Here is a 226,225-nt window from a genome sequence, read left to right as displayed (position 1 = left end):
GATGGGGGGCTGGTCTTCTTTGACGGGACCAAGGGAGGATTTGCCGCTGGTCTGGGCAAGGATGCTCTCAAAAAGTGAAGCCGGTGGCTCAGGACGGGGAGACTTGAGCATCTCCATCCAGGCGGCTCCACGCTGCGCGTCGGCGAGCAGTGCTGCACAACTGGGGCAGCCGATCATGTGGGTGTCGAAGGTGGCCTGATCTTCCTTCGATAGAGTTCCGTCGAGCGCATCCACGAGCATTGCTTCGCATTGCGCGCAGCGCTGTGGATCGCCGGGTCCACCGGGTCCGCCGCTGCCGAATTTGTTGAAGTCTGCCACTTTAAACCACCTGCCCTTCTATACGTTGCAGAAGCCTTGCAAGTTCCCCGCGACCGCGACTGATGCGGCTTTTTACCGTACCTTCGGGTATGCGCAGAACCTGTGATATCTCTTTGTAATCCATATCCTCGAGATCGCGCAGAATAACAGCTTCGCGAAGCTCGGGGGAGAGTTGTTTGAGCGCGTTCTGAACCCGAACCTTGAGCTCCAGGCCGGCGACATGATGCTCTTGAGATGGCCGGGGGTCAGCAAGCCGGTCGCCCATGGTGGGGCCATCTTCCTCGCCTTCAAAGGTAGCGTCCAGAGAGTCGGAGGCGCGCTCGAGCCGGGTACGGCGGAAATGATCGACCAGAAGATTGCGGGCCAGCGTGGTAATCCAGGTCTGAAAGCTGCCCTTTTGCGTGTCGAAGCTGGAAAGATTCTTGTAAAGCTTGAGAAAGACCTCTTGTGTTAGATCCTCGGCGTCGCTACCCGAGCCGGTGAAGCGGTAGCAGATGGCGTAGATGCGGCGATGCTGGGAGGCGACCAACTGCTGCCAGGCCTGCGAGTCGCCTGCCATGCACTGGCGCACCAGTTTGGCAACTGCTTCCTGCGCGGCTTCCTGTTCCGGGGTACGCTCCAACTTCGCCTCAAGTGATTTTGTCGGTGGGAGCAGTGTACCGCGTGGAACGGGAGCCGGATTGATTTGTTGGTGGACCTGTAGCCTATCGACAAACCCGGGAGCCGGCTGATTGACGTGCTGCGTGGCAGCTCGGGGCAGGCGGCGAGCCACGGACTTCAGCCCTATGTGCCGGTTCACCGTCGGAATCGCCATGTGTAAAACGCCCATGCGTGACTATACGCACAGGCGTTCAGGTTGGTTCAAAGACAGAGAATATGTACGAGTTAGGGCGTTGGAGCTGAGATCACGCCACAAGCGATTCGATTGCCGGAGTTGCCTGAAGGGTCGGTCTTCATGTCATCCGCCTTTTCGTGGATGACGATCGAGGTCCCGCCATTGGCGAGGATGCTGTTCGCTGCAGCGGGGTCCATCGAGAGATAGTCCACGTTGAAGGTGGCCTGGCCGATATGGCCTTCGCCGATGGTGACGTTGGTCGGAAGGTCGCCCGCATGATGGCCCATCGGGTTCTGGAAGCCGTGCTGTTTGTCGGTCGGATTGAAGTGGCCACCGGCGGTCTTGAAGTCAGGTGCGTCGCAGAGCGGCTTGGCGTGGATGTGGACGCCGTGATCGCCGACAGGCAGGTTCTTGAGATCCAGCTTGATACGGACACCCTTTTTCGAGGGACTGAAGGTTGCGGTGCCTGCGTCTTCGCCAGTGCCGGTCTTGATGGGAACGACGACAGCGTTCTTCGGCTTGGCGAAGGCGGGAACGGCAACAAGGCTGAGGGTCATAGCGGCGGCGAGCATCTTGCGCATTGGCGTATTCTCCAGATCGACTACCTGTTGAGAATACCGAAGTATTTGTTTAGGTTGCGTGACGCCTCGCAACATCTATGTAAAATTTGGAGATGATTTCAGCACGGTCGCCGTTTCAGTCGAAGCTCCTCGTTTTTTCTTTCTTACTCACAAGTTTCTCTTCTCTCCCATCCGCAGTTGCCCAGGCTTCTCCGGATGCGAAGCCCGCTGACGCCAAGCCTGCCGATGCGAAGTCTGCCGCCACGCCGGGGATCTCCCTCACGTTGCCTCCGCTGCCGCCGGACGCTCATGTGGAGCAAAGCATGCAGCTTGAGGGCAAGGCGCTGCACTACACCGTAACGGTTGGAACGCTGCCTGTGCGAGACAGTAAGGGCGCATTGAGCGGCGAAGTCGTCTATACCTCCTATGTCGTTGAGGGTAAGGACCGGCCCGTAACGTTTGCGTTCAACGGCGGCCCGGGCGCGGCGTCAGTGTATCTGAACCTGGGCGCGATCGGACCGAAGAGGGTGGCCTTTGGTGCGGAGGGACAGAGCCCGTCTGATCCAGCAACGCTCACGGACAACCAGGGGACGTGGCTCGACTTCACGGATCTGGTGTTCATCGATCCGATCGGGACAGGTTTTTCGCGTTCGCTCGTGTCGGAGGACGAATCAAAGAAACAGTTCTATGGACCGGACCAGGATATTGCCTATCTGTCGCGGAACATCTACGACTGGCTGGTGAAGAACGGGCGGCTGCAGTCTCGAAAGTACATCGTGGGCGAGAGCTATGGCGGGTATCGCGGACCGAGGCTGACAGCTTATCTGCAGTCGCAGACCGGCGTCGCCGTGAATGGGCTCGTCCTGGTATCTCCGGCGCTCTCCCCGCAGGCCGGTTCTCAGGATATCTCGCCGATTCCATGGATGATGACGCTACCGTCGATCGTCGCAGCGAACTATGAGCGGCAGGGCAAGCTGACGAACGAGAGCATGGCCGAGGTGATTGACTACACACGTGGCGAGTACGCGGTGGATCTGATGAAGGGCAACAGCGATCCGGCCGCCACTCCTCGGCTGGTAAAGAAGGTGACAGAGCTGACGGGACTTGATCCGACGTTCGTCAAGCAGTCGGGCGGACGGCTGGAGACACAGGCGTTTTTGCGTGAGGAGTTTCGCGAGACGGGCAAGCTGGGCAGCCGGTACGACCCGAACGTGACCGCGTACGATCCCTTTCCGTATAACCCGACGCAGGAGACGCAAGACCCGATTTTGTTGAGCATTATTGCGCCAACCACTACCGCGATGGTGGATTTTGTCACTCGAACGGTGGGTTGGAAGACGGACGCGAGCTATAACGCACTCTCCTTCGATGTGAACAGAATGTGGGATAACAGTGGGCGTAATGGCGCTTTTGCCGGGTCAGCCTCTGCGACAGATCTGAGAGTGGCGGTAGCGACGGATCCCAAGCTGCGTGTTGTGATTGCGCATGGATGGGCGGATCTATCGTGCCCGTTCATGGGCTCTGTTCTAACGGTGAGCCAGATGCCGCCGATGGGCGATCCAACGCGCGTGCAGGTGCACGAGTATCCCGGCGGCCACATGTACTATGCGCGCCCGGCCAGTTCGTTGGCGCTGCGCAAGGATGTGATGGAGATGGTGTCGAAGCACTGATCTTCGTTGCCGTAAAACCAAGATGAAACGCCAGGGAGAGTTGGTTCTCCCTGGCGTTTTTGTTGGGTTTTTGCTGCGATTTCGTTAGATGGAGACGATGGCAGGAAGTTCGAGCTGCTCGGAGTGGTGCTCGTCGAGCAACGGCTCGAAGTGAGTGCGGCAGCGTGCTTCGTAGAGGCCGGCGGCGCCTACGAGAACGAGCTCCTGGCTTTGGCCGAGGCGCTGGGTGTGGATGGCGGGAGCGCCACAAACCATGCAGACGGCGGAGAGTTTGGTGACCTCGTCGGCGATGGCCATGAGGGCGGGAATGGGGCCGAAGGGCTCGGCGTTGAAGGTGGTGTCGAGCCCGGCGAGGAGGATGCGTTTGCCCAGATGAACCAGCTCTACCGTGAGTGGGATGATGGCGTCGTCGAAGAACTGCGCCTCATCGATGCCGATGACGTCGATGTCGTCTAACTGCGGGAATAGCGCGGATTTCAGGTGCTCGACGTTGGTGACGGTGGTGGCTTCGTGGGTCTGCGAGCTGTGGCTCGCGATCGAGGTGCGGTGGTAGCGGAGATCGATGTCGGGCTTGTAGCAGGCGACGCGCTGGCGGGCGATGCGAGCGCGCTTCAGGCGGCGGATGAGTTCCTCGGATTTGCCGGAGAACATAGGGCCTACGATGGCTTCGATTCTGCCTGGGATGGGGTGGGTCATTGTGCGGAGGCCTTTGTTCGGGGTATCTGGCTATCCTAAACGCGGGTCGCGGTGGATTTCCGGTACGCAATTTTTTCTTTGGGGAGAAAACGTGGTTTTTGCTGGGGGTTTTACGGAAAACGGCGTTTTAGGTGTGGTTTTTTGCTGGTGAGAACGTGGTGGATTGCATGGTAAACGTGGTGATTTGGCAGCGTGTTTTTTGCTCTGAAAAATGTGACACGTTTGTGAACTTTATTTTTACATCATGCAAAGTGATCCGGAGGCTTGACCGCAGGGTTGGGGCGATCTTAGTATTCGTCCACCGATCTCCCCGGGCCCCCCAAGAGGACGCTTCACAGACCTGCTCGCGTTGCAGCCATCTTCTCCCAAAACCAATCGGACAGACAAACCAATTTAACGAGTTAACGAGGATATTGCCATGACGCAGCACTCCTTTCGTAGACGTGTGTCTCCTCCCCTAACCTTCGCAGCGCTCGGACTTATGGCGCTGATGACAGGTTCGGCATTCGCTGCCCCAGCTGGCCAGACGGCGAATATAGTCGGGCCGGAAGACGAGTCCAAACCGATCTCCGTGACGGTCTGGCTCAATCCGCATAACAAGGCAGCTTTGGATACGGCTGTCGAGCAGATGTATGACTCGAGTTCCCCGACCTACCATCGATTCCTGACTTTTAAGCAGCTGAATGAGCAGTATGCTCCCACCGACAAGGAAGTTGGTACGGTTCGCGACTACTTGACGGCTCACAACCTGAAGGTGATGTCGACGGAGAAGAACAACCGCTTTGTGGTGGCGCAGGGCAACGTCGGCGACGCGCAGACGGCGTTCAACACCAAGATCAACAAGGTGATGGTGAATGGAGTGATGCACCATGCCAACGCGACTCCAGCCACGGTTACTGGAGCTGCTGCTCCGCTGGTGGCGACGGTGCAGGGGCTGAGCGATCTTCGGTACAAGGCGATGGCGAGGCCTGCCGTTAATCCTGAAACTCGTGTGCCCTACGCGGGAGTTTCTATCTCCTCTGCCGGCCCGGATGGACTCTTCTTCAGCGCGGATTGTCTCCGTCCAGCGGAGTCGCACGTCTTCAAAACAGATGGGAGTTTCCCGGAGGCGTTCTATGCCGGCAATCGCTATGGAGCCAACATCGCCAATGCCGCCCCGCCCAATCTACCGCCGTGCGGCTATGACGCGAATGAGATCCAAACCGCGTACGGGCTGAAGCAGCTCTATAAAAAGGGCCTGGATGGTACGGGCCAGACCATCGTCATTGTGGATGCTTTCGGTTCGAACAGCATTCTTTCCGATGCCAACCTGTTCTCTCAACTCAACGGATTGCCCGCTCTGACCCCCGCGAACTTCCAGATCGTCACGCCGACCGGACCGGTGACCTGCACTGCGACCAACGGGTGCATCTCGGGGGACTGGCAGTTCGAAACTACACTCGATGTGGAGTGGGCGCATGCGATCGCTCCCAACGCCAACATCGTCCTGGTGTTGACTGTCGACAACTCATTGACCAATCTCGATCTTGGAGATCTGGCTGCCATCGGGAATCAATATGGCAACGTGATCTCGAACAGCTTCGGGCTTTCGGAGATAGCACTGAAGGAGCTGGATCCAGCTGAACTCGTGGTAGAGAACGGTATTGCGCAGATTGCCGCTGCGTTAGGGATCTCGCTCAACGTCTCTACGGGCGACGACGGGGATCAACTGATAACCAACAATGAGGACTTCGGGATCAACGCGGTGTCTGTCAACGCAAATGCCGACTCTCCGTTTGTGACAGCGATTGGCGGTACCAGTACGTTTCTGGACTCGAAGGACAACATCAAGCTGCAGACGGGATGGGGTTTGAACGTTGCCTTCCTGACCACTCCGGCTCCGAATGCGCCGCTTGTTCCCCCGACCTTTGAGGGCTTCGAGAGCGGGTCCGGAGGCGGCACAAGCGTGGTTTATGCGAAGCCGAAGTTCCAGAAGAGCCTGAAGGGTAAGTTCCGCCAGGTGCCTGATATCTCCATGAATGCTGACCCGCAGACCGGCAGCGAGATCGTCGTCTCTCCTGATGGCAATCCTGCAAACGTGACGGTTGAGGTGTTCGGCGGGACCAGCCTGTCTTGTCCGATGTTTTCCGGCCTTTGGGCGATTGCGAACCAGGCGGCCGGGGGAGGGCCGATCGGAGAGGCGGCGCCAATCCTCTATGAACTGCCTGAAAAGGCAATTATCGACGTCAATCTGACGCCGGTTGATACGCTGCTGAACGTGTCCGGACTGATCATCGATCCGCCGAATGCTCCGATCTTTGAAAGCCAGACCGATTTGGCGCAACCGCTGCAAAATACGAAGCTGTTTGTCAGTGCGTTGTACAACAGCCCTAATTCGACTCGCTGGGACCTGTTCACCTTCGGGACGGACTCGTCGCTGGTTACAGGTCCTGGATGGGACAACGTGACTGGACTGGGCACGCCGAATGGGACAACGTTCATTAATCAAGTCGTGAAGGCTGTGCAGTAGGGGATCGGGGATAAGACTTCCTGAAAACTACTGTGTTTGCGTTACGGGGCAGGCGTTCTTCTAGAGCGCCTGTCCTTTATTTTGCCTGGACTTAGCGGGTGCCGAACATGTGCAAGTTGCTGAACTTAATTTTCGCCTTATGCAAAAAATATTTTCGAGCTTGACCTGACCCGGAGGACAACCGTAGTATTCGTCCACCGTCGAGACCTTGCATCAAGCACGAACCCCCGCAATCCCACGTTCGTTGTACGTCTTACGCTTCGCCCGCAGTCGATTCAGACCGCTAGACCAATTCAATGAGGCTACTTCTATGAAGCTACGTTCTCTTTGCACCACGATGGTGCAATCTTTCTGCCTAACGGCGATGGGATTTTCCCTGTTGCCGGGCGCTCAAGCGCAGACTTCCACGACCGCAAGGTCAACCGTCACAGCCCCAGTCTCGGAAACCAACATGGTCACGCTGGCTGGCAATGTTCGCCCTGAAGCAAATGCGCGGAATGATCGAGGCGCCGTGGATGGCTCGATGCAACTGGAGCACATGCTGCTGTTGCTCAGGAGGCCTTCGGAGCGGGAGGCAGCGCTCACTGACCTGATCGAGCGGCAGTATGAGCCGGGAAGTCCTGACTTTCACCATTGGCTGACAGCCGAGCAACTGGGATCGGACTATGGCCCGAACGCCAAGGATATTGCGGCCGTCACGGGATGGCTTGAGAAGAATGGATTCGCGATCAACAGCGTGTCCAAGAGCGGACTGGTGGTGGATTTCTCCGGGAACGCGAGCCAGGTGAAGGCTGCATTCCGAACTGAGATTCATAACTTGAGCGTGAAGGGTACGCCGCATATTGCGAATATGTCGAACCCGCAGATTCCTGCGGCGCTGCAGGATGCAGTCGTCGGAGTGGCCTCATTGAATGACTTCCGTCCGAAGCCAGCGAACAGGGGCATTAGCTCGGCGCGCATTAATGGGGCTTCAAGAGCAATTACGCCTAAGTCAAAGCCGGAGTTTACGGTAAACGCCGATTACCAGCTGGTGGTGCCGGATGACCTGCACACCATCTACGACTTCGACCCGGTCTACAAAAGCGGCGTGACGGGGAAGGGCGAGACAGTGGTGGTGATCGAAGATACTAACGTGTACTCAACCAAGGATTGGGATGTGTTTCGCAGTACGTTCGGTCTGTCGAAGTATACAAAGGGCAGCTTCACGCAGATTCATCCGGGAGGATGCAAGAACCCGGGCGTGAATGGCGCTGACGGCGAGGCGATTCTGGATGCGGAGTATGCGAGCGCGGCGGCTCCGAATGCGGCGATCGTCCTGGCGTCCTGCAAAGACACCGAGACGACCTTCGGCGGACTGCTTGCGATGCAATCGCTGGTGAACGAGAATCTACCGCCACCGATCATGAGCATCAGCTATGGAGAGTGCGAGGCAGAGAATGGAGCCGCGCAGAACGCTATGTACAACCAGACCTACCAGCAGGCCGCATCGGAGGGCGTGTCGGTGTTTGTGTCGTCGGGCGATGAAGGTGCTGCGAGCTGCGATGCCGATGAGGCCGTCGCTGTTTATGGCATCGCGGTCAGTGGATTTGCTTCCACACCTTACAACGTGGCCGTTGGCGGAACTGATTTTGGCGACGCGTACGCAGGAACCGTCACGGATTACTGGAAGTCAAAGAACAACTCGATCTATGGCTCGGCGAAGTCATATATTCCAGAGATTCCCTGGAATGATTCCTGCGCCAGCACGCTCATTACGAACCTAGTTGGGTATAACGTGCCATACGGCGCAAACGGTTTTTGTAATTCGCCGGAGGGTGAAGAATATTTTCTGTCTACGGCGAGCGGGAGCGGTGGTCCGAGCAACTGCGCGTATGGATACAGCCTGATTTACACCCCGGACTATAACCCGCCGAGCGGACTGCCAGCGAAGAGCGGGACATGCAAAGGTTACTCGAAGCCAAACTACCAGCGTGGGATGTATGGAAATCCGACCGATGGAGTGCGGGATATTCCTGATGTCTCGTTGTTTGCGGCGAACGGGGTGTTTGGACATTACTACGTTTTCTGCTACAGCGATCCTACGCCGGGCTACTATGGCGCACCTTGCACGGGAGATCCGGCCAACTGGTCAGGCGCAGGTGGTACGTCGTTCGCGTCTCCGATTCTGGCAGGTATCCAGGCGCTGGTGAACCAATCGACAGGTACGCCTCAGGGTAATCCGAACTATGTGTACTATGCGCTGGCGAATAAAGAGTATGGAGGGACCGGCAACAACTCGTGTAACTCGACGCTGGGTAACGGTGTCGATAGCTCGTGCACGTTCTACGACATTACGCAGGGAGATATTGACGTGAACTGCCTCGGTCCATACAGCTGCTATACGCCTTCTGGCACGAACGGAGTCTTGTCCGTTACGAGCAAAGCTTATGAGAAAGCGTACAACAGCAATCGAGGTTGGGACTTTGCGACTGGTATTGGCACGGTGAATGTAAACAATCTGGTGAAGAACTGGAATAAAGCTTTCCAGTAACAAGCGGTGCTTGTTAACGAAAGGCCACTCTAACGAGTGGCCTTTTTTTAAAACCAGCAATGCTGACTATTTTTCTTCTGTGTAGAGGGACTCTTCGAGGGCGTCGGTGGGACTTTCGAAGTCTAATTTGTAACCGTCGGGGTCCGTGAGGATGACGACCCACATGGCGTTGCCGACGAACGGGCGTTGGGGGTGAAGGCCTCGGGCGATCGCCTGGTGGTAGATGGCGAGAGCGTCGTTGCACTGGAAGCAGATGGAGACGCCTTCGCCTCGTTTGGTTGAAGGAGCTTTGCCTGGCTCATACTCTTGGAGCATGTGGGCTGCGCTGTCCCGTTCGAGCCAGCACCAGCGCAGCTTTCCGTTGTGGATCCATTCTTTGGTCCTGGTGTAACCGAGGCCGTCGACGTAGAAGCGGAGGGATGCCTCCATGTTCGAGACCCAGAAGAACGGGACGGCCTGCTTGATGTTGAGAGTGCTCTTTTCGGCTTCGGTCTCGAGAGTTGGCATGAGATTTTCCTTTCGGCCGCTGATGATCAGTCGGCGAGCGGTTGCCAGAGCTCGATGCGGTTGCCTTCGGGATCGGTGATCCAGGCGAAGTGGCCGTAGTCGGCGCTATGGCGTTCGGGGTCAATGGGGATGTTCTCCGCTGCGAGCTGTGCGAGGAGTTCTTCGAGGTTGTCGACGCGGTAGTTGATCATGGCTTGCTGCGGGCCTTTTTCATTGCCTGGGCCGAAGTTCTTGGTGTTTTCGGGGAAGAGCGACCAGGTGGTCATGCCGGTCGTGGGGGGGACCTCGTCGGACCAGAGGAAGGTGGCGCCGCCGTAGTCGGAGAGGGTGATGCCGAGGTGTTTGACGTACCAGGCTGAGAGGGATTTGGGGTCGCGTGCGCGAAGAAAGACGCCGCCAATGCCGGTGACTCGGGCCATGAAGCCTCCTTGAATTTGAAGTCGAGTATATACACAAGAGATTGATTGCAGGGAGTCTCGGGAGCGGCCGGGTTTGCGCGTTGACCTTTGGAGTTTGCGGCGCGTATGCTCGTCGGCAGTTGATGGGCCCCGAGGATCTGCGCGACGTAACGTGCCGGTACGTGTGGCTAATCAAGAGCTCCTACACCTTCATGGACGTTACCGCGATCCCGGATTGCTTTTTTCCGAGGAGATTGCGATGTCTACAACACAACAGGCCGCTCCACAGGGGCGGACGATCAATCCCGATGCGCTGAATGCGCTGTTGGGTCGTGTCGTTCAGGATATGGGTGCGGCGATGCAGGCACCTCTGATTCTGATCGGCGACAGGCTTGGCCTCTACCGTGCGATGGGGGATGGAGTTCCGGTCACTCCGGCGGAGTTGGCAAAGAAGACAGGGACTGCGGAACGCTACGTGCGCGAGTGGCTGAATGCGAATGCCGCGGGGCACCTGGTGGAGTATGACGCAGAGAAGGGGACGTTTTTTCTGACTCCCGAGCAGGCGATGGTAATGGCGCTCGATGACACGCCGGTACATCTGCCGGGGTTTTATCACATGATGGCTTCGGTGATGAAGGATGAAGAGAAGCTGACGGAGATCTACCGGACCGGTAACGGGATGGGCTGGCATGAACATGAGCGGGGGCTGTTTGAAGGGTGTGAGCGGTTTTTTCGACCGACCTATCTTGCGAACCTCGTCTCTAGTTGGATTCCGGCGCTTGAAGGAGTGGAGGCGAAGCTGAAGGCTGGCGCGCGCGTTGCGGATATCGGGTGCGGACATGGAGCGTCGACGCTGTTGATGGCGAAGTCGTATCCGGCGTCAAAGTTCTCTGGGTTCGACTATCACAGTCCGTCGATTGAAAAGGCACGCGAGAAGGCGAAGGCTGCTGGAGTTGCCGATCGTGTGACATTTCAAGTGGCTCCTGCGAAGGCGTTTCCGGGGAAGAACTACGATCTTGTGGCCTTCTTCGACTGTCTGCACGATATGGGCGATCCGGCGGGAGCGGCGAAGTATGTGAAGACGACTCTGGCACCGGGCGGGACGTGGATGATTGTCGAGCCGTTTGCCAACGACGATACAGCGACAAACCATAATCCCGTGGGGCGGATCTATTATTCTGCTTCGGCGACGATCTGTGTGCCTTGTTCGCTGGCGCAGGAGGTTGGTCTCGGCCTCGGTGCGCAGGCTGGTCCGGCGAAGATTGAGGAGGTGGTGCGAAAGGGAGGGTTCACGCACTTCCGCAAAGCTGCAGAGACGCCGTTTAATATGGTTTTCGAAACGCGGGCTTAGGGGAGGCTTCGGTTGCGCTAGTGCTTTTCGACGATGACCGCGGTGCCGTAAGCGAGGACTTCGGTGACTCCGTTCATGAGCTCGTTGGCGTCGTAGCGGAAGGCGATGACGGCGTTGGCGCCGAGTTGTGCAGCGTGGAGCGTCATCATGGCGAACGAGTCCTGGCGAGTCTTCTCGCAGAGCTCAGTGAAGAGTGTGATGTCGCCGCCGACGATGGTTTGGAGGCCTGCGCCGATGGTCGCGAGGACGTTGCGCGAACGGACCACGATGCCGCGGACGACGCCGATGTTCTGGACGATTCGGAAGCCGGGAAGTTCGAGGGCCGAGGTGACGAAGGCGGGGTTGATGGAAGAAGACGGCGGCGGGTAGGTCGACATGGTGGAGAGAGCTCCTGACTGCTGAGATAAGGTACGAGGCGGGAGTTGGTTTGGTTCCGGTTGATGGAACGTCGCTAGTCGAGGTGGAAGACTTCGTCGATGGGCGACATGAGCTGGTCGGGGTCTTTGACGGCAGTTTCGACGAAGAAGTCCTTCATCTCCGACTGCCAGCGCGCATTGACGGGCTCGTCGCGCATCTTCCTTTGAGCGAGTTGGAAGTCGTCGGTTTCGAGGTAGCCGATGAGCTCTCCGCGAGGCGTGAGGAAGAGGGAGTAGTTGTGCCAGCCGGTGCGTTGCAACGCTTCAATCATGTCAGGCCAGACGGCTGCATGGCGCAGACGATACTCTTCGAGGCGGTCGGGTTTGACTTGAAGCATGAAGCAGACTCGCTGCTTGCCGATCTGTTTGCCGGTCATCTTTTCTCCACTGCGCGCTTAAGGATGGGTTCTCAAATTGTCGATGAGTTTGGTGACGGCTCCGGAGTCGATGGTTTTGGCGGCGAGGGCGATGCCGGTCGGTAGATCGAGGGCAAGGTCGGCGACGACGAGAACGGCAGCAGCGTTGAGCAGGACGATGTCGCGGCGGGGGCCTCGCTCGCCGGAGAAGATGGAGGTGAGGATGGCTGCGTTGGCTTGCGCGTTGCCTCCGCGGAGCGACTCGAGGTCAGAGCGTTGGAAGCCGAGATCTTCGGGGGTGATGGTGGTGATTGTGACGACACCGTCGTGAACTTCCGCGAGTTGGCTGGGGCCGCTGATGGAGATCTCGTCGAGGCCTTTTTCGCCGAAGGTGTTGCCATGGACCACGAAGGCGTGGCGCGTGCCGAGCAGAGCCATGGCTTCGGCGACGATAGGGACCATGTGAGGAGAGTAGACGCCCATCACCTGCGCGGAGGCTCCGGCTGGGTTGGTGAGGGGGCCGAGGATGTTGAAGATGGTGCGGACTCCAAGGGCGCGGCGGACCGGCATGACGGCCTTCATCGCGGGATGAAGGCTTGGGGCGTGAAGGAAGGCGAAGCGGTGAGAGCGTAGATTCGTTGCGGCACCGTCGGGGCTGAGGTCGACGGGGATGCCGAGGGCTTCGAGGACGTCGGCGGAGCCGGTCTGCGAGGTGACGGCGCGATTGCCGTGTTTGGCGACCATGAGGTTGCAGCCGGATGTTGCTCCGGTGGCTGCGGCGACGAGGGCTGCGGCAGTGGAGATGTTGAAGGTGCCGCTCGCGTCACCACCGGTGCCGCAGGTGTCTACTAAATTGAGCCGCTCCGTGTCGGAGAGTGGAATGGAGGTGACGGCGGTGCGCATGGCGTCGACGAAGCCGGAGATCTCGGAGGCAGTTTCGCCGCGGGCAGCGAGTGCTCCGAGGAGAGCGGCGATCTCGATGTCGGTGAGTTGGCCGCCGAGGATCTGATGCATGAGGTCGCGGGCTTGTTCTCGGGTGAGAGAGGTGCGGGCTTCGAGGATCTGTTGAAGATGAGGTTGCGGCGGCATCAAGTTAAAGCGTAGCAGGTAGGAAGAGCAGCGAGTCGGCAGTCAGACGGTTAGCAAGTGAGCGAGTCTGTCGGTGTTCAGCATTCTTGTTGATTCGTTAATCTGCGTGCGCGGTAAACGCACGGTTGTGCGAGTTTGCGATTGCGAGCTGTTGTTGGACTCCGCTACACTTCTCGCGCGGGACGAAGTTTCCGAAGACAACTTATGAAAATTCACGAGTATCAGGCTAAAGAGATTCTGCGGAAGTACAGTGTGCCGGTTCCGGGCGGCGAGATGGCAACAACCCTGGAGCAGGCAGACACTGCTGCGAAGAGCCTGTTTGGCGCGGGAAATAAGGTTGTCGTGGTGAAGGCGCAGATCCATGCTGGTGGGCGCGGAAAAGGCGGCGGCGTGAAGCTTGCGAGAACGCTCGAAGAGGCGAATGCGGCGTCGAAGGCGATCCTGGGGATGCAGTTGGTGACGCATCAGACGGGGCCTGCGGGGCAGAAAGTGCAGCGGCTGCTGATTGAAGAGGGATCGGCGATCGAGCGCGAGCTTTACCTTGGGTTGGTGCTCGACCGGGCTTCGGCGAAGGTCGTGTTTATGGCCTCGCAGTCGGGTGGAATGGAGATTGAAGAGGTCGCGCATGCTACGCCGGAGCTTATCTACAAGGAGTACATCGATCCGGCCGTTGGGTTCGCGCCTTATCAGGCCAGGAAGCTTGCGTTCAAGCTGGGGCTGAAGACGACGCAGATCAACGATGCCGTGAAGTTCATGACTGGCCTCTACAAGGCTTTTGTTGAGACGGATTCGACGCTGATGGAGATCAATCCTTTCATCACGACGAAGGATGACAAGCTGCTGGCGCTCGACTGCAAGATCAACTTCGACGACAACGCGATGTTCCGGCATAAGGATCTGAAAGAGCTTCGCGATCTGGCGGAAGAAGATCCGTTGGAAGTTGAGGCGAGCAAGTTTGCGCTGAACTACATCAAGCTCGATGGCACAATTGCCTGCATGGTGAATGGTGCCGGCTTGGCGATGGCGACGATGGACATCATTCAGTACGCCGGCGGCAGTGCGGCGAACTTCCTTGACGTTGGCGGTGGTGCGAATCAGGAGCAGATTGAAAATGCATTTGGCATCTTGCTGAGCGATCCGAATGTGAAGGCGATCTTCATCAACATCTTTGGCGGAATCTTGCGCGTGGATGTGCTGGCGCAGGGCGTGGTGAACGCCGCGAAGAAGCTGGGCGTGAAGATACCGATTATTCTGCGGCTCGAAGGAACGAACGTGGAAGAGGGCCGGAAGATTCTGGCTGATTCGGGATTGAACTTCCAAGTGGGACAGACGATGAAAGAAGCAGCTGATTTGGCGGTTGCTGCGGCGAAATGATCGCGAAGAGACCGACAACGAGCGGATTTGTAGTTAAGAGTGATAAATCTTGTTCAGTAAAGGGACACGTTGTCCGTAATGGTAGGTCTCATACAGTCAGAGCAATGATTAGTCAGGAGAGAAACATGGTCTGTCCTGAATGCGGCGCAAGTTTTGTACCTGCCCTCGACGAACTTGCTACAACAGGTGAGTGCAGAGGGTCGAGTATGACTGAAAGGTTTGGTGGCTAATGGCAGTTCTCGTTGATAAGAATACGCGGCTGATTGTGCAGGGAATTACCGGACGTGAGGGGACGTTTCACGCGAAGGGCTGCGCGGAGTATGGCACGAAGGTGGTTGGTGGTGTGACGCCGGGTAAGGGTGGGACCACGCATGAAGGCTGGCCGGTGTTCAACACGGTCGAAGAAGCGGTGAAGGAGACGGGCGCGAATGTGTCGGTGATCTTTGTGCCGCCGCCGTTTGCTGCGGATGGGATTCTGGAGGCTTCGGCTGCGGGGGTGCCTCTTGTGATCTGCATCACCGAGGGGATTCCTGTTCTCGACATGGTGAAGACGTGGGAGTTCGTGAAGGGAACGAAGACGCGTCTGATTGGACCTAACTGTCCGGGTGTGATCTCTCCGGGCAAGGCGAAGGTCGGGATCATGCCGGGGCGGATTCATAAGGAAGGCTCGGTGGGGATTGTTTCGAAGTCTGGAACGCTGACGTATGAGGCGGTGTATCAGTTGACGACGCGTGGGATTGGGCAGTCTACGGCGATTGGAATTGGCGGCGATCCGATTATTGGGACGACTCATATCGATGCGCTGAAGCTGCTGAATGAGGATCCGGAGACTGAGGCGATCATCATGATCGGCGAGATCGGCGGCTCGGCGGAAGAGGCTGCGGCGAAGTACATCAAAGAGCATGTGAAGAAGCCGGTGGTCGGGTTTATCGCGGGGCAGACAGCTCCTCCGGGACGACGCATGGGGCATGCGGGCGCGATCATCTCTGGCGGTGAAGGTACGGCTGCGGAGAAGATGAAGGCGATGACAGAAGCGGGAATTACGGTGGTCAAGTCGCCTGCTGAGATTGGCGAGGCGATGGCGAAGGTGCTGGGGAAGGCCTAGACCGTTGTAGACAGAAGGGCGAAATACAGGGATCCTTCGCTCCGCTCAGGATGACGACTGTATTAACGAGAAGAAGAAAGGCCGCAGAGTTGATTCTCTGCGGCCTTTTCTGTTTGGAGTGCGTTATTTGATGATGTTGCCGGTGGTGTCGCGGTACTCGATTGGACCGAGGTTTAGTTCCTTCAGGCTTGGTTCGATCTTTGCGCGATCGCCTACGGCCATGAGGATCAGTTGATCGGGGTGGACATCGGTTTGAGCGGCCTTCGAGACCTCGGCTGGCGTGACGGCCTCGTATCTTGCGGGTAGCTTGGCGAAGTAGTCGAGTGGGAGGCCGTAGACGAACAGTTGACGAAGTCCTCCGATGGAGGCCTTGGTGGTTTCAAAGTCGCCGGGGAGTGAATGGAGGAGAGAGTCCTTTGCGAGCTTGAGTTCGGCCTCGGTGGGGGGATCGGTGCGGATGCGGTTGAGCTCCAGCATGAGTTGCTTGGCGGCGGGAGCGGTGACGTCGGTGCGGACCTGGGCGCCGCTGTAGAAGGGGCCTCCCGTGCGGTACATCATGAAGCCTGAGCTTGCGCCGTAGGTGTAGCCATGCTCTTCGCGCAGGTTCATGTTGATGCGGCTGGCGAAGAGGCCGCCGAGCACATTGTTCATGATCATGACGGCGGGATAGTCTGGCGTGGTGCGGGGGAGACCGAGACCGATGGCGAAGAGAGCGGTCTGCGGCGCGCCGGGTTTGTCTACGATGACGATCTTGAGGCCCGGTGGAGTGGGTGCAGCAGGAACGGCGACTGCTGTGGAGGCTGTGCCCGTCCAGGATTTGAAATACTTTTCGGAGAGGTGTCTGACCTCGGATTCGCTGACGTCTCCCGCGAGGACGAGCGCGGAATCTTTCGGGCCGTAGTGGGCCTGCCAGAAGCTTGCGATGTCGTCGCGTGTGATGGACTTGATGCCGTCGGTGTTTCCGATGGGCCGGATGCCGTAGGGGTGGTCTCCATAGAGGGTGCGGAAGCCCACGCGGAGAACGGAGGCTACGGGCTGGTCGCCTTCCTGCAGAATGGCGACGAGGCGCTGTTTGCGGATGCGCTCGACCTCTTCAGGCGCGAAGGTCGGGTGCTCGATGACATCGGACAGCAGATCGAGGCCAGCTTCGGTGTTGTTGCTGAGTGCATTGAGACTGGCGTTGGCGCTGTCCACGTCGGCGGCGGAGGTGAGCGTGGTGCCGATCTGCTCGGCCTCGTCGGCGAGTTGGGTGGCGGAGCGTTGCGTGGTTCCTTCGGTGAGGAGGCGCGCGGTAAAGCCGGCGAGGCCAGCCTTCGCGGGAGTGTCAGATTCGCTGCCGGCGCGCGCTACCACTGCAGCGCTGAAGACCGGGAGCGAGTGGTCTTCAAGCAGATAGACCTGCAGTCCGTTGGCGAGGGTGAAGGTCTTTGGAACGGGAAGATGGAAGGCCGTGGTTGGGCCGGGCGCGGGTGCGGTCTTACGCCAGTTCTGTTGATCCTCAAACTGCGCCGTGTAGGGAGCGGTGAGCTTGACGTCGGCGTCGGTGTTGTCGGGGCTGCGGGGGACGTCGTCTACGACCTTCTTGCCCGGGACGCAGTTGACGACCACGCTTTGATCTTTGCCGAGGTATTGTGCGGCGGCCTGCTTGACCGAGGCGATGGTGGCTGCCTGGTAGCGAGCGATGTCTTTCGGAAGATAGCCAGGGTCGTCGAGGAACTGGTTGTAGCGATCGAGTGTGTCGGCAACGCCGCCGAAGCCGCCGAGGCGCTGGAGGCCGCTGATCTTCGCGGTCACGTCGACGGTGCGGGCGCGGTCGAGTTCGGCCTGGGTCGGGCCATCTGTCTGAAGGCTGGCTACCTCTTTCCAAAGCGCTGCTTCCAGGGTATCGAGCGAAACGCCAGGTTTGGCAGTGATGTCACAGTTCGCGACCGAACCCAGCTTGAGAGCGTTGAGATTGCAGGTGACGGTTTGTGCGACCTGCTGCTCGTAGACGAGCTTGCGATAGAGTCGGCTGGCTTTGCCACCACCCAGGATGTGAACGAGGATGTCGGTGTCGGCGTCGCCTGGAGTGAAGACCGGAGGGGTAAGCCACGCGACGGTGAGGCGCGGGAGTTGGACGGTGTCCGTGACAGTGGCGCGCTTCTGAGCGGTGATCGGCGGGGTTTTTATAGTCACTGGCTCGACGGCAGGGCCGTGCGGGATGGGGCCGAAGTATTTCGTGAGGAGCGCTTTTAGCTTCGCTGCGTCGAAGTCGCCGGCGATGGCGATGCTGGCGTTGTTGGGCGTGTAGAAATGCTGGTGGAAGTCGCGGATGTCGTTGATGCGCGCGGCTTCGATGTCGGCGTGGGAGCCGATGACGGAGGCGTAGTAGGGGTGATCCTGCGGGAAGAGCATGTGGTAGGCCTGCTCGTCAGCCAGTGCGTACGGAGTGCCTTCGCCCTGGCGGCGCTCATTGCGGACGACGTCACGCTGGTTGGTGAGCTTGGTCCGGTCGAGACCTTCTAGGAGGAAGCCCATGCGGTCGCTTTCGAGCCAGAGGCCCAGCTCGAGCTGATTGCTGGGGAGCGTTTCGAAGTAGTTGGTGCGGTCGAAGTCGGTGGTGCCGTTGATGTCGGTCGCGCCCGCGCCTTCGAGATATTTGAAGTGGGCTTTTTCGCCGACGTGCTCGGAGCCTTCAAACATCATGTGCTCGAAGAGGTGAGCAAACCCGGTGCGTCCTGCGCGCTCATTGAGAGGACCGACGTGGTACCAGAGATCGATTGCGACGAGCGGCAGGCGATGGTCCTCGTGGGTAAGGACGACCAGGCCGTTCGGCAGAGTGTACTTTTCGTACTTGAGTTCGGGTAGCTTCAGCGGCTTGGCGGATGGCAGATTGTCTGCGGCCATCGCCATCGACGCGGTTGCGATGCCGCAAGCGAACGCCGCTGCGGCGATTTTCTTGAGTGCGAACTGAGGTGCTTTCATCTTTTCTCCACGGAGGCCCGGCCAGGTCTTTGAGAGAGTGCCTGCTTACTCGGATAGCAACGGTGAGAGGATGATACCAACCCAACAGGACAGATGGCCTGAAGATAATGCCACCTGCGGAGCCGCTGCTTTGTATACTGCCCCAATGCGTCTCTTTTCAATTCTTCGCGCCATAACGTTTGCGGTTGCCTGTCTGTCTTTGATTGCGGAGTCCGGCAATGCTCAGACCGGTGTTCAGGCGGTTTCGGTTTCTTTTCCTGCTGCGCAGTCGGCGAAGCCGCTGGACGGACGGGTGCTGTTTCTGTTGTCGAATGATCCGTCGGAGGAGCCGCGGATGCAGATTGACGACACGCCGCGGAGCCAGATCGTCTTTGGTGTGACGGTCGATGGGTTGAAGCCGGGACAGAGCGTCGTGGTGGACGATAAGGCCGCGGGATATCCAATCAGAAGTTTGAAGGATGTTCCTGCCGGCGACTATACGGCGCAGGCAGTTCTGGATGTGTACCAGACGTTTCACCGTGCAGATGGCAAGACGATCAAACTATCGCCGGACCGCGGTGAAGGGAAGCATTGGAATCTTGCGCCGGGGAATTTATACAGCAAGCCTGTGAAGGTGCACGTCGGGACGGGTGGTGCGCCGATCGCGCTCTCGCTGGATCAGGTGATTCCGCCAATTGTGCCTGAAGCGGATACAAAATATGTTCGGCATATCCGCATTCAGAGTGCGTTGCTGACGAAGTTCTGGGGGACACCAACGTTTCTAAGCGCAGTGGTGCTGGTGCCGGAGGGGTTCGATGAGCATGCGGAGGCGCACTATCCGCTGATGATCTTTCACGACCACTACGTCACCGGGTTCGATGATTTTCGCACGACTCCACCTGACCCGAATTTGAAGCCAAACTATTCAGAGCGGTTTCATCTTGAGGGATACAACCGGATTCAGCAGGAGGAGGCTTACAAGGAGTACCAGCAATGGATCAGTCCGAAATTTCCACGTGTTCTGGTGATGAAGATTCAACATGCGAATCCCTACTATGACGATTCGTATGCGGTGAACTCCGCGAATCTCGGGCCATACGGTGATGCGATCGAGACCGAGCTGATTCCTGCGGTAGAGAAGCAGTTTCGTGGGATTGGACAGAGCTGGGCGCGGTTCATGTATGGCGGGTCGACGGGTGGTTGGGAGTCGCTCGCGGTGCAGATCTTCTATCCCGACCACTACAACGGAGCGTTTGTCGCCTGCCCGGACCCGGTGGACTTTCATGCGTACATGACTCGGGATCTTTATAAAGACGAAAACATGTTTTACCTTCAGGGCGCGAATAAGCGGGTGGAGCAGCCGGCGATGCGCGATTATCTGGGACACACACTGATCTCGATGAGGGACAACATCGCGTACGAGGCCGCGCTGGGCGACCACGGGCGGTCGGGCGAGCAGTTCGATATCTGGCAGGCTGTGTATTCTCCTCAGGGCAAAGATGGATATCCGGAGCCGATCTTCGACAAGGAGACTGGAGCGATCGATCACAAAGTCGCCGAATATTGGAAGGAGCACTACGACCTGAACGCGAAGCTACAGCGAGACTGGGAGACGTTGGGGCCGAAGCTCCAAGGGAAGATTCATCTGTATGTTGGCAGCGATGACACGTATTTTTTGAACGACGCGGTCTACCTGATGGAGGATTTTCTGAAGACCACGGGGACACCGGGGCATGGCGTGCCGTACGACGGCGAGGTGTTGTATGGGCCGAGGGCGGAGCATTGCTGGAATGGAGATCCGACGCTGCCGAATGCTTTTTCGCGCCTCCACTACAACACGATGTACCTGCCGAAGATCATGGATCGAATCGCCAAGACTGCGCCTGCGGGAGCGGATGTGACCAGCTGGCGATACTAGGATTTTTTCGTGCCGCGGTTGCAGGCTTACCTCAATGTGGGTAAAGAAAATGATCTTTTCTTCGCCCTGATCAACTCTTATCTCGAAAAAATCGTAAGGTTGCGAATAAGTTGTCACGAAATTCCTCTGGCGAGCATCAAATCGACGCAGCAGTGGAGTTCCATACTTGAGGTGCGCCTTCCACTCATCTTCAAATCGTTAGGGGATCCGACGTGCCATCAACGACCTTCGCTCTAGACGAACCGCTGATTAGTACTCTTGATGCCGTCGCCAATGAAGCCCGCGTCGGCCTTTCCAGCGCTCCTAAAACCCTCTCCCCATGGCTCTTCTACGACGAGGAAGGCTCGCATCTCTTCGAACAGATTACGGAGCTTCCAGAGTATTATTTGACCCGGACCGAGCGCAGTATCTTCGCCGCTCACGCTGGTGAGATTCTTCGTGAGGCTGCCCTGGGACAGGGGCCGAGCGGAAAACTTACCCTTATCGAGTTGGGCGCTGGCACTGCAACCAAGACCGGCATCCTGCTGGCAGAGGCTGTTCGTCAGCAGGGAAGCGTAGTCTACCAGCCCGTCGATGTCTCGGAGACTGCTCTTGCAGAGGCCAGCGAAAATATCCTCGCTAACATTCCCGGTGTTACGGTTCGCTCTCAGGTTGCCGATTACACGCGTGAGGCTCTCCCGCTCAATCGACTTGTTGAGACGAGGACCCTGGCTCTTTACATCGGTTCAAGCATCGGGAATTTCATGCCGGAGGACGCCAAAGATGTCCTTCGCAATCTGCGGGCTCAGCTCCTTCCCGGCGATGCTCTGCTGCTTGGCACAGATCTCGCGCCCAGCGGTGGCGCCCATGCCAACAAAACTCCGGCCACGTTGCTTGCCGCCTACAACGACGCAGCTGGTGTGACAGCTACCTTTAATCTGAACGTACTGACTCGTCTGAATCGCGACCTGGGCTCAGACTTTGTGCTTCGAAACTTCCACCACCGGGCCTGTTGGAACCCAACGCAGTCGCGAATCGAGATGCATCTTGAGTCGCTGATCGATCAGCGTGTCCAGATTCCAACGAACTCCAGCGGTCCCGCATTTACGGTCGATTTTGCGCAGGGCGAAAGCATTCATACCGAAAACAGTTACAAATTTACCGCCGCTGCAGTGGAAGCTCTTCTGGCTTCGGCCGGGTTCAAGCGGACAAACTCCTGGCAGGACCCGCAACATCTCTTCGCCGTCACACTCGCAGCTGCTATCTGACCTAAAGACGCCGGTAGTCGCCGCTCTTTCCGCCGCTCTTGCGCACCAGCGCGACCTCGCGGATGCGAATCCCCTTGTCGAGCGCCTTGGTCATGTCGTAGACCGTCAGCGCTGCAATTGAGGCTGCTACCATTGCCTCCATCTCTACGCCTGTGCCGGCGACTGTAGCTGCGGTCGCCTCGATCGCGACGCCACCGTCGACCACTTTTGCCTGCACGTCCACGTAGCTGAGCGCTAGTTGATGACACATCGGGATCAGGGCGGAGGTCTGTTTCGCGGCTTGAATCCCTGCGAACCGCGCTACCTCCAGCGGATTGCCTTTGGGATTCTGCGGCAGCGCCTCAAGCACCGCGTCGGACAGCTCTACAAACGCCGCCGCCACAGCCTCGCGCCGCGTCAGCGCCTTCTCGCTCACATCCACCATGTGAGCCTCGCCGGCCTGGTCGTAGTGCGAGAGATGCAAGGGCACCGGAGCTACGGGCGGGAAGTCCGCGTCATTGCCGAGAGGCTCCGGGTCGTCGTCGTTCAGAAGTTCGGAGGTGTAGTCCACGTCATCCATCTCACAAGCCTACCGCAGCAGCCCCGAACTAGCGCAAGAGCACCGTAATGACGTCGCCGGCCGCGAATCGCTCTCTGTCTGGCGGCAGCACGGCATAGCAGTTCGCTCGCGCATTTGCCGCCAGATCGCCTGACCCCTGCCACCCCACCAGCCGCACCTCCGGCCGTACGCGGTCGGCTGTCCACCGCGCGGGCAAAACCCTCGTCAGATCAGCTCTTCCGGCTACATCCTCCGCCAGCGTTGCCTGCACGAAGCGCGGCCCCTGAACGGCGGCCCCACTCATCGCTCGCAGCAATGGTTCAACAAAACAATGAAACGTCACCTGCGTCGAAATTGGATTTCCAGGCAGGCCGAAGAAGAACTGCGAGGGGAACTCGTCAGTAGCCGGCAATCGTCCAAAGACGAGAGGCTTTCCCGGTTGCATCTTCACTCCGGTAAAGAAAAACTCCGCTCCGAGATCTTCCAGAACCTCCTCCACCAGGTCATACTTGCCCATGGAAACGCCGCCGGACAAGAGAATGAGGTCAGAGTCGCGCGCTGAGCGGACGGTCCGTTCAAGCTCTGCTCGTCGATCGGGAGCGATGGGCAGCTGCACCGGTTCGCCGCCTGCGTGCGCCACCAACGCCGCCAGCCCGTAGCTGTTGGAGTTGCGAATCTGCTGCGGTCCCGGCGTTGCATTCAGGGTCACTAACTCATCGCCTGTAGCGACGATTGCGACTCTCGGTCTGCGGAACACCTGCAGCTCGGAGCGCCCGCAGGCCGCCGCAAGCGCGATTTCAGCGCCTTCGATTACCGTTCCAAGTGGCAATACCGACTGTCCCGCTCTGGCCTCCGATCCCTGCGGAACGATATTCTCCCCGCTTCGAATCGTTCGCCCGGCGGTCAGACGAATCGAGTCTCCGGCGCGTTCAGTATGCTCGATCATGACGACGGCATCGTAGGCGAGCGGAATCGGTGCACCCGTCATGATTTCAACGGCAGTGCCGTGCTCCAGTGCGCCGCCCTGCCACTGCTCGCCGGCTCTTACCTGGCCCACGACCTTCAATGGGGCTGCAGTATCGGCGGCACGCAGCGCAAATCCGTCGCGGGTCGACCGGTCGAACGGCGGCTGGTCACGATCTGCCAGGATGGCCTCCGCCAGCACACGATCTGCGCAAGCCAACAATGCAAGTGTTTCGCTCAGCGGGCGTGGAAGTGTGGCTGCGTGCTCCAGCACTCTTGCCAGAGCTTCATCGAAGCTCAAAACCCCAGCCCCAGCGTGCATTCTCTTCTCCCTCTCAGCCACTAGCCCAAAACGAAAGGCCCCGAGCAGTGTCGCCCGGGGCCTCTTACTTGTTCCAGAAGCTACTTCTTTCCGGCCTTGAACGTCGACTTCACCGGTGCCCCGATACCCTCGAGGATACCCTTCACATCTGCAGCATGCGGACCGTCGGGAGCCAGTTCGAGATACTGCTGATAGGCCTCGACGCAGCCCGGCGGCGCCACAATCTTCTGCGTCTTGGGATCGACGGTAGCCAGCGGAATCAGCGCCTGTCCCTTGATGTAATAAGCATCTGCCTTCTTCGGATCGGCTGCGATTGCTTTGTCGGCCGCGGCACCCGCCTCGGTCATCTTGCCTGCGTTGTAGAGGGTTGCGGCTTCGTTGTAATAGTACATTCCAGCCTTGTCCGGCTGAGCCTTGGCAGCCTGATCGTAGGCGTCGGAGGAAGCCTTGGCGTCCCCTAGATCTGCCTCTGCTTTGCCTAACTGGTTGTAGGCCACGCCAGAGGTCTCAGGGTTTGGCTTTTTAGAGGCGGCGTTCAGATCAGCGGCTTTCTTATACGAGGTAGCAGCGTCAGTGTACTTCTGCAGGATCGCAGGATCAGTTGGAGAGGTGCCTGCAGCTTTGGCGGCTTTGGCCGCAGTCTCTCCGCTACCGAGCTGCGCATCTCCAAGTGTGACCCAGAGAATTCCTTCATCGGGCTTGCTCTCGGTGGCCTGCTTCATGGCAGTGATTGCGGAGTCGTAGTTGCCTGCCTTATTGTCTGCACGCGCTTGGGTCAGCAGCGCGTTCAGGTTCGCAATCTTCGAATTGTTGGCGACTACTTCGGCGTTCTTCTTCTTGTACTCTTCGAGCGCCTTCCGGTCTTCGGGGCTCATCTTGCTGATGTACTCCGGACGGGACATGTCGAAGTTCACCAGCTTGTCTTCGTCTTTGGCGATTGGAACACTCTCGTTGAAGTCCAGGCTCTTATCGTCCTGGAAGACGAATACGACATAGTTCCCCGGAGCTATTCCGGTGCCTTTGTAGTCCCCATTTTGATCGATGGGAAACTTGTACGGGTATTTGCGATCCTTTGCTTCCGAGGAGCGATCCGTCGTCAACCTGACTTCGCCTTTTGTAAGGGCGATGCCTGCAGGATTGAGAACATGTCCGTGAATACTTGCCGTTCCCGCTGCTGCCTGTGCTGTCAAGCGAGTGGGCTGTGCCATCGCCAGGATCACCAGCAGAGCGGCTGCCAGGGTGCTGCTTACCTTGAATCCAATACGTTTCATGCTCTTATCTCCTGGCCCATCGGTGCGGGCGTAAGTGTTTCCTGCAAAGCGGATTGTACTTCCTCAGATTTAACGCACTCAAATTTGATGCAAAATACGGCGGTCACAGGACCGCATACGGTATGGGATCGACCGCGCCGGCTTCACGAAATGCCCGCAGTCGCAGAACGCAGCTCTCGCACACGCCGCAGGCCTTGGTCTCGCCGGAATAGCATGACCAACTTACATGGAACGGTGCACCCAGTTCAACTCCCAGGCGCACGATCTCGCTCTTACGCATCTCGATCAACGGTGTCACGACCCGAATCTGCCCGTCTTTGGTGCCCATCTTGATGAGTTGATTGAACGCCTCATAGTACGCGGGACGGCAGTCGGGATAACCCGAACTATCCTGCTCCACCGCTCCGATAAAGACCGTCTCTGCGCCCAAAACCTCGGCCCAGCTAACCGCTGCCGAGAGAAAATGCGCATTTCGAAAGGGAACATAGGTAACCGGCACCTCGCTTCCGATGGCCGCCTCGTCGCCTGCCACCGGCACCGCGATGGCGGTATCGGTCAACGCCGACCCGCCGATACGCCGAAACAGGTCGATCTTCAGGTGAAGCAACTCTTTCACCCCAACTATCCGAGCCACTTCCTGGGCGGAGTGCAGCTCGCGCGATTCGGTCCTCTGCCCGTAGCTGAAGTGGACGGCGAAGACGTCATAGTCCCGGGCCGCGAGCGCCGCACAGACACTCGAATCCATGCCGCCCGACAGGCAGAGCACGGCACGCGGACGGCTCCCGTCAGCCTTTGTCATCGCCTGCCTCCAACTCGTGTCGCTCCTGTTCGGTCAGTTCATCCCCAGTCAACTCCCCAACTGCCTCGCCTAGAATCTCCCGCGCAGTCTCTTCGTCCTGCTTATGCACCAGCAGGCGCGCGCGAAACGCCAGCGCCAGCAGACTGTTGGCGTTCTCGCCCTGCAGAAAACATTCGATCCCTGCTGACTCGAGCATCCCCTTCGCCATCTGGGCATTCACAGGCTCGAGAAACTTGCCCACCGTTACGAACTTATCCGGATCCATTCCTGCATCCTGCGTTGAATCTGTCATCAAAAAGCCGTCTTTCGTCTTACTTTGTTTCGTACGACTGCAAGTGGAAGGTGATAGTTCCCCAAAACAGTCGCGCCTGAATCTGCACCGGCATGTGCCGCGCGTCGTCGGTATACCAAACCCAGATATGCCCGCGGTTTTTTACAATTCCCTCGTCAGCAGTGGGCTCGACTTTGAGCGTCTGGAAGGTTCCCGCCGGTGTTTTGATCTCTTCCTTGGACTCCACCTTCATGGCCACTGTCACGGTATGCATAGAGTCAGCCAGGGGAAACCGGATACTCTGGCCGACGGCCATTGGCTGCGACGCCGCGTAAAACATGGCGGAGAGCGAGTCGGTCACGCAGGCCGGAATCGACGCCACCTGCTCCTTCGAGGTTCCTTTTACGAGATTCTTCTCAACCTGCTTCTGCTTGCCCTGCGAGTAGTCGAAGCTCAGCTCGCTCGAAACCTTCCGCCGTCCCTCCTGCACCTGCTTGCTGAAGCCGGTCGAGCAGCCTGTTTTGGTGTCGAATCCGGCCTGAAACTTATCCACCACGGGAAACAGCATCGTCACCGCGCCAGTTGTGTCGGCCGTAGCTGTGATCTTTTGCACGGTCCCCTGCTGCTCTATTTGAAACACGGCCGTGCCCGCGGTGAAGACTCGCCAGTCAACGGTAAAAGTCAGCGTCTGTTTGTCTGGAAAGGCGAAACTCGGTTGCGGCGGCTGAAGGGTGGGGATGACTACCGGCGTCGGTGCCGGCTTCGGTCCCAATCCCAGAAGTTGCGCCCTCGCGGTGAGCGAGCCGATGGAACACGACATCAGGAAGGCAAACGCAAGAAAGATCCGTTCCGGCTTCAGCAAAGGGCAGCACTCTCACGAGTTGAAGTTTGTGGGCCATTCCGCCCCAGCCTCCGCGCCTTCAGCGTGGACCCCCCGTCACCCCGTGGTGATTGAGAAAAAGCCGGACCGCCAGCGCAAGATAGATCGCGCCAGCACCCATAAGAGCATTGTACTCGCGGTGGTGCTGCCACTGCCCCCAGGAGAACCTGCCCAGGCTCGCGTTCTGCTCAGCCGGAAACGACGCCGGCGTGAGCCGTGGCAGCAGGCGCGGGACCTTCGCCGCATAGTCGTCGAAGCCCGCAAACTGCTGCCGCAGATAGTTTTCTTCACTTTGAATGGTGGGAATGTAGATCACCGCAAACAGCGTCGCCAGCGCAATCAGAATCACCCAGCTGCCCGCTGCGGCCGCAAATCCGAAGGCGATCAGCATCGACCCCAGGTAGAGCGGATTCCGCGTGTACGCATAGGGCCCGGTAAATGTCAGCTCAGCATTCTTGCGAACGTACCCAGCCGCATAGGCGCGCAGCCATACACCCGGCACCACCAGCAGAAGGCTCAGCAGCATGGTCTTCCCGGTGGGTCGCGCCAGCCACAGAAATACCGCAGCAAAGACAAATCCCAACGGCACGCGAATCCGCCGCGCGATTCTCTGCCAACTCGTTCGTTCGCTCACACCTTCACTTTATCCTGTCCGGTACGCAGTAACTCGAGCGCGGCCTCCACGACCTCCTCCACGGTTATCTGCAGCAACCCGCTTTCGGTGTTTGCGTGTCGCGAGTGGTCCGTCTTGCTGGACTCATGCCGCAACACACGCGCCCTTGAAGCGTCCGCCATGTAAGGGCCGTTTCGTGCCGGATCGGTAGGCCCATACAAACCAACCAGCGGCCGCTCCAGAGCAGCAGCCAGATGCAGCGGGCCCGTATCTCCAGCAATCACGACCCCCGTCCTGCGCATCAGCGCGAGCATCTGCTCGACCGAGCAGGGAACCGAGATCGCCACGTCGCCACTCGCCTCGACGACCGCATCGGCGAAGCGGTGTCCCGGAGATTCATTCACCAGTACGTGATATCCAGCTCGACCCAAAGCTGCCGCCACGGCGCCGTATCTCTCCGCCGGCCATTGCTTCGCACCCCACCCGGCCGTAGGTGCGAGATAGGCAAACTTGCCCTCGATCGATGAGGTCTGAGTCAGGAGTCTGTCGCACCATGCTTCCGCCTGCGGATTGACAGGAAGCGTAACCGCCGCTGGCTTCAGAGTCTCGCTAACCGCCGCACCCAGCAACTCGCACCCCTGCTCCACCACATGGGTCGAGGTCGTCGTTACCTGTCGCCCATAAAGCCAACGAGCCGCTGTCTCGCGTGCCTTCGCTGGTCCAACAAACACGTGCGCCCCGGCGATCCGCCCCGCCGTCGCAGATTTGAGCGATCCCTGCATATCGACGCAGAGATCGTACTCGCATGCCCGCAACTCTCGGCTTACCGAGTAAATCTCCTTCAGAGTGGATAACGCAAAAAGCCGCTTCTTCCACCCTCTCGCAGGAAACGGGTGCCACCGATCGACCAGTGGCCTGCTCTCGCTGCGCCCCGCTTTATGCGTGATCCGATGATGATCCGTCGAAGCCTGCAGCAGAACACTCCACGCAGGCTCAATCGCCCAACCAATAAACCAATCCGGATGCAGATCGCGAAGTGCAGCCACCGCCGGCATCGCGTGCAGCACATCACCCATCGCGCCGATCCGCACAATCAAAACACGCTTCGTGCGATCCGCCGAGTGGCTTGCGATATCGTGCGACGAAGAGAGAGTGCGTTCAGTGGCCAAGGCTCGATTTTCTCATGGAAAACTTGCGCCTCAACATCTCTAACGCTTACGTCGATCCAGTCGGCCCACCAAATTCACCAACTGCTCCAGCGACTCTTTCTCGTCCAACAGCTCCACCTGCAGCCGCGCCACAACAATTGGCCCGATCGTCTCCAGTCTGTCCCGCATTATCGGCGTCAACTTTACGGCATCCTTTTCCGTCGTCACAAATCCATTCGCTTCGACCGCCCGTGCCTCGTGCATCAGGCGCAAAATATCAGCTTCCGTGTAGGCGTGGTGATCTTCAAAGGCGACTGTCTTCACCGCTTCATACCCTTGCCCGGCGAGCATTCGCGTAAAGCCTTCCGGCCTCGCAATCCCGCAAAAAGCAAACGGCATCGTCGGCAGCGCCACCTCTCCAGCCTTCCCCAGGCTCAGCTGCCGTCGCGTCACCCAGATCGCCGGCTTGCCGTTCGGCCCACGGAATCCACGAACGACACTCCTCAGCGAATCCGCCTCCTCCTCGCGCAGAATCACAATATCCGCCGCTGCCACGGCCTCGAGCGGCTCCCGCAGATTGCCCGCCGGCAGCAGCGTGTCCTCGACATCCTCCCGCGTCAGCAGAACGATATCGATATCACGAGCCAACCTCCGGTGTTGAAATCCATCATCCAGCAGATGGACGACGAGTTTTTGCGACGGCTCGCTCTGCTCTGCCATCACGCCAGCCTGGTAACGATCCGCTCCCACGTACACCGGCACGCCCGATCGCTGCGCCAGCAACACCGGCTCATCTCCATGCCACCTCGCATCGTCAAACGGCTCGACCCGTGCAATCGTCTCCGAGTCGCGCTTATACCCGCGCGTCAGGATCCGCACTGCGTAACCACGATGCCGCAGAATCTCAGCCAGCATCAGAACCACCGGTGTCTTCCCCGCACCACCGGCCGACACACTGCCCACACTGATGACAGTGCTCTCGAGATGACCCTGCTTCAACCATCCCCACGCAAAAAGCTGCCTCTTCAGCGCAAGCGCAGCCCCGTACAGCGGAGTCAGCGGCAGCAGCCATGGTCGTCGTATCTTCATCGCGCTGCGCCAGCCCTCTGCTCCAATAACGAAATCAGAGCTTGCGCCGTCCGCGCCGTCGCTCCCGCCTCAGCTTCAAACACTGTCCGTCCACGTTGCCCAAGTGCCCGCGCATCGTCGTTGCCCTGCAGGAGACCGATCAAAGTCGCCGACAGTTCGTCCGTGGTAACGATACGAATCGCCTCCGCCTCTCGCATGGTCTTCACGATCTCACGAAAGTTCTCGAACGAAGGTCCGATCACCACCGGCACCCCAAATAGAGCAGGCTCGAGCGGATTATGTCCACCCTTCGGAACCAGACTCCCCCCAACGAAGGCCACCGTCGCAACTCCATACACCGATGCAAGATCCCCAATCGTGTCGAGCAGAAGAATCGTGCTTGCGGCGACAGGATCGTTACTCAGCGCCAGCTGGCTGCACCGGTAAACCGCAGTTCCGCTCCTCCGAATCAACTGCCAAACCTCTTCGAACCGGTCCGGATGTCTCGGAGCGATCAACAGAGACGCATCCGGAACGCTCTTCAAAATCGCGGGCCAGGCAGCCAATAAAGCCTCTTCCTCGCCCGCCAACGTACTCCCCGCGACGATAAGTTTCGTTCCGGAGAGTACGGACGCGATCCTTCTGGCCATCTCGGTGTCGCTTCTCGACTGAACGTCATACTTCAGATTCCCCATCACTCGCACCCGCGCCGTCGGAGCACCAATCTTCGCCAGCCTCTCTGCGGTCTCTCGACTCTGCGCAAGAAACAGTGAAATCATCTCCAGGAACGGTCGCCACAGCCGTCGCAGCCGCATGTACCTGGGAAACGACCGATCCGAGATCCGCGCGTTGACTACTGCAATTGGGACGCCATCCTTCGCGCACTCTTGGATCAACCGCGGCCAGAGCTCGCTCTCCATCAGCACCAGCATTCGCGGCTGCAGCACCCGCAAATACCTCCTCACGGAAAATTTGAGGTCCAGGGGCAGATAAAACACCGGCGAATCCGGCAATCTCTCCTTTGCCAGCCTCTGCCCCGTCTCCGTCGTCGTCGAAACCGCCACCACCCAGCCTGGCAGCCTCTCCTTCATCTCGCGAATCAACCGGGTCGCGGCCATCACTTCGCCCACACTCACCGCATGGACCCAAACCACACTTTGCCCGGTCACCGCCGCATGCAGCCCTTTTGGCACCATCCCGAGGCGCCCTCGCAACCCGGCCCTATATCGCCCGCTGGTTGCCATCCGCACCAGCCAATACGGGGCGCCCACCACCAGCACGGCCAGCAGCAACGAGCTATACACCACCATCATCACCGTCGCCGTGTCCTCGCTTTACCTTGTACGCCAGCGCAGATGATAATCAACTCTGGCCATGATGTCCTACCGGTTCCGCACGATTTCGATCCTACTAGTAACAACTTTCTGCATCTTTGCAGCTACTACCCAGGCAGCCGACAAGAAAGCGCCCCCCGCAAAACCTGCCAATCAGTACGCCGCCTTCGAGACGCACGCCAACGAGAAAGTCACGGTCGCCGCCGACCCCTGCGACGACCCCAAAGACTGCGACTTCTTCCGCCTCCCCTACATCCAGCACGGCTTCGTCGCCATTCGCGTCATCTTCACCAACGACAGCGACACACCGCTCTCGCTCGCCGATGCGCGCATCCAGTTCATCTCCATCAACAACGACAAGATTCCCGCCGCCACCGACGATGATCTCCAGCGCCGCCTCTTCTCGACCAAAGGCACCGCTGGCCGCAAAGTCCCCATGCCGATGCCCCTGCCGCCGATCACCCTCCACGACAAGCCCGTCGACAAATCGATCACCAAAGACGACAACGATTTTGGCTTCAACGGAACCACCGTCGATCCGCACAGCACCCTCGCCGGTTATCTCTTCTACGACGTTCGCCAACTCCCTGATCAGCCTCTGAAGGGCGCCGAGCTCTACGTCAAGATGGTCCACACCCTCGACGGCAAAAAACAGCTCTTCGACTTCAACATCCCCTTCGACAAGTGGCTCGCCGCTCAACCGGGTGCGAAGTCCGCCGCCGACTCGTCCAAACCATGAGCACAGGAAAATCAGCGATGACCGACCGCCAATTACGCACCGACGCCGCGCTCAGTCTCCGCCCCGCGACGCCTGCCGACGTTCCGCAGATTCTCACCTTCATTCGCGATTTGGCCACGTACGAGCGCGAACCGGATGCCGTGCTCGCCACGGAAGCCGACCTCCTTCGCGATGGCTTCGGGCCCACCAAACGCTTCCACTGCATCATTGCCGAGCTGACCAGCGAAGACACAACCACCGCCGCGGGGTTTGCTCTCTACTTCTACAACTACTCCACCTGGCGCGGGCACGCAGGCATCTATCTGGAGGACCTTTACGTCAGCCCTGAGCATCGCGGGAAGGGAATTGGCAAAGCCCTCCTCACTCGCGTCGCCGCAATTGCCGTTGCCGAAGGCTGTCCTCGCTACGAATGGGCCGTGCTCGATTGGAACACGCCGTCGATCGACTTCTATCACCAGCTGGGAGCTGTGATGAAGTCCGATTGGAAGGGCATGCAAGTCTCTGGCGATGCCTTGGCCGCCCTCGCCGCGCTATCCCGCTAGAAATCGATGCCGCTGGAGAAACTAGGCGCCGAGGAATTTGCCCATCGTGCCGTAGGTCCGCTCATGCTTCGGCTCTTCGCGTAGTTGAAGTCTGGAAGACGCCGCCCGTATGGTCGGAATCTCGGTAGGAATAGCGGCCGCAGCAACAGAAACAGTAACGGGAACCGCTTGAGGAGGACGCCTGGCGTTTTGAATCCAGTTGCCGATCATCGTCACGATGCGTGCCGCCGCCAGACGCTGCGATCCAGCTTCGTCCTTCGTGCCACCTTGAAATTCGCTCAGGACCTCCATCTCATGGCCGTCTGCGAGCACCCGAAGAGTCCAAGTGTTGCCTTCATTGGGAGACAGAAGAAAGATGGCCCGCAAACTCCTGACCACAAACTCGACGACCGCCACGCCGCGCTGCACATCAAGACGCGGTTCCAGCTCGAGCTTTTCCCTGCTGGTGAAGTCGAAAGATTCTTCGATTCGGACGCCGAGCTGCTGCAGCAGACCTGCCCGCTCGCCTTCTCTGCGCCGTTCCTCTTCTTCTGCGACCTTACGATCGGCAGCCGCAACAACTATGCGAGCCTCTTCAAACACATCTGCTAGCGTCTGTTCCATGGGGAACCTCTTGAGTTAAGGTCATTATGATCGAGACGCCGCCAGCCCCCAACTACACAAATGGGTTATACCCAAGGCAAGATCTTCTGTTGCAAATGGCGCGCGATCTGTCTATATGGCTCCTAGTTGCTTGACGCGGCCGTTATAATAAGAAGCAGGGGGCAAGACCAAATCCAAGCCAGTTCATCCTGCAACACCGCAGGTAACTCCTGTGGATGGAAGACTTTGCTCGAAGCTGGTCCTTGGTATCAAGGGATGACGCACGAAGTCCAGACGTAAGTTCCTTTATTGGAATACTTTGACCAAAAACGAGGGGAGAGGGGGAGGCATGACAACCAGACGAATCAAAATCATCGGCGGCGGTCTCGCTGGCCCCGAAGCAGCCCTCCAGGCAGCCAAGCGCGGCTGCGAAGTCGAGCTCTACGAGATGCGCCCCACTCGTTCCACCGAAGCTCACCAGACCTCCGACTTCGCCGAACTGGTCTGCTCCAACTCCCTCAAGTCCGAGTCCGAAAACACAGCCCCCTGGCTCCTCAAGCAGGAGATGCGCCAAGCAGGCAGCATTCTCCTCGCCGAAGCCGACGCCACCGCCGTCCCCGCGGGCCACGCTCTAGCCGTTGATCGCCTCGAATTCTCCAAACGCGTCGCCGAACGCATCGCCGCCGAGCCCCGCATCCGCGTTCACCGCGAAGAGGTCACGACGCTCGACGAGCAGGCCCCCGACACCCTCACGATCCTCGCGTCGGGCCCGCTCACCTCTCCTACCCTCGCCGCCGAGCTCCAGCGCCTCACCGGCTCCGACCATCTCGCCTTCTACGACTCCATCTCCCCCATCGTCGACGCCACCACCATCGACATGTCCAGGGTCTACTTCGCCGCCCGCTACGACAAAGGCACCGCAGACTACATCAACTGCCCCTTCACCAAAGAAGAGTACGACCGCTTCATGGACGCTCTCACCACAGCCGAAGCCGTCGAATCGAAGGACTGGGAAAAGTTCCCCGTAACCGGCACTGCAGAAAAACTCCAGTACTTCGAAGGCTGCCTCCCCATCGAAGAGACCGCTCGCCGCGGTCGCGACACCCTTCGCTTCGGCCCCATGAAGCCCGTTGGCCTCACCGACCCGAAGACCGGCCGCTGGCCCTACGCCGTCGTGCAGTTACGTCAGGAAAATCTTCGCGCCGACAGCTACAACCTCGTCGGCTTCCAGAATCACCTCAAGTACGGCGAGCAAAATCGAGTCCTCAAGCTCATCCCCGGCCTCGAAAACGCAACCTTCCTCCGCTACGGGCAGATCCACCGCAACACTTACATCCACGCGCCATCGCTGCTCACCGAAACCCTACAGCTCAAGGCACATCCGCACATCATGATCGCCGGCCAGCTCAGCGGCGTCGAAGGCTATACCGAATCCATCGCATCAGGCATGCTGGCAGGCATCTACGCCGCCGCCATCGCGAACGGCAACGTGCCGAAACCAGCCCCGCGCCTCAGCGCCAACGGCTCGCTCACCCACTACATCACCCACGCGGAAACAAAAAAGTTCCAACCCGCCAACATCACCTTCGACCTCCTCCCTCCACTCGAAGAAGATCTCCGAAAAAAGATTCGTGACAAGAAGGAACGCCACAAAATCCAGTGCGACCGCGCCCTCGCCGCATGGGACGAGTGGCTCGCACTGACCTAAATCAAGTTGCTTGTTTCAGTAGTGTTATTACCACGATATATATCGTAATGCGATATAATAAAACAGATGATGAAACCCCTTCAGTCCACTGATCGGCAAAGAGTGCAAACCCTGGCGGAGTTTCGTTACACCCTTCGGAAGTTCCTCCAGTTCAGTGAAGAACGTGCAGTAGAAGTCGGCCTGCATCCTCAGCAGCATCAACTCTTACTGCATGTCGCCGGTGCTCCGGAAGGCGTCGAAACGACCGTCTCCTACGTGGCAGAGAGATTGGGCCTGCGCCACAACAGCGTCGTCGAACTCAGCAAACGATGCGAGGAGGCGGGGCTAATTCGTCGCATTCACGACACCTCCGACCGCCGTCGTGTGGTGTTGCAGATCACCGCACAGGGCAACAAGATTCTCCGAGTCCTCTCGGACGACCACGAGCGCGAGCTCTACGAACTGGTCCCCACACTGATCAAGGCCCTGACGCGCATCCGTCGTCACCGCGAAACTATACGTCCAGACCTAGTTGAACCCGGAAGGAAGAGCCGATGAAACAAACCATCCTCGAAAGGAAGACGGTTCAAACCATCGCTGAGACGCTCGTTATCGCATTTATCGGAGTCGTTGCCTGGACAGCTCACTCTACCGGCATCGCTCTCCTTCTCTTCCCCGAACTCGCCGCCTTGTCGCACGATGTCATCACCCGCCCACGCGGCAAGTGGGCTAACCAGCCTTGGCGCCTCGTCCTTACCCCAACGGTCACGGCCATCATTGGCCTCTACCTCACCCGCCACCTCAGCTACGGCGCACTCAACATCGCACTCATCGTTGCCCTCAGCCTTATCTGCATCAAGCTGATGAAGTCGACCATCGCCCCTGCAATCTCCGCCGGCGTTCTCCCCATGGTTCTAGGTGAACGAAGCTGGCTCTATCCATGCGCCATCTTTCTCGGACTCGCTCTACTGGCCATTGTTTTCCTACTGTGGCGTCAGTTTGGAGTTGGCAACGATCACCCCAGCCGTAGCGAAGCCGAGCACTCAGAGTTGGTCGACGCACTCGAAGCGCCAGCGCACGACCGCTTCTGGATCATCGGACTCATGACGTTCGTCCTGATCCTCGGTGCCGCCGCTCAGATCACGGGTCTCCGCTTCCTTCTCTTTCCCCCCTTGATCGTCATGGCCTATGAACTCTTCGGACATCCCGAGATCCCCGGCTGGATGAAGCATCCCGTGCTCTTTCCCATCGTCTGTCTGCTCACGGCATCGATAGGACTCATTACGCACCACGCTCTACACGCAAACTTCATCGCTGTGATGACGACGGTTCTGTGCTCAGTGGTGATCCTTCGTCTCTTCGACGTGCATATGCCGCCAGCCCTAGCGGTTGGGTTGCTCCCATTCGTCATGACCGCCCCGGACTACAGATTTCCCCTCTCCGTACTCCTCGGCACGGTAGCCCTTACCCTCTACTTCTTCGGATACAAGCGCCTGCGCCAGCGATACTCTACCGAATTTGTGCCGGAAAATTTTGTCAAGCCCCAAAACGCATGAAACCCGCGCCAATCAAAGAGATTCGCGTGGCGTATTAGTTCTGTGCAAACTGTTAAAATCAAAGTATGGATTCAAAACAAGCCCTGTCCAAAAAGCCGGGGCTCTGTCGTTCGGGGGCAAGAAGTCAACTTATTGAAAACAAGTATTTTAGCCGTAAGTCGTTTAGATGCAATATTTTGCAGCCAACGGAACCCTGCATCTGAAAGAAAACACGAGACTTAGGCGCAAAATACCCCCCGGGGGGAGAGGGGGGTACCTGGCAAATAGCTATTCCGTCTTCTTCTTGTTTCGCGCCTTGATTTTGAACCAGATCGGGCTTCCGATGAACCCGAAGTTCTCCCGAATCTGGTTGCCGAGAAATCGCTCGAAGGAGAAGTGCATCTTCACATCCTTGTCGGTAAACAGCACAAACGTCGGAGGAGCGACAGCCGCCTGCGTCATGTAGTAGATCCGAACGCGCTTGTTCATCGGAACGCTCGCTTTCTGGAAGTCCACTTTCTCCAAGAAGCGATTCATCTGTCCCGTGGTCACGCGCTTGCGTCGCTCGCGCGCGACCAGCTCCACCTTCTTGAACACCTGCTCGATGTTTTTTCCATCCGCCGCAGAAATAAACAACAGCGGAGCGTATTCGAGGTATTTCAACTTGTCTCGAACGTCCTGCTCGTAGAGCTTTTGATCCGCCGGGGGCTTGCCATCAAACAAACGCATCCCATCCTTGCCGGTCCGGGTCATAAGATCCCACTTGTTTACGACGATAATCACGCTGCGGCCGCTCTCATGCGCATAGCCGCCGATGTTCGCGTCGAGTGCCGCGACTCCCTCCGCCGCATCGATGATTAGCAAGGAAACATCCGCCGCCTCAAGATGCTTCCGAGCCATGATGACCGACAGCTTCTCAGCCATCAGCTTCGTCTTGCCCTTCCTGCGGATTCCCGCCGTATCGACGAATCTGAAGCTGTGGCCGTCTCTCTCGACGACTTCATCCACCGCATCGCGAGTCGTCCCCGCGATCGGAGAAACGATCGCGCGCTGTTTGCCAGTCAGAGCATTCAGCAACGTGCTCTTGCCTACATTCGGGCGGCCAATGATGGCAATCTTCGTCTCGCGACTCTCATACTCGCCGTGCGACCGCAGCATCCTCGGACGCTTCGGTGCGACAATATCTGCGTCTTCGGAGACAAGCTCAGCTCCAGGGGCGACCGAATAGTCCGGCCCCGTCTCATCCTCCTCCGCCTCGTCGTTCTCCGTGAGCATGACCTCTGGCTCTTCGATCACCTCGGCCGGCTCCGGAAGAACCTCAAACACTGCGTCCAGAAGGTCGCCGATACCAGAGCCGTGCTCCGCCGAGATTGGCAACACATTTCGGAAACCCAACTGCCGAAAGTTCTCTGCCTGCGACTGCATCGCGTCGGTGTCCATCTTGTTGACCGCGAGAAATACCGGCTTACCACCGCGGAGAAGCAGACGAGCAAGTTCGAGATCCGGCGAAGCCAGCTCCGTCCGCCCATCGACCACCATCACAATGGCGTCCGCCTCTTCGAGCCCGACCTTTGCCTGTCGGAAGATCTCCGCAGGAATCAACGCTTCATCATCAGGTACAACTCCGCCCGTGTCGACGATTCTCGCGTCGCGCCCCATCCACTCGATCTCGCCGTAGATGCGGTCGCGCGTAATGCCCGGCTCATCGCCCACAATCGACCGCCGCGAGCCTGTCAGCCGGTTGAACAACGTACTCTTGCCCACATTTGGCCGCCCACAGACCGCAATCAGTGGCAGATCACGAGCATCTACACTCTCGGTCTCAGTGACCATCTGAGAGGCCAGCAGCTCGATATCGCGCCAGTCTTCTTCTCGCCCGTCCATATTCGACGACCGCGGCGTCTGTCTCCCCACAATTCCATCGGTCGGCCTAACCTGCTTCACCCGTGGAGCTGTCCCCTTCGGTGTTTTGGCCGAAGCCGCCCCGTCCGTACGAATGGTCTTCCGCTTCTCCCGCTCCGGAGACTGCTTGGTTATCCGCGAGGCTTTATCCGCTGCCGCCCGCTTGGTCGACAGCACCTTCCGCTTCCGGGGATCCACCGCGCCGGTCGTGGGCGTAGTCTTAGGGGCACGCCCCTTCTTCGGTCGCGTAGACGCCTGCCTGTGCTTCTTGCCTAACCGCTTCCTATCGTCTCTCTGAGCCACGGAACGTCCAACTTTCTCCCGCGCACCATCTAGGCGGTCAGGCTTATTACGCTAATTCTTCGCTTCACTTCTATTATAGAAATTGCAAAGCCTCTGTGCCGCCCGATCCTCAGCAAAACACTGTGTCCACCTCGGCCCCCATCTCGACCACGCCCGCCCCTCCGGAGAATCTCCCGAACCTCCAAGACTTCTTCGCGCCTGGTGGCATCCTTTCTCGCTCCACCCTCGCCTTCGAGCACCGCCGCGGCCAGTACGACATGGCCAAAGCTATCGAATCCGCCTTCAAAGACAAGCGCCACCTCATCGTAGAAGCAGGCACTGGCACAGGCAAAACCCTCGCATACCTCCTACCCGCCCTACGTCTGGCGCGCGAGCGGAATCAGCGTGTCATTATCTCCACCGGCACCAAAAATCTGCAGGAACAGCTTTATTTCAAGGATGTCCCGTTTCTGGAGTCTCTTCTCGGCCCACTCAAGGTTTGCTACATGAAGGGGCGCGCAAACTATCTTTGCCGCCACAAACTTTACGCGCTTCGCGACAATCCGCTGCTCAATGGACTTGAAGAAATAGATCAGTTTCATCAGATCGCCACGTGGGAGAAGGTCACAGAGACCGGTGACCGCGCCGAGCTGAACCATCTCCCCGAGTCTTCACCGCTCTGGCAAAAACTGGACGCCCGCACCGAGGTCTGCATCGGTCAGACTTGCCCCGACTGGGAGCGCTGCTTCATTACGGCCATGCGTCGCAAGGCTCTCGAGTCGGACATTGTCATCGTCAATCACCATCTATTTTTCGCTGACCTCAACATCAAACAGCAGGCCGCCGGGGCACCTGACGCTGGCATTCTTCCTGAAGCTGCCTGCGTGATCTTCGACGAGGCGCACGAGCTCGAAGAGGTCGCCTCCAATTACTTCGGCATCGGTCTCTCGACCCAGCGGATCGACGAGCTTACCCGGGATGTAGAGATCCTGCTTAAGGCAAAGCAGGCGAGCAGCAGTGCTATCGAAAGCGCTTGTGCCACCCTCAAAGACCGTTCTCGCATGTTCTTCTCTGTGCTTCCGGCTGACTCTGGTGCAAATTTCAACGGCGGTGGTCGCATGCCCTTTCTCCACCGCGAAGCTTTTCTGGAAGAAAGTGGCGACACCTACATCGCGACCAAGAATGCTCTCACCCGTCTCGAGGGCGAACTCGATCTCCTCAAGAATGTGGAAGAGTCCTCGGGCCTTCGCAAACGTACCGCCGACATTCGCGCCCACCTTACCTTTCTCCTCGAATCTCCCGACCGCAACACGGTTTTTTGGATAGAGCGACGTGCTGCGGGTGGCGTTCGTAATGCTGCTCGGGGCGTAGGCTATGCGAGTTTTCACACTCATCTGCAGGCCACCCCAATCGACGTCTCTGAACTTCTGACTACTACTCTTTTCGACAACTACAATTCCGTTATTCTCACGTCGGCGACGCTAACGGTATCGGGTGGATTCGACCACATCCGCAAGCGCCTGGGCCTCCACACAACCCGCGAACTCATCGTCCCTTCGCACTTCAATTATGAGAAGCAGGCCCTTCTCTACCTGCCGCCTAATATGCCTGATCCGCGAGAGCCAGAGTTCCCCGAGCGCGCCGCAGAGCGCATTCGCCGCGTCCTCGAGATCACCAAGGGACGGGCTTTCTGCCTCTTTACCAGCTACTCGCAGATGCGGAATACCTACGAGCGACTGCTTGCCGAGCTTCCGTATCCATTGCTACTGCATGGCTCGGCTCCTCGCCACGTCCTTTTACAGCAGTTTCGCGATACGCCCAACGCCGTCCTCTTCGGCACCTCTAGCTTCTGGCAGGGAGTCGACGTGCAGGGTGAGCAGCTGTCCTGCGTCATCATTGACCGCCTCCCCTTTGCCGTTCCCTCCGACCCCATCGTCGAAGCCCGCATGGAAGCTATCGAAGCTCTCGGCGGCAAGCCTTTTTTTGACTACCAGATCCCTAACGCCGTCATCACGCTTAAACAAGGCTTTGGCCGATTGATTCGCTCGCTCAACGATCGGGGTGTACTCATGCTCCTCGATCCACGCATCCAGCGTCAGCGTTACGGCCGCATCTTCCTCGAGTCCCTTCCACCCTACCGCCTCACACAAGACATCGCCGACGTTGAACAGTTCTTTGAGCGTCCCGCATAGTGCCTGCTTGACGCGCCTAAAACTTGCGTAGACCATAGTCCGGTGAAGACTCCTTCTCTCGCCACTTCCTTCCTGCTTGCTTTCGCCGTCCTCGCGCCTGTGTCCATGATCCAGTCAGAAACCGCCGATCCTGTTCCTGTGCCCGCCCTCGTCAATGGCTATCAGCCTACGTGGTGGAAAGAGGCGGTTGTCTACCAGGTTTATCCGCGCTCCTTCAAAGACTCGAACGGCGACGGCATTGGAGATATCCCAGGAATTACCTCTAAGCTGGACTACCTCCAACATCTGGGCGTCAACGTCATCTGGCTCAGCCCGCACTATGACTCACCCAACGCCGATAACGGTTACGACATCCGGGATTACCGCAAAGTCATGGCCGAGTTTGGAACCATGGCTGACTTTGACACGATGCTCGCGGGCATTAAGCAACGCCATATGCGCCTCATCATCGACCTCGTCGTGAATCACACCTCCGATGAGCATCGCTGGTTCGTCGAAAGCCGCAAGTCCAAGGACAATCCTTACCGCGATTTTTACTTCTGGCGCGACGGCAAACCTGGCCCGGCAGGCCCCGACGGGAAGCCCACGCTGCTCCCACCGAACAACGATCCGTCGTTCTTCTCGGGCTCCGCCTGGCAGTTCGATCCCACCACCAGTCAGTACTACCTTCACTACTTCGCAGTAAAACAACCCGATCTGAACTGGGACAACGCCAAAGTTCGCGAAGAGGTTTACAGTCTGATGCGCTTCTGGCTCGACAAGGGCGTTGACGGCTTCCGCATGGACGTCATACCCCTCATCTCAAAGAATCCGGCCTTCCCCGACCTCACCCCCGACCAACTCCACAACTACGGCAATGCCTACGCCAACGGTCCCCACATGCACGAGTACCTTCAGGAGATGAACCGCAACGTCATGGCGAAGTATGATGTCATGACTGTAGGCGAAGCCCTCGGTATCTCTCTCGAACAGACTCCACTTATCGTTGGCGACGACCGCCACGAACTCAATATGATCTTCAACTTCGACGCAATCCGTTCTAACCGCGTCGGACGCGACGACTTCAAACCCACAGACCTTCCGACTCTCAAAGCTATCTACACCCGCCACGCTGAGAAACTGGACGCCCACAGCTGGGACACTGTCTTTCTCTCCAACCACGACAACCCGCGCATCGTCTCGACTTTCGGCGACGACTCACCCGAGTTCCGCGTTCCCTCGGCCAAACTCCTTGAGACCATGCTCCTTACATTGCGGGGCACGCCCTTCCTTTATCAGGGTGACGAACTGGGCATGACCAACTACCCATTCAAAGCCATCGGAGACTTCGACGACATCGAAGTAAAGAACGCCTACAAGGCCAACGTCGTCACCGGCAAGATTCCCGAAGACGTCTTTATCGCAAACCTCCGTCACACGAGCCGCGACAACTCCCGAACGCCCATGCAATGGGACTCTTCCGCCAACGGGGGCTTCACCACCGCACTTAAACCCTGGCTGGCCGAAAACCCCAACTACACTCAGATTAATGCGGCCGCGGAGGTCGCTGATCCAGACTCGGTTTATAACTACACGAGCAAACTTATCGCTGTTCGTCGTACTCATCAGGCTTTCGTCTACGGCGACTACAAGGATCTTGATCCCGACAACAAAGCGATCTTCGCCTACACTCGTACCCTGGGCACAGAGCGTTACCTCGTCGTCCTCAACTTTTCGAAAATTCCCGTCGCCTACGCTCTGCCCGGCGCCCTCAAAGCTGAGTCTCTTATCCTTTCGAACCTCGCGACCAGCGAGCAAAATACGAGTACGCTTCATCTTGCTGGTTGGGACGCCCGCATCTATAAGGTGCAATAGCGGCGATGGTTTTTTGGTCTGCCGCAATATGACACGCCTCGGACAGAAGTATCGATGGCCGTCTCGCCGTAAAATAAGTCATCCGCATGGGACGCAACCTCTTCATTCTCGCTGGCAGCCTGGTCTTATTCGCCTTCATCTCTTGCGGGGTTGCGTACACAAATATTGCCCAGCAGCCCGGTTCGCCAGGCGACTCCTCTCTCTGGCGAACTATGGGTCTCAGCCTCTTCGTCATCGGCTTGCTCGTCGCGCTTGCTGGCATTCTCTCTTCGCTCTTCGAACAGGCTGAGCGCCGTGCCGAAGAGGACCGGCGTACGAAACGGCGCCGCTAGCCCCGTATCGCCACGCAAAACGGTACAATCGAAGTGAGGCTGCCGCCACGTCCCCAGCCCACGCTCACCCCTCCAGACGCGGCCACTGAAAGATCGAAGGGATTCCCAGACTGATGTTTGAAATAACCGTAGAAGCCGGTTTTTCTTCCGGCCACTACCTCCGCAATTACAGAGGCAAGTGCGAAAACCCGCATGGCCACAACTACAAGGTCTTCGTCACCCTGATCGGCGAAGAACTCGACGAAGCTGGTATGCTTCTCGACTTCAAACTTCTTAAGCAGGTGATGCGCCCTACCGTCGACTACCTTGACCACTTCATGATCAACGACTTGCCACCCTTCGACAAGGAGATCAATCCCAGCGCGGAGAACCTTGCTAAGTATTTTTACGAACAGACCAGCAGCCAACTGCATGAGATGACGGGCGGACGCGTCCGCGTGAAAGACTGCGCCCTCTACGAGACCGACACCAGTTTTGCTCGTTACTACAAATAGTGGCACTTTCGGTGGCGAGACACAGAAATGCATTTAATCGAATTCTATAAATCGGTTCAGGGTGAGTCCTCCTTTGCTGGTCTCCCTTGTATTTTCGTCCGTCTTGCGGGCTGCAACCTTCGCTGTGCCTGGTGCGACTCCGAGTACACTTTTACTGGCGGTAAACCCTTTAGTGCCGATGAGATTGTTGCGGAGATCGAAGGCCTCGCACCATGCCGCCTCATCGAGTTCACTGGTGGCGAGCCCATGCTTCAGTCCAGAGAACTACTTCCTCTCATGGACCGTTTGCTGGCGCAGAATTACACACTCATGCTCGAAACCAGTGGCGAGCGCCCGTTGGCTGATGTTCCTAAAGCCGTTCATAAGATTGTCGACGTCAAATGTCCGGGATCAGGTAGTGCGGCCAATAGCTTCCGCATGGAAAACCTCGAAGCCCTCACAAAAAATGACGAGGTAAAGTTCGTTATCTCTCACCGCGAAGACTACGATTTCGCTTGCGACTTCATTCGTACCCATGGGCTTCAGCAAAAGGCAGGCGAGATACTTATGAGTCCCGCGTTCAGCAAGACTCCAAGTCTCCTCCGCACAACCGACAATGCCACCCTGGACCCCCGCATCCTTGTTGAGTGGATGATGGCTGACGGCATCGACGCGCGCTTGTCGCTCCAGATACACAAATTCATCTGGGAACCTATCAAAAAGGGTGTTTAGCTGGAATCAGTTGAGCAGGCCGAGTGAACACACCGCCGCTGCTATCGTGAGCAGGACGGCCGTTTCATATCCACTTCCTTTCTTGGTGCGGCTTGAACGCTTCATCTCGACAACCCGACCTCTTTCGTTTTGTCGCTCGCGTTCAGGTAGCTTTCGCATCGTTTTTTCACAACACATGACCAAGGGAATCCAGGCGGCCATCACAACAAAAAAAGCGACGGTCACCACAACAGCAGCAGTATCTTCAGACATTGCAATCTCCTTCCTACTAATGCTGGAATAGTGCATTCATCCATGCCTCCGTTACAGGGGATACCAGCCGCTACGCTACCATTACCTATGCGCATTCTTTCTGTCCTTTTTCTGCTCGCGACCATTGCCTGCGCGGCCGTCAAAGCTATTGCACAAAATGATCTTCCGCCGCCACAGAAGCCGCTTGAAATCAAAGTGGTCGTTATCAACATGTTCGAGGTCGGTGCCGACACTGGCGATGCGCCAGGTGAATATCAATACTGGGTGGAGCGAGAGCACCTGGACACGGTGCTTCCGTTTTTTGCGGGCTACCACGACCTGCGCCTCAACGAAAAAAGCGGAATACTGGGGGTGTTAACAGGAGTCGGAACTGCTCGCACCGCTGCCACCATCATGGCTCTTGGTCTCGACCCACGCTTCGACTTGACTCATGCCTATTTCCTTGTGGCTGGCATTGGCGGGATGGATCCTCGTATGGGCTCCCTTGGCTCGGCAGTCTGGTCTGATTACATCGTCGATGGGGACCTCGCCCACGAGATCGACGCTCGAGAAATTCCAAAAGACTGGTCGACGGGATACGTTCCGCTTGGTAAGTCCACTCCGTATGAGCAACCACGTACTGCCCGATTCGGCGACGACGGCAACGTCTATCACCTCAATACCGGCTTAGTGGACTGGGCCTTCGCGCTGACTAAGGACACGGCGCTGCCTGACACACCTGCGATGGCGACTCGCCGCCAGCAGTACACCGAAGAGGCGGCTCATCGGCCTCCCTTCGTTCTGCGAGGTGATAATCTATCAGCTTCGACGTTCTGGCACGGTAAGCTCCTCAATCAGTGGGCGCGCGACTGGGTTAAGTACCAGACTGATGGCCGTGGCACTTATGCCATTTGCGGCATGGAGGACACCGGCACGATGCAATCGCTTACTTGGCTCAGCCACGCATATAAGCTTGATATCAACCGCGTTCTGGTCCTCCGTACCGCTTCCAATTTCGATCAGCAGCGCCCCGGTGCTACCGCCGCCGAAAGCCTTGGCGAAACCAAAGTTCGTCAGTACAGCGCGTATCTTCCAGCGCTCGACGCTGCTTATCGCGTTGGACACCTCGTGGTCGACAATCTGGTTGTTAACTGGCAGCAGACTCGAGACCACATACCCACTAGCGCTACCTCGCTAAAATAATCTCTGGAGCGCACACTGAAGATTCTCATTCTCTCCCCGCACCGCGATGATGCAGCTTTCTCGGTTTCGCTTGCCATGATTCATTGGCTTACTTCACGCCACACGGTTACGTTGCTCAACGTCTTTACTCGCAGCCGCTATGCTCCTTACTCCGATGCTGCGTTCGTTCACGAGAACGACGAACTCTCTTACGTCTCGGCGATGCGCCTTCGCGAAGACGAACTCTTTCTTCGCCGCATCAAGGAGTCCCTTCCCAAGGGGCTGAAGAACAACCTGAACATGCATGATCTAAACCTCAAAGATGCGCCCATCAGACTGAGGGTGCCGATCGATGAGGTTTGTAATACTCCGGTTAACTCAGCAGATCCTTCACTGGAAAAGATCCGCAGAGCTCTCACGCGCCAGTCGGAACTGGGAACGATGGAGGCCATTGTCCTTCCTGCCGGCCTGGGCAATGATGTTGACCATCTTGTAGTCCGCGAAGCTGCTATACCGTTCACTGCATCGCTGCCGGCTGCCTTTTACGAAGATCTTTCTTATCTAGCTACTCAACTTTCCTCTACTAACGACCTAGAGACTCTGAACTCGGCAGCTAGCGAACGTAACGATCCACTTACTGAGTTCGTTTGCCACACCGGCGAGCCTGCGACCGAAGCCATTGTGCGCAAGCGAAAGTTGGTCCTCAATTACGCATCGCAGATTGACGATGAAGCTGGCGATATCATCAGCAACTTTGCTGCCCGCTACGACGGCGGAGAGCGCTTGTGGGCTAACAAACTGTGGCACTCGTCCTTCGCCTAGTCATGTAGACGCCAAGAAGGAGTGCCACGGTTCTGACATTCCGTGCATTTGAGACTCTACCCCAACATCTTTCTTGCTCTCCGACGAACTGTCTCGGTCACCACTCCGTACACGACGTGGGTGGCCATCTCGCTGGTGCGTTCGCGCGTTGTTTGCTCGTGCGCATCGTCTGGAAGACCCAGTGCAGGAAGTCCTGTTCCATGAGTTAGAGAAGTCAACGCCATTCCAAATGCGGCGCCGTCCTTCGCTGTAGCTTGCGGATAGTATTCTGCCAGCGCTCCGTATGCGGCACCGGTTAGAGCTCCGAATCCCCACTGAAGCGTCTCCACAGCAGCTGTCTTCTGCGTGCCCACAAGTTCGTGCCCGACGAGCTTCTCTGCCAGTATTGCGAGTGGGTCTGGTTCTCCGTGAGTTCGCCGACGGTAGATCTTCTCCGTAAGCGTTTTCGCTGCGGTCGCAACCAACCCGCCGATCAAGCCTGCCAGCATGCCCTTCGCCAACGACCTCGTAACTGTCTTCTCGTTAAACTTCTTCATGGCTCGACCTCAAAATCAATTCATCTAGCCTACGATGCGTCGCGGGCTCCTTCGGGGTGTGTCGCATGAAACATCGTTTTTCTGGATCTCTTGTCTCGTCACAATACAAAGGCGCTGCAGGAATGCAGCGCCTTTGTATTGATGCTTGATGATTATTTGGATTCGACTTTGCTATGCCAGGAGTGGGCTGACTTTAGTGCGTTGTTGACGTTGGTGATGTTTTCTACGCCGGTGGTGTTGAGCCAATCTTCAAAGGCCTTGGCACCCTGCTTGGCGTAGATTGCGATGCCGTCTTTCCAGGTGGCGCGGCCGCAGAGGACGCCGTTGAAGGTGGTTCCGGATTCGACGGCCAGTTCGAGGGTCTCGATGAAGACGGGGTTGGAGACGCCGGCAGAGAGATAGATGAAGGGCTTGTGGGTCATCGTGGCGGCGTCGCGGAAGTGTTGCAGGGCTTCCTTGCGGGTGTAGGCTTTCTCGCCCTTGAAAGACTTTGTGCCTTCGACGAAGGCCATCTCGACGGGGACTTCGACCTTGAGGACATCGACGTTGTAGTGAGCCTTGCCGAACTCGGCCATGGAGCCGGAGACGATCTCGGGCTTCTTCTTGGCGTAGGCTACGGACTTTTCATCGCCACCTTCGGCGTCGTAGCCGACGAACTCGAGGAAGAAGGGGATGTCGTGAGCGATGCACTCGGCGCCGATTCGTTCGATCCAGGCTTGCTTGAGGTCATTGACCGATGTCTTCTCGTAGGGCGTGTAGTAGAGGAGGATTTTGATGCAGTCTGCTCCAGCTTCCTTCAGTCGGCGGACGCTCCAGACATCGAGGAGGTCGGGCAGGCGGCCGGGGGTGGTGGCGTCGTAACCGGTCTTCTCGTAGGCGAGCAGGAGGCCCTTGCCGTTGCGGTGCTTGGAGGCTGGGAGGCCGAACTCGGGGTCGAGGAGGATCGCGGTGGCGTGCTTGGTGAGGACGGAGGTGACCAGGGTCTTGAACTCCTCGAGGTCGTGGGCGTCGGCGGCTGCTCCGCGCTCCTTGGCGAGGGACTTCTGGAGGGATCCGCGCTGGTCCATGGCGGCGGCGGCGATCACGCCACGATGGTCGGAGACGGCTTTGAGGCCGGCTAGCTTTCCTGGGGTCAACTTGATCATGGGGTGCATGTCTCCTGAGACGGTTCGAGTGATGGAAGGACTACGAAGGGTCATTTTACACAGCGAAGTGTATGTTCGGCGTGAAGGGTGAGGTGATGTTGCCTTGCTGCCGATGTTGCGTGATTTTAGATGTGTGACGACGTCGTTTGTTGGAGATGAGATGCGGTGTCGGCTCGTTCGGTGTCACCACAGGTTGGGACGGCTAGGTGGCTTGAACGGTCAAGGCGGTTGGGCTGGCCTTATCTGTTTTTTCGCCTCATCGCGGACTTTGGAGAACCCACCGTCAACTGTTTTGGCCGTCCTGAGGGGGTACCCCCCCCGGGGGGTTACCCGGGCGTAAGTCTCATGAATGCAGTGAGATAGCCAAGATGGTCGCGGCTAAATTCGTGCAGGCAAAGGGGTTACGGCCAAATTCGTCTCAGGAAAGGACTTAGAGGGGTTCGTTCCTTAGCGAGGGTGTCCGTGAAGTTTTTTGGAGTTTCCTTCAACCCACCAGCCTCTAGTTTACCGGATTGAGGGTAACTGATGCGCCATCGGTAAGTGATTGTGGGGTAATAGGTTAGTACATTTTCGGCCTTGACAGGCTTTTTTGGGGTGAGTGGAATCTAAGACATTGGGCAAAAACAAAATTTGGGAGTTTCTCCACTGCGCGTCCACGATGAGACTGTGACCGCTTCGGTCGTAATGACGGTGCTTTGGTTCGAGCGAGAGAAGCAGAAATAATCAAAAGGCAACGTCAAATCCTTCCCCCGTAGCTAGAGAGACTTCAGTGCACCCTCGCGGATGTTCTTCCTACATAATTTAGGTTCACTCTTGCAGTTTTAAGCGACCGCCGCGGCAGCTATGCGCTCTATCTGATTGTGGTACCGATCCCAGCCCATAGCTGAAAGAAACGAGGTTTGAATGGTTCAGTCTTCTGCATCACCGAAAGATTTTCGGCTTTGGCCGTTCGTTGTGATTGCTGCTGTGGTGGGCATCGCCGCGATCTGTTTTGCATATACGGCTGGATGGCTGTCACCAAACAGGCTGACGCCCAAGAAGCTGGTGGCGGGGTTGGCTCCTCCCGGAGGCCCGGCACTGGGTCATCGCCGCAACCACGCTAAAGGTATCTGCTTTACCGGAACGTTTGAGGCAAACGGCGAAGGTTCATCACTCTCCAAAGCGTCGGTCTTCGTTGCGGGACAATATCCGATTGTGGGGCGATTCAACCTTGGCACTCCGAATCCGAATGCTGAGGACGCAATGGTGCGTACGCGCGGCCTCGGCATTCTCATCACCACGCCGGACGGGCAGCAGTGGCGCAGTGCCATGATCAATGCGCCGATCTTTCCCGTTTCGACTCCGCAGGCTTTTTACGACCTCCTGACTGCCTCGGCGAGCAAGGACCCCGATGCGATGAAGAACTTCATTGGCGCAAATCCGGAGTTCCTTACGTTTCTCCCCTGGGCTAAGAGTGACCAATGGACCGAGAGCTATGCGGAGGAGCCTTACAACAGTCTCAACTCGTTTCTGTTCGTCGATGCGTCCGGCGCGAAGCATCCGATCCGTTGGTCGTTGATCCCGGCTGCACATCCTGTTTCTATTTCGCCACAGGAACTGGCCAAGCGTGGTCCCGATTATCTCGAGCAGGAGATCACGCAGCGTGTGGCCGCGAGCCCTCAGCACTGGCACCTGATGGTCACCGTTGCCAACCCCGGCGACCCAACAGCAGACCCGAACAAGGCGTGGCCTGCCGATCGTCGTACGGTCAACGTTGGAACAATGACGGTACAGCAGATTGAACCGGAGCGCGACGGCCCGTGCCGCGATATTAACTACGACCCGACGGTACTGCCGGCCGGAATCACTACGTCGGATGACCCATTCCCCGCGGCACGCTCGGCAGCGTATTCCCGGTCGTACAACAGCCGTACAGCCGAAGAGGCGGATTACCCGCGTACCGCGACAGGAGCCAAGCAATGACAACGACCCGCACACGCTTTGCAGTTCCGCAGCGAATACTTCACTGGCTGATGGCAATCTGCATTCTGTCCATGTTGTTTATCGGTGTAGGTATGGTTTCGACCATCAGCGCCAAGTACCTGACACTGGTGCAGATTCATAAGCCGCTGGGGATAGCCATCCTGGTGCTGGCGCTTATCCGTCTGGTGCTGCGGCTCTACTACGGTGCACCTGCGTTGCCCGCGGATCTGCCGGCGCCGATGAAGCTGGCCGCGGAACTGTCGCAGTACATCTTTTACGCGCTGATGATCGCGATGCCGCTGATCGGCTGGGCTATGTTGTCCGCGGCGGAGTACCCGGTGGTGCTCTTCGGCGGTGTGCATCTGCCATCGATCCTGCCTGTGAGTCCCAGCCTGCATACGCTGCTGTGGCATGCACATTACTACCTGGCGTTTGCGTTTTTCGGACTCATCCTGATGCACGTCTCCGCAATTCTCTTTCATAAGCTTGTGAGAAATGACGGAGTGTTTGAAGCTATGGCCTCAGTATCCACAAAGGACCAGCCAGAACGACCCACTCACTGAGTGGGACCGCAATACAGTGTTTCTGGCACGACTTTAACGTCGCGGCACTCCATCGCGCTCGCTGTCTATGCGCCGTTTCGGAGCTTCACGTACTTATTCTTTTTGCGTGGGCCGCTTCAGATGTTGGTTGGCTTTCATGTTGATCGAACTCGTGGAATGAAGCCCGGGACACCGGTCTTCATCACTTCGTTGAGTCTCTGCCTGGTCTGAATGCGATTGATTTCGTCGAACGCGTCTTGCGGAAGGGCGGAGACGTTGAAGTTCTCTTTCGCGCGAACCGCGGTTGTGGTCTTGACGAGCAAAGCCGTGCCGCGCTGCAACGCCCATGCCAGCAGCACTTGTGCCGGAGTCTTTCCAAGTCGTGCGGCGATAGATGCAATGACTGGATCTTGAAGCGGCCCCGACTTCATTCCGTGGCCCAATGGCGCGCCCGCCAAAAACACGATGCCCTTTTCCGTGCAGAACTCCAGAAGCTTGGGCTCCGGGAGATATGGATGTGCTTCGACCTGGATCACAGCTGGCTTGATTCGCGCAGATTCAAAGAGGGGCGCCAGTTCGTTCAAGCCGATGTCAGACAACCCGATGGCCCGGCACCTGCCATGGTCCATAAGACTTTCCATCGCTCTCCAGGTGTCGAGTAAAGTCACACCGTGGTCGTAAATAATATTTCCGTTTTGATCCAGCGAATCGAGGTCGTCCCCCGGTTGAAACGCAAACGGAGTGTGAATCAAATAAAGATCGAGATAATCGAGCCGGAGTCTGTCCCGACTGGCCTCGAAAGCGGGCTCGACGCGCTCGGGCCGATGATTGTTGTTCCACAACTTCGTCGTAACAAAGATGTCTTCGCGCGAAATCCCCGCGGCGGCACATCCCGCTTGTAACGCTTCGCCTACCTCACGCTCGTTCCGGTATCGCTCCGCACAATCGACGTGTCGATATCCGATCTCCAGTGCGTCTTCGGTTATAGTTCTCGTCACTGCCGGATCGGGAATCAGCGTGCCAAAGCCGATTGCAGGCATCTGGCCGTTTCCGTGGGTGAGTGGGATTCTCGCAAACCGAAAATCAGAAGAATCGATCATAGTGAGCCTCGGCACTCTCTTGCATTCAGCGTCGCCGCCTTTCTCCATAGTGCGTTGTCATGCGATCCGCTGAACCCACTGGCTTCGCCAAGACGGGGCCTCGAAAGGGTCCGCGAAATACTGTGTCTCGTGCGCGACCTTACCGTCGCGGAACTCCATGATGCTAACGGTGAATGCTGGACGTCCCTGGTAGACGATGGTGTACTCCGTGATCCAGAGGTCGCCTTTTCCGAGAATTCGCTTGACCTGGAAGCCCGACGGTTTTCCGGGATGATGACTCCGCAAAGCCTGCAAGTTTTTTCGCCCGAGGATTCGCTCGCCTGACTGCGGATAATCGCAGATGGCGTCGTCGTGGTAAATATCGTGTTCGGCGTTTGCGTCGCCGTCTGCAGACGCTTTCCAATGTGCGTTCAGGACTTCACGTATTTGTTCCTCTTGCATGACCGCTCCAGGTGTTGCTCCGCTTTTATGTTGATGCAACTCGGGGAATGAAGCCCGGGCTGCCGGTATTCACTACATCGTTGAGTCTTTGCCTTGTCTGAATGCGATTGATTTCGTCAAATGCGTCTTCCGGCAGGGGGGAGATGTCGAAGTTTTCTTTCGCACGACCGGGACTTTTTGGAGTGGTGAGCAAAGCCGTGCCGCGCTGCACCGCCCATGCCAGCAGCACCTGCCCCGGCGTCTTTCCAACTCGTGCGGCGATTGACGCAATGACTGGATCCTCGAGTAGTCCCGGCTTCATTCCGTGACCCAACGGCGCGAAGGCAAGGAGCACAATGTCCTTCTTCCTGCAGAAGTCCAGAAGCTCCGTCTCCGGCAGATAGGGGTGTGATTCGACCTGGACTACGGACGGTTTGATTCGCGCCGATTCGTAGATGGGCAACAGTTTTTCCAGGCTGATGTCAGACAGTCCGATGGCGCGGCATTTGCCGTGGTCCACAAGACTCTCGAGCGCTCGCCAGGTGTCGAGCAGAGTCACGCCGTCGTCGTAGATTACTTTGCCGTTTTGATCGCGTGGATCCGGGTTGTCTCCGGGGTGAAATGCGAATGGAGTGTGGATGAGATAGAGATCCAGATAGTCGAGCTTGAGTCTTTTCAGACTAGCCTCGAAAGCCTGCCCGACGCGCTCGGGTCGATGATTGGTGTTCCACAACTTTGTGGTGACGAAGATGTCTTCGCGCGCAATGCCTGCCGCGGCAGATCCCGCCTGCAACGCCTCGCCTACCTGAGACTCGTTCAGGTACCGTTCCGCACAATCGAAGTGCCGAAATCCGGCCTCGAGCGCCTCCCTGGTGGCAGTTAGCGTCACGGCTGGGTCGGGAATCAAGGTGCCAAACCCGAGTGCCGGGATACGGCCGTCTCCGTGGTTGAGTGGAATTCTCGTAAACCGAAAATCAGAAGGCTCGATCATAGGGAGGCCTCGGCACTACCTTGGATTCAGCGTTACTGCCCTTGGTAGGTAATTATTTTTTTCGGCAGACGGGGGGGGGGCGCGCGCCTACATAGTACTACTCGTTTCTACGTGTCCGGATAATCGGCTGCTGGACATTGAGACCTGCAGGAAACTTGCTCTAGTGTGCGGCGGCTGCGGCGCGTCTGGGATCCTGATCGATGTCTTTGCGGCGGGAGGCGATGAAGCCGAAGAACGCTATATAGACATAGCAGACGGCGGGGATGATGAAGGCGTGCTGGACGCCGATGCGGTCGGCGAGGTGGCCTTCGGCGAGGGGAAGGAGGGCGCCGCCTACGATGGCTTGGACCAGGAGGCTCGAGCCTTTGCTGGTGAGTTCGCCGAGACCGGCGAGGCCGAGGCTGAAGATGCTGGGGAACATGATGGAGTTGAAGAAGCCGATGGCGAGGACGGTGTAGAGGGCGACGGGGCCTCCGGTGGCCATGGTGGTGAGGACGAGGCAGAAGGCGATGAAGGCTGCTGCTGCCAGGGCCTTGCCGGTGCTGATGTAGCGCAGAACGTAGGAGCCGATGAAACGGCCGACCATGGCTCCGCCCCAGTAGAAGGAGACATAGTGGGCGGCGGTACGCTCGGGAAGGTTCATGATGTGGGGCAGGCCGAGGTAGTTGATGAGGAAGCTGCCGATGGAGACCTCGGCACCTACGTAGACGAAGATTCCTAGGGTGGCCATGAGGAGGTAGGGCTGCTTCCAGATGCTGCCTGCTGGGCGGCTGGCGAGTTCTCCGGGGCGGAAGTCGCGGGTGAAGTCAGTGGTGGGGAGTTTGATGAGGCCGATGGCGACGGCGAGAACGAGAAGAGTGAGAGCAATGACGAGATAAGGCATCCTGACGGACGATGCCTGCTGTTCGCGGTAGGTCTGGAGCGCTGCGGTGGAGAAGGATTTTAGCGTTTCGGGAGAGGCCTGGATGGCGCCCAGGATGAGCGCTCCGCCGAAGAAGGGAGCGATGGTGGTGCCGAAGGAGTTGAAGGCCTGGGCGAGATTGAGACGGCTGGCGGCGGTGGCTTGTGGGCCGAGGTTCGTGACGTAGGGGTTGGCCGAGACCTGGAGGCAGGTGATGCCGGCGGCGAGGATGACAAGTGCAGAGAGGAAGAGAGGAAAGGATGCAGTGCTGGCAGCAGGGAGAAAGAGCAGCGCTCCGGCAGCCATGACGATAAGGCCGATGACCATGGACTGTTTGTAGCCGCGCCAGTCGACTAGTTTTCCGGAGGGTAGAGCGAAGATGAAGTAGGAGGAGAAGAAGGCGAACTGGACGAGCAGGGCTTGACCGTAGTTGAGGCTGAAGATGCCCTTGAGATGGGGAATGAGGATGTCGTTGAGACAGGTAAGGAAGCCCCACATGAAGAAGAGGACCGTGGCGATGCTCATGGCGCGGATGTCGGTGGCCTGAGGGTCGCGGGTGTAGGCGGTCTGCTGTGTCGTGGCTATATTCAATGTTTTTCCCTGCCTCTTCGGTCTAGTTATGACGGCGTGAAAGATTCTACAGGGTTAGAGCGGGATTATCAGCATTCCGTCGCAGGGGTGACTCAGGATATTGCAACCCCTTGAAAGAGGAAGCCATCCTAGAAATTTAGTCGGTGCTCGTTCTGACTAACAAAATCCTTGCCGAAAGCCCAAGGGGCATAGGGTCTTTGACGGGGTTGTTTATGTCCGAGCGCAAAAAGATCATTTTGATTTTGGTTTACGTCATCGCTACGGTGCAGTTTGTGTGGTGCTACCTGTGGCTGACGAGACCGTACGTCAATACGCTGTTATATGAACAAGGGCTTGAACGGATGCCGTTTCAGGGGCGCAGCCTGATGATGCTGCCGATGCGATGGGCGCATGGGAGTAGTCTGATGACCTGGCTGGCGACACCATTTTTGAAGTCGCACTTCTGGTTTCCGAAACCGGTGGCTCCGGAGGTTGTGGTGCAGGCGGCGATCGATGTCTTTTGTCTGCTGGCGGCGGGGTACTTGACGACGAAGATCTATCAGGCAAGCTCGAGCCGTCGGCTGCTGACGCCGATGGTGTATCCGCTGCTGCTGGTGGCGTGTGGCGCGACGTATGTGATGCATACGGTGCAGAACTTCCGGTTTGTCTACGATCTGCCGAGCCTCGCGTTCTTTGCGGCGGCGATGTATTTGCTTTATTTCCGACGGCATTGGATTTATTTCGCAGGACTCTTTGTGGTTGCGACGATGAATCGCGAGACGACGCTGCTTTTGCTTCCTTTGTTTTTGCTGAACGGCGCGGTAGTCGGCGGGCGGGTGCGATGGTCCCGAACGGTACGGCTGAGGAGCTTAGCCGTGGTGATGCCGCTCGCGATGTTCTGGGGGGGGTGGCAGATCTTCGTTCGGCACGTGTTTGCGGGAAATGCGTCGGAGTTCTATCCGCGGATCGACTGGAACGTGAAGTCGCTACTGTTTCCGCAGGCGTGGCCGCAGATGCTGAGCGCGTGTGGCTATCTGCTGATGTTTGTGGTGGTGATGCGGCGGAAGATTCGTGATCCTCAGTTGGAGGCGTGGCTTTGGCTGCTGCCTATCTGGTTCGGCTTCATGTTTGTGTACGGGATTCTGATTGAGACCAGGGTGTTTGGCGAACTGATCCCGCTGATCGTCTGTTCGACGATGCTGATTGTGGAAGACGGGCTGTTGGCGCGGATGGCGAAGCCAGCCCGGGCGCCTGCACTGGAGATGGCCTCGGTGCCGGGAAGTTCCAGGGAGGCTCGCGAGGCCGCGTGAGGTTGCTGCTAGATGGCTTCTTTGAGAACGGCTAGCTGGGTGGCGAGGAGTTCGAGGATGCCCTTTTCTGCGTAGTCGAGCATCTGGCCAAGCTGGGCGCGGGTGTAGGAGTCGTGCTCGGCGGTGGCTTGGGTCTCGACGAGGCCGCCGTTGGCGAGCATGACGACGTTCATGTCGACGGCGGCGCGGGAGTCCTCCTCGTAGGCCAGGTCGAGCAGGACGTTGCCGTCGACGATGCCGACGGATGTGGCCGCGACCATTTGCTTGAGCGGGGATGTCTTGAGCGTGCCGGCCTTGACCAGCTTGCCGAGAGCGAGGGCGAGAGCTACACAGGCTCCTGTGATGGCGGCGGTGCGAGTGCCGCCGTCGGCCTGGAGGACGTCGCAGTCGAGGATGACGGTGCGTTCGCCCAGAGCCTTCATGTCGACGACGCTGCGGAGGCTGCGGCCGATGAGGCGCTGGATCTCGTGGGTGCGACCGCCCACTTTGCCGCGTTCGCTCTCGCGTGCGGTACGGGTGAGAGTGGCGCGAGGGAGCATGCCGTATTCGGCGGTGACCCAGCCGCGGCCGGAGTTGCGAAGCCAGCCGGGAACGCCCTGCTCAATGGTGGCGTTGCAGAGGACGCGGGTGTTGCCAGACTCCATAAGGACTGAGCCTTCGGCCATGGCGACGTAGTGCGGAGTGATGCGGATGGGGCGGAGTGCGTCGGCGAGGCGGTGGTCGGGGCGGAAGAGCTGGGGGGAGGGGGTTACGGTGGTTACAGACATGGGGGAATTATAGTTGGGAGATTCTTTGCGTGATGGGGAGGGTTCGGCGTGAGCCATTTGTGGGAGTGTTCCGAAATGGGCTTAGTTCCATAATGGGAGGACTTGGTTGGATTGCAGTTTGTTGAGGATTTGGCTTGTGGGTGTCGTTTGCGGTTCCGATTTGGGAAGTAGCCGCGATGCGCGGGGGAGGTGGACGGGAGGCGTTTTCGGTTGATGTGTAATCACTTAGGAAAGGAGTTCCAGTTTGGCACTTAAAGTGATTACAGAAGTGTATCCGCGGTAACCAATAACGAAGCGGAGGAATGGTGGATTTACGGAATGCAGGCAATGCAGAGCAGTACTGCCTTGGGGCCAGAGATTTGTTCGGGGAAGTTTGCGGCGCTTCGCCATGTGACACGCCAGATGAACCTTAATGGTTCGGCGATGCCGACGGCACGGAAGACGCCGGATGCGCCAGCGGCAGAGGTGGCTGCAATCGCAGGCGTGGCTGAGGGCGCGGGATTGGCGCATGACGCTGGAAATCTGTTGGGGGCTTTGAGTCTTTACTCCGACTTGCTGGCTCTGCCTGGCGTGCTGCATGAAGAGCACAAGGAATATGCCAATGAGTTGAGGATGTTGAGCGATCGCAGTTGGGCGATGATTGACCGGCTGGTGAACCATGCGCGTGCGGGTAGGCCGGTGAAGGTGCAGGGGGAGTTTTCGGTGCTGCCGGATGTAGTGGACCGCATGCGGGGGCTGTTGAGCCGGGTGGCTGGGCGGACGGTGGAGATCTCGTTTGGCGTGGGGGCATTTCAGCCGGTGAAGGTGCCGGTGGAGTCGGTGGAGAGAATTTTGACGAACCTGGTGAAGAATGCTGCGGAGGCGACGCCGTGGGTGGGGGCGATCTCGATCCATGTGGAGGGTTTGCGACGACAGGCGGAGGACGAAGGCGAGGAGCCGCTGCGCCAGGTCGTGATGACGGTGAGAGATCGTGGCTGCGGGATGGATCAGACGGCAGTGCGGCGGTTGATGCAGACTGGCGGGATCTCTTCGGCGAATGGGCGTGGGCTTGGTTTTCGAGTGGTGCGGGAGTTGGTAGCGATCTCTGGTGGCGCTTTGACGATCGAGAGCCAGCCGGAGGTGGGAACGAGCATCTCTGTGGAGTGGAGTGCGATGAAACAGGTTGAGACAGCGGCACAACAGCGGAAGGACTTTGAGATGGAGGCAATGAGAATGAATGACTCTGGAGTGAAGACGGTTGTACGGGGAGAGGCCGGGTGGATCGCATGCTAAGGACGACGGGTTTTGGAGCGGCAGGAGTGAGGACGATTGGGACGGGAGACGTTTCGGTGTTGAGCGAGAGGATGGGTGCGGAGCAGCTCAGAGAGGATGCGGGCACGAATTCGCCTTCTGGTGTGCTGGTGGGAGTTTCGCCGGATGCGCGGGCGCACGCGGTGAGCTCTGCGGAGCATCTGGGGTTGCTGCATGTCCTGGTGGTCGACGACGACGAGGCGGTGCGGAAGGCCTGCTGTCAGATTGCCGCGGGAATGGGGTTTGAAGTGGTGGGCGCTGAGAGTGCGACGGCTGCGCGGGAGATTCTGAAGCAGCGGCGGATCGATCTGCTGCTGTTGGATCTGAAGTTGCCGGGCGGCGGTGGGCTGCCGCTGCTCGAGCAGGTGAAGGCGCTGCATCCGGATACGGCGGTGATTGTGATGACGGCGTTTGCGACGGTGTCGTCGGCAGTGGAGGCGATGCGGATCGGTGCGGGGGATTATCTGACCAAGCCATTTGCGCTGGAGGAGTTGACGGCAGTGCTCGAGCGGACGGGACAGCAACTGCACATGGATGTGCAGAGCCGGCAGCTGCGCGAGAGACTGAGAACGCAACAGGGCATGGGCGGGTTGGTGGGCCGCTCTCCGGAGATGGAGAAGCTTTATAGGATTTTGTCGAAGGTGGCTTATTCGACGCATCCGGTTTTGATCCTCGGCGAGAGCGGGACGGGCAAGGAGCTGGTGGCGCGGTCAATTCACTTCAATGGACCGAATGCGGCGAAGCCGTTTGTGCCGGTAGACTGCGGATCGCTGGTGCCGACGCTGATTGAGAGCGAGTTGTTTGGGCATGTGAAGGGAGCCTTTACCGGGGCGGATCGCGCGAAGGAGGGACTGCTCGCCTCGGCTGAGGGTGGGACGGTTTTTCTGGATGAGATCGGAGAGTTGCCGCTCGATCTGCAGGCGAAGCTTCTGCGGGCGTTGCAGGAGAAAGAGGTGCGACCGGTGGGTGCCACGCAGGCGAGGCCTATCTCGGCTCGAGTGCTGGCGGCAACCAATCGTGATCTTGCGACGATGGTCGAGCAGGGGCGGTTTCGCAAAGATCTTTACTTCCGGTTGAATGTGGTGAACCTGCGGATTCCTCCGCTGCGGGATCGGCGGGAGGATATCGCGGTGCTGGCAACGCATTTTCTGAAGCAGATGGAGAAAGAGACAGGAGTGGAGCGGAGTTTCTCGGACTCGATGTTGCGGACGATGGCAGAGTATGACTGGCCGGGCAATGTGCGGGAGCTTGAGAATGCGATCGAGCGGGCGTGCGCGCTTTCGTCGGGGCCGGTGCTTCACCTTGGCGATCTGCCGACGCAGTTGCAGAATTTCCGCATGCAGCAGGGGCCGGCGATTCATGTGATGGCGGACAATGGGCTGGAGCAGAGTGGGTCGGTGGGTGCTCCGGAGGGTGGGATCGTGTCGATCGCCGAGATGGAGAAGCAAGCCATTCTGGGGACGATCCGGCAGCTGAACGGCGACAAGTTGATGGCGGCGAAGTTGCTGGGGATTGGTAAGACGACGCTTTACCGGAAGCTGAAGGAGTATGGGATTACCGAGGGGTTGGGCGATTGATGAGGAGTCATCGAGCTACTGCGCCGTCCGCGCGCAACTTGGTCGATGTGTGATTGAGAATTGCTGCACAGAAAGGAGTGTACGACGTAGGGGAAGAAGATCCGTGGCGGTTTGCGTTCGTGTGTGCGCTGAAGGGTAGAATCATGGCGAAGGAAGGTGCACGGAAATGGAATGTACGCACATGGACCAGATTCGGAAGGTGAAGCCTTCGGCGAAGGGTTGCGAGGAGTGTTTGAAGATCGGCAGCAGCTGGGTGCATCTGCGGATGTGTCTGGAGTGCGGTCATGTGGGGTGCTGCGATTCATCACAGCATAAGCATGCGACCAAGCACTTTCATAAGACAGAGCATCCGATCATGCGGTCGATCGAGCCGGGTGAGAGCTGGGGATGGTGCTATGTGGATGAGATGGAAGTCGACGTGGTGTGATTGAAGGTTTCCTGTCTTCGATGACGCGGGGGAGGTTGGTCGTTTGAAGAGAGGCCGAGTTTGAAGGCGGAGTCTGCGCGGATTTGGCCGCGGATGGATGGTGTGGATCTTCTTCGCGGACTTGCGATTTGCTTTGTGTTGATGAATCACGTCAACATGCAATTGCTGGGCGCCAAGGTCTCGTACACCCAAGGGCTGCCTCGTCAGTTGGTGTCTTCGCTGGTATGGAATGGTCAGTTTGGCGTTCAGATATTCTTTGCGATCTCTGGATTTCTAATAACTTCGACAACACTGCGGCGTTGGGGTTCAGTGGCTGCAGTGAACGTGTTTGATTTTTATCGGTTGAGGTTTGCTCGTATCGCTCCGCTGATGATGCTTCTTCTCTTGGTTCTCAGCGTCCTTCACCTGACGCACGTCAAAGGGTTTGTGGTCGGGGAGAAGACAGGCGGATTGGGGCGGGCTTTGGCCGCTGCGCTTACTTTTCATGTCAATCTGCTTGAGGCTCGAAGAGGATATCTGCCGGCGGGTTGGGACGTTCTGTGGTCGCTGTCGGTTGAGGAGGCGTTCTATCTTTGTTTCCCGTTGGTGTGCCGAATATTTCGCCGCACCAATTTTCTGTCGGCGCTACTTTTTGTCTTTGTTTTGTTAGGGCCCTTTGCCCGCTCGGAGGCCTTGAACCATAATCCAGTGTGGAGAGAGTACTCCTACCTGGGGGGCATGGACGGCATTGCGCTGGGTTGTTTGACTGCGCTGTTCTCTGCGAAGGCTCGACTTTCCAAGTCGAAGCTTCGAGTGGCTGGGACAGCAGGAGCGTTGATGCTTCTCTTTGTCCTTTGTTTTTCGATTCGCGCCGATCGTTGGGGGCTTGGCCGTAGTGGATTGGATATGACGGTTCTTGGTTTAGGCACTTGTCTGTTGCTTGCTGTGGTTGCGCAGACGCAATGGAAAGCTCCGGGATTTGCTGGGCCTTTGGTCCGTCTGGGAAGACTAAGCTACGAGGTTTATCTGACGCACATCTTTGTTGTTTTGAGCGTGTTTCATCTTTTTCTGATTCTGAATAAGCCCCTTCGAGCTGTTCCGGGAATGTTCGTTGTGGTTCTCTTGCTTTCGGGGCTATTGGGTGCCGTTGTCTCGCGGAGTTACTCTGAGCCGATGAACCGATGGCTGCGGGCGAGGTGGGTGAAAGATGCGACGAGGTTTGGCTCGATTCCTCAAGGAGAGGCGATGAGCGTCTAGAGCTATCCGCTGTCTCCTCGTTGTGATGAGGCGATGGCGCGTTGGTCGAGGGGTGTCGTGACGATTTGCGCCTACGGATTTGCTATGCTGAACGCATCCTTTGTAAGAGAGAGAGTAACGAGCGATGTCGGAAGAAGCGGTAAAGATTACAGTTCGGCCTAATGGTCCGCTGCGGGTCGAAGGGCATATTGTTTTGAAGGACGCCGATGGCAAGGAATGGGATTTGACGGGTAAGCCGGCGATCTCACTTTGTCGCTGCGGGGCGAGTGAGAAGAGGCCGTTTTGCGATGGCTCGCACAACCGAGTGGGCTTTCAGTGTGCGGCGAGTCCTAACGCAGTTCTTACCTAGAGAAACAAGACCGCAGACTTCATGGAACGGGGCGGGCCAAGAGTAGCTCTCGGCCGCTTCTTTCTGGGCGTCTGCGGCTTTTTTGTTATGCGTAATGATTTCATTTTTTGAGGCTGGGCATGATGAGGATTGGCGACTGTTGCGCGGTGGTTTTTTCTGGATGGATCATGGCTTCGGCCGCAGTGCTTGGTGCGCAAGGAGTTCAGCCAGCGGAGAAGACGCATGCGATCGCGTTGCCGGCGGGGCGGGTGAATGAGTACGTGGGGCAGTATCGCGATACAACGGAGCCGGATGTCGTGAGTTCGGTGTACCTGGATGGGGACAAGTTATTTATCGAAGGGGCGCGGGAGCCGCGGATTGAGTTGCAGGCAGAGTCGGCTGATCATTACGTTGCGCATGGGCTGCGAGTGGTGTTTGCACGGGACGCAGCTGGCAAAGTGTCTGCTTTGACGAGCACGTTTGGTGAGCGTTCGGAACAGAGCGTTGTGAGGAAGGAGGAGCGCTTCAGCGATGTGGGGGTGCGACTGAATCACTTCAGCGAATACACGCGCAGTGAGGCAATGATTCCTGTGCGGGACGGGGTCAAGCTGCATGTAGTCATTCTGCGGCCGGCGGGGTCGGAGACTAGTGGGGAGGCGCTGCCGTTTTTGATGCAGAGGACTCCGTATGGCACTTCGTGGGTTTCGTCGGCTGCAGTGAACGGAAGTAAGCCGGAACTGGCGGCGAGTGGATACATCTTCGTGTTCGGGGATATTCGCGGACGGTACGAGTCCGAGGGAAAGTTTGTGATGAACCGCGCGATTGTTGCCCACACGACGAAGAACGATGTGGATGAGACGACGGATACGCGGGACACGATTGATTGGCTATTGAAAAATGTGCCGAATAACAACGGCAAGGTGGGAGCACTTGGGGTTTCGTATCCGGGGTTTCTGGCGATGTCGGCGGGGATCGATGCTCATCCGGCGGTGAAGGCGATCTCGCCGCAGGCTCCGATGACGAATGTTTGGATGGGAGATGACTTCTTTCATAATGGCGCGTTTCGCGAGACGTATGGATTCGACTATGTGCAACAGTTAGAGGCACAAAAGACGGATGCGCGGGTGGACAGCAAGGAAGATACGTTTGATTTCTTTCTGCATAATGTGAACTTCGCTGGTGCTGCGGATGCTGCAAAGATGGAGAAGCTGCCGACAGCGAAGGTGTTCTTGACTCAACCTGCTTATACAAAGTTCTGGCAGGATATGGCGGTGGAGAAACACCTGACGAAGGTTGAGGTGCCGACGCTTGAGGTGGGGGGATGGTGGGATCAGGAAGATATGTGGGGGACGCAGGCAGAGTATGCTGCGCTGAAGCCGCATGATACGAAGGATGAAGTGTTCATGGTGCTGGGGCCCTGGAACCATGGGGGATGGGGGCCGACGACGCGGCATCTTGGAGTATTGGATTTTGGGGCGGCGACGGGGGATCAGTACAGGAAGACGATTGAAGCGCCTTTTTTTGAGAAGTATCTGAAGGGGCGGGCAGGATTCGATTTGACCGGTGTGGCCAGCTTCAGGACCGGTGTGAACCAGTGGGAGCGGTATGAGGCGTGGCCACCGAAGCAAGGCTTCAAAGAAGCGAAGCTCTATCTGACGGCGGATGGCGGTCTGGAGATGGAGGGGGCGCCTGCGGCAGGTGGAGTTGGCGGCAAGGCTGCGGTTAGCTACGTCGCTGATCCTGCGAATCCGGTGCCTTATCGTAATCGCCCGATCCAGTCGACGTATGGGGACGGGTCGAAGTGGCGAACGTGGCTGGTGGAGGATCAGAGGTTTGTGAGCGGGCGGAAGGATTTAGTGAATTTTTCATCTCCTGTGCTCGACAAGGATGTCACGGTAACCGGGGATGTTGTCGCGGATCTGTTTGCGTCGACGACGGGGACGGATGGGGACTTTGTGGTGAAGCTGATCGATGTTTATCCGGATGATGCGCCGGCGCCGTTGGCGGGGTATCAGCTGATGATCGTGGATGAGATATTTCGCGGGCGATATCAGAAGAGTTTTGAGACGCCCGAAGCGGTAACCCCGGGAAAGGTGACGGAGTACAAGTGGAGCCTGCATGGCGCGGATCACACCTTCTTGAAGGGGCACAGGATGATGGTGGAGGTGCAGTCTAGTTGGTTTCCGCTGTATGACCGGAACCCACAGACGTTTGTGCCGAATATCATGACGGCTCCAAAGAGCGCGTATCGCGAGCAGACGATTTCGATTTATGGGTCGGAGAAGTATCCGTCGCATCTGGAGTTTTTAACTCCCGAGTAAGCAGAGGGGTGAATGCGGATGGGGGTGTTGTGACGATCAAGACGATTAGTAGCCGGGAGGTTTACCGGAATCCCTGGACGCGCGTGCGGGAAGATGTGATTGAACGCGCGAATGGCAAGCGCGGCATCTATGGGGTGATCGATAAAGATCCGGCTTGCATCGTGATTCCACTCGTGGAGACGGCGGAAGGAGAGTTTGTTTATTTGATTGAGCAGTTTCGCTATACGGTGGGGGCACGACACTGGGAGTTTCCGCAAGGAGGATGGGAGGTAGCGGAGGTGGTGCCCGAGGATCTGGCACGGGGGGAGTTGCGGGAAGAGACGGGGTTGGCGGCGGAGCGGATGACGCTGCTGTCGACACTGCAGATTGCGTACGGAGTGATGAATCAAAGGCAATATGTGTTTCTGGCTGAGGGGCTGACGATGGGGGAGCCTAGCCCCGATGCGGAGGAGAGCGATTTGTTAGTGAAGCGGGTCAGCGTGCGAGCTTTCGAGGAGATGATTGTGGACGGGACGATCGTAGACAACTGCTCGGTTGCGGCGTGGGGGTTGTACCGGCTGTGGCGAGAGCGACGTTAGATGGGTTGGTGTTGCTAACGGCTTGTTGAGGGAGTATGGTCAGTCGCCGGGGCTTCGCGTTCCGTATTTGCATCTAATAAAGCCATCATGCTGCGATCGATCTACCTTTTCATTACGATCTTCGTAAGTGGATTTTCGGGGCTGGCGCAGATTGTCACTACGCCGCAGGCTCCGGGGCGGCAGACTCCTGAGCAAAAAGTGGTGTTGCTGCGAAATGCGCGGGTGATTGATGGGACTGGCGCCGCGCCGCGGGAGCATGTTTCCCTGTTGCTGCGTGATGGAAAGATCGAACAGATCGGGGGGACGGAGATGGCGCCGCCGGCGGGGGCACAGGTTCGCGATCTGACAGGGAAGACAGTGTTGCCGGGATTGATCAGCGCGCACTCTCACCTTGGGTTGATTGTGGATGATGCCGAGTCGTCTGCGAGCGGATATACCCGCGAGAATGTGACCGCACAGTTGAAGCAGTTTGAGCGGTATGGGGTGACTGCGATTCTATCGCTTGGGCTGAATCGCGATCTGGTGTTTGTGTTGCGGGATGAGCAACAGGCGGGACGACTGGGTGGGGCTTCGATCTTTACTGCGGGGCGGGGGATTGGAGTGCCTGATGGGGCGCCTCCCCTGCCTGCGGCGACGGACCAGATCTTTCGTCCCGCGTCGGTGAAGGAAGCGCGGAGTGATGTGGATGAGATGGCGGCGCAGCGCGTGGACTTTATCAAGATCTGGGTGGATAAGCTGCATGGCAAAGTTCCGGAGATGTCGCCGGAGATCTATAAAGCTGTGATCGATGAAGCGCATAAGCGGCATGTGCGGGTGGCGGCGCATGTGTATTCGCTGGATGATGCGAAACAGCTGGTCGCCGATGGGGTGGATGTGCTGGCGCATTCGGTGCGGGACCAGGTGGTGGATGATGCGTTTGTGCGATCGATGAAGCAGCACGATGTCTGGTATGTGCCGACGTTTACGGTGGATGAATCAGCGTATATCTACGCGGAGAATCCGGCGTTTATGAAGACGCCTTTCTTTCAACAGGCTGCGGGACCGAAGCTGATGGCGAAGTTTGCGGCGCCAGGGTACACGGAGAAGATCAGGCAGGATCCGCAGACGGCGCAGCATCAGAAAGACTTCGAGATTGGGCAGCAGAATCTGAAGAAGCTGTTTGATGCGGGAGTGAAGGTTGCGTTTGGAACGGATTCAGGCGCGTTGCCTGGGCGCATTCCTGGGTTCGCTGAGCATCATGAGCTTGTGTTGATGGTGAGAGCAGGGCTTACTCCCATGCAGGCGATTACGGCGGCCACGGGAGAGAATGCGAAGCTGCTGCATGCGAGCGACCGTGGGACGATTGCGGTCGGAAAGCGGGCAGATCTTTTGGTTTTGGATGCTGATCCGCTAATTGATATTCGAAATACGCAGAGGATCTTTGCGGTGTACCACGATGGTCACAACATCGTTGATTTGCCGGGGCGAGTGAAGTAGTCGGTTACTTCGTAATTAATTTGCAGGCGAGTTCTCTTCGAAGGCGATGCTGCAGGTTTCTTTGTCCGGTGCGGCGAGACGATTGCAGTTTTTGAGAGCGTCTTTGCGTGCGTCGTCAGAGGTCATCTGTGCGACCGAAGAGGCGTAGTGATGGGCTGAGAGAGCGAAGGCTTTGTGCGGGCCGAGGGTGAGATAGCCACGAAAGGCTTGCTGGCCGCGGTCGGAGAGGCCTGCAGGCGGTGGAATGTTGGGGGGAGCGATCTCGGGAAGCGGCTGCGGGAGAAGTACAAGGTCGTGTGCTTTGAGGAAGTCGTCGATCATGGGAGACCAGATGGGAATGCCATGGCTGAAGAGGGTATGGCCGTCTTCGCCGAAGGCTGGAGCGCGGAGGAACTGGTCCTGTCCGCCGGTGGAACGGAAGGCGGCGTCGAACTGCTGGGCGATCTCTGGCCAGAAGTATTTGTCGTTGTCGGCGTAGATCCAGAGCATCGGCGTGCGCGAATGCCGGCCGAAGTCGCGATAGGCGTCGACCAGAGCTTCGGAGTTGCATATCTGATGGTCGGCATTTGATCCGCGGCCACCGGCAAAGTTGATGGCTGCGACTAGATTTTCGGGAGCGTTGGCCGTGAGAGCGACGGTGGCCATGCCGCCGGTGGAGATACCGACGGCGAGGACTCGAGTGGGGTCGACCTGAGGGAGCTTGCTGCCGAAGTCGATGGCGATGCGGAGATCTTCGGCGGATTTGCGGGCGGCGCCCTCGTAGTCGATCTGGGGGCAACGGCCGTTGCCGAGGTAGTCGGGTTTGCCGCCGGAAGAACCATAACCACGACGTATGACGACGAGGGCAACGAAGCCGCGGCGAGCAAACCAGCGAGCCTGGGGGAGGAATAGCCAGGGAGTGATGTTGTTGCGCGGTTCGAGCTCACGGGAGGTTCCGTGGGTGATGACGACGAGGGGATGTTTGCCGGGAAGGTCGGCATAGACGAGGAGCGCGGTGAGACCGTTAGGCGCCGCTTGAGTCCAGGGGATATGCGTGGGCTCTTCGCGCATCTGCACTGCTTGTGCGGAAGACGCCAGAAGGAGGAGCAGAAGAACGAGATCGACGATGCGGGGCTTTAGTGGCACGGATAAACGTAACTTAATCTGCTGCGGCAGGATGGTTTTTATTGCAGGCGGGGATTCTGCAGTGTTGCCTTAGATTGAATGCCCTTGCATGGAACGTTTTATAGCTTTTCGGCATCAAAAAATATCACGTACGTTGTGATGAAAGAAAAAAGTATGAATGGAATTGTGAGCGATCCGAAGATTGCGAAGCATCGCGGTGTGTGGGGCTGGGTTTTGATTTCGCTGCTGATTGCTGTGATTGTTCTCGCGGTGATCGGCGAGATTATGGTGCATCGGGCCATGCCGATTCTGAAGGGTCGGGTGATCGAGACGCTAAGTGCGCGCTTCAACAGCAGGGTGGAGATGGATGGGTTTTCGGTCTCGGTACTGAAGGGACTTGAAGTTTCGGGCGATGGATTGCGGATCTATCCTGAGGATGAGGTGGTCGCGGCAGGGGCCAAGGATCCACTGATCGCGCTGGGGCATTTTTCGTTTCATGCAAATCTGTTGGGGCTGTTTGTTAAGCCGATGCGTGTTGGGACCGTGTATGTGAAAGACATGGCAATTCATATTCCGCCACGCGAGATGCGACAGCAGGCACCGAAGGGACAAAGGCATATTGGCAAGATCAAGATCTTGGTGGATGAGATTGTGTTTGATGATTCGAAGCTGATCATTGGGACGATCAAGCCGGACAAGGATCCGAAGGACTTTGAGATGAGCCGCATTGTGATGCGGAACGTTGGACCGGATGAGCCGTGGAAATATGACGCGACGCTGGTGAATGCGATTCCGAAGGGCGATATTCATGCGACGGGGACGTTTGGGCCGTGGAATAACGATAGTCCCGGTGACTCGAGTGTGACTGGGCGCTATACGTTTGACCACGTGGACTTGAATACGATCAAAGGTATTGGCGGAATGCTGTCTTCGGTCGGTGAGTTTAGTGGGCAGTTGAACAAGATCGTTGTGGACGGGACGACAGAGACGCCGAATTTTTCGCTGGATACAGCGAATCATGGCGTTCCGTTGCATACGAAGTTTCATGCAATTGTGGATGGAACCAGTGGGGACACTTATCTGCAGCCGGTGGATGCGCGATTGGGTGGATCGGATTTCACTTGCAGCGGGGCTGTGGTGAATATTAAGGGGAAGGGGCACACGATTGATCTGGATGTGAACATTCCTGCCGGGCAGATTCAAGACTTTTTACAGCTTGCAGTGAAGACATCGCCCGTCGTGATGACTGGAAGGTTGCAGATGAAGACGAAGCTGCATATTCGCCCGGGGCCGGAGAGCGTTTCGAAGAAGATCGGATTGAAAGGTGGGTTTACGCTAAGGCAGATTCACTTCACGAATCCTGAAGTGGAGGACAAGGTAGATATGTTGAGTCTGCGCGCGCAGGGCGATCCAAAGGCTGCGAAGCCGGGTGCGGAAGATGTCTACTCGCAGATGGTGGGGCAGTTTGTGATGGCGGATGGGAAGCTTAGTTTTAACAAGCTGGACTACACGTTGCCGGGAGCCGATGTGTCGCTTGCGGGAGAGTACACGTTGAATGGAGAACGGTTCGAGTTTGAGGGAAAGGTGCGCACGAAGGCGAGGGTGTCGCAGATGGTGGCTTCGAAGTGGAAGTCGATCCTGCTGAAGCCTGTGGATCCGTTTTTCAAGAAAGATGGCGCGGGTGCGGTGATCCCTGTGAAGGTGAGTGGGACTAGGTCTGCGCCGAAGTTTGGGTTGGACCTCGGGCACAAGGGGAAGAAGGACAGGGAAGAGCAAAGTGGCAAGTAGGTTGGTCTGTAGCAGCCTTGCTGGTTTAGTGGACAGTTTTCATTCGGCGGGACATGAAGTCCATCAGGAGATAGTTGCCGAGATTTTGTGGAGTGGTGAAGTAGGCTTTGCCACGGCACATCGCGCTGACCTGCTGGACAAACTGCATGAGGGAGAAGTCGCTGGCGAGCATGAAGGTGTTGATCATGATGTTGGCGCGTTTGCAGCGGGAGACTTCTTCGAGGGTCTCGGAGATGACGAGTGGGTCGAGGCCGAAGGCGTTCTTGTAGATGCGGCCGTCGGGGAGGGTGAGGGCCGAGGGTTTGCCGTCGGTGATCATGACGATCTGCTTCATGTCTTTATTCTGACGGGCGAGGATGCGCTGCGCCATGCGTAGGCCTTCGCGGGTGTTGGTGTAGTGCGGGCCGACCTTGACGCGGGAGAGTTGCGAGACGGGGATCTCTTCGGCGGTGTCGTGGAAGAGAACGAGGTTGAGGGTGTCGCCGGGGAACTGCGTGCGGATGAGATGCGAGAGGGCCATCGCGACGCGCTTGGCGGGGGTGAAACGATCTTCGCCGTAGAGGATCATGGAGTGGGAGCAGTCGAGCAGGACGACGGTGGCGCAGGAGGACTGGTAGTCGGACTGGTGGACGTGGACGTCGGAGTGATAGATGTTGAGTGGGGCGTGCTCTTCTCCCTCGATAGCAGTGGCTAGACCCTCGCGGGCGAAGACGCTGGAGAGGGTGGCGGTGATGTCGAGGTTGAGGGTGTCGCCGAACTCATAGAGCTTGCTGCTGCCGTTGGTTTCGACGCCGGCGGCTTCGTGACGGGTGTCGTGGCGGCCAAGGTTGGATTTGCCGAGTGGGCCGAGGAGTTCGCGGAGGGCTTTGTAGCCGAGGAAGTCCATGCCCTTGTCGGTGACCTCGAAGCGGGCTTCACCGTTGCCGTCGCCTTGTTCGCCCTGGCCTTGTTCGGGCATCTCGGCGTTGATGTAGTTCTGCTCCTGCATCTTCTGGATGATCTGGTCGATGAGTTCTTCTACCTGATCTTCGGAGAGTGCTTCGTATTTTTCCTGGGCTTCGTCGTCGAAGAGTTCGCCGGAGTCGAGGGCCTGGCGGATGGCCTCGCGGAGGTTCTCCATGGTCTGATCGCCGTCGAACTCCTGGAAGCGCGACATAGGGTCGTTGAAGCCGGAGTCGAGCAGGAAGTCGGAGAGAGCCTGCATGAGGTCTTCGAGGCCGAAGGAGGAGGCGAGGTCGCCGGTGAACTTTGTGTATCGGACGCGCTTCATAGTTTGGACCTAGTGGACCCAGCGGGTGTTGACGACGGTGAGTTTCGAGCAGCCTGCTTTCGCTGCGAGTTGCTGGTCGGTGAGAGCGGGCGCTTGTGATTGCTGCCTGATCTTCGATTGGAAGGATTTGATGTCGTCGAAGCGAAAGACTTCGCAGCCGCGGAGGAAGTCGACTATCTGACCTGTGGTTCGGTCGACGGAGTACATGCGGACGAGGTGAGCCTTTTTGTAGATGCCTATGCTGTCGAAGCCGTCGTCGGTGTCGGGATGCATGGGGTCGAGCGTGTAGTCGGGGTCGCCCAGGGGCCAGCCTTCGTCGTGGGCGAGGATGGTGGCGATGTCGTTGAGTTGGGTGGGGGAGATATGAGGGCGCGGCTTTTCCGGCGGAACTGCAAGTGCGATGAGCGCGAGTGTGGAGGTCAGGAGCATGGGATCCATGTACAGGCCGATTGTGGAAGACTCGAGTTTATGCGGTCTTCCTCAGAAGCGGCTGTGGTTAATTGAAGCCACGGCGGGTGCGGCTGCGGGCAGCTTCTTCGCGGTCGATCTCGCGTTCGCGCATGCGTTCGGCGTATTGCGAAGCCTGGTCGTTGCGGGATTTCTTTTCTGCAGCGCTGAAGGCGCGCTCTTCGGTGCGGCTGAGACGCTTGTGGGCGTACATCCCTTCGAGGAGAAACTCGGCGGCGCTTACGGCGATCTCAGGTTTGGATTTTGAGTTGATCTCGAGCGGTGAGAGTTTTTCGATGAGGCCCTGAATCTGCTTGAGCTCTTCGAGGGAGCCGCTGGCGGGTTGCTCATCGTTGAGTTGAACGGTGCCGCCGAGGTTGAACCACTGCTCGATCTGCTGGGTGTTAGTGTTGGCGAAGTATTTATCGAAGACGGTGGCTACCGATTGGCGGATGATCTCGCGGATGACGGTGTCGGCGCCGCGCATCTCGCCTTCGTACTCGAGTTCGATCTTGCCGCTGATGCCGGGGAGCGCGGTGTAGATGTCGCCTACGCGGGGGACTGCGATGGTTTCGTCGTGGAGGAGGGCGCGCCGCTCGGCGTTTGAGATGACGAGCTCCATGGTGCTGATGGGGAGTCGCTGAGAGACGCCGCTACGCTTGTCTACCTTCTTGTCCTCGCGTGCGGTGAAGGCGATCTGCTCGACGATCTGGCGGATGTAGTGGGGGATTTCGATCTTGGAGGCAGGACGTGTGGACCAGGCTTCCTGCGCGGTGATCGTGATGCCCTCTTCGACGTCCTCGGGGTAGTGAGTGCGGATCTCGCTGCCGATGCGGTCTTTGAGTGGTGTGACGATCTTGCCGCGAGCGGTGTAGTCCTCGGGGTTGGCGGAGAACACGATGGCTACGTCGAGCGGGAGGCGAACTGGATAGCCCTTAATCTGGACGTCGCCCTCCTGCATGATGTTGAAGAGAGCTACTTGGATTTTTCCGGCGAGGTCGGGGATTTCGTTGATGGCGAAGATGCCACGGTTGGCGCGGGGGAGCAGGCCGTAGTGCATGGTGAGCTCGCTGCCGAGATCCTGATTGCTGCGCGCGGCCTTGATGGGGTCGATGTCTCCGACGAGGTCGGCTACGGTGACGTCGGGTGTCGCGAGCTTTTCGACGAAGCGGTCGTCTGGCGTCATCCATGCGATGGGAGTTTCTTCGCCCATTTTGGCGATGAGGTCGCGGCTGAACTTCGAGATGGGCGCGTAGGGATTGTCGCGGATCTCGGAGCCAGCAATGTAAGGGCAGTGTGGGTCGAGCAGCGTGGTGAGTGAGCGGAGGATGCGGGATTTGGCTTGGCCGCGGAGGCCGAGGAGGATGAAGTTGTGCTTGCTGAGGACAGCGTTGACGATCTGGGGTACGACTGTGTCCTCGTAACCGACGATGCCGGGGAAGAGGGGGGCCTTTGACTTCGCGGAGGCGCGCAGTTTCGCGATGAGATTCTCGCGAAGCTCGTCTTTGACGCTGCGAGCAAGACGGGCTGGGGTGAATTCGCTGGCGCGGAGGGAGCCTAGAGTGGTCGGGAGTGAGGTCGCCATGTCTAAGTATAGATGTTTGGCGGGGATCAAAGGTTCAGAGGCTCTGCGCATGAACAAATGCGCCTGAAATTTCGATGGGAAAGCAGAGGCGTTTCTGCGGGATCAGGTGGTGAGATCGTCGCGGAGGGCTTCCATTTCGGCAAGGGCGTGCTGGTTGTTGGCGCGATTGGCGGTTGCGATTCCATGATGGAGGCGGTTGAGGGCCTCTTTGGTGCGACCTAGTTTGGCAAGCGTCTGGGCGGACATCTGGTAGGCGGGGACGTAGTCAGGATTGTGCTGGATGAGGGTGGTGAATTCTGCGAGGGCGGTGTCGGTGTTGCCCTGGCTGATGTGCTCCATGGCTAGGCCGTAGCGGGCGAAGGCGTTGGTGGGGTCGGCAGTGAGGATTTCGGTGAGAGCGGCGATCTTGTCCATGAATCGATGGTGCTGTGTTGGGGGTGGGGTTGGCAAGTTTTGTGATTTGGGTTGAGGTGGCTTGTCTTCGGCAGATAGCGTTGTGGCGATTTAGACTTGTAGGAATGAGTGATTTGGTTTTAGAGCGGACAGTGGCGGAGTCGCAGTCGGAACGTAGTGAGATTGTGTTGCCGGCGGACTCGAATGCGCTGGGGAGCCTGTTTGGCGGGCGTTTGATGCAGTACATCGATCTGGTTGGTGCTATGGCTGCCAGCCGGCATGCGCGAGCATTTACGGTGACGGCGAGCATGGATCATCTGGACTTTGTTGCTCCCGTGCGGGTTGGGGAGTTGCTGATCTTGAAGGCGAGTGTGAACCGGGCGTTTCGAACATCGATGGAGATTGGCGTGCGGGTGATGGTGGAGGATGTGCGGGAACAGAGGTTGCGGCATGTCTCTTCGGCTTACCTGACATTTGTGGCGGTGGATCGTGAAGGAAATCGGCTGGTGGTGCCTCAGGTGGTGCCGGAGACGGAACATCAGAAGCGCAGGTTCGAAGATGCGGGACGGCGCAGGGAGATGCGCGCGGGAGAGACGCAGAGGAAGAAAGAGATGCGGGCTGCTTTAGGGGCTGGATGGCATGTTTGATGAGGGCCAGTCGGATTCGTCGTTACATCTGAAGAAACTACAGGTCCTTCGACTGCGCGACTCACGATGAGACCGTGAGTCGCTTCGCTCAGGATGACACGGTTTAGGAAAGTTCAAAAATAGGAGAGGGTTATGGGACATATGGGAGCGGGAGCACCGCAGGGGCCACAGCCATTGCCTGGTGTGGCACACGTTGTAGCGATTGGAAGTGGTAAGGGTGGAGTGGGGAAGACAACGGTTGCGGTAAACCTGGCAGTTTCACTGAGTAAGCTGGGGTATCGGGTAGGGTTGATCGATGCCGATATCTATGGGCCGAATGTGCCGATGATGCTGGGCGTGACGCGGCAGCCGAATATTGTCGGCGAGAACCGGATTGAGCCGATTCTGTCGTATGGGGTGAAGTTTATTTCTGTGGGGCTGATTTCGCCTGGCGATAAGCCGATGGTGATGCGTGGGCCGATGCTGCACCAGATTATTCGACAGTTTCTGCAGCAGGTGGAGTGGGGAGAGTTGGATTATCTGATTGTCGATCTTCCTCCGGGGACGGGCGATGTGGTGATTTCGTTGGTGCAGACAGTGCCTCTGACCGGGGCTGTGGTGGTGTCGACGGGATCGGGCGTGGCGCTGCAGGATGCGCGGAAGGCGCTCGAGATGTTTCACCAGGTGAAGGTTGAGGTGATCGGCCTGGTGGAGAATATGTCGCAGATGACGCTGCCGGATGGGCAGGTGATTGACGTGTTTGGCGCGGGCGGAACGGAGCGGACGGCGGCGCAGTTTGGGCTGGAGTTTCTTGGCGCCGTGGAGCTTGATCCGCAGATTCGCGAAGGCGGAGATAAAGGTATGCCGGTTGCATTGGCGGGGCCGGATTCGAAGCTTGCGAAGGATTTCTATCGGATAGCGGCGAAGGTTGCGGAGAAGGCGAAGGAGATTGCAGCGAAGGATACGGATGTGCTGGAGATCTCGTAAAAACTTGTTCCTGCCGGACGGGCCCGCTGCGCCAAGCCACCCCTCAAATGAGGACCTGTTTGCGGGGACCCCGGTTGGGCGGTCACTTCGTGACTTGTATACCTTTCAAAAACCTTTCGAACCGTGTCGGTGCTTCCGTTGGTCGGGTAGTGGCTTGACGGCTGGCGTAAAGTTATAGGTGGAGGGAAGAATGGCGGATGCGGAGCGGGTCACGGCGCGGCAGAGAGCTATTCTGACGGCCATTATTGAGAGCTATATTGAGACGGGTGAGCCTGTGGGCTCGGGCACCATTGCCCGACTGCAACATGGTGAAAGTGCGGGGCTTAGTCCGGCGACGGTGCGGAATGAGATGGCGGAGTTGGCCGATGCGGGACTGCTGGAACAGCCTCATACGTCGGCTGGTCGGGTGCCGACGGCTCGTGCATTTCGGATGTTTGTGGAGCAGTTGAGTGGTGGGGTAAATCCGCGGATTGATGCGGCGCGGTTGTCTGCGCGGTCACGGTCGCAGATTGACTCGAGTTTTGTTGGAGTTGCGGGGACTCAGGCGGTGCTGGAACGGACGTCGCATGTACTGGCTACGCTGTCGAGTGGGGTGGGTGTGGCGATTGCGGCGGCGGCGGATGGGGACATGCTGGAGCATGTGCATTTTTCGCGGTTGGCTGCGGCTCGGGTGTTGGCTGTGGTTGTGACGCGGAGCGGGTTGGTGCGGGATCGGGTATTAGCTCTGGATAAAGACTTGACAGTAGGGGAGTTAGAAGTCGCGGCTAATTTTTTGAATGAGAATTTTCGTGGGTGGAGCGTGGAGCGGGTGCGGGCGGAGATTGCCCGGATGGTCGAGCGGGAGCAGAGCGAGTATCAGCGGCTGCTGAACTCTGTGCAGCAGCTTTGGGTGAAAGCGGTGCCTGAGGCGGGGGTGCCGGTACAGACAGTTTATGTGGATGGCGTGGCGAATCTCGTTGGTTCTCAAGAGGATAGGGAGAGGTTACGGGAGGTGTTGACGGCGCTTGAAGCGAAGCAACGGTTAGTGGAGTTGTTGAATGCTTACATCGATGCGCGGCAGGAGAGCGTGAGGGTGGTGTTTGATCTGGAGGAGCAAGCTCCTGAAATGGCGGGACTTGTGCTGATTGCGGCGCCGGCGCGGATGGGCGGCGAGAGCCGCGGGACCGTTGGCGTGATTGGGCCGAAGCGGATGCACTACGAAAACACGATGAATGCGGTGAGTTATATTGCGCAGGTCTTCGATCGGATGTTGCATCCTGTTGATTAAATTTTGATGGTGATTTTTTTCTGGGCGTGGTGGGGGAGTGGTTTTTGCTGGGGTTTTTGAGAAAATAGGGTGTTTGGACGTGGTGAATTTGTGGTGTAGGCGTGGTGTTTTGCGTGGTGGATGTGGTGTTTTGGACGTCACTTTTTGGGCCTCGGAAAAAGTGCCACGTTTTGGAGATTTATTTTTAGCCGGTTGTGAGCGGGGTGGGTTTTGAAAAGGCTTGAGGTGGGGACGTTCGAAGTTGGAACGGTTGGCAGAGGATTTTCGCGATGAACGCCAAGGACCAGTTCGCGCGATGGGCCCGAATGGGCAACAATAGAAGAGGTAATCCGATGAGGAGTTCTAAAGAGATGCAGGATGAGATGAACGGGCAGGGAGTTGTTGACCCGGAGGTGGCTGTGGGTTCTGAGGTTGAGCCGGTTAGTGAGATGAACCCCGCTCAGGCGGAGTTGGAGCAGGTGAAGGGCGAGCGCGATCAGCTGCTGGATCGGCTGGCGAGGCTGCAGGCCGAATTCGATAATGCGCGCAAGCGCGAAGTGAAGGAGCGGGCCGACTCGCGGGACTATACCGTTTCGAACACGGTCGAACCGTTTCTGGGCGTGATGGATAACTTTCAGCTGGCGCTGAAGGCGAATGGTACGGCGGAACAACTGCGCGGCGGTGTGGAGCTGATTCTGAAGCAGATGGAAGATGCGCTGAAGGGGCTGAATGTGCAGGCGGTTGAGACGGTTGGGACGCAGTTTGACCCCCGAATCCACGAGGCCTTGGGGAGCATCGAAACTAAGGAGTTTCCGGACCACCAGGTGCTGGAAGAGATTCGGCGGGGGTATAAGATTCGCGAGAAGCTTTTGCGTCCGGCGTTGGTGAGGATTGCGGCGAATCCGGATCAGGTTGCGGATTAGGTTTGTGTATTGGCCGAGGCGGTGGAGAAGCGGGTTTCTCCACTGCGGCGACAAATACGTCGCCTTCGGTCGAAATGACATTTTTTTAGCAGAGTTTTCAGTGCCAAGTTAGCAGAGTTTCAGGTGCAAGACTGTATCGGTTGAATGTTGCAGACAGTAGTGCGGTGAGCATGTTTTGTTGGCACATCGATCAGACTGCATAGATTAGGAAAGATTTCAGGGACATGGCGACGGCAAACGTGACGAAGGTTGACTACTACGAAGTGTTGAGTGTTTCGCGAGATGCGAACGACCAGGAGTTGAAGACTGCGTATCGCAAGCTCGCGATGCAGTATCACCCGGACCGGAACCCGAACAATCCTTCTGCGGAAGAGAAGTTCAAAGAGTGCGGCGAGGCTTACTCCGTGTTGAGCGATCCGGAGAAGCGCGCGGCGTATGACCGGTATGGCCATGCTGCGTTTCAGAATGGCGGCGGCGGGGCCGGTGGTCCGTTTGGCGGTGGGTTTAGCGGCAATGCGCAGGACCTGGGGGATATCTTCGGCGATCTGTTCGGCGAGATGTTCAACATGGGCGGGAATGGCCGTCAGCAGGCTTCGCGAGTGCAGCGTGGGCGCGATCTGCGGTACGACATGAAGCTCGAGTTCGAGGAGGCAGTCTTCGGCAAGGAGAAGGAGATCACCATTCGGCGGATGGAGACTTGCATTGATTGCAAGGGCTCGGGTGCGGCGAAGGGTAAGGCTCCGGTGACTTGTACGCAGTGCGGCGGGCGCGGGCAGCAAAGATTTCAGCAGGGGTTCTTTTCGGTGGCGCGGACCTGCTCGGTGTGTGGAGGGACGGGGACGCTGATCGTTGACCCATGCAAGACGTGCCAGGGCGAGACGCGCGTGAACACAGAGCACACGATTCTGGTGAAGGTGCCGGCGGGCGTGGAGCAGGATACGCGGATACGCTACCAGGGTGAGGGCGAGTCGGGTAAGTTCGCCGGGCCTGCGGGTGATCTGTATGTTGTGCTGAGCGTGAAGGCGCATAAGTTCTTCGAGCGCGATGGCGATGATCTGCATTGCGTGATGCCGATCTCGTTTCCGCAGGCGGCGCTGGGGACGGAGCTCGAGATTCAGACGCTTGAAGGTGCAGCTACGATCAAGATTCCCGAGGGGACGCAGAGCGGGAAGGCGTTCAAGCTGAAGGGCAAGGGCGTGCCGCATCTGAACTCGCATGGGAAGGGCGACCTGATCGTGGAGATTCGCGTGCAGACGCCGGGCAAGCTGAATAAGCAGCAGAGGGACTTGTTGAAGCAGTTGAGCGAGACGATGGTGGTGGAGAATACCCCGACGTCGCGTGGGCTGTTTGATAAGGTGAAGGATATCTTCAGCTAGGGGCCAGCTAGTCAGCTAAATGCAGCCAGTCAGCAAGTCAGCTACCCGATACGCGGAGTGCAGGAATGGCAGATCCTTCGGTCTCCGACGTCGCGAAGCCCTATCTGGACTATCTCGACAAGGAGATGACGATCGAAGGGATTCTGTCTGCTTTTTGTGTTGCTGTGGGCGGAGTCGCATTCGATAGAGTTTTGGGAGGTAAGGCTGATGGGGCCTCCTCCTTCGTTGGACAGCTTCAGGAGTTTTCTTATCCTTTTGTGCTGGCGGCTATCGCCGGCCTTGTGACAGCGGCGCTCTTCTTTTATTTGCAACGGTCCACGTTGGCGTGGCACTACGGCGAGATTAGTTTTGCTGTTGCCACGGAGTTAGCTGAGGGAACGAGTGCAGCTGGGAACGCTGCGATTTTAGTCAGCCTGGATGACGCCCATTCGTGGAGTACATGGAACCGCTATAAATTTGGATGGTCTTTTCTTGCGGTGACCGCCGTAGAGATTTTGCTGGCGCTGTTTTGTGCGATCAATCGATCGAGTCTTCGCGGACATTGGTTGGTTGCAAGTATTCCGTTTGTCGTGGCAGCGGTCGTCGATCTGTTGCTATTGAATGTGATGAAGAGGCGAGACGAGCGCGATTCTTCTCGATTGTGAGCTATAGCGGTGAGGGCTGCGTCGGAGGGTGGCATGGTTCTGGCGATCTGGCATGCGGTGGTGATGGCGTTGACGATGGCGTGGGAGATTCTGTGGGCGCTGATTCTTGGGTTTCTTCTTTCGGCGGTGGTGCAGGCTGTGGTGTCGAAGGAGGAGATGTCGCGGCTGCTGCCGGATGACAGGGCGGGGACGATTGTGAAGGCTTGCGGGCTGGGCGCGGCGAGTTCTTCGTGCTCGTATGCCGCGGTGGCGCTGGCGAGATCGATGTTTCGGAAGGGCGCGAATTTCACGTCTTCCATGGCGTTTCAATTTGCTTCGACGAATCTTGTGATCGAGTTGGGGATCCTGCTCGCGGTGCTGATGGGTTGGCGGTTTACGGTGGCGGAGTTTGTGGGTGGGCCGCTGATGATATGGGTGCTGGTGGTGCTGTTTCGGATGTTTCTTCCGCGGTCGTTGGTGGAAGAGGCGCGGCGGCAGGCGGAGCTGGGAGTGCAGGGACGCATGGAAGGCCATGCTGCGATGGATATGAGCTTGCATGAGGGGTCGCTGTGGCAGCGGGCTAATTCGCAGGAGGGACGGACGGCGATCAGTCACTTCTTCGTGATGGATTGGGCTTCGCTGTGGATGGATCTTGTGGGTGGGTTGCTGATAGCGGGGGCGCTGGCGGCTTGGGTGCCGAAACACTTCTGGCAGGTGTTTTTCTTTGAGGCGCACCCTGTGCTGGCAAAGATCTGGGGGCCGCTGATTGGGCCGGTGGTTGCGGTGGTTTCGTTTGTTTGTTCGGTGGGGAATGTTCCCTTGGCGGCGGTGCTGTGGAATGGTGGGATCAGCTTTGGGGGCATGATTGCGTTCCTTTTTGCCGATTTGATTATTCTTCCGATCCTGAATATCTATCGCAAGTACTACGGGTGGAAGATGAGCGCGTTTCTGTTGGCTACGTTTCATGTTGCGATGGCGGTGGCGGCGCTGGTGGTGGAGTTGGTGTTCGGTGCGCTGCATCTGATTCCGCAAGAGCGGAATGCGAGGGTGATGGAGGAGGCGATCTCGTGGAACTATACGACGTGGTTGAATATTGGGTTTCTGGTGGTGGCGGCTTTGTTGGTGGTGAGGTTTCTGCGGACGGGTGGGCCTGCGATGTTGCGCATGATGGCGGGGGAGAAGATGGCGCATAGGCACGGATAGTTGCGCATCTTCTGTTGGCCGCTGTTTGAGCCCATTAGAGGAGATGGGTGGAGGCGATTGCGATGGCGGCGATGGCGGCGGTTTCGGCACGGAGGATGCGGGGGCCGAGGGTTACGGGCTGCCATTGATGCTGGGTGAAGAGAGACATCTCTTCGGGGGTCCAGCCGCCTTCGGGGCCGATGGCGAGGGCGGTGTCGGTTTCTTGTTGCGACGAGGTTGCGGCTTTGAGGGCGGCGGTGAGAGTGAGGGTCTGCTCGGTTTCGCTGAGGAGGATGCGGGTGGGGGAGGTTTCTTCGGCGAGGGCTTGCTTGAGGGGGATGGGGTCGGCGATGTGGGGGATGTCCGTGCGGCGGGATTGCTTGGAGGCTTCGAGGGCGATGCGGCGCCAGCGTTCGGTGCGTTTGAGTGCGGATTGGGCGAGGTGCTTTTCGGTGCGGCGGGCGAGGATGGGAGTGATGCGGGCGATGCCTAGTTCAGTGGCTTTTTCGATGGCCCACTCCATGTGGTCGAACTTGAAGACGGCGAGGAGGAGATGGAGGGGGAGGGCGGCGTCGGATTCGAGCTCTTCGTGGAGGGTGAAGAGGACTTCGGCATCGGAGACGCTGAGGATCTCGGCGCGGTGGAGGAAGCCGTTGGAGACGACGTCGTAGATCTGGCCGGGTTCGGCGCGGAGGACGCGGGCGAGGTGAGCGGCTTGGTCGCCGGTGAGGGAAGCGGTGGTGGCGGTCCAACGGTCGGCGATCCAGCGACGGCGGGTCATGAGGTTAGTTTACGGTTTTGGGGGGCTGATCGAGGGTTGGCGAGTTGTGCATCGGGCCCGACGGTGGTTGAAGCGGGTTTCTCCACTGCGCGGGACAAAATCGTCCCGCTCCGGTCGAAATGACAGATTTTTGGTTGGTTTGGTGCGGCTGTCGACCTGCTAGTTGGCGAGCTTGGAGGTGGGGTTGGGGATCGCTTCGCTGGCGCGGCTGATCATGACGCCCTGCTGGCCCTGGTGGTAGAGGTCGACGTTGAGGATGGCGGTGCGGCGGTGGTCCCATACGCCCTGGGTGACGGGGAAGTGGAGGAGGATCATTCCCTGGGCGGACTGGCCGGGGTTGATCATGGTCTCGCGGAGCAGAGGCTCGGAGGCGAGAGGCTTGAGGGCGGGAAAGGCGGAGTAGACGCTGGCGATGTCGTCTTTTTCGATGGCGCTGGTGGTGATCTCCTCGCCGTCGCCGGTGGTGAGGGTGGCGGTGAAGTCTTTGAGGAAGAGGGGGAGACGGAGGCCGTCGGTGACGCGAAGGGTGGTGAGGACGTAGAGGTCGTCGCGGGCCTGGTCGTGGCCGACGAGGATGGATTCGCCTTTGAAGACGGTGTGGGCGGGATAGACGGTGGTGTGGACGATGTCGAGGTCCGCGGTTTTATGCGGCGTGAAGCGGATGGCCAGGGCGAGGGTGATGCCGAGGATCAAAAACGCCAATAGGACCGGTGCCAGGAGGTTGCTTCGAGCGGGTTGGGCGAACTTGAGGTCGGACACTGCGATGAGAATAGCAAGGGAGATTGGTTTTCAGAAGGTTAAAAAAGCTAGAAATTTACGTAATCACCTAGATGCGGTTTCGGTAAGCGCTGATGGAGATGGGAATGCGGGATTTCGTACCACAAGAGTTGTAGGGACGGGTGAGTCAGTCCTTGTGGACGGCGTACTCCTCCAGAAAGACGGTGATGAGAGCGGCGGTGGGGACGGAGACGAGGGCGCCGACGATGCCTGCGAGGGCGGTTCCTAAAAGCAGAGCGACGAGGACGGTGAGGCCCATGAGGTTGACGCTGGAGCGCATGATTCGAGGGGTGAGGAAGGCGTTTTCGACGTTGATGTAAATAGCATAGAAGGTGAGGACGCCGGCCATCTTGGTCCAGGAGTCGAGGGCGGCGACCCCGGCGGCGATGACGATGGTGATGACTCCGCCGGCGATGGGGATGATGTTGAAGAGGCCCATGAGGAAGCCGAGGAGGAGGAAGTAGCGCACGTGGAGGAGTCCGAAGACGATGGTGCTGGAGACTCCAAGGACGAGCATGAGGAGGCCCTGGCCGAGGAGCCACTTGCTGACTTTGCGCTCGGCTTTCTTGAGGGTTTTGTCGAGGCGCTGGCGCTCGGTGGCGGGGAAGAGAGAGAGGAAGAAGTCGTAGGCGTGCTCGCCTTCGAGCATGAAGTAGATGCAGAGGAAGGCGGCGGTGAGGATGTCAAAGACGTGGGAGAGCCAGAGGGGGAGCGAGGTGAAGAGATAGCTGGCGGTGGCATCGAAGGCACCGGCGGCGCGCTGGGCGAAGGAGTCGATGCCGAGCTTGTCGGCGAAGGGGAGCTTTTTGACGCGGGAGACGATCTCGGGGATGCGTTGGGGGAGTTCGGCGGAGAAGTTGCGGAGGTCGCTGAGGACGGGTGGGAGGCCGGTGGTGAAGAAGATGGCCAGGACTAGGGCGACGACGGCGATTAAGAGAACGATGGCGACAGCGCGGGAGGGGTGATAGTTGCGGATCTTCAACTTGCGGATGCGGGTGACTGCGGGCATGAGGACAACGGCGAAGAGGCCGCTGACATAGATAATCAGTAGCTCTTTCTGGAGTGTCCATGCGAGGGCGAGCAGGAGGATGACGGCGAAGAAGAAGAGGATATTGCCGTGGACCTGGGCGCGGGTCTTTTTCTCGTAGGGGGTTAGATCGTCGGGCGTGGGGTTGGTCAGCCGGGTTCTCCTGTGGGTGCTGACGTTGAGATGCAGAAAGTGTGCGCCGAATTGGCCGGGTGGGGGAGTGTGGAGTTTGAGTCGTGGGTTTGGGGTTGCCGATTCGGCGGCATTTTTTGCCGCCTTCGTGGAAGATCGCATTTCTTTGATAGGGTATTGGATCTTATTTTTTTGCCAGGGCCACTAGCAGGGCGTCGACGGTTTGGGCGGGGGTTTGGTCGGAGGTGGCGATGGTGAGGCCTGCCATGCGGCGGTAGAGGGGGTGGCGGCGCTCAAAGCGGAGTTGGGCGGCGGCGGGGTCTGTGAGGACGGGGCGGGCGATGTCCTGCAGCATGCAGCGGTCGAAGAGGGTGGGGAAGGGGGCGTCGAGGAAGATGGTGAAGGTGGCGGGGGTTTGCTCGAGGAGGAGGCGGTTGGTGAGGTCTTCGGGGGTTCCGCCGCCGAGGGCGAGAACGATGTTGCTGTAGCCGAGGGCCGAGGCGAGGGCGGTGGATTCGAGGCGGCGGAAGCGGGCTTCGCCGTGCTGCTCGAAGAGCTGGGGGATGGTGGCGTTGGTGCGGGACTCGAGGTGGGCGTCGAGGTCGAGGAAGTTCCAGCCGATGCGGGCGGCGAGGAGGCGGCCGATGGTGGATTTGCCTGCTCCCATGAAGCCGGTGAGGACGAGACGTTTGAGGTGGGTTGGGGCTTGGGCCATGGTTTCGGTTTCGGTCTTGGACTGGGGATTGGACTGGGGATTGGACTGGGGCTTGATTTGGGTTTCGGGTTCGGTGGACGTCATTGCCTCTCCTTAGTGTGCCTGTAAACGTTGCAGAAAACGAAAGAGCCGCAACCTGGTGTGGGTTGCGGCTCGGGAAGGTCGAAGACTCTGAAGTTTTTTAGGTTTTTTCAGAGATGCATGCGAGGACTCCACTGGCCGCTGGATGGCGCCAATAGGAGCAGGTAAAAAAAGCGAATTGGAAGCGGCTCGACATGCTGGTAAGACGATACACCGGGTGTTTGGGGGATTGCAAGTGATCCTGGTGGGCGCGAAAGACCCAATTCGTTCTGTTTTAGTTTCGTGACTTGCCAAACCTCTTAGCAGCCGCCGCCGCGATTGCAAAAAACTACACTCGCTCCGGGCCTACGCGCATATACTGGCCACGCCGCCGGGAGAACCCATGCGCACTGCTTTCCTGCTTCTCATGATCCTTGCTGTTCCCTGCAGCGGCCAGCTTCAGACCGCGCCGCCCGTCGTAGTCATTGCCGACGGAGGCACCAACGGACGAATGGAGAGCATTTTCATTCCACCTATAGCCAACGCTCCCTTTACCCTCACTCTGCTCACCGAGTGGTCTCGTCCCTTTGCCAACGGCGGTACCTACACCCTGACGAATCAGCGCCGAATCGCTCGCGACGGCAAAGGCCGCATCTATGAAGAGCGCTGGCTCCTGGTACCTAAGGGCGGCAAGATGGCCTCGGTCATGGATGTGCGCCAGTTCGCCGATCCCAATCGCCACACCCTGTACAACTGCTTCACGGACGGTAAGGTATGCCAACTTGTTTCTTACTCAGGATCGACGCAAGCGGTATACAAGCCAGCAACGGCACCTACAGGCCCCCTTCCCGACGGCACAGGTTTTCACCAGCATGAAGATCTGGGGGTCGCCAACACTAACGGCGTAGACACCACTGGCTATCGCGAGACCACGACGATTAATCCGGGCGTCATGGGCAACGATCAACCTATGATCTCGACCCGCGAATTTTGGTACTCGGCTCAGCTCGGTATCAACCTCATCTCCAAAGTCGACACGCCGCAGAGCGGCAAGCAGGTCTTCAACGTTAAAGACCTCACGACGTCTGAGCCCGACCCAGCCCTGTTCGAACTGCCCGAAGGCTACAAGATCGTTGATCGCACCAAAGAATAGATACGCCTGAGAAATCAGGCGTATCTCGGCCTTGAGGGGCCCTGGACGCAGCCTTACTCGTAGCGGAGGGCTTCTATTGGTTTCATTTTGAGTGGCGCGGCGGACGGATCTGGAGTGCCAGATAACCCTTACAGTCCTAGTTTATAACGTCCACGTGGGCTTGCGGCAACACCGGATTCTGCGTCATTATCGTCATCCGATTTGAGAGACCCGCGTCGCGAGCGAGATGCGGGTGCGGGTCTCCCACCTCGGAGAGGAGGCAGCAGGACGATGTCGTCAACGGATAGCAGGTTTCGTCGACAGTTCTTTCATGGCACGCGCGCGAATCTTCAGCACGGAGATCTGATCGGAGTTGGTTACACATCCAACTACGGCGAAGGGAAAGCTTTGTCCTGGGTATATTGCACGGGCACGCTCGACGCTGCGATATGGGGCGCGGAGTTGGCCGTTGGGACTGGGCCGGAAAGGATTTATATTGTGGAGCCGATGGGGCCAGTGGAGGACGACCCCAACCTGACGGACAAGAAGTTTCCTGGCAATCCAACACTGTCCTATCGCTCCCGCGAACCGCTTCGTGTGGTTGGAGAAGCCACAAAGTGGCAGGGACATTCACCCGACCAGATTCGACAAATGAGGTCAGGTCGGGAACGACTGAAGAAGGAAGGTGCCGAAATTATTGACTAAGTTAAATGGCTTTGGGACACAGCCGCGGGAGATCCACGGAATGTGTAACACCGAGTCCTTCGATCTAAATCCTGAGAGACACACTTGTCGTCGCCCGCAATAGAGAGGGCTTCTTCGATTTAACATGAGAGTATGCGAGAGATTGTGATTGGCGGCAGAGAGAAGATCGACCTTGAGACTTGGGAGCGACGCGCGAGTTTTGATTTTTTCAAGAGTTTTACTGAGCCTTATCACGGTGTCTGCCTCCGCGTTGACTGCACGAGGACCTACAACTATGCGAAGGAGCATCGTCTGTCAGTTTTTTTGTCGCTGCTGCATCGCTCACTCGTAGCTGCGCACGAAGTTGAGAACTTCAAGACGCGTCTTGTTGGCGGCACTGTCTGGAGGTATGAGCTGATCAATGGCGGAAGTGCGGTGGGACGCGAGAATGGCACTATCGGCTTGGGACACTATCAGTTCCGACCGCAAATCGATGAGTTCGTGCGGGAGGCGGCTATCGAAGTCGACCGGGTGCGGCAGAGAGATGATATTGAGCGCTATCCGGAGGCCAACCTGATCCGTTATTCGGTGCTTCCGTGGTTCGACTTCACCTCCATTTCGCATGCTCGCGACTTCTCCCACGAAGACTCTGCGCCCCGGATTACGTTCGGCAAAATTACTGAGGCGGGTGGCCGCTGCACCATGCCCGTATCGATTCATGTGCACCACGCTCTCGTCGATGGGCTGCATGTGGCTCAGTTCGTTGAGAAGTTTCAATGTCGCCTGGATGCCCCAGATGCCAAGTCCGCGTAGCGATGCGCCGGATCGAGCGGGGCGGGGTGAGTTACTCGTAGCGTAGGGCTTCCATCGGCTCTACCTGGGTCGCGCGCCGGGCGGGGATGCCGCTGGCGATGATGACGACGGATGCGAGGATGGCGACCGCGAAGAGCAGAGGAGTCAACGTCTGATTGGTTGCCGATGCCCAGTGTGCCAGTCCTTTTTGCAGCAGGAGAGTGAGGAGGATTCCTATTGCTACGCCGATGCCTACGCTGATGACGGCGGAGCGGGCGACCAACTCGAGCACGCTGCTGCGCGGGGCACCGAGCGCCATGCGGATGCCGAACTCGTTGGTGCGTTGGGAGACGGTGTAGGAGACGACGCTATAGAGGCCGACTGCGGCGAGTAGCAGAGCGAGTACGGCGAATCCGGCGAAGAGCCAGGAGATGAGTTGACCCTGCGCGTACTCGGGTTGGGTGCTGATCCAGTGTTCGAGGTCACGGACCAGGGAGCCGATCTGCTGATCGTGATCGACCGAGGCGACCTGCAGGCCGATGGTGTGGATCATTGGCATCGGCGGACCGTCGGTGCGGACTAAGAGCTGGGTGAACTGCCACATCGCGAGAGTGTAGGGGACGAAGGCTTCTGGTACGACTGGATTACGCATGCCGTCATCAAGTTTGTCTTCGGTGACTCCGATGATCTGGAGCCAGCCATCTGCTCCCATATGTGTTGTCACCATTGGGGGCGGGTCTTTGAGAGCGTCCATGCGGATGGAGTGGCCGATGGCGTCGCCTTTGGGAAAGTACTTGTGGGCGAGTGTTTCGTTGATGATCGCTACGGGGTTTGCGTTGTGATTTTCCGCTTCGGTCCAGATGCGGCCCTGGATCACGGCGTTTTTCAGGAGTGGGAAGTATTCTGCGCTGACAAAGTTGAGTCGAATCTTCTGATCTTCGGAGGACGGTTGGCCGAGGAGTTCCATCGGGGTGTTGAGGCCATTGTTGGGAGGAGTGGCGTTGTGGGAGACAGCCACCATGTTGACGCCGGGAATCTCTGCGACCTTGTTGCGGAGCAGTTCCAAGTAGGCGGCGCGTGCGTCGAGGGTGGCGTAGGAGTCCCGCAGCGGGATGCCGATGGATATCGTGTTGTGCGGGTCGTATCCGAGATGGGCATGTGCGAGTTTGATGAAACTTTGTACGGCAGCGCCTGCGGCGGAGAGGAGCAGGAGTGTCAGTGCGATCTGGCCGGCGATGAGTGCGCTGTGGAGAGCCCGGCCGCTGACTGTGCCGGCGACCTTGCGGGTACCAGTCTGCATGGCTTCACGTACGTCGGGGCGCGAGAGACGGAGCGCGGGCCAGAGTCCGAAGAGAATGCCGGTGAGGAGAGCCACTGCGACGGAGAAGGACAGGACGGGGAGGTTGATGGCGAAGGCGGCTTCGTGAGGGAAAGAATATTCGGGCAGAAGAGCGATGATGCCTGCGAGGAGTTTGTAGGCGAGGAGGACGCCCAGCGAGGCACCGGTGACTGAGAGCAGAAGGGCTTCTGTGAGGAGCTGACGAATGATGCGGCCACGTGAGGCTCCGATGGCGGCGCGTATGGCAAACTCATGTTCGCGCGCTACGCCGCGGGCGAGGAGCAGGATGGACACATTGCCGCAGCCGATGGCGAGGAGCAGGAGCACGGCACCGAAGAGCAGCGCGAGGGATGGGCCGATTGCTTTGAGGAACTGCTCATTCAGGCCGATGACGGCCAGCGGTCCGGGCTTGGGAGGGAAGTTACGCGGGGTTTCCTTTAAAAAGCGGGCGATGATCGGTTGCATCTGTTGCTCGGCGACATGGTGGCTGACTCCTGGTTTGAGGCGGGCCTCAAACTCGTAAGGGTCGGGGCCTGCGGTCGTCTTCAGGGGGAGATAGACATCGGCGTCGCTCCAGGTAAACCGCTTTGCGGCTACGCCTACTACGTTGTAGGGTTGGTGATCCAACTGGATGGTCTTACCGAGGATGGCCGGGTCTCCGTTGAAGCGGCGTTGCCAGAACTTGTAGCGGAGCACGAGGACCGGTTGCGGATCGTGGCCGTCTGCGGCGTCGGATGGCAGGAGGCCGCGGCCGAGGAGAGGCGGGACACCGAAGAAGTTGAAGCCATTGGTGGTCATCTGGCTGCCCTGAACGTCTTCGGGCAGGTCGCTGCCGGTGATGGTGAAGCGTTTGTAGTTGAGGAGGGCGGAGTCTTCGATGGCGGGAACCTGGCGGAGTTGCTGCCATTGCGAGGCCGTGATGGTTATTGGCTGGTAGCCGTCGGCTGTGGTGCCTCCGAAGGAGAAGTGGACCATGCGGTCGGAGTTGGCGTAGGGATAGGGATTCATGATGACTCCCCAGACCACGCTGAAGACGGCGGAAGTTGCGGCGATTCCACAGGCGAGAGAGAGAATCGCGGTGATTGCGAAGCCGGGACTTTTTAAGAGTTGGCGGACGGCATAACGTACGTCTTGAATGAGAGACCTCATACAGACTCCTGGGCGCAGCCGATTGGACCTGATGGAGTAGTTGCAAGTGGGAGGCCAATTGGTTTGGGAGGGCGAGGTGGCTGGCTGCCTGCGTTTTTATGGGGATAGCGATTTTTGTGAGGCGGAGTTTGGTTTAGGGCTGTCCGCTATTGGACGGAGGAGTTCGTATCCGTACACCTTGAGAGTGCGTCGGCGGGTGTCAGATTTATCCGTAGGTGACGAAGGAGATTACGTTGCCGTCGAGGTCTCGGACGTGAAAGTCGGTTCCGCCCCAGGCTTGTTTGGTGAGGGTTTGCGCGAACTCTGCGCCTTCCGCTTTGAATTCTTCGAATAGGGTGTGTGCGTTTGAGACTTCTATGGAGGCGAGGATCAGCGATTTTTCGTGAGCGGCCATTTGTGCGAAGAGAGGCTGATGCACGAAGCGGAGATGCAGGGTGATGCCGTCTCGCGAGACCGCGCCGTAGAAGGGTGGGAGGCCGTGGAGGAAGTCGATCTCGAAGCCTAGCTTCCGTTGGAAGAAGGTGGCGGAGGCTGTGACATCCTTCACGAAGAGGATAGGTGTGATTTTTTTGAGGAACAGGCGTTCGTCTGGGACGCGAGGCGTTTTGGGAGATTCTGCGGTGGCTGCTTTTAGTTCGGCCCAGGTTTGGTGGCCGGCTTCGACTGCGATGATTTCCTGGGCCAGGGTGAGGGGGAAGTTGAGGGCTAGTGCTTCGCGGTCGGTTAGGGATTGGTAGCGTTCGAGGCGGCGCACGTGCTCGCCGATGGAGTAGTTTTTTTCGCGGTGCCATCGGAGGAGGAGCTTGGCTTGCTTGCGGTATGTTTCGAGAGTGGGCATGGACGTATTCCTGCTGAGATTTTTTCAGCGGGCGGGCCTAGCCCTTTCGGCGGGTGCCGATGTGCCCCACGAGAACTAGCTCATGCTAGGTGAGAAGGGTTTGAGTGTCAATTTTTTCTCGGTCGAGATGACGAGTTTTGGGCGGAGAGGTAAGGACAGCAAAGACAAATGCAACAGCAGATCCCTACGGGATGACAAACAAAGAACAAGCAACTGCAACTGCAACTGCAACTACAACTACAACTGCAACTACAACTGCAACAGCGGGTCAGGCTTTGATGGAGGGGGCGAGGTAGCCTTCGGTGGCCAGGTGTTGGCCCATTTTTGCGTACATCTCGGGGTCTTCTGGTTGCCAGGTGGCGAGGCCGTCGACGTAGCGGTTGAACATGCAGAAGGCGGCGGCGATGAGGACGGTGTCGTGGATTTCGAGGTCGGTTGCGCCTTGTTCGCGGGCTTTTGCGACATCTTCTGGGGTGACGTGTTTGCCGCCTTGTTGGACTTTGCCGGCGATGGCGAGGAGGGCTTTCAGTTTGTCTGAGACTGGTGCTTGTTCGTAGTTCTGTCTTACCTGTTCGGTTAGACCCCAATCGTTGTTGAGGTGTGCTGCAGCGGCTGAGGCGTGACTGGTTTGGCAAAAGTAGCAGTCGTTCTGGCTGGAGACGTAGGTGGCGATGAGTTCGCGCTCGGCGGGGGTTAGGGAGTTGGAGTCGTGGAGTAGGACGTGGGCGAGTTCGCGCATTGGCTTGGCGGTTTCGGGGCGATAGACGAATCCGCTGCTGATTCCGGCGAAGCCTTCGGGTAGTTTGATGTGTGGCATGAGTCCCTCCTTAGTATGTAGCGATCTATTGTGGCTGCGGCTGCGTACTGGAAATTCTAAGAAACTGGGGTCTACGGTGCGGCAAAATGCAGGTCCTTCGATTGCGCCTCTTGCGATCAAGCTGCAAGAGGCTCCGCTCAGGATGAAACCATTTATAAAATCAATCGTTCAAAACCCACCGAATAGGTCGGTGCGACCTAGTGTGCGGCTTCGGCGGGTAGATATTCTTTGCTGACGTTGACGTATCCTTCGCGTGCGATCCACTTGCCGCGCTCGCGATACATGGCTTCGTCGCGCGGCTGGATGGTGGCAAGGCCGTCCACGTAGCGGTTGAACATGCAGAAGGCGGCGGCGATCAGGACGGTGTCGTGGATCTCGATGTCGGTTGCGCCTTGCGCGCGGGCTGCGGCTACGTCTTCGGTGGTGACGTGCTTGCCTCCGCGCTGGACCTTGCCTGCGATGACCAGGAGGGCTTTTAGCTTGTCGGAGATAGCGGCGTTGTGGAAGTCGTGTTTGACCTGCTTGACGAGGGCTTCGTCGCCGTTGAGGCTTGCGGCGGCAATGGCTCCGTGGATGGTTTGACAGTAGTAACAGTCATTTTCGGAGGAGACGTAGGTTGCAATGAGTTCGCGCTCGCCGGGGGTGAGGGAGTTGGGGGCGTGGAGAAGGACTTCTACGAGATCGTTGAGTGGCCTTGCGGTTTCGGGGCGGAAGGCCATTGCGCCGCGTATGCCGGGGAGACCTTCGGGAAGTTTGATGTGTGCCATGAGCGGTGTTCCTTTCAGGATGTGATTTGTTCGGGGAGTGGGTTGGTGGTGACGGTTGACTTTGCGAAGAAGAAGCGGCGGACGGGGTCGCCGCAGAGGACGATGATGAGGCCTACGAGTGCGGGGATGGGATCGTGCATGAGGATCATGAGGTTGATGATGGTGCAGCCGAGGAGGAAGACGATGGGCGCGGCGGGGAACCACCATCTGCGCACGGGCTGCGGCATGCGGAAGAGGGTGGTGACGGAGAGCGCGAGAAAGCAGACGGCAGAAAAGATGATGAAGGAGAGGATGCGGTTGAAGGCTCCGAAGGTCAGGACGAGTAGGGCGAGAGATGTTTGGAGGAGGACGGCGTTGGCGGGGGTTCCGAAGCGTGGGTGAAGTTTGCCGAATGGCGCGAAGAAGGCGCCGTCTTTTGCCATAGCGTAGTAGACGCGGGGGGCTGCCATGGTGAGGGCCATGAGTCCTCCAAGGACAGAGAGAAGGACGCAGGCCGAGAGGACTTTGCCTCCGATGGTGCCGAAGAGTGCTTCGCCGAACTGAGCGACGAAGGCAGTGTTGGAGACGATTTTTTCGAGCGGTACGACCATGAGGAATGAGGCGCTGACGAGGAGATAGACGGCTGTGACGAGAAGCACACCGCAGGTGAAGGCGAGCGGCATGTTGCGGCGTGGGTTGCGGACTTCGCCGGCGATCTTGGCGGCCTCCCACCATCCGCCGAAGCTGAAGAAGGCGCTGACGGTGGCTCCGGCGATGGCGGCGAAGAGTGGCTCGGAGCCGGGGCGGCGTGCGGTTAGGGGTAGGAGGTTCGAGGTGGTGGCGTGGCCGGAGATCGATGCCCAGAGCACGAGGCAGACCAGGACGGCGATCTTGAGGAGGTTCGCGGTCGTCATGACGCGGCGGCTTAGACGAGTACCTATGTAGTTGAGGATTGCGAGGGCGATAAGGATGATCGCGGGGATGATGATTTGAGTGCGGGGTGAGAGGCCGAAGAGGGAGAGGACATAGGGGGCTGCGCCCACGGCGAGCGCGGCGGCGATGCCTGGATCCATGACGGCGGCGGACATCCAGCCGTAGAGAAATGCGAGGCGGGTGCCGTAGCCCTGGCGGAGGTAGACATACTCGCCGCCGGTGAGCGGGTAGGTGATGGCTAGTTCGGAGTAACAGATGGCTCCGCAGAGCGTCATGAAGCCCATGCCGCACCATACGGCGGCTAGCAGGAGAGGAGAGCCCAGCGATCTTGCCATTGCGGCGGGGGTGAGGAAGATGCCGAGCGCGATTGATTCGCCCGTGACTACGGAGAGGGCGGCGGCTAAACCCATCTGGCGGCGCTGTTCCATTAGGGAGTCATCGTACGCGACTGGGATGGGATCGCCCATCCATCAAAGGGTGGAGATGGGTGGTCGCATTTAGTTGTTGGATGATCGGAGCACGGTGGCGAGGACGGAGATGCCGCGACGTTGTCGGAAGGTCGAAAAGTGGACTGGTTCGACGTTTGATTGTGGACCTGTTCGATGATACAGAGCTCTTTTAGTCTGAAGGTGGAGGAAATAACGATGAAAGCAAGAATCGAACCTGACAAGGCTTCTCCGGCGGCGTATCAGGCAATGATAGGGCTGGAGATGTTTGTTAGTAAGTCTTCGAAGCTGGAGCCGTCGTTGCTGGAACTGGTGAAGATGCGGGCTTCGCAGATCAATGGGTGTGCGTATTGCCTGGATATGCACTCGAAGGATGCGCGTGCGAAGGGCGAGAGCGAACAGCGGCTCTATGCTTTGAACGCCTGGCGGGAGACGCCGTTCTTTACGGATCGGGAGCAGGCGGCGCTGGCGTGGGCCGAGGCTCTGACTCTGGTGAGTGTGGACCATGTTCCGGATGCGGTGTATGAGCGTGCGAAGCAGCAGTTTTCGGAGGAGGAGCTGGTGAACCTGACGCTGGCTGTGATTGCGATCAATGGATGGAACAGAATTGCGATCTCGTTTCGTATGGTGCCGGGTGAGTACCAGCCGGCGGTGCGCAAGTCGGAACATAAGTGAAGAAGGGTTCGGGTGCGGCGAGGGCGCATTTGGGTGGATGGCGCCCTCGCTGGCTGTAGTGATTCGTTGACTGAGTTTTAATTGTGCCTGGGAACTTCGATTGGCTGGTGGACGTATTTGGGGGCATGAGTTTACTTCTGCGCTCGGCTTTGCTTTTTGTGGCGATGGGATTTTGCTGTGGTGTGTATGGGCAGGATTCGACGCCGGTACAGGCTGATGCTTGGTCGACGATTCATGTCTCGACGAAGTTCGTGGTTCTCGATGCTGAAGTTGAGAACAAGAAGACAGGGAATCTGATTGGGACACTGAAGCCTGATGACTTTGTGTTGTCGGAGGATGGAGTTCCGCAGCAGATTACTTACTTCAGCCATGATCAACTGCCGCTTTCGGTGATCTTTCTCTTTGATTTGACGCAGTCGGTGCGTCCGGCTCTTGCTTCGCTTGGTGGAGGTGCGCGTGAGGTGCTGGGTCATTTGAAGCCACAGGATGAGGTGGCGGTGATGGTTTTCTCTTCGCATGCGGAGCTGCTGCAGGGTTTCACTACGGACCGTTCGCTTGCCGCTGATGCTATTGGGAAAGCCTCGAGTATGAAGACCGGCGAGGGAACGTTTATTCACGAGAGCATGTATGAAGCGGTGGACGAGGCGATGAAATCGACTGCTCCGGGGAGCAGGAAGGTGTTGGTGTGGCTCACGGACGGAACGGCGAACCAGGAAAATTCGCGAACGCGGAAGATCATGGGGAAGGAAGCTCCTGCGTATTCGCACACGAAGGAAGAGGCTACGGCGAGCCTGCTGAGGTCGGGGGTGGTGGTCTCGGCGCTGATCGACCGAACTGCAGAGACGGATGCTGTGATGGTCGCTTTTTTCTTTGTTGCGCATATGGGGGATATCCGAAAGTATGCGGATCTGACGGGAGGGCCAGTTCTGAATACGAGCAAGAAGGAGGTTGCGGATCGGCTCGCTGAGCTGATCGATCAGCTTCGAGGGCGGTACACGCTGGGATACAAGCCTACGAATGTGAAGCCGGATGGAACGTTTTGCAAATTGGAGCTTCGGCTAAGACCGGATACTTATGCGAAGCTTCCTGAAAAGCAGGACGTTGTTGTTCGCACGAGGACTGGCTACTTTCGGTAGCTTTAATAGCAGCTCGTAATGGTGTGGAAGGCAGAAGCAGAGATGAAATACAGGGATCCTTCGCTACGCTCAGGATGACGACTCTTTAAAGATGACGACTTTTTAAAGGTGATCGGCCCATCCATTTTGAGTGTGGATGGGCCGATGTGGTTGAAGGAAAGCTAAACGGTTTGTGGAACGGGCGAGTCGTCTTCGCCACTGACGCTGACGCCTTGCTTGAGCTTGTTCTGGATGTTGCTCCAGACGGCTTCGCTGGGCTCTTGGTCTTCGCTGGGTTCGAAGAGGCTGCGGGCCTGGTCGGCGATGGCTTCGAGGTCGCGGACGAGAGCGGCGCAGTCGGGATTGTTTTGAAGGAAGGTCTGGAGGCGTGGGTCGGTGCTGACGTGACCATCGCCGTTGGCAAAGAACTCTGGCAGATATTGCTCGAAGTCGGCAGGGGTCATGGTGTCGAAGTCGAGCGATTGGAATTCAGTCATACCGCCACCTCCTTGAGGCCGTTTGGCTGGGCAGCCGGTTCAGGCTGGCGGAGGAGTTCGCGAAGCTTGAGGCGGGCCTTGTGGAGCTGCGACTTGCTGTTGCCGGTGGAGCACTCGAGCATAGTAGCGATCTCGTTGTGCTCGAAGCCCTCGACATCGTGCAGGACAAAGACCATGCGGTAGCCGGGGGGCAGGGAAGCTACGGCGCGCTCCAGGGCTACGCGGTCGACTGAGCCCGTGAGAGCGAGGTCGCGGCTGCCGAAGTCGCGCTTGGGTGCGTCTTCCTCCGATGGGTTGATGGTCTCCTCGAGCGAGACCAGATTGAGGCCTTTTTTGCGGAGATGCATGAGAACCAAGTTTACTGTAAGCCGGTGAAGCCAGGTGGAGAAGGCGGACTCTCCGCGGAAGCTGCCGATTTTCCGGAAGAGATGCAGGAAGGCTTCCTGGGTCATGTCTTCGGCTTCGGAGACATTGCCGAGCATGCGGAGGCAGAGAGTGTAGACGCGGCGTTTGTGGAGGGCATAGAGACGGGAGAATGCTTCTGCATCGCCATTCTTTGCCGCTTCGATGGCTTCAGCTTCACCCGCGATGGGTGGATTGCGTTTGAAGACGCCGGGAGTAACGGGTGTTTGTTGGGTCATTTGTAGGCCTTGGACGTCCATAGCTAGACTCCGGACTGATTCGTCGTTCTCAGTTAAAGTTTTCGCTTGCATCGAGCCTACCGCAAACGGAGATTAAGTTTCTGTGCACATAGTTTTGATGGAGGACAGAAAGGAAGGGTTGTTTCGGGCAAGCACTAAGAGCCGCAGGGGTTAGGAGCCGATGAAACGAGCGTAGAGGGAGCGTGCGAGGGTGATGTCGGTGGTGCCCTGGATGAGGGCGCGTCCGTCAGGAAAGAGTGTGAAGGTGTGCGGGCCGCGTTTGAAGCGGAGGAGAAGGTCGTTGAAGCGGAGGTCATGGATGTCGGCGTGAGGTGCGAGGCGGTCGCGCATGGCGGTGAAGTCGACGGGGCGGTGGTGCTCGTGGATCTGGACGGAGTTGCGGCCGCAGAGAGTGATGTGAGGGCGGCCGACGCCGGCGAGATGGGTGAAGATGCGCTGGCCGCAGACGGTGCATGCGGGGTTGGGTTTGGCGGTAGTGATTTCGCTTTGCTCGTTCGACCAGAGGTCGTGGGAGAGCAGGGTGCGACGCATGAGGTGGGGTTGGTTGGTGAGGAGCTTGAGGGCTTCGGTGGTTTGAATGGAGGCTGCGAGGTTGACGGCGGTGGAGAGGATGCCGGCGGTGTCGCAGGTTTCTACCGGGCCGGTGGGCGGCTTGGGGAAGATGCAGGCCAGGCATGCGGTGGGGGCGTAGGGTGCGGGTTCGTGGCTTTGCTCCTCCGGGAGAGGGAGGATGTTCATGGTGGCGGCGTAGGCGCCGATGGCTGCGGCGTAGATCCAGGGCTTGGATTGCTGGACGCAGTAGTCGTTGAGGAGGTAGCGAGTCTCGAAGTTGTCGGTGGCGTCGAGGATGAGATGGGCGGGGGCAAGCAGCTCGTGGATGTTGGCTGGGACGAGGTCCGCGATGTGAGAGTGGACCGAGACGGCTGAGTTGAAGAGGGCGATCTTGCGGCGGGCGGCTTCGGCCTTGGGGAGGGATTCGCGAGCGTCGGCCTCGTCGAAGAGGATCTGGCGCTGGAGGTTGGAGGGCTCGACGAAGTCGCGGTCGATGAGGGTGAGGGTGCCGACTCCGGCGCGGGCGAGGAGGGAGGCGCTGGCGGCTCCGGTGGCTCCGATGCCGATGATGGCGACGTGGGCGGAGGCGAGGAGATGCTGGCCGGTGGCTCCAATGCCAGGGAAGAGAATCTGGCGGGAGTAGCGATCTGACTCGGGGATGGCGGGTTCGGTCCGGTTAGGCAGAGGCGTTTCGGAGGGCTGCGCGTCGGCGGGGGTGCCGATGTGGATGCTCGGGGGCCGTTCTTCAAAGGTGCTTGCGGGATGCTTTGACATGATGAAGATCGCACCGTCTAAAAAAAGACGGCTGTTTCGTAGTATAGGGAAGGACGGATGTGCAGGGAACCCGGCTGCGGCCTGAAGGCTTTCGGCATCCTAAGAGAAAGAAGAGCAGGCTCGGATGAGGAGTCGGTGCATCATGAAAGACTTGCTGGGCTCCTGAAAATTAGATAAGGAATGATGGGTGGTTTTTTGGGTCAGGTGCTTCGAGGTCGCGCGCGAATATCACGGTGGATGAGGTGCGGGTGCGGCGCGGCGGCGTTGTGGCTTGGATTGTGGGTGATGGTGGGTGTGGCTGCGGGACAGGAGGTGCCGCAGAGTCCGACTCCATCTGGTGCACAGGGTGCCACACCCGGTTTGGCCGGTACAGGAGCGACGCCTGCCCAGGGGCAACAGACCAAACCGGTTGAGGAGAAAAAGGCAGATACGCCTCAAGATGCGGAGCCGACGACTTCGGTGTGGCAGTGGAAGGGGCTCCTTGTCGAGAAGATCGTGTTCGAGGGCGTGACGTTCGATGCGACCGATACGCTGCCGAAGGAGTTAGCACAGAAGGCTGGTCAGCCGTTGGATCCGCAGGAGGTGCGGGCGGATTTGCGGCGATTGTTTGCTAGCGGGCGGTATCGTGACATTGCGGTTCGTGGCGTGCGACAGGGGGATCAAGTGACGCTGATCTTCGCTGGCGTGGCGCGGTACTACGTGGGACGAGTGACGATCACTGGGGTGAAGAGCGAACGGCTGGCTCCGCTGCTGGAGTTTGCGACAAAACTCTCGCCCGGGACGGCGTTCACCGACTCACAGATACCGGCGGGGACGGAAGGGATTAAGGAGATTCTGCAGCAGCAGGGGTATTACGAGCCGACGGTCTCAGTGAAGTCGGAGACCGATGAAGTAGGCCACCAGATAAATGTAACGTATACGGTTTCAATTGGGCCGCAGGCAAGAGTGGGACAAGTCAAGCTGGTGGGCGACGATACCGGGTTGACGCCGGAGGAGTTTCAGAAGCAGTCGAAGCTGAAGGAGAACAGCAAGGTGCGGCGCGATTCGACCAGCAATGCACTTGACCGATTGCGGAAGCTATACCAGAAGAAAGATCGGCTGGAGGCGACGGTTTCGCTGCAGAAGCAGACGTATGACAACGTGCGAGACAAGGTTGATTATGAGTTCCATGCGAACCAGGGGCCGCAGGTAAAGGTGTCGGTTGAGGGGGCGAAGATTTCGACGGGTCGCCTGCATCTTTTGGTTCCGATCTTTGAGGAAGGGACGATTGATAATGATCTGCTGAACGAGGGCGTCTTCAACATTCGCGACTACGAGCAGCAGCAGGGCTTCTTCGATGCGAAGGTAGCGGTGAAGGTGGTGGGGAACGCTACCACGACGGAGCAGGTGGTATTCACTGTGGAACGCGGGCTGAAGCACAAGGTCGTTGCGGTGAATCTGAAGGGCAACAAATACTTCACGGATGATCTGTTGCATGAGCGGATGAGGGTGCAGAAGTCAAATGCGTATCAGCGGAGTGGGCGATATAGCCCGGCGCTGGTGTCCGGCGATGTAAACGCGATTCAGTCGTTGTATCGCGCGAATGGTTTTGATGACGCGAAAATTACGACGGATGTAAAAGATGTCACCGTGGGGAAAGACGGAAAACCGTTGAAGGCGGGTGAGATTGCTGTGACCTTCACCATCGTTGAAGGGCCGCAACAGAAGTTTGGCAAGGTGGACCTGGCGGGAGTGGATGCGAGCCGGCTGCAGGATGTGCGGGGATTGATGAATGCTCAGCAGGGCCAGCCTTTTTCGCTGGTGACGCTGTCGGGCGACCGCGATACGGTGTTGCAGTATTACCTGGCGCATGGGTTCGACCAGGTGAAGGTTGAGATCAAACAGACGAAGGAGGCAGCGGGCACGGACAAGACGGACGTGTCGTTGGATGTGACCGAGGGGCAGCAGGTGTTTGTGAATCGAGTTCTGCTGTCGGGTGTGGAGAAGACCAAGCCGAGCGTTGTGGCTCAACAGATTCTGGTACACCCGGGGGATCCGCTGGACCAGACGGCGCTGCTGCAGACGCAGAGAAATTTGTACAACATTGCGTTGTTCAATGAAGTGATCGCGGCGGTGCAGAATCCCGCGGGAGACGCTCCGCAGAAGAACGTGGTGCTGCAGGTGACGGAGGCTAAGAGGTGGAACGTGACGTATGGTTTCGGCTTCGAAGCGCAGACGGGAACACCGCAGCCTGGGACGATCTCGGAGGCTTCGTGCATCCAGCTTGGACTGACCTTTCCCTGTAACCAACTGTCTCCGGAGGGCAAGCCCGGCGTGAGCCCGCGGGTTTCGCTGGATGTGTCGAGGATCAATCTGCGGGGAACTGAGGATTCGCTGACGCTGCACACGTCGTATGGGTTGCTGGAACAAGTGGCGATTTTGACACTACAGAACCCGCATCTCTATGGAAGCAAGAACTTCAGCGCGGCGCTTTCGGGCGGATACTCGAATGTGCAGGACATTACGACGTTTGCGGCATCGACGCTACAGGGGGATTTTCGAATCACGGAGAAGTGGCGGCGGACGCATACATTTATTTACGACTTCCTGTATCGCCGCGTAAAGGTTGACCCGAACAGCCTGCAGGTGTCGGCCGATTTGATTCCGCTGCTGTCGCAGCCGGTTCGCGTAGGTGGGCCGGGAGTCACGTGGTTTCACGATACGCGATCGCCGGGGCCGCTGGATGCAGTGAAGGGAGAGTACTCGACGATACAGGGGTTTGTGGCGTCGTCGAAGTTTGGGTCGCAGACCGATTTCTGGAAGCTGGATGGAACGAACTCGACGTACTACCAGTTTGGCAAGCTGAAGTATGTGTTCGCACGTTCGACAAGGATTGGGTATGAACGGGCGTCGGGGATAAATCCGAACGCGGGAAACAGTGCGTGCGAGGGAGTTCTACTGACGACGAATCCGAGCTGCAATGCGATTCCACTACCGGAGCGGTTGTATGCCGGCGGCGCGAACTCGCATCGAGGATTTCCGATCAATGGGGCGGGGCCCAGGGACTTGCAGACTGGTTTCCCGGTAGGTGGTTCGGCGGCGTTTGTGAATTCGTTTGAGCTGCGTTTGCCGGCCCAGACGTTGCCGCTGGTGGGCAATAGCGTGAACTTCGTGATCTTTCACGATATGGGTAACGTGTTTCAGAATGCGAAGGATATGTTTCCGAGTTTCACGCGGTTCACTCAACCGAACAAGCAGACGTGTGCGAATGTGTCGGGGATCATTGGGACTTGTGACTTCAATTATTTTTCCCATGCGTTGGGGCTGGGCGCGCGCTACAAGACGCCGGTCGGGCCGGTGCGTGTGGACTTCAGCTATAACCTCAATCCACCGGTGTATCCGATCATTTACGACTTCAACAATAACCCTCCGCATGAGAGCCAGGCTTCGCATTTCAACTTCTTCTTTAGCATTGGAGAGAGCTTCTAGATGCGTTGGATGACGCACAATACGATGGAGCGGTTGTTGCTGGTGACGTTGGCGACGGCGCCTGTGTGGATGGGGGTGCCGGTCTGGGCTTCGTTGCAAGCGGCGTCTGGGCAGACCGCGACATCGCAGACTGGGGCCGCGAGTTCGGCGCCAAATGCTGTGGCCGGGTTGCCTGCGCAGCAGGGCGTGGTGCTGGATCGCGTGGTTGCGGTGGTAAACGACGATGTGATTCTTGAGAGCGATGTGGATGAGGAGCGTCGGTTTGAAGAGATTCAGCCTTACCGCCGGGTTACGGGGGATAACACCAGGGAGAGAGTTCTTGAGCGGCTGGTCGATCGAGCGTTGATTTTGCAGCAGGCGGCGCTGGAGCCGGAGGATGTGATCTCCGACAAAGAGCTGGACGATCAGTTGATGACGTTGCGAAAGGATATTCCCGATTGCAAAGTGCAGTATCACTGCGAAGCCGACGACGGGTGGAAGAAGTTTCTGAACGCTCACGGGTTTACGGAGGCGGAGTTTCGCGAGCGGTGGCGGCTGCGGATGGAGTTGCTGAAGTTTATCGAAGTACGCTTTCGGAATGGGATCAAGGTCTCGGATGCGGAGATCAAGGAGTTTTATGAGAAGAGGATGCTGCCGGAGTATGCGAAACGAAATGTGACCCCGCCCCAGCTGGATACGATCCGGAAGAGGATCGAAGAGGTGGAGTTGCAACAGCAGGTGGGCGCTCTGTTGGTGGATTGGCTGAAGTCGCTGCGGGCGCAGGGCAGCGTGAAGATTATGACTCCAGGTGAGGTGGCGCCATGAGCGATCTGGAGAAAAAATTCGAAGAAAAGAAGGAGGAGATTGAGGCAAGTGTTGCCGGCGAGGTCGCGAAGGTGAAGCGATCGCTGGCGAAGCGGATGTTGCTGTGGATTGGTTGGACGGTCGCGGCGCTGCTTGTGCTGGTGTTGGTGTTGTTTGGGGTGTTTGCCTCGTACTCGAAGACGGAGGATTTCAATCGACGAGTGGCGAAAGAGGTCGTCAAAGTTTTTGAGGACGCCACGGGTGGAAGGGTAGAGCTGAGCAAGATCAGCTTTGATCTGTGGCATCTCGCGGTCGAGGCAGACGGGCTGGTGATTCATGGGTTGGAGGGGCCGGGTGAGGCTCCTTATCTTGCCGCGGACAAGATTCTGCTTCGAGTGCAGATCTTCGATTTCTTCACGCATGTTGCGGGGAGTGGGATCTCGTCGCACGTGCGACTTAACTATCTGGGAGTGGAGCATCCTCAGTTTCATTTGATCGTGGATAAGGATGGGAAGACGAACCAGCCAGTGCCGAAGCATCCGAGCACGAGTAAGAAGCCTGTCATCGACACTCTCCTGGATCTGAAGGCCGATGAGGTGACGCTTTCGAATGGATTGGCGCTGCTGAATAACCGTGCCATTCCGTTCAATCTTGCGGCTCGGGATTTGAGTGCGGAGGTGCACTATATCGCTTCGACGGATCGCTACGGCGCGACGGTGGATTTGAAGGATCTGCGGACGAAGATGGGTAAGCAGGTGGAGGCGCAGTCAGCGTTGAGCCTGGCGGTGGAGTTGGGAAGAGATGCGATTGAGTTGCAGCGACTGGACTTCACGACGGGTAGGAGTTCGAAGCTCGATGCTACTGGAAGTTTCAAACACTTTGCCAACCCAGAGTGGCAGGCGAAGGTGAGTGGCACGATCGAAGTGAAGCAGATTTCTGTGCTCGCGGATGTGGATGGTTTGAATGCGGGCACGATCGATCTGGATTTGAATGGGCATAACTGCGCGACGTCGCCTTCGGTGGCGCAGAAACATCCTCCTTTTTGGGAGCGAAGCCATCCGAAGGAGACGCGAGTGCCGCCGCGGCCATTGCCGCCCGATCCGGATTGTGTGGCGGGGTATCTACTGGCGGGAACGGCGAAGGTTCATAAGGCTGCCTACAGGGATCAAAATGTGCGATTGCACGATATAGATGGCGGCGGGACACTGCACGTTACGCCAACCGAGTTGTTGCTGACGGCACTTACGGGATATCTGCCCGGCGGTGGAAGTGCGGCGGGTGAGTTGCGCATCGTGAACTGGCTGGGCGAGGTTCCTCCGCAGGATGTTGCGGCCAACTCCTCGACGACGAAGGCCGCCGTGACGACGGCGAATACGACAGCCAAGACGATTGGGGCAAAGGAGCCCATCACGGAGCCAGTGAAAGTGCCTTCGGTGCAGGTTGCGCATGCCTACCTGAAGGCAATGGTTACGAGGATTCCGCTGCGAACGATTATGGATGTGACGGCGCCTGAGCACTATGGCGACCTCGGATTCGATACAGCGGTGAGTGGACCGGTGACGGTGGAGTGGGGTGGGCCTGCGAAGAGTATCGACGAGACAGTGGAAGTGGATGGGAATTTGACGTTTGCGCCGACGGGGGTGAAACGGCCGGGAGCGTTGAATGATGTACCTGTGACCGGGCAAACGCAGGCGCATTACACGGGCCGGAATGAGACGGTGCGGATTCAGCAGATCTCGCTGCAGATGCCAGAGACGAACTTTGAGGCTTCGGGAATATTGGGGGTGAATGAGGGAGACCCGCTGACTGATCTGCGAGTAGATATGACGGTGCGGGATCTGTCGGAGTACAACCAGTTGCTGACTACGCTGGACCTGGAGGGAAATGGGAAGCGGGGTACGGCGGCGATTCCGGTGGTGCTGCATGGCGCCATGCAGTTCAATGGAACGGCTCAGGGGAAGATTGCGAATTTGGATGTGAAGGGGCATCTGCAGGCGACAAACGCGGAGTTCGCGCTGGGAACGACGGATGTGCTGATTGATTCGGTGGTGACGGATGCGGAGTACTCGCCGAACAGTGGCGTGGTCGTGGCCACCTCGACGATCAAGCGTGGGACTGCGGTGCTGAATCTGGAGGGTAAGATCGCGCCGCGTAAGGTGGTGTCGCGGCGCGGGGTTACGACCTATCTGTGGGACGACGGGATGTCTTTGGATGCGAAGGCGCAGTTGGCGAATGCGCAGGTTGTCGACGTCTTGCAGATTGCGGGGCAGCAGGAGAAGGTACCGCTGACGGGATTGGTTGCGTTGAATGGCCACGCGGTAGGAACCCTGAGGAGTTTGAGTGGGGAGGGCCATGTTTCGCTGAAGAATGGTGCCGCTTATGGAGAGCCCTATGAGTCGGCTGTGGCGGATGTGTCGGTGCAGGGAAAAGATCTGGAAGCCAAGAATGTGGTCTTGCGGCTGCATGGTGTGCAGATTGCAGGTAATGGCGGATACGACATGGGCACGGATCGACTGCATGGGCATGTGGAGGGACACGATATTTTGCTGTCGAAGTTCGAGACGGTGAAGAAGGCAGAGAAAGATGTGGATGGCACCGTGAACCTGGTTGCGGATGCGAATGGAACGCTGACGCAGCCCGGATTGAAGGCGAATGTAACACTTCGTGGCGTGACTTATCGAGGACAGGGGATTGGCGAGGCCGCGGTGGAAGCGCATAGCCAGGGGGACGTCGTGTACTTCACGGCGAATTCAACGCTGGTGGGGGCGAAGCTGGATGCTTCGGGGCAGACGCGGCTGGATGGTGATTACCAGATGCAGGCGAAGATGACGCTGTCGGGCCTGGATATCGGAAAGCCGTTGACGATGTTTGGACCGGGGACGATGAAGGCGCAATCGCTGATCAATGGAACAGCTACTGTGAGTGGACCGTTGAAGACGCCGAAGGCGCTGAGTGGGGAGGCAGAGTTCAGCCAGATGGATGTGAAGCTGCAGGGAATAGAGCTGAAGGCGGCTGAGCCGCTGCGCGTGGGGTTGCGCGATGGTTTGGCGACGCTCGATCAGGTTCATATTACCGGGCAGGATACGGATATGCGGGCGAAGGGCACGGGGCAGCTGTTCGGATCGACGGATCCGAAGGGCGGCAAATTGGATGTGAGCGCCACTGGAAGTGTGAGCATGACGCTGCTTCACACCTTCGATTCGGACATTCTTTCGACTGGCAAGGTGGAGTTCACCGTGAGCGCCGGCGGGTATGTGATGAATCCGCAGCTGGGGGGGAAGGTGCAGTTCGACAACGTGAATGTTGCGGTCGATGGCGTACCGAATGGGTTGAGCAATATGAACGGCACACTGGTGTTCAGCGACGACCGACTGCAGGTACAGAGCCTGACCGCGACGACGGGCGGAGGCACGCTGAAGATCGGTGGGTTCATTCGCTATAAGAAGGGTTTGTATGCTGATCTTACGGCGACTGGCGATGTCGTTCGGGTGCGGTTGTATGGGTTGAGTGCGACGGCGAACGCGAATCTGAAGCTGCAGGGAGCGCCGGATAGCGCGCAGTTGAGTGGAACGATTTTGATTACACGGTTTGGCGTGGGAGCGGACGTGGATTTTGCGGCGTTCGGCTCCGCGGGTGGGGTGGCTCCGCCGCCTGATCCGAACGCGCCGGCAAACAAGATTCGGCTTGACGTGCATGTGACGAGTGCGCCGCAGTTGGACTTTCAGAACTCGTACGCCAAGCTGGCCGGGATCGTGGATCTGCAGATTCGCGGAACGGCGGCGGTGCCTTCTGTGCTGGGGCGGATCGAGATCAATGAAGGGAGTGCGACGTTTGCCGGCACGAAGTATCAGTTACAGCGGGGAGAGATCTATTTCACGAACCCGGTTCGGATCGATCCGATTATTGATCTGGATGCGACGGCGCAGGTGGAGAACTACGATATTACGATCGGGTTGCATGGGACGGCGACGAACCTGAAACCGACGTATCGGTCGGAGCCGCCCCTGAGCGAGTCGGATGTATTTGCGCTGTTGGCGTTGGGTAGGACGCAGGAGGAGGCTCAGCTTTATCAGGAACGGCAGGCTCAGCAGGGGACCGATCCGACGACGAGTGCTCTACTGGGTGGCGCGTTGAACGCTACGGTGAGCAATCGCGTAGAGAAATTGTTCGGTGTGGGAAGCGTGAAGATCGATCCGGCGTTTGTGGGAACGCTGGGCGGGTCGTCAGCTAGGATTACAGTGCAGCAGCAGCTGTCGCGGCAGATTACCGCTACGTTTGCGACCAACGTAAATACTTCGGCGCAACAGCTGATTCAGGTGCAGTATGACCTAAATCATGACAACTCGATTGTGGTGGCGCGCGACGAATCGGGCGTATTCAGTATTGTTTACAAGCTGCGGAAAAGGTATCGTTAGCGCGCTGAGCGGAAGCTGCATCGTATGTGTGTGAATGATGAGGCTTCACGTCGTTTATCGCGGCGCTAAGAGTTTCCGGAGGAAGGAATGAGGATGATGAAGAATTTTGCGTGCGTCTGTGTACTAGGATTTGCCGGTGTGGCTATGTTGGGCGGGCCATCGATTGGCGTGGCGCAGAGCACGGCCAGCAGCGTTAACCCGGGGCCGAACGACGCACAGATTCAGGCCGATGTGACGAAGGCGCTGGATAGCAAGCGCTTCAAAGAGGTGAAGAGTTCGGTGCAGAACGGTGTTGTGACGTTGACGGGAACGGTGGAGCTTTACAGCGCAAAGATGGACGCGGACGATCGCGCACATCATCGCAAGAATGTGAAGGGTGTTGAAAACCTGATTGAGGTAGCGGGACCAGACGTTGATGACGTAACTCTGCGGAATAAGTTGGCGGAGAAGCTGGCGTATGACCGGGTGGGATATGGGACGACGGCGTTCAACGCGTTTACGATCGGCGTCGAGAAGGGCGTTGTGACTCTGGGTGGTACTGCGTATGGGCCTACGGACAAGGATTCGGCGCTTAGCCTGGTCGAAAACTATCCGGGGGTGAAGGATGTGATCGACAACGTGGAGGTGGCGCCTGTGTCGCCGATGGATGATCGGATTCGACTGGCAGAGGCGCGGTCGATCTATGGCTTTCCGCAGCTGAACAAATATGCGATTGATCCGGCGAAGCCGATTCGGATCACGGTCGTCAATGGGAATGTGACTCTGTCGGGAGTGGTGGACAGTCAATCGGACAAGGATGTGGCGAATATACGGGCGAATACTGTTTCGGGTGTGTTTAAGGTGGTGAACAACCTGGAAGTGGTTGGTGGTGAGGCGGAGAAATCGGACAAATAGATCGATTTGTGCCGCATTGATTAGGTCGGCGCGGCCGGACTCTTTTACGATGGAGTTATGGCATCGTTGTGGAAGAGTACGGTTGTAACGCTTGAGATGATCAAGTGGGAGCATTCGGTGTTTGCGCTGCCGTTTGCGCTGACAGGAGCAATGCTGGCAGCGGGTGGCTGGCCAACGCTGCGAGTTCTAGGCTGGATTATTGTCTGCATGGTCGCTGCTCGTTCAGCAGCGATGGCGTTCAATCGGCTGGCGGATGCGCAGCTGGATGCGGCCAATCCGCGTACAGCGATGAGGGCTTTGCCTGCGGGCACATTGAGCAATGGGTTTGTTGCGGGATTTGTAGTGGTGTCGATTGCGCTTTTTGTGTTTGGCGCTGCGATGCTCAACCGGTTGACGCTGGAGCTTGCTCCTGTAGCGCTGCTGGTGGTGCTGGCCTACAGCTACATGAAGCGTGTGACGCGGTGGTCGCACCTTGTGTTGGGGTTGGCGTTGGGAATCGCGCCTTCAGCAGCGTGGATCGCGGTGAGGGGGTCGCTGGACTTAAGGATCATTGTGTTAACGGCTGCGGTGTTGCTGTGGGTTGGCGGGTTTGATGTGCTCTATGCATGTCAGGATTTCGAGCATGACCGCAGCGTTGGATTGAACAGCGTCCCTCAGGCATTTGGTATTCCGGCGGCGTTCTGGATTGCGCGCTTGATGCACGTGGGGATGCTGCTGATGCTGTGCTGGCTGATGGAATTGTTCGGGTTGGGACGGATCGCAATGTTGGGCGTTGCGCTTGTCGCGGGGCTGCTGTTCTATGAGCACTCGATTATTTCGCCGAACGACTTGCGGCGAATGAACGCGGCTTTCTTTACGCTGAACGGTGTGATTTCGGTGGTGTTCTTTGTGTTTGTTGCGGCTGACGTGTTAGTGCGCAAATAGAAAGGCCCGCTGGGCGCGGGCCTTTTGGGGAGAGCATTTCGACTTCGATTAGCTGCGATGTTCGCGTTTGAAGTTGTCTAGTTTTTCATTGACGCTATCTTTCACATGTTGCGCAGTCGCCGCTATTTTCTCGCGTGTGTTGTGAGCGGCATCCTCAGCGCGTTCCTTGTAGTCCTCGGTTCTAACGTCGGTACGAGCGCGTGCGTCGTCGCAAGCTACGGCAGCAGCATCTTTGGCATTGCCCCACGTTTCCTTTGCAGCACCTTTCACCTGATCGGCTACGCCCGAGTTGGCGAGGTTTTGATTGCCAACTGCTTCGCCAACACTCTGCTTGATCTTGCCTGCTACCTGATCGAACTTACCTTCTACTTTTTCTGTGTTCATGGGTTACTCCTTATTTGAGAGGGAGGGCTGCTCACCTACGCTGTGGTTATAGGGCTCGTCTTCCTGACATCAAGTTGAAGATGAGAACGATGATGGCAAGGACCAGAAGGATGTGGATCCATCCGCCGAGGGTATAGCTGCTCACAAGCCCAACGACCCAAAGAATAAAAAGAATAATGGTGATAGTCCAAAGCATGTCGTTCTCCTAGACGCTTGCCGGATTTACTTCCCGGTTCGCCGTGATGGCATTCAAGAATTCAGATCCTTCTTCTGGTAAGTTGCCGGGTTCGTCGAGCGGGTTGCCAAAGGGAATAAAATATGGATCGAGTAGATACGGATACGCGAGGTGATTGGATTGAGGGTGGCGATTCAGGGGGAGTTGGGCTCGAATAGCCACATGGCGACCGTCGAGATGCTGGGCAACCAAGGGGATTTAGAGATCATCGCGTGCACGCTATCGGTACAGGTGCTGGCGAAGGTTGTCGCTGGAGAGGTCGATGCCGCGGTGCTGCCGATCGAAAACAGTTTGCATGGGTCGGTTGCCGAGCACTACGATCTTCTGCTGGATTCGCCGGTGCAGATTGAAAGAGAGAGCTTGCTGCGGATTCGACACAACGTGATTGCAATGCCTGGCGTGAAGCTGCAGGAGGTGCGGAGAGTGATGTCACATCCAGTGGCGTTATCACAGTGCCGTAGATTTCTGGCCTCGCATCCTGAGTTGGAAGTAGTTCCCTTTTATGACACGGCGGGAAGTGTGAAGCACGTTATGGAGGCGGGTCTGCGTGATGTGGCGGGAATCGCTCCGATGCTTGCGGCAACGGAGTACGGCGCCGAAGTGATCGTAGCTGGCGTCGAAGATCACGCAGAAAACTACACGAGGTTTTACCTGGTGCGGGCCGACGGCGCGACTTTGGACGAAGCGGGCGTAGTGGGCGAGAACAAGATGAGTTTGGCGTTCGCCATTGAAAACCGTCCAGGAACTCTGGTAGCTGCTTTGCAGCGACTGGCGGAGGCCGGGGTGGACCTGACGAAGATTGAGTCCAGGCCGGTGCCGGGGAGCCCGTGGGAGTACGTTTTCTACGTCGATGTGCGGTTTGATTCGACGGCGGAGGCCGAAGCCGCTTTAGGTGCGTTGCGCGAGCACTCCCGAATGGTGAAGGTTCTGGGACGGTATCGGGCCGCCTAGAAGGTCAGGCCTGGTGAATCTTTTGGGCCTCGGCCTACAGTGGCGCTGCGGCAGGTGGAGGCGTAGCATGCCCATTACTATGAGTTTCCCTGCAGACCGACGTACGGCGGCGACCGTCTCCTATTTCAGCTCGCGGCGCTCCCGTTGAGATTTGGCGGGACTCGGATGACCTTTTCGTTTTATTTGGGGATGAGGCCGGAGAAGTCTTTCTAAATCAAGTTAACCACAGATGGGAATGGGGTTATGGCCGATGACGGAATGTGACGAGACACGATCTCCTGAGCGAGGGCCATAGTTTGCGACCAGATGAAGACCTGCTGCATCGAATAGTGGATAATCTGATAGAGGTACACTCAATGCCAAGCGATTTTGTAAGTGTGATTCAACCGACGGCAACAAAAAGCGGTGAAGGGGCGGGGGCCGAAGCGGTCGGAAAGCGCCCTGTTCCAGTGTTGCCAGTACGGGATACCGTTTTGTTTCCCCACGCGGTTCTGCCTCTGACGGTAGGACGCGATAGCTCGATCCAGCTGATTCAGTCGCTGGGCGAGGAGAAGACCATTTTGGTGGTGGCACAGCGGGATGCGCGGCAGGATGCGCCAGTGGCCGCGGATCTGTTCGCCACCGGTACGCGGGCGACGGTTCATAAGGTCGTCAAGATGCCGAACCAGAGCCTTTTTGTGTTCACCGAGGGCAATGAACGTGTCCATCTTGGCGAGTTTGTGCAGTTGACGCCGTTTATGACGGCCGAGTACGAGCCGATTGCTGACGTGGAGCCGGAGCAAACGCCTGAGGCAGAGGCTCTGCAGCGGAACGTCGTGAGCCAGTTTCAGCAGATCGTGACTTCATCTCCCACGTTGAGCGACGATCTGCAGACGATTGCGATCAATATCGATGAGCCGGGAAGACTGGCGGACTTTATTGCTTCGTCGCTTCCATTCTTGACGACATCGGACAAGCAGGAACTGCTCGAGACGCCGGGTGTATCGGCTCGTCTGGAGCGTATTAATAAGCATCTCGCGAAGGAGCTTGAGGTGCAGCAGCTGCGCAATAAGATCCAGACCGAGGTTCAGGATTCGGTGCAGTCTTCGCAGCGGGACTACTATCTGCGCGAGCAGTTGAAGGCGATTCAGAAGGAGCTGGGCGATGTAGATGACACACAGAAGGACATCGCTGAGTTGAAGGAAAAGATCGAGACGGCGGGGATGCCGGAGGATGTGAAGAAGGACGCACTGAAAGAGCTTGGGCGTCTGAGCCGGATGAATCCTGCTGCGGCGGACTACTCGCTGACACGCAATTATGTGGAGTGGCTGGCGGTGCTGCCGTGGTCGAAGACATCTTCGGGCGAGGTCGACATTCTGAAGGCGAAGGCGATTCTCGATGAGGATCACTACGGGTTGAAGAAGGTGAAGGATCGTATTCTCGATTACCTTTCTGTGCGGCGTTTGAAGCCGGATATGAAGGGGCCAATTCTGTGCTTCGTTGGGCCTCCGGGCGTGGGTAAGACCTCGCTGGGGCGGTCAATTGCGAAGGCGCTGGATCGGAAGTTCTCGCGAATCTCGCTGGGCGGTATGCATGATGAGGCGGAGATTCGCGGACACAGGAGAACGTACATCGGCGCGCTGCCAGGGCAGATTATTCAGCATCTGAAGCGGGTTGAGGTAAAGGATCCTGTGTTCATGCTGGATGAGATCGACAAGCTGGGACGCGACTTCAGGGGAGATCCTGCGAGTGCGTTGCTCGAGACGCTGGATCCGGAGCAGAACAATACGTTCCGCGACAACTATCTCGATCAGCCGTTCGATTTGAGCAAGGTCTTGTTCATCTGCACGGCGAACCAGTTGGATACGATTCCGGGGCCGCTGCTGGACCGTATGGAGATCATTGAGCTGACCGGTTACACGGAAGAGGAGAAGGTGAATATTGCCATCAAATACCTTATTCCTCGGCAGATCAAAGAGAACGGCATTACGGAAGAGCAGATCGAGTTTCCGAAAGACAGCGTGCATCTGATCGCGCGGCACTACACGCGTGAGGCTGGTGTTCGTAAGCTCGAACAGCAGATTGGAACGGTTTGTCGCAAGGTTGCGCGCAAGATCGCGGAGGGCACGACGGAGAAGGTTGTAATTACTCCTGAGGTGGTTCACGAGTTTCTTGGTGGCATTAAAGTGCGCGTGGATACCGAGATTGCGGAGCGGACCAAGCGGGCCGGCGTTGCAGTTGGACTGGCTTGGACACCGGCGGGCGGCGATGTTTTGTTCATCGAAGCAAACCGGATGAAGGGCAAGGGCGGCTTCACGATCACTGGTCAGATTGGTGATGTGATGAAGGAGAGCATGCAGGCCGCGTTGACCTGGGTGCGTTCGAATGCCGCGTCGTTGGGGCTCGATGAGGACTTTACCAAGGATACGGACCTGCACATTCACGTGCCTGCAGGGGCGATTCCGAAGGATGGTCCCTCGGCTGGCGTGACGATGGCGACTGCGCTGGTGAGCCTGTTGACGGACACTCCGGTGCATCCGCTGACGGCAATGACGGGCGAGATTACGTTGAGCGGCAATGTGTTGCCGGTTGGCGGAATCAAGGAGAAGTTCCTTGCTGCGAAGCGTGCCGGCGTGCGGGATGTGATTCTGCCGACGGACTGCAAACAGCAGGTAGATGAGGACTTAACGCCGGATCAGATTGAGGGCGTGACGCTTCATTACGCTACGCGGATCGAGGATGTGCTGGCGGTCGCGTTACCTAAAACTCGAGCGGAGAAGGTGAAGGACGAGGTGGTTCGCGAAGAGGTTATTCACGCTTCCGTGTAACCTGGATTGAGAAAAAAGTGGGCGGTTCGGCGGTTGCCGGGCCGCTTTTTTTTTGTTTTGGTGCAAGATTTTTTTGTTTTGTGGTGGAGTGGCGTTTTTGCAGGGGTTTTTGCGCAAGATGCGTGTTTTGGTGTGGTGTTTTTGTGGTGGCGGTGTGGTGATTTGCGTGGCTGATGTGGTGTTTTTGCAGTGATGTTTTTGGCGTCTAAAAATGTGACACGTTTTCGAACTTTATTTTTCGGTGGTGCAGGGGATGATGACGATTGGGCACTCAACGCTGGAACTGGAGGCGTTTCTGCGGGCACTGCGGGAGAACGAGTGCCACACGTTGGTGGATGTGAGGAGGTATCCGGGGTCGAAGAGGTATCCGCAGTTTGGGCAGGAGAGGTTGTTTGCTTCGCTTGAGGGGATTGGGATTCGCGGGGTTTGGCGCGTAGGGTTGGGTGGGAGGAGAGCGGCGCGGAAGGACAGCGTGAATGCGGGGTGGCGGAATGAGAGCTTTCGGGGGTATGCGGACTATATGGAGACGCCGGAGTTTGTTGCGGAGCTCGATTGGCTGATGGGGCTGCCGGAGTTGGACCGGACGGTGGTGATGTGTGCGGAGGCTGTGCCCTGGAGGTGCCACCGGTCGTTGATTGGCGATGCGGTGCTGGCTCGCGGTGGCCTGGTGGAGGACATTTTCGTGACGACCGATGGTGGGAGTTCGCGGAGGCTGCACGGGATGACGGAGTTCGCGCGGGTGGAGGGCGAAAGGGTTTGGTATCCGGGCGTTCAGGAGGGAAGACTGTTCGATTGAGTTTCGGATCATGTGCCGGTGCGCGCTTTCTTTGAAGAAGGCCTCAGTTTCCACTGTCCGGCCAACCTATCGTCCGAAGGATGAGAAGGGCGTTTCAATGACTAATCCTTGAGGGGCGCAGAAGCAGTTTTCGATGAGTGCATTGGCCTGTTGGCGCAAGTTGAGATCTGGATCGGCAAGCACGCAGACGTTCTCGGGCGGCGGCGAACAAGAGGACGGCCATAGCGGCCGGGGCGTTTGGGTCGGTGGAGCGGTTGCTAGAAGGCCCTTTTGCCTGCGCCTGTCTCTCCCTCCGACGCTGACGGGGCGGAAGGCTCTTCCGGCATCGAAAACGCGGAGCTTAGGGGTTTTGCCGCACGCTCCGTCACACTGCGGATTGTCCATAGGTCCGTCGTCCATTGCGGCGACAGAATGTAGTCGTACGGCATCGTGCCGTACCCCTGTTGCCCCCACTGCGTGCCCCACGAGTTCCGCACAAGGAACGTCCGGTTCGCATTGTTGTAGCCGACGATCAGCATGCAGTGCCCGTCCTCCGAGGTCTCCGTTGGTCCCGGCATCGGGATCACACCGTCGTCCCACGTGTGGTCCATCGACGGAAAGCACGTATATCGGAAGACAATCGGAAAGCCTTCCATGAGACAGGCCTGCAACAGCGGTAGAGTCTGCCCTACGCGGCAATACACGGTTACAAGATCGAGCTTCGCTGCCGCATACGCATCGGGATGTGGCTGAGTGAACACTGCGGACTCGTCATACGCCCACAGGTCTTCAGGTGGCGCTCCCAGCCGCACCACTGTCTTGATTCCATTACGAATCGTCGCTCCCGCATCCTGCTTGATCGTGCCTTCCAGCACACGCTCGTTGAAATAAATGAACAACCGCGACGGCACAAAACTCTGCTTCCCCGTCTGCATCTGGTTGTACTCGATCGCCGCGCCAATCGCATTCGCGGTGCAGCTTCCCAGGTTCCCCTGGTTGTACACCGGCGGGCACAATGCTCGAAGGTCCACACTCTCCGGCAGGGTTGCTGTGTCCACCGGAGGAACGTAGTGCACATCGCGCGCATCCGGAACATCCGGGATGCATCCGCGACGGCCGCGTCCTTCCGGCTTACCTGTCCCCGGGGCTTTGCCCGCGACGTCATTGCTCGCCAAAACAGCTACGTCTCGCGTCGATGCCGGCGCCACGCCCGGTTGCGCCCCCTGTCCGCCTGTCTGACCACTCCGTCCGGCAATGTTGCCCGCGCTTCCACCCAGGTGACCTGCGTTTCCATTTAACGAGGTCGAGTCCTCACCCTGCGAACCCTCGAGCATCTCCAAACAACCTGCCGTCTCATTTACAGACATCATCCCTGCTCTCTGCGGCACGCACGCGCGCCGATCTATGTCCAGAATCTTCACATCATAAGATCAAGCTGTTGTGTCCTGAACAACGAACCGCAAAGCTTGTATGAGACTTTCGGGTCATTCCCAGGTGGTGACCGAAAGGGATAGCGCAATCAGATCCGTCCTGAAACGACCTTGCCCACTGCGCCAATCAGAGAAGCCCACAGAAAAGGCGTGTGGCTTCGGTGGAAATCTTCCCCCGGGCTTTAAAGGCTCACCCGGTTTGGGAATGAGCCTTATGGCTCGTCGCTGACATCTCATCCTTCCTCTTGACAATAGTTGTTATAAGGAATATCGTTATAGAGTAGATGAGAGCCCCTGTCCAAACCGAGCGCAAGCCAAAGCCGGGATCCTCCCCTGAAGAGGTCGCGCACCTTGAGATGATGCGGACGATGGAGGTTCTGTCGCACCGGTTTGCGCAGGTGTTGAAAGCCGATGATCTTTCGGAGACACAGTACAACGTGCTGCGGATTCTGCGGGGCGCCCCGGAGGGCATTCCATGCGGGGAGATCAGCAACCGTATGGTGACGCGGGACTCGGACATTACGCGGTTGCTGGACCGGTTGGAGAAGCGATCTTTGGTCTCCCGTTCGCGGGAGAGTAAGGATCGGCGGACCGTATGGGCGCGGATTACGCCGGAGGGACTGAAAGTGCTGGCGCGGCTGGATAAGCCCGTGCTTGCGACTCATGTCGAACTCCTAGGCCATCTTGGGGGGAAGCGATTGAAGCTTCTGACGGATCTGCTGCGCCTTGCCCGCCAGCCTCACGATTAATTTTTTTGCTCTAATAGTTGTTGCAACGAATGTCCTTGCAACGCATCAAATCCACTGAACAGCACGGTGCAAACCACCGGAAAGGAAACACCACCATGAGCACCACAGTCGCAACCCCCGCCATTACCACCTGGAACGTCGATTCAACCCACTCCGTTGTCGAGTTCAAGGTCAAACACATGATGATCTCCAACTTGAAGGGTAACTTCACCACCGTGACCGGCACGTTATCGCTGGACGAGAATGATCTGACGCAGTCGAGCGTAGAGGCATCGATCGAGATTGCGTCGATCCACACACGGGATGAGGGCCGCGATGCCCACCTGAAGGGCGCAGACTTCTTCGACGCCGAGCAGTTTCCGACGATGCAGTTGAAGTCGACGCACATCGCGCTGAAGTCGGATGGGGAGGTCGTCGTCACGGGCGACCTGACGATCAAGGGTGTCACCCACAGCGTGCAGTTCGCGGTGGAGGGGCCGTCTGCGGCGACGAAGGATCCGTGGGGCAACACGCGCATTGGTCTGTCGGCGACCACGAAGATCAATCGCAAGGAGTTCGGGCTGACCTGGAACGCGGCGCTCGAGGCAGGCGGTTTGATGGTGGGCGAGGATGTCAGCATCACTCTGGACCTGGAGCTTGTGAAGCAGGCATAAGGGCGGCGCTGGTGTTGGAAAGATGATTGCCGCCAGAGCACAGATCAACGCGTGTTCTGGCGGCGCACGAATTTGAACTTAGCGCGTCTCGTCTCATGAGGATCGTGCCGCAACCCTCCAACATTGGGATGTTGGTTCTTGCAAAAGCTGCACAGAAGGCTACGCAACTATGGAACTCGGTCTTTACACGCTCTCCGATCTCATCACGGACCCCAAGACCGGCATTCAGATGAATGCCCGTGACCGCATCGACGAAACAATCAAAGCGGCTACGCTCGCGGATCAGGTGGGGCTCGACGTGTTTGGCGTTGGAGAACACCACCGCCTCGATTTTGCCGTCTCGTCACCGGCGATCGTGCTGGCTGCGATCGCTCAGGCGACCAAACGCATTCGGCTCACGAGCGCAGTGACGGTCTTGAGCGCTGCCGATCCGGTTCGTGTCTTTCAAGACTTTGCCACTGTGGATCTTATTTCGGGAGGTCGCGCAGAGATCATCGCAGGACGCGGAGTCTTTACAGAACCGTTCCCGTTGTTCGGCGTCGACCTGCGTGACTACGATGAGCTGTTCTCAGAGAAGCTCGACTTACTGAGACAGCTCAACCGTTCGGAGCGGATCACCTGGAGAGGAAACTTCCGCAGTGCCTTGCAAGATGCGGAGATCTCGCCGCGCCCCATACAGCGGGAGTTGCCGATCTGGATCGGTGTGGGGGGTACACCGCAGAGTGCGGTTCGCGCGGGCGCTCTCGGTCTGCCGATGGCATTGGCGGTTCTGGGTGGCCCGATGACTGGCATCAAACCGATCGTTGACCTGTACCGGGAGGCCGGTAAAAATGCCGGACACCCTCTGGCGAATTTGAAGGTCAGTATCAACAGTCATGCCTACCTTGGTGAAGATGGACAAGAGGCACGGGAGTTTCATCGGGCGTTCTACCAGCAATATCTGAGCGAAGCGATGCCGCGGGGCAAGCGACCAGTGAGACTCTCGCCGGACGAGTTCCAAAGCATGACCGGACCAGGCACAGGGCTGATGATTGGCTCCGCGCAGGAGATGATCGACAAGATTATGCGGGAGTACGAACTCCTCCACCATGATCGTTTTCTCGCGCAGATCGACATCGGGCGGCTTCCCTTCCGTGAGGTCGCAAAGGCGATTGAGCTCTTTGGCGAGAAAGTCGCTCCAGTCATACGAGCCGAGACAAGGACCGATAGTCCAACGATAGAGGATGAAATTCAGCCTCCAACCTCGGATGGAGAATCATCCGATGAAGATGAGTTGGCTGTGACTCGGGCGTGATACGGCAGCGATCGGCGTGACCCTGTTGGATTCTATGCGGTCTTCAAAGGCCCGGCGGTCTTGTAGTGACTGAGGACGACGCCGGTTGGCGTTGTTTGCGTGCTGACGAGTTCGAACGAGTGTGCCGGGGTTCCCTCCGCAAAGAAGCGCTTCCCCGTGCCCACCAGGACCGGATAGACGACGAATACGACTTCATCCGCAAGCCCATGTTCGAGCAGCGTCGAGGTCAGCGTGGAGCTGCCCCAGAGGATGAGGTTTGGGCCGTCCTGCGACTTGATGCGGCGGATGCTCTCGATGATGTCCTGTCCGACGGCCTCGAACGGGCCCCATTCAAGGCTTTCCGGACGGTGGGTCACGACATATTTCTTTGCCGCATTGAGGCTGTCTGCCATGGGACTACTCGGCGCCTTTGGCCAGTAGCCCGACCAGGCATCGTAGGTGCGACGGCCAATCAGCAGATCGTAGCTCCCGCCATGTGCGGCGATGAGTGCGTCCCTGCCGACAGGGGTTCGATAGGGCGCGGTCCAATCACCGTAGTGGAAATCGCCGTCATCGCCGGAGGTGGCGAGCACGCCGTCCAGCGAGATATGCTCCATGATTTTGAGCTTTCTCATTTGAGTCTCCGTGATCCGTTTTTATTGTTTTGGCATTGCGAGGAACTCGCGCACCTCGACCGATGCGCGGCAGGCAACGACGGCTTTGCGTCCCCACGCGACGGCCTCATCCATGTTGGCTGCGTTGAGTATCCAAAAGCCGCCGATGTGTTCTTTGGTCTCGAGGTATGGTCCATCGGTGACGGACACTTTTCCGCCGGGCTGTTTGCGCAGTGATTTTGCGTGGGGCGCCGATTGGAGGCCGCCAGCGAAGAACCTGGCACCGGCAGCCGCCATCTCTTCGTTGAGCAGATGAATATCACGGATCATTTCTTGGCCCTCTTGGGACCCGTCGTAGCCGTCGGGGTGGTGGATTGCAACCAGATATTGCGGCATGTTTTCTCCTGTGATGGTCCTTCAGGCGGGTTTCTGCCCGGCCTTCACTATATCGACGAACGGAGAGACCGGAATTCGACAACGCGGCGGGGAAATTTTATTTTTGGGGAGTTTTATTTCTGGCGGCGGCTTCAGCCTTGGCGAGGCAGTTGTGCTGATTCTGTCCGTTTGCTAGTTTGACATGCATGCCGCCGACTGCGCCCGAAGATGTGAGCAGATTCATAGAGACTCTTTACCGGTCTGAATCGGGCAGGATTCTGGCTACACTGGTGGGCCTTCTTGGCGATCTTGATCTTGCCGAAGAGGTGATGCACGAGGCCTTTGCCACTGCTTTGGACAGATGGCCACATGACGGCATTCCGGAAAAACCGCGCCCCTGGCTGATTTCAGCCGCACGCTTCAAGGCCATTGACGGGATTCGCCGGCGGACGCGCTTTGACGGAGTAGAGAGAGATCTTACACTGCACCTTGAAGCGCATATGGACGAAGCGCGCATCCACGATGCGTGGCAGGAAGAGGAGATCGAGGACGATCGACTGCGTCTCATCTTCACGTGTTGCCATCCCGCGCTGCCACCGGAGGGACAGATTGCGCTTACGCTGCGTGAAGTCTGCGGCCTGACAACAGAGGAGATTGCGCGGGCATTTCTGGTTACGCCGGCGACGCTGGCGCAACGCATCGTTCGCGCGAAAGCCATCATCCGCGATAAGGCGATTCCTTACCAGGTGCCCGGGTCGCAGGAGTTATCGGCAAGGCTAGGGGCCGTGCTTCTGGTGGTGTACCTGGTCTTCAACGCAGGGTATTCCGCGGTGGCAACGGGAGCGGAACTGAGCTGCGAGGCGATCCGTCTGGGTAGACTGCTGCTCGACCTTCTTCCGGAACCCGAGGTGATGGGCCTGCTGGGGCTGATGCTGCTGCAGGAGTCGCGCCGCGTTGCGCGAAGCTCTGCGGAGGGAGATCTGATCCTGCTGGAGCAGCAGGATCGCTTGTTGTGGAACAGGGATCAGATTGCGGAGGGGGTCTCGCTCACGGGGCGCGCGCTTGCATCGCGCCGTTTTGGTCCCTACACCCTGCAGGCGGCGATTGCGGCAGTTCACGCCGAGGCTTCGTCGACGGCGTCGACGGACTGGCGCCAGATCACGCTGCTCTACGACGGGCTGATTCGAATTCAGCCATCTCCGGTCGTGGAACTCAACCGCGCCGTTGCCGTCGCGATGTGCGAAGGTCCAGAGCAGGGGCTCCGTCTCATCGATGACTTGCTGGCGCGCGAGGAACTCGCCAATTACCACCTTGCGCACTCGGCCCGCGCGGATTTGTGTCGCAGGCTGGGAAGGATTTCGGAGGCGCGTGCTTCGTATGAGAAGGCGCTGGCGCTGGCTGGGCAGGACTCGGATCGCCGTTTTCTCGCGGGGCGGCTGCGGGAGTTGAATTAGAAACTGGCTCTACTGTCGATTTCCCCTGCGCTCGACGACTATAACGTGAACGACTCAGTGTGCGAGGTGAACCCGCTGACCAAAAAAGGAGAGGTCCAATGAAATACATCTGCTTGGGATACTACGATCCAGCAAAACACGCGAGCATGACTGAGGAGGAGCGAAACGCAATGTTCGACGAAGGTTTCGAATACGACGACTATCTGCGCGCTAACGGGCACGCTGGTGCTGGAATAGCTCTTCAGCCTAGTGAAAACGTGTTGACGTTGTCCTGGAAGAACGGGAAAGTCGCGACGACCGACGGTCCCTATGCGGAGACCAAGGAACAGCTCGGCGGCTTTGGTGTGCTCGAGGCGCGGGACATGAATCATGCCATTCAACTCGTGTCGGTGCATCCGACCCTGAAGTATGGAGCGGTGTTCGAGATACGTCCAGCTGCCGACATGAGCGAAATGATTCAGAAGAGCGAACAGCGACGGCTAAAGGGCGCCGCGCAGTGAGGACTGGAACCGGATAGAGGTCGCTACACAGAAGCTATGTGGTTCTGCAGAATATTTTGTGTAGAACCGCGGATATCTTTTGCGTTATAGCTGTCCTACTCTGGTGTTGAGTGTGAGCGGATCAAGTCGCTCAGGTGATTCATAATCTATCTATCGTTTGGAGAGAACTATGCTGACTGGACTTTTACCGCGAAGTGTTGCCGAGGCAGAAGGACCTGCGTACTGGTTTCTCAACAATCTCTGCATCGTCAAAGCGACGACGGAGTCAACCGGCGGAGCCTTCTCGATGGTGTACCAGATTGCAGCGCCGGGGCATGCCACTCCTTACCATCTTCATCATGTCGAAGATGAAGCCTTTTATGTGTTGGACGGCGAGTACACGTTTATCTGCGATGGTGTGAAGACAGTAGTTGGACCGGGAGGCTATATGTTTCTGCCACGGGGAATTCCTCACGGAATTCGTGCGAGTGGTTCTGTTCCCGCGACGATGCTGATCCTGGCGACGCCCGGAACCGGGTTCGTTGGAATGATGGAGGAGATGGCGGAGCCTGCACTGGAGAGGGTCTTGCCAAAACCGAAGCAGCCGGATCTGGTGAAGCTCGGTCGCCTTTGTGCCAAATATCAGATCGATATTCTTGGGCCGCTGCCGGAGTAGCAACTGCCTCGCACTCGTCCAAATCTTTGCGGTTTGAGTACGTTGCGAAGGCCTCTCGCGATTGCTGCGGAAGAATGACAGCGTGAGCGCTTGAGTTCCGGTGTCAGTAGGTGGCAGCTGATTCGGGATACGGCCTTGACTGGGTACCTACCGGTGGGTATGGTGTTTTCCTAGAATTCCCAGGCGTAACTTTGTGTCCTTTGGGAGTGAACTTGATTCGGGTTCCTGCGTATTTCTGGAAGACGGTGCTTCGTGAAGATGTTGCTGGGTGGGCTCGGCCCGGTTTATCGACGACCGTTGCGGTGATTTCTGTTCGATCAATGAAGTTCGATCAACCAAAAGGAGAAGACGATGACGCTTGAAAATGGGAAGGGTGGGCCTTCGAATTTTGTCTGGTATGAGTTGGTGACTTCGGATGCGAAGGCTGCTGAGGTCTTCTATCGCGGGGTTGTGGGATGGGAGGCCGATACGCAGCCAGGCATAACTCCGGGGGAGCCTTACACGATTCTGAAGGCTGGAAAGGTTCCGGTTGCGGGAATGATCGCGATGCCGAAGGAGTTTTTTGCCAGCGGGAACAAGCCGGGATGGATCGGCTACATCGGCGTGGATGATGTGGACGAGTACACGAAGCGAGTGCAGGCAGCGGGTGGGAAGGTGCATCGTCCGGCGCGGGAGATTCCGGAGGTTGGACGATTTTCTGTAGTGGCTGATCCGCAGGGGACGGTGTTTGTGCTGTTTCAGGCCAAGGCGGGAGCAGAGAGGCCGCCGCAGCCGCCGGCTGGGACGCCGGGCTTTGCGAACTGGCATGAGCTGCATGCAGTGGATGGGAAGTCGGCGTTCGAGTTTTATTCGGGGATGTTCGGCTGGAAGAAGACCGAAGTGATGGATATGGGGCAGGCGGGGATATACCAGATGTTTGCTGCGGATGGGCCTACGCTAGGTGGGATGATGACGGCGATGGACCAGGCGAATCGTCCGGGTTGGATCTACTACTTCAACGTGGAGAGCGCGGATGCTGCGGCGGCGAGAGTTGGGGCGAGAGGCGGCAAGGTGTTGATGGGGCCGCATGAGGTTCCGGGCGGGAGCTGGATCGTTCAGGGGATCGATCCGCAGGGGGCTTTGTTTGCGGTGGTTGGGCCTAAGTAGGTCGTTGGAATTAGCGGCGACTTACCTGAGGTAGTGGCACGGTAAGGGTAAAAGCGGGTTTCTCGACTGCGCCGCTCACGATGACACCGTGAGCGGCTGCGGTCGAAACGACGATTTTTATTTTGCTTGGAAGAGAACACGCAACCGCTTATCCCCTGCGGGGTGTCAACAAGGAAAGCAAAGACAACGGCAAAGATCACGACGACGGCGGCGATTAAGGAGAGGGAATGCAGACAGTGATGGTGTTCAACAATGTGTCGGTGGATGGCTACATTGCGGATGATAAGGGAGACATGAGCTTTGCCCGTAATGATGACGCAGAGTGGAATGAGTTTACCCGAGGAAATGCCAAAGGCGGCGGGACGCTTTTATTTGGAAGGAAGACGTACGACCTGATGGTGAGCTTCTGGCCGACGCCTGCTGCGACTGCGATGATGCCGGAGGTCGCGGAGAAGATGAATAGCGCGCAGAAGTTGGTGTTTTCGAAGACGATGGAGAAGGCGGAGTGGAAGAATACGACGCTGGTGAAGAGCGATCCGGTGGAAGCTGTGCGGAAGATGAAGGCGGAGGCCGGGGAGGGGATTGTGATCTTCGGGAGTGGGACGATCGTTGCGCAACTGGCGGGTGCGGGGCTGATTGATGAGTATCAGATCGCGGTGATTCCTGTGGCGTTGGGTGGCGGCAGGACGATGTTCGAAGGGCTGGAAGAGAGGCAGCGGCTGAAGCTGACGAAGCATCGTGTGTTTGGGAATGGGAGCGTGTTGCTCCACTATGAGCCGGTGCGGTGACTGCGGATTTTGCGTAAGGCGGTTGCGGCGGGTTTGCCGTTGGGTATGACCTGATCGCCGTTGGAATGGTGATGTTGCTCCGTCGTGCGGTGATGTTTGAGCTGGTGGTGACGTCAAAGACTCGTGCTCGCGTATTCTGATGGAATATGCGGGTGCGAGTTCTTTATTTTGGTGTGCTTAAGGATGTGTTTGGCCGGGGCGTTGAGGAGATGGAGTTGGCGGAGGGAGCTTCGGTGGCGGATTTGATTGGTGCTTGTCGTGAGCGGTATGCGGGGGTGGGGGAGATTTGGGATTCGATGGCTGTGGCGGTGAATCAGGAGTATGCGCGGGCGGTGGTGGTGTTGCGGGAAGGAGATGAGGTGGCTTTGTTGCCGCCGGTGAGCGGGGGTTGGGAAGGCGAGGACGAAATACAGGGCCCTTCCCCTTCGACTGCGCTCAGGGTCAGGATGACGACAGTTTGTAATGAGAGGCGCAAGGTTGATGCGGGTTGAGATTTTGGATGAGTTGATTCCGGCGGAGGAGATTGTCGCGGAGATCAAGGCCGGCGAAGATGGTGCGGTGTGTGTGTTCGACGGGATCGTGCGGAATAATACCCGGGGAAGGAAGACGCTTTATCTCGACTACGAGGCCTACCGGGAGATGGCGCTGGACAAGATGCGGGGGCTGGCGGACGAGGCGGTGGAGCGGTTCGGCGTGCGGGAGGTGGCGCTGGTGCATCGGCTGGGCCGGCTGATGGTGGGGGAGACGAGTGTGCTGATTGTGGTGGCTTCGGCGCATCGTGGCGCGGCGTTTGAGGCTTGCCGGTGGCTGATCGATACGTTGAAGAAGACGGTACCGATATGGAAGAAGGAACAATTTGTGGATGGGGCGATCTGGGCGGATGGAGAGCCGTTTCCAGATGAGATTGCGGTTGCTGGGCCGGAGAGACAGGGATGAAGTGGTCGGGGCTCGTGTTAGGTGCGGGGCTGCTGTTTGTGCGAGGGGATCTGCTTTCGCAGGCTCCGGTGGTGCGGGAACCTCCTCCGGTGGATGGAGCGCAGGCTCCGAAGGATCCGGACGATGTGCAGACGCCGCCGGTGGTGGTGACGCAGACGGGCGGGGGTAAGACGAATGGCTCGCAGGGTGGATCTCCTGCGGGTGGATTTCCGACGATCAAAGTGGAGACGCGGTTGGTGAATGTGGCGTTGAACGTGGTCGATGCGAAGGGCTCTCCTGTGGGTGGGCTGGGACGGGATGATTTCCAGATTCTGGAGGACGGGAAGCCGCAGAAGATTGCGGTGTTTGAGAAGGAGGCTACGACGCCGTTGTCGATTGTGCTTGCCATTGATGCGAGCGAGACGGTGTTGAGCAGCGAGCGGCTGGAGAAGGAGGCGGCGAAGCACTTTGTGCGGGCGCTGCTGCGGGAGCAGGATGAGTTGGACCTGATGGAGTTCTCGGATGTGGTGCGGGAGATTGTGCCGTTTACGAATCAGCCGAAGAGGATTGAGGCTGGGCTGAATGAGATTCAGCGTGGGGATGCTACGGCGTTGTATGACGCGATCTATCTGGCGTCGGACAGGCTGGCGGGGACTTCGGCTGCGAATGGGCGGCGGAGGGTGATTGTGCTGATTACTGATGGCGGGGATACGGTGAAGGGGTCGCGGTATACGCAGGCGCTGGAGCAGGCGCAGAGGGCGGGCGCGATGGTGTACTCGATCATCATTGTGCCGATCTATGCGGACGCGGGAAGGAATGAAGGCGGGGAGCATGCGTTGATTCAGATGGCTGAGGATACCGGCGGGAAGTACTACTATGTCGTGGATCCGAAGGACCTGGAGCCGGCGTTTGCGCATGTGTCGGATGATTTGAGGACGCAGTATTTGCTGGGCTACTATGCGCCGAGGCGGGGGGCGGATACTTCTTTTCGGCAGATCAAGGTACGGATGACCGATGCGGAGCTGAAGGGGAAGTATGATCTTCGCTACAGGTCGGGGTACTACGCGGATGCGAGGTAGCGACAATGCTTAAACGCGGGATGCAGTTCTTGATTGCGGTCTTCGTGTTTGTGCCGTGCGTCGCCCATGCTGCTGAGATGAGAGATTTTGCCGGGACGTGGGCGATGCGGTTGGGAGCCCGCAGTATATTCGTTTTGCGTTTGGTGCAGGATGGTGAGAGCTTGCGCGGCAGCTGGGATCGACCGGCAAAATTTTCAAGCAATGGTTATGGGTTTGCGAATATGCGCGGGGGCGTGCGGAAGGACAGGGTGTCTAAGTTTCGAATGGTTGATGGGGCTTTGCACTTTACCGTTCAAAACGTCGCCGACCCGAAGGACGTGGACGCATATGTAATGCGGCTGGATGGGGCTCGGGCAAAGGTGATGTTTGATGATCTTCCTGCGAACGATGTAGAGGAGCCTGATTTGTTTGAACGAGTCGGAGTTGGAGCGACGGTGGCGTTGGATTGGGAGCCCAACCGGCTTTATACCGCACGCGATTCCGATGCTTCGAACACTGAGATGGAGGCGATCTATAAAGAGGATCAACGACTCCGGACGGTGGAGAGGGTCGATTGGGAGATGGTGAATAAGACTGATGCAGAGCGGCGAGAGCAGACACGGAGGCTGCTGGCCAGTGAGTCGCTGCATACAGGCAAGGACTTCGAAGAAGCGGCAGTTGTGTTTCAGCATGGAGATACAGCGGAAGATTATCTGCTGGCTCATACCCTGGCGATTGTGGCTGTGTCGAAGGGAGATGCGACCGCCGTCTTCATCGCTGCGGCTACTCTGGATCGGTATCTCTGGAAGGTCGGTCAAAAGCAAGTGTTTGGGACGCAATACTCCGGTGATGCAAAACATGAGTGGACGCAGGAGCCTTATGACCGTGGGTTAGTGTCCGATGCGGTGCGGGAGCAGCTAGGAGTACCTTCGCAGACCTTGCAGCTTATGCAGCTAAAAGCGTATGAATCACAAAAATGAGCTTAGGCGTCGGCGTGGGTGGGGTCGATGGTTGACTGGATGAGGGTGATGACGTTAGCGGGGAAGCCGCCTTCGAAGGCGTGGCGACGGATGATCTCTTCATCGGGAGCGATGTAGATGCAGTAGATCTTGTCGGCGGTGACGAAGGAGGTGAGCCACTGCACGTCGGGGTCGAAGCCTCGAAGGGTGCGGCAGGAGCTTTCGGAGATGGCGACGAGTTGTTCGCGCGTGAGGTGGCCGGTGTCGGGGATGTCGCGTTCGATCAGAAACTTTGGCATGGCTGACCTCGGGAGAGATAAAGTTTCGAGCGGAGCCGGCGGAGCACAGGATACTCTGGAGGACAACGATAGCACTGGAGACGGCTGCGGTCGATGGGAGGGTTACGGTGAAGAAGTTTGAGTTTGCGCATATTGCCGAGGGGATTGCACGGCAGGCGGGGGCGTTGCTACGTGGGTTTTATGCGAAGGGCGTGACGACCGAGTACAAGGGCGATGTGGACCTGGTGACAGAGGCCGACCGGGCGAGCGAGCAATTGATTGTAGAGAAGCTGAAGGCGGCGTTTCCTGCGCATGGCGTGTATGGCGAAGAGGGGACGCGGAGCGGGCTGGAGAGCGAGTATCGATGGTATGTGGATCCGCTGGATGGGACGACGAACTTTGCGCATGGGTTTCCGGCGTTTTGTGTGGTGCTGGGGCTGGAGAGGCGTGCGGCAGGGTTGGCCGCGGATGCAGATGGGGAGATGGTTGCGGGGGTGATCTACGATCCACTGCGGGATGAGATGTTTTCGACGGAACGGGGCAAGGGCGCGTGGCTGAATGGGCGGAAGATCTCGGTGTCGAAGACGGCTTCGTTGCAGGAGTCGCTTACGGCTACGGGGTTTCCGAGCAAGAAGAGGCATGAGAGCCCGAATATTCATTTCTACAACGAGATTACGTTGCGGTCGCATGGGGTGCGGCGGGCAGGGAGTGCGGCGCTCGATATGGCTTACGTGGCTTGTGGGCGACTGGATGGATTCTGGGAGTTCAATTTGAATCCCTGGGATACTTCGGCGGGATATCTTCTGGTGGAGGAGGCTGGCGGGACGGTGACTCACTTCGATGGAGGGAAGTTCACGATGGATAGTCGCGAGACGCTGGTTACGAATGGATTGATCAAGAAGGAGATGGTGCACCTGTTTACGGAGATGTTTGCCGGGCGAGAGTTGACGGCGATTCCTTCGGCGGCGGAGTTTGCAGCGAAACGGATGATGGCCAAGTAGGGTGCGGAAGCGAAGGACGGCCCGGGTGATGTTGTTTGATGAGGCCGGAAATGTTTTGCTGATTCGCTTTGTGGTGCCGAGGGTGGATGGGGAGTTTGTTTTTTGGGCTTTGCCGGGTGGTGAGATTGAGGCGGGTGAGACAGAGATTGAGGCTGCGGTGCGTGAGGTGAGGGAGGAGCTGGGGCTTGAGCTGGCGGTGACGGGGCCGGTTTACTGCGACAGGAATCAGTTTCTTCATCAGGGCGAGATGCAGGACAATACTGATTTTCTTTTTCGGGCGAAGTGTCGGCGCGAGGAGCCTCGACTGATTGGAGTTACGGCCGATGAGAGGGAGATCATGCGCGAGATTCGGTGGTGGAGCGAGGAGGAGATCGCGACGTCGCGGGAGAAGATCTTTCCCGAGAATCTGGCGGAGCGGATGCGGGAGCAGAGTGGTCGAAGTGAGTGAAACAGGGGCTAAAGCGGTCGTAGTTGCATCAAGGGGCGAGTTGCGGATGAGTGCGGTTGTGCTGCTAGAATCTAGGAACGAGCATATTTTTGCGCGACGAAATTAGACGGGAATAAGGGAGATTTTTGAGATGGCTTATGTGATTGCGGAACCGTGCATCGGGACGAAGGATTCGGCTTGCGTGGATGCCTGCCCGGTGGATTGTATCCATCCGAAGAAGGATGAGTCTGGGTTCGGCGAGTCGGAGCAGCTGTTTATCGATCCCGTGGAGTGCATCGATTGCGGCGCGTGCGTGCCGGTGTGCCCTGTGTCGGCGATCTATGCGGGAGATGATCTGCCGGAGAAGTGGGCGGAGTATCAGACCAAGAATGCGGCTCACTACGGGCGATAAATTTCGTTTGGTAATTTGAAAAGAGACGCGTGGCCTTCGGGCTGCGCGTCTCTTTTTGTATGGCGATTGGTTTAGTTGAAGTTGACTGGTTATCTTGTGATCGTGTCGATGACGAGGCCGTGGGAGCCGTTTCTGGCGTAGTCCTTGCCGGTGACCGTGACGTGCTCGCCGGCGTAGGGTAGTAGCTTGGCGTTTTGCGATGCAGAGGGTGTTGCGCTGTCGATGGGCAGGTAGATGGTTCCATCATCCTGCAGGATGACCAGAGGCGAACCGTTTTTGGCGCAGGCTTTCGCGCAGGCTACTCCGATGGGTTTGCTGAGGCCCTTGGTGTAGGCACATGCTGAGTCGATGACCCAGCCGGTGACTTTGATGTTTGACCCGGGTTCTTCTGCCATTGCGATCAGGGAGACCGTCATTGCGGCTGCGATAAAGAGTCGTTGTGTTTTGCTCACGCTATTCCTCCAGAGGTGCTGCGGGCGGCAGAGGGTTTGCTCGCCGAACGCAATCCTACACCTTGCATGGCTGGAAGAGAGCGATTTCGCGCTTATTTCGAAACCTCAATCGATCGATTGAATCAATTAGAGATGCCAGGTTTTCGCTGGAAGATGTGGATTCGTTCATCTAGAAAGGTTTTATGTCGAAGGTTTGGTTGATTACAGGAAGTTCTCGTGGGCTTGGAAGGGCGTTTGTGGAAGCGGTACTGGAAGCGGGCGATCGCGTGGTGGCGGGGGCAAGGAATCCGGCGCAGCTTACTGATTTGGTGGCGAAGTATGGGACCCGGGTTCGTGCGGTGTCTTTGGATGTGACGAGCGAGGCGCAGGCGCAGGGCGCTGTGGATGCGGCGATTGAGAGCTTTGGTGGATTAGATGTGCTCGTGAATAACGCGGGCTATGGAAATGTTGCGCCAGTCGAAGATACGACGCTTGCGGAGTTTCGTGCGCAGATCGAGACGAATCTTTTTGGCGTGATTATTATGACGAAGGCGGTGATTCCTTATTTTCGCGAGCGCAAAGCGGGTCATATTGTTCAGGTGACTTCTATTGCAGGGCGGCTGGGGCCGGTGGGACGTGCACCTATGCGGCTGCTAAGTTTGGCGTGGAGGGTTTTTCGGAGTCGCTGTCGAAAGAGCTTGCGCCGCTTGGGGTGAAGGTGACCATTGTTGAGCCGGGTGGGTTTCGTACGGATTTTGCCGGTTCGTCTACTGAGCTTCGGGAAGGGCGCGCGGAGTATGACTCGACCGTGGGGGCGACGGTGCGGTTTCAGCGGAACTACAACGGGAAGCAGCCAGGCGATCCGGCGAAGGCGGCTGCGGCTCTTTTGAAGCTGGTGTCGATGACGGAGCCTCCGCTGCGGTTGTTGCTTGGGAGCGATTGCTATGCGGCTGCGGAGAAGAGCGCTCTGGCAACGATGGAGTCCGATAAGAAGTGGAAGGATCTCAGCGTCTCGACCGACTTCTAGTTGGCGGTGGAATAGTCTGGTAGGGATGATTGAGCGGCAGGGAGAGGCGATCGTGTTACGGGTGTGGCCGTTCCAGGAGGCGGACCTGCTGGTGAGCCTGTTTACGCGAGAGCAGGGCAGGGTGAAGGGCGTGGCTCGGCATGCGATGCGGTCGCGGCGGCGGTTTGGCGGGGCGCTGGAGCCGATGACCTATGTGCGAGCGACGTATGCGGAGAGGCCAAAGCAGGAGTTGATGCGGCTGGATGCGTTTGAGATTTTGAGTTCTCCGCTTTCGCGGCCGATCGATTATGCGCGGACGGCGGCACTGCAGTTTGTCGCGGAAGTGGTGGAGGAGGCGCTGCCGGAACAGGCTCCGGAAGATGCGGTGTTTCGGCTGGTGCTGGCGGTGCTCGACCAGATACAGGTGGGTAGGGTGTGGTTGCCGGTGATGTATTTTTCGCTGTGGATGAGCCGTTTGATGGGGTGGATGCCGGAGTTGGGGCACTGCGTCGTGTGTGGGCTGGATTTGCGGGGTGGGACGGTTTGGTATTCGGCTACGAGCGATGGGGTGACTTGTGCGGATGACCGGCGGGGCGGGAGTGTTGCGCTGTCGGCGGATTCCGTGGGAGAGGCGGTGAGGATCTTTCGCGGGACGGTGGGGGAGTTGGCGAAGGAGGATTGGCCGAAGGGGCGGGCGGCGGATCTGCGGAGATTTGCGGTGGAGACGTTGGAGAGGCATCTGGAGCGGCGGTTGGTGAGTGCGCGGGCGTTGGGGCGCGCTTAGGGAAGGTGGAGGAGAACGGTTCGCGCGCGCGAATGCCCACATCTCAAAATCGAGATATGGGGCACCCGACTGTGTGTGGTTTGGTCAACGTTTTGATGGCCGTTTGGAACGTGTTGGGCGGAGCTAGACGTGGCTCCGGCCAGATCATCCGACGGTTTACCTATCCTGGTTATGACAAGTCCTGGTTATGACAAGTCCTGGTTATGACAAGTCCTGGTTATGACAAGCTGCGACAGGCCGCTGGTCTTGAGCCTCATTTCGAAACGAGCCTCCTCCGCAGTGAACTTGCCGTGTTGGTTGGGTGGTCCGTGCGATTTGTGAAGTTGGCCGTCCATTCCAGAATGGAACATTGGCAGATGGACGGCCTTTTGTGAGCTAGTGCGTACCTGCGGCCATGGCGTCGTTGAACTGGTTGAAGAATGCGGCGTATTTTTCCGGGCCGTTTTGCTCGGAGAAGCGGAGGGGCTTGACGCGTTCGACGAGGACTTCGGCGACGTCGGGTTGGGTTTTGAGGATGTTGATGGTTTCGTTTAGGTAGTCGGCGAGTGGCATCGCGCGGGGGTCTGATGCTTGCTGGCTGCCCATGAGTTCGGTCTGAACGTACGGGGGGATGATTTCGATGACCTGTATGTTAGTGGACTTGAGCTGATAGCGGAGAGATTGCGTGTAGGAGTGGATGGCGGCCTTGGTGGCGTTGTAAGTTGGGGTCATCGCCAGGGGAATGAAGGCCAGGCCTGATGTAACGGTGAGGATGGCGGCGTGGGGCTGCTTTTGGAGATGAGGGAGTAGAGCCGCGGTGAGGCGGATGGGGCCGAGGAGATTGGTGGTTATGATGGCCTCGGCGTCGGTGAGTTCTTCGGGTTGGGCGAGGAGGTTCTCGGGACGCATGATGCCGGCGTTGTGGATGACTGCGTTGAGGTCGGGAAAGTCGGTGACGAGCTTTGCGGCGAACGCGCGGATGTTGGCGGCGTTTTCGATGTCGAGTACTGCGGAGGACATGCCGGGGTTGGCGGCGACGGTTTCGTCGAGGACCTGTTTGCGGCGGCCGGCGATGATGACGTGGTTGCCGAGTTTGTGCAAGGCCTCTGCGAGTCCGCGGCCGATTCCGGAGCCGCCGCCGGTGATGAGGATGGTGTTGCCGGTGGTGTTCATGGTGGTGGTTTCTCCTGAATTGATAGTAGGATGGTTTGTATCTATTGGGAAGTAGGCACCTGAAATATCTATACTTACTCAAAAGAGAGTGGCCAAATTTATGGCAAAAACGATGGTTGAGGCTCAGAGTAAGAGTAAGAAGAGTGCGGCGAAGGAGATCGCCGCGAAACGAAGGCCTTCGTATCCGGCGGAGAACGATCCGAAGGTCGAGGCTCTGGTGCGAGAGATCATTGCGCGCGTGGCCGACAAGTGGACGATGTTGGTGCTGGAGGTTCTGGAGGAGCATGGGGTGGTTCGGTTTACGCGACTGGGGGAGTTGGTGGGCGGTGTGAGCCAGAAGATGCTGACCAAAACGGTGAGGCAGATGGAGAGGGATGGGCTGGTGACGCGGACCGTGCATCCGGTGATTCCGCCGCGGGTGGAGTATCAGTTGACGGAGCTTGGGTCGAGCCTGGGGGAGGCATTTTGCGGAGTGTGGATTTGGGCGGAGACGCATGGTCAGGAGATTGAGCGGGCGCGGATTGCGTTTGAGAAAAATGAAGTCGAACGACGGGATTCTTTCTAGCGGATGTTCCGGCTACGCTCTGGCATACTTCTGAGATGGCGAAGGAGAGCTGGTTCGCGTTTGGGCGGGGAGCAGTGACGGGGTTTTGTGTCTGGGCCTTGTGCTTATGGATGGCGGGGAGCGTTGCGGCAAGTGCTCAGGATGCGGATGTCTTAACATTGCATGTTTATACGAACACGATCCAGATTCCTGTGCTGGTACTCGGAGAGGATCAAAGGAAGATTGCGCCGATCGCGCCGGACAGATTCAGGGTGAGCTTCGATGGTGGATCGCCGCTTCGCGCCTCGCATGTTCGTCTGGAGGGCGATGATCCGATTTCGCTTGCGATTCTGCTGGATATGAGCGGGCCGGAGCTGGAGTTATCCACGAAGCTTGAGAGCGCGATTGTTGAGCTAGCGCCGCTGTCTCTGCGGGCCAAGGATCATGTTTCCATCTACGGGCTGGATTGCGAGTTTACGCAGTATGCGAGTGACGTGCCAGCAGATGAGGAGCACTTGAAGAAGTCGGTTCATGAGGCGGTGCAGTCGGCGAGTGACCGACGACATGTGAAACCCGGTTCGAAGTGCGAGTCGCAGGTGCACCTGTGGGATGCGCTGGCCTTCGTGACCAATCAATTGTCGGGACAGCCTGGGCGGCGAGTGATTCTTGCGGTGAGTGATGGGCAGGATAGGGGAAGCACTCATAAATGGAATGAAGTAAGGGCATTCGCGCAGAATAGTGCGGTTGCGGTCTTTGGTATGAGATATGTGCCCTGGCTTTCGGATGACTCTCCAGCTATGGGCAACGTCATGGAAGATCCTTATCGTTCCATCTGTGAGCTGAGTGGGGGCCTCGTGTTTTCGGCGAACAGAGCCGATGTGGCGAAGAGGCTACAAGGCTTTGTGGCAATGGTTCGGGGGCGCTACATCGTCGAGTTTCCCCGGCCACGCAACTCGACGAAGGGGCAGCACCAGTTCGTGGTGACCATTGATAAAAGTAAGGCATTTATTCGCTCGACGGGAATCTCTGTGCCTCTCCCGGATGCGAAGGTGCTGGCTGACCCTACGACTGTTCTTCCTTCAGATCGGAACCAGGCGCCGAAGTAGGGTAGAGGGTACATACTCGAGCCACCTCAGTGAAGAGGGCCACTGAGGTGGTGCGTCACCGGAGACGAAGGCGTTGCTTTGGGCCGCGCCTCCGTTGAGCGGTTAGAATCGAAAGATTGCGGATATTGAAGAGAGAGATATGACTGGATCGGTTTCTGAGGTTGCTGGGAAGAAGCGCGCGCTGACGTTTCAGGAGCTTTTGTTTATTCTGCAGAGGTTTTGGGCGGATCGGGGTTGCGTGCTGCAGCAACCTTACGATGTGGAGGTTGGCGCGGGGACGATGTCTCCCGATACGTTTCTGCGAGTGCTGGGGCCGAAGCCGGTGCGGATTGCGTATGCGCAGCCGTCGCGAAGGCCGGCGGATGGGCGGTATGGGGAGAATCCAAATCGACTGTTTCGGCATACGCAGCTGCAGGTGATTCTGAAGCCGCCACCGGTGCGGATTCAGGAGATGTACCTCGAATCGCTGGTGGCGATTGGGATTGACCTGAAGGAACACGATATTAAGTTTGAAGAAGATAACTGGGAGTGGCCAGTGGGCGGCGCGTGGGGCGTGGGCTGGCAGGTGATGCTGGATGGGTTGGAGATTACACAGTTCACTTACTTTCAGCAGTGCGGCGGAATGGATCTGGACCCGATCTGCGGAGAGATAACGTATGGGTTGGAGAGGATCGCGGGCTTTTTGCAGGACGTGGATTCTATCTACGACATTGTGTGGGCCGTGGAGCCGGATACAGGGCGCAAGGTGACCTATGGCGAGATGCGGTTGGCCGAGGAGGAGCAGTTTTCGGCTTACAGCTTTGACTATGCCGATGTGGGGAAGCTTTGGGAGCATTTGAATTTGTATGAGGCGGAGTGCTTGGCGCTGCTGTCGCAGGTAAAGGATTTTGGCGAGATGGATGAGCTGAAGTTGAAGCGTTTTCCGGTGCTGGGAGCGTATGAGTTGGCGTTGAAGTGCTCGCATCTGTTTAATCTGCTGGATGCGCGGGGGGCAATCTCTGTGACGGAGCGCGTTGGTGTGATGGCGCGAATTCGGGCGCTGGTGGTGGGAGTGGCGAAGGCGTATGCGGCGCAGGGTGATCGAGTGAGCGAGTTGGCGAGTCAGCAAGTTAGTGGGATGGTGGGATAGAGATGGCGGATTTTTTGTTTGAGATTGGGTTGGAAGAGGTTCCTGCGCGGATGATTGCCGGGGCACAGATGGAGCTGGAGCAGCGCGTGGTGAAGATGCTGGAGCGCGAGCGGCTCGTACGGTCGGGTGCGGTGACGAAGAGTTTTGCTACACCGCGTAGGCTTGCGGTGCGGGTTGAGGGTGTCGCGGAGCGGCAGGAGGATGTGGCCGAGGAGTTGGTGGGGCCTTCGGTGAAGGTGGCCTACAAGGATGGTGTGGCGACGGCAGCGGCGGTGGCTTTTGCTAAGAAGGCCGGTGTGGACGTTGGTGAGTTGAAGACGATTACCAATGCCAAGGGAGAGTATCTTGCGGCGACCTCGGTGAAGGCTGGGCGTGGTGCTGTGGAGGTGATTGCCGCAGAGATGCCGAAGGAGCTGGCAGGGATTTATTGGGCCAAGAATATGTACTGGCGGGCGGGGCGACCGGAGAGGTTTGTGCGGCCGGTGCGTTGGATAGTGGCGATGCTGGGCTCGGAGACGGTGCCGGTGGAGTTTGGTGGATATGTAGCTGGGACAGTTACGTATGGGCACCGGGTGTTGTTTGGCGAGCAGGAGATTTCTCTGAAGGCTCCTGGTGATTATGAGGACGCGTTGCTTGGCGGCTTTGTGATTGCGGAGGTGGAGGCGCGGCGGCAGAGGATTCGGAAGGCTTTGGATAAGGTGACGCGGGCAGGCGATTCTGGCGGCTCGGGGCTGCGGTGGCGTGAGGATCATGAGCTTGTCGATAAGCTGACGCAGTTGACGGAGTGGCCTTCGGTGCTGCTGGGTGGGTTTGAGAAAGAGTATCTGGCGCTGCCGAAGGAGGTTTTGGTGACGGTGATGCGGGATCACCAGAACTACTTTGCGGTTGAGGATAAAGATGGGAAGTTGGCTCCGCACTTTCTCGCGGTGTTGAATACGGAGGCCGATGAGGCTGGGATCGCGGTGATTCGGCATGGCAATGAGCGGGTGCTGAGGGCGCGGTTCAATGATGCGAGATTTTTCTGGGAGTTTGATCAACGGGTGTCGCTGATGGACCGGGTTGCGCTGCTCGAGAACGTGACCTTTCAGAAGGATTTGGGCAGCTATTTTGCGAAGACGGAGCGGGTGCGAAAGATTGCGTCCGGGCTTGCCGGGTTGGTTGCTGCGCGGGGAGTTGCGGTGGATGCTGTGTCGCTCGACACTGCGGCATTGTTGGCAAAGGCCGACCTTACCGCGGAGCTGGTGAAGGAGTTTACGGAGTTGCAGGGCGTGGTGGGTGGGCTATATGCGCGGGCGCAAGGCTTTTCGGCAGCGGTGGGGGATGCGATCTACGACCAATACCTACCGGCGTCAATGGAAGATGGAGTGCCGAAGAAGGTTGAAGGGGCGTTGCTTGCGATAGCCGATAAGGTGGATACGATTGCGGGGATGTTCGGGCTGGGACTGGAACCGACCGGGTCGAAGGATCCATTTGCGTTGCGCAGAGCGGCGAATGGGATTGTGAAGATTTTGGCGGAGACGACGGTGGAGTTACCGCTCTCACTGGATGAGATTGCGGCGCTCGGCACCGAGGACGCTGCTGTTGTTGCGAAGACGCGGGGATTTTATGCTGAGCGGTTGGAGTTTTATCTACGCGAGGTTTGCGGGCAGGCTTATGACATTGTGAAGGCGGTGTTGGCGGCTGGCGCGAGTGATGTTCGGGATGCTGTTGCGCGCGCGGAGGCGGTTACGGCGGTGCGTGGGTCAGAGGATTTTGCGGCGGTGTCGGCTGCGTTCAAGCGGATGAAGAATATTCTTGCGCAGGCCAGAGAGAAAGAGCTTGCTGCGGCGCCGGGTGTTGATGCTGGGCTGCTAACGGAGCCTACGGAGAAGGCGCTGGCGGAGAAGTCGGCGGAGTTGGCGGAGAAGGTGAGTGCGCTGCGGGGGAAGAAGAGCTACACGGCAGCGCTCGAGCAGATTGCTACGCTAAGGCCGCAGGTGGACGCGTTCTTCGAGGCGGTGATGGTGATGGCGCCCGATGTGGCCGTGCGCGCGAACCGTTTGGCATTGCTCGAGAAAGTGCTGGGAGACTTCTCCGGGATCGCGGACTTTTCGGAGATTGTCGTCTCAGGCTAGGTGGTGATGAGCATGACGCCGAGCATGAGAAGGAAGACCGCGAAGAGCGAGCCCAAGGGGATGAGAACACCTTCGCAGAGTCCGCTCCAGTGACTGCGGTCGAGCTGACCGTCCTCGGCGCGGCAGTTGGATTGGAAGGTCGGTGCGATCTGTTGTGAGTCGATGTAGTTCATTTTATTTTCCTGTTCGAAATTCGTTTGCTCCGGCAGAACGTTTGAAACAAGCACTGCAAGATTCGGTTTCGCACAAAGGTACTGGATGCGAGATGCGAAGAATGTAGTGGAGGTTGCCATTCTACGCGGGTTTTACGTTGTTTGTCATGATGCATGCGCAGACTGTTGACGGCAAGGGTAACCTGAAAAGGCGGTGCCTTGAATGACACTTCCGGGTGATTGGTCAGACCTGCAGTTGTACTAACTCCGTGGCTTGATGGGGCAGGAAGAAATCAGCTCGTGGCAAGTCTCGTGGGGCGGGAAGCTCGCCGAGTGCCATTGCGGTTTCGTCGCAGGCGTTGCGACGGGCGCAGTGGAGGCAGTCTTTGAGGACCTTGTCGGTAAGAGCCTGACGCTCGGTGGTGCGAAAGTGGAAGTGCTCGAAGAAGTTGGGGATGCGGGTGAAGAGGCAGAGGCACTTGATGCCGCGCGCTTCGGCCTGGCGCATGAGTTCGTGAACGAGCTGGCCGCCGGCTCCGCATCCTTTGATATCGGGACGGACGACGATGGAGCGGATCTCGGCGAGGTGTGGGCCGTAGACGTGGAGAGCTGCACAGCCTAGGAACTGATGGGTGTGAGTTTCGACGATGGTGAAGGTGCGGATGTTGGCGCAGATTTCGGCGTAGGAGCGGGGAAGGAGGGTGCCGTCGTGAGAGAAGCTGTCGATCAGCTGATGGATGGCCTGGGCGTCCTGCAACTGCGCTTTGCGAGTTCTGAGGAAGAGGCTCTTGAGGTCACTGCGGAGGGTGGCGGAGCGGCGTTGCGACGGAGTGAAAGGAGTTTGTGTTGTTGTTGACGCGATGGTGGATTGGGAGCTCGGAGGTTCTAGTACAGGGGACAATGCCATAGGACACTGCGCTTTTCTCTTTGGTGAATCGTGGGCCGGGGCCGGTTGGTGAAGGTTACGGTTGGGTTTCTGGCTGGAGGAGTCGCTTAGCTGCCGTAGTGGCGGCCTTCGCTTGAGGACTCCCAGGGAATCGGAGCGAAGGTGCGCTGGAAGAAGGTGTTGTCTACGATGTAGCGCTCGTGGTTTTCGCCTTCAATGATCCAGTCGCCGGGATAGGCTTTGCGCTGGCCGGAGTCGGTGAGGATGAGGGTGGGGTGGAGGCACTGAGTTGCGTTTACAAGAAGTGGTCTGCGGGTGCGGAAGGTGTTCATCAAACTCTCCTGTCGGCTTTCGTTCTTGCCGACTTGATATATTTCAGCACTGCTTTCGTAAAGAAGGCATAAGAGATTTCGATGAAGTTCGTAAAGGACTTCGTCTTTATTTTCTTCGTTTCCTGGTGCGTCCGGGGCCTTGAAATTTGGACTCGAAGGTTCGGGCGACCGAAGCGGATTGGTTGTTCGAACGTCTCAACGTGAGAGACAGAGTGGCTTTTAGCTGGATCAAAAAGAAGCGGATTTTGTGAAGATGCCCGCTTCTGCCTGACCGCCTATGCTGAAGGTGTGCTTTTTTCCGGCGAGGATTTGACCTGTGATTGTGAGCGATCCAAAGACGCAGAGAAGGCCGGAGCTGGATGCGCTGCGGGGACTGTTCCTGGTGTGGATGACGTTCACCCATATGCCGACGCACTTCAGTGACTTTGTGAATCAGCCGGTTGGATTTGTGTCTTCAGCCGAGGGATTTGTGTTTCTGTCGGCGATGCTGGTGGGCACGGTCTATCTGCGGGAGGCTATGGAGGACGTCTCCGGTGTGATTGTGAAGCTTTGGCGACGGACGCTGAAGATTTATGGCTATCACCTATTGATGCTGGCGTTCGCGTTTACCGTGGCGGCGTTGTTTGCAGAGAAGACACACCGGGCGGCGATCTATAACCTGATCAATTTTTATCTGGCGCATCCGAAGACCGCGATCATCGGAGGTGTGTTGCTCATTTACTGTCCTCCGCTGCTCGATATTTTGCCGATGTATGTGTTGTTCATGTTTCTGACTCCGATTGCGCTGGCGCTGGGCGTGCGCTATGGCTGGAGGTGGGTGCTGGGTGGGAGCGCGATGCTCTGGATTGCAGCACAGTTCGGATTGAGGGAGCTGGTGCATTCGTGGGTGGTGCGGATCACGCACTTGCAGATTCCGCTGCAGGAGACTGGCGCCTTCAATCTGTTTGCGTGGCAGGGGGTCTGGATCGCGGGGCTATGGCTGGGAGTGAAGAGTGCTCAAGGCGAAATGCCGCTGAAGCGGGTTCCACGATATGTAGTTGTTGTGTGTGGGGTGGTTTGCGTGTTCTTTCTTGCGGTGCGGCATCACTGGTTGGGGCCTGTGTTGACGCAAGAGTCGCTGGGAATTGGATTGGACAAGTGGCAGATCGGACCGATGCGGGTGGTCAATCTGGCGGCGTTTCTGATCGTTGGCTATTGGATGCGGCGGTACCTGGTCAAGCTGATTTCGGTTGAGCCGTTCTTGACGCTGGGGAAGGCTTCACTGCAAGTGTTTTGCGCGCATGTGTTCTTTGTTTTTGTGGGGCTCGCGCTGTTGTATGAGGATGTTCCCCAGTTGCATGGTGCGCGGGCTTATGGGATGTTGTCGCTTACGTTTGCGGGACTGATGCTGGTGGCAATGCGAGAGGTGAGGCTGCGCAGAGAGGCGAAAGCTGCGGCTACAGCGGCGAAGAATGCGGCTACGGTGGCCGAGAGCGCTAGTTGACGCGTTGGAGACGGTCGATGAGCTTCTGGGCGAGAGGTTCGCCGGATTCTGTCCAGAGGAGGCGGCTGCTGATGCCGCAGTTCTTTTCAACCGAGAGGGTAAAGGCTAATAGCATCTCCACGTTTTGCTGGATGTGCTTGGTGGCGTCTTCATCGAGTTGTTCGTCTTCGAGAGTCTCGGCGAGCCAGGGCGTGTCGAGGCCGAAGTCGATGCGGATGTGGCCGTTCTGGTCGAAGCTGGCGTCGTCGAACTGCGGGCCGAAGCCGAGGATGCGGACGGTTGAGGGCTGGAGCTTCCAGAGCGGATCGAGGGCGGAGGACTCGTACTCGGGATCGACGTCGGCATCGGGGTCGAATTGGGGATTGATGTCTGGGTAGTTGGAGGTGACTTCAGGGGCCCAGAGTTTCCATCGCATCTCGAACTCGTAGGCCATGTCGTCGTGGAGCTGTTCGGTGGCTTCGGCGACAGCGTTTTCGATGATGGAACCGGAGGTGTCCTGGTTTTCTTCGGCGCGGTCGTCGTTGACGTAGATGCGTTGGTAGGTGGGTGCCTCGGTGAAGCTAATGGGGTAGACGCTGGCCGCAGCTACGCGCTTTTCTCCGCTGATGAGCGCGAACTGACGCATGACCGAGACCATCGTCGCGGGGAGGGCTTCGAGGCGGAAGTTGGGAAACCAGAGACTGAGGTAGAGCTGATCGGCCATTGGTCTAGTTTAGACCTTTTCGTTGTTTTGATGACTTGTCCTGCCGGACGGGCCCACTGCGCGTGGGGCGGTCACTTCGTGACGCGTATACCGCTTCGCTTGGCGCTCCCGCACGAAGTGACCGGAATGAGAAGATAGAAGGTGAATGAACGTTTCGGTAGAGCGGCTGCGGGTCTGGTTGCTGGCGGGCGCCGGCCTGCTGGTGCTGGTGATCGCTTCTTTTCTGGGGTATGCGCACTATCGAGCGCACCGGTTTTTGACGAATCTGCCGAAGAAGCTGGGAGTGAACGTACGCCGAGAGACCAATGGCTTTACGTACTCGCAGTCGGTGCAGGGCCGGACGGTCTATACGATTCATGCGGCTAAGGCGGTAGAACGCGCCGATGGCAAGGTAACGCTGCATGACGTGGGAATCGTGCTGTACGGGCGGAAGGAAGACCGGGCCGATCGAATCTACGGAAAAGAGTTTGAGTACGACCAGAAGAACGAAATCATTCGTGCCGATGGGGAGGTGCATATTGATCTGCAGGCCCCTGCGGCGGCTGATGCGAACGCGAAGATGGACTATGCGGCAGGAAAGGACTTGCATCAGAAGGCTGAGCAAAAGCAGGAGCATGAGGCTAAGGATGGACGGCTGATTCATGTGACGACGAGCGGGCTGGTGTTTTCGCAAAAGCAGGGTGTGGCCGCGACGGACAACGATATCGAGTTTGAGACAGGTGGACTGACGGGACACGCCGTGGGGGCGGATTACAACTCTGATTCGGGAGTAGTGGTGCTCCACTCGGCGGTGAGGGTGACTGGGCTGGAGCGTGACAGGCCGGTGGTGTTGACGGCGTCTCGTGCGGAGTTGGATCGGCAGCATGAGAGAGCGTTGCTGACTCAGGCGAAGTATGTCGCGTTGGGCGGCAAGGGCGGTGCGGGAGAGACCGCGGAGGCGAGAGATGTTGTCGTGCATCTGAGGCCGGATGGAACGGTTGAGCGAGTTGAGGCTGAAGGAGACGTCAAGCTGAGGAACGGGTTGGGTAGCTCGATGGAGGCTCCGCGGGGGGAGATGACGTTGAGTGCGCAGAGTCAGCCGCAATCGGCGGTTATGCAGGGCGGGGTAAAGTACACGGCTGATGAACCGCTGCGACAGGGTAAAGGAGAGGCGGCCGAGGTACGGACTGCGTTTGACAAGGCGGGTCATCCGGAGCATGTGGTGATGACTGGCGCGGTGCATTTTAAGGAACGGGTTCGAACGGATGCGACGAGTGAAGAGACCTGGGGGGAGCGAGAGTTGAACTCTGGACAGATGGATGTGACCTTGTCTGCGGATAAAGCGGGGAAGACACTGCTGCGAGACGCGAAGGCCACGGGAAGTGCGCATTTGAAGGTGGTGAATCCGGCTGTCAAGGGTGGCGGGCCGACGAGCAGCGCTTTGGCGGGGGATGTTTTGACGGCTCATTTTGTGAGAGTGGGAGATGCGGACCATCTTGCGGAGGTGCATGGAGATGGACATACCTCGATGCACAGAGTGGATGCGAAGGGAGTGGTCGAAACGAGCTCTGGGGATTCTTTGGTGGCGTACTTCAAACCAGTGATTGCGGGTGCGACGCGTGGATCGGACGGCAAGGGGCAGGGGGCGGATGAGATTTCGAGCGCAACCGAACAAGGTCATGTGGTGATGACGGAGCTGCCGGTGAGGAAGCCGGGGGACTCGGCCGCGCCGGTTGAAGAACGCGTGACGGCGGAGCGCGCGGTTTACGACGGCGAGTTGGAGCGGACAACGTTGACCGGAAATGTGCAGGTGAGCGACGGAACGAGTGTGCTTTGGGCAGATCGTGTCGTGAGCGAGCAGAAGACAGGGGACGCCACTGCGGATGGTTCGGTGAAGGCGAGTTTTAGTCAGGCGGGCAGTGCGCAAGAACCGGCGCACGTGCTGGCGGCAAGGGCAGAGCTGAAGCATGACTCGCAGGTAGCGATATTTTACGGAGTGAATGGCAAGCCTGCGCGATTGTGGCAGGGGGCTTCGCAGGTCGATGCTCCGGTGATTGAGTTTGAACAGAAGCATAAGAGACTGCTGGCGCATGGCGAGGGGCCTGGTGCTCCCGGGGCAGTGCATACGGTGTTGGTGAGTGGTGGGTCTAACGCGAAACCAGAGGCGGCCAAGGCTGGCAAACAGGTGGTTGGTGGGAAGACGAGCGTGGTGCGGGTGGTCAGCCGGGAGTTGGTGTATTCGGATGAAGCGCGGAGGGCAGACTTCACGGGCGGGGTGCAGGTGGATGGCTCCGACGGAAGTATGCGGGGGGAGCGGGCTGTGGTTTATCTGCAGGCGGCGAAGACGGCGGTTGCGGGGGGTGCTGCGGGGGAAGGGTTTATGGGCGGCAGTGTGGAGCGAGTTGTGGCGAGTGGGCATATCGAGATGCAACAGCCCGGCAGGCGGGCGAGCGGAGAGCAGTTGGTGTATACGGCCAGTGATGGCATGTTTGTTTTGACTGGAACAGCGAAGGTGCTCCCGAAGGTTGTGGACGACCAGCGAGGGACCGTGACGGGTACGTCTTTGCGATTCCATGCTGGGGATGAGAACGTCGTGGTTTCTAATGAAGGAGACAGTGGCGTGGGGCAGCACGTGCGCACGGAGACGCGGGTGAAGAACAAGTAATGAAGACATTATCGACGGAGGAGATAGGCAAGTCGTACGGCGGCCGCCAGGTGGTGAAGGGGGTGAGCCTCCAGATCGAGCAGGGCGAGGTGGTGGGGCTGCTGGGCCCGAACGGTGCGGGGAAGACGACGAGCTTTTACATGATCGTTGGGCTGGTACGGCCGGACGCTGGGCGAGTGTTGGCGGATGGCCATGACATCAGCCGGTTGCCGATGTATCTGCGGGCGAGGAACTATGGCATCAGCTATCTGCCGCAGGAGCCTTCGGTATTTCGCAAGCTGACGGTGCAGGACAATATTCTGGCGGTGCTTGAGGCGCAGCAGTTGAGCTGGGAGAGTCGTCGGACGCGCACCGAGAAGCTGATTGAACAGCTGAATCTGGGGCATGTGCGGAAGACACGGGGTTATGCGCTGAGCGGGGGAGAGCGCAGGCGGGTGGAGATTGCTCGGTGCCTGGCGATCGAACCGGCATTTATTTTGCTGGATGAGCCCTTTTCGGGAATCGACCCGATTGCGGTGCTGGATCTGCAGGAGATTATCTTCGGGTTGAAGAAAAGCGGGATCGGGGTGTTAATCACCGACCACAATGTGCGAGAGACGCTGTCGGTGACGGACCGCGCTTATATCATTGCGGAAGGGAAGATTTTTAAGACGGGAACGCCTGGGGAACTGGGGCGGGATCCTGAGGTGCGACGGATCTATCTGGGCGAAAACTTCTCGATGGGTTGAAGGCTGCGATCTTTACAACTTCTGTTGTAAGTCGGAGATGCTATCGGTGCAGGGCGCTCAGCCTTTGACAGCGTTAGACTTACAGCCAGATCGAGATAGGCGTTAGACTATGGCAAAGCCCAGGGAATAGCGCTCTGTTGTAATTAATTGCACAATGAGCACGAGACGTGCCAAACGGCGCATTCAGAGCAGAGTTAAAGTGATCGAGTCGAAGAGGGGTTAAAGTGCTGCTGCAACCGAAGCTGAACTTGAAAGTCTCGCAACGACAGGTGTTGACGCCTGGACTGGTGCAGATGGTCAGCGTATTGGCGTTGAACAAGCTTGAGCTCAGGGAGATGATCAACACCGAGATGGTGGAGAATCCGGTGCTGGAGGAGTTGGAGGAGACGGTCGTTTCGCTCGACGAGAGGTCGGGAATTGAAGGAGACCGGGAGCGATCTGCCGAAGAGGTTGCGGCGGAGAGCGAAAGGGTAGAAAAAGACCCGTTCGATGAGATCGATTTTGGCAGCTACTTTCAGGATTATCTTGATCCGGGTTTTCGTACAGCCTCCAATTTTGAAGAGTACGACAAGCCTTCGTTCGAGAACTTTCTTTCGCAACCGAGTACTTTGAGTGACCATCTGGCGTGGCAGCTGGGATCGTTGACGCTGAGTCCGGAGGTCCGGGCGGCTGCAGAGCTCGTTGTAGGGAATCTGAACGAGAATGGCTATTTGACGGCGAGCGATGAGGAGTTGGTCGAGGCTCTCATGCAGATGCGGGAGCCGGAACGGTCGGAGCCTATTCCATTTGAGCGGGGAAACAGGAGTAAGCCGCCTCATGTGTGGGATTTTCCTGAGGTTGGTGGTGGGGAAGACGGCGCTGTGGAGGATGGGGCGGTCGATTTAGCGGCTGCGTCGGACGAGACGGTTGGACCGCTTTTAGCTGCCGTTCACGAGGCGCGGAAAGTGGTGAATTTTCTTGATCCGGTTGGAGTGGGGTCGAGAGACTTGCGGGAGTGTCTGCTGATTCAGATATGTGCTCAGCAGGGTGAGGCATCGTTGGTACTTCGACGCCGCCAAGCTCACGCAGAGGCTGCGGCTGCAAAAAACGGTGCGGCTAGTGAAGAAGATTATGGCGCGGTAGAGGCAATTGCCGCTGCTGATGCTCCCGGACGCGAGGACGTTTTCAGTATTGCGACCCACATTGTGACGAACTGCCTGCCGTTGCTGCAGAAGAAAGATATGCGCGAGCTGACAAGGAGCTGTGGACGCACGGCGGATGAGGTGAATGCTGCGGTTGAGTTTATCCGGACGCTCGATCCGAGGCCGGGGCAGCGCTATAACCAAAGCGAAACGCGGCTCATCGAACCGGATGTTGCGTTTGTGAAGCGCGATGATGTCTATGTCGTATTGATGAACGAAGAGGATATGCCGACGCTTCGGTTGAATCAGGGATATCGCAAGATGCTGCAGCAGAAGCAGACGGAGAAAGAAGTCAAGGAGTATGTGAAGGAACGATACAAGTCGGCGATTCAGCTGCTTCGAAATATAGAGCAGAGGAAGAATACGATCGTGCGGACTTGTGAGGTGATCGTTAGACGGCAGCAGGAGTTTCTCGAGCATGGCGTGAATGCGCTTAAGCCGATGATGATCAAAGAGGTTGCGGAGGAGATCGGAGTGCATCCTTCGACGGTCAGCCGCGCGGTGGCGAACAAGTATGTTCATACTTCGCAGGGCGTATTCGAGCTGCGCTTTTTCTTCTCCGAAGGAGTGAATGGGCCGGAGGGCGGCGATCTGCCGCTGGTTCTGCTGAAGCGCAAGGTGAAGAAGCTGATTGAAGAAGAGGATGAGCGGAAACCTCTAACCGATGATCAGCTGGCGGCAGAGCTGCAACGGCAGGGGATTCAGGTGACCCGCAGGACGGTCGCGAAGTACCGGGAAGATATGCAGATTCCAAGTACGCACCAACGTCGTGTACGCTGATCGTCTGCGAGAGATCCGGATCGATCGCAGGGACGAGGTGAACGTATGGACGTGGAGTACACCGGCAGACAGACCACCATCACAAAGAAATTGAAGTTACAGGCTGAGGAAGGGCTGGCGGCGATTGCGAAGATTGTCGGCAATTCTGCTAGCGTGCATGTGATTCTTTCCACGGACAAATATCGTCAGATCGCCGAAGTGACGGTAAAGACCAAGCACCAGAAGATGGTGGCGCGGTGCGAGGATACGGAGATGATCGTCGCGTTGCATGACGCGCTCGCGAAGATCGAACAACAGGCGATCCGCCATAAGAAGAGGTATGGGACGATCAAGCGGCATCCGAAGACAGATTCGAAGGCCGCGGCGGCTGAGGTTGCGGCGCCGGCTGCAAGGAAGACTGCCATGGTGAAAGTGGCGACAAAGACCAGCGTGGGACGTAAGGCGGTGCCGATGCTGGTACATTCCTTTCCATCGCACTCGCCGCTTGCGGAGCCGCATGTGGTGCGTTCGAATGAAGCCGTTGCGCTGAGGCCGATGTCGGTGGAAGAGGCGGTGAAAGAGGCTGCGTTTCGTGACCGCGAGGTGTTTGTGTTTCGCGATCACGCGGGACAGGCGATGGTGCTCTATCGTAAGCGTGATGGAAAGATGGAGCTGATCGAGGTTCCTTGAACCGAGGTGCTAGGATTTCTGCATGGCGAGGAAGCAGGTCGGAAAGAGTTCTGTGAGGTCGTCCGCGAAGGCAAGCAGGAAGAAGGTCGTAGCGGCCGTGCTTCCGAAACATCAGGGAGAGTTAGTTATTCTGACGGGGCTTTCCGGGTCGGGAAAGCTGTCGGCGCTGAAGACGTTTGAGGACCTGGGCTATTACTCAGTCGACAATCTGCCGCTGGAGTTAGTGCCCCGCTTCGCGGATCTTGTGCGGCAGTCCGCGGAGATCAAACGTGCAGCGCTGGTGGTCGATGTGCGTGAGGGAATGCGGCTGGATGAATTTCCGGCAATTCTAAAGAAAGTCCGCAAGGTACTTCCGACACGGGTGCTGTTCCTGGAAGCTAGTGAGGACGCGCTGATTAGGCGATTTTCTGAAACACGCCGGCCGCATCCGATGGGACGCAGCGATACGGTGGTGAAGTCGATTCGAGCGGAGCGCAAGCGGCTCGACCCGATTCGCAACGTCGCCGATATTGTGCTCGATACTACCAAGTTCAACGTGCATGATCTTCGGGCGCATATCAACTCACAGTTCGAACGCGAGGAGACTGGCCGGGGTTTGGTGATCTCGTCCAACAGCTTCGGTTTCAAGAATGGTGTGCCTACGGAGGCGGATCTTGTATTCGACGTGCGCTTTCTACCGAATCCTCATTTTGTCCCGGAGTTTCGCAAGCTGACGGGAAAAGATCCCAGGGTGGCGAAGTACGTGCTGCAATTTCCGCAGACGAAAGAGTTCCTGGATAAGACTACGGAGATGTTGAAGTTTCTCTTGCCTCACTACATCAAGGAGGGGAAGAGCTACCTGACGGTGGCGTTTGGATGTACTGGTGGGCAGCATCGGTCGGTCTTTATTGCGGAAGAGATGAAGAAGCGATTGGCGCAGGAGGGGTATCGGGTGAATACCGCTCACCGCGATATGCCGAAGTAGCAGGCCGCGGAATTGCTGGAGCGCAATAGAATAGTAAGATGCGCAGTGCGATGGCAACGATCGGGAGAGTGACGGCTTGAAGCGCATCTGGCGGTTGCTCCTGTACGTTCGCCCGTATGCTCTTTACTCTTTGGCGTCGGTGGTATTGATGGCAGTGGTGGGCGCGATGGCTGCATTCCGCGTCTTGTTGGTGAAGCCGATCTTCGACAATGTACTCAGTCCGGATGCTTATACGCATGACGTGCTGGTGTTTCCCCATGTGCCCGTTCTTGGAAGACCTCTGAACCTGCACTTTTTAGTGCCCAGTTCGTTTCACAATGCGTGGACGGTGGTGGCGTATGCGTTGGTCGTCTCTGCGCTGGTGAAGTCGGTATGTGATTACGCGGGCACATACATGGTGAACTACGCAGGTTTCGGAATGATTACCGACCTGCGGAATGACTTATACAACGCAGTGTTGAGACGGTCGGTGGGGTTCTTTCAGAAGCACACGACGGGCACTTTGCTGTCGACGCTGATCAACGATATAGAGCGCGTGCAGACGGCCATGTCGAGTGTGCTCGGTGAGTTTTTGCAGCAGATCTTCACGCTGATTTTTATGATTGGCGTGGCGATTTTTTATGGCGGGAAGCTGGCCTGGGTGCTGCTGCTGTTCGTCCCCGTGGTCATCTCTTCGGCGCGGCGGATAGGAAGGAGAGTGCGCCAGACTACGCGCAAGGGCCAGGACAAACTGGCGGAGATACAAAATATTCTCCACGAGACGATTACGGGGAATCGAATCGTGAAGGCCTTCGGGATGGAGTTGTGGGAGATGAACCGTTTTCGGCGCGCGGCACGGCGATTATTCAGCGCCAACCTGCGGTCGGTGAGCGTACAGGCCATTAGCTCTCCTTTGATGGATGGACTGGGTTCGGTTGCAATAGCGCTACTCCTACTGCTTGGGCGCGAGCGCATCAAGAGCGGCTCGATGACGATCGGGTCGTTTATTTCTTTTCTGATAGCCGTGTTTACGCTATATGATCCCGTGCGTAAGTTCGCTCTGTTTTATAACAGCTTTCAGCAGGCGTTGGGTGCGAGCGAAGAGATCTTCAAATTTATGGACGCGCAGGATGATGTACAGGAGAAGAAGCGCGCCTTTGTGTTGAAGGGCTTCGAAGAAGAGATTCGATTTGAAGATGTCGGCTTTGCCTATGAAAGCGATGGAGAAGTGAAGCAGGTTCTGCGCGGGATCAATTTGAATGTGAGGCCAGGGGAGGTCATTGCGTTTGTGGGGCCGAGTGGTGCAGGGAAGTCTTCGCTGGTGAACCTGATCCCACGATTCTTTGACGTGAATGAAGGAAGGATTTTGCTGGACGGACACGACCTCCGCGACGTGACGATTGCGTCGCTGCGGGAGCAGATTGGCAAGGTGACGCAGGAGACAGTGTTGTTCAATGACACGGTGCGGAACAATATTGCGTATGGTCAGCCGGATGTGCCGATGAACAGAGTGGAAGAAGCGGCGCGGATGGCGCTGGCGCATGAGTTCATTCTCAACATGCCCGATGGGTACAGCACGATGATCGGTGAGAAAGGGACCCGACTGAGTGGGGGAGAACGCCAGAGGCTCGCGATTGCGCGAGCTATTTTGAAGAATGCTCCGATCTTGATTTTGGACGAGGCAACGTCCGCGCTCGACATGGAGAGTGAACAGTTTGTCCAGGCGGCGTTGGCGAATCTAATGCAAGGGCGGACCGTGTTCGTGATTGCTCATCGGCTGTCGACAGTGCGTCGAGCCTCTCGGATCGCGGTGATTGAAGCTGGGAGAATCACGGAGATCGGTACGCATGATGAGTTAATGCAGCAATCGGGAACCTATCGACGGCTTTACAACATGCAGTTCAGCGAGGATGACATTGCGCCTGCCAGCAGCGAGGGCGCTTTGCAGGTCGGGTTGGAGGGGATTGCGTGAGGGATATTTACTCGATGACTGGGTATGCCAGTCTGCGTGGTTCGGTGCAGGATAGCGTCGGGTTTACGTTAGCGATGAAGAGTGTGAATCACCGGTTTCTGGATCTTCATCTCCGGCTGCCTGGTTCCTGCGATGGGCTGGAGGTTCAGTTGCGCAGGATGCTGAAGGAGAACCTGCGGCGGGGACATGTCGAGGTGACGCTGCAGGTGGAGCGCAGGGCTAACGTTGAGATTCAGCTGAACCCGGGATTGCTCGAGGCCTACATACAGGCCTTTCGCGAGGCTGCGAGATTGCATGGAGTAGTGAGCGAGCCGGACCTGAATGCGATGCTGCGGATACCGGGTGTGATGAGCACTGAGAGTGTCAGTGGAGCGGCTGAGGTTGAGGGTCTTGAGGCAGCGGTGCTCGCGCAGATTAGGCCGTTGATTGGGAAGCTGAACGAGGGGCGAGCGCTTGAAGGTGCTTCGCTGGCTGCGGAGTTGAAAGCTTCGATGCTGCGGCTGCAGGCGTTTGCGGAGGAGATGGCAGCCTTGAGGAATGGAGTGCGCGAGGCGCAGTTCGAACGGCTGCGTAGTCGGCTGATGGAGCTGACACAGGGCGTTCCGGTAGGTGAGGAGCGGCTGCTTGCGGAGGCTGCGGTGCTGGCGGAGAAGAGCGACATCGAGGAGGAGATCGTTCGTCTGCGGACGCATGTGGAGCGCTTTGTGGCGATGCTGGAAGAAGGTGGAGAGCTGGGCAAGCGGCTGGACTTTCTGCTGCAGGAGCTGAACCGTGAGGCGAATACGATGTTGTCGAAGACCAGCGGCGCGGCGGGTGAAAACAGTCTGCGGATTACGGAGCTGGGACTCGAGATGAAGGCGGAGATCGAGAAGGCGCGTGAGCAGGTGCAGAATCTGGAGTAGTTTGTGTCGTTCGATTGTTAGACTGGCAGAAATAAGTCGAATAGGTGATTGAGGCGCATGGCAGGAATACTTTTTATCATTTCGGCGCCGTCGGGTTCGGGAAAGTCAACGCTGGTGAGTCAGCTGCGGACGCTGGTGGAGGGGTTGGATTTTTCGATTTCGTATACGACGCGGGCTCCACGGGGGTCGGAGACGGATGGGCGGGAGTATCACTTTACGACTCGGCAGGAGTTCGAGCGGATGATTGCGGAGGGAGACTTTCTGGAGTGGGCGGAGGTCTTCGGGAACTACTACGGGACGGCAGTATCTGCGCTGGCGCATGCGAAGGATGCGGGGAAGGACCTGTTGCTGGACATCGATGTGCAGGGCGCGATGCAGGTGATGAAGAAGATGCCGGATGCGGTGTCGATCTTCGTTCTTCCGCCGAGTCCGGTGGTGCTGGAGATGCGGCTGCGAAATCGGAGCGAGGCGGAACATGTGACCTCTGAGAAGGTGATTCAGAGCAGGTTGGCCGAGGCTCGGACAGAGTTGAAGCGAATGTGGGACTACAAGTATGCGTTGGTGAATGATGTTCTCGACCAGGCTGTCTCTGAGATGCGGGCGATCGTTTTGTGCGAGCGCGGCGAGCGGGACGGAGTGCGGGCGCTTGCATCGAGTTGCAGGACCGACGCTGCTTCTCCTCGCCTGAAGGCTGCATTGAGTACCTTTCACGAATAAGTGCTATTTATCCACTACGAATTGTGTATGGCTTTTCAGTGCGGTGAGTTATAACTTCTGCATCGGGGTGAAACGCATGACGATTGAAAATGCTTTCCACAATAAGTACAGCCTGGTTAAAGGTGCGGCGCGTCGGGCGCGGCAGCTACAGTCCGGCGCCTCTCCTCTGATCGTGGCCAAGTCGATGAAGGCTTGCCGCGTAGCACAGGATGAGATCAAGCAGGGACATGTGAAGTTTGTTCTGCCGGAGCGTGTTGTAGAGCCAGTGCTCGATCTTCCTCCGCAATAACCGCGATACCATAGAGCCATGGCAGGTGAAGCAGAGCAGCAGCTGCGGGCTTACGTGGAATATCTTCGCGACATGGGCGTCCATGACTTCTATCGTCAGGGCGAGCCGGTGTATGGTGATGCCACGGCTATTCATTCGGTTGCGACGGTCGATCTGGCTGCTGTTGCCGAAACTATGGTGGAGACGCAATCGCTGCCCACGAAGGCGGCGGTCGTCGAACATCAAGTCGTTGAACGTCAAGTTTCTTCTGTTCCAATTGCTGCTGCCCAAAGTTCTCCTGTCCCAAGTCGACCTCAATTTCTGGAGCCTCCGATTGCGAAGCTTGTGAGTTTCGACGATCTAATTCCCCTGCCTGCGACCCGCGTGGATGCGGCGCATAAGGCAGAGGCGTTGGCTGCGATTCGTGCTGAGATTGGCGACTGTACGCGGTGCCCGCTGGCATATGCGGGCAGGCGAACGATTGTATTCGGCGATGGCGATGCCAACGCGCGGTTGATGTTTGTCGGCGAGGGGCCGGGCGCGGATGAAGATACCTCGGGAATCCCGTTCGTCGGCAAGGCTGGGCAACTGCTCAACAACATGATTCAGGCGATGGGCCTGAAGCGTGAGCAGGTTTACATCGCGAACATCGTAAAGTGCAGGCCGCCGGCAAACCGGGTTCCGGAGCCGGTCGAGGCGAATACGTGCGATCAGTTTCTGTTGCAGCAGATCGACGTGGTGCAGCCCCAGGTGATCGTGGCGCTGGGGTCTACGCCTGCGACGTACCTGCTGGGTGTGAAGCAGTCCCTGAGCGCCCTGCGGGGCAAATGGCATAGCTGCAGGGGAGCGAAGCTTGCGGTGACGTACCATCCGGCGTTTTTGCTGCGTGATCCCGGGATGAAGGGTGAGGCGTGGAAGGATCTGCAGAGGGTGATGGCGGAGATGGGGTTGAAGGGCGCTAGTCGAGGTTGACGGTCCGGGGGTACCCCCCGGTTGCCTGCGTGTAAGTTACTTATTTTGAATGATATAAGCGCTACCTGCCTCCCTAAATTCGTCTAAATAAAAGGGTTGCGGCTAAATTCGTCCAATCAAAGGGTTTAGGTGCTGAATGACGAAAAGCCCGAGCAAAAGCTCGGGCTTTCCTATCTCTATCCAGTTTACAGAATGCAAGATAACTAATACGCCAAGCCTATGTTTATGATTCGGCTTAGTTTATGGGCTCAAGGGGCTTGACAGATGTTTTCGTCTTGATTGGAAGGGCCGACCGCGCCATTTGCTGTGAATACCGACTGAGACAGGTGCCCATTCTTCAAAAGAAAGCCCGCTCTTACGAGCGGGCTTTCAAGCACCGCGCCGACTATGGCTTCAGCGCAGACTCGATCGCCGAGATCACCTGTGGCGAATCCGGCGTCACGTCCGGCTCAAAGCGGGCGATCGGCTGGCCGTTGCGGGCGATGAGGAACTTGGTGAAGTTCCACTTAATCTCGCCGCTAACGTTGGGCGCCGCAGTGAGGTACTGGTAGAGCGGCGTCTTATCGTCGCCCTTTACCGAGACCTTCGCCATCATCGGAAACTTCACGTGGAACTTGGCGTTGCAGAACTCTCGGATCTGAGCGTTGGTGCCGGACTCCTGGTTGCCGAAGTTGTTCGCCGGCACGCCGACGATTACCAGGCCTTTGTCCTTGTACTTCTCGTAGACGGCCTCGAGCGCGGTGTACTGGGGCGTGAAGCCGCAGGCGCTGGCGACGTTCACCACCAGCAGCACCTTGCCCTTGTAGGCACCTAGAGTGGTGGGGTCACCATCGATGGTGCTCAGTTTGAAATCGTAAACGGGCGCGCCGGCACCGGCCACGGCCACGCCGCTGAACACTAAGAACATCAGCATCAGGTAGATCTTTTGCACGGGCGACTCCAGAAAATCGTTATGTGCCCAGTGTAACCGTGCGGCTGATTTTAATTGTCAGCGCCGTCGCCGATGTTCGTGCCAAGTGTCATGGGCGTCGATAATGCCAGACGGCCAGCAGGACGAAAAACGGAGATTTGGGATTTCGTGACGAACTTGCCGATAACCAGACTTCCGGGGAACGGCCACAAGGCTTACCTAACACCCCAAAGCACTACGCCCAGGTTGTAGAACAAATGCAGAGCAAAGCAACAGCAAGTCGAACGACTCACAACACGAACGACTCCAAGCGCCAGGGCCACTGTTAAGACAATCAGTTGATGCTGAGGGTGCAGGACAACAAAGGCGATAGTGACGACTCCAGCGCTGAGAGATGGGTTTAGCTTGCTGTTGAGGCCACAAAACAGAATGCCGCGGAAGTAAATCTCCTCCATCAGAGGCTGGAGAATGACGGTTCCGAGAAGCACTAGAAGGAGGAGCCGGTTTACCGCAGTCACGTGCAGCGAGAGATCGATTCGCTGTGTCAGAATAAATCTCGTGAGAAAGCAACAGCAGATACCAATCAGGCCCGCTGCTGCGATGCCGCGGTTGAAAGGGCGCCATTCAATGCTTTCCCAAAACCCTACATGCGCTCCCCGTCGAACAAAAGCTATACAAGCCCATCCGACACTAGCTGCCACGGCGCATGAGGCTATGACGTTCAGGGATGACAACTCGGCTGGCGTAAGGCCGCGATTATCACAAACGCTCCACGTTCGACTTAGAAAGGCTGCCAGCGTCGCTACCAAACCAATAAGACCGGCTACGCCGACCAACAGTGAAGAAGTCAGTGTCCACGGTTTCGGTGAATCATCGAGCACTCGGTGATCATACTGTCTCGCCTCGTTCCCGAGAAATGGAGTTTTCAGCAAGTTGGCCTGTAGCGAAGTAGTGCGTTGTCGGCGCGAGTCAGATTTAGGGTGGGGTGATGCGGATGGAGTTGGCGCGGCAGGAGCGGATGGGGCCGCAGGGGGTGGGTTGGGCGCGCTTGTCGAGGCAGACCTCGACGGCGGTGAGGTAGTTGTTGCCGCAGCTGATGGCGAGGCTCGCGGCGGGGATGGAGGGGTTCGCTGTCTGGAAGAGGTCGATGAGCTGGTTGGGGGTGAGTGAGATCGGGTGGTCGAGCTGGGCGAGCGTCGGCGGGATGGTGACAGATTTGTAGGCGGTGCGGGCGAGAGTGAAGAATGCGTCGGGGGAGAGGCCGGAGCAGGTGCCGTGGGTGCGCCACTCGTGACGGAGGAGACCGGGGTCGGGGTAGATGTCGGTGAAGGCTGAGGGATCGCGTGGGCCGGGATCGGTGGAGCAGTTCTGCGGATAGCCACCGTTGGTGTTCTGGGGCCAGAGGCCGTGGAGGACGAAGGCGGGGCGCTGGACGCACTCGGTTGCGTTGGGGTGCGAGTGGCAGAACTCGGGAGACCAGGAGAGGTTGAGGAGGTAGTAGTCGAAGGGCTGGGTGGTTGCGGGTTCGATCGTCTGCGCAGCTGCCGCAGTGGGGCGAGGGGTTGGCTCCGGCGTGGGCCGCGGAGGCGGGTTGCAGGCGGCGAGGAGAAGAAGGATCAGAAGCGAGGGTGCGGCTTTCTTCTTCATAGTGGGAGAAGGATAGCGTTTGTGGAGGGATGACGCCAGAGAAGGATGGTCGTACTTGTTTCGTCACTGGAAGGGCATTACAAGAAGCCTGTGATGGTGCATCTTTCCGAATCATTGACCCATTTCGACCATGGTTAACTGAATATTTTTGAATCTAAAAATGGTGGCGTATTCTGCATATAGAATGGCGTGTTTCGCAATGTCATCGGCCAATTGTGACGGTCTACATTTGAACCATGTACAACGCAAAAGCATTCTCTGCTGCCAGTGCGTCATCGCCGCTTGCATCCACTACGATCGCGCGGCGCGATCCAACCGAAACAGACGTGCAGATTGAGATTCTCTTCTGTGGAATCTGTCACTCTGACCTGCACCAGGCCCGCAATGAGTGGAGCGGCGTGATGCCCACGGTCTATCCGTGTGTTCCCGGCCATGAGATTGTAGGGCGCGTGACCAAGACCGGCTCCGCGGTAAAGAAGTTCAAGACCGGCGACGTTGTCGCGGTTGGCTGCATGGTCGACTCCGATGGCACGTGCGAGGAGTGCAAGGCGGGGCTGGAGCAGTTCTGCCACAACCTGACGCTCACTTACAACTTTCCTGACAAGCATACCGGCGGCGTCACGTATGGCGGCTACTCGGATAGCGTTGTCGTGGACGAGCGATTTGTTCTGAGAGTGCCGGATAATCTTGACCCTGCGGGCGCCGCTCCTCTACTTTGCGCCGGTATCACCACGTTCTCGCCGTTGCACCACTGGGGCGTGACGAAAGGTAAGAAGGTTGGCGTTGTGGGCCTTGGCGGGCTTGGCCACATGGGTGTGAAGTTCGCTCATGCGCTGGGTGCGCACGTTGTGCTGTTTACGACATCGCCCAACAAGAAGGACGATGCTCTGCGCCTGGGAGCGGATGAGGTTGTGATCTCTCGCAATGCAAATGAGATGGCCAAGCATGCGGGTAGCTTCGACTTTATCCTTGATGCGGTCTCGGCTGACCACGATATCAACGCTTATCTGAATCTGCTGCGACGCGATGGGAATCTCTGCCTGGTGGGTGCGCCGGAGAAGCCGTTGTCGGTGGCTGCGTTCGGGCTGTTGTTCGGTCGCCGGAGTCTGTCGGGTTCGCCGATCGGAGGCATCGCGGAGACGCAGGAGATGCTTGATTTCTGCGGCAAGAACAACATCACTTCTGACGTGGAGATCATTCCGATTCAGAAGGTCAACGACGCTTACGAGAGGTTGCTGAAGTCTGACGTGAAGTACCGGTTCGTCATCGACATGGCCTCTCTGAAAGGTGCAGCGTAGTTTTCGATGAGTAAACACTTTCGGATCCCCGGCCGTCTGTCTGCGAAGTTGAACGAGTCGGGAGTTCGTGTGTCATCTGTTCTGGAGCGTGCGGGGTTGCCTTCGGGGCTGCTCGATCAACCTCGCATCCTCTTATCGACAGAAGAGTTTTTTGCGCTGTGGCGGGGGATTGGGCAGGTAAGCTCTGATCCCGCCATTGGGCTTGTGTTGGGTACGGAGACGAAGCCGGAGCACTTCGATCCTGTCGTGCTTGCGGCTCTTTCGACGGGCAGCTTTGGGGAGGCGATGCGGCAGATCGCTCGCTATAAACAACTCTCCTGTCCGGAGGAGCTTGTGCTTGAACCGAGTGATGAGGAGTGGGCGATTCAGTTTCGCTGGCTGCTGGCGAACGAGGAAGAGCCCGCCGTACTGACTGATCTGTGCTTTGCCTGGGTGCTTGGAATTGCGCGGCATGGGACGGGTATGCGGATATCGCCGGTGCGTCTTGAGCTGCAGCGACCGCGTGCGAATGCAAGATCTCTGGAACGCCATTTTGGCTGCCCGGTTGTGTTTGGTGCCGCGCGGAATGCGATGGTGTTTCGTGCGTCGGATGCTTCGTTACGCTTTGTGACTCGCAACGCGGAGCTGTTGGCGATGCTTGCGCCGCAACTGGATGAGGAGCTGAAGCGACATAAGGGCGAGGAGAGTTTTCCTGAGCGCGTTCGCGCGACGATTCAGAGAAAACTTACGGGGAATCGTCCGAAGATGGAGGAGATTGCGCGTGAGCTTCATATCAGCTCGCGTACGCTGCAGCGGCGGTTGCAGGATGCGGGCTCGAGCTTTCAGAAGGCTCTGGAAGAGGCACGGCATCAGTTGGCGCGGCACTATCTTACGAACTCGCTGCTGGAGTTGAGCGAGACGGCGTATCTGCTGGGGTATGAGGACTCGAACTCTTTTGTGCGGGCGTTTCGGGTGTGGGAGGGTGTTCCGCCGGCGCACTGGCGGGGAGCGCAACGGGAGAAGGCTGCTTCGTAGGGTTTGCAGTGGAGATCGGCGGTGGGCTGGTCGGCTAAGCTGGTGGAATGGGTTTGTTTTGTGATGTTGCTTTGCCGGTGCCTCTGGACCAGACGTTTACCTATGCGGTGAACGGTGTGGTGCCGGTCGTGGGGGCGCGGGTGCTGGTGCCGTTCAGCGGGCAGAGGCTGATGGGTGTGGTGGTGAGGGTGCATGAGGATGCGCCGGTGGAGGAGTTTGAGATCAAGCCGGTGCAGCAGGTGCTGGATGATGCGGCGCTGCTGTCCGAAGAGTTGATGAAACTCGCGGGATGGATCGCGCAATACTATGTTGCGCCGCTGGGTGAGGTGTTGCGGGGGATGCTGCCGCTGGCGGCGGAGGTGAAGCGGCACTTTTCTTATCGGATTGCGGAGCAGGGCCGGAAGGTGCTGTATGAGGGGGCGATGAAGGGGTCTTCGCGGCGGTCGAAGCTGACGGTGGAGGAGCAGAATCGCGAGTACTCGGTGCTGAATTATTTGGAGGGCGGTGAGGCGGCGAAGATGTCGGCGCTGCGGTCAGCTACTGGGGCGAATAAAGGGCTGTTGGAGGGGATGGTTCGGAAGAAGTGGCTGGTGCGTGAGGTGGTGGCGGAGGAGCGCGATGCACGGCGGCTGGAGAAGGTGGCGGTGCTGGTCGCGGAGGCGAGGCTGCCGAAGTTGAACGAGAATCAGACGGCGATTCTGGCGGAGCTTGCGGCTGTGGGTGGGCGGATGCGCGTGCGGGATCTGCGGCTGAGTCTGACGCGCGCGGGAGTGCCGGAGTCTACGCTGGGGACGCTGGTGAAGCGCGGGCTGGTGGTGGTGGAGGAGGTTGCGGAGAAGTTTCACCTGGGCGGCGTGGGGGCGCACGGGAAGAAACATGCGCATGAACACGCTTTGAACGAAGCGCAGATGGAGGCGCTGGGGACGATTGCGGCGGCGATGGAAAAGGGTGGGTTTCGGCCGCATCTGCTGTATGGCATTACAGGGAGCGGGAAGACTTCGGTTTATTTTGCTGCGATGCAACGGGCGTTGGACGCGGGGAAATCGGCGCTGCTGTTGGTGCCGGAGATAGGATTGACGCCGGCGATGGCTGGGCAGATGGTCGCAGCGTTTGGGGGAGAGGTGGCGTTGCTGCACTCACAACTGACACCGGATGAGCGGGCTGAACAGTGGCACAGGATTCGGCGGGGCGAGGCGCGGATTGTGGTGGGGACGCGGTCGGCGGTGTTTGCGCCGATGGTGGATCTGGGGTTGATCATCGTCGATGAGGAGCATGACTCGAGTTACAAGCAGGAGGAGACGCCGCGGTATCACGGGCGTGATGTGGCGGTGATGCGGGCGAAGTTCAACGAGGCGGTGGTGGTATTGGGGTCGGCGACGCCGTCGCTTGAGAGCTGGGCGAATGCGGAGAAGGGAAGATATGCGCGGATAGAGATGCGCGCACGTGTGGCGGATAGGCCGATGCCGCTGGTCGAGTTGGTGGATATGCGGGAGGAGTTTCGCGAGACGGGGCAGGAGCAGATCTTTTCGCGGAGACTGATCGAAGAGACGCAGGCCACGCTTGATCGCGGGGAGCAGGTGATTTTGTTGTTGAATCGGCGGGGGTATTCGTCGACGGTGCTGTGCCGAAGTTGCGGGGAGAAGATTGAGTGCGAGAACTGCGCGGTGTCGATGACTTATCACAAGCCTGTGAGCGGCAATGATGCGATTGCGCAGCCGGGGCAGCGATTGGAGTGTCACTACTGTGGGTCGCGAAGGTCGGTGCCGAAGGCCTGTCCGAAGTGCGAGAGCGAACATCTTTATTTTCTTGGGGCAGGATCGCAGCAAGGGGAAGAGAGGCTGCAGGAGTTGTTTCCGACGGCGCGGATTGGGCGGATGGATCGCGATACCGTGCGCGGGAGGAGTGATATGGAGCGGCTGCTGGCGAGGCTTCATGGAGGCGAGATCAACCTGCTGGTGGGCACGCAGATGATAGCCAAAGGGCATGACATTCATGGAGTAACGCTGGTGGGGGTGATTGGGGCGGACTTCGCGTTGGGGTTGCCGGACTTTCGCGCGGCGGAGCGCGTATTTCAACTGCTGACGCAGGTTTCAGGACGGGCGGGGCGGGGGGATCTGATCGGGAAGGTGCTGGTGCAAACGTATCATCCGGAACACTATGCGATTCAGTTTGCTGCGAAGCATGACTATCCGGGGTTTGTTGCGAAGGAGATGCAGTATCGGCGGTGGATGCACTATCCGCCGTTTGCAGTGCTGGCGAATGTGGTGATCCAGAGCGAGAAGCTGGAGGAAGCTACGGCGTGGGCGGGAACGCTGGGGCGGTGGTTTCAGATGGCACGGCTCGACAAGGTGAGAGTACTGGGTCCGGCGGCGGCGCCGATTGTGAAGCTAAAGCGGATCTATCGTTTTCACTTTGTGTTGAAGGCGGAGCGGCGGCAGACGCTGGGCGAGACGCTGCGGGCGATGCTTGGGTACGCCGAGACGCAAGGGATCGCGCGCCGTAACCTTGTGGTCGACGTGGATGCGGTTCACCTGATGTGACGCGGCATCAACTGCGTTGAAATGTTGGGGAGGTTTGTTGCAAACAACCCGGTCGCTGAAGGGGCGGGTGGTTGTTAAGGTGCTTAGTCGAGCAGATGCAGCTCTTTGCCCGGCTTGAAGCGGACTGCTTTGCCTGGGGCAATGGTGACTTCGGCTCCGGTCCGTGGGTTGCGACCGATTCCGGTTTTGCGCGGCTTGACGGTAAATACACCAAATCCGCGGAGTTCAATGCGGTCGCCCGCGATGAGAGTCGCCTTCATGCTTTCAAAGATCGCATCGACAGCCGACTCTGCTTTTGTCCTTGGAAGGCCGGTTCGTTCTACCACCCTCTGTATGAGATCCTGCTTAATCATTTGGGCCGCCCTTGGGCTGTAATTTGTTTGAAACTGGGTAGTGACCTGGTAGTACGGTGATGTTAGAAACTCAAACTCAGATTGTCAACGAAAGAACGCTACCGTAAGATGAAGAATCTAATGACGCAATGGGACCTGGGAGACCAACGCACCCAATTTACACCCTTCTGCGGCAATTAGGGATACCACCTTCTGCGACAATTGAAGAAATTTCAAAAAAGCAGGACCGAAGGGAACACCAGAGTGGCAATTAAAAGTGACCGTTGGATTCGCCAGCAGGCGAACGAACACGGAATGATCTCTCCATTTAGCGAAAAACAGGTTCGAGAGGGTGTTATCTCGTATGGACTCTCTTCTTACGGGTACGATCTGAGGGTCTCGGACGAGTTCAAGATCTTTACCAACGTCAACAGCGCGATCATCGACCCGAAGGCCTTTGACGAGCGCTCGTTTGTGACGGTGCAGGCTGATAGCGTGATCGTTCCTCCAAACTCGTTTGCGCTGGCGCGGTCGATTGAGTACTTCAAGATTCCTCGCGATGTGCTGACGATCTGCGTAGGCAAGTCGACGTATGCGCGGTGCGGGATTATTGTGAACGTGACTCCGTTCGAGCCGGAGTGGGAGGGATTTGTCACTCTCGAGATCTCGAACACAACTCCGCTGCCGGCTCGGGTCTATGCGAACGAGGGGCTGTGTCAGATTTTGTTCTTTCAGTCCGATGAGGTGTGTGAGGTCAGCTACGCGGACCGTAAAGGAAAGTATCAAAATCAGCAGGGAATCGTTTTGCCGAAGTTGTAGACGGGTTACGATCTTCTGAAGCGCTGATGACGGCCTACTAAATGCAGGATGCTGAGTAAAGGGGCTGCGCAGTCGATGAAGGACAAGAAGGATAAGAAGGTAAAGGGCGCTCTGCGCGTCGGTCTTGTGGCGGCGGACCCTTTACGGGTTTTGGGGTTGCAGACGATCTTCCCCGACGGGGGCTCGGTTGAGATCGTTCCTCTGTCAGTCCCGGGGGCGCTGGATGCTTCGGGCGTGTCGCTGATCCTGATCGATTCGGCTTGTACCGATCACATCTTCGAGTTGCTGGAGACGTTTCGTCGAAGCCGTCCGCGGTTCAGGGTCATGGTGCTGGGGCTTGATGAGAGCCACGATCACATTCAAGGCATCATTGGCGCCGGTGCGAAGGGCTATCTTGCTCATTCTGCCAAGGAGAGCGAGATCCGGATGGCGATCGATATTGTTCAGGATGGGTCGGTGTGGGCTCCGCGCAAGGTGATGGCGCGGTTGCTGGAGTCAACTCCGGCAGAATCAAAGGCGGCTGCCAAGCCCGCGAAGGCACCTAAGTTCACCAAGCGGGAGTTGGAAGTGCTGCGGTTACTGGCTGCGGGACAGCCTAATCCGGCGATCGGCCGTGCGCTTGGGATCGACGTGAACACGGTGAAGAAGCACGTAGGGAACCTGATGCGGAAGGTGGGGGTAGATAACCGGATCGCCTTGTCGGTTCAGGTGGTGAATGAGAAGTTGTTGCTGAAGCAGTTGACCTAGATTTTTTACTGAAGAATTTGATGGTCGAGAACAGCTAAGTTTGTCAAACAGATCGCAAATGTTGATGTACGTCTGTTTAGGCGTGATCAAGGCAACGTTTTTCTGTTAATCACTAAGTTAACAAAACCTGCTCAAAGGTGTACCCACCTTCGTACCGTTGTGATCGAAGGTAATGTGGAGCAAAGTACTAACAAGCAACACAGACCTGGGAGAGGGGTTGTAGAGATAGCGTCGGAGTTACACCCGACATTATCTCTACAACCCCCATTTTTTGTGGGTGTGTGGCGCGTGTCGGCGTATGCTAATCCCGTTCTCAGGGTACAACCCCGACTGCATTTCGCTCGTCCTATATATTGTTGGAAATAGGCAGCTTGTTGGGCCCCCTCCAAAATACAGAACGATAGACGTGAAAGGGATAACGATAATGCTCAAGAAAATTTCGGTGGCTCTGTGTGGTTTGGCGATGATTGCTGGTTCTCTGTCAGCGCAGGCTGAGGGCGACAAGGCGAAGGTTGCAGAGCGTCTTACGGCTGCGGGCCAGGTGATTGACCAGATTATGGCGACACCGGATAAATCAATCCCGGGCGGCATTCTAGCTGGAGCTTCCTGCGTAGTGGTGATTCCGAGCTACAAGAAGGGTGCGTTCGTTGTGGGCGCACAGTATGGACAGGGCGTCGCAACCTGCCGCACGCCAAGTGGAAAGTGGAGCGCTCCCGTATGTGTTCAGTTGGCGGGCGGAAGCTTCGGATTTCAGATCGGTGGACAGGCGACGGACCTGGTGTTGATCGCGATGAATCAGCAGGGTCTGCAGGACATGCTGAAGAATAAGTTCAAGCTTGGCGCGGATGCTGCGGCTTCGGCTGGACCTGTGGGACGCAACGCACAGGCGGGCACGGACTGGAAGCTGAATGCCGAGTTTCTGACCTACTCGCGCAGCAAGGGTTTGTTTGCTGGCATCGACCTCGATGGCACGGTGTTGTCGCAGAACCAGGATGATACGCGCGCTCTGTATGGAACGGACGTTCAGTTCGACCAGATTCTCGGCGGCAAGCAGGTGACGCCGGTTGAGGCTCGTCCTTTTGTACGGACGGTGGCGAAGTATTTCGTTGCTGCTCGAAATAAGTAACGAAGTTCTTGTTTGATCGCGGAGGGGCGGCTTATTTGGCCGCCCTTTCTGTTTCTGCTGCGGCAGGGGTTGGAATCGGTAGACTAGAGGCTTGAGCAAAGTCACGCAAAAAGAGGAGATTGACGCGGAGGTAAGCTTCCGCGAACGCATTGAGTTTGCCGTTGTATGGGTGGCGGTTCACTTCATGCGGTTGCTTCCGCGGGGATTTGCCAGGCTGGTGGGCACAGGGATCGCGGGGATTGCGTTTCACCTGCTGGGGCGGTTGCGTGGAGTGGGGACGAGGAATCTGAAGCTTGCGTTTGCGGAGATGCCGGAGGGGGAGCGAGAGAAGATCTTGCGGTCGGAGTATCGGAATCTGGGGACGCTGCTGGCGGAGTTCTGCCTGATGCCCGGATATACGCGGGAGGAGGCGAGCCGGTTTATTCGCTACGAGGGGCTCGAGAACTATGTGGCGGCCCGCGAGCGCGGCAAAGGCGTGCTGGTACTGACCGGACACCTGGGGGCGTGGGAGCTGTCGAGTTTTTATCACTCGCTGATGGGCATGCCGATGGGGATGGTGATTCGTCGGCTGGACAACCCGCTGGTGGATGAGTTTGTGAATCGCATTCGGTGTCTGCATGGAAATCGAGTGATTCATAAAGATGACTTTGCGCGGGGATTGATTGCGTCGATGCGGGCGGGCGAGACCGTGGGGATCTTGATGGATACGAATATGACTCCGCCGCAGGGTGTGTTTGTACCGTTCTTTGGAGTGGAGGCGTGTACGGCATCAGGGATGGCGCGCATTGCGGCCAAGACAGGCTCGGCGGTGGTGCCGGGATTTCTGTTGTGGGAGGAGAGCGAGCGGAAGTATGTGCTGCGCTTTGGCAAAGAGCTTGAGGTGGTGTGCACGGGGGATTCTGAAACGGATGTAGTTACAAATACAGCGGCGTTTACTGCAGCGATAGAGCGAACGATTCGGCAGTATCCTGATCAGTGGCTGTGGATGCATCGGCGATGGAAGACGCGGCCGCCGGGAGAAGAGGGGATCTACTGATGGCGACGATGAGCAAAGTAGCGGATTGGGTTGGGGTGAGCGCGCCGCTGCTGGAGGTAGAGGTGGCGGAGGTTTCAAGCATCGAGGGCGCGCAGGAGAACTCGGTGGTGTTCGCCGTTGAGGGCGAGACGCTTGGGCGCGCGTTGGCGTCGAAGGCGGGTGTGATTCTCGCGAGCAGGAAGCTGGAGTCAGCGGAGTTGCCACTCGATCCGCGGGTCTTGTGGGTGAAGGATGCGAGGTATGCCTTTGCGGTGGTGGCGCGCAGGCTTGCCGGTGGTGGCGTGCGCGAGGGAGTGCATGCTTCTGCGGTGGTGGGGCAGAAGGTTGCGATTGGCGTAGGGACTTCGATTGGGCCCGGCGCTGTGCTCGGAGATGGCGTGGTGATTGGAAGTGGTTGCGAGATCGGTCCGCGGGTGACGATCTACGCGGGGACGGTGTTGGGGGATCGTGTCGTGGTGCAGGCAGGTGCGGTGCTTGGGTCTACGGGGTTTGGATATGTGCGGAGCGATGAGACGGGGGAGTATCTGATCTTTCCACAGCAGGGAAGGCTGATCGTCGAGGACGATGTGGAGATTGGTGCGAATACGACGATCGATCGTGGCGCGCTGGGGGAGACGCGGATCGGGCGCGGGACGAAGATCGATAACCTCGTGCACATCGGGCACAACTGCGTGATCGGAAAGAACGTGATCATCGCAGCGCAGACGGGGATCTCGGGGTCGAGCGTGGTCGAGGATGGTGCGATTCTGGGCGGGCAGGTGGGGATTGGAGAGCATGCAACGGTTGGTGCGGGCGTGATTCTCGGCGGTGGTGCCGGCGTGCTGAGTGGGAAGAAGATGCGAGGGCCTGGAGAGGTGTTCTGGGGCCGGCCGGCGCGGCCCTTGAAGGAGTATCTGCGGGATCTGGCGAGATTGAAGCACAGATAATTGCGGCTTGTACTGCGAATTGTGGTGAGTGATGGCGATTGTGGTGGTCGGCGGGCATACGCGAAATATCGGCAAGACGAGCGTGGTGGCGGGGCTGATCGCCGCGATACCGGAGATGCATTGGACTGCGTTTAAGATTACGCAGTTTGGACATGGGATGTGCTCGGCCAACGGGGAACCGTGTGACTGCGAGACTGCGGAGCATACGGTCGCAGTGAGTGAGGAGCGCGTCGGTGGGGACGTTACAACGGACTCCGGACGTTATCTGGCGGCGGGAGCGGTGCGGTCGTTTTGGGTGAGGACTCGGGCCGGAGATTTGTCGGAGGCGATGCCTCGCATTCGGAAAGAGATTCAGCGAGCGGAGAACGTAGTGATCGAGTCGAACAGCATCATGCGGTTCCTAAGACCTGATCTTTACCTGAGCGTGCTCGACCCCGAGACGGCAGACTTCAAAGAGTCGGCGAAGTATTTTCTGGACAGGGCAGACGCGGTGCTGGTTGTGGAAGGTATCCTGGGAAGGCCCGAGTGGAAGGGAGTTTCGTTGAAACTTGTGGAGGGAACACCGGTGCTGGCGATGCGCCCGCCAGTATATGTGACTGAGGAAGTTGTGCGATTTGTGAGAGAGCGACTGCGGACCACGGCAGCCGTCTAATCCGCGTCCAAAACAAAAGAGCCGCAGGCTGGGATCGCCTGCGGCTCTTCTTTGGTGCGGATGGTTGAGGTTACGAGATGGTGCCGTTGAGGCCACTGGGGAAGAATCCTCCCGTAAACGCGGTGGCGGTTGCGGGGTTGCCGGTGACGATTGCCAGGATCTGAGTCGTGTTGCGCGACCAGCCCAAAGCGTTGAGGTCAGTGTCACCGATGGTGGAGGCCGTGAAGGTAGGCGACGTACTGCTGCCGTTGAGACTGACTGGAGTTGTTTGAACTCCCTGATCGTCTGCCGTCAAGCCGGCAAACGTGGTGAAGGGAGTTGTGATTGGGTTCTTGGGATCCGGATTCGCCAGCGTGGAGCGTGCCGCAGAGATTGCCTGCGTTATCGTGCTGAGAGGTCCTGTGCTGACGCCGCCGTCATAAGCGCTGATCACGGTGCGGATCAGACCAGCGTGATAGGCCTCGACTGCGTGAATCCCTACAGCGGCGGGAAGGATGCCTGTCTTGTCTGAGATGAGAGGAGCAGCGCCGTGGTAGGCAGAGACTCCAACATCTTCGAAGATGTAAGCGCCGATGAGGAAGTTCTGGTCGCTGGCGAAGGGATCGAAGGAGGTGCCGATGCCTGCCAGGTTAGCGAGCGCGTTGAAGGAGTCGAGCAGGTTGATGTCGGGCATCGAGACTGCAACACTGCCGAGCGCCTTCTGCAGGAAGAGGACATGCTTGCCTTCTTCCGTGGCCGTCTCGGCAGCATAGGCCGCGACGATCGACGATACAAACGGTACCTTGGGGCTGGGCTTGACGGTGACGGTACCAGCGGTTCCTCCATTGACAGCGACAGGAATCGGTGTCGGGAGTTGGTCGATGGTGACGCCTGAGACGGCAAGGTTGTAGAACTGCGCTTCGAGGTACTCGAGGTTGAGAGCGAAGTTGAGGATGTCCTGGTCGGGTGTGGTGGTTGGCGCCTGGGCCTCAGCTTTGGTTGTACCGCCGAAGGCGAGGGCAGCAAGAGCGGCACCTCCCATAGTGAGCATCTTGCGGCGGGTTTTTACGATAATTTCGTCGAGTTGCTGTGTCTCTAAAGTTGCCATGATCTCTCCGTCCTTAGGATGCCGTTGTTGTGATCTTGCCGTTTAGGCCATTGGGGAAGAAGCCGCCTTTGGAGACGCCTGCTCCGCCGCCGGTGCCGTACACAATGTGCAGGACCTGGTCGGTTGTACGAGAGAAGCCGATGGCATTGGTGGGATCCGCAGCAACGATACTCGAGAGGCTTAGTTGGGTCTCGTTTCCTCCGCCAAGAGTAGCGCGCAGTGCGGAGATCTTGTTCGCATAGTTAAGGAAGGTTGCGTCGCCGGAGTTGGCCGCGCCACCCGCGATTTGGGTACGGACGGAACCTGCGTGATAGGCTTCAGTCGCCTGGATGCCAGCTGCGCCCGAGAGGAGGATGTTGCTGATGAGCAAGGGAGCTGCACCACTGTAGGCGGTGACGCCTACATCCTCAAACGTAAATGCGCCGACAAGGAAGCTGTTGGGATCTGCAAACGGGTTGAACGTCGGCGAAGCGACGATCGTAGCGGCGGCAGCGAGAGGACCGAAGAAGGTGAAGTCGATGGCGGGGCGTGCAACCGGGGTGCCGCTGTTCGCCGTAATCGCGCCCTGGAGATAGCGAACATGATCGAGTTCGGTCTGGGCGAGCTCTGCGGCGAATTGCGCCTGAGCCGGAGTTGCCCAGGGAACGGCCACGGTATTGGGCGGGACAATGGTAGTGCCTGCGCCGGCGAGTGCATCGGCTGTGGAGAGGCCAGATCCGGTGGCGGCATACAGGTAGAACTCGGCCTCAAGATATTCCAGGTTGAGGGCGAAGTTCAGAATGTCGTTGTCTGGAAGATTGAGCGGCGTCGGCGTCGGGGTTGGTGTTGGCGACGGCGTGGTTGTACTGCTGTTGCACCCAACTACGAGCGCTGCCGCCGCGGTCGTTCCTGCACCTGCCAGAAACTGACGACGGGACAGAGCCTTATCAATAAGGTCGTTTAGCTTTTTCTCCACAATTAACCTCTCCTTAGAACGTATTGCACTTGCATCTGTAGTTTTGATGACGTACCGAGGAGTGTAATGGATTTGTTGCGGATTGGAAACAGTACTTTAAATGGATTGAACCGGAAGAAGTATCAGGTCATCAATCAGGCCGACTTCTTTTTGAACGAAGGGCTCTGCATAGCGGACGCCAGCGAGCAGGCCGTAGTGACGGGCAGTCGCGAAGGTTCGTTCGCGAATCTCTTCTTCGGGGACGAAGAGGCCTGTGCCTTCAGGTTGGGTGCCGTATTGCGAGCGATAGGCCAGCAGGGATTGCAGGCGCTGCTCGGCAAAGGGTGTGATGTCGACCACAAAGCTGGGGCGCACATCGGCATAGAGGCTGGCGTAGAGAATCTTGAAGGGTCGATGCGGCGGGTTAGATTGGCCTGGGGTTACCACTTTGGCAAGGCCGCTGACGAAGCAGGCTTCGTAGCCCAACGTGGCGGTGGTGTAGTGGTCCGGGTGCCGGCCTTTCCAGTAGGGAAGAATGACGACGCGGGGACGCAGACGGCGCAGGACGGCTGCCAGCTTCAGACGGTTGACCAGCGTATTTTCGACGTTGCCGTCAGGCAGGTCGAGCGCTTCGCGATGGGAAACATTGAGGATGCGGGCGGCGGCGTTGGCCTCGGCCTCGCGGTCGGCGGCGGTGCCGCGCGTGCCGGACTCTCCCTGGGTGAGATCGAGGATGCCGGTCGTCCAGCCCCGGGCGTGCATGGCCAGCAGAGTGCCGCCGCAGGTTTGCTCGACGTCGTCGCGATGGGCTGCGATGGCAAGAATATCGAGTTGCTGGGGTGAGGACATAGGGTGAAGGACTTAGGGTTTAGGGCTTTCGGGGCAGGCTCAGTTCGAGACGACCTAAGCTCTAAACCCTGAGCCCTCCATTCGCATTAGTCTGCTGCGTCGGTGACGGCATCCATGTAGGCGACGTCGAGGGCTGTGCCCTGAACGGTGATATTCGCGTTGTTGATCTCAGAGCCGGCGGGGGGTGTCGTGCCAATGGCGGGATCGTTCGCAGCGGTGATCGTTCCGCCGGTGTAGAAGGCGTGGACCTGACCACCGTAGGCGGTGTAGATCTTGTGCTGGCCCTGGACCCAGCAGAGGCCCGTGAGGTCGCCGTAGTAGAACTGGTTCTGGTTGGTGTTGGGGTAAGGGACGACGACCGGCGAGGTGCCGCTTTGCGTAACGGCCGGAACAATGGCAGCGCTGATGCCGGTAGAGCCCGAGGGCAGGGTGACGACGGTGAGGCAGTTGTAGTTCGCTGTCTGGTCGGTGGCCTGTCCTGCTGCGAGCTGTTGCGCGGCGCGGGCTGCCCGCTCACCGCTGGCGCATAGCTGGGAGCCGATCCAGAGCGTGTTGTCGTCGGCCAACAGAATCTTCGTGTGACTGCCGTCGGAGATCGAGGTGGTGCTGGTGACCGTGTTGGTGGCAAGGTTGATGGTGGAGAGGTTTCCCGCGAACAGACCATCAGGCTGGAGCTGTTGGCCAGCCACATAGAGGGTCTTCCCATCAGAGACCGCCGCTGTAACTCCGCCTTTGACCGGGACATTGTTGAGGAAGGAGTTTGGATTCTGCTGAGCTGGATTGGTGCTGTCGGTGTAGCTATTGACCTGAAGCGCGCCGGGGGAGAGATAGGTGACGCTGGAGGTGGTTCCGCCGCACTCGGCGCCGCAGTTGAGAACGTAGACCACACTGCCGTCCAGCGAGACGTAGGCTCCGACAGGCCGGTCGAAGGTGCCGGCGGTGGGAGCGGCGGGATTCACGCTGTTGACCGGGATGACGCAGTAGATCGGCAGGTTGAAGGGCTGGCAGTCGACCGCGCCGATGGCTGCAATGGCTGCAGTCGAGGTGAGGTATTGGTTCGCGTTCAGCTTGATGACGCGATACAGGGAGTTCGAGTTGCGAACCATGGCGAGCACAACCGTGTCGCCCGTGTTGACGACGACTTGAAAGACATTGGGCAGGTTGAGCGCGAAGGTTTTTCCGGCGGTATTGTCGACGATGCCGAGCAGGCCGGCACCCTCCTCGGCAGAGTAGACGTGGGCGAAGGTCGGCGGAACGGCGATGCTGGTGGACTTCGCAGGGAAGGGTCCGACAGGGCCGGTGACCGCTTCTGTTCCGTAGTTGACGGCCTGTACGTCACCCAGCGTGTTGGAGTAGACGTAGCCGGTGATCTCTGAGGGAAAGTTGAGAATCAGATTCGGAAAGCCGGAGGAGTACCCGCTGATGGAGAACGAAGTCTTGGTGTTCTGTACGTTATTGCGGAGGTCGCGGTTGGCATCGAGGATCTGCAGGCTGCCGGAGGTGCCTCCGTTGGCCGTAACGCTGACCATGACGCGGGTGGCGAGCTTGCTGGGAGGAATGGGCCGGTTGGCGAAGGTGAATTGAGGAAACTTGTAGAGCTGCTGACCGCAGGCTGTAAGTCCCAGCGTGACGGCGGCGATCAGGAGGCCGCAGAAGATCTGGGCACGGAGAGACTGGGTAGAGAAACTTCGATTCGTCAACGGTAACTAACTCCAAACCTGAGCGCTGCGGCAATATTTTTTTGGGGCCACCGGCTATGTGCCGAGTATAACAAAGGACGCGCCAGGCCACGCTTTGGACGCAATCGGCAAAGGCTTGAATTTTATTGGTTTGGAGCAGGTCCGTCCATTGGCTTAAGATGGTGAGAACAACTGGAGACGTTTATGGCGGATGCGGTAAGTGGTGCGAACTCGGTCTCTGGTGCAGGATACGCGGCAGCCGATTGTCTCTTTGAGGGCGGCAGGACTGTGCTGTGCGATGGAGCCATGGGCACGATGCTCTATGCGCGAGGTGTCTTCATCAACCGGTGCTACGACGAGCTGAACCTGTCGCAGCCGGAGATGGTGCGGGAGATTCACGCCGAGTATCTGCAGGCAGGCGCAGAGGTTGTCGAGACCAATACGTTTGGCGGCAACCGGTTTCGCCTGGGGCAGCACGGACTGCAGGATCAGGTGCGCGCGATCAACGTGGCCGGCGTGAAGCTGGCGCGGGAGTCGGTGAACCAGATCCGCGACAAGCAGGCGTGCGAGGCGTTTGTAGCCGGATCGATCGGGCCGCTGGGTGTGCGCTTGGAGCCGCTCGGCAAGCTGAGCCTCGACGAAGCGCGGGAGGCTTTCGCAGAGCAGATTCGGGCGCTGGTAGAGGGTGGACCGGGCGTGGGTGTGGATCTGCTGATCGTAGAGACCATGACCTCGCTGGCCGAGGCGGAGCAGGCGATTCTGGCAGCGCGGAGCGTGGCTCCGGGGATTCGTGTGGTCGTCATGATGACCGTCGATGAAGATGGAAACTGTCTGGATGGCGCCTCGGCTGAGGTTGCCGCAATCAAGCTGACCGAGTGGGGCGCGGATGCAGTGGGATGTAACTGCAGTGCGGGGCCCGCAACCGTGTTAAGCGTGATCGAGCGGATGCGTCCGGTGACCACGCTGCCGCTGTCTGCGATGCCGAACGCAGGGATTCCGCGTGCCGTCGAAGGCCGCACGATCTATCTGACCTCGCCCGAGTACATGGCCAGCTTTACGCGCAAGCTGGTGAAGGCAGGAGCAAGCATCGTCGGCGGATGTTGCGGGACGACGCCAAGCTATACGCGAGCGATGAAGAGTTCGTTGCGCGCCCTGGGTGCGATGGAGGGCGGCATCGAGGTGATGGACAACGCTCGTCCGGGCAAGGCGACGACCATCAAGGAGAGCAAGGTTTCGCCCCCTCCGCTGGCGGATCGGTCCAAGATCGGCTCGATGGTAGCAGCGGGCGATTTCGTGACGATGGTGGAGATCGTGCCGCCGAAAGGAATCGATTGCAGCAAGGAATTGGATGGCGCGGCGCAACTGCATCGGCTCGGTGTTGATGCAATCAATGTGCCGGATTCACCTCGTGCCAGCGCAAGGATGAGCGCGCAGAGCCTGTGCGTCCAGATTCAGCAGAATGTTGGAATCGAGACGATTCTGCATTACACCTGCCGCGACCGGAACGTGTTGAGCATCCAGAGCGATCTGCTGGGAGCCTCGTCGATCGGGCTCAAAAATATTCTCTGCCTGACCGGCGATCCGCCGAAGCTCGGCAACTATCCCAACGCAACGGCGGTCTTCGATGTCGACGCAATCGGGCTGGTGAACATCGTGCAGAACTTGAACTACGGATTGGATATCGGGAAGAACCCTATCGGCGACTCGACCGGCTTTACGATCTCGGTCGCGGCGAACCCCGGCGTTCAGGATATGGACCAGGAGGTGCGCCGGTTTGCGTACAAGGTGGAGGCGGGCGCAGAATTCGCTATTACGCAGCCGGTGTTTGATCTGCGCGTGCTCGAAGAGTTCCTGCGCAGAATCGAAGGCTTCCGCATTCCGGTGATCGCAGGGATCTGGCCGTTGACCAGCCTGCGCAACGCGGAGTTCATGAAGAACGATCTGCGAGTCAGCATGCCGGAAGAGATCATGGCGCGGATGGCTGCAGCGGCCACGCCTGAAGCGGGCCGGATGGAAGGCGTAAAGATCGCGCAGGAGATGTTGGCCGAGGCGCGGCCGATGGTGCAGGGCGTTCAGGTCAGCGCACCCTTTGGCCGGTACGGCGTCGCGGCCGATGTGCTGGGGCTGGCCGAAGTCGAGGTAGTGTGATGCCAAACTTTGAAGAGCAGTTGATGGCCTTGGAGTCGGTGGTCGAGAAGCTCGAGCGAGGGGAGCTTTCGCTCGATGAGTCGGTGCATCTATTTGAGGAGGGCGTGAAGCTCTCGAACGCGTGCAAGAAGGAGTTGGAGGCAGCTGAGGGCAGAATCCAGGTCCTCGTGGAGCAGGGCAGAAATGCCATGCGGGTGGTAGACCTGGACGTAGAAACGGGTGGCGATTCGTAGGAGCCGGGTGGGGCTGTCTGCTTTCGCGATCTAGAATGTAAGTCCATAAAAATAAAGAGGCTAAGGAACTTTGCGTCTACAACTTCCGGGTCAGAGACTCGGGGCGGGGGGCGTGATTTTCTACAGTCGCGGATTTGAATCGAGTGCCGTGACCATTGGCGAGATCCGCCTGTTGTGCGTGCTGTGCCATCAGGGCAAACGGCCGATGAAGCCTTAAGTCGGGAGGCGATCTCGCCGCGGATCGTTTTCGTTGTAAACAGGAAATCTTCAAGAGGAGGAGCTTTGAAGGCTCTGCGTGTATCTGCACGGAATGATCGCGCGCTGATGCTGCTTGCACTGGGTGCTTGTCTCGCCGTTTCGGGTTGCGGCAGCGGCGCAGGCTCGACGCTTGCATCTACAAGTGGCACAAACTCTGGCTCTTCATCGACACCGACCACTCCTGCGCCAACACCTACTCCGACGCCAACCCCGACGCCGACACCAACACCAACCCCGACACCAACCCCGACGCCGACACCAACACCAACACCAACGCCCACACCGACACCAACTCCTACACCAACACCGACACCAACTCCTACACCAACACCAACGCCCACACCGACGCCGACACCTACTCCTACCCCCACACCTACTCCTACGCCGGCGGCCAAAAGCGCAAAGCGTGGGATTGCCTATGATCTGGCGTCGCCGACCGACCTGTCTGCGCTCTCACCCGGTGTGAGCTGGTGGTACAACTGGAGCCCAAGTCCGAACGCGGCCGTTCCGACCGACTATGCGACGCGCTACGAGATGGTTTTCTATCCCATGCTGTGGAACGGAAGCTTCAACGCGGCCGATATTGTGACTTATTTGAAGGCAAATCCGACGATCAAGTACATGCTGGTTTTGAATGAGCCGAACCTGGTGAGCCAGTCGAATATGACACCGCAACAGGCCGCTCTGCTGTGGCCGCAGTACGAGGCCATTGCCGCGCAGACGGGCGTAAAGATCGTCGGGCCCGCGATCACCTGGGGAACGATGACGAACTACGAAGATCCAGTCGCGTGGCTCGATGCGTTCTACGCGGCCTATGAAGCGGCGAACAGCAACCGCGCGCCGCAGATCGACTACATTGCCTTCCACTGGTACGACTACGGACTCGATGCGCAACTGGACCGCCTGACCAAGTACGGAAAGCCATTCTGGGTGACGGAGTTTGCAAACTGGCATAGCCAGAACGACGGCGCACAGATCGACACGCTGGCAAAGCAGGAGGCCCAGATGACCGACATGGTCGCAACCTGCGAGAGCCGCGCCGATGTCTTCCGCTACGCGTGGTTCACCGGGCGAGTCAGTCCCGATCCACACTTCTCGAGCCTGCTGGGTGCGACCGGCGTGCTGACCGATCTGGGGACGCTGTACCTGTCGTTACCGGCACAATGACAGATATTTTTAAGTGATGTGCGACTTCGCTTTTTTGATGGGCCTAACGGTCGCGTGAGGTGACAAAGCCCGGTACCCAGAGAAGGGCGCGCTTGGCTTCGGAGTCAGGAAGATCAGCGACGGTGAGGCGGGCTGCCTCGGCGTAGGCGCAGGCTGTGTCCATCGCGTAGTCGATCGAGCCATGGCGCTGCAGAATCTCAAGGATCTGCGGATGAGAGACGCGGGTAAAGCTGCGGTCGGCGAGAACGGTGCGGATGGCCTCCCGGTCGGCTCCCGTACCACGCTCGAGCGCATGGATGACAGCAAGCGTAGCCTTGCCCTCGCGTAAATCTGAAGCTACTGGCTTGCCGAGCACGTCTTCAGCGGCTGTCAGGTCAAGAACATCGTCGACGATCTGGAAGGCGAGGCCGAGGTTGCGCCCATATTCGCCAAGCTGTGCTTCAATCTCTTCGGGATCGCCAAAGTCACGCGACGGCGTGATCGCCGCGCCGAGCTGCATCGAAACCTTGAAGAGACAGGCGGTCTTGCGGAAGATGAGATCGAAGTACTCTTCCTCGTTGATGAGGTGACCAAGCTTCTCGATCTGGAGAAGCTCGCCTTCGACCATCTGCTGAGTGAGCGAGATGAGCAGCTCCAGGACACGGAAGTTGCGCTCCTCAAGCGCGGTCGAGAACGACTGCATGTAGAGCCAGTCGCCCGCGAGGACGCACTTGGCATTGCCCCATGTCGTATTTGAAGAAGGCCGCCCACGCCGCGTGTCAGCCTCGTCGATGATGTCGTCGTGCACGAGCGTTGCCGTATGAAGCATCTCCACGACAGCGCCCAAACGGATACGGCTCTCGCTCGTGCAGCCCAGCGCCTTCGCCGAAAGCAGCAGCAGAAGCGGACGAATGCGCTTGCCGCCACCTGCGATCAGATAGCGTGCGATGTCGGTGATGACCTCGACGTTCGACGCCGATTGGCGGGAGAACTCCTGCTCAATGGCGGCTAAATCGTCACGAAGGAGGTCGAACACCTCGGCTGCCGTCGCGATGGAGAGCGTACTCACTTACTAGTCAGAGTATCAGGATGTGGATTTGGCTTCAGAATAGGCTCGAAAAAGTAACTCAGAATTTTGATCGCAGCAACGGTTTGGCGAGGCGGCACCAAAAATTGGCTCTGCCGCGTTCGCGATGAGGTCGGGCTCAGTTAGAGCGGAAGTTCGTAAACTGAAGTTCGACGCCGATATCTTTGCCCTTGAGCAGCGCCATGACCTCCTGCAACACGTCGCGATCCTTGCTGACGACGCGCACCGTGTCGCCCTGAATGCTGGCCTGCGCCTTCTTCTTCGAGTCCTTGATCGCCGCAACGATAATCTTCGCCTTCTCAGACGGAATCCCCTGCACGAGCTTAATCTTCTGCCGCACGCTCGAGTTCGCCGCCGGCTCAATCTTCTCAAACTCCAGGTTCTTGAGCGACACGCCGCGCTTCACCAGCTTCTGCGACAGAATCTCAGTCACCGCCTGCAGCTTGTACTCATCCTGCGACGCAAGCTGGATCGTGTCTGTGCCTTCGAGCTCGATCTTCGACTTCGAATCCTTGAGATCGAACCGCGCATGAACCTCTTTCGAGGCCTGGTCGATCGCGTTTTTTACTTCCTGAATCTCTACTTTGCTCACTACGTCGAAGCTGTTATCGGATGCCATGGGTGTGTTCCTTCATGTGTAACTTGGTCGCTCTCTATTATGTCAGCGCTCGAGTGTTTAGCGCGTTGAGGGGAAGAGATTTTTAAAGTTTGCGGTTGTCAGCTCCGCGAGTTCATCTGGTGTGATGCCGCGAAGCTCCGCCAGGGCTGCCGCCGTATGCGTGACAAAAGCAGGTTCGTTGCGCTGGCCCCGCAGCGGAATCGGCGCAAGAAATGGCGCGTCCGTTTCGACCAGAATCCGGGCAGCCGGCGCGACCGCGGCGGCATCGCGAATACCCTGCGCCTTCGGATACGTCAGGTTCCCCGCGAAAGAAAGATAAAAGCCCGCCGCGAGAGACCGTTCCGCCTCAACCGGAGTGCCGGAGAAGCAGTGCATGATCCCCGGCAGCGCGTGCGGCGTCCAGTGCTCATCGATCAGCGCAAGTAAATCCTCCCACGCATCCGCCTCGCCATACTTCTCCTTCGCCTGTGGAGTCGCCAGTTCGCTGGTACGGCAGTGGATCAGAATCGGCTTGCGCAACTTCGCCGCGATCCGCATCTGCGCAATAAAAGCCTCCTGCTGCGTCGCAATATCGGGATTCTCAACATGGTAGTAGTCAAGGCCGATCTCTCCGACCGCAACGCATCGTTCCCGAGCGGAAAGCGCGGTCAGTTTTTCCAGCGCGTCCGGCCCAGCGTGAGCCGCCTCCTGCGGGTGAATCCCAGCGCTCGCAAAGACCTGCGGAAGCCCCTCACCCGAGGTCGTTTCCGCAATCTCGAGCGCCTGGTGCATCGTCGCCGGCCCATCGCCAATGCCGATCGCGAGAACCGTGTGAACCCCTGCAGCGTAGGCGCGGCGCAGCACCTCCACGCGGTCGGTGGGAGTCTCGTTGTAAAAGTCGAGGTGGGCGTGAGAGTCGATCAGGGCCATCTCTTTCAGGGTATCGCATGAGAGCGTAACCGCAATGCTGCTGCAGTCCGACAAAGTAATTGATGACTGATTTAGTTCGAACCGCGTAGTATGTCCGCATGAAAAATCTAAACCGTCGTGAACTTTGTGTTGCTCTATCGGCTCTTGCGGCGATGGGCGGTGCCGTGGCAGAGGGACAAAACAATGCGGCCGGTGCAGAGCCGGTGCTCGCCCACTCCGAGATATTCCCCTTCGACAAGCTGCCGGTACACGCCTCGGCGAACGGTATGGCCAGCCGCGCAGTCATTCATGGACGTCTGGCCACAGGCGAGTTTGTCGAGGTCCATGAGACCGCGCTGCCGCCGGGCCAGATGCCGCATCCGCCGCACCGGCACACGCACTCGGAGTTCCTCTTGATTCGCGAAGGCAAGCTAGAAGCCACCAGCGACGGCAAGACGGGCATCGTCGAGCCCGGGGGAGTCATCTTCACCGCGTCCGGCGTGCTGCACAGCTTGAAGAACGTCGGCGACGTGATGGCCAACTACTTCGTCGTCGCAATCGGAGTGCAGAAGGTCATCGTCTAGCGACCAACGGGAGCAATCACAAGTCACGAAGTGACCGCTGCCCGCGCAGGGCGCCCGTCCGGCAGGACAGGTCCTGAGACTATTTCAACCGGGAGCCGACAGCGATCTCTTCGCCAAAGGTAGCGAGGACAGGTTTGCCGTCGTCTCCGTGCGAAGCCGCCAGCAGCATGCCGTGAGACTCGAGGCCGCGCATCTTGCGAGGAGCGAGGTTCGCAATGACGACGATCTTTTTGCCCAGCAGCTCCTCAGGCGTGTACCACTCGGCGATGCCGGAGAGGATCTGGCGCTTTTCGTAGCCAAGATCGACCTCGAGGCGAAGCAGCTTGTCGGCCTTCGGAATGCGCTCGGCCACGACGATCTGTGCGACGCGAAGATCGATCTTGACGAAGTCGTCGATGACGATCTGTGGAGTATCCGGAATATCCGACTGAGCGGCCGCGTTGGCGAAGACGCCGGAGGCACGTGCTTCCGTATGAGACGGAGTCTCGGGTCGCGCGGTGGAGCTGGCGTAGCTGCCCCCGACCGTCATTCCGGGCGCTGTTTCGACCAGCGACGAAGTCCGAGGCGCAGCTCCGGGATCGGTAGGATCGCTTGGTGCGGCGGAGGTGTGCGTCGTCGTCTCGTCCACGAACTTCGAGGGCTTCGGGTGCTCGGGCTTCTGAGGAGTAGAGGAGGGATTTTCCATATCGACCATAATCTGCGCGAGTCCTTTGTCCGCTCTGGGAAAGATGGGTGCCAATGGGCCAAGCTTTGTGCCGGGCTTCAGACCGCCCCATTCGAGATTTTGTAGTTCGCCGTTCTGTGCGGCGACTTCGATGTCGCCGAGACCTAGTTGCGCCCAGACTTTGGCGGTGGCGGACGGAAGGATCGGGTAGAGCAGGACTGTAAGGATTCGAATAGATTCAAATGCTGTATGCAAAGTGTCCCGCAAGTCAGCGTTCGATTTCTCATCGCCAACGGCGGCCAGCTTCCATGGAGCATGAAAAGTTATATAGACATCAATGGCCTTAATGCTTGCCATAAGGATTTCCAACAAATTCGAGAAGCCATAGGCGTGAAAATTTTGCGATCCAAGAACCACGCTCGCTTCCAGTCGCTGGCCAAGTTCCGGGTCCACGATACCTTCCGGGATTAAGCCTTCGAAATACTTTTCAATCATGCTCAGAGTGCGGCTGACGAGGTTGCCGTATCCGTTCGCGAGGTCAGCGTTGTAGCGCGTGATCATGGCGTCGAAGCTGAAGCTGCCGTCTTGTCCGAACGGGATCTCGCGGAGGAGAAAGTAGCGAAGTACGTCGGCGGCGAAGAGATCTTGTTCTTTCTTCGTGCTGTCGGGAAACTGCTTTTTGTAGACCTCAGTACCGAAGGCATCGAGGATCGTCTCGGTGCGGACGACGTTTCCCTTCGACTTCGACATCTTGCTGTCGTCGAAGAGCAGCCAGCCGTTGGCGACGACTGACCTTGGCGTGGGGATGCCTGCGGCAAGCAGGAACGCAGGCCAGTAGACGCAGTGGAAGCGCGTGATCTCCTTGCCAACAAGATGCAGATCTGCGGGCCAGTAGCGTTGGAACTTCTCCTGCTGGACGGGATCGTTGCTTCCATAGCCGATGGCGGTCATGTAGTTGGCGAGAGCATCGAGCCAGACGTAGATGACGTGCTTCTCGTTGCCGGGTACGGGGATGCCCCACTTGAAGCTGGTGCGCGAGATGGAGAGATCTTTAAGCGCGCCCGGAACATACGCCTTACCGAGAGCGGACAGTTCGAGAACATCGCCACGGTCGGTGGCTTCGGCGACGTTGCCGCGAAGAAAGCTCAGGACTTCGTTGCGGCTCGACTCGGGCTGAATGAGTAGACGGTTCTCGGGGTCTTCACTCTCGATCAAATCGATGAGAGGGAGCTGATATGCAGAGAGTCGGAAGAAGTAGTTCTCTTCGGTGACAGTTTCGGTCGGCTTGCCGTCGGGTCCGATGGTGCCTGGAGGGCCATCGACGAACATCTCCTCGCCGATCGAGTACTGGCCGGTGTAGCTGCTGAGGTAGATCTTGTCGCGGTCGAGGAGGAGTTGGAAGAGCTTCTGGACGGCCTCGGTATGACGTGGTTCGGTGGTGCGGATGTAGTCGTCGTAGGTGATGCCCATCCGGTCCCACAGGGCGCGGAAGGTGGCCGAGACCTGGTCGGCGAACTGGAGAGGCGGAATGCCCGCGGCGGCGGCGGAGCGCTCGACCTTCTGGCCGTGCTCATCGGTGCCGGTCAGAAAGAAAGTGTCATCGCCAAGCAGACGATGGCGGCGTGCGATCACGTCGGCCGCAATGGTCGAGTACGCATGGCCGATGTGTGGACGTGCGTTGACGTAGTAGATAGGGGTAGTGAGATAGAACTTTTTCTCGGGCATGGGCCAGAGCCCAGTTTAGCAGGATGGCCAGGGCGCCTTAGGGCAAGCTCGCCGTCAGGACCGGCATCCCAAAAAATAAATCTCAAAAAGCTGGCGTATTTTTCAAAGCCAAAAAAGCGACTGCTAAAACACCAGGTTTACCACGCAAATCACCACACCCACACCAGCAAAAAACCACACCCAAAACGCCCTTTTTGCTGAAACCCCCTGCAAAAACATCGATCCACCACGAATAAAAAAAATCCTGAAAAGGATTATCGCTCCGGATGGATGACTTCGTCCGGAGGAGCCGGAACTTCCTCGACGGGAGGCTCGACATGTTCGGTTTCGGAGGCCTGGGCGAGCCGGGCGAGGTTCAGGTGCTGCTCCATGGCGCGACGGGCCAGCGCGGGGTTGTGAGAGCGAATGGCGCGGTAGATCTCGCGATGCATCTCGGAGGATTCTTTCAGATCGACGGCGTTTTGTATGGTCTTGCTGCGAATCTGATAGAGGCTGGCGGTGAGGGTCTCCATCAGCGCGCCCAGGATGGGGTTGCCGGATGCTTTAGCAATCGTGCGATGGAAGCGAACATCGTGGATCAGGTACTGCTGCGGATCCTCGAGCGAGGCGTACATCTCTGCCACTTCTTCGGCCAACTCGGCGATGTGCTCGTCGGTGGCGCGCTCAGCGGCGAGTGCTGCAACGTTGGACTCAATGACGATGCGGGCTTCAAACATCTGCCATGGATGAAACCCGTGCAGAGCTCCGAGGACGGAGAATGAGCTGGAGTCGAACGACGGCGGTCCGGAGGCGACGAAGGTGCCAGCACCATGGCGGCTCTTGAGGACTCCCATGGCGGCAAGAAATCCAATGCCGGAGCGGAGACTGGAGCGGCTGATCTTAAGCTGACGAGCGAGATCGCGTTCGGGAGGCAGGCGGTCGCCGGGCCGAACCTCACCCGAGCTGATGAGAGAGCGAATGTGCTCGACGACGTGCATGGTGAGCTGGCTATGTCCAGAGACCTCGTCGAACTGCTCTTTTGCCTCTTTTTTCACGCTGCGCGCTGCTCCTTGAGCGGGATTTGATGAAGGGTAACACGGCGATAATGGTGCGTGTTGTGGTAGAGGCGACGGAGCCGAACGAGCGGGTTCTTCGATTTGAAGAACACTTCATCAGGTCGTGGGCAAGGCGAGACTTAGATGGTCTGCCGGACGCCGAGACGAGGCACAAGTGTCTGGAAGATGAGGAGAGCGGTCACGTACGCGAGGCCTGCCATCGTGAAGATGAGCAAAGGATGCAGGGAGAAGAAATGAGAGACCAACCATGTGAAACACGCGCCTCCGAGGGCTCCTGCCGCACCGCCGATGCCGACAACGGTGCTGACGCTGGTGGATGGAAACATGTCGGTTGGCGTGGAGAAGAGGTTGGCTGACCAGCCCTGGTGAGCAGCCGTGGCTAGGCAGAAGAGGCTAATGGCCGGCCACGCATTGTTGGGGAAGAGGGTATGCATGTGCGGAACGAGCATGATGGGAAGCACGCAGAGGGAGCAGATAAGAAGAGCGAACTTGCGCCCGGAGTTGACGCTGTGGCCGTGTTTCATGCGGAAGCCGGAGAGCCAGCCGCCGGCGATGGAGCCGACGCTCGCGGCGGTGTAGATGACGATGAGCGGATACTTTACGTGGCTCAGATTTAGGCCGTAGTTATCGTTCAGAAACTTCGGGAGATAGAAGAGATAGAACCACCAGATGGGGTCGGTGATGCCTTTGGCGATGCAGAAGGCCCAGAACCCGCGGTGGCGGAGAAGAATGGGATAGATAGAGCCGCCCTGGGTGACTGGAGCGAGGTTGGCTTGGGTTTGGGTCGCGCTGCGGCGGAGTTTGTTGTACGGAAAGATGACCCATATGATCGCCCAAACGAGGCCCATGGAACCAGTGCAGATGAAGGCCGCGTGCCATCCCCAGCGGGCGGCAACGGCTGCTATGAGGACCGGCGCGATGAATGCGGAGGCGTTTGAGCCTGAGTTAAAGAGCCCGGTGGCTAGGGCGCGCTCTTCGGAAGGGAACCATTCGGTGGTGGCTTTGATGGCGGCGGGGAAGTTGCCTGACTCGCCGAGGCCGAGGAAGATGCGGGCGATGCAGAAGCCGGCGACGCTGGTGACGACGGAGTGGCTGATCGAGGCGCAACCCCAGATCAGGATGGCGAGGGCGTAGCCGGTTTTGGTGCCGAGCTTGTCGATGATACGGCCTGCGAAGAGGAAGCCGACGCCGTAGGCGATCTGGAAGCAGATGAGGACGCGACCGAAGTTGATGTTGTAAGCGGTTTGGTGAGCGGCGTCGAGGCCCGGAATCCAGCCCATGAAGTCGAGGTGGAGGAGCGGCTCGATGAGGGAGAAGACCGAGCGGTCCATGTAGTTGATGGTGGTGGCGAGGAACAGGAGTCCGCAGACGACCCAGCGGATGTTTGATTTTTCCGGGGCTGAGGCTGAGAAGCCCGAGTCAGGCAGGCTGGCAGTGTTGATCGACATTAGTTGCAACTCCAGCGTAAATATTGGTCTGACGCGTGCTCCGGATTGCTCCTGCTGCGGCAAATTCGGTCAAGGGGTGTTGATGAAGAGGATAGTCTGTGCCGGGCAGTAGGTGTCAAGCGACATTCTGGCGATTTTTTCGATCATTCTCGGTTACAAAATCTCTAGTCGAACGCTGGGCTATGGCCGCGTGTCAACTCAGAAAATTTGCGCTTGATGCGGCCAGTGTTAGATGAACCTGAGGCACGGTATCATCGCTGACGTGGATGAGGTTTTCAACACGGAAGGGACTAGGGTCGCGAATATGGTGTCGCGGCTGCGGTCGGGCGATGTGCGCACCCTGGCTCGGGCGTTGTCGTTCATGGAGGATGGCGGCGAGGCGGCAGCAGCGTTGCTGGAGGGTTGCCGGGAGTTCGCCGGGCACTCACTGCGAGTTGGAGTGACGGGGCCACCGGGGGCAGGGAAGAGCACGCTGGTGGACCAGATGGTGAGATGGCTGAGGCAGCAGGGCCAGAGTGTTGGGGTGGTGGCGGTTGATCCCTCGAGCCCGTTTACGGGAGGGGCGCTGCTGGGGGACAGGATTCGGATGCAGGGCTTTGCCGGGGATGATGGAGTATTTATCCGCAGTATGGCTTCGCGGGGTGCGATGGGCGGGGTGACTCGTTCTACTGCGGACGTCTGCGCGGTGATGGAGACGGCGGGGCGGGAGACGATTCTGATTGAGACGGTGGGGGTGGGCCAGGATGAAGTAGATGTGATCGGGCTTGCGGATGTGACTGTGCTGGTGTTGGTTCCGGGGATGGGGGATGAGGTGCAGAGTCTGAAGGCCGGGGTGATGGAGGTGGCGGATGTGTTCGTCGTCAATAAGAGCGACCGTGGGGGGGCGGAGTTGGTAGAGCAGGAGATTGTTGCGATGCAGGGTTTGGCTGCGGACCGAGATGGTTGGCTGCCCCCGGTTGTGCGGACTGTCGCGACGACAGGGGAAGGTGTGCAGGAGTTGATGGAGACGGTAAGGCGATGCGCAGTAGAGAAGGGAGCGCGAATGATGAGGATCGACCGCGCTGCCGGGCTGAGCGCTATACGGCACGATGGATTGCGGCTCGATCATCTGGGCGTCGCGGTGAAGAGTATTGCAGGGGCGCGAGGATTTTATGAAGCGTTGGGGCTCGTGGTGAGTCACGAGGAGACTGTGGAGCATGAACAGGTAAAGACGGCGATGCTGCCGCTTGGCGAAAGCCGGATTGAGCTGCTGGAGGCGACCGAGGAAGATTCTACGATTGGAAGATTTCTAGCCAAGCGCGGGGAGGGTCTGCATCACATTGCTGTTCATGTGGATGCGATCGATGCGATGTTTGCGCGGCTGACCAAACAGGGAGTGAGGTTGGCGAGCGATGCTGTGCGCGTGGGAGCAGGTGGGCACCGGTACTTTTTTGTGCATCCGTCGAGTACGGGAGGCGTGCTGCTCGAGATTGTGGGAGATGCTGGGCCGAGTCAGGGTGGGGAGTGATGCGGCTTTTGATGATTCAGACTGCTGGTGCGGAGGGAAGCGTCGCGCTGGGAGATGCGGACGCGGCGGAGACGATTGTCGCGACTGAGATGTTGCCGGGAAGAACTTCGTCGGAGCGGCTGGTGCCGGCGGTGCGCCGTTTGATGGCGGCAAGTGGGTGGAAGCTGAGTGAACTGGCGGCCGTGGTGGTGGTGCATGGACCTGGATCTTTTACCGGGGTAAGGGTAGGAGTGAGTGCGGCCAAGGGGTTAAGCGAGGCAGGCAGTGTGCCGCTGATTGCGGTGTCGCGTCTGGCGTTGCTTGCCGGTTCTGTCGGTGATGTCGGTCAGACGGTGCATGCTGTGCTCGACGCTGGGCGCGGTGAGTTTTATTACGGTGAGTACGTCGGGCGAAGCTGCGTACGGGAGGTTTTGTTGAGCGCTCAGGATGTGATTGTTGCGGCTTCGGATGCGTTGGTAGTGGTGTGTGAGACGAGGGTGGCGGAGAGTTTGGCGGAGTTGCGTCCTAGGCTGGTAGAGGAGCCGTCGGCGGGGGATGCTTTGCCGTTTGCGGTGGCGCGTGTTGCGTCGGGGGAGTTTGACGATGCGGCTACGTTGGATGCGAATTATCTGCGGCGGACCGATGCTGAGATTTTTGCGAAGCCTGCTGTGCCGAGACCGGCTCGATGAGTGTTGTTGATTATCGCGTCCGCGAGGGTGTCGCTGCGGATCTTGTGGCGGTGATACGGCTCGAACAAGAAACTGCGGAGGCTCCACATTGGACTGCGGCGGAGTATGGGGCAATCGTGGATACGACGGGATTTGCTGATGGTGCAGTGAGGCGACGCTTGTTCGTTGCGGAGGGAGAGACCGGGTTGCTGGGGTTTGCAGTGGGGAAGGTTCTGTTGTCGGAGGCTGTGAGTCTGGGCGAGCTTGAAAGCGTTGCGGTGGATGTGTCGGCGAGGCGAAGCGGGGTTGGCAGGATGCTTTGCGAGGCAGTCATTCGCTGGTGTGAGGAGCGGGGCGCGACGGAGGTGGAACTGGAGGTTAGGGCCGGGAGTGCGGGGGCGATTTCGCTTTACAGCGGGCTGGGATTCGTTGCCGTCGGTGAACGTGCTGAATACTATCGAGATCCGGTCGAGGACGCGTTGCTGATGCAGTTGAAGTTAGCGGAAGTTGCGTAATCCACATTGCCCGTGTTGATTGCGCTGTGATAGTTTGTCGGCCATCAGTGCGTTGTTGTCTGTGCTGGAGGTATTCTCACGTGCAAACTGGCAAGTTCACCGAGCTGCCCCACCCTGCGTCGTTTCCTTCCATTCAACAATTGATGCAAGAACATAGCCTGTATGACCGCAGGCTGGATACACTGCGATCCAAGTTGTTTCTGACGGATTCGGAACAACTGGAAGAGGTGCGTTTGAAGAAGTTGAAGCTCAGACTGAAGGATGAGATCGAACGGCTTCGCCGGCTGGGAGTCGCATCCTAAGGTCTAAGAGACAGAGCTTCGAGGGCACGGCGGCGATCGGCTGGAGCGAAATCGCGCTCAAGTCCGAGGCGTACGTGGCCTTATAATCGAGTCACTTATGGTGCGAGACGGTTTCTTCTATGCCTTAGGGCTTGGGTTTGTTGCGGCGGTGCTCTGGTATTTGAATATGCCGATTGCGCTGGTGGCGTTGCCGGTGGTGCTGGCGGCTTTCTTTTTGTGGTTTTTTCGTGATCCGAACAGGACGATTCCTCAGGCGCCGGGGCAGATTGTGTCTCCCGGGGATGGCGTGGTTACGGAAGCTGAGTGGATCGAGACGATTAGCGGAAGCCGGTTACGGCTTAGCATCTTTCTGAATGTCTTTGACGTACATGTGAACCGCTCGCCTGTGGGCGGTGTGGTGAAGGTGTGCGAGTTTCGCAAAGGCGAATTTATGAATGCGATGAAGCCGGAGTCGGTGCTCAACAACGAACAGACTTTGATCACGATCGATGCCGGCGGATACGAGGTCAGCTTTAAGCAGATTGCTGGGCTGCTGGCGCGCCGCATCGTTTGTAATCTGAAGGTGGGTGATCGTGTGGAGCGCGGACAGAGAATTGGGCTCATCAAGTTTGGGTCGCGGGTAGATGTCCTTATTCCTGCTGCGGCTAACCTGAAGGTGAAGACTGGGGCTCGCGTGAAGGGTGGATCGACCGTACTGGCGGTGCTTCCGGAGCAGGCGCTGAATGAAGCATCGGCAGTGGTGGCTTGATGGAGGATGCACAGATAGGCACTGACGGGAAGATGAGGCGTCAGCCCAGCCGCGGGATGTATGTGCTGCCGTCACTGTTTACGGCGGGCAACATGGCTGCGGGATACTACGCGATTACGCAGAGTATTCAAGGGTCGGTGGCGGACCAGAGTTACTTTGACCGAGCTGCACTCGCACTTGGAATTGCGGTGCTGTTTGATGGGCTGGACGGCATCATCGCAAGGATGACGAATACGACGAGTGACTTTGGCAGGGAACTCGATTCACTTGCGGATGTGATCACGTTTGGCGTGGCGCCGAGTTTGCTGGCTTACATTTGGGGCTTCCGCATGTTGCCATCGATGGCGCATCCGGAGGCGCGACAACAGATTGTGCATATTGGTGTGTTCGTCTGCTTTATTTTTTTGATCTGCGGTGCCAGCCGGTTGGCGAGATTCAACATCAGCATCAATCCGCAGCCGCGCAATCCAGGGCGTCCGGGCAAGAAGTATTTTGTAGGGATGCCGATTCCGGCAGGTGCGGGCGTGATCAGTTCGGTGGTTCACTTTCAGCGTGGATCGCCAATCGACAACCCGTGGGTTTCAGTGGTGTGGCTTTGCCTGTTGTTGTTTACCAGCTTTTTAATGGTCAGCAACTGGCGCTTCTGGAGCGCGAAGGAGATTACGGTTGGAGCGCGACATCCCTACAGGCTGTTTGCGGTCATAGCGGTGATTGGTGCGTCGATTGCGCTGTATCACCAATACATGCTGATTATTATCGCGATGGCGTATCTGGTATCTGGCGTGGTGGCTCGGCTAGCGTATTCGTGGGGCAGAGCGCGACGGCACTCGAGTGGTGTCCTTCAATGAGGCACCCTGAGCGGATAAGATAAATACCTGGCGTTTCAGACGCCACCAAGACGCATCTCAGGAAAACATGACGGACACAACGTATCGAATTGGAATTGTTGGCGCGTCCTCGCTTGCCGGTAAAGAGCTGAGCGAAGAATTGGGTGAGTCGTTGCTGGGAGCTTCGGACTTTGTGCTCCTCGACGAAGAGGAGGCGGCGGGACAAGTGACTGCGGCTGGAGATGAGGTCGCGTTTATACAGAGGCTGGACGCGTCTTCTTTCGATCGGATGGACTTTGTCTTCTTTGCCGGTGGCGCGGAGGTGACGAAGAAGTATTGGCAGGCCGCGCGGCGTGCCGGCGCAAGTATTGTCGACCTGACGTATGCCTTAGAGGACGAGAAGGATGTACTGGTGCGAGCGCCGTGGGTGACGGAGGTTTTAGGGGACAAGAACCGACAAGGTAGGCCGGAACCGGATCTGAAGACTCCAGCCATTGTGACGGCACATCCAGCTGCGGTGATACTTGCCTTGGTTGCGGGAAGGCTGCAGGCGAAGTTGCCTTTGACGAGTGTTGCTGCAACCGTCATGGAGCCAGCGTCGGAGTATGGCCGTGCCGCGATGGATGAACTTCATCAGCAGACAGTCACGTTGCTTTCGTTTCAGGCCTTACCGCGGGAACAGTATGATGCGCAAGTGGCGTTCAACCTATTGCCTTCACTGGGCGATGCGGCAAAGGTGAAGTTGCGTGCCACCGAAGAGCGTATTCGCAAACACTATGCGGGGCTGGCTGATTCCCTGGTCCCGGCACTTGCGCTGCAGATTGTGCAAGCTCCGGTGTTTCATGGATATGTTATTTCAATGCTGGTCGAACTCTCGGCAAACGGTACGCAAGAAGAGGTGGAAGAAGCGCTTGGCGGGGAACATATCGACGTAGTGAATGAGGCGTCTGACCCACCGAGCAACCTGAGTGCGGCGGGACAGGAGGACATCATGGTACGAGTAAGTAAAGACCACGATGGGGGAGAGCAGGGAACGCGCTTCTGGCTCTGGCTAGCCACAGATAATCTGAAGCTGGCAGCGTTAAACGCGATTGCATGTGGCACGGAGCTGCGACGGCTGCGTCCATTTGGCAAGGTTCAGTAGGGTTCGTTATGCGCTCCTTTTAGGAAGGGCAAGCGAAAAGATTGGAAGGGTGAATGACAGAGACAGGGATGCGCATCGGGATCGACCTTGGTGGGACGAAGATTGAAGCATTGGCTATCGATGATCGCGGTGCTGAGTTGGCTCGGCATCGCGTCGATACACCGCGAGACGATTATGAGGCCACGATCAAAGCGATGGTTGCGCTTGTTCATCGCATGGAGGCGGAGACCGGCAAGACAGGCACGGTGGGAGCCGGGATTCCGGGTACTATCTCGAGGGTTACAGGGCGCGTTAAAAACGCCAACTCAACATGGCTGAACGGCCAACCGTTTCACAAGGACCTGACCGCAGCGCTTGGTCGTGAGGTGCGAGTCGCTAACGATGCAAATTGCCTTGCGGTGTCAGAGGCGACGGATGGCGCTGCCGCTGGAGTACGTTTTGTGTATGGCGTGATTCTGGGGACTGGATGCGGAGGCGGGGTGGCTTTGGAGGGATGCGTCCACGATGGACCGAACGGAGTTGCAGGAGAGTGGGGACACAATCCGCTGCCTTGGCCGAAACCTGAGGAGTCTCCTGGACCCGCATGCTACTGCGGAAAGCGAGGATGTATGGAGATGTGGGTCTCGGGCACCGGAATTGCGCGGGACTATAAAAATGTGACGGGCACGGCGAAGACCACGCGGGAGATCGTTGCAGATTTCGCAGCGGGCGATCGGGTGGCCTCAGAGACTATCGAGCGGTTCGAAGATCGTCTGGCGCGGGGGCTGTCTAATGTGATCAACATCCTCGACCCAGATGTGATTGTGATCGGCGGGGGAGTATCCAGGGTGGAGCATATTTATGGAGCACTTCCTAAGTTGTTGCCGCAATATGTGTTTGGAGGGGAGGCCTCGACACCGATCGTTCAGGCAAAGTACGGAGATTCTAGCGGTGTCCGTGGGGCTGCGTGGCTTTGGCCTAACCGACGCGGTTGAGAGTATGTCGACAGGCGAATGCTATGCGATACTAGAATCATAAGGCCAGCAAGTGAGCAGGCCGATCTCCAGCACGCGCTAGTGATTTCGCGTTGATTGCTGGTGATGGGATAAAGCCTCTTAGAGGTTACAAATAGAGCCGGGATGGCGGAACTGGCAGACGCAGCGGACTCAAAATCCGCCGAGGGCAACCTCGTGGGGGTTCGACCCCCCCTCCCGGCACCAAGATACGCTTCTACAAATCGATTCCCAAGAGACCAATCGGACAGCTCTTGACCTTGCAGAGGTGATCCTGGTTGATCGCGATGCCGCACCTTTTCTAGCGCTGTGCGGGCAAAATGGCATTGAACTCCCGAACCGTCCACCCTTTCTGCGTAAATGGATTATCGAGGAAAGACGCGGATGATCAAGACCATGGCGCAGGCTTCTGAATCTCACTCGCAAGATCTCGCTGAGCGTGCCAATGCCGGTTGCCACATGAGTTAAATGAAAAGGCGACGTGACCGCGCTCCGAGCAGCGGTCGCGATGACCGACAGAGCACACCCCTGCTGCAGCACAACAGGATGCCCAGCGGCACATTCAGCTCTTCGTGCAGGTCGCCTCAACAGGCTCCCTGTTTGGAGGCATTTGTGCTATGCTGCGCAAACCTAAGGTCGCTCAGGAGGTGCTATGTTCCGCTTCCCACTAACTAAGAAACCACAAACTTCTCGGGAACCGTTCAGCGTAGAGACGCTGGCGAAGAATTCGCGGCTGCGCGGCGCCGATGTGACCCAGGGCATTTGTCCTTACTGCGCCGTCGGCTGCGGGCAACTCATCTACAGCAAGGGCGGCGAACTCATCGATATTGAGGGCGATCCTGATAGCCCCATCAGCACGGGCCACCTATGTCCCAAAGGGGCCAACGCCTACCAGCTCTCCGTCAATTCACATCGCGTTCGCAATGTCCTCTACCGCGCTCCCTACTCCGATCGATGGGAGACGAAGACGATGGAGTGGGCGCTGGATCAGATTGCCCAACGCGTCAAGACGACGCGCAACGCCGATTTCGCGACTCGCGACGAACAAGGCCGGTTGCTCAACTCGGTGCGCAGCATCGGCTCGCTAGGCGGGGCAACAATTGACAACGAGGAGAACTACCTCATCAAGAAGTTGCTCGGCGGCGGGTTGGGAGTGGTGTCGATCGAAAATCAGGCGCGAATATGACACAGCGCCTCGGTGCCCGGTCTGGGCGCCTCGTTCGGCCGCGGCGCGGCCACAAATTATCAGCAGGACATGGCCAATAGCGATTGCATCCTGTTTATGGGATCGAACATGGCGGAGGCTCAACCTGTCGGTTTCCGGTGGCCGATGGAGGCCAAGCTGAAAGGCGCGACGCTGATTCATGTCGATCCGCGCTTCACCCGCATGTCGGCGGTGTGCGATCTTTACGTGGGCATCCGCTCCGGGAGCGACATTGCTTTCCTCGGCGGCCTGGTGAACTACGTCTTAACAAACGACCGTTGGTTTCACGAATACGTCCTGGCCTACACTAACGCTTCGACCATCATTGATGAAGGTTTCCGGGATACCGAAGATCTGGCAGGGATGTTTAGCGGCTTCGACCAGCAGCACGATTCCTATGATTCCAAGCAAGGCCATTGGGGCTACGAGCAATCCAGCGCCGGCCACGCGGAGCAGGACAGTTCGAAGCATTCGCCTGAGGCGAACTCGGCGAAAGACCCATATGGCCATCACGGCCACTCCAAGGATGGCAGCGGCGACCCATACACTTCGCCCTACGCGGACGTATTAAACGCACCGCGCGACCCGACCTTGCAGCATCCGCGCTGCGTTATGCAGATTCTGCGCAGGCACTTCGCACGATACACCCCTGAAGTCGTTTCGCAAGTGTGCGGCTGCAAGCCGGAAGAGTTTATACGCGTCGCGGAGTTACTCTGCACCAACTCCGGACGCGAGCGGACCACTTGCATTGCCTATGCGCTGGGTTGGACGCAACATACCACCGGCGTGCAGATCATACGCACCGCCGGCATCCTCCAACTGTTGCTCGGCAACATGGGCCGGCCCGGCGGCGGCATTATGGCCTTGCGCGGCCACTCTACCATCCAGGGCGCAACCGACATCTCGACTTTGTACGACTCACTGCCCGGCTACTTGCCGCAACCCGCTGCACATGACCCCGCACACGAAGATTTGAGGTGGTATATCGAGTATGGAAGGATGCCCACCGGTTACTGGGCGAACTTTAGCAAATTCATTGTCAGCCTGCTCAAGGCCTGGTACGGCGACGCAGCAACGCCGGACAATGACTTCGGGTTTTCCTGGGTGCCGCGCGTGGACGGTGACTACTCGCAACTGGCCTACTTTGATCGGATGTCAAAGGGTGGGGTGAAGGGCTATTTCCTGGCTGGTCAGAACCCCGCCGGCGGCGGACCCAACGCCGGTCTGCACCGTGCTGGCCTGCGCAACCTCGAGTGGCTGGTGGTTCTCGACTGGTTCGAGACCGAGAGCGCCACCTTCTGGAAGAACGACCGGAACGCACCGCCGCCGTCAGAGATCGGGACCGAGGTCTTCTTCATCCCCGCTGCAGCCGCTCAGGAAAAAGAGGGCAGCCTAACCCAGACGCAGCGGCTCATTCAATGGCACAAGAAAGCCATCGATCCATCCGGCGATTGCCGTTCTGACGCCTGGTTTTTTTACAACCTAGGTAAGCGCCTCAAGCAGCTCTACGCCGACTCCACCGATCCCAGGGATCAAGGGCTACTGAACCTCACCTGGGACTACGACTTCGACGAGCAGCCGCGTCTCCCCGATGGAACACTTAGCCGCATTGAAGGGGAGCCGGACCTCGAGAAGGTCCTGATGGAGATAAACGGTCACCGGCTGGATGAATTCGACCCGCGCACCGGGGGGCCTCGTCTTGTCAGTGGCTACTCGGAGTTGAAGGATGACGGCACGACGGCATGCGGTTGTTGGGTCTACAGCGGCGTGTTTCCCGAGCCAGGTCGCAACCGTGCGGACGAACGCAAGATCACGGATAACCCCATCCAACCGGAATGGGGCTTCGCCTGGCCAAACAACGTTCGCGTCCTGTACAACCGGGCCTCGGCCGACCCAGAAGGACGGCCCTGGTCGGAGCGTAAGAAATTGGTCTGGTGGGACTCGGAGAAGCGGAGCTGGGTCGGACTCGACAGACCGGACTTCGAATTGAACAAGCCGCCCGATTATCAACCGCCCCCTGGCGCAACGGGCATGGACGCCATCGCCGGCACCCATCCGTTCATTACCAAGGCCGACGGACTGGGCTGGCTGTACTCCCCCGGCATTAAGGACGGGCCTCTTCCGACGCACTACGAGCCGGTCGAGTCGCCGTTTGGCAACCTGCTCTATCCCAAACACGATATCAACCCAACGGTACGCTTTTTCCCAGGGCCGCTGAACCACATCGCCCACATGCCGACAGCCGAGTATCCCGTGGTGGCCACGACGTTCCGTCTCACCGAGCATTACCTCAGTGGGCCGATGAGCCGCTTCAACAGCTGGCTTAACGAATTGCAACCGGAGATGTTCGCCGAGCTGAGCTATGAGCTGGCTGCCGAGCGCGGTATTGTTCACGGCGGCTGGATGACGATTCAAACCGCGCGCGGTCGAATCGAGGCTCGTGCGATGGTGACGCGGAGGCTGCGGCCTTTTGTCGTCGAGGGACGCGTGGTCCACCAGATCGGCCTCCCATTCCATTGGGCTTTCGCCGGGGAGACTGTCGGCGGCAACGCCAACGATCTGACCGCACTCTTAGCCGACCCGAACGTGAGCATGCACGAAAGCAAGGCGTTCACCTGCCAGGTCCAAGCCGGGCGGCTCGAAGGCCAGGATCTGCAACCGACGGTATCCACAGCTCACTGGCCGACCCTCGATCCGATCCCGGATACGCCGGCCAGCGCCCAACCAGAAGGAAGGATCGGACATGGCAAGTAGAGAACATGAACTGTCTTCTTTGCCCCAGACCAGCGATCCGCCGCGCGGCCGGCTGTCCCAGCTGCTGGGGCGCTTGATCTCTCCGTATCTGCATGGTGAACCGCGCGGCCCGGTGCCGGAGGTGCTGGGACGTCTCATCTATCCGTTTGTCCGTGGCGAAGCGCCCAAGCCCCAACAGGCTACTGGTTTTTACACCGACACCACCGTATGCATTGGTTGCAAGGCTTGCGAGGTGGCGTGCAAGCAGTGGAACCAACTACCTTCGGATGGTTTTAACTGGTCCGGCAATAGCTATGACAATACGAACGAGTTGTCGGCGACCACCTGGCGCCATGTGAAATTCATTGAGCAATTCTCCGAGCAAACGTCAAACGTTCTTGCTCCCATGGGCACGATGTCCGACGAGTCGCCTCTCAACCGCTGGCTCATGATGAGCGATCATTGCAAGCACTGCCTGGCGGCCCCTTGCCATCAGGCTTGTCCAACCGGCGCCATTATTCAAAATGAGTTCGAGAACGTTTATATTCAGGCTGACATCTGCAACGGTTGCTCGTCGTGCATAGCAGCCTGCCCGTTCGGCGTCATCACTCGTAGCGAAATGGGCGGTCATTCGCACAAATGCACGCTCTGCTATGACCGACAGCGCGATGGTCTGGAGCCAGCCTGCGCCAAGGCATGTCCAACTCAGTCTATCCACTTCGGCCCAGTCGACGAGCTTCGTGAGCACGCCCGCAACCGTGTGGAACAACTTCATCAGCGCGGCGTCCCGCAGGCGTACCTTTATGGCGATGTACCCAGTGAGACCTATTCCGAGATGCATTCGTTCTATCTGCTTGTCGATCGCCCTTCCGTTTACGGCCTACCCGATGCTCCATTCAATCCGTGGCTGCACATGATGGGAGATTATGTTCGTTCCGTCGCTGGCGGCTTGGCCGCTATCGCCGTACTGCTCGTGGTTGTGTTCTTTTTGAAGCCCTAAATGCACGCAAACTCCAGCTCGCAGCACGCTTCCACCAAGCCTCCCTTGCCGGAACAAGGGGGGCAGATCGGCTACGAAAATACGACAGTGACCAAGGTGCCGGGGTGGCACGGCATCATCGCCTGGGACGCTTTGCTTAACGGTATGGCGATGGGACTGTTCCTGGCTGCCGCGGTCAGCGAATTGGCGGCGCCTGCGGTCTTCCTCGGCGTAGCGAAGGTGGCCTATCCGGTCGCTCTCGTGCTTTTGCTCGTTGACCTCGTATTGCTTGTGTTGGATCTGGGCGATCCGTTGCGTTTCCATCACATGCTCAGGGTTTTCAAACCCAGCTCGCCCATGTCGTTGGGGACGTGGTGTCTGACGATCTTTTCGCTTCCACTGACCGCGGCGGCGGGGCTCAGCGTGCTGGCCATACTGGGGTGGGACTTCGAGTGGGCTCGCTTACTCGCGGTAGTCCTGGGACTGTTGCCTGGCTTCGGCGCTGCAGCCTACAAGGGCGTCCTGCTTAGTACGAACGCGCAACCGGGTTGGAAAGACGCGCGCTGGCTGGGAGGGTATCTCACCAATTCGGCCCTCTTGATGGGCTGCGCCGAGCTGCTTGTCCTGTCGGCCCTGATGCGGCAAACGCAGGCAATCACCATCCTCCGCACCGCCTTTATCGTGCTGCTCGTACTCAATGTGATTCCCTTAGGATTGTTGTTTGCGAATCTTAGGACGATCCACGCGCAACTCTATACCCGCGGGCAACAATGGCGTGCTGGCGCGCTCATCGCTGCCGGGATGCTGATCCCTTTGTGCCTGATGCTCCTTAACGGCGGTCTGCTGTCCATATCGGTTGCCGTGATCTTTCTTTTGGCGCAGAGTTGGCTTGTCCGTTCTGTGTACGTCAAGATACCTCACACTTCGCCACTGGGCGTCCGAAGCGGCGAATAGTTGAGATACGTAAGAACCCATCGGAGCTTGAGAGCCTTCCATTTACCGCAAAATAGATTTGGCGGAAGCGCGTGTGAGTCGAACACACCGTTGCCCGAAACGGACGACCGCCGGTTTTGAAGACCGGGGGGATCACCGGATCCCAGGCGCTTCCGTGCTGCGCCGATCAGGCCGGCCTGGCATCTATTATGAGGCATGGGTTTTGCTTCCGATATCACCGGAGAAGTTCCCGCCGTTCGGCTTACCCAGCAGGTGAAAGCAGGCGGCTGCGCCAGCAAGCTGGCTCCGGGTACGCTCAGTCATGTGCTGTCCCGTCTCCCCAGGCAGCACGATCCGAACCTGCTTGTAGGCTTCGAGAGCGCCGACGACGCCGGAATCTACCGCATCAGCCCCGAGCAAGCACTGGTGCAGACCGTCGACTTCTTTACTCCCATGGTCGACGACCCTTTTACCTACGGCCGCATCGCTGCGACCAATGCCCTCAGCGACATCTACGCCATGGGCGGCCGCGCCCTCACCGCCCTTACTCTGGTCTGCTTTCCCCAGGAAGGCGACATGGAGGTGCTCGAGCAGATCCTTTGCGGCGGCCTCTCCGTCATGGAGCAAGCAGGCTGCACCGTACTCGGCGGCCACAGCGTCCGGGATGCGGAGATTAAATTCGGGTATGCCGTTACAGGGCTCATCCACCCCGACCGCATCCTCAGAAACACCACCGCCAGACCCCGCGACGCGCTCATCTTCACCAAAGCCATCGGCACTGGCGTCATCACCACGGCCCTCAAGCATGGCAAAGCGCAACCGGCGTGGGTCGAAGCCGCCATCGCGTCGATGACCACCCTCAACAAAGTCGCCGGCGAAATCATTAGCCGCCCCGAGTTCCAGGTGCACGCTGCTACTGACGTCACTGGCTTCGGCCTCATGGGCCACGCTCGCGAGCTGGCCTTCGGCAGCAACGTGTGTCTCCGCATTGACCCCGCGTCCATTGCCCTGCTTGACGGCGCGATGGAAGCCGTCCGCCTCGGCTGTATCCCGGGCGGCCTCCTCGCCAACCGCGACTTCGCCGATTGCGTCGTCGAAGAAACCGTCGCAATCGAACCCAACCTGCGAACCCTCCTCTTCGATCCCCAGACCGCCGGTGGCCTGCTGCTCTCTGTCCCAACGGAGCAAGCGCAGCCGCTGATCGCCGAGCTGCAGGCCGCGGGCTATCCGCACACGGGCCAGATTGGCGCAGTGCTGGAAGGCCCGCCCAAAATCCTCTTAGCACTCTGAATCAACGCCCGAAGCGCAATGGAGGAATCCAGTATCCTCAAATCTGAAACAAACTCGCTCGCAGTTCGCGAAGCATGGGTTGCCACTACACTAGCCTTATCCTGAGCATAGACGGTCAACCCATGCAGACCCACCCTTCCGATCTCTATCGCAAGCTCCCCCAGGTAGGCGAGCTCCTCCATCGTTCGGATTTTCTCCGACTCCAACAAACCTACTCCCGCGAGCTCGTCGCTGAGGCCCTCCGTTCGACACTGCAAGAACTCCGCGGCGAAATAAACGCAGGCCGCCACACCGAAGATTCCCTCAACCTGCAGCTGCATGGCCTCAGCACCGCGGTCGCCCACAGCCTCCGCCATGCGACCCGCCCCTCGCTGCGTCCGGTACTAAACGCCACCGGAGTTATCCTGCAAACCAACCTGGGTCGCGCTCCGCTCTCAGAAGCGGCAATTCAGCATATTGTCGAGGTTGCCCGTGGCTACTCAAACCTCGAATTCGATTTGGAGACCGGTGAGCGCAGCCGCCGCGATCTTCACGTCGAGCGGCTCATTCTCAACGTGATCGCCCTCAAAAGCGGCCAAAGCCCATCAGACCTGGCCCACAGATCTACAGTTGTGGTGAACAACTGTGCGGCCGCCAACTTCCTCGCCCTCAACACTCTGGCGGAAGGCGGCGATGTCCTCGTCTCTCGCGGAGAACTGGTCGAGATTGGCGGCGGCTTCCGCGTCCCTGACATTTTGCGCAAGTCCGGAGCCATCCTCCGTGAGGTGGGCACCACCAACCGCACCCGTCTCTCCGACTACGCCGCCGCCATCACTCCACAAACACGCCTCATCCTCCGCGTGCATCGCTCGAACTTCCGCATGGAAGGCTTCACCGAAAGCCCTGCCCTCGAGGAACTCCTCGATCTCGGCAACCGCGCCTCGCTTCCTGTCTTTGAGGACCAAGGCACTGGCTGCATCGTTGACCTCGCGGAGTCCGGCATCCAGGACGAGTCTTCCTGGATCCAAAGCGCCTCGAGCGACCTCGCCCTAGTCGCCTGCAGCGGAGACAAACTGCTCGCCGGCCCACAGTGCGGCATCCTCGTTGGCGCCAAGCCCATCCTCGATCGCATTCGCGCTAATCCGCTGCTTCGAGCCTTGCGTGTGGACAAGCTCACCTACGCGGCGCTCGAAGCTACTCTGATCGCCTATCTCACCGCAGCCGAAGAAACCCTGCCGGCCATCGCCATGCTGCGCATGCCCGCCGAGGCCATCCGCGCCCGCTGCGTCGCCATGGCCGAAAGGCTCCGCTCCACCAGCGCCGCGGTAGACGTCGTCGAGACCCGCAGCATAGTCGGCGGCGGCACGACTCCCGGAGCATCTCTCGCCAGCTTCGCCCTGGCCCTGCGGCCTTCTCAAATGTCGGAAACATTGTTTGCGGCAAATATGCGCCACCTCGATCCTCCGGTCGTCGTGCGCATTTACGAGGGCCGCGTCCTGCTCGACCTGCGGACCATCCCGCCCGCAGAAGACGCCCTTCTCGCTCAGCTGCTGAGACAAGCGCTCGAGCCAGAGCAGCCATGAAGTCCGCAGCCACGCGCTCTGTGGTCCTCGGCACCGCCGGCCACATCGATCACGGCAAAACCGCACTTGTCCATGCCCTCACCGGTACCGACACAGACCGACTGCCGGAAGAAAAATCCCGCGGCATCACCATCGACCTCGGCTTCGCGTCTCTCGATCTTCGTGATCCCGCCGGATACTCGATCCAGCTCAGCCTGATCGATGTCCCCGGTCACCACGCCTTCATCCGCAACATGCTCGCCGGCGCCGGTGGCATCGATTGCGTCATGCTGGTCATCGCCGCCGATGAGGGCATCAAGCCGCAGACCACCGAACACCTCGCCATCTGCACTCTGCTTGGCATCCGCCACGGCATTGTCGTCATCACCAAGCAGGACGCCGTCGCCCCCGAGCGGCTCGAAGCCGCGCGTCAGGAGGTCCAACGATTCACGGAGCACACCTTCCTCGAAGATGCTCCTGTCATCGCCGTCTCCGCACGCACCGGCGCGGGAATCCCCACCCTCACGCGGGCTCTCGCGCAGCTCGCGTTGAACGTGCCCAGTCGAAATGCAGACGCCATCCTGCGTCTTCCCCTGGATCGTGCCTTCTCGGTGCGCGGATTTGGCACAGTCGTCACCGGCACGCTCCAGGCCGGCAGCCTGCATGTCGGGGACGCCGTTCGTCTGCAGCCCGAGGACCGGAGCGTCCGCATCCGCGGCATCCAGGTCCACGGCTCACAGGTAAGCGAGACCAACGCACCTAGCCGCGTGGCGCTGAACCTCGTCGGCGTCGAGGTAGCAGAAGTGCATCGCGGCCATACCATCGTGCCGCCCGAGACAGTTTCGCCGGTAGACATCGTCGATGTAGAGCTAACCGTCCTGCCCGGCATGCCCGCGCTTCGACACCGCACCACCCTGCGCCTGCATGCCTTCACATCCGAAACCACAGCGCGCGTCCTTCTCTACTCCCCCGACGAAAACTCAGCCGCTCCTCTCGCTCGCCTGCGTCTCAGCAAACCCCTGCTCCTCACACCCGGCGATCGCTTCGTGCTCAGGCTACCTTCGCCCGCAATCACAGTAGGCGGTGGCCGAGTACTTGATGCGCACCCCCTGCCCCGCCTCAGAAAAGCGGCCGCAAACGCATGGCTGGAACAGCTTCGCGAAGCCGCGCCCGAACAGCAGATTCTCCTGCGCGTGCGCCGCCGCGGCCTTCACGGAATCTCTCTCAAAACCCTCAGCCGCGAAACCGGTCTCCACCCCGACGCCATCCGTCCGATCATCGCGCCACTGATCGCAAGCAAGCAACTGATCGGTGACACTGTGGAGCACGCCGCCGTTGACCACGCGCTTTGGCCAGGGGCGCTGGCCGAGGCTGTCGAGCTTCTTTACAAAGAGTTGGAGCGGACCGAAGCCCGCTCCCTCTCCCGCGCCGAATTGCGCTCCCGAACCAAATTAGAAGATTGGGTCTTCGCTCTGGCCGCCGTGCGCTTGCCCCAAGTCAAACCCGTTCAGGCAGTCGGCAGTCAATTCACTCTGCGCGGAGCTGGCGCAAAAGAGCCCACAGAAGCCCTGGCCAAAGTCGAGGTTCTCTACCGCACCGCCGGCCTCGCCTCGCCGATCGTCAGTGAAGTAGCCGCGACCCTGCAGCTTCCCTATGAAGAAGTGCCCCCGCTGATCACCATTCTCATCCGTGCCGGCAAGTTAGTCCGTATGGGCGCCGACAACCTCCTGATCCACGCCGAAGCGCTCGTCCGGCTAAGAACCGAGCTCCAAAAGCAGCGCGGCCAGACCTTCGACGTAGGCCGCTTCAAAGCCTTAACTGGCCTGACCCGTAAACATGCCATCCCGTTGCTTGAGTATCTCGACGGCGCCCGCATCACCCGCAACCAAAACGGCATCCGCACCGTGCTCTAACCCGAGATCTACCGTCGCGAGCTTGCAGCAGCTGCGATACATAGCCAAATCAAGATCGAGTTCTAATGGTGAAAGCCAGGTCAGTTGCAATGTCGGAGATCGTTGCTTGCAACGCGCGAAACCCTGAGGACTTTGGCGCAGCCTGCAAGACCACTTAGATCGCTGATTATCCCATCGCGACGAGTAAAGATAGGCTGTCGCAGTGGGAGGACTCTAGTAAGAGTTGGCTTGTATGCGGTCTGCTCTCCAGAGGCTCTCGTGCTCAACGCAACGTTTGGAGGGCCACAATCCCGATCGGACACGCATGTTCTCCGCACCAAAGACCGGCATCGCGGCGATTTCAAACAGTCTCGTAGGTGTCCATAACAAATGCCGACTGGACCCATTCGCACCGGATTACACTGTTCTTATGCAAAACAAAGGCGCCAACGCGTCGAGAATAGTATGAATGACCCTATGAAACCTGGGTTGTCAGAGATTGGACAGGAAGCGGAACTCATCGCCTGGCGGAAGCGAAAAAGGTCAGAGCTTCTCGAGTTGCGCACTTCATTTTCTAAAGAGCAACAACATCGCGCAGGCGAGGTTGTTCTCAACGAAGTGCATTCTCTATTCCAAGCCCAAGGGACCAAAATTGCAGGCTTCTATTGGCCCTTTCGGGGCGAGATCGAAGTGCTTCCTTTAATTCATCGTTTTCTAGCTGAAGGAGGAACTGTCGCACTGCCGGTGGTTGTTGGGCGATCGCAACCGCTTACTTTCCGCCTCTGGACGCCAGAATGCAGTATGGTTGCCGGTGCGTTCGGTATACCTTATCCCGCAGACTCTCGCGTTTTGGTTCCCGACACTTTAGTGGTCCCGTTGGTTGGTTATGACGGTCGCTGTTATCGGCTGGGTTACGGCGGGGGCTATTACGATAGAACGTTGGCAGCAGCTGAACCGAAGCCTCTCAGTATCGGCATAGGCTTTGCGTCACTGCGACTCGAAACGATTTGGCCTCAGCAGTACGATGTGCCAATGGACTACGTTGTTACCGAGGCCGAAACGATACAACGACATGTCTAATATCCCACCTTCGTATGATTGGTCAGTCTCGAGTATCGTTTTATAAAGCAATTGGCAAGTGAGTTATACTCCTTGACGGTTTAGCTGGTCCTGGCTAACCATGGGGTTTCTTTGCCCCTCTTGTATAGTCTCTCACTGGTAACGCGGAGCACGAGCAGAATGTGGCTGGGAAAGATCACGAAGCTGGCTGTTGTCCCTCTTCTCACTTTAGCGGTCGTTTCCGTGCATGCGCTTTCAGCCGACAATCCCTCCTTGCCAGCGTCTGCCACAGCAGATAGGGTGCTAGTTCTTAAGAGGCAGAGAAAGCTTTTGCTAATGAAGGGCAGCGAAGTTCTGAAAACCTACACCGTGTCACTAGGAGGCAATCCAGTCGGCTTTAAAATCAGGGAAGGCGATCGCAAAACGCCTGAAGGCAACTACGTGCTCGATCGGCATAACGCGCATAGCCTGTATCACAGGTCCATTCACATCTCTTATCCGAACGCGGAAGATCTAGCACGCGCGAGAAAACTGGGTGTTCCAACCGGCGGCGATCTGTTCATCCATGGGCTGCCAAACGATTTCAAAGGGCCGAGCCAGCAGCAGGGCGATTGGACCGACGGTTGCATCGCCTTGACCAATGAAGAGATCGATGAAATATGGCGAGTCGTGCCAGACGGCACGCCGATCGAGATCAAACCCTAATCGCGATCATCTACGACTACAGGGCAGTTCATTTGGGATACGGATAACCCAATGCCAACTCCTGCTTGAGCGTTCTGTCGTGATCATAGATATCGTGAAAGAAGTGAACGTCGCCGTTCTCTTCGACCACAACAGTCATATAGAAGATCAAAACCGGAACAGGCGGAGCAAGATTCACCTGCAGGTTATCCCGGCCGTCGTGCATTGCCTTCTCAACTCGATCCGAGTCCCAGCCCGGAGTGTCGCGGAGAAGCCACGCTGCGAACTTGTCGGGATATTGCAGGTGGATGCACCCATGGCTTGCCACCCGTTTTAACTCTCCCTCTTCCCCTTCCGTTGCCTCAGAGAACATATCCAGGCTCGCAGGAGTGTCGTGAATATAGACATCGTGCTGGTTGGGGAACATAAATTTGACCAGTCCCATCCCATTTTCCGGACCAGGTGGCTGCCTCACTGATAGCTTTCCCGCTCGCACCTGTTGCAACATAGCGGGAGTGACATCTCCGGAGCTGATAACCTTCCCGCTCGCGCTGACCAGCTCTAAGTTCTGGTCCTGCAGAGAAGGATTTTTTTCCATATCGGGGATGATCTCGTTGCGCAGAATATTCGGCGTGGGAGTCCAATAAGGGCGAAAGACAAGGTACTGGATATTGCCTTCAAACATAGGTGTTTGGTGGCTATAGTCCTCGCCCACATTCACCCTCATCGCGAGACCCACTTCATTTTTGTCGTTGAACGCATAGAGGCGGAACTCTGGCACATTGATCACAATGGGTGGCTGTTTGAACTGGTAAGGCAACCATCGGAATCTCTCCAATCCCAACTGCATTTGCTCAATCCGATCGCTCAGCGGCACATTCATCTCAACAACGGTCTTGTAATCAAGTTCCCCGGTTGGGCGTAGACCAAATCGCTCTTGAAAGTGTTTGACTGCATCGACCAGGGGTCCTTCATAGATCTTCGCGTCAGGCGGTATCGTGACACTGTCCGGTAGATCGCCCAACAGCCGCAATCTGCTTGTCAATCCTGCTATCCCCGCGTACTGCCCGCCTGGAGACACACCCCCGACGTCAAGTACCTTCTCCCCGTCACCGCCCTTCTCCAGTTCCATATAGTGCAACAAAGCTGTACGGAGTCGTTGGTAGCTCGGAAAAGGTGGTTCAATCCCAGCCAGTTCCGAAGGTAGATCAGAGCCATTAACTAGTCGTTCGCGGACAAAGTGCGGCAAGTCTAATTTCTTGTGAGAAACATCAAACTCGAACCCCAGATTTTCAGGGTTGATCCTTCCAATATGCACGTCGGAGACGTAGCGCATGATGCAGACGGTGAGAGCGGCATCGAAGCGCGCTTCATCGGCGCTGCCATGTGAACCCTGCAGCAACTTCAGGCGATCAGCCCAACGCGAGGCGTCGTAATCTTCGGCGTGAAGGCCCTCCCGATCGGCGTCCTGCAATATCTGGATCACCTCAGTAGCCTGGGGGGTCGGCGTGCCATCGCTAACCCATGCCAGTTTGTATCCGGAAGGGCGGTAAAAGTTGACGAGGTGACTCCGGTAGTCTGAGAAGTTCGGCCAACGAAGATCGTCAAGCTGCCCGGCGGCGACGATCGCGCTCAACCGGGCAGCTGCACCGTCTGGCTTCTGTGTGGAACTAGCTTTGGTCCGGGCCGCGTCAGGTGAATTCTTTACGTTCTGCACGGAGGTCTGCCCGCTGAACGGCAGTGATGCGAAAAGAAGCAGAATGGCAATCTCAAGCGGTTGTGTAGAACGCACAGGTCATTCCTCCCGGAGTACTTCGCAAATGATAAACAGGGATCACCACAGAGGTGTGAAACTGGCCGGGAATGGAAAAGGCGCAATGAAAGGTAGATTCGCTACCAAAGGTAGTGAATTTTTGGGGACGCGGTCCGCGTTTGCATCTTGTCGGGTTAGAGAGAAATATCACCCGGCATCTCTCGACAGCAAGCACTTCTTACTATCAGGTCATCTGCAAAAACTGAGTTTCAAAGGGATGAAGGTCAAGTAATTGGTCGGGGCGAGAGGATTCGAACCTCCGACCCCCTGGTCCCGAACCAGGTGCGCTACCAGACTGCGCTACGCCCCGAATGTGCTGCGGTGAGATGTCGATGGGTGGTGCTTTCCGTAAAGCTCAAGCGCGCGGGAAGGCTTGCTGGATCGCTGTACCGACTCAGGTAGTTTAGCAGATATCGTTACGGGTGGCGAAGGAGCGGGGAGTAGAGACGATTTCGTCTGGGCATGGTAATCCTAAGTTCCGCGTGCGAAAGAAAAGATGGGCAACGACGAGACGGGAGTTGGCGCGCTTGGCTGAGCGGTTACAAGATGTCGTTTAGATTGCCTTCGGGAAAGATAACGATATTTTCCAGGTGTACTCCGTTAAACAGTGCAACGCCAGTCGCGAAATTGGGAGGGCCTTGGAGGCCCTCCCTCGATGAGTTGAGCGAATCTGGCTGATTAGTGATTTGTCGTGGTTTTTGGTTTGGCGTAAGGCTGGCCCACCCGCTTCACCGAATCTGCGTCGAAAGTGGAAGTGTCGCCAGGGATAAAGGTGGCTCCGTCCGGAACCAGAGTGCTATCGAGGACACGGCCGGGTTGACCGCTGGTTCGCATAGAAATACGTGCCGGGTCGATGCCTTTTTCGTCGACGAGATACTGCTCGACATTGAGGTCGCGTTGGGCTGCGACGTCGGCGGTTTCGTCGTCAGAGTGTCGTCCAACGATCACGAGTTTGGAGGTCGTGTCGCGGTTAAGCGTGAGGGCGATGTCGTCAAGGCAGGCCTTCCCTTCGTTGTCGACGCGGACGGGACGCTTCATGTCGCGTTCAAACGAGACGCTGCAGAGGGGACGGACTTTGGGGACCGGAGGTGGAGGAGGAGTGACGATCGTGACAGTGGTGTCGGCGGAGGCGTGTTTGCCGAGATCGTCGACTACGTTACAAGTGACAGTGACCGTGCCCGATGGAGCGCCGCTGGTCACGAGGGTCGCGGTGGGTGTGGTCCCGGAGATTTGGCCGGCAGTGGAAGAGTAGGAGTAACTCAGTGTTAAGCCTTCCAAGCTATTGGCGTCGGCTGTGATTGTTGAAGGGTCGCTGGGCATGACAGTGCTTGGGTTCGCGGAGCAGGTGATGGTGGGCGGTGCCGGATTATGGATGCGGAAGCCGGTTGTGCAGGTGGCACTCTCACCGGGGAGTTTGCCTTCGCTGAGATGGCCAGTGACCGTATAGTCGCCTGGAGTTAGGCCAGCGGTGTTGACGGTCGCGATTTCATTATTGCCAGTAACTGCGCCGCTGCTGGCCGTCCAAGTGTAAGAGAGCTTCTTCTTTGGTTCGAGGTTTGTTGCGGTGCTTGTGACGGTGATGGGGTCGCCAGGATACACATTGGTCGGCTGAACGGTGCAACCGAGTTGGACGGGTGGAGGCGCCTTTTGCTGTCCGAAGCGCAGGACGACTCCGGCGGAGAGGCGGTAGGCGGTAATCTCGCCAACGCCTCCGGTCACCTGAGCGGCATCGAGAGGACCGTAATCGACGTGCGAGTAGTTGAAGTCCGCTTGGATCAGGCGAAGTGCAACGTGGTTGTTGAAGTAGGGGAGAACCAGGTCTAGACCCGCTCCGGTGGTAACGCCCCAGCCCCATGTGCACGGTTGGAAAGCTGGGCCTCCTGCCCTGGCTCCTCCGCCGAGAATGTGGGCGAAGGGGATGAGGCGGCCCTTCTGATAACGCAGGACGGGGCCTGCCTGTGCGGTGAAGTAACAATCATTGGGGCCGTCAGGAAAGAAGCTGCCTTCGGCCTGAATACCTAGATACCGATTGAAGTAGCCCGTGACACTGGCGACTGCGCCTGGGTTGATGGGCTGATAGACGAAGGGACCGATTCCACTGTTGAAGGGATGGAAGTAGGCGTAGCCGCCGTAGAGGTCGAGGCGTGAAAATTCGGGAAGGGGCGTCGAGGCGGTTTTGAGAGCCTGCGCTAAAGCGGGCAGTGGAAAAGTTGCAACGCAGAGGGCGACGAAGAGCGTAGTTCCGAAATTGAGAAGGCCACCGGCGAGACGCACGGTGTGGGAGCTCGATCTTTCGGCGCTCACGGGGCGGAGATGCATAAGGATGAAACCTCCAACTGCGGTGCTTCCTGATTTTTTTAACTCCTGTTCCATGTGAGATCGACAGGACAGACGAGTGACAATGCTGCTACTGACCGACGGACAGAAAGACCGAGGTGGATTGAGCCGGCGTTGTGGAGCTGACGCTGGTGCCCGTAATGTTCACGGTGTAAGTCTTAAATGTGGTGTTGAAGCAGCAACCAGCCAGGCCAAGAATACCGAAAGAAAGAAGGATCGCGGTGAGAAGACGAATCTGCGGAGTACCTGGCTTTTTTCGGCGACGGAATCCGGCAAAGAAGACTCCGAGGCCGGTTAGTTCAAATGGAAAGACTGCGGCAACGGTGATGGGCGCGAGTTCTGTTGTATTGAAAGAGGGGATCGCCGGATTGCGAAGTCTGGCGTCGGCTGCGGTGGTGTTGATGGTCAGGGCGACGGTGGCGGTACTTCCGGAGGTGAGTGTCGGGTTGCTGGCGAAGGTGCAGGTGGCGTCAGCAGGGAGGCCTGAGCAGGAGAGATTGATTTGGCCTGCGAAAGCTCCGACTGAGGTGAGAACAACCTGGTAGGTCGTTGTACCGGGACCGCGGATGAGCTGAGTCGGGGGCGTGGCGGAGATTGTGAAACTGCCGACTGGAGTGTTGATGACCTGGGTGAGTGTGGCGGAGCTGCTAGAGAAGTTGGTGTTGGCCTGGAAGGTCGCGGTAATTGTGTGACTGCCGGCTGTGAGAGTAGTGGTGGAAAATGTTGCAATACCGCTGCTGTTTAGGGTGCCGGTTCCGAGGAGGTTGCCGCCGTCGGTGAAGTTCACCGTGCCGGTAGGTACTCCATTTGCGGTGGTGACGGTAGCAGTGAACGTGACCGAGGCCGCCGCGGTTGCGGGCGAACCAGAACTAGTGATGGTGGTGGTAGTGGCGACGGGGCTGACATCGAGTGTGCCTGGGTGAATAGTCGCGACGTAGTTGCCGGCGGAGGTTCCGGAGACGCTGGCGCCGATGGCGTATTGGCCTGCGGGTGAGGAAGGCGTGGCTGTAGTGGTGTAGCTGACGACCACGTCGTCACCGGGGGCGATGCCAGTGACCGTGCCGGTGAAAGTGGGATTCGGTGCTCCGTAGAGGCGGCTGGCACTATTGACGTTGATGACCAGAGCAGCTTGGTTTTGCGTGATGGTCAGGGAACCGTTGACGAGATTGACAGAGTAGTTGGAGAGCGCCGCCCCGGAGACGGCGGGGATAATCGGATAAGTGCCCACAGCGGAGCTGAGGACGGCTGGGCTGGAGAAGCTGGTGACGACAGTGTCACCCTTGAACAGGCCGGCGGTTGTGCCCGTGAAGGTTGGATTCGCGGTGTTGTATGCGCGGGTAGCGTTGTTCGCAGTGATGGTAAGCACAGCCGGCGTGACGGTGAGGGTTCCGTTGGTTGTTGTGATGTTGGTGTAGTTGGCGGCTGTTGGGCCGGAGACGGTGGGGATGATGGTGTAGGTGCCGATGGGTGAGGCCGGAGTGTCGGTGGTTATGTAGGTAATGATGAAGGTGTCGCCGTTGAGAGCGCCGGTGACAGTGCTGGTGAAGGTGGGATCGGCTGCGCCGTAGGGGCGATTTGCATTATTCGCAGCTACGTTTACAGCGACGGAGGTCGGAGTGATGGTCAGGGTTCCAAGGGTGACGTTAACGGTGTAATTGTTAGCTGCGGGGCCTCCGATGGTGTCGTTGATTGGGTAGGACCCGACCGGTGATGCAATAGTGGCGGGAGTGGAGTAGGTGTTGGTGAAGGTATCGCCGTTGAGGGCGCCGCTAAAGGTACTGGTGAAGGGAGGGTTAGGTGTTCCGTAGGTGCGGGTTGCGTTGCCGACTGTGATGGTGAGTGTCGCCTGTGTGACGGTGAGGGTGCCTGGAATGATGGTGATGTTGTAGTTGCCCGCGTTCGTTCCGGAGATGGTCGCGTTAATGGGATAGGAGCCGGCCGGCGACGTGATGGTGGCGGGAGAGGAATAGGCGATAGTGAGTACATCGCCGTTGACGGTGCCGCCGCTAATGGTGTTCCCGTTGGTGACGCCGAGGGTGGTGCTGTTAAAAGGAGGATTGGCCTGGCCGTACTGACGTGTGGCGTTGAGAACTGTAACAGTGATAGAGATCCGAGTGATGGTTAGGGTCCCGGGCGTGTTAATGACCGTGTAGTTGGAAAGCTTCGTCGTTCCAACTGGCGTAAGAGTTGCGACGATGGGGTAGTTCCCGACAGGAGATGTGATCGTCGCGGTGCTGGAGTAGGCGACGAGTATGGTTTCTCCCGAGACGATTCCGCTAATGGTGCCGGTAAAGGTGGGGTTTGCGGCTCCGTACGGTCGGGTGAAGTTGTTGACGGTGATCGTGAGTGGGGCCGGAATGACCGTGAGTGTTACGTTGCCAGTCGCGGGCGCGTAGTTGGTGTCGCCGGAGTAGGTGAAGGTGACACCGTAGGAGCCGACGGCCAGGCCGCTATTTGGAGCGTTACAGGTTGATCCGGTTCCGAAAGTCGCGGTGACAGTGCACAGAATCTGTGCGCCGAAGCTGAAGGTGATTGTGCCGGTTGGAGAGGGACTGCCGTTGGTCACGCTGACATTCTCGGAAAAGGGCTGGCCGTAGACCTCGGTTTCGGGCGACAGCGTGAACTGAAGCGGGATAAAGACCTTTCCTGTTCCGGTGAGCGTGAGGGTCTCAGGGCTGTTGTAAGCGTTCGAAGGGATGTTGACAGTCGCAGTCAGCGGACCCTTGGCCGTTGGAGTGAAGACGAAGCCCAGGTTGCAAGTTGAGCCCGCAATGATGGTCGTGCCACAGGTCGTGGTTCCCGGGTCGATGGTGAAGTGTGGATCTGTGGTGGTGATGGCGCCGTTGAGCGTGAAGGGAGCAGAGCCAAAGTTGCTTAGGCTTTGCTGGATGATGACTGAGCTTTGGCCGACAAGAACGGTGCCGAAGGCCAGGGTGGGATTCGGATAGGTGATTTCGCGGATAGAGCTGTTGCCGTTGTCGACCTCGAAGAGATTGCCGTTGCCTTCAACGGCAATACCAAGAGGATTGTTGATTTGGGCAAGGTTCGCGAGGCCCCCGTCGCCCGAGTTTCCGGCGGTGCCGGTACCGAGAATGGTTGAGATGTTACTACCGTTGCTTGTGGTTGAGACGAAGACGGTGTAAACGAGGTTGGCGGTGGCATCGGCGATGTAAAGGTCGCCGGCGGCGTCGAAAGCCAGGGAAGAAGGAGCGATGAGAGCGGTGCCGGTGGCTTGGCCGGGGACGGTTGTAGTCGTGGTTCCGTTGCCGGCGATCTCGTGAATGATTCCGAATTTATCCACTGCATATACAAAGTGGCCGCCGGTATCGGCAATGTAGAGGATGCCCGTCGCGTCGAGAATGAGGCCGCCGGGTGAGACGAAGCTAGCGGTGGTGGCAAGGACGCCATCGGCGGAAGAGTTGCTGCCGCCACCCGCGATGACACGGCTTCCGCCGCCCGCGTAAACCTCGATCACGTTATGCGTCGCACCGGCCTGCGCAATGAAGAGGTTATCGAAGCCGTCGACGTAGATTGACGTGGGGGTGTCAAGTCCGTTGACGTAGCTGGTGTTGAGGCGTCCGTCAACGCCGAACCGGGCGACGGTGCCGTGAACGGCGTCGGTCATGAAGTAGTTGCCAGTAGAGTCGATGGTGATGGCCGACGAGGTAAGCAGACCAGATCCCCCCGGGATGATGGGGACCGGTGCACCGCCACCAGCCTGAAGGTCGAGGAGATTACCAGAGCCTAGGGTCGCGCCCGTATCAAGTATGTATGCGTTGCCTGCCGGATCTACCGTCACGGCAGAAGGCGCGTCTAGCGCTTTGACAACGGTGTTGACTGTCCCAGGGGTGAAAACGCCCAGTGCTCCAGTCGCTCGGGCCTCAAGCCCCTGGGAAACCGTGTTTCCGGAGATTGAGTCCGAAAGCTTGATGGGGGCGCTACGAAGACCGAGAAGAGTCGGCGTGAAACGGACGAAGACCTGGCAGGTGGCAGGCGGGGCGCCCGGTGTGGAAGGGCTAAGAATGCCCGTGCAGGTGTTTGTGATGATGTTGAAGTCAGGTCCTGAGATGACGGAAAGATTTACCTTTTGATTGACGACAAAGGTCACTGGAAGCCCAGCGCTGACGCTACCGACTGGAGTGGTGGGAAAGATGATATTGCTGCTGAGCTTGCGCAGGATGCTATTACCGGAATCTGCGAGGGAGAAGTTGCCAAGGCCGTCGACCGTTATACCGCGTGGACCATTGAGCGGAAAGTTGAGGGTGGAGGTTCCGTCCTGAGTTGAACTGTATGGGCCGGAAGCGCCATTGGGCAGCCCCGCGGCGATGGTCACGTTGCTTGAGCCAAGGACATAACTGACGACGACGTCCGGACTGGTCTCAGTAATGTAGAGCAACTGCGTGGGGGAAAAAGTCAGACCATAAGGCTTGTTCAGCGAAGTGGCGATCGTGCCCGAATTGTCATTAGAACATTGGCCGACTGCCGTCTGATAGGTTGAGAGACCGACCACCTGGCGGACGCAGTTGTTGCCGGTATCTGCGATGAAGAGGTCGCCTGCGCCATTGATCGCGAGACCCGACGGAGCATTCAGCGTGACGCTGCCGGTGATGCCGGGACAGGTTGTGGGGACCAGTGTAGAAGGCGCGCCTGCCACGACGCACAGGCTCGAACTCGGGGTCTGAAGCAGGACCTGATAAGTGCTGAGCGAGGCAGGGACCTCGGTATCTTGAATTGCGATGTAGAGGTTGTTGCTAGCGTCGAGGACGAGACCGTTCGGGTTAGGGGTGGCGGATGCTCCGGAGCCGCAGGTGCCGGCGACCGTAATGAGAGAGGCGACTCCAGAGGTTCCGAAGGGGAGTTTGCGGATGCAGTTATGACTGCTGTCGGCGATGTAGAGGTTGTTAGAGTTGTCCACGGCAAGACCGGTGGGTTGGTTTAGGCCTTGGGTGGGGGTTGGGGTGCTGTTGGTCGCAGTGGAGCAGGTATCGCCCTTGCCAGAGACCGCTAGTCCGACCAGGGTGCTCATGGAGCCCGTGGTATCGATCTTGCGGACGCAGTTGTTCAGTGTGTCCGATAGATATTGATTTCCATTTGAGTCGAAGACGATGTAGGACGGGGTGTTGAGACTAACCGTCGTCGCTGGTCCGAAGTCCCCGTTAAAGCCTGGCGTAATGGTCCCCGCATAGCGGGTGCCACTCTGCACCAGAGTCAGCACCTGGGCAGATGCGAGAGACGGCAGAATGGCGAATGCAATTAGAACGACCAGAGCAGAGAGGGCCTGGACACCAGAGATGCGGTTGAAATGCATGGGTGAAGCTCCTAGGTTCGTGCCGCAAAGTGAAGCAGGTGAGACGTAAGTTGCAGGTAAAGCGGTTCTTGCGGAGTTTTGACCCTTCCGCTGAAAGTAGGTATCCGGTCTCCTGCGCCAAAAGTATTGCATGTGGAGGATTTGAAGGAACTACCTATAAAGTGGCAGTCGAATACGCTTCAAAACAGTTGAACTTAGAGGCCGGAACTGGTTTTTTTCGAAAAAGAAAGTTAGCAACTCGGGAGAAAGGGTTGATGAGAGCAGCCGGAGCAAGAAACCTTCGCCAGCAGGCACAAATTTCTCCGCGAAAGGCACATTTTGACGTCGGTCGAAGATTCCGCCAGTTGTCTGGATGGACAGATGAGGCTCTCGGCGGGGACAATGTGACTTAGTGCCTTTCAAGGCGGGACTTGGCGTGAGAGAAATTCGACAAATCGTTCGACTTTGGCATCAGGATATGGCTACCGTATTCGTGACACTGGTGCGGACTGAGGGATCCAGTTATCGCCGACCCGGGGCTCGCCTGCTTCTCGGGCAGCAAGGTCAGTACGCCGGGACGATCAGCGGAGGGTGCCTGGAGGCCGAAGTCGTGCGTAAGGCAGCATGGCTGGTCCGGGGAGGGGCCGTGGTGGAACGGTACTCGACGATGTTTGACGATACGGCAGAGATCCCTTTCGGATTGGGATGCGGTGGCGTGGTCGATCTGCTTCTCGAGCCGGCTGATACTCCCGAATGTCGTGCGATGCTCAATGCTCTGGAAGGCGCACTCGCCGGGGATGAGGTGACGGTGCTGACCTGGCTGCCAAGTGAGGGGAGGGCACTGAAACGCGCAGTGCTCTCGGCGAATGGGGATTTTGCATATGTCAGCGTGGGGCTGACTGAATCCGAACTGGCCGAGGCAAGGGCGGCCATACTACCTGGAGGTGAGTTTGAGAGTGCGTGCTCCGAGGTTTTTGTGGAGCGGATTGCAACTCCGCAGCGGTTGTTCGTTTTGGGGGCGGGTGATGATGCGAAGCCGGTGGTAAGTATGGCGGCGTTGCTGGGTTGGAGCGTTTCAGTGATGGATGGACGGGCGCACATGGCTCGCGCGGAGCGATTTCCGGAGGCGGAACAGGTCATCGTGGCATCGGCCACCTCGCGTGAAGTGCTGTCCATTCGATCTGATGATGCAGTGGTTTTGATGTCGCATAGTTACGAACAGGACAGGGATTTGCTCGCTGCGGTGCTGCCGTTGAGCCCAAAGTATCTGGGGCTTCTGGGTGCGCGCCGCCGAAGTTCGTTGCTGGTGAGCGAGGCGGCAGCGATCCTAGGGTGGACGATCAGTGAATGCTGCGACCGAATCTTTGCACCGGTTGGACTGGACCTCGGTGGTGACGGACCGGAGGCCATTGCTCTTGCGGTGATTGCCGAGGTTCAGGCGTGTTGCATGGGTAAGCCCGGTGCTTCGCGCAGGTTGTCTCCGGAAGATATCAAGAGGCATCTGGCAGAGAGTGATGCGGGGCGCTATCTGCAAGCGCAGTGCGCGCTGGACCTCGCTTGAGGCGGGTTGCCGTCCTGTTCGGTGCGTACTAGAGAGTCTGCAGGAATTCTTCGATAAGGTTGGCGGCCACGGTGGAGCGGTATTTTGCGGTGCTGCGAATATCGTCGATGGGAATCGTTTCGCTCAGAATTGCGGTGCGTGCCTTTGCGATCGTGGCGGCTGCGATGGGCTGGCTCAGGAGAGACTGTTCGGTGGCGATCAGACGCGTGGGAGTTTCGCGCAGGCTTGCAGCTCCGATACGGATACTTTCAATGATGCCGTGGGTGGTACGGGCGACTATGGCGATGGCAACCTTTGAAATGGCCTGGGCATTGCGTGTACCCACTTTGCGAATATAAGTTGTGTAACCGTCGATGTTACGTGAGAGCGTAATGCTGTGGAGGAGTTCGTCTTGGGCGAGATCGGTTTTTTTGTAACTGAGGTGGAAGTTGCGGTAGGGGATCGTTCGGATCCCGCGCGTGGAGACCAGAGTGACGGCTGCGTCGTAAGCGAGGAGCACTGGAGGAGAGTCTGCTGCGGGACTTGCGTTGACGATGTTGCCGCCGAGGGTGCCACGGTTCTGGTTTGCGATGCTTCCGGTCCAGCTTGCAGCCTGAGCAAGGATGGAGAATTCGGCGGTGACGATTGGGTGCTTGCGGATGTCGGCGAAGGTTGTTGCGGCACCAATGACGACCGCATCGGGTGCGACGTCAATGAATCGAAGTTCCTTGAGATTCCACAGAGATATGAGTCTTTTTGGCTGAAGACGTCCCGCGCCTAGCGCTACCATCAGCTCGGTGCCACCGGCGATTGGGGTGTAGCGGTCGGGTGAGTCGGCGAGGATCTGAAGTACGGCGTCGAGGGAGCCTGGGGCCGTTAGTTCGTATTCGGTGACGTTGGAGCGCATTGTTTTCCCTATTGTCGAGGTGGGTTTGTGCTACACGCACGAAAACTATTGTGTCTCCGATCGTAGAGTCGCTTTTGCAGCTGCGGCATGGACGGCGTTGAAGATTCGCATGTAGCCGGTGCAGCGGCAGAGATTTCCGTTGAGGCCTTCCTGAATCTGTAACAGTGTCGGTTGCGGAATGTTTTCGAGAAGGTGATACGTGGCGAGGATCATACCGGGAGTGCAGATGCCGCACTGGGCTCCGCCTTGTTCCAGGAAGCATTGCTGAATCGGGTGGAGATTTTTGTCGATTGCGATGCCTTCGATTGTGGTGATCTCGGCGCCCTGAGTTTGCAGGATCGGGATCAGGCAGGAGTTGACGAGGTCACCATTCATGATGACGGCGCAGGCTCCGCATTCGCCTTCGCCACAACCTTCCTTGACTCCGGTAAGGTGCAGGTCTTCGCGGAGGACGTCGAGGAGGCGCTTCATTGGCGGGGCTTCGACGGTGCTTTTTTCGTCGTTGACGGTGAGGGTGACTAGGGTCATATCGAATTTACCGCGGTCTGCTGGCACCACTTTGTCTGAAAAATACTTCTGATGATGGCGAATGTTGTATCGTTCACGCCGACACCTCTGACGTTTCGACTTGCGTGTCGCGGTCGATGCTGTTGAGGTCTTCCGCTCCAGAGCCGGGAGTGCAGGTCATGCGCTCGAAGATGTCTTCGGGGAGGAGAGGTATCTCGTTGAAGGCGAGACCGGTAGCGTGCTCGATGGCGTTGAGGATGGCGGGGGCGGGGCCATCCATGGGGAGCTCGCCTATGCCCTTGGCTCCGTAAGCGCCGTGTGGTGAGGGGACCTCCTCGAAGCTGACATGGATAGGTGGTAGGTCGGCACTGGTGGGCATAATGTAGTTAGTCATCTGGTTATTGGCGAGATGTCCGTTGCGCCAAAGGCACTTTTCATAGAGGGCGTAGCCGATGCCTTGGGCGACGCCGCCTTCAATCTGTCCGGCGGCGAGGATGGGATGGAGGACTTTGCCTACTTCTTGTAAGGCGTAGAAGTTGTTGACCTGCGTGGAGTAAGTAGTCGTGTCGACGGTGACTTCGGCGACGTAGACGGCCCAGGCGTAGGCCGGATAAGCTTCGCCGCTATACGTCTCGTCGTCCCAGAAGATGTCGCCGGGGGATTGGTAACGGGCTTCGGTTTTGAGGGAGCCGTGTTGGGCGAGGTACTTGAGAGCGGCGCGGCAGAATTGAGCTGGCGTATATCTGGAGGCGGGCAAAAAGGGAGCGAGAGCGGCAAGTAGGGATTGAGCGGCACGCTCGACGAGTTTACCGACGACCATGGCGGTGCGGCTCGCGACGGTGGGGCCCGAGTTGGGAACCAGAGTTGTGTCGGGTTGTGCGATCAGGATTTCTTCGTACGGAAGATTGAGGGTGTCGGCGGCGATCTGGCAGAGGATGGTGTTGGTGCCCTGGCCAAACTCGGTTGAGGAGACCAGGATGCGAGGTTGGCCTTCAGCTGTCAGCTCGATCTCAACGAGGGAGTTGAGGCGCCGCTCGCCGGAGCCGGTGAAGCCTGCTCCGTGGAAGAAGGTCGCGAAGCCTATGCCACGTTTGATGGTGCTGGTTGGGTTTTCAGCGTCGAATCGTTTGCGTTTGGCGTGGTAGTCCGATTCTTCAAGGGCTCGCGTGAGTAAATGCTGCATGTCGACCGGGTCTTTGAGAAGCTGGCCGGTGGCGGTGCGGTCGCCAGTTCCCAAAAAGTTGCGGCGGCGGAGCTCTTCGGGGGTAAGGCCGACGACTTTTGCGATCTTGTCCATGTGGCGTTCGAGGGCGAAGATGCTTTGCGGGGCTCCGAAGCCGCGGAAGGCGCCGTGGGGCGGAATATTTGTTGCCATTGCTTTGGCGCGGACGGTGAGGTGGGGCCAGTGGTAGGGGCCGGGGGCATGGATGGTGCCGCGGGAGAGGACTACCGGTGAGAGGGTGGCATAGGCTCCTCCGTCGATGGCGAAGTCTATCTCACCGGCGAGGAGCTTGCCGTCCTTGCTGACGGCGGTGCGGTGGCGGGTGCGAGATGGGTGGCGCTTGGTGGTGGCAGCCATGTCTTCGGCGCGGTCGTAGCAGAGCTTGACCGGATGGCCTGACTTCATGGCGAGGAGTGCGGCGTGGCTGCCTATGACGGAGGGGAAGTCCTCCTTGCCGCCGAAGGCTCCGCCGGTCTCGGTCTGGATGACGCGGCACTTTTCGGCGGGGAGGTTGAAGACCAGCTCGAGGGCGTGGACGAGGTAGAAGGGGCACTGCATGGAGCCGCGGACTGTTACTCCCTTTTCTGGGTGGTACTCGGCGATGACTCCGTTGTTCTCAATATAGAGCTGCTCCTGGGCTCCGGTGCGGTACTCGCCTTCGACGATGTAGTCGGCGGTCTGCCAGATCTCGTTGGGGGTCGGCTTCCGGTCCTTCTGCATGAGGTAGGTCTTAAAGGTATTGGCGTGCTCGCCTTCGCCCCAGATGATCTGTTCTTTTTTTTCGGAGTCCTCGATGGTGAAGACGGCGGGGAGTTCTTCGTAGGTGATGTGGACTGCGGCTACGGCGGCGGGGAGTACGGAGCGGTTGGGGTGGGCGAGGAGGAGGATGGGTTCTTCGCAGTGGTTGACGTGGGTGACGGCGAGGCAGGGGTGGTCTTTGGTGAGGTGGACGATGGTGTTTTCGCCGGGGATGTCGGCGGCGGAGACGATGGTGTACTCGTGCCAGGGGATGGCGGGGTCGAAGGAGATGGAGGTGATGCGTCCGCGCGGGATGGAGCTGCGGACGGTGGCGCCGAACCACATGTTGGGGAGGGTGATGTCGTCGACGTACTGGGCGCGACCGAGGACCTTGTCTCTTCCCTCTTTGCGGATGGGGGAGCTGCCAACGATCTGGGGGCGGCTGGTCATGGACGGTGTTGCATAAGGATAGACCAACTTTTTGCGAGTGGGGAGAGGATCGTTGGTCGGGGGTACCCCCCTCCCCCCCTTGGGGGTATTTTTGGAGCAAGTCTTTTTATTTGAGTGGTTTGCAGGTGGGTGGTGTCTGCAAAGGCAATAAATACCTTGACTAACCCAAACGATTATACATTTGGACTAAAACGCACAATATCGGTGTTGGCGGCTAATAGTTCAGTAGTTAGCCGTTGTACTGGTGCTGGGGGCGAAGAATTCAATTTGAGTATAAAGACACACCTCATGAAGTTTAGCTTTGCGGTCGTCAGAGGCGGAATAGTGCTTGAGTAGGCAATCGGTTTAAAAGTAATCGGGCCGCCGTTATAGAGAATGACGCAATTATCGAAGTTTACGTCTGCTATGGATAAACCTCTGCTGATGAGGCTTTGAGCTTCGGGGGAGTCTAGAATCAATGCGCAATTATGTAGCGTGATTGGTCCATGCGTAAACTCACGGAGGTTATCGCTGTCGGGCATAGGCCGATCACCCGTGACCGTAAACTTCAAATCTTTTTCTGAACAAGCTGGCAAATTTATTCGGTCCCAGCCGACTTCGGATTGGGACCGGTAGTTCACAACTTGGGCGGCGGCTGGCCAATAATCGGGACTGCTGTGATTAGTAGCAATCAGCTTCGTTTTAATATCACCAATCACGGACTGAGACACCAAAACTTTTTGCTCTCTTGCGGTTGCAATGGAAGAACTAAGAGAGGATAGAGATTGGCCGAACTGGTCTAAAGGAAGAACTGCATGATTTGTTAGGTCTTGGGCAATCTGCTTATGATTTATGCCTTCGAGCGTCTTTTCTATCGCAGATAGGCGTGTCTCGGTAGCAGATTGGAATGCAGCATTTTTGCTTATTCCGTTGGCTGCGAAGATCCCTAGAGTGATCACCATCGCAAATAATGCGAGCGGAACTGCCCAAAGAGCGGAAATTGCTCCCCATTCCTTGAGCCAGCGTATAACACGACGGCCTCCACGGGGATTCAGTGATTGGACTAGAGTAGCGTTTTCAAATTTTACCACGCGGCAAATTTCAGCTGCGAGCCATTCCTGATCCTCTTTGCGTAGCTTCATATCGTTATCGTCGATACTTTCTCTGATAGGGAAGACTAGTAACGGCATGAGACGCGCTCCTGTGGTACGCTATGGGGGAGTGCCCAGCGTATGGAGTGCAACCCCCGACGCCAATCGGGGGTTTGTTATTTGCGGTAATCTTACATCATGAAAAAGAGTTCGGCACAAGCTACGCCTCAGCATAAGAAGTTTACGGCTGCTTTGGCTTCCGTCCTCTCCGCATCTCCAAAACAAATCCAGGATAGCCGCGCTCAAGCCAAGGCCGAAAAGCCTTCGCTCCATAAGCGATACACTTACGACCCCTCAAAGGGCCAGTCTTAGACGGCTTTGGGATACTCCTTCCCAGTCAGCTCCACCCAAGTAAGCCGCTTGCCGCCCACTTGTCCCAAAGCCTTCTGGAAACGTGTTCCGTCTGTGTGACCGATACGATTGTTGAAGCGAAACATTTGCTCATCCAGATAGCGGTCAAGGTGGAAGGGCTCTACCGCAACATAGGTGCCTCCGAGTGTCCGCTTGAGGCAAGACCAGAAGTTCTCAATCGCTTGGGTTGAGACTGAGCCGCGAACGTATTCGTCCATATGGTTCACAGTCTCATGCACGAACTTAGCGGCCTTGAGTCCATCGTACCCAGCCCAGCCGTCAGAGTAGACCGTAGCGCCAAAGCCGACATTGTCCAGAATCTTCTTTTGCAGTGTCTCGCGCTTTACGTTCGGGATCACGGAAGCCCTCACCTGACGGGTTCCGCGCTCCAACATCCCGAAGACGGGAGTCTTCTCAGCGTAGCCATAGGCAGCGACCTGACGCTCCAGACGACGGTTGCGGTGCATGTTCTTTGGCTTGCCTCCGATAAAGCACTCATCAACCTCTACGGGGCTATCCACTCTATCCCCAAGCATCACGGGCATTGTGTCCTTCAAAACGAACCGGAGACGCTGTAAGACGAACCATGCTGACTTCTGAGCGATACCCGTAGCGCGTGCAATCTCGTAGCTGGATACCCCATTGCGGCAGTTGCAGAGCATCCACAGAGCAACAAGCCAAATGTCCAGACTAAGCGGCGAGTCTTCAAAGATCGTTCCAACCTTCACCGAGAATTGCTTGCGGCAGGAGTGGCACTTCCATCGCTTCTGCGTGGCAAGCCAGTAGTGATTGCGCTGGTCTTGAGTCGCCCCGCACTTCGGACAAACCGGACTTCCATCCTGCCAGCGCAACATTGCCACTGCGTTGATGCAGGTCTCCGTATTCGAGTAGTACCGAATGGCTTCGGTCAGCGTCGTCGGTTGATAAAGTTGGCCTTCCATGACCCAATACTATGCTTGAGCGGTCATGTAGTCAAGGGAAAAAGTCATAAAAAAGGAAGAAGTATGATTTTGTCCTTGATGTGCTCCTTTTTAGCAGGTAGATTATGGGAATCAAGGGAGGACTCTTATGGCAACCACTAATGTAGTGCCGAACCCAGAAGAGACGGAGATCGAGGAGGAAGGCCAAGGCCGTTCTACTATCCGGTTTCCTTATCTCGATCAGGATGACGCCGTAAAGTTTGCGAAGGCTATACAAGCCACAGCGGGCAACAGTTGTACGCGAGACGCTCTGGCTGGATATCTCAAGGTTTCCCCTAAGGCTGGCGGATTTAACCTTCGGGCCGGGACGGCGAAGATGTTTGGCTTCGTGGATTCCGATAAGGGAGTCTTTAGTCTGACCGATCTGGGTAAGCGAGTAATCGACCACAACAGGGAAAAGGCTGCTCGGGCCGAATCTTTTTTGCTGATTCCGCTCTATAAGCGTGTGTTCGACGAATATCGAAACCAAATGCTTCCGGGCAATCAACCGCTTGAAAAGGCGATGGAGCAGATGGGTGTGGCTCCGAAGCAATCGGACAAGGCTAGGCAAGCGTTCCAACGTTCAGCAACACAAGCGGGCTACTTCGCATTCGGGAACGACAGGCTTATAGCTCCTCAAGGGAACTTGGCAAGCGACGCGCCCCCGCCGCCGAAGTTGGAGGATAAGGTCATAACCGGTAATCGCGACGGAAACGGTGGAGAACCGCCTAAGTACCATCCATTTATTGCAGGGTTGTTAGATACTCTGCCACCCACAGGTGTTCCAAAGACGGAGTGGACGCTTCAAGGGCGTCAGGATTGGTTGCAGACCGCCGCAGGCATCTTCAATTTGATTTATAAGACGAGTGCCGAGGATAGGGGCACCGTAACGGTCTCAGTCGAGACCCCTAAGACTTCTGCAAATTAGAGAACCCCCGGCATGCAGACCGAGGGTTCGGAAGGGAGTAAATATGTGCGGACCGTAATCAGAATCCAGACTTCGAGAGTCGTGATCATCATGTCGAGTGGCGACACGACCATCGTTGTCATCATTCCCAAACTAGCCTAGCTTAGTTGGCTTCTTGGTGTCTATGGCCAGATCAGCCGAGGGCACTATTCCAATACTCTTTCGATTCGCCCAACGCTGCTTAGCGGCTCGTTGGGCAATCTCCTTTAACCGCTCAGGCGACAACTTTTCGGCTCTCGCCTTGCCCCCCTTCAGTCCCCCCATACGGCCAAGAGCTACAGCCGCAGGATTCTTCTCTGGCATGGCTTGTTTCGTACTAATTTCCACGACCTTTGCCGCCCTTGCCATAACTATATTATGCTTGAGCGGTCTAGCTTATGCAAGCTGAGAGTGCGGTAGCATGGCTGGCATGAACGAAGGGAGGCAATATCGGAACAGAATGGCCGTCATGTTTATCGCGGCACTCATGGGAATTGTCGCTATTTTGGCGATTTTCTTCCTCGTGGCCTATATGTCCGTACCCCTATGATGTTTGGGTTAGCCAACGTATTTATTGCCTCTGCAAAATATTCAATCGAAAGGGGTTGCGTGCAAAATACTTGTTTTCAGGGAGTTGCGGGCCGTTTGAGAAGCGAAGGCGCTTGGGCTGGGTTATGCTGCTGTTTCGTTTCTTGTGCTGTATCCATTATAGAAGGTTGGAGGTAACTCATACGCCATGCGATTTCGCTGGATTGGCGCGGGGTTTTGCGATTATGGGGCTTGACAACGTTTTCGCTGGTGGAAGGGGCCAACCGCAAACAGCAGATCCCCTTCGGGGATGACAACAAGAAAGGCAACTGCAATTGCAACGGCAACTGCAACGGCAACGGCAACTGCAACGGCAACGGCAACTGCAACTGCAACGGCAACGGCAACTGCAACGACAACGGCAACTGCAAAAATACAGGGATCCTTCGCTACGCTCAGGATGACGACGGGAGAGGGTGGATGGCGGCGAGAATGACGGGTGGCGGCGGTCAGCGGTGATTTGTGGGCTAGTGGTAGGTGACGGTGTCCTGGGCCTGGTGGGAGAAGTTGTCGTAGAAGAGTTTGTAGCCGGCTTCGTTGCCTCCCTGGACCTGGAAAAGTAGCTCGGAGTGGCCTTCGTGGGCGAAGTCGGCGGCGCCGGCGAGGTGCATGAGCCGGCCAAGATGGTGGACTTCGCCGGTGGGGGAGATGGCGAACCAGTGATCGACGTAGGCGTCATCGGGTGGGCCGTCGCAGAGGTAGCCGCCGAGGGTGATCTGGAGCATGCGCCAGTTGGTTTTGTTCGAGAGGTAGGAGGAGTCCAGCGTGATCTGGGAGTCTGAGATGGTGGAATCGTGGTAGTTCGATGGTGAGTTGGTGGTGTTTTGCGTGCAGTTTTTTGGATGGGGATAGAGCTTGTGAAAAGCCTGGATGACGTGGGTGAGGTCGAGGGGGAAGACGGCGGCGGGTTGCCAGTTGTCCGGGTCGGTGAGGGAGGTGAGGTTGGTGGCGAGGATAGCGTGGGGTGGGTCGGGGTTATTGGGTGTGCGGCGGGTTTCGAGGTGAAGTACGGCGGCGGGGTTGGTGATGGCCTGGACGCCGATCTCGGAGTAGGAGTGATAGGCCGTGGGTGTGGTTGCGGCTACTTTCGCGACAGGTTTGCCTTGTTTGATGAGGGTCCAGGTGGTGACGGGCGGATAGAGGTGAACGATGGTTTTGAGGCAGGCCTCGTCCTGGCAGGTTGCGTTGTAAGAGCGCCATTGCCGGCCGGATTGATAGAAGAGGACGCGGACGCCGGGCTTGCCCAGGTTATCGCCTGCTCCGGAGGAGGTGGACTCGAAGATGCCGATGATTGGCCTCTGCCCAGAGGCTGTGAGTGTGGAGAGAAGCAGCAGGAGGGTGAGGGCTCGTGGCTTCATGTGGGTTCAGTGTACTTAGCCAGAGCGATAATTTTCGATTTTTCTTATTCGCCGGAGTGCTGTTCCACCTGCAGCGTTCAGCTTGCCTTGAACTCTGTCGACGCGCCCAGCGCCTTTGTTACCTCACCCGCGATGTCGTCCTGCACCATGAGGAGATCGTGGAACGGCCGGTCGTAGGTCTCCGACCAGATAACGTACCCGTTGTTTGCTTGAACGAGCCGCGCTGCCACTCGCACCCGCGCACCCGACTTGCGTACGCTTCCATCCAACACATACACCACACCCAGCGCCTTCGCGATGTCCGCTACTGGCATCTCTTTATCCCTGTAATAGAACGTGGTCGTGGGAGCCGGCACGCGTAACCCGGGCAGTTTGCTCAGCTTGTCGATCAGCTCCTCTGTCATGCCATCGGCAAACTCCCCCTCCTTCATCCCCTGAGTCAGATCGGAGAATGGCAGTACCGCAATGGATTTCTGCGTCTGCGCAGGGGCGATCACAGGCGACTCCAGGTGACGACGATTCGCAGTATGGGCGCGTGGCAAAAAGACAATAGCAGTCGCAAGACAGATCACAGCACCGGTGGCCCAAAGGGCTTTCCTGTGAACACCCAACCACGGCGCATTCGTAGTTGCGGCAGCTATAGCTTCGCTCTCCGGAACTGCCGGAGATACCATTGGCGCAATCATCTGTGCAATCGGCTGAGCCTGTGCAATCGGCGGAACGACTGGTTCTTTTACCCAAGGAGATACCGTCGCTATCATCCGATAGCCCAACCGCGGGACCGTTGCTATATAAGTAGGCTGCTTCGGGTCGTCGCCGAGCAAACGCCGGAGCGACGCCACAGCCTGATAGACCGAGTCCGACGATACTGCGACCCCAGCCCAGACCTGATTGAGCAGATCGTCGATACTCACTACTTCACCGGCGTGCTCGGCCAGACACAGAAGAAGCCGCATCGTCCGCGCCTCAAGTCGAGCGGTCTCACCATCTCGCGAGATCTGGCCGGATGTCGGATTGACACACCAGGTGCCGATACGAAGCAGTTTTGTAGGGGGGCGTTCCATGCAGGTTTGGTGCTACTTTCTGTCTTTATTTAAATAGAAACGCCGAAATCAAATCGGCGTTGGCCGATTATACCGATATCCTCCATCTCCTGGCAGTTCAAGTCTTAACAGAGGTGAATCCAAGAGCTTACCCGAACTTACGGTGTTATTTCAGAACTATTCAGAGTATTTCAGACTGGATTCAGGACTTCCGCGAACTTGCCTGCGTAGCGTTAGAACCGAAATACGAGTTGCATCAATCGGAGGCAAGCGAGATGGTCAATAGGAAACCAGGAAGATTGGTCTTTAGGAGACGGCACGATTTTTTCAGAGTCGGTACTTTGATTGTGGCAAGTTGGACGATGCTCTGGACCTCTGCGGTGGCTGAACCTCCTGCGCTCGTCCAAAAGAGCGTCAAAGCTGAGGCGCTTCCGGCTCCGGGAACCTATAAGATCGATCCCGCTCACAGCTTCGCCTACTTTCAGTGCGTGGCACCATCTGGTCGGGCGTGTGCGTGGCCGGTTCGATAAAGTTACGGGAACTATCACCGTATCTCCGGACCCAGCTGCTTGCAGCGTGGACGTCACGATCGACGTTTCCACGATCAGCACGCAGATCAGCAAGCGTGATGAGGATCTCCGCGGCGACGCGTACTTTGATGTGAAGAAATTTCTGACGATGACCTATCAAGGTCGCGGCATTCACCGTGTTTCACCAGATCTGTGGAGAATGGACGGCTCGCTGACGATGCATGGGGTTACCAAGGTCGTGCCGCTCACGTTCAAGTTCAATGGGACCTTCTCCGATACCGAGCCGAACGAGCCGGCGAGAGTGGCGTTCCATGGGACGGCAGGGTTGAAGCGTGCGGCGTTCGACATGGGGGCGCGAGACAACTCGTCAGAAGTCGGCGATTCTACGGGGCCGGATGTTGATATCGAGATTGACGTTGAAGCGGACGCGGCTTCCTCGACTCGGTAACGGGACTCTATGAGCTTTCTGCTTGTCTACGCCTCGACCACAAAACTCGCGCCAATCAGGGCATCCGGTGAGTTGAGAGAAATGTTGCAAACCCAACCAGAAGTGAAAGAGGAGACTGAATGATTCAAGTTTCTGCACCCGCACAGACGAAGACAAGAAACGCTTTATTGGCGATCGGTGTGGCCGGCCTCGTTGGCGCAACACTGGATCTGTTACAAGCCTGCATTCTCGTGGGCCATGACATCATCCTTGTCATTACGTATGGGTTGGTGGGGGAGAAGGCGCTTAAAGGGGGATTCAGTAACTATGCTTTGGGTGTCCTGCTGCATGTCGTGATCTCTCTCATCTTCGCGACCTTCTACTACGCAGTAAGCCGCAAACTGAAATTTATGACGGAGTACCCGTTCGTCTGCGGCCTCTGCTTTGGTGCCGCCGTTCATCTGGTCATGATGCTTATCGTTCTGCCGCTCTCAGCCCTCCACCAATACGACCCAATTACCATTCGTGGGATGCGCCTTGGCTTGCTGATCCACATGGTCGTATTTGGACTACCTGTGGCCTACGGCATCAGTTACTTCGCGAAAGATTGATCGTCGCTGTCGGATCGTTGGCAATTCTGTGGCGCAAATCAATCACGGGCGAGAAGGATCTCTCGGTTGGATTTTATCGAGACTTTAATTGGTTCTGCGGCATCCAAGCCCTGCAAGTAGGTAACTCAGCGTTTTATCAACTGTGTCTACCTGTCCCCTTAGACGCGCGGATGTGTTCCGGGGTAACGAACTAGATATCTACGAAGGGGCTGGAGTCGATCCATGAATACGGCCATCGAAGTACCCACTGTGTGGAATCGGCTTGCCGAAGTGATGAATCTCAGGGATTCGCCTACAGAGGAGGTGTGGCTTTCCGAACGCGCCTCGTTCCGGTTTGGAAGGCTTCGGAGCAGCAAGGGGCTTCCAGAAGTTGCGAGTCCGGTCGTTGGTGAGCGTGGCCATATCGTTGTGTTGCAACTGGAAGCAATTTCTTTTATCGAGCAGTTTCTTGGCAAGAAGATGGTATCGAGCGGCTACTACCCAGCCGGAGCAGTTAATGCCATCAACTTACAAGAGGAACCATCTGTGTGGGTCCCACATCCGTTCGATGCGTTGATCCTGTATGTCACGCAAGAGGCCCTGGATGAAGTTGCCTATGCCCATGGGGCGTCACGAGTGGAGCAATTAGTTTGGCCGCTTGGGAAATTTGATCCTGTGGTCCACCACCTGGGGAAGAGCTTCCTCGCTTCGTTGGAGCAACCCCTTCACGCTTCGAAGATTTTCCTCGACCATCTCTTGCACGCGTTGAACTGTCATCTTGTCTGCTCGTATGGCGGCGTGAGAATGGCGGCTGCGCGTTTTCGGGGTGGACTCTCTTCGCTGCAGATGCGGAGAGCAACGGAGTTATTGGAGGCTCATCTGGACGGCAAGATTGCTCTCCAGCAGGTTGCTGAAGCATGCGAATTATCAGTGAGTCACTTTGCGCGGGCCTTCAAACAAACCTTTCGCAGACCGCCTTATCGGTGGCTGACGGAACGCCGTGTGGATAGGGCCAGAGATCTTATGATGAACTCTCAATTGCCCATCGCCGACATCGCCATTCAGTGTGGATTTGCGGATCAGTCTGCCCTCAATCGCTCCTTCAAAAGAATCCACGGAGTAAGTCCCGGGATGTGGCGACGGGGGACGCACGCCTTCTCAGGTGGCGCGTGAAAATCCAATCGATCATGCGATCTGGCCCGCTGTTATGGCGGGTCTTTTCTTTGCCATCGTTCTCGAAATATCCAGCAGGAATGTCCCGCTTTTGATGGTTTTCGCCTAGATGCTTCCGACGTCCAAAACTACTCTCAGCTAGAACAGGGTAGCGGATGTGAGAATGGCCACAGAAATATGTGTTGTTCGCGTTCGCTCGTCCCGTACGGATTCTCAGAGAAACTTCGAGTCTTGCGTGGATCCCTCCGTTCATCAAGGAGAAAGACAAATGCACGTATTCAAGTTTGCTCGGAATGTGATGGCGACATGCGCCGCACTTCTCGCGATCATCGTTCCTGCCGCAAAGGCGACGGCACAGCCCACAACAGCGGTAAAAACCGTGCTCCTGATCCACGGTGCATGGGCGGACGGTTCGAGCTGGTCAAAGGTCATTCCATTGCTCGAGGCGAAGGGTCTGAGGGTCGTTGCTGTTCAGATTCCGCTGACATCATTCGCGGACGATGTTGCGGCAACGCTGCGAGCCATTGCTCTTGAGGATGGGCCGGTTCTGCTTGTTGGCCACTCGTACGGTGGGGCTGTGATCACTGAGGCGGGGAACGATCATAAGGTGGCCGGACTGGTGTATGTATCGGCTGTGGCTCCGGATGCTAAAGGTTCGCTTTTGGTCTCATCACCAGCGTTCCGACGCCTATCGGCTCAGAGCTGCGTCCTGACAAGAGTGGTTTTCTTAAACTGACTCCCAAGGGGATTGCTGAGGATTTCGCGCAAGACCTTTCGGCAAAGGAGATTGAGGTGCTGACCGCAACGCAGGTTCCGACCAGCGTCGCTGCGATGAAGGGAGAGATCACGACACCGGCGTGGAAGTCGAAGCCGTCGTGGTACATCGTTGCCGCAAATGACCGGGCAATTTCACCCGATCTTGAAGCCGCTCAAGCGAAGAAGATCGGCGCGACAACGACCACTGTCAGCTCCAGCCACGTCATTATGCTGGCTCAACCGTCGAAGGTCGCGGGTGTGATTTTTGACGCGGCATCCAAAGCAGGTTCGAAGTAAAGCCGCTGTAAATCTCTTCCTCTTCGAGGAAGGAATGGGACGCGATCTGTCATACCTCCTTGCGTGAGGGTGTGGCAGATCGCTTGTTTTTGCTTATTTCTAGCGAGACTTTGAGCGCTTGCCTCTGCTGACGGGTGATTTTTTTGCAGCGCGTTTTCTGATTGGCTTCTTTTTGCTGCCTTTGGATTTGGCGGAGGTGGCCGACGAAGGGTTTACGACAGTGATGAGCTTTGTGCCGATGGGAGAGCCGAGGCCGGTGCAAGCGTCCCAACCGGGGCCGGCGGTAAAGCCTGTGGGAGAGCCGGAGTAGTTGGTGCCGGAGGTGATGTCGTTGAAGGCGGCCTTGCCTTTGGCGGCGTAGATGGCGGGTTGGAGGAAGCCGGCGGAGGTTCCGTTCTGCGCGTTGGCGACGGCGATGAGGCCGGCCCAGAGAGGAGCGACGGCGCTGGTGCCGCCGATCACCATGTTTTTGCCGTCGACGCGGATGATGTAGCCGGTGGAGGGGTCGGCGTCGCCGGAGACGTCGGGGACACCGCGGCCACCTGCGGAGTTGGTGGGGGCGGGGACGTTGGAGTTTGCCTGCCAGGTGGGGAGCGGGAAGAAGTTGCTGACGCCGCCGCCGGTTGCGCCTTCATTGTTGGTGAGCTCGTTCCAGACAACCTCGGAGCTGATGGAGGAGCCGCTGGCTAAGAGTTTAGTTCCACCGCAGGCGAGGACGTGGGGGCTGGAGGCGGGGAAGTCGACGTGGTTTTGGCCGTCGGTGACGCCGTCGGTGGAGCCGTTGTCTCCGGCGGCGACGGTGATGGTGATGCCGAGTGCGGCGGCGGATTGGCAGGCGGCGTCGAGTGCGTTGAGCGATTGCGTGGTCCAGCTGGATTCGGGGCCGCCCCAGCTGATGGAGATGACGCTGGGTTTGTTGGTGGTGTCGTGGACGGCGGTGGCGATGGCGTCGATGAAACCTTGATCGGTGTTGGGGGTGAAGTAGACGACGATGTTGGCGCCAGGGGCGACGGCGGCGGCGACTTCGATGTCGAGCATGACTTCGCCGTCGGCGCTGTTGGCGTTGCTGGGGCTGTTTTTGCCGCCGTCGACGGAGACGGTGGTGACCTTGGGGGCTTTCTGGCCGAGGGATTTGAAGTAGGTGGTGAGGTCGGTGGTTTTGTAGCCGCCGCCTAGCTCGATGATGCCGATGGTTTGGCCTGCGGCCGAGGCGTTTGCGGGGAACTGGTAGAGCTGCGCGATCTGGATGGGCGAGAAGGAGGTGTTGGCGCCGCTGGCGTGGGGATGGGCGAAGCCTCCGGCCTGGGCGATGTTGGCGGTGATGTCACCGGCTTCGCCTGCGATGCGAAAGTGGGGCTGGGCTTGCGGGCGGTTGTCGAGACCGAGGACGGCTTCGACGGGGCCCACGAGCTCGCTGGGGAGAGTGATGCTTCCTTCGCGGACACGGTAGGTGGTGCCATCGTGAGTTTTGTGGACGAGGGTGACGCCGAAGGCCTTCTGCATGGCGGCGATGGTGCCGGAGAGCTTGACGGTGCGGCGCTCCGGGCCGGGGGTGTCGGGGGCGACGGTGAGGCCAAACTCCTTGGCGAAGGTGCGGACTAGCTTTACTGCGGCGGCGTCGGCGCCATGATTTTTTCTGTATTCGGCATGCGTGAGGCGCTGTTTGCCGAGGCGGTTGGCGGCCTTGAGTGGGGTCTTGCGGCGGACGACGACCGAGACGGTGATCTTCGTGCCGGAGGGCGCGGGCTTTTCCCCGGCGGTTTGAACGAAGGCAGATTTTTCGCTGCCGGGAAGGACGGTGCGAGGGGAGGCTGAGATGTGAGGAGCGGACTTCTTTTTCGTAGCCATGAATGTGGTCCTCTAAATTTGGGGATGAATTCGTATGAGGGGCCGGTGAGTTGAGCGAGATTCGCGAAGACCCATACTATGCCAGAGTCGTTTGAAGAAGGAAGCGGAGTAAGACAAATATTCGCGACTCTTGCAGGGATAGTGCGTGAGCGCGGGAGAGCGTATCGTGTGGCTTGTGCCGAGTGAAAAGCGAACTATGGATCCCCTTCGGGTTACAACCAAAAGGGCAAACAACAGCAACCGCAGATCCCTTCGGGATGACAACCAAAAGGACAAACAACAGCACGGTTCCAGCAGATCCCCTTCGGGATGACAACCAAAAGGACAAACAACAGCAACGGTTCCAGCAGATCCCCTTCGGGGTGACAACTAAAAGGACAAACAACGGCAACGGTATGCTCGCTCCGAATGACCTAGAAGTGGCGCAGGGGTTCGGAGGTTGTGGCGGTTTTGTAGTCGGGGTCGCCGGGGATGGGGTCGAGGTTGGAGCGGAGATCGGCGCTGCGTTCGAGAGAGCGGCTGACGATGTCGCGGGAGCCTAGACCGACGGCGAGAGCGAGGGTGAGGACGATGCCGCCGAAGAGGATTCCGAAGGCGAGCTCGACGACGGCGCCGCCGATCTGGAGGTGGTCGAGGACCATGGCGGCGGTGAGGACCAGGACGAGCCACTTGATGCCGAGTGAGAGGAAGCGGGCGTACTGGAGCTTTGCGTTGACGGCGCCGATGAGGACGGAGCGCTCGAGGAAGCGCGCGATGAGAGTGCCGGCGATGAGGAGAAGGACGGCTCCGATGGAGTGGGTGAGGTAGGGAAGGACGAAGAGGGAGATTTGAGACTCGCCGGGGAAGGCGGCGTCGAATGCGGAGATGCCGATGAAACAGCCGATGGCGACGCAGCCCCAGAAGACGACACGGGCGAGCAGCGCGGTCGGGCTGTGGGCGGGGGACCAGTCGGAGATGGTGGCTGAAGAGTTGCGGGCGAGGCGCTCGTCGAACTTGGCGGCGGTAAGGCTGCGGCGGAGAAGCGCGGCGAGGCCCATGCCGATGGCGGTCATGACGACGAGCGCGAGCAGAAGGGCGATAAGGGCCGGGAGAAAGCTCGCCAGTTTATAGAGGACCTGTTGAGCGGATTGGCGGAGTGCCTGTTCGACTTGTTGCCACATGAGAGGGTCTCCTTACGGGTTGCTGGCCTGTTAGTTTGCCGCTTGATTTCCATCTGATTTTTATGGATTGAAGCGGTCTGGCCAGCGCCAGCGTGATACGAGATACGGTTTGT

209 protein-coding genes, 3 tRNA genes and 1 pseudogene (2 of these 213 running past the window's edge) are annotated in these 226,225 nt (G+C 58.1%); 124 read left to right on the top strand and 89 right to left on the bottom strand.

The features are described 5' to 3' along the window. The 3 genes from RBB76_RS04715 to RBB76_RS04705 all read right to left on the bottom strand — a co-directional run. Positions 1–318 carry the 5' portion of an anti-sigma factor family protein gene (locus RBB76_RS04715; protein ID WP_429628558.1) on the bottom strand. It extends 705 nt beyond the left edge of the window, so the window shows 318 of its 1,023 coding nt (coding positions 1–318); it begins with the start codon at positions 316–318; the stop codon falls past the left edge of the window. 1 nt (position 319) lies between these two features. After that, positions 320–1,132, bottom strand: coding sequence for an RNA polymerase sigma factor (locus RBB76_RS04710; protein ID WP_429628559.1), 813 nt, complete (start codon positions 1,130–1,132; stop codon positions 320–322). A gap of 71 nt (positions 1,133–1,203) precedes the next feature. Next, on the bottom strand, positions 1,204–1,734 hold the full coding sequence (locus RBB76_RS04705; protein WP_429628560.1) for a superoxide dismutase family protein: 531 nt from the start codon (positions 1,732–1,734) through the stop codon (positions 1,204–1,206). A gap of 92 nt (positions 1,735–1,826) precedes the next feature. On the opposite strand from RBB76_RS04705, the gene RBB76_RS04700 reads away from it, so the two are divergent. Beyond that, entirely contained in the window at positions 1,827–3,383 is a 1,557-nt protein-coding gene (locus tag RBB76_RS04700; protein ID WP_429628561.1) for a S10 family peptidase, read from the top strand. Between the two features lie 84 nt (positions 3,384–3,467). Here RBB76_RS04700 and RBB76_RS04695 read toward each other — a convergent pair whose 3' ends face one another. Beyond that, on the bottom strand, positions 3,468–4,079 hold the full coding sequence (locus RBB76_RS04695) for a thymidine kinase (RefSeq protein ID WP_429628562.1): 612 nt from the start codon (positions 4,077–4,079) through the stop codon (positions 3,468–3,470). Between the two features lie 418 nt (positions 4,080–4,497). On the opposite strand from RBB76_RS04695, the gene RBB76_RS04690 reads away from it, so the two are divergent. Beyond that, the gene (locus tag RBB76_RS04690; protein WP_429628563.1) at positions 4,498–6,588 is read left to right on the top strand and encodes a S53 family peptidase; all 2,091 of its coding nucleotides are present in this window, start codon (positions 4,498–4,500) and stop codon (positions 6,586–6,588) included. A 310-nt stretch (positions 6,589–6,898) separates the two neighbouring features. After that, positions 6,899–9,118, top strand: coding sequence for a S53 family peptidase (locus RBB76_RS04685; protein WP_429628564.1), 2,220 nt, complete (start codon positions 6,899–6,901; stop codon positions 9,116–9,118). A gap of 66 nt (positions 9,119–9,184) precedes the next feature. Here the strand turns inward: RBB76_RS04685 and RBB76_RS04680 are convergent, their stop codons facing one another. Both RBB76_RS04680 and RBB76_RS04675 read right to left on the bottom strand, forming a co-directional pair. Beyond that, positions 9,185–9,625 (bottom strand): VOC family protein, encoded by a 441-nt coding sequence (locus RBB76_RS04680; RefSeq protein WP_429628565.1) that lies wholly within the window; start codon positions 9,623–9,625, stop codon positions 9,185–9,187. Between the two features lie 26 nt (positions 9,626–9,651). After that, positions 9,652–10,044, bottom strand: coding sequence for a VOC family protein (locus RBB76_RS04675; RefSeq protein WP_429628566.1), 393 nt, complete (start codon positions 10,042–10,044; stop codon positions 9,652–9,654). A gap of 238 nt (positions 10,045–10,282) precedes the next feature. Here RBB76_RS04675 and RBB76_RS04670 point away from each other — a divergent pair, with 238 nt between their 5' ends. Beyond that, the gene (locus RBB76_RS04670; RefSeq protein ID WP_429628567.1) at positions 10,283–11,374 is read left to right on the top strand and encodes a class I SAM-dependent methyltransferase; all 1,092 of its coding nucleotides are present in this window, start codon (positions 10,283–10,285) and stop codon (positions 11,372–11,374) included. Positions 11,375–11,391: 17 nt separating this feature from the next. Here RBB76_RS04670 and RBB76_RS04665 read toward each other — a convergent pair whose 3' ends face one another. From RBB76_RS04665 to trpD, 3 genes are all read right to left on the bottom strand, one after another. Then, entirely contained in the window at positions 11,392–11,751 is a 360-nt protein-coding gene (locus tag RBB76_RS04665) for a YbjQ family protein (RefSeq protein ID WP_429628568.1), read from the bottom strand. Between the two features lie 74 nt (positions 11,752–11,825). After that, positions 11,826–12,167, bottom strand: coding sequence for an L-rhamnose mutarotase (locus RBB76_RS04660; protein ID WP_429628569.1), 342 nt, complete (start codon positions 12,165–12,167; stop codon positions 11,826–11,828). 18 nt (positions 12,168–12,185) lie between these two features. Continuing rightward, positions 12,186–13,235 (bottom strand): anthranilate phosphoribosyltransferase, encoded by a 1,050-nt coding sequence (gene trpD / locus RBB76_RS04655; protein WP_429628570.1) that lies wholly within the window; start codon positions 13,233–13,235, stop codon positions 12,186–12,188. Positions 13,236–13,439: 204 nt separating this feature from the next. On the opposite strand from trpD, the gene sucC reads away from it, so the two are divergent. Next, positions 13,440–14,609: an ADP-forming succinate--CoA ligase subunit beta gene (gene sucC / locus RBB76_RS04650; protein ID WP_429628571.1), complete on the top strand. Its 1,170-nt coding sequence runs from the start codon at positions 13,440–13,442 to the stop codon at positions 14,607–14,609. Between the two features lie 229 nt (positions 14,610–14,838). Beyond that, on the top strand, positions 14,839–15,714 hold the full coding sequence (sucD, locus tag RBB76_RS04645) for a succinate--CoA ligase subunit alpha (RefSeq protein ID WP_353063600.1): 876 nt from the start codon (positions 14,839–14,841) through the stop codon (positions 15,712–15,714). Between the two features lie 123 nt (positions 15,715–15,837). On the opposite strand, the gene RBB76_RS04640 is transcribed toward sucD, so the two are convergent. Then, on the bottom strand, positions 15,838–18,678 hold the full coding sequence (locus tag RBB76_RS04640; RefSeq protein WP_429628572.1) for a M16 family metallopeptidase: 2,841 nt from the start codon (positions 18,676–18,678) through the stop codon (positions 15,838–15,840). Positions 18,679–18,823: 145 nt separating this feature from the next. Here RBB76_RS04640 and RBB76_RS04635 point away from each other — a divergent pair, with 145 nt between their 5' ends. Both RBB76_RS04635 and egtD read left to right on the top strand, forming a co-directional pair. Beyond that, positions 18,824–20,575, top strand: coding sequence for a hypothetical protein (locus RBB76_RS04635; RefSeq protein WP_429628573.1), 1,752 nt, complete (start codon positions 18,824–18,826; stop codon positions 20,573–20,575). A gap of 212 nt (positions 20,576–20,787) precedes the next feature. Next, the gene (egtD, locus tag RBB76_RS04630) at positions 20,788–21,822 is read left to right on the top strand and encodes an L-histidine N(alpha)-methyltransferase (RefSeq protein WP_429628574.1); all 1,035 of its coding nucleotides are present in this window, start codon (positions 20,788–20,790) and stop codon (positions 21,820–21,822) included. A 1-nt stretch (position 21,823) separates the two neighbouring features. On the opposite strand, the gene moaC is transcribed toward egtD, so the two are convergent. From moaC to RBB76_RS04580, 10 genes are all read right to left on the bottom strand, one after another. After that, a complete protein-coding gene (moaC, locus tag RBB76_RS04625) occupies positions 21,824–22,291 on the bottom strand; it encodes a cyclic pyranopterin monophosphate synthase MoaC (RefSeq protein WP_429628575.1) in 468 nt (155 codons plus the stop codon). A 118-nt stretch (positions 22,292–22,409) separates the two neighbouring features. After that, positions 22,410–23,645 carry a molybdopterin molybdotransferase MoeA gene (locus RBB76_RS04620; protein ID WP_429628576.1) on the bottom strand — a complete coding sequence of 412 codons (1,236 nt, stop codon included), beginning with the start codon at positions 23,643–23,645 and terminating at the stop codon, positions 22,410–22,412. A gap of 80 nt (positions 23,646–23,725) precedes the next feature. Further along, a complete protein-coding gene (locus RBB76_RS04615) occupies positions 23,726–24,916 on the bottom strand; it encodes a tetratricopeptide repeat protein (RefSeq protein WP_429628577.1) in 1,191 nt (396 codons plus the stop codon). Between the two features lie 103 nt (positions 24,917–25,019). After that, the gene (queC, locus tag RBB76_RS04610; RefSeq protein WP_429628578.1) at positions 25,020–25,715 is read right to left on the bottom strand and encodes a 7-cyano-7-deazaguanine synthase QueC; all 696 of its coding nucleotides are present in this window, start codon (positions 25,713–25,715) and stop codon (positions 25,020–25,022) included. Further along, a complete protein-coding gene (locus tag RBB76_RS04605; protein ID WP_429628579.1) occupies positions 25,702–26,007 on the bottom strand; it encodes a DUF2007 domain-containing protein in 306 nt (101 codons plus the stop codon). Before RBB76_RS04605 ends, queC begins: the two co-directional genes overlap by 14 nt. A 19-nt stretch (positions 26,008–26,026) precedes the next feature. Further along, the gene (locus tag RBB76_RS04600; RefSeq protein WP_429628580.1) at positions 26,027–26,848 is read right to left on the bottom strand and encodes a DUF3108 domain-containing protein; all 822 of its coding nucleotides are present in this window, start codon (positions 26,846–26,848) and stop codon (positions 26,027–26,029) included. Positions 26,849–26,906: 58 nt separating this feature from the next. Next, positions 26,907–27,500 carry a methyltransferase family protein gene (locus tag RBB76_RS04595; protein WP_429628581.1) on the bottom strand — a complete coding sequence of 198 codons (594 nt, stop codon included), beginning with the start codon at positions 27,498–27,500 and terminating at the stop codon, positions 26,907–26,909. Next, positions 27,497–28,648: a glycosyltransferase family 9 protein gene (locus RBB76_RS04590; protein ID WP_429628582.1), complete on the bottom strand. Its 1,152-nt coding sequence runs from the start codon at positions 28,646–28,648 to the stop codon at positions 27,497–27,499. Before RBB76_RS04590 ends, RBB76_RS04595 begins: the two co-directional genes overlap by 4 nt. 39 nt (positions 28,649–28,687) lie before the next feature. Next, positions 28,688–29,716 (bottom strand): tetraacyldisaccharide 4'-kinase, encoded by a 1,029-nt coding sequence (gene lpxK / locus RBB76_RS04585; RefSeq protein WP_429628583.1) that lies wholly within the window; start codon positions 29,714–29,716, stop codon positions 28,688–28,690. Then, positions 29,713–31,008, bottom strand: coding sequence for a 3-deoxy-D-manno-octulosonic acid transferase (locus RBB76_RS04580; RefSeq protein WP_429628908.1), 1,296 nt, complete (start codon positions 31,006–31,008; stop codon positions 29,713–29,715). The genes lpxK and RBB76_RS04580 overlap by 4 nt, the downstream gene beginning before the upstream one ends. A gap of 61 nt (positions 31,009–31,069) precedes the next feature. On the opposite strand from RBB76_RS04580, the gene RBB76_RS04575 reads away from it, so the two are divergent. Both RBB76_RS04575 and RBB76_RS04570 read left to right on the top strand, forming a co-directional pair. Next, complete coding sequence (locus RBB76_RS04575) at positions 31,070–31,768, top strand: hypothetical protein (RefSeq protein ID WP_429628584.1); 699 nt, start codon at positions 31,070–31,072, stop codon at positions 31,766–31,768. Positions 31,769–31,785: 17 nt separating this feature from the next. Further along, entirely contained in the window at positions 31,786–32,310 is a 525-nt protein-coding gene (locus tag RBB76_RS04570; RefSeq protein WP_429628585.1) for an N-acetyltransferase family protein, read from the top strand. Positions 32,311–32,331: 21 nt separating this feature from the next. Here the strand turns inward: RBB76_RS04570 and RBB76_RS04565 are convergent, their stop codons facing one another. Continuing rightward, positions 32,332–32,913, bottom strand: a complete 582-nt coding sequence (locus RBB76_RS04565; protein ID WP_429628586.1) for a hypothetical protein — start codon at positions 32,911–32,913, stop codon at positions 32,332–32,334. 328 nt (positions 32,914–33,241) lie between these two features. Here RBB76_RS04565 and trmFO point away from each other — a divergent pair, with 328 nt between their 5' ends. The 3 genes from trmFO (at position 33,242) to RBB76_RS04550 (ending at position 36,135) form a co-directional block, all read left to right on the top strand. Beyond that, complete coding sequence (gene trmFO, locus RBB76_RS04560; protein ID WP_429628587.1) at positions 33,242–34,600, top strand: methylenetetrahydrofolate--tRNA-(uracil(54)-C(5))-methyltransferase (FADH(2)-oxidizing) TrmFO; 1,359 nt, start codon at positions 33,242–33,244, stop codon at positions 34,598–34,600. 66 nt (positions 34,601–34,666) lie between these two features. Continuing rightward, on the top strand, positions 34,667–35,137 hold the full coding sequence (locus RBB76_RS04555) for a MarR family winged helix-turn-helix transcriptional regulator (RefSeq protein WP_429628588.1): 471 nt from the start codon (positions 34,667–34,669) through the stop codon (positions 35,135–35,137). Then, complete coding sequence (locus RBB76_RS04550; protein WP_429628589.1) at positions 35,134–36,135, top strand: HPP family protein; 1,002 nt, start codon at positions 35,134–35,136, stop codon at positions 36,133–36,135. Before RBB76_RS04555 ends, RBB76_RS04550 begins: the two co-directional genes overlap by 4 nt. A gap of 267 nt (positions 36,136–36,402) precedes the next feature. On the opposite strand, the gene der is transcribed toward RBB76_RS04550, so the two are convergent. After that, positions 36,403–38,319, bottom strand: a complete 1,917-nt coding sequence (gene der, locus RBB76_RS04545; protein ID WP_429628590.1) for a ribosome biogenesis GTPase Der — start codon at positions 38,317–38,319, stop codon at positions 36,403–36,405. 122 nt (positions 38,320–38,441) lie between these two features. On the opposite strand from der, the gene RBB76_RS04540 reads away from it, so the two are divergent. The 5 genes from RBB76_RS04540 (at position 38,442) to RBB76_RS04520 (ending at position 43,881) form a co-directional block, all read left to right on the top strand. Continuing rightward, positions 38,442–40,490: an ATP-dependent DNA helicase gene (locus tag RBB76_RS04540; RefSeq protein ID WP_429628591.1), complete on the top strand. Its 2,049-nt coding sequence runs from the start codon at positions 38,442–38,444 to the stop codon at positions 40,488–40,490. A 42-nt stretch (positions 40,491–40,532) separates the two neighbouring features. Next, positions 40,533–42,344 (top strand): glycoside hydrolase family 13 protein, encoded by a 1,812-nt coding sequence (locus RBB76_RS04535; RefSeq protein ID WP_429628592.1) that lies wholly within the window; start codon positions 40,533–40,535, stop codon positions 42,342–42,344. A gap of 86 nt (positions 42,345–42,430) precedes the next feature. Further along, the gene (locus RBB76_RS04530) at positions 42,431–42,676 is read left to right on the top strand and encodes a hypothetical protein (protein ID WP_429628593.1); all 246 of its coding nucleotides are present in this window, start codon (positions 42,431–42,433) and stop codon (positions 42,674–42,676) included. Positions 42,677–42,789: 113 nt separating this feature from the next. Next, the gene (gene queD, locus RBB76_RS04525) at positions 42,790–43,170 is read left to right on the top strand and encodes a 6-carboxytetrahydropterin synthase QueD (protein WP_429628594.1); all 381 of its coding nucleotides are present in this window, start codon (positions 42,790–42,792) and stop codon (positions 43,168–43,170) included. 27 nt (positions 43,171–43,197) lie between these two features. Continuing rightward, a complete protein-coding gene (locus tag RBB76_RS04520; protein ID WP_429628595.1) occupies positions 43,198–43,881 on the top strand; it encodes a 7-carboxy-7-deazaguanine synthase QueE in 684 nt (227 codons plus the stop codon). A gap of 6 nt (positions 43,882–43,887) precedes the next feature. Here RBB76_RS04520 and RBB76_RS04515 read toward each other — a convergent pair whose 3' ends face one another. Continuing rightward, complete coding sequence (locus RBB76_RS04515; RefSeq protein ID WP_429628596.1) at positions 43,888–44,133, bottom strand: hypothetical protein; 246 nt, start codon at positions 44,131–44,133, stop codon at positions 43,888–43,890. Between the two features lie 87 nt (positions 44,134–44,220). On the opposite strand from RBB76_RS04515, the gene RBB76_RS04510 reads away from it, so the two are divergent. Together RBB76_RS04510 and RBB76_RS04505 are read left to right on the top strand one after the other, a co-directional pair. After that, complete coding sequence (locus RBB76_RS04510; RefSeq protein ID WP_429628597.1) at positions 44,221–45,315, top strand: purine nucleoside permease; 1,095 nt, start codon at positions 44,221–44,223, stop codon at positions 45,313–45,315. Positions 45,316–45,390: 75 nt separating this feature from the next. Continuing rightward, positions 45,391–46,116, top strand: coding sequence for a hypothetical protein (locus RBB76_RS04505; protein ID WP_429628598.1), 726 nt, complete (start codon positions 45,391–45,393; stop codon positions 46,114–46,116). 56 nt (positions 46,117–46,172) lie between these two features. On the opposite strand, the gene RBB76_RS04500 is transcribed toward RBB76_RS04505, so the two are convergent. Next, entirely contained in the window at positions 46,173–46,652 is a 480-nt protein-coding gene (locus tag RBB76_RS04500) for a DUF1440 domain-containing protein (protein WP_429628599.1), read from the bottom strand. A gap of 152 nt (positions 46,653–46,804) precedes the next feature. Further along, a complete protein-coding gene (locus tag RBB76_RS04495; protein ID WP_429628909.1) occupies positions 46,805–47,794 on the bottom strand; it encodes a tagatose 1,6-diphosphate aldolase in 990 nt (329 codons plus the stop codon). 906 nt (positions 47,795–48,700) lie between these two features. Between RBB76_RS04495 and RBB76_RS04490 the strand changes: the two genes are divergently transcribed. Continuing rightward, complete coding sequence (locus RBB76_RS04490) at positions 48,701–49,759, top strand: catalase family peroxidase (protein WP_429628600.1); 1,059 nt, start codon at positions 48,701–48,703, stop codon at positions 49,757–49,759. After that, positions 49,756–50,322 (top strand): cytochrome b, encoded by a 567-nt coding sequence (locus RBB76_RS04485; RefSeq protein ID WP_429628601.1) that lies wholly within the window; start codon positions 49,756–49,758, stop codon positions 50,320–50,322. Before RBB76_RS04490 ends, RBB76_RS04485 begins: the two co-directional genes overlap by 4 nt. Positions 50,323–50,456: 134 nt before the next feature. Here the strand turns inward: RBB76_RS04485 and RBB76_RS04480 are convergent, their stop codons facing one another. The 4 genes from RBB76_RS04480 to RBB76_RS04465 all read right to left on the bottom strand — a co-directional run bounded on the left by RBB76_RS04480 (position 50,457) and on the right by RBB76_RS04465 (position 54,304). After that, entirely contained in the window at positions 50,457–51,401 is a 945-nt protein-coding gene (locus tag RBB76_RS04480) for an aldo/keto reductase (protein WP_429628602.1), read from the bottom strand. 57 nt (positions 51,402–51,458) lie between these two features. Continuing rightward, on the bottom strand, positions 51,459–51,842 hold the full coding sequence (locus RBB76_RS04475; RefSeq protein ID WP_429628603.1) for a nuclear transport factor 2 family protein: 384 nt from the start codon (positions 51,840–51,842) through the stop codon (positions 51,459–51,461). Between the two features lie 25 nt (positions 51,843–51,867). Further along, entirely contained in the window at positions 51,868–52,812 is a 945-nt protein-coding gene (locus RBB76_RS04470; protein WP_429628604.1) for an aldo/keto reductase, read from the bottom strand. Positions 52,813–52,972: 160 nt separating this feature from the next. After that, on the bottom strand, positions 52,973–54,304 hold the full coding sequence (locus RBB76_RS04465) for a sugar MFS transporter (RefSeq protein WP_429628605.1): 1,332 nt from the start codon (positions 54,302–54,304) through the stop codon (positions 52,973–52,975). 212 nt (positions 54,305–54,516) lie between these two features. Here RBB76_RS04465 and RBB76_RS04460 point away from each other — a divergent pair, with 212 nt between their 5' ends. Beyond that, positions 54,517–55,593 (top strand): hypothetical protein, encoded by a 1,077-nt coding sequence (locus tag RBB76_RS04460; RefSeq protein WP_429628606.1) that lies wholly within the window; start codon positions 54,517–54,519, stop codon positions 55,591–55,593. Between the two features lie 8 nt (positions 55,594–55,601). Here the strand turns inward: RBB76_RS04460 and rph are convergent, their stop codons facing one another. Beyond that, positions 55,602–56,360 (bottom strand): ribonuclease PH, encoded by a 759-nt coding sequence (rph, locus tag RBB76_RS04455; RefSeq protein ID WP_429628607.1) that lies wholly within the window; start codon positions 56,358–56,360, stop codon positions 55,602–55,604. 318 nt (positions 56,361–56,678) lie between these two features. On the opposite strand from rph, the gene RBB76_RS04450 reads away from it, so the two are divergent. From RBB76_RS04450 to RBB76_RS04415, 8 genes are all read left to right on the top strand, one after another. Then, positions 56,679–57,632, top strand: coding sequence for a sensor histidine kinase (locus tag RBB76_RS04450; RefSeq protein ID WP_429628608.1), 954 nt, complete (start codon positions 56,679–56,681; stop codon positions 57,630–57,632). Continuing rightward, positions 57,626–59,227, top strand: a complete 1,602-nt coding sequence (locus tag RBB76_RS04445) for a sigma-54-dependent transcriptional regulator (RefSeq protein ID WP_429628910.1) — start codon at positions 57,626–57,628, stop codon at positions 59,225–59,227. Before RBB76_RS04450 ends, RBB76_RS04445 begins: the two co-directional genes overlap by 7 nt. Positions 59,228–59,393: 166 nt before the next feature. Continuing rightward, positions 59,394–59,654 carry a ubiquitin carboxyl-terminal hydrolase 14 gene (locus tag RBB76_RS04440; RefSeq protein WP_429628609.1) on the top strand — a complete coding sequence of 87 codons (261 nt, stop codon included), beginning with the start codon at positions 59,394–59,396 and terminating at the stop codon, positions 59,652–59,654. Positions 59,655–59,714: 60 nt separating this feature from the next. Then, the gene (locus RBB76_RS04435; RefSeq protein ID WP_429628610.1) at positions 59,715–60,890 is read left to right on the top strand and encodes an acyltransferase family protein; all 1,176 of its coding nucleotides are present in this window, start codon (positions 59,715–59,717) and stop codon (positions 60,888–60,890) included. A gap of 124 nt (positions 60,891–61,014) precedes the next feature. Continuing rightward, on the top strand, positions 61,015–61,239 hold the full coding sequence (locus RBB76_RS04430) for a CDGSH iron-sulfur domain-containing protein (protein WP_429628611.1): 225 nt from the start codon (positions 61,015–61,017) through the stop codon (positions 61,237–61,239). 167 nt (positions 61,240–61,406) lie between these two features. Beyond that, on the top strand, positions 61,407–63,539 hold the full coding sequence (locus RBB76_RS04425) for a CocE/NonD family hydrolase (RefSeq protein ID WP_429628612.1): 2,133 nt from the start codon (positions 61,407–61,409) through the stop codon (positions 63,537–63,539). Between the two features lie 29 nt (positions 63,540–63,568). Further along, a complete protein-coding gene (locus RBB76_RS04420) occupies positions 63,569–64,117 on the top strand; it encodes an NUDIX domain-containing protein (RefSeq protein ID WP_429628613.1) in 549 nt (182 codons plus the stop codon). An 87-nt stretch (positions 64,118–64,204) separates the two neighbouring features. Beyond that, entirely contained in the window at positions 64,205–65,593 is a 1,389-nt protein-coding gene (locus RBB76_RS04415; RefSeq protein WP_429628614.1) for an amidohydrolase family protein, read from the top strand. 15 nt (positions 65,594–65,608) lie between these two features. Here RBB76_RS04415 and RBB76_RS04410 read toward each other — a convergent pair whose 3' ends face one another. After that, positions 65,609–66,718 (bottom strand): alpha/beta hydrolase family protein, encoded by a 1,110-nt coding sequence (locus RBB76_RS04410; RefSeq protein ID WP_429628615.1) that lies wholly within the window; start codon positions 66,716–66,718, stop codon positions 65,609–65,611. A 153-nt stretch (positions 66,719–66,871) separates the two neighbouring features. On the opposite strand from RBB76_RS04410, the gene RBB76_RS04405 reads away from it, so the two are divergent. Further along, positions 66,872–68,485, top strand: coding sequence for an AsmA-like C-terminal region-containing protein (locus RBB76_RS04405; RefSeq protein ID WP_429628616.1), 1,614 nt, complete (start codon positions 66,872–66,874; stop codon positions 68,483–68,485). A gap of 25 nt (positions 68,486–68,510) precedes the next feature. On the opposite strand, the gene RBB76_RS04400 is transcribed toward RBB76_RS04405, so the two are convergent. The 4 genes from RBB76_RS04400 to RBB76_RS04385 form a co-directional block, all read right to left on the bottom strand. Continuing rightward, positions 68,511–69,755, bottom strand: a complete 1,245-nt coding sequence (locus tag RBB76_RS04400) for a vWA domain-containing protein (protein WP_429628617.1) — start codon at positions 69,753–69,755, stop codon at positions 68,511–68,513. Between the two features lie 9 nt (positions 69,756–69,764). After that, complete coding sequence (locus RBB76_RS04395) at positions 69,765–70,193, bottom strand: hypothetical protein (RefSeq protein WP_429628618.1); 429 nt, start codon at positions 70,191–70,193, stop codon at positions 69,765–69,767. A gap of 58 nt (positions 70,194–70,251) precedes the next feature. Then, the gene (locus RBB76_RS04390) at positions 70,252–71,787 is read right to left on the bottom strand and encodes a sigma 54-interacting transcriptional regulator (protein WP_429628619.1); all 1,536 of its coding nucleotides are present in this window, start codon (positions 71,785–71,787) and stop codon (positions 70,252–70,254) included. 102 nt (positions 71,788–71,889) lie between these two features. After that, a complete protein-coding gene (locus tag RBB76_RS04385) occupies positions 71,890–72,201 on the bottom strand; it encodes a tetratricopeptide repeat protein (RefSeq protein WP_429628620.1) in 312 nt (103 codons plus the stop codon). A 104-nt stretch (positions 72,202–72,305) separates the two neighbouring features. Here RBB76_RS04385 and RBB76_RS04380 point away from each other — a divergent pair, with 104 nt between their 5' ends. The 7 genes from RBB76_RS04380 to RBB76_RS04350 all read left to right on the top strand — a co-directional run bounded on the left by RBB76_RS04380 (position 72,306) and on the right by RBB76_RS04350 (position 79,164). Continuing rightward, positions 72,306–72,827 (top strand): acyl-CoA thioesterase, encoded by a 522-nt coding sequence (locus RBB76_RS04380; protein WP_179581726.1) that lies wholly within the window; start codon positions 72,306–72,308, stop codon positions 72,825–72,827. 132 nt (positions 72,828–72,959) lie between these two features. Continuing rightward, positions 72,960–73,793, top strand: a complete 834-nt coding sequence (locus RBB76_RS04375) for an Mrp/NBP35 family ATP-binding protein (protein WP_429628621.1) — start codon at positions 72,960–72,962, stop codon at positions 73,791–73,793. A gap of 190 nt (positions 73,794–73,983) precedes the next feature. Then, complete coding sequence (hrcA, locus tag RBB76_RS04370) at positions 73,984–75,060, top strand: heat-inducible transcriptional repressor HrcA (protein WP_429628622.1); 1,077 nt, start codon at positions 73,984–73,986, stop codon at positions 75,058–75,060. A 332-nt stretch (positions 75,061–75,392) separates the two neighbouring features. Then, the gene (locus RBB76_RS04365) at positions 75,393–75,962 is read left to right on the top strand and encodes a nucleotide exchange factor GrpE (RefSeq protein ID WP_429628623.1); all 570 of its coding nucleotides are present in this window, start codon (positions 75,393–75,395) and stop codon (positions 75,960–75,962) included. A 224-nt stretch (positions 75,963–76,186) separates the two neighbouring features. Continuing rightward, entirely contained in the window at positions 76,187–77,338 is a 1,152-nt protein-coding gene (gene dnaJ, locus RBB76_RS04360; protein WP_429628624.1) for a molecular chaperone DnaJ, read from the top strand. A 65-nt stretch (positions 77,339–77,403) separates the two neighbouring features. After that, positions 77,404–77,982 (top strand): hypothetical protein, encoded by a 579-nt coding sequence (locus RBB76_RS04355; protein WP_429628625.1) that lies wholly within the window; start codon positions 77,404–77,406, stop codon positions 77,980–77,982. A 33-nt stretch (positions 77,983–78,015) separates the two neighbouring features. Next, positions 78,016–79,164 carry a permease gene (locus RBB76_RS04350; protein ID WP_429628626.1) on the top strand — a complete coding sequence of 383 codons (1,149 nt, stop codon included), beginning with the start codon at positions 78,016–78,018 and terminating at the stop codon, positions 79,162–79,164. 34 nt (positions 79,165–79,198) lie between these two features. On the opposite strand, the gene RBB76_RS04345 is transcribed toward RBB76_RS04350, so the two are convergent. The 4 genes from RBB76_RS04345 to RBB76_RS04330 form a co-directional block, all read right to left on the bottom strand. Then, a complete protein-coding gene (locus tag RBB76_RS04345) occupies positions 79,199–79,924 on the bottom strand; it encodes an RsmE family RNA methyltransferase (RefSeq protein ID WP_429628627.1) in 726 nt (241 codons plus the stop codon). A gap of 159 nt (positions 79,925–80,083) precedes the next feature. Then, positions 80,084–80,683, bottom strand: coding sequence for a hypothetical protein (locus RBB76_RS04340; RefSeq protein WP_429628628.1), 600 nt, complete (start codon positions 80,681–80,683; stop codon positions 80,084–80,086). Between the two features lie 145 nt (positions 80,684–80,828). After that, positions 80,829–82,022: an AI-2E family transporter gene (locus RBB76_RS04335; RefSeq protein WP_429628629.1), complete on the bottom strand. Its 1,194-nt coding sequence runs from the start codon at positions 82,020–82,022 to the stop codon at positions 80,829–80,831. A gap of 22 nt (positions 82,023–82,044) precedes the next feature. Further along, a complete protein-coding gene (locus RBB76_RS04330; RefSeq protein WP_429628630.1) occupies positions 82,045–82,659 on the bottom strand; it encodes a shikimate kinase in 615 nt (204 codons plus the stop codon). Positions 82,660–83,038: 379 nt separating this feature from the next. Between RBB76_RS04330 and RBB76_RS04325 the strand changes: the two genes are divergently transcribed. The 3 genes from RBB76_RS04325 to RBB76_RS04315 all read left to right on the top strand — a co-directional run bounded on the left by RBB76_RS04325 (position 83,039) and on the right by RBB76_RS04315 (position 85,264). After that, positions 83,039–83,788 carry a hypothetical protein gene (locus RBB76_RS04325; protein ID WP_429628631.1) on the top strand — a complete coding sequence of 250 codons (750 nt, stop codon included), beginning with the start codon at positions 83,039–83,041 and terminating at the stop codon, positions 83,786–83,788. A 270-nt stretch (positions 83,789–84,058) separates the two neighbouring features. Continuing rightward, the gene (gene arr, locus RBB76_RS04320) at positions 84,059–84,472 is read left to right on the top strand and encodes an NAD(+)--rifampin ADP-ribosyltransferase (RefSeq protein WP_429628632.1); all 414 of its coding nucleotides are present in this window, start codon (positions 84,059–84,061) and stop codon (positions 84,470–84,472) included. A 132-nt stretch (positions 84,473–84,604) separates the two neighbouring features. Next, on the top strand, positions 84,605–85,264 hold the full coding sequence (locus RBB76_RS04315; RefSeq protein ID WP_429628633.1) for a CatA-like O-acetyltransferase: 660 nt from the start codon (positions 84,605–84,607) through the stop codon (positions 85,262–85,264). Between the two features lie 31 nt (positions 85,265–85,295). Here the strand turns inward: RBB76_RS04315 and RBB76_RS04310 are convergent, their stop codons facing one another. The 5 genes from RBB76_RS04310 to RBB76_RS04290 form a co-directional block, all read right to left on the bottom strand. Then, complete coding sequence (locus RBB76_RS04310; protein ID WP_429628634.1) at positions 85,296–87,731, bottom strand: ABC transporter permease; 2,436 nt, start codon at positions 87,729–87,731, stop codon at positions 85,296–85,298. A gap of 205 nt (positions 87,732–87,936) precedes the next feature. Beyond that, a complete protein-coding gene (locus RBB76_RS04305) occupies positions 87,937–88,569 on the bottom strand; it encodes a glyoxalase superfamily protein (protein WP_429628635.1) in 633 nt (210 codons plus the stop codon). A 268-nt stretch (positions 88,570–88,837) separates the two neighbouring features. Beyond that, entirely contained in the window at positions 88,838–89,386 is a 549-nt protein-coding gene (locus tag RBB76_RS04300) for a carboxymuconolactone decarboxylase family protein (protein WP_429628636.1), read from the bottom strand. Between the two features lie 197 nt (positions 89,387–89,583). Beyond that, complete coding sequence (locus tag RBB76_RS04295; RefSeq protein ID WP_429628637.1) at positions 89,584–90,153, bottom strand: carboxymuconolactone decarboxylase family protein; 570 nt, start codon at positions 90,151–90,153, stop codon at positions 89,584–89,586. 14 nt (positions 90,154–90,167) lie between these two features. Further along, on the bottom strand, positions 90,168–91,493 hold the full coding sequence (locus tag RBB76_RS04290; RefSeq protein ID WP_429628638.1) for an APC family permease: 1,326 nt from the start codon (positions 91,491–91,493) through the stop codon (positions 90,168–90,170). A gap of 216 nt (positions 91,494–91,709) precedes the next feature. On the opposite strand from RBB76_RS04290, the gene RBB76_RS04285 reads away from it, so the two are divergent. Both RBB76_RS04285 and RBB76_RS04280 read left to right on the top strand, forming a co-directional pair. Continuing rightward, entirely contained in the window at positions 91,710–92,186 is a 477-nt protein-coding gene (locus RBB76_RS04285) for a carboxymuconolactone decarboxylase family protein (protein ID WP_429628639.1), read from the top strand. A 125-nt stretch (positions 92,187–92,311) separates the two neighbouring features. Beyond that, positions 92,312–93,322 (top strand): VWA domain-containing protein, encoded by a 1,011-nt coding sequence (locus RBB76_RS04280; RefSeq protein WP_429628640.1) that lies wholly within the window; start codon positions 92,312–92,314, stop codon positions 93,320–93,322. A 161-nt stretch (positions 93,323–93,483) separates the two neighbouring features. Here the strand turns inward: RBB76_RS04280 and RBB76_RS04275 are convergent, their stop codons facing one another. The 3 genes from RBB76_RS04275 to RBB76_RS04265 form a co-directional block, all read right to left on the bottom strand. Then, positions 93,484–93,798 carry a hypothetical protein gene (locus tag RBB76_RS04275; RefSeq protein ID WP_429628641.1) on the bottom strand — a complete coding sequence of 105 codons (315 nt, stop codon included), beginning with the start codon at positions 93,796–93,798 and terminating at the stop codon, positions 93,484–93,486. Beyond that, positions 93,795–94,460, bottom strand: a complete 666-nt coding sequence (locus RBB76_RS04270; RefSeq protein WP_429628642.1) for an RNA polymerase sigma factor — start codon at positions 94,458–94,460, stop codon at positions 93,795–93,797. Before RBB76_RS04270 ends, RBB76_RS04275 begins: the two co-directional genes overlap by 4 nt. A 150-nt stretch (positions 94,461–94,610) precedes the next feature. Continuing rightward, positions 94,611–95,789 carry a ThiF family adenylyltransferase gene (locus RBB76_RS04265; protein WP_429628911.1) on the bottom strand — a complete coding sequence of 393 codons (1,179 nt, stop codon included), beginning with the start codon at positions 95,787–95,789 and terminating at the stop codon, positions 94,611–94,613. Between the two features lie 234 nt (positions 95,790–96,023). Here RBB76_RS04265 and RBB76_RS04260 point away from each other — a divergent pair, with 234 nt between their 5' ends. The 5 genes from RBB76_RS04260 to RBB76_RS04240 all read left to right on the top strand — a co-directional run bounded on the left by RBB76_RS04260 (position 96,024) and on the right by RBB76_RS04240 (position 106,270). Next, complete coding sequence (locus RBB76_RS04260; protein ID WP_429628643.1) at positions 96,024–99,254, top strand: POTRA domain-containing protein; 3,231 nt, start codon at positions 96,024–96,026, stop codon at positions 99,252–99,254. Further along, positions 99,255–100,058, top strand: a complete 804-nt coding sequence (locus RBB76_RS04255; RefSeq protein ID WP_429628644.1) for a peptidylprolyl isomerase — start codon at positions 99,255–99,257, stop codon at positions 100,056–100,058. Further along, complete coding sequence (locus RBB76_RS04250) at positions 100,055–104,452, top strand: translocation/assembly module TamB domain-containing protein (RefSeq protein WP_429628645.1); 4,398 nt, start codon at positions 100,055–100,057, stop codon at positions 104,450–104,452. The genes RBB76_RS04255 and RBB76_RS04250 overlap by 4 nt, the downstream gene beginning before the upstream one ends. Before the next feature lie 93 nt (positions 104,453–104,545). Beyond that, positions 104,546–105,346, top strand: a complete 801-nt coding sequence (locus tag RBB76_RS04245) for a BON domain-containing protein (RefSeq protein WP_429628646.1) — start codon at positions 104,546–104,548, stop codon at positions 105,344–105,346. 57 nt (positions 105,347–105,403) lie between these two features. Beyond that, positions 105,404–106,270: a UbiA-like polyprenyltransferase gene (locus tag RBB76_RS04240; protein ID WP_429628647.1), complete on the top strand. Its 867-nt coding sequence runs from the start codon at positions 105,404–105,406 to the stop codon at positions 106,268–106,270. A gap of 48 nt (positions 106,271–106,318) precedes the next feature. On the opposite strand, the gene RBB76_RS04235 is transcribed toward RBB76_RS04240, so the two are convergent. Both RBB76_RS04235 and RBB76_RS04230 read right to left on the bottom strand, forming a co-directional pair. Next, entirely contained in the window at positions 106,319–106,654 is a 336-nt protein-coding gene (locus RBB76_RS04235; protein WP_429628648.1) for a CsbD family protein, read from the bottom strand. Between the two features lie 46 nt (positions 106,655–106,700). Next, a complete protein-coding gene (locus RBB76_RS04230) occupies positions 106,701–106,850 on the bottom strand; it encodes a lmo0937 family membrane protein (RefSeq protein WP_183978096.1) in 150 nt (49 codons plus the stop codon). 150 nt (positions 106,851–107,000) lie between these two features. On the opposite strand from RBB76_RS04230, the gene pheA reads away from it, so the two are divergent. The 3 genes from pheA to RBB76_RS04215 all read left to right on the top strand — a co-directional run bounded on the left by pheA (position 107,001) and on the right by RBB76_RS04215 (position 111,443). Further along, on the top strand, positions 107,001–107,840 hold the full coding sequence (gene pheA, locus RBB76_RS04225) for a prephenate dehydratase (RefSeq protein WP_429628649.1): 840 nt from the start codon (positions 107,001–107,003) through the stop codon (positions 107,838–107,840). 356 nt (positions 107,841–108,196) lie between these two features. Further along, a complete protein-coding gene (gene lon / locus RBB76_RS04220) occupies positions 108,197–110,647 on the top strand; it encodes an endopeptidase La (protein WP_429628650.1) in 2,451 nt (816 codons plus the stop codon). Positions 110,648–110,900: 253 nt separating this feature from the next. After that, positions 110,901–111,443, top strand: a complete 543-nt coding sequence (locus tag RBB76_RS04215; protein WP_429628651.1) for a DUF488 family protein — start codon at positions 110,901–110,903, stop codon at positions 111,441–111,443. Between the two features lie 257 nt (positions 111,444–111,700). Here the strand turns inward: RBB76_RS04215 and RBB76_RS04210 are convergent, their stop codons facing one another. After that, positions 111,701–112,792: a C1 family peptidase gene (locus RBB76_RS04210; RefSeq protein WP_429628652.1), complete on the bottom strand. Its 1,092-nt coding sequence runs from the start codon at positions 112,790–112,792 to the stop codon at positions 111,701–111,703. Positions 112,793–113,136: 344 nt separating this feature from the next. Between RBB76_RS04210 and RBB76_RS04205 the strand changes: the two genes are divergently transcribed. The 3 genes from RBB76_RS04205 to RBB76_RS04195 all read left to right on the top strand — a co-directional run bounded on the left by RBB76_RS04205 (position 113,137) and on the right by RBB76_RS04195 (position 115,548). Then, positions 113,137–113,601 carry a MarR family winged helix-turn-helix transcriptional regulator gene (locus RBB76_RS04205; protein WP_429628653.1) on the top strand — a complete coding sequence of 155 codons (465 nt, stop codon included), beginning with the start codon at positions 113,137–113,139 and terminating at the stop codon, positions 113,599–113,601. A 95-nt stretch (positions 113,602–113,696) separates the two neighbouring features. Further along, the gene (locus RBB76_RS04200) at positions 113,697–114,254 is read left to right on the top strand and encodes a YceI family protein (protein WP_429628654.1); all 558 of its coding nucleotides are present in this window, start codon (positions 113,697–113,699) and stop codon (positions 114,252–114,254) included. Between the two features lie 169 nt (positions 114,255–114,423). Then, positions 114,424–115,548, top strand: coding sequence for an LLM class flavin-dependent oxidoreductase (locus RBB76_RS04195; RefSeq protein WP_429628655.1), 1,125 nt, complete (start codon positions 114,424–114,426; stop codon positions 115,546–115,548). A 32-nt stretch (positions 115,549–115,580) separates the two neighbouring features. On the opposite strand, the gene RBB76_RS04190 is transcribed toward RBB76_RS04195, so the two are convergent. From RBB76_RS04190 to RBB76_RS04180, 3 genes are all read right to left on the bottom strand, one after another. Beyond that, positions 115,581–116,162 (bottom strand): dihydrofolate reductase family protein, encoded by a 582-nt coding sequence (locus RBB76_RS04190; RefSeq protein ID WP_429628656.1) that lies wholly within the window; start codon positions 116,160–116,162, stop codon positions 115,581–115,583. Positions 116,163–116,183: 21 nt separating this feature from the next. Continuing rightward, positions 116,184–116,537 carry a YciI family protein gene (locus tag RBB76_RS04185; protein ID WP_429628657.1) on the bottom strand — a complete coding sequence of 118 codons (354 nt, stop codon included), beginning with the start codon at positions 116,535–116,537 and terminating at the stop codon, positions 116,184–116,186. Between the two features lie 97 nt (positions 116,538–116,634). Further along, complete coding sequence (locus RBB76_RS04180) at positions 116,635–116,760, bottom strand: hypothetical protein (RefSeq protein WP_429628658.1); 126 nt, start codon at positions 116,758–116,760, stop codon at positions 116,635–116,637. A 46-nt stretch (positions 116,761–116,806) separates the two neighbouring features. On the opposite strand from RBB76_RS04180, the gene RBB76_RS04175 reads away from it, so the two are divergent. The 9 genes from RBB76_RS04175 to RBB76_RS04135 all read left to right on the top strand — a co-directional run bounded on the left by RBB76_RS04175 (position 116,807) and on the right by RBB76_RS04135 (position 124,012). Next, the gene (locus RBB76_RS04175; protein ID WP_429628659.1) at positions 116,807–117,970 is read left to right on the top strand and encodes an RNA polymerase sigma factor; all 1,164 of its coding nucleotides are present in this window, start codon (positions 116,807–116,809) and stop codon (positions 117,968–117,970) included. 98 nt (positions 117,971–118,068) lie between these two features. Next, the gene (locus RBB76_RS04170; protein WP_429628660.1) at positions 118,069–118,470 is read left to right on the top strand and encodes a YciI family protein; all 402 of its coding nucleotides are present in this window, start codon (positions 118,069–118,071) and stop codon (positions 118,468–118,470) included. A gap of 169 nt (positions 118,471–118,639) precedes the next feature. After that, a complete protein-coding gene (locus RBB76_RS04165; RefSeq protein ID WP_429628662.1) occupies positions 118,640–119,125 on the top strand; it encodes a cupin domain-containing protein in 486 nt (161 codons plus the stop codon). 351 nt (positions 119,126–119,476) lie between these two features. After that, positions 119,477–120,271, top strand: a complete 795-nt coding sequence (locus RBB76_RS04160; RefSeq protein WP_429628663.1) for a VOC family protein — start codon at positions 119,477–119,479, stop codon at positions 120,269–120,271. A gap of 227 nt (positions 120,272–120,498) precedes the next feature. After that, entirely contained in the window at positions 120,499–121,059 is a 561-nt protein-coding gene (locus RBB76_RS04155; protein WP_429628664.1) for a dihydrofolate reductase family protein, read from the top strand. A gap of 146 nt (positions 121,060–121,205) precedes the next feature. Beyond that, positions 121,206–121,550, top strand: coding sequence for a MoaD/ThiS family protein (locus tag RBB76_RS04150; protein WP_429628665.1), 345 nt, complete (start codon positions 121,206–121,208; stop codon positions 121,548–121,550). Next, positions 121,540–121,995 carry a molybdenum cofactor biosynthesis protein MoaE gene (locus RBB76_RS04145; protein ID WP_429628666.1) on the top strand — a complete coding sequence of 152 codons (456 nt, stop codon included), beginning with the start codon at positions 121,540–121,542 and terminating at the stop codon, positions 121,993–121,995. The genes RBB76_RS04150 and RBB76_RS04145 overlap by 11 nt, the downstream gene beginning before the upstream one ends. Then, positions 121,992–123,053, top strand: a complete 1,062-nt coding sequence (locus RBB76_RS04140; RefSeq protein WP_429628667.1) for a VWA domain-containing protein — start codon at positions 121,992–121,994, stop codon at positions 123,051–123,053. Before RBB76_RS04145 ends, RBB76_RS04140 begins: the two co-directional genes overlap by 4 nt. 5 nt (positions 123,054–123,058) lie before the next feature. Continuing rightward, positions 123,059–124,012, top strand: a complete 954-nt coding sequence (locus RBB76_RS04135; RefSeq protein ID WP_429628668.1) for a hypothetical protein — start codon at positions 123,059–123,061, stop codon at positions 124,010–124,012. A 2-nt stretch (positions 124,013–124,014) separates the two neighbouring features. Here RBB76_RS04135 and RBB76_RS04130 read toward each other — a convergent pair whose 3' ends face one another. Continuing rightward, positions 124,015–124,290 carry a DUF4242 domain-containing protein gene (locus RBB76_RS04130; protein ID WP_429628669.1) on the bottom strand — a complete coding sequence of 92 codons (276 nt, stop codon included), beginning with the start codon at positions 124,288–124,290 and terminating at the stop codon, positions 124,015–124,017. Between the two features lie 107 nt (positions 124,291–124,397). Here RBB76_RS04130 and RBB76_RS04125 point away from each other — a divergent pair, with 107 nt between their 5' ends. From RBB76_RS04125 to RBB76_RS04115, 3 genes are all read left to right on the top strand, one after another. Continuing rightward, complete coding sequence (locus tag RBB76_RS04125; protein WP_429628670.1) at positions 124,398–125,270, top strand: inositol monophosphatase family protein; 873 nt, start codon at positions 124,398–124,400, stop codon at positions 125,268–125,270. Position 125,271: 1 nt separating this feature from the next. Beyond that, positions 125,272–125,718: an NUDIX hydrolase gene (locus tag RBB76_RS04120; protein WP_429628671.1), complete on the top strand. Its 447-nt coding sequence runs from the start codon at positions 125,272–125,274 to the stop codon at positions 125,716–125,718. A gap of 130 nt (positions 125,719–125,848) precedes the next feature. Then, complete coding sequence (locus RBB76_RS04115) at positions 125,849–126,109, top strand: 4Fe-4S dicluster domain-containing protein (RefSeq protein WP_429628672.1); 261 nt, start codon at positions 125,849–125,851, stop codon at positions 126,107–126,109. A gap of 89 nt (positions 126,110–126,198) precedes the next feature. Here RBB76_RS04115 and RBB76_RS04110 read toward each other — a convergent pair whose 3' ends face one another. Then, entirely contained in the window at positions 126,199–126,561 is a 363-nt protein-coding gene (locus RBB76_RS04110; RefSeq protein WP_429628673.1) for a hypothetical protein, read from the bottom strand. A 182-nt stretch (positions 126,562–126,743) separates the two neighbouring features. On the opposite strand from RBB76_RS04110, the pseudogene RBB76_RS04105 reads away from it, so the two are divergent. Together RBB76_RS04105 and recO are read left to right on the top strand one after the other, a co-directional pair. After that, positions 126,744–127,567: pseudogene (locus tag RBB76_RS04105) on the top strand (oxidoreductase). Positions 127,568–127,592: 25 nt separating this feature from the next. Further along, positions 127,593–128,330 carry a DNA repair protein RecO gene (gene recO / locus RBB76_RS04100; RefSeq protein ID WP_429628674.1) on the top strand — a complete coding sequence of 246 codons (738 nt, stop codon included), beginning with the start codon at positions 127,593–127,595 and terminating at the stop codon, positions 128,328–128,330. 375 nt (positions 128,331–128,705) lie between these two features. On the opposite strand, the gene RBB76_RS04095 is transcribed toward recO, so the two are convergent. Then, positions 128,706–129,482: an SDR family oxidoreductase gene (locus tag RBB76_RS04095; RefSeq protein WP_429628675.1), complete on the bottom strand. Its 777-nt coding sequence runs from the start codon at positions 129,480–129,482 to the stop codon at positions 128,706–128,708. Positions 129,483–129,582: 100 nt separating this feature from the next. On the opposite strand from RBB76_RS04095, the gene RBB76_RS04090 reads away from it, so the two are divergent. From RBB76_RS04090 to glyS, 4 genes are all read left to right on the top strand, one after another. Further along, the gene (locus RBB76_RS04090; protein ID WP_429628676.1) at positions 129,583–130,047 is read left to right on the top strand and encodes a winged helix-turn-helix transcriptional regulator; all 465 of its coding nucleotides are present in this window, start codon (positions 129,583–129,585) and stop codon (positions 130,045–130,047) included. Between the two features lie 35 nt (positions 130,048–130,082). After that, the gene (locus RBB76_RS04085) at positions 130,083–131,132 is read left to right on the top strand and encodes a hypothetical protein (RefSeq protein ID WP_429628677.1); all 1,050 of its coding nucleotides are present in this window, start codon (positions 130,083–130,085) and stop codon (positions 131,130–131,132) included. A gap of 139 nt (positions 131,133–131,271) precedes the next feature. Next, the gene (locus tag RBB76_RS04080) at positions 131,272–132,261 is read left to right on the top strand and encodes a glycine--tRNA ligase subunit alpha (RefSeq protein ID WP_429628678.1); all 990 of its coding nucleotides are present in this window, start codon (positions 131,272–131,274) and stop codon (positions 132,259–132,261) included. 2 nt (positions 132,262–132,263) lie between these two features. Beyond that, the gene (glyS, locus tag RBB76_RS04075) at positions 132,264–134,375 is read left to right on the top strand and encodes a glycine--tRNA ligase subunit beta (protein WP_429628679.1); all 2,112 of its coding nucleotides are present in this window, start codon (positions 132,264–132,266) and stop codon (positions 134,373–134,375) included. Here glyS and RBB76_RS04070 read toward each other — a convergent pair. From RBB76_RS04070 to RBB76_RS04060, 3 genes are all read right to left on the bottom strand, one after another. Then, positions 134,372–134,548, bottom strand: a complete 177-nt coding sequence (locus tag RBB76_RS04070; RefSeq protein WP_429628680.1) for a hypothetical protein — start codon at positions 134,546–134,548, stop codon at positions 134,372–134,374. The genes glyS and RBB76_RS04070 overlap by 4 nt on opposite strands. Before the next feature lie 223 nt (positions 134,549–134,771). Then, positions 134,772–135,434: a GNAT family N-acetyltransferase gene (locus RBB76_RS04065; protein WP_429628681.1), complete on the bottom strand. Its 663-nt coding sequence runs from the start codon at positions 135,432–135,434 to the stop codon at positions 134,772–134,774. Between the two features lie 86 nt (positions 135,435–135,520). Next, positions 135,521–135,745, bottom strand: coding sequence for a hypothetical protein (locus RBB76_RS04060; RefSeq protein WP_183980970.1), 225 nt, complete (start codon positions 135,743–135,745; stop codon positions 135,521–135,523). A 322-nt stretch (positions 135,746–136,067) separates the two neighbouring features. On the opposite strand from RBB76_RS04060, the gene opgC reads away from it, so the two are divergent. Further along, positions 136,068–137,228: an OpgC domain-containing protein gene (gene opgC, locus RBB76_RS04055; protein ID WP_429628682.1), complete on the top strand. Its 1,161-nt coding sequence runs from the start codon at positions 136,068–136,070 to the stop codon at positions 137,226–137,228. Here the strand turns inward: opgC and RBB76_RS04050 are convergent. Then, a complete protein-coding gene (locus tag RBB76_RS04050) occupies positions 137,221–137,931 on the bottom strand; it encodes a hypothetical protein (protein WP_429628683.1) in 711 nt (236 codons plus the stop codon). The genes opgC and RBB76_RS04050 overlap by 8 nt on opposite strands. Before the next feature lie 145 nt (positions 137,932–138,076). Here RBB76_RS04050 and RBB76_RS04045 point away from each other — a divergent pair, with 145 nt between their 5' ends. The 10 genes from RBB76_RS04045 (at position 138,077) to RBB76_RS04000 (ending at position 149,707) form a co-directional block, all read left to right on the top strand. Beyond that, complete coding sequence (locus tag RBB76_RS04045; RefSeq protein ID WP_429628684.1) at positions 138,077–140,575, top strand: LptA/OstA family protein; 2,499 nt, start codon at positions 138,077–138,079, stop codon at positions 140,573–140,575. Then, positions 140,575–141,303, top strand: coding sequence for an LPS export ABC transporter ATP-binding protein (lptB, locus tag RBB76_RS04040; protein ID WP_183980974.1), 729 nt, complete (start codon positions 140,575–140,577; stop codon positions 141,301–141,303). The genes RBB76_RS04045 and lptB overlap by 1 nt, the downstream gene beginning before the upstream one ends. Before the next feature lie 224 nt (positions 141,304–141,527). Then, positions 141,528–143,264 (top strand): RNA polymerase factor sigma-54, encoded by a 1,737-nt coding sequence (rpoN, locus tag RBB76_RS04035; RefSeq protein WP_429628685.1) that lies wholly within the window; start codon positions 141,528–141,530, stop codon positions 143,262–143,264. Between the two features lie 45 nt (positions 143,265–143,309). Next, the gene (gene hpf / locus RBB76_RS04030) at positions 143,310–143,933 is read left to right on the top strand and encodes a ribosome hibernation-promoting factor, HPF/YfiA family (RefSeq protein ID WP_429628686.1); all 624 of its coding nucleotides are present in this window, start codon (positions 143,310–143,312) and stop codon (positions 143,931–143,933) included. A 22-nt stretch (positions 143,934–143,955) separates the two neighbouring features. Then, positions 143,956–144,897 (top strand): RNase adapter RapZ, encoded by a 942-nt coding sequence (gene rapZ, locus RBB76_RS04025; protein WP_429628687.1) that lies wholly within the window; start codon positions 143,956–143,958, stop codon positions 144,895–144,897. Positions 144,898–144,973: 76 nt separating this feature from the next. Beyond that, entirely contained in the window at positions 144,974–146,848 is a 1,875-nt protein-coding gene (locus RBB76_RS04020) for an ABC transporter ATP-binding protein (protein ID WP_429628688.1), read from the top strand. Then, on the top strand, positions 146,845–147,750 hold the full coding sequence (locus RBB76_RS04015; protein ID WP_429628689.1) for a YicC/YloC family endoribonuclease: 906 nt from the start codon (positions 146,845–146,847) through the stop codon (positions 147,748–147,750). The genes RBB76_RS04020 and RBB76_RS04015 overlap by 4 nt, the downstream gene beginning before the upstream one ends. Positions 147,751–147,807: 57 nt before the next feature. Then, positions 147,808–148,467, top strand: a complete 660-nt coding sequence (gene gmk, locus RBB76_RS04010) for a guanylate kinase (RefSeq protein WP_429628690.1) — start codon at positions 147,808–147,810, stop codon at positions 148,465–148,467. Positions 148,468–148,543: 76 nt separating this feature from the next. Next, positions 148,544–148,756, top strand: coding sequence for a DNA-directed RNA polymerase subunit omega (rpoZ, locus tag RBB76_RS04005; protein ID WP_183980981.1), 213 nt, complete (start codon positions 148,544–148,546; stop codon positions 148,754–148,756). An 18-nt stretch (positions 148,757–148,774) separates the two neighbouring features. Continuing rightward, entirely contained in the window at positions 148,775–149,707 is a 933-nt protein-coding gene (locus RBB76_RS04000) for a uracil-DNA glycosylase (RefSeq protein ID WP_429628691.1), read from the top strand. Between the two features lie 385 nt (positions 149,708–150,092). Here RBB76_RS04000 and RBB76_RS03995 read toward each other — a convergent pair whose 3' ends face one another. The 3 genes from RBB76_RS03995 to RBB76_RS03985 form a co-directional block, all read right to left on the bottom strand. Continuing rightward, on the bottom strand, positions 150,093–150,638 hold the full coding sequence (locus tag RBB76_RS03995; RefSeq protein WP_429628692.1) for a glutathione peroxidase: 546 nt from the start codon (positions 150,636–150,638) through the stop codon (positions 150,093–150,095). Positions 150,639–150,832: 194 nt separating this feature from the next. Then, complete coding sequence (locus RBB76_RS03990; protein ID WP_429628693.1) at positions 150,833–151,135, bottom strand: CPBP family intramembrane glutamic endopeptidase; 303 nt, start codon at positions 151,133–151,135, stop codon at positions 150,833–150,835. A gap of 457 nt (positions 151,136–151,592) precedes the next feature. Beyond that, positions 151,593–152,264, bottom strand: coding sequence for a ribonuclease T2 family protein (locus tag RBB76_RS03985; RefSeq protein ID WP_429628694.1), 672 nt, complete (start codon positions 152,262–152,264; stop codon positions 151,593–151,595). A 236-nt stretch (positions 152,265–152,500) separates the two neighbouring features. Here RBB76_RS03985 and RBB76_RS03980 point away from each other — a divergent pair, with 236 nt between their 5' ends. The 3 genes from RBB76_RS03980 to priA are packed head-to-tail and all read left to right on the top strand — an operon-like array spanning position 152,501 to position 157,116. Further along, on the top strand, positions 152,501–153,562 hold the full coding sequence (locus tag RBB76_RS03980; protein WP_429628695.1) for an NAD(P)-dependent alcohol dehydrogenase: 1,062 nt from the start codon (positions 152,501–152,503) through the stop codon (positions 153,560–153,562). Between the two features lie 6 nt (positions 153,563–153,568). Further along, a complete protein-coding gene (locus tag RBB76_RS03975) occupies positions 153,569–154,576 on the top strand; it encodes an AraC family transcriptional regulator (protein ID WP_429628696.1) in 1,008 nt (335 codons plus the stop codon). Between the two features lie 47 nt (positions 154,577–154,623). Further along, on the top strand, positions 154,624–157,116 hold the full coding sequence (gene priA / locus RBB76_RS03970; RefSeq protein WP_429628697.1) for a replication restart helicase PriA: 2,493 nt from the start codon (positions 154,624–154,626) through the stop codon (positions 157,114–157,116). 83 nt (positions 157,117–157,199) lie between these two features. On the opposite strand, the gene RBB76_RS03965 is transcribed toward priA, so the two are convergent. Next, positions 157,200–157,469 carry an HU family DNA-binding protein gene (locus tag RBB76_RS03965; protein WP_158943184.1) on the bottom strand — a complete coding sequence of 90 codons (270 nt, stop codon included), beginning with the start codon at positions 157,467–157,469 and terminating at the stop codon, positions 157,200–157,202. Between the two features lie 243 nt (positions 157,470–157,712). Here RBB76_RS03965 and dcd point away from each other — a divergent pair, with 243 nt between their 5' ends. The 6 genes from dcd (at position 157,713) to RBB76_RS03935 (ending at position 162,754) form a co-directional block, all read left to right on the top strand. Next, positions 157,713–158,267 (top strand): dCTP deaminase, encoded by a 555-nt coding sequence (gene dcd / locus RBB76_RS03960; RefSeq protein ID WP_183980989.1) that lies wholly within the window; start codon positions 157,713–157,715, stop codon positions 158,265–158,267. Positions 158,268–158,315: 48 nt separating this feature from the next. Next, positions 158,316–159,014 carry a helix-turn-helix transcriptional regulator gene (locus tag RBB76_RS03955; RefSeq protein WP_429628698.1) on the top strand — a complete coding sequence of 233 codons (699 nt, stop codon included), beginning with the start codon at positions 158,316–158,318 and terminating at the stop codon, positions 159,012–159,014. 424 nt (positions 159,015–159,438) lie between these two features. Then, complete coding sequence (locus tag RBB76_RS03950; RefSeq protein WP_429628699.1) at positions 159,439–160,140, top strand: lipid-binding SYLF domain-containing protein; 702 nt, start codon at positions 159,439–159,441, stop codon at positions 160,138–160,140. Positions 160,141–160,324: 184 nt separating this feature from the next. Then, positions 160,325–161,176: a lysophospholipid acyltransferase family protein gene (locus tag RBB76_RS03945; protein WP_429628912.1), complete on the top strand. Its 852-nt coding sequence runs from the start codon at positions 160,325–160,327 to the stop codon at positions 161,174–161,176. Continuing rightward, positions 161,137–162,102: a UDP-3-O-(3-hydroxymyristoyl)glucosamine N-acyltransferase gene (gene lpxD / locus RBB76_RS03940; protein WP_429628700.1), complete on the top strand. Its 966-nt coding sequence runs from the start codon at positions 161,137–161,139 to the stop codon at positions 162,100–162,102. Before RBB76_RS03945 ends, lpxD begins: the two co-directional genes overlap by 40 nt. A 31-nt stretch (positions 162,103–162,133) precedes the next feature. Continuing rightward, positions 162,134–162,754 carry a hypothetical protein gene (locus RBB76_RS03935; protein ID WP_429628701.1) on the top strand — a complete coding sequence of 207 codons (621 nt, stop codon included), beginning with the start codon at positions 162,134–162,136 and terminating at the stop codon, positions 162,752–162,754. Positions 162,755–162,824: 70 nt separating this feature from the next. Here RBB76_RS03935 and RBB76_RS03930 read toward each other — a convergent pair whose 3' ends face one another. From RBB76_RS03930 to RBB76_RS03915, 4 genes are all read right to left on the bottom strand, one after another. Continuing rightward, on the bottom strand, positions 162,825–163,841 hold the full coding sequence (locus RBB76_RS03930) for a ferritin-like domain-containing protein (protein ID WP_429628702.1): 1,017 nt from the start codon (positions 163,839–163,841) through the stop codon (positions 162,825–162,827). A gap of 13 nt (positions 163,842–163,854) precedes the next feature. After that, complete coding sequence (locus RBB76_RS03925) at positions 163,855–164,796, bottom strand: ferritin-like domain-containing protein (RefSeq protein ID WP_429628703.1); 942 nt, start codon at positions 164,794–164,796, stop codon at positions 163,855–163,857. Positions 164,797–164,892: 96 nt separating this feature from the next. Further along, complete coding sequence (gene bshB1, locus RBB76_RS03920; RefSeq protein WP_429628704.1) at positions 164,893–165,624, bottom strand: bacillithiol biosynthesis deacetylase BshB1; 732 nt, start codon at positions 165,622–165,624, stop codon at positions 164,893–164,895. Positions 165,625–165,710: 86 nt separating this feature from the next. Beyond that, positions 165,711–167,324, bottom strand: coding sequence for a hypothetical protein (locus RBB76_RS03915; RefSeq protein ID WP_429628705.1), 1,614 nt, complete (start codon positions 167,322–167,324; stop codon positions 165,711–165,713). Between the two features lie 183 nt (positions 167,325–167,507). Here RBB76_RS03915 and RBB76_RS03910 point away from each other — a divergent pair, with 183 nt between their 5' ends. The 4 genes from RBB76_RS03910 (at position 167,508) to RBB76_RS03895 (ending at position 171,109) form a co-directional block, all read left to right on the top strand. After that, a complete protein-coding gene (locus RBB76_RS03910) occupies positions 167,508–169,451 on the top strand; it encodes a bifunctional homocysteine S-methyltransferase/methylenetetrahydrofolate reductase (protein ID WP_429628706.1) in 1,944 nt (647 codons plus the stop codon). Beyond that, the gene (locus RBB76_RS03905) at positions 169,451–169,684 is read left to right on the top strand and encodes an exodeoxyribonuclease VII small subunit (protein ID WP_429628707.1); all 234 of its coding nucleotides are present in this window, start codon (positions 169,451–169,453) and stop codon (positions 169,682–169,684) included. The genes RBB76_RS03910 and RBB76_RS03905 overlap by 1 nt, the downstream gene beginning before the upstream one ends. A 344-nt stretch (positions 169,685–170,028) precedes the next feature. Next, entirely contained in the window at positions 170,029–170,364 is a 336-nt protein-coding gene (locus tag RBB76_RS03900) for a hypothetical protein (RefSeq protein WP_429628708.1), read from the top strand. A gap of 40 nt (positions 170,365–170,404) precedes the next feature. Further along, positions 170,405–171,109: a glycosyl hydrolase gene (locus RBB76_RS03895; RefSeq protein ID WP_429628709.1), complete on the top strand. Its 705-nt coding sequence runs from the start codon at positions 170,405–170,407 to the stop codon at positions 171,107–171,109. Positions 171,110–171,152: 43 nt separating this feature from the next. Here the strand turns inward: RBB76_RS03895 and RBB76_RS03890 are convergent, their stop codons facing one another. The 3 genes from RBB76_RS03890 to RBB76_RS03880 form a co-directional block, all read right to left on the bottom strand. Beyond that, on the bottom strand, positions 171,153–172,157 hold the full coding sequence (locus tag RBB76_RS03890; RefSeq protein WP_429628710.1) for a polyprenyl synthetase family protein: 1,005 nt from the start codon (positions 172,155–172,157) through the stop codon (positions 171,153–171,155). Between the two features lie 136 nt (positions 172,158–172,293). Then, a complete protein-coding gene (locus tag RBB76_RS03885; protein ID WP_183763702.1) occupies positions 172,294–172,794 on the bottom strand; it encodes a YajQ family cyclic di-GMP-binding protein in 501 nt (166 codons plus the stop codon). A 57-nt stretch (positions 172,795–172,851) separates the two neighbouring features. Next, positions 172,852–173,703 carry a TatD family hydrolase gene (locus RBB76_RS03880; protein WP_429628711.1) on the bottom strand — a complete coding sequence of 284 codons (852 nt, stop codon included), beginning with the start codon at positions 173,701–173,703 and terminating at the stop codon, positions 172,852–172,854. A 98-nt stretch (positions 173,704–173,801) separates the two neighbouring features. Between RBB76_RS03880 and RBB76_RS03875 the strand changes: the two genes are divergently transcribed. After that, on the top strand, positions 173,802–174,266 hold the full coding sequence (locus RBB76_RS03875) for a cupin domain-containing protein (RefSeq protein WP_429628712.1): 465 nt from the start codon (positions 173,802–173,804) through the stop codon (positions 174,264–174,266). Positions 174,267–174,345: 79 nt separating this feature from the next. Here RBB76_RS03875 and metG read toward each other — a convergent pair whose 3' ends face one another. The 3 genes from metG to RBB76_RS03860 form a co-directional block, all read right to left on the bottom strand. Beyond that, positions 174,346–176,655: a methionine--tRNA ligase gene (gene metG / locus RBB76_RS03870; protein ID WP_429628714.1), complete on the bottom strand. Its 2,310-nt coding sequence runs from the start codon at positions 176,653–176,655 to the stop codon at positions 174,346–174,348. Between the two features lie 254 nt (positions 176,656–176,909). Then, on the bottom strand, positions 176,910–177,689 hold the full coding sequence (locus RBB76_RS03865) for a FadR/GntR family transcriptional regulator (RefSeq protein WP_429628715.1): 780 nt from the start codon (positions 177,687–177,689) through the stop codon (positions 176,910–176,912). A gap of 140 nt (positions 177,690–177,829) precedes the next feature. After that, on the bottom strand, positions 177,830–179,158 hold the full coding sequence (locus RBB76_RS03860) for an MFS transporter (protein ID WP_429628716.1): 1,329 nt from the start codon (positions 179,156–179,158) through the stop codon (positions 177,830–177,832). 232 nt (positions 179,159–179,390) lie between these two features. Between RBB76_RS03860 and meaB the strand changes: the two genes are divergently transcribed. From meaB to nrfD, 12 genes are all read left to right on the top strand, one after another. Next, entirely contained in the window at positions 179,391–180,665 is a 1,275-nt protein-coding gene (gene meaB, locus RBB76_RS03855; protein ID WP_429628717.1) for a methylmalonyl Co-A mutase-associated GTPase MeaB, read from the top strand. An 11-nt stretch (positions 180,666–180,676) separates the two neighbouring features. After that, positions 180,677–181,333, top strand: coding sequence for a tRNA (adenosine(37)-N6)-threonylcarbamoyltransferase complex dimerization subunit type 1 TsaB (tsaB, locus tag RBB76_RS03850; protein ID WP_429628718.1), 657 nt, complete (start codon positions 180,677–180,679; stop codon positions 181,331–181,333). Next, positions 181,330–181,827, top strand: a complete 498-nt coding sequence (locus RBB76_RS03845) for a GNAT family N-acetyltransferase (RefSeq protein ID WP_429628719.1) — start codon at positions 181,330–181,332, stop codon at positions 181,825–181,827. Before tsaB ends, RBB76_RS03845 begins: the two co-directional genes overlap by 4 nt. An 80-nt stretch (positions 181,828–181,907) precedes the next feature. Further along, positions 181,908–182,129: a DUF465 domain-containing protein gene (locus tag RBB76_RS03840; RefSeq protein WP_353063453.1), complete on the top strand. Its 222-nt coding sequence runs from the start codon at positions 181,908–181,910 to the stop codon at positions 182,127–182,129. Positions 182,130–182,226: 97 nt separating this feature from the next. Next, positions 182,227–182,877: a phosphatidylserine decarboxylase gene (locus tag RBB76_RS03835; RefSeq protein ID WP_429628720.1), complete on the top strand. Its 651-nt coding sequence runs from the start codon at positions 182,227–182,229 to the stop codon at positions 182,875–182,877. Continuing rightward, positions 182,877–183,725 carry a CDP-diacylglycerol--serine O-phosphatidyltransferase gene (gene pssA / locus RBB76_RS03830; RefSeq protein ID WP_429628721.1) on the top strand — a complete coding sequence of 283 codons (849 nt, stop codon included), beginning with the start codon at positions 182,877–182,879 and terminating at the stop codon, positions 183,723–183,725. Before RBB76_RS03835 ends, pssA begins: the two co-directional genes overlap by 1 nt. A gap of 67 nt (positions 183,726–183,792) precedes the next feature. Next, complete coding sequence (locus tag RBB76_RS03825; RefSeq protein ID WP_429628722.1) at positions 183,793–184,848, top strand: Asd/ArgC dimerization domain-containing protein; 1,056 nt, start codon at positions 183,793–183,795, stop codon at positions 184,846–184,848. Between the two features lie 53 nt (positions 184,849–184,901). Further along, complete coding sequence (gene mak, locus RBB76_RS03820) at positions 184,902–185,822, top strand: fructokinase (RefSeq protein ID WP_429628723.1); 921 nt, start codon at positions 184,902–184,904, stop codon at positions 185,820–185,822. A gap of 138 nt (positions 185,823–185,960) precedes the next feature. Next, positions 185,961–186,047: transfer RNA gene (locus RBB76_RS03815), tRNA-Leu, on the top strand. Between the two features lie 445 nt (positions 186,048–186,492). Beyond that, positions 186,493–189,798 carry a formate dehydrogenase gene (gene fdh / locus RBB76_RS03810; RefSeq protein ID WP_429628724.1) on the top strand — a complete coding sequence of 1,102 codons (3,306 nt, stop codon included), beginning with the start codon at positions 186,493–186,495 and terminating at the stop codon, positions 189,796–189,798. After that, positions 189,788–190,777, top strand: a complete 990-nt coding sequence (locus RBB76_RS03805) for a 4Fe-4S dicluster domain-containing protein (RefSeq protein WP_429628725.1) — start codon at positions 189,788–189,790, stop codon at positions 190,775–190,777. Before fdh ends, RBB76_RS03805 begins: the two co-directional genes overlap by 11 nt. Continuing rightward, the gene (nrfD, locus tag RBB76_RS03800; RefSeq protein WP_429628726.1) at positions 190,778–191,710 is read left to right on the top strand and encodes an NrfD/PsrC family molybdoenzyme membrane anchor subunit; all 933 of its coding nucleotides are present in this window, start codon (positions 190,778–190,780) and stop codon (positions 191,708–191,710) included. A 59-nt stretch (positions 191,711–191,769) separates the two neighbouring features. Here nrfD and RBB76_RS03795 read toward each other — a convergent pair. After that, positions 191,770–191,864 (bottom strand) — tRNA-Sec (locus tag RBB76_RS03795). Between the two features lie 41 nt (positions 191,865–191,905). On the opposite strand from RBB76_RS03795, the gene selD reads away from it, so the two are divergent. The 5 genes from selD (at position 191,906) to RBB76_RS03770 (ending at position 198,176) form a co-directional block, all read left to right on the top strand. Further along, complete coding sequence (selD, locus tag RBB76_RS03790) at positions 191,906–192,979, top strand: selenide, water dikinase SelD (RefSeq protein WP_429628727.1); 1,074 nt, start codon at positions 191,906–191,908, stop codon at positions 192,977–192,979. Between the two features lie 122 nt (positions 192,980–193,101). Then, positions 193,102–194,541: an L-seryl-tRNA(Sec) selenium transferase gene (gene selA / locus RBB76_RS03785; RefSeq protein ID WP_429628728.1), complete on the top strand. Its 1,440-nt coding sequence runs from the start codon at positions 193,102–193,104 to the stop codon at positions 194,539–194,541. Continuing rightward, the gene (gene selB, locus RBB76_RS03780) at positions 194,538–196,433 is read left to right on the top strand and encodes a selenocysteine-specific translation elongation factor (protein WP_429628729.1); all 1,896 of its coding nucleotides are present in this window, start codon (positions 194,538–194,540) and stop codon (positions 196,431–196,433) included. Before selA ends, selB begins: the two co-directional genes overlap by 4 nt. 444 nt (positions 196,434–196,877) lie before the next feature. Next, complete coding sequence (locus tag RBB76_RS03775; RefSeq protein ID WP_429628730.1) at positions 196,878–197,492, top strand: 5-formyltetrahydrofolate cyclo-ligase; 615 nt, start codon at positions 196,878–196,880, stop codon at positions 197,490–197,492. Between the two features lie 159 nt (positions 197,493–197,651). Then, positions 197,652–198,176, top strand: coding sequence for a L,D-transpeptidase family protein (locus RBB76_RS03770; protein ID WP_429628731.1), 525 nt, complete (start codon positions 197,652–197,654; stop codon positions 198,174–198,176). 28 nt (positions 198,177–198,204) lie between these two features. Here the strand turns inward: RBB76_RS03770 and RBB76_RS03765 are convergent, their stop codons facing one another. The 4 genes from RBB76_RS03765 to RBB76_RS03750 all read right to left on the bottom strand — a co-directional run bounded on the left by RBB76_RS03765 (position 198,205) and on the right by RBB76_RS03750 (position 207,613). After that, positions 198,205–199,947: a L,D-transpeptidase family protein gene (locus tag RBB76_RS03765; RefSeq protein WP_429628732.1), complete on the bottom strand. Its 1,743-nt coding sequence runs from the start codon at positions 199,945–199,947 to the stop codon at positions 198,205–198,207. 254 nt (positions 199,948–200,201) lie between these two features. After that, a tRNA-Pro gene (locus tag RBB76_RS03760) sits at positions 200,202–200,278 on the bottom strand. A 368-nt stretch (positions 200,279–200,646) separates the two neighbouring features. Next, on the bottom strand, positions 200,647–202,287 hold the full coding sequence (locus tag RBB76_RS03755; protein ID WP_429628733.1) for a hypothetical protein: 1,641 nt from the start codon (positions 202,285–202,287) through the stop codon (positions 200,647–200,649). A gap of 88 nt (positions 202,288–202,375) precedes the next feature. After that, a complete protein-coding gene (locus RBB76_RS03750; protein WP_429628734.1) occupies positions 202,376–207,613 on the bottom strand; it encodes an MBG domain-containing protein in 5,238 nt (1,745 codons plus the stop codon). A 457-nt stretch (positions 207,614–208,070) separates the two neighbouring features. On the opposite strand from RBB76_RS03750, the gene RBB76_RS03745 reads away from it, so the two are divergent. Next, positions 208,071–209,153 (top strand): XdhC family protein, encoded by a 1,083-nt coding sequence (locus RBB76_RS03745; RefSeq protein ID WP_429628735.1) that lies wholly within the window; start codon positions 208,071–208,073, stop codon positions 209,151–209,153. Positions 209,154–209,181: 28 nt separating this feature from the next. On the opposite strand, the gene RBB76_RS03740 is transcribed toward RBB76_RS03745, so the two are convergent. The 4 genes from RBB76_RS03740 to RBB76_RS03725 form a co-directional block, all read right to left on the bottom strand. Beyond that, positions 209,182–210,039, bottom strand: a complete 858-nt coding sequence (locus RBB76_RS03740; RefSeq protein WP_429628737.1) for an FAD binding domain-containing protein — start codon at positions 210,037–210,039, stop codon at positions 209,182–209,184. A gap of 45 nt (positions 210,040–210,084) precedes the next feature. Continuing rightward, positions 210,085–210,567: a (2Fe-2S)-binding protein gene (locus tag RBB76_RS03735; RefSeq protein WP_429628739.1), complete on the bottom strand. Its 483-nt coding sequence runs from the start codon at positions 210,565–210,567 to the stop codon at positions 210,085–210,087. A 73-nt stretch (positions 210,568–210,640) separates the two neighbouring features. Further along, a complete protein-coding gene (locus tag RBB76_RS03730; RefSeq protein ID WP_429628740.1) occupies positions 210,641–212,956 on the bottom strand; it encodes a xanthine dehydrogenase family protein molybdopterin-binding subunit in 2,316 nt (771 codons plus the stop codon). 173 nt (positions 212,957–213,129) lie between these two features. Beyond that, positions 213,130–214,125: a hypothetical protein gene (locus RBB76_RS03725; RefSeq protein ID WP_429628741.1), complete on the bottom strand. Its 996-nt coding sequence runs from the start codon at positions 214,123–214,125 to the stop codon at positions 213,130–213,132. A 99-nt stretch (positions 214,126–214,224) separates the two neighbouring features. On the opposite strand from RBB76_RS03725, the gene RBB76_RS03720 reads away from it, so the two are divergent. Further along, a complete protein-coding gene (locus RBB76_RS03720) occupies positions 214,225–214,398 on the top strand; it encodes a hypothetical protein (protein WP_433963517.1) in 174 nt (57 codons plus the stop codon). Here RBB76_RS03720 and RBB76_RS03715 read toward each other — a convergent pair. Then, entirely contained in the window at positions 214,395–215,378 is a 984-nt protein-coding gene (locus RBB76_RS03715) for an IS1595 family transposase (protein ID WP_429628743.1), read from the bottom strand. The genes RBB76_RS03720 and RBB76_RS03715 overlap by 4 nt on opposite strands. Positions 215,379–215,505: 127 nt before the next feature. Between RBB76_RS03715 and RBB76_RS03710 the strand changes: the two genes are divergently transcribed. Next, a complete protein-coding gene (locus tag RBB76_RS03710; protein ID WP_429628744.1) occupies positions 215,506–216,324 on the top strand; it encodes a hypothetical protein in 819 nt (272 codons plus the stop codon). Positions 216,325–217,122: 798 nt separating this feature from the next. Further along, on the top strand, positions 217,123–217,389 hold the full coding sequence (locus RBB76_RS03705; RefSeq protein ID WP_429628746.1) for a hypothetical protein: 267 nt from the start codon (positions 217,123–217,125) through the stop codon (positions 217,387–217,389). An 8-nt stretch (positions 217,390–217,397) separates the two neighbouring features. Here the strand turns inward: RBB76_RS03705 and RBB76_RS03700 are convergent, their stop codons facing one another. Continuing rightward, positions 217,398–218,288 carry a hypothetical protein gene (locus RBB76_RS03700; RefSeq protein WP_429628748.1) on the bottom strand — a complete coding sequence of 297 codons (891 nt, stop codon included), beginning with the start codon at positions 218,286–218,288 and terminating at the stop codon, positions 217,398–217,400. A gap of 77 nt (positions 218,289–218,365) precedes the next feature. Next, positions 218,366–219,352 (bottom strand): winged helix-turn-helix domain-containing protein, encoded by a 987-nt coding sequence (locus tag RBB76_RS03695; RefSeq protein WP_429628750.1) that lies wholly within the window; start codon positions 219,350–219,352, stop codon positions 218,366–218,368. A 324-nt stretch (positions 219,353–219,676) separates the two neighbouring features. On the opposite strand from RBB76_RS03695, the gene RBB76_RS03690 reads away from it, so the two are divergent. The 5 genes from RBB76_RS03690 to RBB76_RS03670 all read left to right on the top strand — a co-directional run bounded on the left by RBB76_RS03690 (position 219,677) and on the right by RBB76_RS03670 (position 223,104). Beyond that, the gene (locus RBB76_RS03690) at positions 219,677–220,309 is read left to right on the top strand and encodes a YceI family protein (protein WP_429628751.1); all 633 of its coding nucleotides are present in this window, start codon (positions 219,677–219,679) and stop codon (positions 220,307–220,309) included. A gap of 119 nt (positions 220,310–220,428) precedes the next feature. Continuing rightward, the gene (locus RBB76_RS03685) at positions 220,429–220,899 is read left to right on the top strand and encodes a hypothetical protein (RefSeq protein WP_429628752.1); all 471 of its coding nucleotides are present in this window, start codon (positions 220,429–220,431) and stop codon (positions 220,897–220,899) included. 222 nt (positions 220,900–221,121) lie between these two features. Then, the gene (locus tag RBB76_RS03680) at positions 221,122–222,051 is read left to right on the top strand and encodes a helix-turn-helix domain-containing protein (protein ID WP_429628753.1); all 930 of its coding nucleotides are present in this window, start codon (positions 221,122–221,124) and stop codon (positions 222,049–222,051) included. 268 nt (positions 222,052–222,319) lie between these two features. Beyond that, positions 222,320–222,787, top strand: coding sequence for an alpha/beta fold hydrolase (locus tag RBB76_RS03675; protein ID WP_429628754.1), 468 nt, complete (start codon positions 222,320–222,322; stop codon positions 222,785–222,787). Continuing rightward, positions 222,721–223,104 carry an alpha/beta fold hydrolase gene (locus RBB76_RS03670; protein WP_433963557.1) on the top strand — a complete coding sequence of 128 codons (384 nt, stop codon included), beginning with the start codon at positions 222,721–222,723 and terminating at the stop codon, positions 223,102–223,104. The genes RBB76_RS03675 and RBB76_RS03670 overlap by 67 nt, the downstream gene beginning before the upstream one ends. A gap of 99 nt (positions 223,105–223,203) precedes the next feature. On the opposite strand, the gene RBB76_RS03665 is transcribed toward RBB76_RS03670, so the two are convergent. The 3 genes from RBB76_RS03665 to RBB76_RS03655 form a co-directional block, all read right to left on the bottom strand. Next, positions 223,204–224,952 carry a S53 family peptidase gene (locus tag RBB76_RS03665; protein ID WP_429628755.1) on the bottom strand — a complete coding sequence of 583 codons (1,749 nt, stop codon included), beginning with the start codon at positions 224,950–224,952 and terminating at the stop codon, positions 223,204–223,206. Between the two features lie 413 nt (positions 224,953–225,365). Next, a complete protein-coding gene (locus RBB76_RS03660) occupies positions 225,366–226,112 on the bottom strand; it encodes a hypothetical protein (RefSeq protein ID WP_429628756.1) in 747 nt (248 codons plus the stop codon). A gap of 60 nt (positions 226,113–226,172) precedes the next feature. After that, a protein-coding gene (locus tag RBB76_RS03655) for a hypothetical protein (protein ID WP_429628757.1) crosses the window boundary here: on the bottom strand, positions 226,173–226,225 show its 3' end. It continues 1,150 nt past the right edge of the window; 53 of the gene's 1,203 nt are visible here — the last part of the coding sequence; the start codon falls outside the window, past its right edge; the stop codon is at positions 226,173–226,175.

The sequence above is a fragment of the Tunturiibacter psychrotolerans genome, assembly GCF_051013365.1.
Classification (GTDB): Bacteria; Acidobacteriota; Terriglobia; order Terriglobales; family Acidobacteriaceae; genus Edaphobacter; species Edaphobacter psychrotolerans_A.
Note: the sequence above shows the minus strand (reverse complement) of the source record. Positions and strands in the feature narration are given on the sequence as shown.

What these genes read in the sequence shown, in the direction of transcription:
- RBB76_RS03740 (WP_429628737.1), bottom strand. Translation starts at nt 210,039, where the DNA reads ATGCGCTCCAACGTCACCGAATACGAACTAACGGCCCCAGGCTCCCTC.
- RBB76_RS04270 (WP_429628642.1), bottom strand. Translation starts at nt 94,460, where the DNA reads ATGGACGTCCAAGGCCTACAAATGACCCAACAAACACCCGTTACTCCC.
- RBB76_RS04415 (WP_429628614.1), top strand. Translation starts at nt 64,205, where the DNA reads ATGCTGCGATCGATCTACCTTTTCATTACGATCTTCGTAAGTGGATTT.
- RBB76_RS04355 (WP_429628625.1), top strand. Translation starts at nt 77,404, where the DNA reads ATGGCAGATCCTTCGGTCTCCGACGTCGCGAAGCCCTATCTGGACTAT.
- RBB76_RS04445 (WP_429628910.1), top strand. Translation starts at nt 57,626, where the DNA reads ATGCTAAGGACGACGGGTTTTGGAGCGGCAGGAGTGAGGACGATTGGG.
- RBB76_RS04675 (WP_429628566.1), bottom strand. Translation starts at nt 10,044, where the DNA reads ATGGCCCGAGTCACCGGCATTGGCGGCGTCTTTCTTCGCGCACGCGAC.
- RBB76_RS04190 (WP_429628656.1), bottom strand. Translation starts at nt 116,162, where the DNA reads ATGAGAAAGCTCAAAATCATGGAGCATATCTCGCTGGACGGCGTGCTC.
- RBB76_RS03685 (WP_429628752.1), top strand. Translation starts at nt 220,429, where the DNA reads ATGATTCAAGTTTCTGCACCCGCACAGACGAAGACAAGAAACGCTTTA.
- RBB76_RS04470 (WP_429628604.1), bottom strand. Translation starts at nt 52,812, where the DNA reads ATGATCGAGCCTTCTGATTTTCGGTTTACGAGAATTCCACTCAACCAC.
- RBB76_RS04510 (WP_429628597.1), top strand. Translation starts at nt 44,221, where the DNA reads ATGCGCATTCTTTCTGTCCTTTTTCTGCTCGCGACCATTGCCTGCGCG.
- RBB76_RS03770 (WP_429628731.1), top strand. Translation starts at nt 197,652, where the DNA reads ATGTGGCTGGGAAAGATCACGAAGCTGGCTGTTGTCCCTCTTCTCACT.
- RBB76_RS04315 (WP_429628633.1), top strand. Translation starts at nt 84,605, where the DNA reads ATGCGAGAGATTGTGATTGGCGGCAGAGAGAAGATCGACCTTGAGACT.
- gmk (WP_429628690.1), top strand. Translation starts at nt 147,808, where the DNA reads ATGGCAGGAATACTTTTTATCATTTCGGCGCCGTCGGGTTCGGGAAAG.
- RBB76_RS04425 (WP_429628612.1), top strand. Translation starts at nt 61,407, where the DNA reads ATGGCTTCGGCCGCAGTGCTTGGTGCGCAAGGAGTTCAGCCAGCGGAG.
- RBB76_RS04700 (WP_429628561.1), top strand. Translation starts at nt 1,827, where the DNA reads ATGATTTCAGCACGGTCGCCGTTTCAGTCGAAGCTCCTCGTTTTTTCT.
- RBB76_RS04260 (WP_429628643.1), top strand. Translation starts at nt 96,024, where the DNA reads ATGAGGTGCGGGTGCGGCGCGGCGGCGTTGTGGCTTGGATTGTGGGTG.
- RBB76_RS04635 (WP_429628573.1), top strand. Translation starts at nt 18,824, where the DNA reads ATGCGTCTCTTTTCAATTCTTCGCGCCATAACGTTTGCGGTTGCCTGT.
- pssA (WP_429628721.1), top strand. Translation starts at nt 182,877, where the DNA reads ATGGAGGATGCACAGATAGGCACTGACGGGAAGATGAGGCGTCAGCCC.
- RBB76_RS03735 (WP_429628739.1), bottom strand. Translation starts at nt 210,567, where the DNA reads ATGACCCTAGTCACCCTCACCGTCAACGACGAAAAAAGCACCGTCGAA.
- selA (WP_429628728.1), top strand. Translation starts at nt 193,102, where the DNA reads ATGCAGACCCACCCTTCCGATCTCTATCGCAAGCTCCCCCAGGTAGGC.
- RBB76_RS03660 (WP_429628756.1), bottom strand. Translation starts at nt 226,112, where the DNA reads ATGTGGCAACAAGTCGAACAGGCACTCCGCCAATCCGCTCAACAGGTC.
- RBB76_RS04485 (WP_429628601.1), top strand. Translation starts at nt 49,756, where the DNA reads ATGACAACGACCCGCACACGCTTTGCAGTTCCGCAGCGAATACTTCAC.
- metG (WP_429628714.1), bottom strand. Translation starts at nt 176,655, where the DNA reads ATGCCCGAGAAAAAGTTCTATCTCACTACCCCTATCTACTACGTCAAC.
- RBB76_RS04160 (WP_429628663.1), top strand. Translation starts at nt 119,477, where the DNA reads ATGACGCTTGAAAATGGGAAGGGTGGGCCTTCGAATTTTGTCTGGTAT.
- RBB76_RS04390 (WP_429628619.1), bottom strand. Translation starts at nt 71,787, where the DNA reads ATGGCGACCTCACTCCCGACCACTCTAGGCTCCCTCCGCGCCAGCGAA.
- lpxD (WP_429628700.1), top strand. Translation starts at nt 161,137, where the DNA reads ATGGAAGACGCGGCCGCCGGGAGAAGAGGGGATCTACTGATGGCGACG.
- RBB76_RS04550 (WP_429628589.1), top strand. Translation starts at nt 35,134, where the DNA reads ATGAAACAAACCATCCTCGAAAGGAAGACGGTTCAAACCATCGCTGAG.
- RBB76_RS03910 (WP_429628706.1), top strand. Translation starts at nt 167,508, where the DNA reads ATGGCGGATGCGGTAAGTGGTGCGAACTCGGTCTCTGGTGCAGGATAC.
- meaB (WP_429628717.1), top strand. Translation starts at nt 179,391, where the DNA reads ATGAACCTGAGGCACGGTATCATCGCTGACGTGGATGAGGTTTTCAAC.
- RBB76_RS04385 (WP_429628620.1), bottom strand. Translation starts at nt 72,201, where the DNA reads ATGGACAAGATCGCCGCTCTCACCGAAATCCTCACTGCCGACCCCACC.
- RBB76_RS04310 (WP_429628634.1), bottom strand. Translation starts at nt 87,731, where the DNA reads ATGAGGTCTCTCATTCAAGACGTACGTTATGCCGTCCGCCAACTCTTA.
- RBB76_RS04255 (WP_429628644.1), top strand. Translation starts at nt 99,255, where the DNA reads ATGCGTTGGATGACGCACAATACGATGGAGCGGTTGTTGCTGGTGACG.
- RBB76_RS04490 (WP_429628600.1), top strand. Translation starts at nt 48,701, where the DNA reads ATGGTTCAGTCTTCTGCATCACCGAAAGATTTTCGGCTTTGGCCGTTC.
- RBB76_RS03805 (WP_429628725.1), top strand. Translation starts at nt 189,788, where the DNA reads ATGGCAAGTAGAGAACATGAACTGTCTTCTTTGCCCCAGACCAGCGAT.
- RBB76_RS03930 (WP_429628702.1), bottom strand. Translation starts at nt 163,841, where the DNA reads ATGGCAACTTTAGAGACACAGCAACTCGACGAAATTATCGTAAAAACC.
- RBB76_RS04565 (WP_429628586.1), bottom strand. Translation starts at nt 32,913, where the DNA reads ATGGAACAGACGCTAGCAGATGTGTTTGAAGAGGCTCGCATAGTTGTT.
- RBB76_RS03880 (WP_429628711.1), bottom strand. Translation starts at nt 173,703, where the DNA reads ATGGCCCTGATCGACTCTCACGCCCACCTCGACTTTTACAACGAGACT.
- RBB76_RS04450 (WP_429628608.1), top strand. Translation starts at nt 56,679, where the DNA reads ATGCAGGCAATGCAGAGCAGTACTGCCTTGGGGCCAGAGATTTGTTCG.
- RBB76_RS04575 (WP_429628584.1), top strand. Translation starts at nt 31,070, where the DNA reads ATGATGTCCTACCGGTTCCGCACGATTTCGATCCTACTAGTAACAACT.
- RBB76_RS04090 (WP_429628676.1), top strand. Translation starts at nt 129,583, where the DNA reads ATGGCAAAAACGATGGTTGAGGCTCAGAGTAAGAGTAAGAAGAGTGCG.
- RBB76_RS03745 (WP_429628735.1), top strand. Translation starts at nt 208,071, where the DNA reads ATGGCTACCGTATTCGTGACACTGGTGCGGACTGAGGGATCCAGTTAT.
- rapZ (WP_429628687.1), top strand. Translation starts at nt 143,956, where the DNA reads ATGGCGAGGAAGCAGGTCGGAAAGAGTTCTGTGAGGTCGTCCGCGAAG.
- RBB76_RS03955 (WP_429628698.1), top strand. Translation starts at nt 158,316, where the DNA reads ATGCTGAGTAAAGGGGCTGCGCAGTCGATGAAGGACAAGAAGGATAAG.
- hrcA (WP_429628622.1), top strand. Translation starts at nt 73,984, where the DNA reads ATGGCGGATGCGGAGCGGGTCACGGCGCGGCAGAGAGCTATTCTGACG.
- RBB76_RS04250 (WP_429628645.1), top strand. Translation starts at nt 100,055, where the DNA reads ATGAGCGATCTGGAGAAAAAATTCGAAGAAAAGAAGGAGGAGATTGAG.
- RBB76_RS03950 (WP_429628699.1), top strand. Translation starts at nt 159,439, where the DNA reads ATGCTCAAGAAAATTTCGGTGGCTCTGTGTGGTTTGGCGATGATTGCT.
- RBB76_RS04215 (WP_429628651.1), top strand. Translation starts at nt 110,901, where the DNA reads ATGATGACGATTGGGCACTCAACGCTGGAACTGGAGGCGTTTCTGCGG.
- RBB76_RS03885 (WP_183763702.1), bottom strand. Translation starts at nt 172,794, where the DNA reads ATGGCATCCGATAACAGCTTCGACGTAGTGAGCAAAGTAGAGATTCAG.
- RBB76_RS03725 (WP_429628741.1), bottom strand. Translation starts at nt 214,125, where the DNA reads ATGCCGTTACTAGTCTTCCCTATCAGAGAAAGTATCGACGATAACGAT.
- RBB76_RS03985 (WP_429628694.1), bottom strand. Translation starts at nt 152,264, where the DNA reads ATGAAGAAGAAAGCCGCACCCTCGCTTCTGATCCTTCTTCTCCTCGCC.
- RBB76_RS04580 (WP_429628908.1), bottom strand. Translation starts at nt 31,008, where the DNA reads ATGATGGTGGTGTATAGCTCGTTGCTGCTGGCCGTGCTGGTGGTGGGC.
- lpxK (WP_429628583.1), bottom strand. Translation starts at nt 29,716, where the DNA reads ATGAAGATACGACGACCATGGCTGCTGCCGCTGACTCCGCTGTACGGG.
- RBB76_RS04080 (WP_429628678.1), top strand. Translation starts at nt 131,272, where the DNA reads ATGACTGGATCGGTTTCTGAGGTTGCTGGGAAGAAGCGCGCGCTGACG.
- RBB76_RS03905 (WP_429628707.1), top strand. Translation starts at nt 169,451, where the DNA reads ATGCCAAACTTTGAAGAGCAGTTGATGGCCTTGGAGTCGGTGGTCGAG.
- RBB76_RS04460 (WP_429628606.1), top strand. Translation starts at nt 54,517, where the DNA reads ATGTCCGAGCGCAAAAAGATCATTTTGATTTTGGTTTACGTCATCGCT.
- RBB76_RS04670 (WP_429628567.1), top strand. Translation starts at nt 10,283, where the DNA reads ATGTCTACAACACAACAGGCCGCTCCACAGGGGCGGACGATCAATCCC.
- RBB76_RS04000 (WP_429628691.1), top strand. Translation starts at nt 148,775, where the DNA reads ATGGCAGGTGAAGCAGAGCAGCAGCTGCGGGCTTACGTGGAATATCTT.
- RBB76_RS03715 (WP_429628743.1), bottom strand. Translation starts at nt 215,378, where the DNA reads ATGGAAGGCCAACTTTATCAACCGACGACGCTGACCGAAGCCATTCGG.
- RBB76_RS04500 (WP_429628599.1), bottom strand. Translation starts at nt 46,652, where the DNA reads ATGAAGAAGTTTAACGAGAAGACAGTTACGAGGTCGTTGGCGAAGGGC.
- RBB76_RS04640 (WP_429628572.1), bottom strand. Translation starts at nt 18,678, where the DNA reads ATGAAAGCACCTCAGTTCGCACTCAAGAAAATCGCCGCAGCGGCGTTC.
- RBB76_RS04365 (WP_429628623.1), top strand. Translation starts at nt 75,393, where the DNA reads ATGAGGAGTTCTAAAGAGATGCAGGATGAGATGAACGGGCAGGGAGTT.
- RBB76_RS04275 (WP_429628641.1), bottom strand. Translation starts at nt 93,798, where the DNA reads ATGACTGAATTCCAATCGCTCGACTTCGACACCATGACCCCTGCCGAC.
- RBB76_RS04400 (WP_429628617.1), bottom strand. Translation starts at nt 69,755, where the DNA reads ATGAAGCGCGTCCGATACACAAAGTTCACCGGCGACCTCGCCTCCTCC.
- RBB76_RS03700 (WP_429628748.1), bottom strand. Translation starts at nt 218,288, where the DNA reads ATGAAGCCACGAGCCCTCACCCTCCTGCTGCTTCTCTCCACACTCACA.
- recO (WP_429628674.1), top strand. Translation starts at nt 127,593, where the DNA reads ATGATTGAGCGGCAGGGAGAGGCGATCGTGTTACGGGTGTGGCCGTTC.
- nrfD (WP_429628726.1), top strand. Translation starts at nt 190,778, where the DNA reads ATGCACGCAAACTCCAGCTCGCAGCACGCTTCCACCAAGCCTCCCTTG.
- RBB76_RS04380 (WP_179581726.1), top strand. Translation starts at nt 72,306, where the DNA reads ATGAGTGATTTGGTTTTAGAGCGGACAGTGGCGGAGTCGCAGTCGGAA.
- RBB76_RS04620 (WP_429628576.1), bottom strand. Translation starts at nt 23,645, where the DNA reads ATGCACGCTGGGGCTGGGGTTTTGAGCTTCGATGAAGCTCTGGCAAGA.
- RBB76_RS04205 (WP_429628653.1), top strand. Translation starts at nt 113,137, where the DNA reads ATGAGAGCCCCTGTCCAAACCGAGCGCAAGCCAAAGCCGGGATCCTCC.
- RBB76_RS03935 (WP_429628701.1), top strand. Translation starts at nt 162,134, where the DNA reads ATGGCGATTGTGGTGGTCGGCGGGCATACGCGAAATATCGGCAAGACG.
- RBB76_RS04375 (WP_429628621.1), top strand. Translation starts at nt 72,960, where the DNA reads ATGGGACATATGGGAGCGGGAGCACCGCAGGGGCCACAGCCATTGCCT.
- RBB76_RS04505 (WP_429628598.1), top strand. Translation starts at nt 45,391, where the DNA reads ATGATTCATTGGCTTACTTCACGCCACACGGTTACGTTGCTCAACGTC.
- trpD (WP_429628570.1), bottom strand. Translation starts at nt 13,235, where the DNA reads ATGCCGCCGCAACCTCATCTTCAACAGATCCTCGAAGCCCGCACCTCT.
- rph (WP_429628607.1), bottom strand. Translation starts at nt 56,360, where the DNA reads ATGTCTGTAACCACCGTAACCCCCTCCCCCCAGCTCTTCCGCCCCGAC.
- RBB76_RS04665 (WP_429628568.1), bottom strand. Translation starts at nt 11,751, where the DNA reads ATGTCGACCTACCCGCCGCCGTCTTCTTCCATCAACCCCGCCTTCGTC.
- mak (WP_429628723.1), top strand. Translation starts at nt 184,902, where the DNA reads ATGACAGAGACAGGGATGCGCATCGGGATCGACCTTGGTGGGACGAAG.
- tsaB (WP_429628718.1), top strand. Translation starts at nt 180,677, where the DNA reads ATGATTCAGACTGCTGGTGCGGAGGGAAGCGTCGCGCTGGGAGATGCG.
- RBB76_RS04695 (WP_429628562.1), bottom strand. Translation starts at nt 4,079, where the DNA reads ATGACCCACCCCATCCCAGGCAGAATCGAAGCCATCGTAGGCCCTATG.
- RBB76_RS04130 (WP_429628669.1), bottom strand. Translation starts at nt 124,290, where the DNA reads ATGCCAAAGTTTCTGATCGAACGCGACATCCCCGACACCGGCCACCTC.
- RBB76_RS04280 (WP_429628640.1), top strand. Translation starts at nt 92,312, where the DNA reads ATGAGTTTACTTCTGCGCTCGGCTTTGCTTTTTGTGGCGATGGGATTT.
- bshB1 (WP_429628704.1), bottom strand. Translation starts at nt 165,624, where the DNA reads ATGTCCTCACCCCAGCAACTCGATATTCTTGCCATCGCAGCCCATCGC.
- RBB76_RS04135 (WP_429628668.1), top strand. Translation starts at nt 123,059, where the DNA reads ATGCTTAAACGCGGGATGCAGTTCTTGATTGCGGTCTTCGTGTTTGTG.
- RBB76_RS04530 (WP_429628593.1), top strand. Translation starts at nt 42,431, where the DNA reads ATGGGACGCAACCTCTTCATTCTCGCTGGCAGCCTGGTCTTATTCGCC.
- RBB76_RS03965 (WP_158943184.1), bottom strand. Translation starts at nt 157,469, where the DNA reads ATGATTAAGCAGGATCTCATACAGAGGGTGGTAGAACGAACCGGCCTT.
- RBB76_RS04430 (WP_429628611.1), top strand. Translation starts at nt 61,015, where the DNA reads ATGTCGGAAGAAGCGGTAAAGATTACAGTTCGGCCTAATGGTCCGCTG.
- RBB76_RS04520 (WP_429628595.1), top strand. Translation starts at nt 43,198, where the DNA reads ATGCATTTAATCGAATTCTATAAATCGGTTCAGGGTGAGTCCTCCTTT.
- RBB76_RS03975 (WP_429628696.1), top strand. Translation starts at nt 153,569, where the DNA reads ATGAGTAAACACTTTCGGATCCCCGGCCGTCTGTCTGCGAAGTTGAAC.
- RBB76_RS04230 (WP_183978096.1), bottom strand. Translation starts at nt 106,850, where the DNA reads ATGCTTTGGACTATCACCATTATTCTTTTTATTCTTTGGGTCGTTGGG.
- RBB76_RS04180 (WP_429628658.1), bottom strand. Translation starts at nt 116,760, where the DNA reads ATGAATCTGCTCACATCTTCGGGCGCAGTCGGCGGCATGCATGTCAAA.
- sucC (WP_429628571.1), top strand. Translation starts at nt 13,440, where the DNA reads ATGAAAATTCACGAGTATCAGGCTAAAGAGATTCTGCGGAAGTACAGT.
- RBB76_RS04050 (WP_429628683.1), bottom strand. Translation starts at nt 137,931, where the DNA reads ATGGCCGATCAGCTCTACCTCAGTCTCTGGTTTCCCAACTTCCGCCTC.
- RBB76_RS03755 (WP_429628733.1), bottom strand. Translation starts at nt 202,287, where the DNA reads ATGCATCTCCGCCCCGTGAGCGCCGAAAGATCGAGCTCCCACACCGTG.
- RBB76_RS04570 (WP_429628585.1), top strand. Translation starts at nt 31,786, where the DNA reads ATGACCGACCGCCAATTACGCACCGACGCCGCGCTCAGTCTCCGCCCC.
- RBB76_RS04300 (WP_429628636.1), bottom strand. Translation starts at nt 89,386, where the DNA reads ATGCCACACATCAAACTACCCGAAGGCTTCGCCGGAATCAGCAGCGGA.
- RBB76_RS04235 (WP_429628648.1), bottom strand. Translation starts at nt 106,654, where the DNA reads ATGAACACAGAAAAAGTAGAAGGTAAGTTCGATCAGGTAGCAGGCAAG.
- RBB76_RS04200 (WP_429628654.1), top strand. Translation starts at nt 113,697, where the DNA reads ATGAGCACCACAGTCGCAACCCCCGCCATTACCACCTGGAACGTCGAT.
- RBB76_RS04440 (WP_429628609.1), top strand. Translation starts at nt 59,394, where the DNA reads ATGGAATGTACGCACATGGACCAGATTCGGAAGGTGAAGCCTTCGGCG.
- RBB76_RS04395 (WP_429628618.1), bottom strand. Translation starts at nt 70,193, where the DNA reads ATGGATCCCATGCTCCTGACCTCCACACTCGCGCTCATCGCACTTGCA.
- glyS (WP_429628679.1), top strand. Translation starts at nt 132,264, where the DNA reads ATGGCGGATTTTTTGTTTGAGATTGGGTTGGAAGAGGTTCCTGCGCGG.
- RBB76_RS04660 (WP_429628569.1), bottom strand. Translation starts at nt 12,167, where the DNA reads ATGACCGGCAAACAGATCGGCAAGCAGCGAGTCTGCTTCATGCTTCAA.
- RBB76_RS04605 (WP_429628579.1), bottom strand. Translation starts at nt 26,007, where the DNA reads ATGACAGATTCAACGCAGGATGCAGGAATGGATCCGGATAAGTTCGTA.
- RBB76_RS04290 (WP_429628638.1), bottom strand. Translation starts at nt 91,493, where the DNA reads ATGGAACAGCGCCGCCAGATGGGTTTAGCCGCCGCCCTCTCCGTAGTC.
- RBB76_RS04330 (WP_429628630.1), bottom strand. Translation starts at nt 82,659, where the DNA reads ATGACGTCCACCGAACCCGAAACCCAAATCAAGCCCCAGTCCAATCCC.
- queD (WP_429628594.1), top strand. Translation starts at nt 42,790, where the DNA reads ATGTTTGAAATAACCGTAGAAGCCGGTTTTTCTTCCGGCCACTACCTC.
- RBB76_RS03710 (WP_429628744.1), top strand. Translation starts at nt 215,506, where the DNA reads ATGGCAACCACTAATGTAGTGCCGAACCCAGAAGAGACGGAGATCGAG.
- lptB (WP_183980974.1), top strand. Translation starts at nt 140,575, where the DNA reads ATGAAGACATTATCGACGGAGGAGATAGGCAAGTCGTACGGCGGCCGC.
- RBB76_RS04095 (WP_429628675.1), bottom strand. Translation starts at nt 129,482, where the DNA reads ATGAACACCACCGGCAACACCATCCTCATCACCGGCGGCGGCTCCGGA.
- RBB76_RS03860 (WP_429628716.1), bottom strand. Translation starts at nt 179,158, where the DNA reads ATGTCGATCAACACTGCCAGCCTGCCTGACTCGGGCTTCTCAGCCTCA.
- RBB76_RS04070 (WP_429628680.1), bottom strand. Translation starts at nt 134,548, where the DNA reads ATGAACTACATCGACTCACAACAGATCGCACCGACCTTCCAATCCAAC.
- RBB76_RS04170 (WP_429628660.1), top strand. Translation starts at nt 118,069, where the DNA reads ATGAAATACATCTGCTTGGGATACTACGATCCAGCAAAACACGCGAGC.
- RBB76_RS04515 (WP_429628596.1), bottom strand. Translation starts at nt 44,133, where the DNA reads ATGTCTGAAGATACTGCTGCTGTTGTGGTGACCGTCGCTTTTTTTGTT.
- RBB76_RS04475 (WP_429628603.1), bottom strand. Translation starts at nt 51,842, where the DNA reads ATGCAAGAGGAACAAATACGTGAAGTCCTGAACGCACATTGGAAAGCG.
- RBB76_RS04680 (WP_429628565.1), bottom strand. Translation starts at nt 9,625, where the DNA reads ATGCCAACTCTCGAGACCGAAGCCGAAAAGAGCACTCTCAACATCAAG.
- RBB76_RS04345 (WP_429628627.1), bottom strand. Translation starts at nt 79,924, where the DNA reads ATGACCCGCCGTCGCTGGATCGCCGACCGTTGGACCGCCACCACCGCT.
- RBB76_RS04305 (WP_429628635.1), bottom strand. Translation starts at nt 88,569, where the DNA reads ATGCCCACTCTCGAAACATACCGCAAGCAAGCCAAGCTCCTCCTCCGA.
- RBB76_RS03730 (WP_429628740.1), bottom strand. Translation starts at nt 212,956, where the DNA reads ATGACCAGCCGCCCCCAGATCGTTGGCAGCTCCCCCATCCGCAAAGAG.
- RBB76_RS04555 (WP_429628588.1), top strand. Translation starts at nt 34,667, where the DNA reads ATGATGAAACCCCTTCAGTCCACTGATCGGCAAAGAGTGCAAACCCTG.
- RBB76_RS04685 (WP_429628564.1), top strand. Translation starts at nt 6,899, where the DNA reads ATGAAGCTACGTTCTCTTTGCACCACGATGGTGCAATCTTTCTGCCTA.
- queC (WP_429628578.1), bottom strand. Translation starts at nt 25,715, where the DNA reads ATGACAAAGGCTGACGGGAGCCGTCCGCGTGCCGTGCTCTGCCTGTCG.
- RBB76_RS03675 (WP_429628754.1), top strand. Translation starts at nt 222,320, where the DNA reads ATGCACGTATTCAAGTTTGCTCGGAATGTGATGGCGACATGCGCCGCA.
- RBB76_RS04690 (WP_429628563.1), top strand. Translation starts at nt 4,498, where the DNA reads ATGACGCAGCACTCCTTTCGTAGACGTGTGTCTCCTCCCCTAACCTTC.
- RBB76_RS04295 (WP_429628637.1), bottom strand. Translation starts at nt 90,153, where the DNA reads ATGGCACACATCAAACTTCCCGAAGGTCTCCCCGGCATACGCGGCGCA.
- arr (WP_429628632.1), top strand. Translation starts at nt 84,059, where the DNA reads ATGTCGTCAACGGATAGCAGGTTTCGTCGACAGTTCTTTCATGGCACG.
- RBB76_RS04405 (WP_429628616.1), top strand. Translation starts at nt 66,872, where the DNA reads ATGAATGGAATTGTGAGCGATCCGAAGATTGCGAAGCATCGCGGTGTG.
- sucD (WP_353063600.1), top strand. Translation starts at nt 14,839, where the DNA reads ATGGCAGTTCTCGTTGATAAGAATACGCGGCTGATTGTGCAGGGAATT.
- RBB76_RS04060 (WP_183980970.1), bottom strand. Translation starts at nt 135,745, where the DNA reads ATGAACACCTTCCGCACCCGCAGACCACTTCTTGTAAACGCAACTCAG.
- RBB76_RS04480 (WP_429628602.1), bottom strand. Translation starts at nt 51,401, where the DNA reads ATGATCGATTCTTCTGATTTTCGGTTTGCGAGAATCCCACTCACCCAC.
- RBB76_RS03665 (WP_429628755.1), bottom strand. Translation starts at nt 224,952, where the DNA reads ATGGCTACGAAAAAGAAGTCCGCTCCTCACATCTCAGCCTCCCCTCGC.
- RBB76_RS04245 (WP_429628646.1), top strand. Translation starts at nt 104,546, where the DNA reads ATGATGAAGAATTTTGCGTGCGTCTGTGTACTAGGATTTGCCGGTGTG.
- RBB76_RS03680 (WP_429628753.1), top strand. Translation starts at nt 221,122, where the DNA reads ATGAATACGGCCATCGAAGTACCCACTGTGTGGAATCGGCTTGCCGAA.
- RBB76_RS04085 (WP_429628677.1), top strand. Translation starts at nt 130,083, where the DNA reads ATGGCGAAGGAGAGCTGGTTCGCGTTTGGGCGGGGAGCAGTGACGGGG.
- RBB76_RS04240 (WP_429628647.1), top strand. Translation starts at nt 105,404, where the DNA reads ATGGCATCGTTGTGGAAGAGTACGGTTGTAACGCTTGAGATGATCAAG.
- RBB76_RS04165 (WP_429628662.1), top strand. Translation starts at nt 118,640, where the DNA reads ATGCTGACTGGACTTTTACCGCGAAGTGTTGCCGAGGCAGAAGGACCT.
- RBB76_RS03980 (WP_429628695.1), top strand. Translation starts at nt 152,501, where the DNA reads ATGTACAACGCAAAAGCATTCTCTGCTGCCAGTGCGTCATCGCCGCTT.
- RBB76_RS03825 (WP_429628722.1), top strand. Translation starts at nt 183,793, where the DNA reads ATGACGGACACAACGTATCGAATTGGAATTGTTGGCGCGTCCTCGCTT.
- RBB76_RS04185 (WP_429628657.1), bottom strand. Translation starts at nt 116,537, where the DNA reads ATGCCGCAATATCTGGTTGCAATCCACCACCCCGACGGCTACGACGGG.
- dnaJ (WP_429628624.1), top strand. Translation starts at nt 76,187, where the DNA reads ATGGCGACGGCAAACGTGACGAAGGTTGACTACTACGAAGTGTTGAGT.
- RBB76_RS04325 (WP_429628631.1), top strand. Translation starts at nt 83,039, where the DNA reads ATGCGCACTGCTTTCCTGCTTCTCATGATCCTTGCTGTTCCCTGCAGC.
- RBB76_RS03945 (WP_429628912.1), top strand. Translation starts at nt 160,325, where the DNA reads ATGCGGTTGCTTCCGCGGGGATTTGCCAGGCTGGTGGGCACAGGGATC.
- RBB76_RS03695 (WP_429628750.1), bottom strand. Translation starts at nt 219,352, where the DNA reads ATGGAACGCCCCCCTACAAAACTGCTTCGTATCGGCACCTGGTGTGTC.
- RBB76_RS04115 (WP_429628672.1), top strand. Translation starts at nt 125,849, where the DNA reads ATGGCTTATGTGATTGCGGAACCGTGCATCGGGACGAAGGATTCGGCT.
- RBB76_RS04705 (WP_429628560.1), bottom strand. Translation starts at nt 1,734, where the DNA reads ATGCGCAAGATGCTCGCCGCCGCTATGACCCTCAGCCTTGTTGCCGTT.
- RBB76_RS04140 (WP_429628667.1), top strand. Translation starts at nt 121,992, where the DNA reads ATGAAGTGGTCGGGGCTCGTGTTAGGTGCGGGGCTGCTGTTTGTGCGA.
- RBB76_RS03835 (WP_429628720.1), top strand. Translation starts at nt 182,227, where the DNA reads ATGGTGCGAGACGGTTTCTTCTATGCCTTAGGGCTTGGGTTTGTTGCG.
- selD (WP_429628727.1), top strand. Translation starts at nt 191,906, where the DNA reads ATGGGTTTTGCTTCCGATATCACCGGAGAAGTTCCCGCCGTTCGGCTT.
- priA (WP_429628697.1), top strand. Translation starts at nt 154,624, where the DNA reads ATGGGTTTGTTTTGTGATGTTGCTTTGCCGGTGCCTCTGGACCAGACG.
- RBB76_RS04045 (WP_429628684.1), top strand. Translation starts at nt 138,077, where the DNA reads ATGAACGTTTCGGTAGAGCGGCTGCGGGTCTGGTTGCTGGCGGGCGCC.
- RBB76_RS03875 (WP_429628712.1), top strand. Translation starts at nt 173,802, where the DNA reads ATGAAAAATCTAAACCGTCGTGAACTTTGTGTTGCTCTATCGGCTCTT.
- RBB76_RS03750 (WP_429628734.1), bottom strand. Translation starts at nt 207,613, where the DNA reads ATGCATTTCAACCGCATCTCTGGTGTCCAGGCCCTCTCTGCTCTGGTC.
- RBB76_RS04065 (WP_429628681.1), bottom strand. Translation starts at nt 135,434, where the DNA reads ATGGCATTGTCCCCTGTACTAGAACCTCCGAGCTCCCAATCCACCATC.
- RBB76_RS04350 (WP_429628626.1), top strand. Translation starts at nt 78,016, where the DNA reads ATGGTTCTGGCGATCTGGCATGCGGTGGTGATGGCGTTGACGATGGCG.
- RBB76_RS04145 (WP_429628666.1), top strand. Translation starts at nt 121,540, where the DNA reads ATGCGGGTTGAGATTTTGGATGAGTTGATTCCGGCGGAGGAGATTGTC.
- RBB76_RS04285 (WP_429628639.1), top strand. Translation starts at nt 91,710, where the DNA reads ATGAAAGCAAGAATCGAACCTGACAAGGCTTCTCCGGCGGCGTATCAG.
- RBB76_RS04210 (WP_429628652.1), bottom strand. Translation starts at nt 112,792, where the DNA reads ATGATGTCTGTAAATGAGACGGCAGGTTGTTTGGAGATGCTCGAGGGT.
- RBB76_RS04335 (WP_429628629.1), bottom strand. Translation starts at nt 82,022, where the DNA reads ATGCGATCTTCCACGAAGGCGGCAAAAAATGCCGCCGAATCGGCAACC.
- RBB76_RS04710 (WP_429628559.1), bottom strand. Translation starts at nt 1,132, where the DNA reads ATGGCGATTCCGACGGTGAACCGGCACATAGGGCTGAAGTCCGTGGCT.
- RBB76_RS03845 (WP_429628719.1), top strand. Translation starts at nt 181,330, where the DNA reads ATGAGTGTTGTTGATTATCGCGTCCGCGAGGGTGTCGCTGCGGATCTT.
- selB (WP_429628729.1), top strand. Translation starts at nt 194,538, where the DNA reads ATGAAGTCCGCAGCCACGCGCTCTGTGGTCCTCGGCACCGCCGGCCAC.
- RBB76_RS03720 (WP_433963517.1), top strand. Translation starts at nt 214,225, where the DNA reads ATGAAAAAGAGTTCGGCACAAGCTACGCCTCAGCATAAGAAGTTTACG.
- RBB76_RS04155 (WP_429628664.1), top strand. Translation starts at nt 120,499, where the DNA reads ATGCAGACAGTGATGGTGTTCAACAATGTGTCGGTGGATGGCTACATT.
- RBB76_RS03775 (WP_429628730.1), top strand. Translation starts at nt 196,878, where the DNA reads ATGAATGACCCTATGAAACCTGGGTTGTCAGAGATTGGACAGGAAGCG.
- trmFO (WP_429628587.1), top strand. Translation starts at nt 33,242, where the DNA reads ATGACAACCAGACGAATCAAAATCATCGGCGGCGGTCTCGCTGGCCCC.
- lon (WP_429628650.1), top strand. Translation starts at nt 108,197, where the DNA reads ATGCCAAGCGATTTTGTAAGTGTGATTCAACCGACGGCAACAAAAAGC.
- rpoZ (WP_183980981.1), top strand. Translation starts at nt 148,544, where the DNA reads ATGACGATTGAAAATGCTTTCCACAATAAGTACAGCCTGGTTAAAGGT.
- RBB76_RS04615 (WP_429628577.1), bottom strand. Translation starts at nt 24,916, where the DNA reads ATGAAACGTATTGGATTCAAGGTAAGCAGCACCCTGGCAGCCGCTCTG.
- hpf (WP_429628686.1), top strand. Translation starts at nt 143,310, where the DNA reads ATGGACGTGGAGTACACCGGCAGACAGACCACCATCACAAAGAAATTG.
- RBB76_RS04195 (WP_429628655.1), top strand. Translation starts at nt 114,424, where the DNA reads ATGGAACTCGGTCTTTACACGCTCTCCGATCTCATCACGGACCCCAAG.
- RBB76_RS04150 (WP_429628665.1), top strand. Translation starts at nt 121,206, where the DNA reads ATGCGGGTGCGAGTTCTTTATTTTGGTGTGCTTAAGGATGTGTTTGGC.